We start from the raw sequence: 230,686 nt of genomic DNA on the forward strand, positions 1-230,686 counted from the left end.
TGGTCTCCGTAGTCGGTAATCCTGTCGGACAGAAAGCAGTCCAATACGAGATGAGGATCATTCAAATCTGAACTATTAAATGCCAGCAAATGTGGGGGTACCTGGAAGGTCTCCGGCCACTCTATCTGCTGATCACTGACCTTCATATCCGCAACCGTAGTGGTTGATGCTGGATTGGGATGCTCATTCATGAATTCCACCCAGCGCCGGTGGAAAGCGGCAAAAACTTTATATGGCTCCGACTTGCCCGTAAAATCAGCGAACCCCGGCAGGTCCATCAGCAAATGGTCCGTCAGCTGCGTAAATGTGACATCTCGTTCCTCGGTTACCTTGCGTATTCCACGATCCCGTTCGATTGCATACGGGGTCATATCCCGATGAACAATGACTTCATCTACACGACTTTGCATTTGTTCGAGGATGTAATCAATCACCTCAGCTGGTTTGCCATAAGCCACGTGCAGCTTGCGGCCTGATTCCCGATACCGCTTACCAAGCTTTACAGCATGCTTTAGAAAGTTCACTCCGCTATGTTCCTGATCACGCCCCTGCCGCAGCAGAAAAGGATCATAAATGAGCACATGCAGACTCTCCGCATCCTGATTCCGCAAATAATCGAATGCGACCAGATCATCTGTACGCAAATCTTTGCGATGTATGAATAACTTCATGCTTCATCCTCCTGCGTGAACTTCTGCCTACTTTGCCGTTAATTCTTCATATAGTCTGCTTGTCTCCGACTCCGGTTGATGTCCCAGTTCCTCAAGCAGGGTCAGCGTAAATGAATGATATATTCTGAGTATGGCTTGTTGATCATCCATGGATGCATATACTCTCATCATTAATCGGCAGATCTCCTCGGCATAGGGCTCCCGTTCCTGTAGTTCGCTCAATTGCTCTATCGCTTCCTTGCCACGTCCATGCTTCATGTCCCATTCGGCGATATCCATAACCAGCCCCACATATTTACGTCTCAGATCTCTCACTTTGGATTGAGCCCAGCGATAATCATGCTCCTCCAGATAATCACCACGATAGAGCGGGATAATATCCCTCAACTGATCCACATTGTCTGACGTAACGGCAGCGTATGCTGTCCTTTGCTCGAATTGCTCTACATCACTGACCAGATTACCCGATAACAGACGATAACGGTTCATGTTGTATTCCAGCTTGCCTGTCATGCTCCATTCCTTTAGCAGTTTGCGGATCTGATATACGGAAGTATGCAAATGCGTTAGGCCTTTCTCTTGTGAGACATCTGCCCACAACTGATCGAGCAGAATCTCTTTGCTTACCCAATCCCCTCTATGGTGAAACAAAAACGCAAACAGTTCCTGCGATTTGGCTGTGCGCCACTTGTGCTTCTGTGCTTCTGGGTCCAGGCTTCTGTAGATATCCAGATGTTTGAAAGTAAGCAATCCAGGTACATGGGTATCCACTCCCACGGCCTCAAGTTCCTGATCCTCAGCAGTTGCAGCAACGTGAGAGGTTGACGATATCATTCCTGCAGCAATGCGATCAATCGTTTTGGCAAGTCGCACTGAACTTACCGGCTTCAGCACATAATCCAGCGCCTCAAGCTCAAAGGCATCAACCGCATAATCGGCGTAAGCCGTTACAAATATAATGCGAATACTGCTGTCCAATTGCTGTATATATTCAGCCGCTTCCAGTCCATTCATTTCCGGCATGCCAATGTCGAGAAACACAACGTCCACACGCTCATTTGCCAGAAAATCCAGACCGGCACGGGCTGTCGAAAAACACTGCACGGGAATAATCCGCCCATCCGATCGTAACAGGCGCTCCAGATGAAGCTGCGCCGGTTTCTCGTCATCGATTACAATGGCTTTCATCGCTCTTCCAGCCTCCTGCCATGAAATATTCAATGGGAATACCGCGTATACTGGCATCCGCTTATTCCTTTTTTAACCAGATTCAACTCAACAGGCTTATTATTTGGAGATGAGCCCCTCCTTCACAGGTATGCGGAATCGTATTATCGTTCCTTTTCCCGAATGGCTCTGAATCTCCAGTCCGTGACCATACAAGGACAACAGACGCCGATTTATATTCTGCAGCCCTACACCTCCAGGACCTTCCGTGCGCCCGGAATGTACCTGAGCCAAACGCTCAGGGGGTATGCCCACTCCATCATCCTGAACCTGAATGACAATGTGCTCACCTTCCCTTAGAATGCCAAGGTTAACCGTACCGCCTGCAGCACGCGCCATCACCCCATGTCGAATTGCATTCTCCACAAGCGGTTGAATACTGAGCGGTGGCAGGTACAGACGCACATCCGGGTCTACATCATAATGAACTACCAAACGTTCCTCAAACCTTGCCTGCTCCAGATGTACATAGGACTCCACCAATTCCAGTTCCTTGGCAAGCGGAACCAGTTGGTCGCGGTTCTGGAAGTCGAAACTTCCCCGCAGGTATTGGCTCAGTTCAATAAGCAGATCGGTCGCTTTGTCCGGATTGACAGCGCATGTTGCAATAATGACGTTGAGCGCATTATATAGAAAGTGCGGTTTGATCTGAGCCTGCAAAAAAGCCATTTCCGTGCGAACAACCTCCTGTACCGAGGTACGCATCTCAATTAACGTCCGTACCCGGGCACGCAGTTCACCTGCATCCACAGGTTTGCTCAGAAAGTCATTTGCTCCTGCCTGGAATCCCATTTTGATGTCCTCAGGCATCCCGCGAGCCGTCAGCATCAGTATGGGCAGTTCGGACAGGGAACTGCTCTCCCGCAGCTTGCGACATAGCTCAAGCCCGGACATTTGCGGCATCATCCAATCGGTAATGACAAGAGCAATGGATGGGTGTTCTTCACGCAGTTTTAATGCCGCAGCCCCACTATCCGCTGCAATGACACGATATCGTTCTGTCGATAACAGGTTGAACAGGACCTGTCGGTTCACGGGATCATCATCTACAATTAGAATGGTATGTTCAGCTTCCACAATCTCATCTGTCTCATCCCAATCGATTGCAGCCGTATCCTGTGCTCTTATTTCTTGAGCAGCTACATATTGGGCTGCAACAGGTCTCGAACTTGCCTGCAGCAGCGGAAATTGAACAATGGGCAGAGTGAAATGAAAGGTCGAACCTTCACCCGGCTTCGATTCTACCCAGATGGTCCCTCCGCCAAGCTCGACCAGTTTGCGAGTGATACTCAGCCCAAGGCCAGTTCCCCCGTTAACCCTCTCACTTGTTCCGTTGCCCTGTTCGTAAGACTGAAATATGTCTTCCAGTTTATCTGCAGCAATTCCAACCCCCGTATCCGCAACAGATACCGTCACCAGAGCTCCATCCACACGGGCATACAGCCGAATTTCCCCTTGCTTCGTATACTTATACGCATTGCCCAACAGATTGTACAGAATCTGTCTTAGTCGATCCTCGTCGGCCTCAACCAACGGTAACGCCGGAGGCCATTGTTGAATCAGCACAATCGGTTTGTCCTCAAAGGTAAAACCAGAGACTTCAACGACTGTTCGAGCAACCGATTCGAGATCAACAGCACTCCGTTTTAATTCAATTTCACCATTTTTGAGCTTGGAAAAATCCAGAATATCGTTTACCAGCAGCGAAAGCCGCTTTCCAGTTGACGTGATCATGGACAGATTTTTGGCCTGCTTGGATGTTACCGCCCCGGCCGCCCCTTCCAGCATCGATTGCGCAATATTAATGATGCCATGCAGGGGAGTTCTCAGTTCATGGGACGTATTCGCCATAAACTCATCCTTGAGACTGTCGATGGCAAGCAAACGTTCAGACAACGCTTCAACTTCACGGAATGATTGTGCGAACCGGATCGCTGTTAGAATCATCTGTGCAAAAACAAATAGCAGCAGCTCGTACAGCGCAAGAAATGTCGTATCCACCGTGGTGAAAGCACCCACGGTGTGCAGCACAACCACCATAAATATACTCATCATGCTCATCAGGACAAAATGACCATCATTCGGTCGCTTTTTCAGCCAATGGAGCATGGCTCGCAACGTGTAACCAATGACCACAATTGAAATCAGCAGCATAGGCAGCTCCAGCATAGAGAACAGAACAGGAGACAATATAAGACCCACCGCGCATTGGACTAGTACCAGAACCACACCCAAGCGAACAAACCATGAATGGACCGCTCCAGGTACAAGCGCATCCATATAACGAAGCAAGTAATAATACGCAAGAGCCGCGCTAATTAATTGAATCCGCAGAAATTCATTATTCGGCAGGAATGGTAACAGTGTCCCCAGCAACTTCTCTCCATGAGTCAAAGCGTACATCGCACCGGACAGGCTGAATAATCCCAGATACCGAAGCTCTTTTTCACTGCGTCGCAGCCGGAAAAGCATCAGGAAGAAGGCAGCTGGCAGAATAAATCCGAACAGGGTCATCAGGTCCTGGAGCCAGTCCTGCTGTTGGCTTTTCAGAATGCTGTGCTCGTCCCCGAACAAAACGGATGCAATGATGCCGCCAGACGAGTAGCTGTAATTGGATACCTGAATGATAATATCTGCAACGTTGCCTTCTATGGAGGTAAATCCCGTAAAAGGCAAATTGAGCTGAATATCCGTATTTTGCGTTGTGCCTGGCAGCCCTTTGCCGCCAATCTCTTTGCCATCTATAAATATCCGATGGGCCATACGAATATTTTGGGTACGTATCCCATAATCATTCTTCTCTGCTCTTGGGGGAATTCGAACACGCAAATGATAGGTCCCATACCCATGCGCCTCTCCCATAGTCCCATTCCAGCGGGATGGGACATGGATAGGTAAAGGCTCGGAGAGGGGCTTGCGTCCTGATAAATGCGCCTCAAAGTCAACGGGTGCCAACAATTGCCCCGGATAGAAATCCCACGTACCATTCAGGGATGCAGCCCCCTGCCTGTCGAAATCCCAGCGTGTCAGATCCAGGACCCCGTCCCTCCCATGAGGATTTCCGCGCTCGGAAAATAACGTTTGTACAATGGATCCTAGAGGAAAGACAACAATACATATAAAGCTAATGGTGAGCATAATCCAGTGTTTTCTCATCTATGTAATCCTTCCGCCTCCATCGCGAGAGACGTCTAATTTTGTCGTTTTATATCTATAACTCCATGTTACACGTTTCTGTTGCGGACGGAAATAGTTCTTCTATGATATTTTAAAACCAAAAAAGCCACAGGCTTAACTACCGGAATGCAGACCGGAGTAAGACCTGTGACTTATTTGAAATTGCGACCATCTGCTTTACTTCTCTGTTGTACTTCTTCCTTTTTCTTACGCTTGCCCAACCACTTGAGCCAGTTTCTGTACAATTCCTGCCCAGCCCTGCTCCATCCGTTCACGAACCATGGCATGAGCTTGTCCAAATTCAGTCAGCTTGTCGGCATCCCAGCCACTGTGAATCAATGTAAAATCTGTATCTTGTCCTTGCTCCGTCAGTTCAAATGTTAGTGTCCAGTCCTTACCCCATTGGAATGACAGCTTGTGTGGCGGCTGAACCTCCGTGACCTTGCATGGTGATTTTCCGAAGGGTCCTGCCTCCAATATAAATTCATGCCCTTCCACTGGCTCCAGATTGCTCGGCATAAACCACGATTCCAGGCCTTTCGATGTTGATACGATTCCCCATACCTTCTCCACAGGCGCGTGAAGCAACAATTGTTCCCGAATATCCGGCAATGCACTTGAAGATTCCATTCGAATCGCCTCCTAGATCTATATCAGCATTTTTCATCTTTCCATTTGACCGCTCATGGGATTATGCAAAATGCCCTTTTAACTTATTGTTCGAAATTAAGTGATGAGTGTCAAATATATTCAGCTAACAACAGGTATTCTGTTGACCAACCCTTCAAACCAAACCTATAATTGGAACATATTACATAAAGGTGCGTGATTCCTATGTTAGTCTGCTCCGAAAAATCCAATTCCAACCGTTGCCGGAAGGGATAAACAGTATATCACCTCAATAGGAGAGCATTCGGGTGGACTGCAAAGTTTAACGAATTAGCGTTTGCTCGGTTCGTTACAAAGTAATCACACTAAAAAGGGATGCCCTCCGTCATGTTCATGACTTGTAGGGCATCCCTTTTCAATTGCATTTATATAAATGTTCTAATTAAGCTCAGTATCCGCGGGAATACTGCTCTGCAATAGCCGCTTTATCTTTGCTGACGCCGAGTTCCAGAGCTGCATGAGTAGCCCAGTACGGATCGCGCAGCATGCCTCTGCCAACGGCAACCAAATCTGCATCACCGTTGCCGATAACCGCTTGAGCCAGAGCTGAATCCTCAAGCATACCTACCGCAATAACAGGAACGTTCAATTCTTCACGGAAACGACGGGCAAATGGAACCTGGTAACCAGGGTAGTTTCCCGGTTTACGTTGTCCGGAAGATCCTTCACCACCGGAGCTGATGTGGAACATGTCCACGCCGGCTGCCTGATAGGCACGAGACATTTCGATGGTATGATCAATGTCATACCCGCCATCGGCGTATTCTATGGCCGAAATCCGCATAATCAGCGGCATATCTTCCGGCATTTCTTTTTTCGCTGCACGGATAATTTCAACGCCAAAACGGGAAAGATCCTGTCCGTACACATCCTCACGATGGTTCATCAACGGAGAGTGGAATTGGTGAATGAGGTAACCATGCGCACCATGCAACTCAATGGTATCGACCCCGGCAGCTACTGCACGGCGTACTCCGTCCGCAAACTTCTGCACCATCGCTTGTGTTTCCTCTGTAGTTAAAGCGTGCGGCGTATTGAAGCTCTCTCCAGGGAAGGTAACCACCGACGGAGCTACGGGCTGAGCCGCATCCTCTGCTTTACGTCCAGCATGCGCAATCTGAATCGCCACTTTGGAGCCATAAGCGTGAATACCATCCACCAGCTTGGCAAAGGCAGGAATGTGTTCATCCGACCAGATGCCCAGGTCATTATCGGTGATACGTCCGTCCGGATCAACATCCGTCATCTCAATCACGATCAATCCAGTACCGCCAACGGCACGGCTTACATAGTGAACCTGGTGCCAATCATTCGGAATACCGTCTTTGGCAGTTACGGAATATTGGCACATTGGCGCCATGACGACACGGTTATTTAATTGAAGCCCCTTAATTTGAAACGGGGAAAATAATTTCTCTGTCATTTCAGGTACATCTCCTATTCAATATGGTATATGTTAAGGCGTTTACTTGTTTTGCTGATCGGAAAATAGCTTTCCATTCTTGCCGTAGTTACTCTTCTCCAGATCCTCAATGAAAATGAATACGTTGCTCGGATCGACGTCCAGTGTCTCACAAGCCACTTGGGTCATCCGTTCAATCAACTGGCGTTTCTGCTCCGTCGTCTTGCCTTCCAGCACTTTAACGGTTATAAATGGCATGGCTAAATTCACATCCTTTTATTATTGATTATTATGAACTTTACCTACAGAAAAACAAGTACGTACTTTTTTGTGAGATAGTACCCTTTTTGATACCTAGTTTGTCTTTTCTTTCCTCCGATGCGTCCAGCACAACTCGAAATGGACCCAAAACATGATATGATAGCCATACAGACATACTGGAAATAATATACCCACTTTATATAAGTTGTATCTAACGGTTACACGAAAACAGACCTCATAGTTTTTCAGTGTAAAATAAGTGGTTCAACTTATATAATAAACCGAAGCCAAAGGAGCGATTACTGGTGAAAGATATTTTAATTCAAAGACTCACAACCTATGCTCAAATGGATACGCAATCTGATGAAAACAGTGAAACCTGCCCTTCCACACCAGGCCAACTGGTCTTGGGTAAATACCTTGTTGAAGAATGCAAATCCATTGGTTTGCAGGAAGTGACGATGGATGAGAACGGCTATGTGATGGCTACACTGCCATCCAATACAGACAAGGATGTTCCTGTGATCGGTTTCCTCGCTCACCTGGATACAGCGACCGACTTTACAGGCAAAGATGTAAAACCACAGGTGATCGACAACTATAATGGACAAGATATTGTACTGAATCAGGAACTGGATGTGGTGTTATCCACCACCGATTTCCCGGAACTGCGTGAATATAAAGGTCACACCCTGATCACAACAGACGGCACAACACTGCTTGGTGCGGATAACAAAGCAGGCATTACCGAGATCATGACGGCGATGGCCTATTTGATTGAACACCCGGAAGTGAAACACGGGAAGATTCGCGTCGCTTTTACCCCGGATGAAGAGATTGGCCGCGGGCCGCATAAGTTCGATGTTCCTGCTTTTGGAGCCAAATATGCCTACACGGTGGACGGTGGACCGCTCGGCGAGCTGGAATACGAAAGTTTCAACGCGGCGGCTGCCAAAATCACAGTACGGGGAACCAACGTGCACCCGGGAACAGCCAAAAATAAGATGGTCAATTCCACCAAAATTGCGATGGAGTTGAACCGCCGTCTGCCTGCAGAGGAAGCTCCTGAATTCACAGAGGGGTATGAAGGATTCTATCATCTGTTATCCATCGAGGGAGACGTCGAATTGACCAAGATGAGCTACATCATCCGGGATTTCGATCGGGAGAAGTTTGAGGAACGCAAAGCGTATTTGTTGAGTGTCGTGGACGAGTTAAAGAGCAAATATGGAGAGAAAAGCATTTCCATTGAATTGAATGATCAGTACTATAACATGCGTGAGAAAATCGAACCTGTGCGTCAGATCGTCGATATTGCACATGAAGCGATGACCCGCCTGGATATCGAGCCAGTCATCCGTCCGATTCGTGGAGGAACAGACGGTTCCCAGCTCTCGTACATGGGTATGCCTACACCCAACATCTTCACTGGCGGAGAGAACTATCACGGCAAGTTTGAATATGTATCGGTTGATAATATGGTGAAAGCCACACAAGTCATCGTGGAAATTGCTCAATTATTCGAACAGCGCGGAGATGTTTAATCGAAGCATATAGCTGCAGTACGCCAATTAAAATGGATCATTCACCAACAGGTGAAGGCACGGGCACCCTCTTTCATATGACAAGCTGAGGGTGTCTTTTGCCGTTCCGTGTCCCTTATTTATTCGTACATATTGCCTCCGGCAATTTCACGCAGCTGATTCAGATTGCAGATGACCATGTTGCGCTGTTCTTTGCGGATGATTTCACGGTCGCAGAGATCATGGATGACCCGGTTCAAGTGTCTATAGCTCGTGCCCAGCATATCTGCCAGCTCTGTCAGCTTGGAGGTCTGGATTTCTTCGGTGACTTGCTCCCCTTGCTCCATCGTGGACAATAGATAACTCGCAAAGCGGCTCTCGACCGGATATAGCAGATTGAGACTCGACAGATTCGAGAAGGTATACAACTTGTGGGTCACATGACTAAGCATAAAATGGAGGAACTTCGGATTCTCCGCATATGTATTCTTGAGATAGCGATAGCTTACACCGAGCAGCAGGCTCTTGTTGACGGATTCCACCGTGTTTTTGGCTTCCTTGCCATTAACCAGCTCCAGATCACCTACCAGTGCAGGTGGCATGCTGAAACGAAGCAACAAAGACTTACCGTTTGGCAGCGTTGTATAAATCTTGAGCTTACCCTGAACGAGAAAATACAATCGCTCGGGGCGTTCACCTTTGGCACATATAATCTCGCCTTTGGAGGCTTCAAGTAACCTTAATTCAGCAAGCGCAGGATCATCGAGCACCTGATCCAGGCCATGCGCCCGCGCAAGCTGACGCAGCAATTCAAAGTCCATGATTTCTCTCATCTCGGATTAACCCCCAATGAAATTTAACCGTCTACTAATGGACCCAGGTCCTTTTATCCGATAAAGAAGAAGCCTGAGCGGCCTTCTGCGTATTATACCAAATGCTCATATAACAAAGAGGACTTGGAAGTCCCATGATGGAGTTTCCAAGCCCTCTTTTTATCGTGCTGTAAGTGTATCTTGTGTTTTATCTAAATCATCTAAATCTGTTATTCCTTTGTTATTTGGCAGCTTCATTTCATTTTCTTCCTACTACCTCGGCCTCAGACTCCCAGCACTCCACTTCACCCGGAATGTGAATACGGTCCCGCGTAAAGATCGGGTCACGCCCTTCGGCTTTTTGCTTCTTATAATCCTTCAACGCATCAAATGTCACCTTGGACAGCATCAGGATGGCAATGAGATTCACCACCACCATCAGCCCCATAAACAGGTCGGCCAGATCCCATACCAGCTGTACCTTGGCAACAGCACCGAAAAGCACCATCGCGATGACACAGACACGATATACCCACAGCCAACCTTTACTGGATTTGATAAACTCAATATTGGTTTCCCCATAGTAATAATTCCCGATGAGCGTACTAAAAGCAAACAGAAACACCATAACTGCCAAAAATCCGGACGCCCATGAGCCAATATGCACACTTAATGCCGCTTGGGTCAATTCAATTCCACCCAAATTCGAGCCTTTGTATACGCCTGATAACAAAATAATCATGGCTGTGCTTGTACAAATGACCAACGTATCGGTCAACACGCCCAATGCCTGAATAAGTCCTTGTTTGACCGGATGTGTAGTATGCGCCGTAGCCGCAGCGTTCGGTGCACTACCCATACCTGCTTCATTGGAGAACAAGCCACGTTTGACACCATTCATCAGCGCAGCTCCAAGTGTACCGCCAGCGACCTGTTCAATACCGAAGGCATTTTTCACAATCAACGCAATCATGGCCGGAAGCTGGGTGATGTTCGATAGAACAACAAATGCAGCCACGCCAATGTACAGCACAGCAAGAACAACGACGATATATTCGGACGCCTTGGCAATCCGTTTAACACCGCCCATAATGATTCCAGCAAACACAACGGCCATAATAATACCCACGGTCAACCGATCGATGCCGAATGAATTTTTGAATGCCACCGTAATCGTGTTGGACTGCACCGCATTAAAGACCAAACCGAACGACAATGTAATGAGAATCGCGAACAAAATTCCCATCCAGCGTTTCCCAAGGCCACGCTCCATATAATAAGCCGGACCCCCGCGGAATCCGCCCTTATCTTTGATTTTATAAATTTGAGCAAGTGTACTCTCTACAAAACTGGAGGCTGATCCGAAGATTGCGATTACCCACATCCAGAACACAGCCCCGGGTCCCCCCAGCGCGATTGCCAGTGCAATACCGGTAATATTTCCGGTACCTACGCGGGCTGCCATACTGATACAGAAGGCCTGAAACGGCGAAATTTTTCCAGGCTCTTTACTTCTCGGCTCCCTGAGCACTTTCACCATATCTCCAATCATGCGGAATTGCATGAACCGGGTCTTGGTCGTAAAATACAGACCACATACCACCAACAATATGATTAACAGCTTGGACCACAGAAAATCATTGAAAACTGCAATAATATCTTGTATTGTTTGCTCCATTGGCAATGCCCCTTTTCGTTGATGGTTCATTAAAAAGTGTTTCCCGGCTGCATGACTGAGCGAAAAACTCTCATACTACTTCATAGAGCATCGTTTGTACCATTCTGCACATCTCGGAATCCACATTTTCGGATGTTACTTATACTACAGGGGCATCTACGGAAATCGACAAATACCTACACAGAATCATTTAAATTTTTTTATAAAAAAGCAACGTTTATCCATTCACTGTTACTTTATCTGACATATTGGTCAGCATATACGGGTCTTCACATCGGGATATACAACCAAGTATGATAATAGAGGACATTAAAAGCAGGATAAATCGTCTTCACCCATACATTTTTCTCATAACGACTTCATCAGAAAGGAGGTCATTGAAATGCGTTATTTTATTGTGGATGATGATCCTGGTGTTCGATCTATGCTAATGGATATCATTGAAGATGAGGGGCTTGGAGACATTGCGGGAGAAGCAGAGGATGGAGCTCATATTACTGCCGAACTACTGGAGCTGCACAAGGTGGATGTACTGCTAATTGATCTGCTCATGCCGCAGCGAGACGGGATTCAGACCATACGTGCGCTTGAAGGAAGGTTCAATGGCAAGATCGTGATGATCTCCCAGATCGAATCGAAAAATATGATTGGGGAAGCCTATTCGCTTGGCATTGAATATTATATTACGAAGCCGATCAATCGGCTGGAGATTCTGTCTGTTCTGCGACTGGTGGACGAACGTCTGCGCATGCAGCAATCCATCGCAGATATTCAACGTACACTGCAGGGACTCTCCAGACTGCAATCTTCCGATCGTAATGCAACACCGGTTCCCGACAAAACAATTACGACGGCAGGACATTTCCTGCTATCCGAGATGGGCATGATCGGGGAAGCCGGCAGCAGAGATCTGCTGGACATGCTGGAATACCTGGAGCAGATTGAAACCGAGGAACATAAGCTCTCTCCATACACGTTCCCGTCACTTAAGGATATCTTCCAGAATGTTGCCCTGCGCAAATTGGGTGCCGATGCTTCACCAGCGGAAGTGACAAAGGAGATCAAAGCATCCGAACAGCGCGTACGCCGTGCCATTTTCCAAACATTAAGCCATGTCGTATCGCTCGGTCTCACAGATTATACCCATCCTAAGTTTGAGAATTACGCGTCAAAGTTCTTTGATTTTACGGAAATTCGCAAAAAAATGCTGGAACTGCAAAACAATGTGGAGCCCTCCTTGTCCCAGACCCGCATTAATACGAAAAAGTTCGTTCAGGTGCTGTATCTGGAAGCCAAGCGGTTGTTGCATTAAATAGTAACAAAAAATATGCGCGTATGATCGTACTGGAATTGATTCAGCATTCGTTCTTCCTGCTGTCTATTCCAGCTATTATCATGCGCGCATAATTGCCTAAAAGTGCATCTATATCCATCAAGCCCTTGGCTTGCTTAAGTTCATTCGATTATACTCATTAATCAATTCATCCAGTACCATGGACTGCTGAAGCACATCGGGATGTCCAAATCTGCCCTCGTTATGCTCTACCAACATATGAAGGTTATGTCTGGCTTTCTCTATTTGATTTTTCAATTCCAAACTCATAACCATCGCGTCTGATCCCTCCTTATTTCTGTGTTACATTTTAGGTTTTCCTGTCAATCTATAGTTGGATTAACATATGGCATAGTTGGCATGGATGTTTTGTATCCTTCTCCAAATTTTGATAGTCACTGATACCATCTCTAGAGGGCGATCCACAAATGGCTCTGGAGCGCCTTATTGAAGGTAAGATTGTAAGTTTACAAGCAAATTTCCCCCACTACCTTCATAATCAAACAGTTGTGTCATTATTGTGTATGTTAAAAAACAAAAAAGCACCTCTCGATCTACAGGCTACCCAAGGGGTTACCCTATATCGATAGAGAGGTGCTTCATCATTTGATCAGTTTAATTAATGCGTGACCTTCACTGTAATCAATTCACTGGAAACCGATCCACTTTCATTGATCCATTCCACAACGTATTTATACTCTCCAGGTGCGCGGTCGTTGATCGCCACTGTTGCTGTCTGTGCATTCGGGGATGCAGCAGTCAACGGTTGGCTGTCGATCTCTTGACCGTTCTCATACAGACGATAGGAGGTGGCATTTGTGCCCCACCACATATTCATCGTAACGGTGTAGTTTCCATCTCCATCCCAATTGTCATGAGAGAGCACCGGTTTTGCTGGCGCTGCATCACGCACAGTTACGGTATGGGGAGTACATTCGGTCGTTCCCTTTGAATTGATCAGTTCGCAAGTATACACATACGTACCGTTTGCTCTGCCCGAAATATCCGTGGATGCTTTTTGGGCAGAAGGGCTTGAGGCCGCGAGCTTCTGGGTATCGATCAGTTCACCGTTCTCATACAATTTATACTGTGTTCCGTTATTCCCCCACCACATATTCATCGTGATGGTGTATGTTCCATCCGCTAAACCGTCTCCATGCTGGTTATCGTCGGACAAGGCAGGTACACCTGGTGCCCCTGTGGCTTGGTCTGCGGCAATGACCGTCACTTCCACGGAAAGCTCGGTGATGAGCCCCGCGCCGTTAACTGCCTTGGCTGCAAAGATGTGTTTTCCCACCAGACCCGCCAGCGCAATCTCATCACCCTGTTCTACGACCTCACCATCCCAAGTCAATTCCAGACGAGTGATTCCAGACTCCGGATCTTCTGCCTTCACACCAACTCGAAGTATATCCTCTTCACTCATCTGTTCCGCAGGCATGCCGGTAATCACCGGAGGTGTCGTATCTTCTGTTTCTTGCGGAGCACCTACATAACGAATATTCGGTGCCGCTGGCTGCTCCATGCCTACTCCCAGATGGAAGCCGGTATGTGGCGGCTGGTTATAGGCTACATTTTGCCAAGCTACCCCAAGGCGGTAGACCGGATCATGCATTAACGTGCGAATACGCACATCCGTCTCATCTGTCGTCGTATAAATACGTAATTCCGAGCTGTCCTGACTGCGCCACATCACTTCTTCACGCCAGTCACCAAACAGGTCAGCTTGCAAACTCGGGTTGGCTTTGGTGCCATTGTTCGAAGCCGCGCCTGTTGCCGTCAGCAAATTCACTGTCGTTTGGTTCGCATAATCCCACTTGTCGATACGAATATCGTCCTGAAGCTCACGCAGCAGATCACCGTCCCACCAGATGCCGAAGTTCGTGGACGATGGAATCTTCGTCGTGATCAGTTCACCCTGAGCACTGTAGAGTCCGGTGATTGGAATATGTTCAGCATTGGTGATCGTCGCGGCCCACACTTCCGATCCCGGATAATTCGGATCAATATCAGCAGCCATGCCGCGTCCGGTATCAATGCCTGTAAATACACCCCAGAGAATCTCTCCTGTAGCGGCATCACGCATTTCCATACCGTACTGCGAATCTTTATGTTCGTGTACGTCGAACACTTCCAATCCTGGACGAGTCGGATCCAGATCACTCAGATGCATGGCATCGCCATGACCGAGCTTTGTATTGTAGAGCGGTTTGCCATCATCATCAATAGCCATTGCGCCAAATGTAATCTCATCCTTACCATCGCCATCCACATCTGCAACCGAGAGATTATGGTTACCTTGGCCTGCGTATTCGCCGTAACCTTCATCATTGGAGTCGAAACGCCATACTTTGCTCAGCTTATCATCTCGGAAATTATAGGACGCAAGCACGGTGCGGGTATAATATCCACGGCTGAACATGGCACTTGGATGTTCACCGTCCAGATACGCCACTGCTGCCAGGAAGCGGTCCACCCGGTTTCCATAGCCATCGCCCCATGAAGCTACATCTCCACGCGGCGGATCATATTCTACCGTATCCAGGGCAGCCCCGGTTTCACCGTCGAACACCGTCAAAAATTCATCACCAAGCAGGACGTAGCCCGAACTGTTCCGGTGGTCTGCATTGGCGTCACCAATGACTTTCCCCAGTCCATCGATAGTACCATCTGCGGTACGCATCATCAGTTCAGCTCTGCCGTCGCCATCAAAGTCATAGACCAGGAATGGAGAGTAGTGCGCACCCGCACGAATATTCGGCCCCATATTGATGCGCCAGAGTCTTGTTCCATCCAGCTTGTAGGCATCCATATAGACAATACCGGTATAGCCGGATTGCGAGTTATCCTTACCGTTATTTGGCGACCACATCAGAACAATCTCATATTCGCCATCCCCGTCGACATCGCCCACGCTGGCATCACCCGCATAATACGAATACGGCTGTCCGTCTTTCGTATATGCATCGGCAGGCTTTTGCAGAGGTACAGACAGATATTGCTCCTGCCAAACGCCGAATTCCTTCGTTGCCGCTTTTTCAATGCCGTTTTGTACCGTCATGACACGGTAATTGGATGTATCCGTGCCTTCCACATCCGTAAAGTTGGTGCTTCCCGTTATCGGTTCATCGTTAAGCTTCACACCATCCCGATACAGATTGAAAGCAATCGTCTCGGCATCCAGGCCCAGCATGCGCCAGCCAATATAGTTGCCGTTCTCTGTTTTTACAGCGACCGGAGCACGGTCCAGATATTCCATTTCACGATTCAGCGTCGTTGCTACAGGTGTTTCGAGTACAGTCGACAGTTCGGATACCCCACCCGCATTCACAGACGCCACTTTATAAAAATAAGGAATCGTGCTGAGAATGGTGGAGTCTGTGTATGCCGTCTCCTTGGTGCGAGCGATTAGATCATACGGCCCATCCTGCTTCACAGCACGATAGATTTGATATGCACGCGCTCCTGCTGATTCCGTCCAACGGAAGGAGACGTCATTTTTGTTGATGCTTTGTAACGACAGACCTGAGGGAACCTCTGCCTTGTCTACAGATGAATCAATCGTGGATACAGACAATGCGTTGGAGGCTACCGATTCTGTACCTGTACGATCCACAGCCGTTACCGTGTATACATAATCCATGCCCAGGTCGACCTTGTTATCGGTATAAGTTGATGTATCCGTAGTTGCCAGCAACTCGGCCTTGGCCGCCCCAGTTGACTGACGGTATACCTTATACTGTACGTCATCCATAATAGCGTCCCATGACAATGCAGCAGTGATCGGATCACTCTCCAGATCGAGCCCATCCAGTTTCAGATGGGAAGGGGCCACCAATACAGGTGTTATCTCAAGTCCGTTGAGATGCGCCGTAGCCCCACTGAAGAGCAGATTCATCTGCCCATCCTGGACAGTAATCTGGTTGATCACTTTTTCGGCTATATTCTTGGCACCGGAAGATACGGTTCCATAATCTTTGCCTTCGATGTTAATGTTGGTTTTTGCTGAACCAATCCAGTCCCCCGTGTACGTCTTGACCGAATAGGTACCATTCGGCAGATCGATTTTGAATTCATATGAGCCGTTAAAATAGATCACGAAGTCACGACGCAGGTTATCCGTCGCACTGCCACGATCCCGATCCGCCATATTGGCCGAAGACGTTAAGCCATAACCACGTTCTGGCGTATACAGCGTATTCCGATTGACTTCCGTATACCCTTCTGCGACTGGAGAACCTGCCGGGCCAAAGTCATATCGATACGTTGCCGACTTGGTGGTGAAGCTGACTTCATCTGAAGGATCGGATTCCCCACGGCCATTCACAGCGGTTACTCGAACTGTGTACGAATTGCCTTCAACCAAACCGCTCAGCGTTAAAGTAGGTACAGTTGCCGTTCCTGCCAGCTTGTAGGCAGATTCCGGCTCTGTTGAAAGTTTGCGGTACACTTTGTAGATGTCTGCGGTGTCATCTGCCGTCCACTTCAATACCGCTCCGGCGTTGCTGATGCTGCCTGCCTTCAACCCTGCAGGTTTGGCTGGCAATTCAACCGGAACTTCGGCATCCTGGACCGCTTCCGATAAGGGCAGGTCCAGATCGCGAACCGCACCTGCAACCAGACGGGCGATCTGAATCGCTCCGTATTCCTGGAAGTGGGTATTATCCGTTGCCCCATTCGGGAACGCCTGATAGATACCTGGTGATACATGGAGGAAGACAGACAATGTCGCTTCCGGTCCAATGGAATCATAGTACGCAATGCTGAGTGCGCTCAGATCGATCAGCTTCACATTTTTCTCCGAAGCTACTTCCTTCATCGCCTGCACATATTCAGGGAAGGACACATTGAACTTGCCTGTGTCTGCGTTAAAGTCCCTACGACCCATGGGCGTTACCAGAATTGGCGTAGCTCCCCGCTGCTGCACGCCGTCTATGTAGGTTTTCAGATAGTTTTTGTAATCGGCGGGTGAAGCATAGCGGTCAGGAACACTGATCGTTGCATCATTGTGTCCGAACTGCACGAACAGATAATCTCCCGGACGAATGAGGCGCAGAATTTCATCCAATCGGCCTTCAAAAATAAAGGATTTGGAACTGCGTCCACCGATGGAATGGTTTTTAATCTCCACGGCATCACTGAAAAAGGACGGGAACATTTGCCCCCAACCCGCTTGGGGTTCCCAATATGGGTTATAGGTCTGCATCGTGGAGTCACCTGCAAGGTACACAGCAGGTTTGTTACCTGCTTCGCGTTCCTGCTGTTTGGTGATCACAAGTGCATTGATATTGGCGGCCTTTCCGGAGAATTCAAAGTTCATCTGCCCATCCACCAGTGCAATATCGAAGCTCATCTCCAGATATTCACCCGCTGGCTTGGTGTTCTGTTGAACCTTGCTCATGCTCTCCACTTTGATCGCAATATCCGTGCTGCCTGCACTGTCACCAGCGACAAAGGAGACGGTATAGTCACCGTTCGGCAGATCTACCTTAAATCCGCTCCCATCAGCAATTGTGGCAAAATCCGATTTGATCGGATCACTTATACCCCGATCCTGCACCGTTACCTTGGACACATCGGTGAATCCATAGCCACGTTCCTTGGAATATGCAGACGCTGCGTCCACGCCTGTATATCCATTCGCAACAGCTCCTGAACCAAAGTCAAATTTATAAGTGCCTCCTCCCGCAGCTTCATCAGCCGATACGGCTGCACTTGCTGTTGGTGTGCCAAACAGGCTCCCCCACCCCAGACTGGAAATGGTAAATACCCATAGGAGCAAAACCAAGCCAACTTGCCGCGTCTTCGCGATCATGAACACCCATCCTTTCGTTTCCTCATCATTGAATGATTACAACCAGAACGATGGTAAAACTTTTAAGTAAGCGGTTACATTACTCCTCGATACTATCCCTTCTTCCAGGGAATGAACATGTAATTTTCCGTCTTTTTCCACCAATAAACCGATCTCTTCATTCTTGATCTCTACCACAAGCCTTACAAGGGATCGGATAATGCTCCAAAAGGTAATAAAATCCCTTTTCATACTTAATTCATTCAGGTACAATAGGGCGATGTGTGTGTCCGGACCAGGCGGATGCGAATTAAGAAATATAGAGGACGGTTCAGCTTCTAGCGGATCATCCTGATTTGATTATTTGGAGGCTCATCAACACCATGCAAACTGATTCACAGACTAAAGTCAAAATCATAAACGCCGATCCCAGCGCGATGGGATTATTTGGGTTGGCTATCGTTACTCTGGTCGCTTCCTCCCAAAAGCTTGGCATTACAGATGGCCTTAGTTACGCCATTCCTTGGGCGATTTTCCTCGGTGCCTTTGCCCAGCTGTTCGCTTGTATTCAAGATTCCAAACGCAACAATACATTTGGTACAACTGCCTTCGGCGCATACGCATTCTTCTGGTTCGCCATGGGTGCCAACTGGTTGATCAAAATGGGCGTGTTTGGCTCCACTCTTGCGGAACAGGCAGATGGCAAGCAGCTCGGATTTGCTTTTGCCGGATACCTCGTGTTCACCCTGTTTATGACACTGGGTGCCGTTGAAGCCAACAAAGTATTGCTCATCATTTTTATTCTCATTGACTTCCTGTTCCTTGGCCTGACCTTTGACGCTTTCGGCGTAGCTCCTCATATCTTCCATACCATTGCTGCTTATGCTGAAATGGGAATCGGAATCGTGTCGTTGTACGGCACAGGCGCTTCTGTACTGAATGCTCATTTTGGCTACACGTTCCTGCCTGTTGGCGGACCGTCTGGCATTTTCAAAGCCAAGGCTTAATATACAGCATCAAACCGCCAGGGCGCCGGTCCCGCCTGGCGGTTTTTTTGATTCATGGTTCACTTGAATATGAATATGACCGACAACTATACTAGAACTAACATATAGAGACGATGGACACAGCAAGTCTTGCAGAGTACATCAGCCATACTGTCAGGAGGACCATAAAGAATGAGAGAGATACCTAAACCTACGGAGTTTGATCAAGTGGAGAGAAAGTATGTGCGTGAAACACGTTGTTTTAAGACGGCGAGAGTGTTCCCAACCGATGTAAATAATCATAATACGTTGTTTGGCGGCAAACTCATGTCCTACATCGATGACATCGCATCGATTGCCGCATCCAAGTTATGCCGGGTCAATACCGTCACAGCTTCCACCGATTCGGTCGATTTCTTGTATCCGATTAATCCGACGGATTCGGTGACGTTGGAATCCTTCGCATCATGGACGGGACGAAGTTCGATGGAAATTTTTGTGAAGGTAATCCGCGAGGATCTGAAGACGGGGGAGAAGAAGATTGCAGCGACCGCATTCCTCACCTTTGTTGCTTTGGATGAAAATAACCGCAAACTTATCGTTCCTCGCATCATTCCGGAGACGGAGGAAGAGAAGAAATTATACGAGACTGCTCCAGCTCGAGCGGCCATGCGGAAACAACGGCGGGAAGAAAGTAAGAATTTCGCCGACTTCCTCACCGTTAGTTATCCCTGGGAATAAAACAACCGAACACATTAATCAGTCCTGGAGCTTGCGTTCATGAATCGTCCGACCCTTCTGCCCTGGTTCAATCAGGAGACGGGTCGGTTTGATGTTTATCAGTGCAGTCAGCTGCTCCCCCATATAATGGGAAGAATACTTGAACCCAATCTCCGCCCAGTGCATAATGACGCCAACCGTTGCTGAAACAAGATAACTCAGCATAATATCGTAATTAATGGTGTATTCGCTGTCTTCAGTTACGAGAATGAAGTCTTCTGTTAAATAGGCGCGGAACATGTTACTTAACCGGGAAGCCATATCACCATGCATCGTCATCAAGGCTCGAAAGATGTCCTGGTGCGCTTCAATATATTTAAACACAGGCATCGTTGATGGCAGCAATGCCGTCATATCCACTTCTTTTAACTCCGCATAAGGTGAAGCATAAGCTCGTCCTACTCCCTGCATGAAATCATCCAGAATAAATTGCAGCAGCTCGGGTTTGCCGGGAAAATGTAAATAGAACGTTCCCCGGTTGTAATCCGCCCGCTCCGTAATGTCACGAATCGTGACGGCTTCAGCTCCCTTTTCCAATATCAAAGAAACTGCCGCAGCAATGATAGCATCCTGCGTTCTTCGTGCTCTCCGATCCTGAGGGTGTTCGATAATCAACATTTCCACCTCCTCTGTCCATTATTGTAACCTAAATGAACACCGCTTACATCTCTGTCCGATAGCTGACATATGCGTTGTCAATGATGATTGTCACATTTCTATGTATATCTTAACATTGAGATAGGAACGATAGACGACAGGTTCACTGTTTTTTCACAGTTCACCTGATCTTAATGATAGAAGGAGCGGAACATTCATGAGTACATCCTATACCCAAACAGCCGTTATTACAGGAGCAGCCGGAGGCATCGGTAAAGAATTGGCACGTCGCCTTGCTGAACGCAAAATTAATCTGGTACTGGTTGATCTGAACGAAGAAGCCATCCAGCAAACCATCACGGATCTGGAACTCGACAAGGAACACGTCATTGCGGTGAAAGCCAACGTGTCTCAGGAAGCCGATGTAAAAAACTATGTGCAGCAAGCGCTGGATACATTTGGACGAATCGATTATTTTGCCAACAATGCCGGGATTGAAGGTCCAACCGGACTGATCGAAGACCTGAGCGTTGATGCCCTCGATCTTGTATATAACGTCAATGTACGTGGAGTCTTCCTTGGTTTGCAGAATATTATCCCTGTCATGAAAAAACAAAAATCAGGCGCCATTCTGAATACCTCTTCCCTTGCAGGTCTGATGGGAGCCCCAGCCGTCTCTCCCTATATTATGTCCAAACATGCTGTTATTGGCCTCACCCGCACAGCAGCGAATGAACTTGCGCCTTATGGTATACGGGTTAACGCGGTATTGCCAGGCACCATTAATACCCGCATGATGCGCCAAATCGAGGCTAATTCCGGTAATGTGGAAGATTATCAATCCGCTACCGTATCCAGCATTCCGATGGGCCGCTATGGTGAACCGGAAGAAGTCGCGGCTATCATGAACTTCCTGTTGTCCGAAGAAGCTTCTTATGTCACTGCTTCACTCTATACGGTCGATGGCGGTATGATGGGCCAATAAGCAGGTAGTGGGAAAAAGAGTGCTTAGTAACGGGGCTTACCTATAAGGCTCGTCCCGATGAATGTCAAAAATGACCTCAACATCCACCGTAACGTGGAGGCTGAGGTCATTGTTTTGAATTCAAACATCTACACTTACATTGTCGAACTCCAGACACGCTTTTTCACTGGGATCCCTACGAATGGACAGGCCCATCGAGGAAAGAGAGACAATACGCATCTGAGATTCGTTACGTCGTTGAACGTATGGAAAGTGTTAATCCACGTAACCTGCGAGACCTTTTTCCATTAAATAGTCCATTTCGGCATCCAGAATGCCTTCAACGGTCAGTTCGTCCAGCTTCACATCTTTGCGACTCAGGATGTAGTCGGCCAGATCATCACCGTCGATATCCACGTCGCCTTTGGCATTTTCATGTGCCTTGTTAATGTACGCTTGCTCATGCTTCAGGACAAGAGCGATATTTGCTTCGCTTGCCTTCGTCTTCTCCGCAATATATGCCTTCATTTCCTGTTCATTCAATGAATTTGCTTCAGTCACGTTACAGTCAGCTCCTTGATTCATACATACTGTTGCCATTGTAGCATAGGTTTACCCTTAACAGACATGCCTTATTCCTTATCCTTACGATAAACGTACGTAGAATGTCGCGCCTTCCCCTACCACACTGCGTGCGTAAATCTCACCTTTGTGCTGATCCACGATTGACCTTGCAATGGCAAGACCCAAACCATGCCCACCATGTTTCCGTGCTCTGGAGGCATCCGTTCGATAGAAGCGATCGAAGATCCGGTCCAGATGTTCAGGTGCGATGCCCTCTCCTGTGTTAGAAACGGCCAGCACGACGTCGTTGTTCTGTTTCTTCAACGATACGTTGACCGAGCCTTTAGCTCTGGAGTATTTCACGGCATTATCGAGCAGAATCAGAATGACCTGCTTGATCTGTTCGCTGTTGCCATGGACCATGAGCTGCGGCTCAATGCTGTAGTCCAGGGATATATTTTTCTCGAAAATCACCGCTTCCATTGTCAATATGATCGTCTCGACCGCATCGCTCATATTGAACTTGGCATGAATCATCGTGGAACGGGAGTCGTCGATTTCGGTCAGATACAGCAGATCATTGGTCAGTCCCGACATACGTTCCGTTTCAGACTTGATATAATGCAGCCATTTGGCCTGATTCTCAATCGTATCCTCCCGGTTCGCGAGTAACACATCCGTATTGGTATTAATGATGGCCAGCGGCGTTTTCAGTTCATGCGAGGCGTCGGCTATAAACTGTTTTTGTTTCTCAAAGGCTTCCTTGACCGGAGTAATGGAACGATTGGCGAAGTAGCGGCTGAGGAAATAGATAACGATCATCATGATTAACCCAACGATGGCAAACGTATAGATCAGATTGGTAAGAATGCCCTGCTGGGCTGTCACATCAATGAAAACAATCATGTGCCCGGTGCTGCTCGGATCGATTACATAAGCCCAGTCCGTCCCATCCAGCGTAAACTGACCGGTTTTCCGGTCCAAGTTGTCGACTTTATCCACCTTTTGCAATGCTTCGGTATAGAACGTGTCGTCCATATCAAATCTGGAGTGCGTATCCGTAATTGTCCATGCAGTGTCTGTCTTGATCATGAACGACACGGAACGCCCTGGCGGTGAATTCGGATCACTCCCTGGAGCTCCGTTTTCTATAGAATCAGATGGGGGGGACCCCGTTCCCGAATCCCGATCTTCTCCACGCTGCATTTTGGTGGAATTGTACGGGCCATGATAGAAATCCGATACTTTGAACAGCTCCATGTTGGTTTCCCGCTGCACATTCTGGTACGTAATCATGTAGATCGTGGCAAAGGCAACCAGCATCATAATCGAGATGGATACCAGGTTCACGATCAGAAATCGGTTTCTGAGTTTCTTGAACATCAGGACGTCACCTCAAGTACGTACCCCACACCCCGAATCGTATTGATGCGGACCGAAGAGTTCAGGAAGGTTAATTTTTTGCGCAAAAACGAGATGTACACCTCCACATTGTTATACTCCACTTCCGAATCGAAACCCCACAACTTCTCAATAATCTGCTCTTTGGAGGTAATGGCCTGTTTGCGCGTAATCAGCAGTTCCAGCAGCTCATTTTCCTTCAAATTCAGCTTGATTTCCTTGCCTTGCACACTCAGCTTCAGCTGCGTCGTATTCAGTTCGATGTCACCGAACTTCAGTCCATCCTCCGGAACAACTTCTCCCTTCCTTCTCAGAGCGGCCCGAATCCGGGCGAGCAATTCCTCCGTCGCAAAGGGCTTCGCTATATAATCATCGGCTCCATAATCCAGCCCGGTCACTTTGTCTGAAATTTCTCCTTTGGCTGTGAGCAGAATGACAGGCGTATGATTGCCTTCGCTGCGCAGTTTCTTCAGCACGGTAATCCCGTCCATTTCCGGCATCATGATGTCGAGCAGTAATAGATCATAGATTCCGCTCAACGCATAATCCAGACCCGATCTCCCGTCATGCACCATGTCTACAGAGTAATTGTGTTTTTTCAATATTTGCGATACGGCTTCTGCCAAATGAACCTCATCTTCCGCAATAAGTATTCTCATCGGTTCTTCATTCCTCTGCATGAATTGGTTTCGATATATGTCAATCTATTATACCAACGATTGTAGCAACCGAACCTTGAATCAATCTTAATTCAACTTTTTTCGCGGACTATTAAAGGAAAGTAAAAAAAGATCAACGGAATGTAAAATCATTTAAGATTCATTCAAGGTTGGCGCTCTAAGATACAGACATGGAAGCAATACACGAGGAAACAAAACATACAAAACATGGATGAAAGGACTGAATCCCAATGGCAATTGAAGTATTCAACCGATATGAGAGCAAGTATCTCCTGACAGATGAGCAATACGAGAACTTTTACACCGACCTGCTGAAATATATGGAGCTGGACGCCTTTAACAAGAAACACGAGTTCTACTCCATCAGCAACCTGTACTTCGACACTCCGCAGGATTCCCTGATCCGCGCCAGTCTCTCCAAGCCCAAATACAAGGAGAAGCTGAGACTGCGGGCATACGGAGTACCTGAACAAAATGCGAAGGTCTATCTGGAGATCAAAAAGAAAGTGTTTGGCCTGGTGAACAAACGCCGAACTGCCCTGAAGCTGGACGAGGCATACGAATTCGTTCAGACAGGCAAGGCACCTGATCTGGCGGATTACATGAACAAACAGGTCCTCGAAGAAATTAAGTACTTCCTACGGCTGTACGATCTCGAACCGAAGGTATACCTGGCGTATGAACGTAAGGCTCTGTTCGATAAGAACAGCCGCGATCTCCGCATCACCTTTGATACCAACATCCGCAGTCGCAGATACGATCTGAAGCTGGAGCAGGGAGATTACGGTGAGCCGCTGGTGAAAGACGGGCGCTGGCTGATGGAAGTCAAAGCCGAGAAAACCGTTCCGATGTGGCTCTCCCAACTGTTATCCGAACACGGTCTTTATCGCACCGGCTTCTCGAAATATGGCAATGAGTACAGACATCTGGCCAGAACAACCAATCTGAACTACCAGACTGAACGAGAATTGCTGCCGGGTACCGATTTCAACCCATCCATCCAACAAGAAAAAACAATCACAGAAAGAGAGCGTGTCCTGTATGCTTGATTCCATCTTTAGTTCCGCACTAACCGATACAACTCTGACCTTCAGCAATGCCATCGTTACCATCGGCCTTGCCATCATTATGGGGGCCATTATCAGCCTGACATACATGAAGACGAATCAAAGCACGTACTCCCAGAGCTTTACGCTAACGATGGTTGTCTTGCCCGTCATCGTAGCCATTATCATTCTTCTGATCGGCAGCAACATTGCCCGTGCATTCAGCCTGGCCGGTGCCTTCTCCATCATCCGATTCAGAAGTGCGCCTGGTGACCCGAAAGACATTGCTTACGTTTTGTTCACCATGGCTTCCGGTCTTGCCTGCGGTGTAGGCGCATTCGGTTATGCCGTACTGTTTACCATCATTCTGTGTGTACTGATGTTTGTCCTGAGCCGCTTCAACTTCGGAGCGAAGAAAAGCCAGCAAAAAACATTGAAAGTGACCATTCCCGAGAATCTGAGTTACGAAGAAGCGCTCGACGAAGTATTCCACAAATTCAATGTCGTGCATGAGCTTAAAAAAATCAGAACAACCGAGCTTGGCAGTCTGTACGAGCTGGTCTACAACGTCAACATTCATGAAAGTGTCAATCAAAAAGAATTTCTCGATATGATCCGTACCCGTAACGGTAATCTGGATATCTCGTTAACCATGAGTCCAACAACCACTGAATATTAAAATTCGAAGGGAACGATATAATATGAAAAAGAAAATTATAACTGGCAGCAAACTGTGGTCCGTCGCGATGATTACGGCAATGGTTACAGCATGCAGCTCTCCGGCAGCAACCAGCAGCACCGCAAATGCCGCAGTGTCAACGACAGGGACAACTAAAACCGTATCCGTTAGTGAACAAACCTCGGTGAAGTATGCCGATCTGGTCACTCTGGATGCAGACGATACCAATGTTAGCTGGAGTGCAACGGATTCCACAACGATCAAGTTGAACGGTACGACCGCTTCCATCACAGGATCAGGTGCAAAAGCAGCAAACGGATCGGTAACCATCTCCGCAGCGGGTACCTATGTGCTTAGCGGCAAGCTTACGGATGGACAGATTGTAGTCAATGTTGCAGATAAGGGTACCGTACATCTGGTATTAAACGGGGCAACCATCAATGATAACGACAGTGCAGCCATCTATATCCAGAAAGCGGGCAAAGCCATCATTACGCTGGAGGAAGGAACCGAGAATGCTGTCTCCGATGGCAAGACATACGTATATGCCGACGATACAACGGATGAGCCGGATGCAGCCATCTTCAGCAAGGCAGATCTGACGTTCAATGGTACAGGCAAGCTGACGGTTACAGGGAATTACAATGAAGGTATTACGAGCAAGGATGATTTGAAAATCATCAGTGGCACAATCAACGTCAAATCTGCCGATGACGGCATCAAAGGTAAAGATATGGTAGCGATTCAAGCCGGTACAATTACCATTAATTCAGAAGGTGACGGCATCAAATCCACAAACGATACGGATACAACCAAAGGATTCGTTGCCATTGCTGGAGGTACATTCAACATCAACAGCGGTAGCGACGGCATTCAAGCGGAGACCGCATTGGTTACCGATGGCGGCACATATAACATCGTAACCGGAGGCGGCAGTGCCAATGCACCAGCCAAAGTAGAAGAAGGGCCATTTGGCGGCGGTGGCGGTGGATGGGGTGGCGGTACACCTCCAACCGATATGGGCACACCACCTGATGGAGAACCACCTGCCGGTATGCCAAGCAATGATGGAACGAACGCAACAGGCGTAGCTCCATCCAGCTCGACCAATGCAACAGCACCTGTTGATTCCAATGCAGATGCAGACACAAGCACAACAACAACAGAAGAAGAAACGACGAGTGCCAAAGCACTTAAAGCCGGGGCTGACCTTACCGTCAATGGCGGTACGTATACGATCGCTTCCATGGATGATTCCCTGCACAGCAACAACAATGTGACGGTGAACGACGGCAAGTTCAGCATTGAATCCGGTGATGACGGCATTCATGCAGATCAGGCACTTACCATTAACGGCGGAACGATCGTGATTGCCAAGAGTTATGAAGGCCTTGAAGGTGCAATCATCACCCTGAACGATGGGGATGTGGATGTAACTGCATCAGATGATGGCGTGAATGCTTCCGGTGAAATAACTGCAACTGACGTTGATGCGGATGCAGCAACCACTGCAGATGATAGCACTCAAGCAGCCGATACAACTACAGTCTCCAACATTTCTGTTACAGAGACGACTGGAACAACATCAACTACAGATCAGTCCAATCAAAGTACAGACGCGAATAGCAATACTCGCCCACAAGGCGGTGCTCCAGGTGGTATGCCGGGTGAATCTGCCAGCAGCAGTGAGCTTCATATCAACGGCGGTTCCCTCACCGTCAATGCTGGCGGCGATGGACTGGATTCAAATGGCTCCATCTACATGACAGACGGAACCGTCCTTGTGAACGGTCCAACGAACGATGGCAATGGCCCACTCGACTACGATGGTACATTCGTGATGAGCGGTGGGTATCTGGTAGCAGCCGGCAGCTCCGGTATGGCGCAAGGTACATCTGACACATCCACTCAAAACACCATTGTGATGACGTATCCTGAAACGCAAAAAGCAGGAACACTGGTACATGTGGAAGACAGTGAAGGAAATAATATCCTGACCTTTGCTCCAGCGAAAGATTATCAATCTGTTGTGGTTAGCTCTCCGGATCTGAAAAAAGACGGTTCTTACGTGATCTATTCCGGCGGAACTTCAACTGGCACAGCAGTGGATGGACTTTACACAGACGGGACGTATAGCGGTGGAACCAAAGTGGTTGCCTTCCAATCCACAAGCAATGTAACTTGGGTTAACGAATCTGGTGTAACCACCGCCCGTTCAGGTATGGGCGGTCCTGGTGGAGGCGGTGGCCAAGGCGGATTTGGAGGCGGTAGAAACAGAACGCAGTCCGGTACATCGGGTACAACAACTGATATCACAGGAACAACAGGCACTACGGATACCGCGAAGTAAGATAAAACTTCAGTTCATAAAAACCTATATAAAAAAGCGATTTAAAAACAAGGGATGTCCCATAGTCATAAATATGACGGGGGCATCCCTTGTTATCGTTATTTTGCCCTAAAGAACCTGGTACACGCTATTCGCTCCCATTTGTCCAGGTCTGGGATCTAACGAATCACATAGACGTTATTTCGTCGATTGGGCCGATTTTTTAGGTTCTGACCCCATATGATGATGGAATAACGTTACTGAAGTTCGTTAAACGTTGCATTCCTTGATTATCCACCTTTTAAGCTCTCCTAGGTTCGTTAGCGCTCAGAACGTATACACATACACCTTGGTCCGCAACGTATCGCGGCACGTGATTGTCCGTAGGGGCACCTTGCCTGGAAGTGCAAAACAGACACTAATTACCTTTGCTCCTGGCGGCAGCTCACGGCTGAATTTGTCCACGAGCCGATCCATCGCACCAGGGAATAAGTAACAGATAACACAATCTGCATGTTCATATGAACGGGTATAGATGTTGCCACGAACAAATCGCAGCCGTCCCTCCAGAGAATGGCGTTTTCCCTTCAATCTCCGCAAGCGGACACTTAGAAAAGCAAACAATTGGGAAACCCACAAGGGAACGATTGAATTCTCAATACCCGTAAGCCGTTTACCAGGGCAATGCCTAGCCACGTCCATTGCCAACGTTCCCCACCCGGAGCCCGCTTCAATAACATCGCCGTAGCCTGGAATACGATTAACCTCCCGGATGACCGTTTGCCTGACGAGGCGAGAAGTCGGCATCGGCGAGATTCCGTTTTTCCAACTGACCAGCACGATAGATATCACAGATATAAGTGTCACCACAGCAATCAGCCATGGTATAAATTGAAATATGAACATAACCTCAACCCTTTGGATTTAATAAAAAAAGTGGTAATCGCACCTTCATCATAACAAAAGAAGCTTCTCCGGGTCCAAACAAGACCTGGCAGAAGCTTCCTTCTTTTTATTCCATTATGGTTTACTCTCATTCCATCCTGCTGCTCATTCCACGCATTCAATCCGGTACATGGGACTTCATGTATACCCCTTTTTTGTAGACCGACTTGATTGTAAAATGAACCCCCAGCTTGCGATTCGTCCGGTAGATCAGCGAGTTAATCTCGTCAATGCCTACCGACTCACTCTCCAGCATGCTTCGCTCCGGCCACACTTGCCCGACAATCTGCTCCCGGGTCACAAAGTGATCCAACTGACTGTACAGCAGCTTGAACAGCTGGTACTCCTTCTTGGACAGTGGAATCTCCACCTCGCCAATCTGCACGGTTTGCAGGTGATCCTGTAAACGCACGCCCTCACCCAGCAGATCGGATATCCGATACTCTCTCGTCTCTTCAAGATCTCCCTCTGTGCGAAGCTGGATCAAGCCGTTGACCAGAGTCAGGCTGTCTCCCTCGGCAAAGGGGTATTTCTCATAGGGAACGAGGCGCTGCCCGTTCAATTCCGTGCCATTTTTGCTATCCAGATCCTCAATCCACAGCTGATGCTGCTCATCATAATGAATGCGGCAATGCCGCTTCGATATCAACTGATTGTAGACAGACAAGTCCAATTCATCTCCACCCGTATAACGCCCCACTGTAATGGAGCGCCCCTGGCTGACATAAGCGAACGAACCGTCACTTTCCTGCCCTGGCGTACGAATGACGATTTTTGCCGTCTCCCGCATGTTATTCTCCCACCTTCAAATATCACTCTATCCTCTATGAGCGTTCCGTTCATAAATAATGATAAATTCATCAGATTTGTTCCATTGTTTGCAGTCATAATAATTTATATAGTGTATACAGGCATCGTTATATGCTTTTCTCTACTATACCAGACGTTGTGCCTTTTTTCTCATAACCGTCGTATGCACGCCTTAGCCCATCAACAAGAGAGGTACCTCACCATGAATAAAAAAAGCATTTTCATATATGTGCTGCTCGCCTTCACCCTGTCTATTACATTAACAGTGCTCTCCCGCATCAATGATAATCCCGGAGAGTCACTTAAAGGCACCACCACAACCGAAACTTCATGGTTGCAACTGAACACCCAGCCGTAAGTATACTCTATTATAACGTGATCACCACAAAAAACGTTTCACGAATGTCATCTTATGCTGGGTCATGCCATGTTAGATGAGGATCAGATCCTAATCCGTTCATCAGAATAAGGCCCCTGGACGCTAAAAAGTAGCGCTCAAGAGCCTCATTTCAATGCTTATTTATGGATATGCATACTGATAAGCTAACCGGATCATGACTTCTTTCAAAAGTGATGTTGCTGCGGAATTACCTGTCTTCAGCGGCGCTTTTTCCTGATGCCAAATTTCCTCCAGCCATACACAATGAGAGCTATAGGACCAGCAATCCATAACAACTGCCATAACATGATACTCAGGTCAAATCCCATGTGCTGTCCCTCCCCAAAATATGGTGAATGCTGCATCGGCTATCCTAAGATTAGTTTTTTTCGTCCTCTGGCTCATTCAAATCATTAGGCAGTTCGGTCTCTCTGGCCTGTATTTCGTCCATCCGGCTCGACACCTTCTGATACAGATAGGAAATCCCAAGCAGCAGTATGCCAAAGCTGAAATAAGCAATGATCTTGCTGCCGGATGTGAGCAGTCCCACATCATAGAACACCATTTTCCCGGTGGAAAACAACGTCAGGCCCAGACCGAGGCGCCGAATCATCACATATTTTCTCCTGAAACCATAGGCAATGTAAAGGATCGCAAGCAGCAGATAGATCAGGCTGAACAGTAACCCAATATCTCCCCATTGGAACTGAATCGTCAGGAATACAGTGATGACACCCAGTAGATAAACCCCTGCGATCACCGGATACCACTCAATGCTCTTGAACTGCCCGCGGATTGCCGCAATCAGCAGATCCCTTCCTGCAAAGAACACGCCCACGTTAAAGATGATCAACACGAGCAAGCCAACAATTTCAGCTGCGGTATGCTGCTGAACATCCGGCTGAAGTGCCGGCATGGACAGCGTTACCGCCAGTGCGATACAACAGCCTACGGCATGCAGGAAGATGACATAATACTGAACAATCCGATCACGCAGCAGCTTTACTTTGCCCAATCCATACGCCATGGCAATGGTCAAGGCAGCGAACATCAGCCACTTGTAGAACAGGTATAACAGGAATGAGTCATCGACGGCTTTCATATACAATTCATTCGATTCATACAGCACGTATATCCACAGATTGGCGAGTGTGATGTACTTGAATGCATTCAGGAAGCCGAGTTCTGTCAGGCTATAGTGGTATTTCTCCTGGGACAAAGAGCCATTGCGATCCAGGGCGTAATACAGTGTAATAAGCAGCGCGCCCAGCGTGATGCAGGAGTATTTTAGCATGAAATACGATTGCTCCCCCATGATGAACAGCACCAGAACGTCATAGTACACAAAGGTGAAGATACACAGCAGCACGATTCCCCATCCGGCACGCTCTACCAGCTTGAATCGCTTCAAATGTCCGAGCGTAACCAGCAGAACCCCTTCAATCAGCCAGCCCATGGACAGCCACTTTGCCCCAAATTGGAACGGTATAATCAGAATCGCAAAGGTCAGGGAAGTGACGTAGAACAATAGACGGGTCTGCTTCTCCTGCGGCATCCTCTGCTGTACAAATCGGGCGAGCCCGAGATAAACCAGAGCGAAAATCAGAGCAAGCAAGCCCTGTGCGTCATTCCATCCCGCTGCATCGAACAATACATACAACATCAGGCAGCTGATGCTTGTATTCATGGCCAGCAGTGCGAAGTCCCACCACGTTAATTTCACCCGATGTCTGAAGGGATACGCCAGTGTAATGCCGAGATATAAAGCAAATGTCACAACGGAATACAGCATGCCGACCTTCTCACTTGGTGAGAGCCATAACAGGATGAGCATGGACGGTGTGTTGAACAGAAAACTGATATAATGCACAATCGGCCACCGTTTACCAAATGAAATAAACCCAATAATTCCGTTCAGCAGCAACAAATAGATCATCGCAACATATACAGCCGAACCTTCAAGCCCGAAGTAAACCATGTAGGAAATTAACGGCAGATACCCCCCAACCAAGCCAAGGGAGCAGATCGTCCGGGATTGATACCTTAACGATAGCAGCACGGATAACGCCGAAACTAGCACCGACAAGGCAAGTCCCGTATATAACCCGATCATATGCAGTAAAAAGTAACTGTAGAAGATCGAGCCAAACAGAACAGAAATCCCGCCTCCCAGCAGCCCCATCGCGAACGTCTGCCGTTTGCGCCGGAACAGCCATTCACCCCCGGCAAGCATGAGTGCACCGAGCAGGAAGAATGCTCCGCCTTTCATCTCATCGTTGAACCAGGTTGCGTAGGAGTATTGAAACGCCGCTCCAACGCCAAGAATGATAAGCAGAATGGCGACCTTGTTGATCCAGCTTAGGCCAATCTTCATCTCCATCCGGTTCTGGCGAATACGCCGCTGAATGGTCTCTTCGCTTAAGCCTTCTTCCGCCATATGCTCGTATCCCTGCTGCATCTGCCCGCGCAGTGCCTCTTCTCTCTCCCACAGGGTCTGTCTGTGCTGCTCAATTCGTTCCTGCACCTCAGCAGCCAGCTCATCAATTCTCTCCTTAATCTCGGTGGCGTCGCTCTGAAGTTCCTCTGAAGCCCTGTTGAATATGGCATTCAAATTCACTTTGGCACGATGTTCATGCGCCGCCAGTCGATCATTATGTACGCTCGTCTTTCCTCGAAAATACGTCTCCATCTTCTCCTGGGATACACGAATGAGATTCAATTTCTCATCCAGCATCTGTTCGGACAACGCCATGCGAAGACGGGCATTCTCTTCCTCCATCTTGCGTGTACGTGCTTCAAGCTGCTGCAGCTTGAGTTGATGCGCTTCATATTGCGCTCGCAGTTGTTCATTCTGCACGATCAGATCATCGGATTGATACTCCTGGAGCAGCGCATTGTATTCCTTTACCAGCTGCTTCTGCTGCTCCTGAACCTGGTGAAGCCGATCCTTGAACTCGTTCATGAGCTTCCTCCGTTGGTTGATGTTTAATTCATTTCCTATATTTTACTATATGTATGCCATAAAATGGGGTTAACAGAATAGATAACAACAAAAAGCCCCGGAAGCATCATCTTCCCGGGCTCTCATTCATAGAAAATATATTGATTCTGCATAGGTACTCAGCTTTGGGGTAATCTTACTGTACCTCCGATGCTCACGCCGGATCTTTCGGATCCGCCGTCTCCGGCTCCATTATCTCGGTGGCATCCGGGTCCAGCCAGTTAGCAAGCAGGGTCCGCACATATTGCAGATCACTCTCTGACAAATCATAATACCATGTTCCGCTGCGCGTTGCGCCCTCACCCTTCAGCATGTAATTGCTGATTGTTGGTGTGGTGTCTTTCATATATAGTGACTCGGCAAACTTCACAATGAAGTCCGAGTTCATGTTGGTTGTAAAATTCGATCCGGCAATCTGGATCACGTCCGGGATCTTGGTCAGATTTTTGACCTCAAGCGCACGATTCATGAAGGCACTGAGGAAAAGACGGTGACGCATCGTCCGATTGAAATCGGAATCTTCCCGGTAACGCACATAGCCCAGCGCTTCTTCGCCGCTATAGATCGGTTTGTTCGCTTCCACAAACAGCTTCTCATGCGCTTTCATCTTGTTTTCAATATTTTTCTTGATCGGCAATTCAACACCGCCAACCGCATCAACAATATCCTTGAGTCCGTTAAAATTAATCGCGGCATAGAAATCAACTTTGTTTTCCAACAGATGCTCCACAGTATCCATCGCCATCTTGGCTTCACCATGCGCATAGGCTGAATTAATCTTCGATTTCACATCCCGGCCGACAATATCGGTATAAGAGTCACGTGGAATCGACAGCAGCAGCACTTTATTTTCTTCCGGACGCACAACAGAATAGATCATGGTATCCGAGCGGCTTGGTTCGTTATCCCGTTGGTCAATCCCCAGCAACAACAGCGAGAATGGATCGGTATGTTCTACAACGGGTGCATCCTTATCACCAACCGGCTTGAAGGATTCATCGAGCGTTTCCTTTACGGTATCCGAAGCAAACAGGTTAAATGCAAACACAACGAGTTGCTTTTGATAGATAAATCCGAGTCCCCCCAGCACAATTAAAGTACTCAGGATGATAATCAAAGGTTTCTTCCATCTCTTCTTCGGTTTCTTCGGCTTCCGTCTAGTTAAATGTGCGGCACTGTTTTCCATCATATCTCCTTTAATAACGGTCTTAAAATCATTTAACTATATTAATAACACGTTTTCAATAGATTACGTTATAATCTGCTATACAAGAAATGATACAGAAGGAGCGATGAACGATGGAATTTCGACGTTTGGGGAATAGCGGTCTGCGCGTTTCCGCACTTGGACTCGGCACCAATGCCTTTGGTAAACGGGCGGATGACCCAACTTCAACCCGCATTATTCATGCGGCACTGGATCAGGGAATCAACTTTATCGATACCGCCAACATCTACGCCGGAACCGAATCAGAGCGGATTATCGGACAGGCCCTGACAGGTCGACGGGAAAACGCTGTGCTTGCGACCAAAGCCGGACTCCCCCGGCATGACGGTCCCAATGGGCGCGGTTCCTCGCGCTATCATCTGCAGCAAGAGCTTGAGCATAGCCTGCGGCGTCTGCAGACGGACTATGTGGATCTGTATCAGATCCATACCTTTGATCCGCACACACCGCTGGATGAGACCCTGCGCACACTGGATGATATGGTCACTTCCGGCAAAGTCCGCTATATCGGTGCTTCCAACTATGCAGCCTGGGAGCTGATGAAAGCTCTTGGCACCAGCGAGCTGAAAGGCTATGTACGTTATATCTCAACCCAAACCAGCTACTCGCTGGCTGATCGCACACCTGAGCTTGAACTTGTACCGATGTGCCTTGATCAGGGCGTTGGCATCATTCCGTATTTCCCGCTGGCCGGTGGCATTCTAACCGGAAAATACAATGGTGAAGCAGGCATACCTACCGGTTCCAGGGCGGTTACCGATCCCGCCTTCAACCGTTTTCTGCTGGAACACAATATTCAACTGGGGAAGCAGGTCAGTGAAAAGGCATCGTCGTACGGATGCTCCCCCAGCGTCCTGTCGCTTGCATGGTTACTATCACGCCCTGCTGTTTCGACGGTTATCGTTGGGGCAACGAGTACAGAACAGCTGGAGCATAATCTGGCCAGCCTGGACATGAAACTAAGCGATGACATGATCGCCGAGCTCGATCAACTCAGCGACTCATTTCGCTATGGTAAGCCGTTTGCCACATATCGGATAGATTGAAATTGAAGCAACAGGAATAACCTCCCGGCTAAAAAGTCAGGGAGGTTATTTCAACTTTTGTATAAGAAAATCAGAATTAGATTAACATGACAACTTCCAACTTCACTACACACTGTAGTCTAATAAAGCATAGAAAAAATCGTTCTATGAACTAAACATCTGTTTTATGTCGGATAAATTCCTGCATGATTTCCATGTATTCGTCCTTGCGACCACTTAACACATCAAAGAACACCTTGTCGGCGGCTTCAACTAGATGAATACCTTCAAGTGCCAAGCGGGTTCCTTCCGGCGTTGTTGTAATAATATTCGCACGGGTATCTGTAAGATGACGCTTGCGAGTGATCAACTCTCTCTTTTCAAGAGCACGGAGAACTTGAGAAGTAACATTAACATCCACATTGGCAAAATGCGCTAGCTGGACTTGGGTTACTCCCTTGCCCTCAGTGTCGCGTTCATTGAGCCACACACAGGCATGCAATAATACAAATTGGGGTTGGGTTAATTCCAGAGGCTCCAGCACCTTGCGTATTTCCTTTTGCCACATCGTAGTCACCTGCCATAGCAGATACCCCGGGCTTTCCTGAGCATTTTTATACCGTGAGCTTTCCATTTCATATACCTCCATCATTACACCTTAAGCTTCATCTATCTTATAACGAATGTTGGAACCGACGTGTTTCAACGTTGTACATTTGCAATGGGAAACATTAGCGTGAAGGAATAAATTGCTTCACCCATTGGCCAAATCCATGCGGATTACGGCTCTGAATTAATACGGTACCTTCACCCCGGAATCGGCATACCAATCCTTCTCCACTCGTCACGCTGGATAACCAGCCTTGGGATGCTTTCTCAATGCGATAATCCACATAACTCGGCCATGCGACCAAGTGAGCATTATCCACGATCACTTCTTCACCCGCAGCCAGATTGATGGCATGGATGGCACCGTAGGAAGACAGGAACACGGTTCCTCGACCACTGATTTCTATAATAAAGAAACCTTCTCCAGAAAAGAGACCTTTCTTCAGGTTCTGCATTTTGGTATTCACCTGAATGCCTTCCGTTCCAGCCAGAAATCCATCCTTCTGTACGTAGAGCGAATAGGAACCATCCAGTTCAACCGCCTCCACATCTCCCATGCTGGATGGCGAGAGCAGAATTTCTGCAGATCCCCCTGCAGCCGTCAATTCCTGAAAAAAGAATTTCTCGCCGCTGAGCATCCGTCCGATTCCGCCAAACATGCCGCCTTCAGCAGATCCCTTCAAATCAACGGTTGGTGTCATGGATACCATGGCCCCGCTTTCCGCCTTGAACCGTTCTCCCCGTTGCAATTGCACCTTAAGCATCGCAAATGCACCATCATATAGAATTTCATAGTTCATGGCTTCATCAGCTCCTTGTTGTCCGTGTTAAAATCATTTAGCCCATTATCCTCCAACACGGAGGATTTGTCTCCGTATTCCTTAATAATATGCTGATCTCCCCAGTTACATAGGGCGTTCAGAATCGGTTCCAAACTTCGGCCATATTCACTCAGTTCATACTCCACTTTGGGAGGAACCTGGTTATAGACAATACGGTTCACGATCCCGTCATCCTCAAGCTCCCTGAGCTGCTGTGTTAACATCTTTTGCGTAATTGCGGGCATAATACGCTTCAGATCACTGGTTCGTTTCTTCCCATGTGTCAGATGGCAGAGGATGACGCATTTCCACTTGCCACCGATGACTTCAAGCGTCGCTTCAACGGAAATATTATATTTCTTTCTGATCATGCTGAATATCCTCCCGGAATTCTAATTTATAAAAACAAATGCTATATAGGCACTAAAAAGTACGTAGGGTACTAAAAAGTACGTACTATTCATTTTATGTCGAATAACTCATAATAGCATTTGCCGGTAAGTAAATCTACATTCTAGGAGTTGAACAAGAAATGATTCAAGACTCAAAACGCAGTACCTGGGCACTGCTGGCGCTGGCAATCAGTGCGTTTGCCATCGGGACCACTGAATTTATCAGCGTTGGATTACTGCCCCTTATTGCAGATGACCTGGGCATTTCCGTAACGACGGCGGGACTGACCGTTACTTTATATGCATTAGGTGTAACCTTCGGGGCACCGATTCTAACCTCACTAACGTCAACGGTGTCACGCAAGACACTGCTGCTTGCCATTATGGTCGTTTTTATCGCGGGTAACACCATGGCTGCGCTATCGAGCGGAATTACCATGCTGCTCATTGCGCGAATTGTCTCCGCTCTGGCACACGGCGTATTCATGTCCATTGGTTCCACCATTGCGGCAGACCTGGTTCCTGCAAACCGCCGGGCGAGCGCCATTGCCATTATGTTCTCCGGCTTGACCATCGCTACGGTAACCGGTGTACCCCTGGGAACACTCATCGGTCAGAACTGGGGCTGGCGCGCAGCTTTCATTCTTATCGTTGTCGTCGGTGTTATTGCCTTCATCAGTAACATGATTCTTGTACCTTCCACGTTGCAACGCGGAAAGCGGACTGCATTCCGCGAACAGTTGAAGCTGGTAACAGGCGGACGGTTACTGCTGGCTTTAGCCATTACCGCTGTGGGATATGGCGGAACGTTTGTCGTGTTCACCTACCTGTCCCCACTTTTGCATGACATCAGCGGTTATTCCGACAAAACAGTCGCGGGAATTCTGCTGCTGTACGGAATCGCCATTGCGATCGGTAATATTATCGGAGGAAAAGCGGCCAACCGCAATCCGCTCCGAGCACTGTTCTATATGTTTATCATTCAGACCATCATTCTGGGCATCCTGTATTTCACCGTTCCATTCAAGTTTGCAGCATTAATCACCATTCTAGGGATGGGTCTGCTTGCCTTCATGAATGTGCCAGGGCTTCAGATGTACGTCGTGACGCTAGCAGAACGTTATGCACCGCAGGCCAAAGACGTGGCGTCCGCCTTCAACATCGCGGCATTTAACGCAGGGATCGCCATCGGTGCCTATTTGGGCGGCGTAATCACGGACTCCATCGGTCTGATTCATACCACATGGGTGGGTGCAATTATGGTCCTGGTAGCCGTTCTTCTGACAGGTTGGGCAAGAGCGCTTGATCGTAAAGATCCGTATTCTCCATCCGAGACGTAAGACAGGCTCAGTCAGAGCAACAGGCTAAACCATGCATCATTCCAGTGTTAAAGCAATCATCCGGAACCGGTTTCCCCTTTATTGTAAATCTAGTATAATACGTTAATTCGAATTTAATCTACTATGACTTAATGAAGAACAACAGGATTTATCGTTTTACATCATTACTATTATTTTGGTTCATACTATGAGGAGGACTTCACATGACAGCACAACATTTACAATCCACAGTAGCTTTAAATAACGGTGTTCATATGCCTTGGTTCGGACTTGGCGTATTTAAGGTAGAAGAAGGAGCTGAATTAATCGAGGCTGTTAAACAAGCCATTGCTCACGGTTACCGCAGCATTGATACAGCCGCTATCTATGGCAACGAATCGGGTGTAGGTCAAGCGATTGCCGAGGCGCTAGAAGAAAATAATTTGAAGCGTGAAGATCTGTTCGTCACATCCAAAGTGTGGAACGAAGACCTCGGATACGAGGAGACGCTTGCTGCTTATGAGACATCACTGAACAAACTGGGACTGGAATACCTGGACTTGTATCTGATTCACTGGCCAAAGGCAGGTAAATATAAAGGTGCATGGAAAGCGATGGAGGAGCTGTACAAAGCAGGCCGCGTCAAAGCTATTGGCGTCAGCAACTTCCAGATCCATCACCTTGAAGATCTGATGCAGGATGCTGAAGTGAAACCAATGATTAATCAGGTGGAGTACCACCCTCGTCTGACTCAAGTCGATCTTAAAGCGTTCTGTGAAAACAATGGAATTCAGTTCGAAGCATGGTCCCCGCTGATGCAGGGTCAACTTTTGGACAATCCGGTTCTGACCGAGATTGCCACTGCGAAAGGTAAATCGGTAGCACAAGTCATCCTGCGCTGGGACTTGCAGAACGGTGTCATCACCATTCCTAAGTCCACCAAAGAAAAACGCATTGTAGAGAACTCTTCCATATTCGACTTTGAACTGTCCAATGATGAGATGGATCGCATTAGCGCCCTGAACGAAGACGTTCGCGTTGGACCTGACCCGGACAACTTTGATTTTTAATTGAAGGTTTCTGATTAGTCCGTTTTAAATTTTTAGATAAAATAAGTTGCGCAAATCCTCCAACTCTCGTTATATGCGAAAGTTGGAGGATTTTTGATGTAGATTCACATTGAAGAAGGACACTCCAGCGCCTTCTATTGTAAACTCTATTTTAGACGGTTCGATTCTTCCATTAACAAATGCATATCTAACGATTGCATCACCTAGATAATGACCTATTGAAATCTGAATTGGTAATTCAGCAATAAGCAGATTATCCTTTGTCCCATATCTCAATATATTCTGAACCGTTGGTTGTTCAAACCAATCGCTTGAATCGCTTTCACTGAATTCAAATGAATACTCCTTACCATCAACTGAAACCGTATATTGGCGAGTTTCCTTAACCTTTTTTAGATCAACTTTAATATTGTTCAGAACAAATTCTTTCGGATCCGAAACTGATAATTCTGTAAAGTCTGATTTAAGCACGTGCACTTCCGAATTATGTATTCCAGTCCCTGTGGCTTTGGTCAGAACAATAACAATTTCATTTTCTCCATCTGAATCTAAATCAATGACCGAAATTTGAGGATAAAAGGAGGGGTTGGTTACATTGATCCAATTGAATGTTTTCGTTTCTCCATTTATCACGACATCTAATGACGAAAACATGTCTTTTTGTGCTTTATCTTGAACACCATAAACAGCAATTCTCTTATCTGAAGTCTTGGATAGTAGTGTATTAAGAGTTGATTTAGCTGGTGCTGCTGTTGCCGCACTTTCTTTGGACGCGTTTTCATCAATCTTTATCGGAATCGAAGAGTGATTATTTGCACCACATCCGGACCATAAAATAGATCCTGCCATTGTGGCAATTATAATTTTTTTCAAGAATATGTCCTCCATTGCGATTATTATTAAGGATTTCATTTTTATTCAGAGATGAGTTGCTTAGTACTCAAATTGAGTTTATAAAGAACGTCTTTTGCATCTTCTTTAGGGGTTCCAGCACCTATGGGCGAATGGACAACTAAACTATCGTTTTCAACATTAAGTACGGGTTCAGATTCAGAATACAGAAGTGTCTTAAAAACATGGCCATCTTTAACGATCTCTAATGGGGATGCGTCCCCACTTTGTTTGTCGATTGCGAGTACATAGGCTTCCAATCCATGCCCCGTTTTATATTGTGGGGTGAGGGCATAAACATCAGCATCTTTAAAACTCACTTTTACAAATTTTAATTTTTTGTCTGATGGTTGGATAAATATATAAGCTGGTAATTCTAATAAAACTTTATCCTGACCATCATATTTATAATTAATGGAATAATTACTCTGGAAGGACTGATCTCCCTCTTGTCCCTGCGTACTTGATACGTTTAAATGTCCTCTTTCTTCCTTACCATTGGAAACCATAAGCAGTGTTCCCTTATCTGTTTGTTGTTCTGCCCGAATAGAACGGTCTTCATTAATAGAATCAATGACAATTGAATCTGATAATGAAGACTTAGAAAATAAACTAGATATAACAACTGAAGGATTTTGTTCTAGAGTAGATGTAGATGAATGATTAGTGGTTTGTTGATTTATATTATTGCCAGGTGTTTTCGCTCCAGCGTCTTGTTGATTGTTACAGGCAAGGAGTACGCTGAGCAGTAATACCGATGGAGCTAACATCAAAATATATTTTTTAATTGTAACCTCCCGCTTTCATATACAGATTTCCCCTATCATTATACCAACCTATTTATCCAACAAGTTTAAAAAATGTATTTATTTGTTGATATTTACGTAACATTTTATTCAACTCCATCATCCGATTAGCAAAGCAGAAACTCCTTGGTATCACAACGATCCAGACAAATTGCCGGATACTAACCACGGCGAGAATTTCATTCATATGAGCGAAAAACCACCGGATCAAAGATCGGTGGTTTTTCTTGTCTACTGCGCGCTTTTAATTAAAAATGTTGTATTCAAATTTTTAACTATTGAAGCTGCCACAAGGCAGGAACGTTGGATGGTTCCCAACCTGTCAGGGACGTGTGGGGCTGTAAACATTTATACGTCTTGCCGTTATATGTGACCAGCTGTCCTGCAGTGTAAGCTGTGTTGGCCTGCCAAGCGGAAACGCCGGGATTCGTCGTTCCTGCCGAGGTTTTCACGCTCACCGCGTTGCTCGCTGCAGACACATTGCCTGCTGCATCCTTTGCTTTTACCGTAAACGTATACGATGTATCGGCCGCAAGCCCGCTGATTGTTGCCGTCGTTCCGGTTACTGTTGTCGCCAGTGTTGTCCCGTTGTAAACGTCATAACCCGTTACACCCACGTTATCTGTGGATGCCGTCCAGCTAAGCGTTATGCTGGAGGACGTTTGCGCGGTGGAAGCAAGGTTTGTCGGTGCAGTTGGCGCTTGTGTATCGCCTCCCGGCTGAGTCGTAGTGCTTACGGTTACTGCATTACTGGCTGCAGACAGATTACCTGCTGCATCTTTTGCTTTTACCGTGAAGGTATATGACGTACCCGCTGTAAGTCCGCTGATCGTTGCGGTCGTTCCGGTTACTGTTGTCGCAAGATTAGCGCCATTATAGACGTTATAGCCTGTCACACCTACATTATCTGTTGAAGCATTCCATGCCAGCGTCACCGAGTTTGCCGTCACGCCTGTCGAACGGGCATTTCCTGGTACGCTTGGTGCCGTCGTATCTACTGGTGGCACTGTACCTCCGGTAGGCAGATCGGCTTTCAGTTTGTTTTGGAGTGTTTTGTTACGGTCACCGCTGAGCTCCCAGAACATCGCTCCGCCGAGCCCTTTGCTCTTGATATAAGCCGTTTTATATCCAACGGACTCTGCATCGTCATAACTGATAAAGCGTTTGTTGGACGCATTATAGAGATATGGCACTTTGGCCGTGTCATTCCAGTAACGTGTATATCCGTTTTTGTTGATGTAATTGGCTTCCAGATCATAGAAGTCAAAGGAGCCTGCTTCCCATGTTCCAACGGAAGAACCACCCGTGCACGTCTGATACTGGCCGTTGCCTGCCTGTGCACATCCATCCCAGCCACGGCCGTAGAATGGAACACCAAGCACGAGTTTAGCAGCCGGTACGCCTGCATCCAAATGCCCTTGTGCTCCGGCAGCCACATTAAATGTATTGGCATCTGGCACGCCAGCGGCTGAAGCCGCAGGATCATAGTTCAATGGCGCATTATGCGCGCTGATTTTTTGCCAAGCCCCGTTAAAATCGTATGTCATAATGTTAATCCAGTCGACGATGGCAGCAATTTTTGCAAGCTCCGTATTGGCAGCATAGGTCGCAGACGCACCGCTTGCAATCGTAAGCAGATACTTCTTGCCGTCCACAGCTCCCGCTGCATCCAGCTTTTCACGGATTTTGCTCAGGAGCAAAGTGTAGTTTTGCTTATCTTCAGGACGTTTACTGTTACCATTAAGTCCGCCGGATACCGGGTACTCCCAGTCCAGATCTACCCCGTCAAAATTGTACTTCCGCAGGAAGTCGACGGCAGAGTTCGCAAAGACCTCTCGAGTTGCAGCAGTCGCAGCTACATCAGAGAAGCGGTTGGACCACGTCCATCCTCCGACGGAGATAATGGTTTTCAGGTTAGGATTGGTTTGTTTCAGCTTGTTCAGCTGATTGATATTGCCTGCAATGGGCTGATCCCACGTATCCCCTGCAAAGGTCTTGCCCGTATCGATCCATGGATCGCCGAGCACAATCGTTCCGTTCGGAACATTGATTGTTTGGCTTTTTTCATTCTGGCAGGTCCAGGTTACAGGATTAGGGCCCGAAGGGTCTGGATTTCCATGAATGCCGTTCCAGCAAATATCGGCAAACGCATAGTTGATATGCGTCACTTTGGTCGGATCGATATCGGCTACATTATAGTTTCTCCCGTACGCAGCCCAGGATGGGTAGTACCCAACAATTTTATAAGAATCTGCTGCTTCGGCCGTAGCAGGTTGGAGTGCAAAAGAAGGAACAATAACGGATAAGAGCAAGGAAAGACCAAGGAAAAACTTTGCAGTTTTCTTAAAAGCAGTGTGTTTATTTAAATTTATCATTTAATACACAACCTCCTCTGTCTTTTGCGTGCTAAGCCCATTCAGGAATGGACGATGTGCGTTCGAGAACTGGTTATTTGTATATGCGTCCCAGTTGATTGACCAGGTCATAATGCCCTTGAGACCGGCATAGCCTGCAGGCTGGCGCAATGTATAGGAACCGCCGTATGATACTCCTTTGATCAGATAATTCAATGCCTTTTGCAGCTCAGCTGGCGCCGTATAGCCACCTCCAGCAGCCTGCTGGGAAGCAGGTACGCCAATCGCAATCTGGTCCGGTCGCAAAGGACTAAAGAATGGACCCGAGCTTCCGCCTACGTTAAAGCCTTGAAGCAGCATTTCGGCCATGGCGACATGGAAATCGGCTGTCCCTTGAGCGTATGAGCTGCCGTCCAGTCCCACCATCGAACCGGTGTTATAGTGCTGCACATGCAGCAGGGTCAGGTCATTGCGCAAGGCATGAATCACTGGAAGATACGCCCCCCAAGGACCACCATAGTTCAGATATCCGCCCTGTACGTAGGCCGTTTCCGGTGCAGCAGTTAGAACGAAATTGGCACCGAAATGTGATTTAAGCGCTTTCACGACGTTAATCAGGTTAACAATCTTCGGAGTCGTCGGACTACGGAAGTCGGTATCCCCCGCATTTAGAGACAAGGAGCTTCCTTCAAGATCGATGTCTAGGCCATTGAATCCGTAAGTCGAAATAATGGATTTTAGGGAATCCTCGAACTGTTGTCTCTTGGTCGCATCCGTGAGCTCAATCGTGCCATTGGCTCCTCCCATGGAGATAAGTACCTTTTTCCCCTGGCTCTGAAGGTATGCAATGTCCGACTTGAACTCTTCTACCGTAGCGTTATACGGCGTAAAAGCAAGCGTTCCGCTGCCGGGTGAGATCGGCTCGGCAAAGGAGACATTAATAACGTCATAGGCTGTTGACACGTTGCGAAGTTTAATATTGGTAGAGCCATTGTCGAAATTGTGCCAGTAGCCGATTAGCCATTTACTGCCGGTTGGCCCAGGATTCGAAGGTCCGGTGGAAGTCGTAACGCTGAGAGAGGTACTTGCAGCGGACAGATTGCCTGCCGCATCTTTTGCTTTGACTGTAAAAACATATGTGGTGCCGGCTGTCAGTCCTGTTACTACAGCCGTAGTTGTTGAAGTGTTCGCCGCGAGAGTACCGTTCCGGTACACTTCATATCCGGTTACACCCACATTGTCCGTGGATGCGTTCCAGGTAAGATTGACCGATGTATCCGTGACGAAGGATGAGGTTAAACCTGCAGGAACGGAAGGTGGTGTCGTATCCGGAGTTGGAGTCCCCCCTCCCGTAACTTCCCCGACGTATTTCCACAATGCGGGCACATTTGAGGGCTCCCATCCGGTCAAAGCCGTATGGGGCTGAATACATTCATAATCTTTATTTAAATAGGTTACTAGATCTCCTTTTTTGTATGCGGTGCCTGCCTGCCACTGGGCAGCGGCGTCTGCTCTTGGTGCAAACCACGTAATAATCAGAAGAAATGCCAAAGCGAATGTAATGACCGGGCGGAATCGAACAGCTTGATTCAAGCAAAATCCCTCCTGTATTCAGGTTATTTTCACCTTGCAAACCATGCTTCACTGGTGCACTTACATGTGATCCGCGATCTATAGAGCATGTATAACCGTCTTACGATGAGCGTCGCTTCACTCCCTTTCCTTATCAAAATGGACCTTCCCTCTCGTTTTCTCTTTTTGCAGGCATCAACCAAATTTTACAGGGAATTTACAGATCCTCACCCTGTATTTAATCAGTAAAATGCAATTGAGATAAGGGATAAATTATTTCTATGGGGGGCGAAAAATGTAATATACCGCGCAAAAGGCCGTCTACCACGTCATTAAGAGACGTGATAGACGGCCTTTTTTTATTTTAAAGTAACGGATGTATTACCACGTTTATTTTAATTTCGAGGAAGCTGTTCAAATGACAGCATACCTTCGAAAGGCTGCCACCCATCCTCGCCGGATAAAATAACAGGCACAGCGTATTCGGCCGCTTCCTGCTCACTGAGTATTTTCGCCCATGGAACTCTCCCCATCACACTTCCGGCCCCAGGCCCCGCACTATGATATTCAACGTACGCAACCGTCGCTTCCGCATCGGTCTTGTTCCAATTGTGCCAGCCCTCATGCTTCACATGCGCGCCCATCCAACAGTTCAGGAAGCAGACTTTGGCATGATTACGCCACGGTCTGCCCAGATATACGGACTGGGCGGGGGCATTGCTGGTTAGGTCACAATCGATAAACACATAGCCATAACGTACATCCTCGGGTGTAGAGGCAGCGGTAATCCAGCCGTTCACATCTCCCTCCGCCGCCGCTGAATCCGATAAACGATTCTTTGCAAAGATCTCACACCCCTGGAACACTGCCGTAGCCGAGCCAAAAATAAAATCGACATCGCCCTCAATGTAACAGTCCTCATAATATTGACGCAGCTTCCGCCGCTCCGCCCCGTCACGCGGCCCCCCGAAGAAACTCCGGTCCATCGGCTGCTCAGGCAGCGGTCCGGTAAAGATCGTGTCCTGATGACCTATAAATCGGCAATGGCGGAAGGCTGCCCGATCCCCATCCACGTAGACGGCCAACGCCTGACCAACCTCACGACCAGGTCCAGCCGAGTTTACGAAGGAAAGCCCTTCTGCGGTAAAATCATCTTCACCGATAAAGACCGTGTAGGAATGAAAGGTATGATACAACTCCCCGTTCGGGAACTTCTTGAGCGCGTAATCATCATACGTGATGATGGTCTGATCGGCTCCCGAACCCATGAGGTGGACCATTGGCTTCTCAATGTGCAGTTTTTCAACATAGGTGCCTGGCTTTATACGAATTGTATACTTTTCAGTGCAGTCGGCCGGAATCGCATTAATGGCAGCCTGAATAGTGGAAAAATCGCCACTTCCGTCCGCAGCAACCAGGTAACCATTCCTGTACAGATCCAGATTCGCTCCTTGTGACAGAGGTTTGTTCATGGCAAGCGCTCCATTTCCAGCGCAGCCAGCAGGAGCGGTGCCATGCCCATGAACGAGTCACTCACAATCTGCTCGCCGACATAATAACTGTACGAACCATCCCGATCCAGACTCAGCCCTGCCCCGTGACAGATCGCGTTCAGCTTCACGCCTTCCTCTGTTTCTTCCACCAACCGGGACGTCAGTCCTTGCCATCCCTTCTCTGCGGCCTGCCTGAAATGCGGCTCCAGGTAACGCAAGCGAACGCCCTTTGCCATGGCGTACACAAACATGCTTGAACCGGAAGCTTCCAGATAATTGCCTCTGCGGAATCCCTGATCCAGCACTTGAAACCAGAGTCCGCTCTCCTGCTCCTGTACACGAACCAAGGCATTACACATACGCTCGAAGATGCCAATGATTGTGCCCCGTTTCGGATGATGGATCGGGAAGTGCTCCAGACTATCCACGATCGCCATCGCATACCAGCCCATCGCCCGACTCCAAAAGTGCGAAGAGCATCCGGTTACGGAGTCGGCCCAGATCTGCTCCTTCGATTCATCCCAGCCATGATAGAGCAGACCTGTGCGCGGATCACGGGTCTTGTGTTCAATCAGCAAAATCTGATGAGCCACTTCATCCCACAGATCAGGCCGATCAAACGTCTTGGCATATTGCGCCAGGAATGGCGACGACATATACAACCCATCCAGCCACATCTGGAACGGATAGATTTTTTTGTGCCAAAATCCACCCTCCGATGTTCGGGGCTGTCCTGCAAGCTGGGCTGCGAGCAGGTGTGCGGCTTCAGCATATCGCTGATCCCCGGTGGTCTCCAGCAGTTCGAACAGGTTCTTGCCCTGATTGATCTGATCCAGGTTGTACTCTTCCAGGGAATACGTTCCGATGGAACCGTCCTCCTGAATATACAGATCCATATGTCTTTTCATAAAAGAAACATACTCGTCCTTGCCGTATTGCTTGCCGGTGCGTGCCATTGCCATTAACGTCATCCCCTGAACATAAGCCCACCGTTCCGAAGGAAACACATGATAGCCCTCTCCATCACATTGCCGGCAAATCATCTCCGCTATTCGCTCCGACCAAGATAACTGCGTTTGTACCTGCATAAAAGAACCCTCCCTGGACCTTGAATGTTGTACTCAGCCTATCCTTAATGCTCAGACACCTGCTGCCGACAAACGGCCGTCGAATTGCGATGATTCAGCTTCGGCTGAATGACGACCGGATAATCCACATGCTCATCACGGATCAACGATACGATCAACTCTGCCGCCTGTGCGGCCAGTTCATCCAGCGGCGGACCAATGGTTGTCAACGCCACCTCGGCATACTGCATATCCGGCAGATCATCATAACCGATTAACGAAATATCATTGGGCACATTGTAGCCTGCTTCCAGCAAAGCCCGCAGCGCACCTCGGGTCACCAGGTTGTTCAAGCCAATAAATGCCGTTGGTGAATCGGGTTCAAACGTATAATTTCGAATAGCAAAATATCCGTCCTCCCAGGAGGAGTGTGCAGGCAGCACATGGCGGTGATCAAATTCAAGACCCGTGCGCTGCAAAGCTTCCCGATACCCTTCAAGCTTGATATTTTGCGAGTTGCCAATGAAACCAATCCGGCTATGTCCCAGTGAGTTCAGATGCTCAACCGCTTTGTATATGCCCTCTTTCCGGTCAATCTTGATATAAGGGGAGTTCGGGGCTTCATCTGTACCAAGCACAAAACACGGCATGTTAAGTGTCGCGAACTTTTTCCAGAAGGCATCCCGATTATCCAGCGCATAATCCCACAGAATGCATCCATCTACGCGAAGCTGGCTAAAAACATCCAGCCCATCATCCGCGACGACCAAAATCATCTGGTATCCCCGCTTCTTCAGCTCTGCGTGCAGATTGCCCGATATATTCGAGAACAACGGATTGCTCAGTTCATCAAGAACAAAGCCGATAATGTTGCTTCTGCCGGTGGAAAGCTGCTGTGCCATAATGTTTTTTCGATATTGATGCTTCTCCGCAACCGCGAGCACCTTCTGCCGCGTCGCCGGTTTGATGCGGGGATCACCGTTGAGCGCCTTGGATACCGTGCTGTAGCTCACTCCCGCCAGTTTGGCAATGTCCTTAATGGTTATCAAATCAATCCACACCTCTCAACCCTTGGGAAGCTTATTGCTGTGCAGCCTTATACCGGTCATATTGCGCCTGTCTGCCGGCAATAACCTGCTCAATGTTCATTTTTTTCAACGTCTCAATATAATTGTCAAACTGATCCAGACTGGTATCTCCGCTTATAAATTTGAAGTTCATCTCTTCCACATATGTCGTAATATCCGGCATGGACATGCTCTCTACACTCGCCTCATCCGGCAGAGCATATACGAATGGGAACGGTTCGTGGATGTATGGCTCCAATTCTTTGTCAAGCTTGGCATGCCATTCGGCCACAACGGAATCCGCCGAGTCCGTAGACTGAATGTTTGGCAGATTCACGGGACCAATGCCGAGTTTCTGGATATAGTCGTTATCCTTGCCTTTGTCCGTAAATGTCTTCACGCCATTCTCTTCAGTATACGTATCATCCTTGATTCCCCACGTATAATACGTCTGCGCTTCTTCACTCACCGCATAATCCAGGAAACGGAAGGCGAGTTCCGGGTTTTTGCTGTCCTTGGATATTCCAAAAATCCCACTCACGGCTGTACGTCCAATATAAAACTGGTCTCCATGCGGCCCTTTCAGTGGCAAAACGCCTTTAAAGATAGGCTCCGCAGGATCATAATCCTTGAACAGCGGACTGTAGACCATCGACATGTACCAGCTAAAATTAAAGGTGGCTCCGGTTACATCCTGCGAGATGCGGGAGGTCACCTGATCGCTTGTCGTACTGGCATAGTCCACCCCGAGCAGGCCTTCTTTGTACAGCCCATTCAGGTATGTCAGATATTCCTTGTAGGCAGGCTCATAATAGCTGAAATGCACCTTGCCCTGGTCATCAGCATAGAACTGATTGGACAGATCGAGGCCAAAAGCAGGGCCAAATGCCATCGGCACAAACTTGGATTCCATGGACAATGGTATTTCATCCGCCTCGCCGTTACCGTTCGGGTCATCTGTCTTGAATTTGCGCAGCATCGCTGTGAACTCATCCAGTGTCGTAGGTTCGTTCAGTCCCAACTTCTTCAACCAGCGTTCATTCACCATAAACAATGGCATGTAGTTTTTCGTAAGCGTTTGCTGCGGAACATAATACATTTTACCATCTGGCGTCGTTAAACTGGCTTTGACGGATGGGGATTTGTCGTATATTTTTTTGAGATTCACACCATAATTCTCTACCAGATCATTCAGCGGAATAAACAGACCACTGTTAATGTATTTCATGAGCTGATCCTGATCCGGCAAATAGACGATATCTGGCAATCCCGTTCCGGCCGCAAGCCTTGGATTCACCGCATCCGCATAATTCTGCGGCGGAATGAGATCCCAATCGACCGTTACCCCAGCGTTACTCTCAATTTTTTTCACAATCTCGGCAGTCGAGAGATCCACGTTGGTCGTCCATGCGTTGGTCCCGAGAATCGACAGCTTGGCATCTTTCTGGTCGGTTACCGGACCTGCCCCTGTGTAGTTAAACGCTGGCTCCGAGCTTGGTGAAGCACTTTCCTTGTCTCCCCCTGCTCCTGTACTGCTGCTGCATCCGGCGAGACTGATGGCAAGTATCACCGCGAGAACACTTTTTCTTCCGGCCCCTCTGATTATCATCCGTTATTCCTCCTTGTTATGAACAACCTTGGGTGATGCATGGTGATCAATAAGGCTATCCTTTCACGGCTCCGAGGGTAATCCCTTTGACGAAGTACCGCTGGATAAAAGGGTAGATCGTAACGATTGGCAGAATGCTGACCACAATCGACACATACCGAACCTGAAGTGTGGACACCGCCAGCGCGCCTGTGGTCATCGTGCCACCCATTTTTTGCATGACCTCCGGTGATGCCATGATCAGCACTCTGCGCAGGAACATTTGCAAGGGCTGCATATCCTGTTTGCCCAGATATAGCAGGGCTGAGAAGAAGTTGTTCCAGTGGAATACGGCGTAATATAACGTCAGCACGGCAAGCGTTGGCTTGATGATGGGTATTGCTAGACGGTATAACATGGTCAGTTCATTGGCCCCGTCTATGCTTGCACTTTCGAAGATTTCATTCGGAATACCCTCGAAGGCTGAGCGGCAGATCATGACATTAAACGTAATGACCAGCACAGGCAGCACCATCACCCATCGCGTATTGTACAGCCCGAGTGACGTAATCAGCATGTAGACCGGGATGAGTCCACCCGAGAAATACATGGTGAAGGCGATGAAAAAGTTCAGCTTTCTGCGCAGGAAAAATTGTTGTCTGGATAACGGAAATGCAGCGAGGCACGTAGCTACAATATTCAGCAGTGTACCTATAACGGTGTACCACAGGGTGTTATAGAAGGACACCCACAACTCCCGGTATTGGAGCACCATTTTGTACCCGGACAAGGTGAACCCTACCGGCCACAACGCAACCTTTTGTTTGTCGATCGCATCAACCGAACTGAATGAAATGCTGATCACATACAGGAAAGGATACAGCGTAACGACGACAGCCAATATAGTCAGCAGGTAGACAAATCCATAGAATAACCGGTCACTTCTTGATTTTTGCATACAGGTCTCCTTTGGGTCGGGATATGGTCTTACCAGAGTGACATCTTGGTCAGGCGCCGGGTCATCGTATTGGCCGCGAACACAAGCACAAAGGTGATAATGGAGTTGAACAGGCCGACAGCTGTCGCAAATCCGTAGTTCTGTCCTTCAATCCCCATCCTGTATACGTAGGTGGATAACACGTCTGCGGTCTCATAGGTAGCGCCGTTATAGAGCAGATATACTTTCTCGAAGCCTACGCTCATAATGCCGCCAAGCGACAGGAGCAGGAGGATGACAATCGTTGGTTTGATACTTGGAAGTGTCAGGTGCCACAGCTCCTGAAATTTGTTGACCCCGTCGATTTTGCCGGAATCGTACATTTCGGGGTCAATGCCCATAATGGCTGCAATGTAAATGATGGAGCTGAAGCCAAAGCTCTGCCAGATATCGGAGCTGGTGAATATCGTTCGGAACCACCCGGCGTCCATCATGAAGTTCACTTTCTCCATACCGAGCTTGGCAATTATGGTGTTTACGATCCCGTCCGTAGGTGACAGAAAGTTAATAATCATGCCCGCGACAACGACAGTGGAGATGAAATGCGGAAGGTAGGTGACCGTCTGGGCGAACCGCTTGAACGTCTGATTCTTGATCTCCACAATACAGACCGCGAACAGAATGGGAATGGAAAAGCCGAACAAAAGTGGCAGAAAGGCGAGCAAAAACGTGTTGCGCAGCAGCCTCCAGAAATAGATGGAGTTCACGAACTGATCAAACCATCTTAGACCCACCCATTCCCCGCTGAACATTCCCTGTCCCGGCATGAAATTGCGGAAGGCCAGCAGCATGCCCGGCATGGGAACATACATGAAGATGACGTAATACAGAAAGATCGGCGAGAACATCAGCAGCAAAAACTTATCCCGTTTGATCAGGCTAAACAGCGTGGACATGCGATTTTTCACCGTATAACACTCCCCTTCGCATTAAATTTACAACGTTTGAATTTTTAGACAAACACAGGCTGCATTACCCTTATTTAAATATTTATAATTGAACACATGGTTAATTAAATCCCTTGATAAATGGAATTAAAAACTGAAATGGAGAAAACATCCGAAGAGAACATTCATGTGCAAATCCTTAATTACAACGTTGTAATTTTCCTCCAAATGTATACGCTTACAAAAACTATTTTTCCCATCTTAGCAAAGTCCCTCTGGTTTGGCAACAACAAAAATCAGTGTATGCCTGCACAGAGATCCGCATGGTTATGCGGGTCAGGGAGGCGTGTTAACGGCCAAAAAGTCGAGAAAAAGGGCAACGAACGAATTTTCCCGTTCTGCCCGGCTCTTGTCCTGCCTCCGCCAGCATTCTGGCGCAGCGCAGGATTGTTTTATTTTTTGAAAAGTGTACCTGTGGCTTAAACCTCTTCGGATTCTATATCCGATTCCGATACTCCATCGGTGTTACACCCGTCACTCGCTGAAACGCCCTGTAAAACTGACTGACATTGGCGAACCCCAGCCCAAAGCTGATGGTGGTCACAGAATCTGTTGTATGGCGCAGTCGTCGGGTAGCTTCCTCCACACGCAGATTCAGCACGTACTGATACGGCGTTGAACCTGTCAGTGCCTTAAAGGAACGCATAAAATGATACCTGCTCTGGTGCGCAACCGCCGCCATGGATTCAATGTCCATTGGACTTGTATAGTCACTGTGTATATACTCCAACACGCGTCGCAAATGGGGATCGATGAACGCGCCGCCGTTGCCGCTTGTTCGCTGAAGCAGATTCTGAAGCTGCTCGTAAACCAGGCTCCCGCCCGCACTCCCAACCCAATCTATGCCTGCGGTTGCCTGCGTCAAGCCGCTTCTATTCTGTTGACTAGACAGCACTCTTGCAAGATATGTCTCTACGGCAAGCTCCGTTTCCTGTATCTGCAATGGTTCAGGCGCATCGTCCAGCAAAAGGGCGTTCCAGTCTCGGAACAGTCTGCTGATTTCAGCAGGATCGAAGGTTTGCGTAGGTCGAAATTCGGTCTGCACCCTTGGTCGATCTGCATCCTCCAAGCCGCCTCCTGGCGGATTACGGAACTTGATCACGATAACCGCCGAATCCGAACCAATCTCGAAAAAGTGCTCCATCCGGGGATGGGCAATAATCCCCAATCCTGCTTGCAGAGGATACGCTTGGTGTTCCTGCACCAGATGACACTCACCTCTTACAGGTAACGTTATCTGATACCAGTCATCATGTACATGGGGTTCATTGGCGAATCCGCCAGAAGCCTTCCACAATTCCAATCCATTCAGCATCATATTTAATTCCATCGTTTCCTCACCTGCTGACATTATAGCAAATCATGCTCACTTTCCAAGCACTTTTCACAAAGACAATAGCTGTCTGTATCTTTTATCATAGTAAAAAAAATAATTCGAGGTGATCTCCCGTGGCTCAAGCCGCTGTAAGCAAAATGCAAATCAATCACTCCGCCAATTGGGCGCTTGCCGGGGTCAGCTTCGCCCATTTGCTGAATGATGCGATGCAGACCGTTGTTCCGTCTGCTTTCCCGCTGTTCCAGCAAACCATGCAGCTCAGTTTCGCCCAGATGGGCTGGATTGCCTTCACATTGAATATTACCGCATCGGTCCTTCAGCCGCTGGTCGGTTATCTGTCTGATCGCAAGCCGATGCCGATCCTGCTTCCCGGCGGCATGTTATTCTCCCTGATTGGTGTTCTCGGCTTTGCCTTGTCTTCCGAGTTATGGATGCTGTTAGTATCCGCAGCATTGATCGGCATAGGCTCATCCATTCTTCATCCCGAATCCTCACGCGTCGCCCATCTGGCGGCAGGTCGCGGTCGCGGAATGGCACAGTCCATCTTCCAGGTCGGTGGTAATACCGGCCAGGCTCTCGCCCCATTGCTCGTTGCCTTTATCCTGCTCCCACATGGGCAGCTTAGTTTTCTGTGGCTGATGGCTTTTGCCCTGATCGGGATCTTTATCCAGTCTTCCGTTAGCCGCTGGTATAGAGACAAATTGGCGGACAATCGCAGCCGTCAGCAACATCCTGTACAGGTAAACGGCATCGTGCAGCCAACTGTCCAGCCTGTAAGTCGGGGATTTATCGCTTTTACAATGGGTATTCTCATCCTGCTGCTGTTTTCCAAATTCGTATATATTGCTGGCATGACCGGGTACTATGCTTTCTATTACGCCGATGCGTATAACCTGCCTCTTTCGCAGGCACAGATCTGCCTGTTTGTTCTGCAATTTGCAGGCATGGTTGGCACCTTGCTCGGCGGCCCACTTGCTGACCGTTATGGACGTAAACCGATGATCTGGTTCTCCATCGCGGGTACTGCGCCATTTTCACTATTGCTGCCTTACGCGGGACCTGCTGTATCCATGGTGCTGTGCGGCTTCATCGGACTGATTCTCATGTCCGGCTTCAGTGTCATCATTGTGTATGCGCAGGAGTTGCTGCCGCGCCATATTGGAACGGTGTCCGGATTGTTCTTCGGCCTGTCGTTCGGCATGGCGGGACTTGGGTCGGTTGTGCTCGGTTCCCTCATTGATGTGACCAGCATTTCATTCGTCATCAAGCTATGTTCCTTTTTGCCGCTGCTCGGGGTGTGTGCTGTATTCCTGCGCCGGGATCGGCCAAGAAACGCCTAATATATTGAAACACCAGTCGTTTTGTGACTACAATAAGGTCAGGATAATCGAATCGAGACAGAGGCTAAACAGAAGGAAGGAATAACCCATGATCATTGATGTACAGCATGTTACCTGGAAAAGGGGACCGATCACCCTGCTGAACGATGTCAGCTGGCGTGTAAACAAAGGCGAACATTGGGCACTGCTTGGGCTGAATGGTTCCGGCAAAACCACACTCCTGAACATGATCACCGGATATCTCTGGCCGACAGAAGGTACGATATCCGTACTTGGACACCGTTACGGGGATGTAGATCTGCGCGAGCTGCGGAAGTCGATCGGCTGGGTCAGCTCCTCCCTCCAGGAGAAATTGCATGGCACCGACCGCACACAGTATGTCGTGATCAGCGGCAAACATGCCACGATCGGACTGTATGATAAACTTTCAGACGAGGATCTGGATCAGACACGGGAATTGATGCGTACACTCGGCTGTCAGCATCTGTGGGATCGCGAATACCGTACCTGCTCCCAGGGGGAAAAGCAGAAGCTGCTCATTGCCAGAGCCCTGATGGCTAACCCCCGTGTTCTCATTTTGGACGAACCCTGCAATGGGCTTGATCTGTTCTCCAGAGAGCGGTTGCTGGAAAGCATCCGTGAGCTGACGCAGAAGCCGGATACCCCTTCGCTCATCTACGTAACTCATCATACGGAGGAAATATTGCCTGTATTCAGTCACAGCCTGCTGCTTCGGCGGGGCGAGATCGTGAACAGCGGATTAACCAGCGAATTGATGAACAGAGACGTGCTGAGTAACTTTTTTGAATCCCCTGTGGATGTGGATCGGCATGGAGAACGTGTCTATGTAAGAGCAGCGGAAAAATAATTTTTTGTATCTATATAAATTGAACTAAACATTTACACGATAACGGAGAGGACAGAAATAACCTGAAGAAGTGGAGCTAAAAGCTTTCTGTAAGAAAGCTGCATCGGAAGCATACGCTTCGCCTTTATCCCCGGATTTTCCCCTTTAAATAAGGGATTTAAAAAATCTGGGGATAACAGCGATCGGAAGGTTGTTCTGTCATCGGAGTGGCAAGTGTAAATATTCTTTAGTTCAATTTATCTATTCACAATCCGAACAGTCGAAACAGCCCAAAATCTTATCCACATGTGGACAGGTTTTTGGGCTGTTTGGCTATTTTATGAATTATCCACAGTTTTCTGTGTGTTATTTCCGGGCAGAGAGGAATAAAAACAACGGAATGCGCTGTCTGCGCAGGTATGTCTCCTCGTTCACGAAATTCGGACGCTGAGGTGCCGATTCCCGCAGATGCTGTACTTGAAATCCTGCCTGCTGTAACGCTATATAGTAGGATTCGATGGAGCGATGCATTTTTTTCACTGTGCCTCCAAGCCATTGCTGCTCCCGAAATCCCTCTACAAAATACTGATCAACTACCCAGTTGGTTCGGGTCCCCGAAGGCTGCAACGTCGACGTGATCACAGGATGTTCTACCGAAAATACGAATGTACCATTCTCTTTTAACGTGTGATAGACCTTGCGGAACAGGCTATCCACATCCTCAATATAATGAATCGCCAGCCTGGATATGACCAGATCATATGTATCCGCGGGATAGTCCCAGTCTTCCATATACGCTTGCTCAATCTGAGCGTTCTGGCCCTTTACCGATTCATTCGCAGCCTGAATCATATTCACTGAACCTTCAACTCCGGTATAACTGCCTCCAAGATGGCTAGGGCCCAGCAGTTCTGCTCCGAACCTCGCATCCCCACAGCCGAGATCCAATATACTTTTGCCCCCAACGTCTCCGATCAGCTCCAGCATTACAGGCTTCTCCAACGTATCGTTGGCATTCTCCTGCCACTGCCGGCGTTCCATATACTTCTCAAAATTAGCTTCATCTTCGTAAAAATCAGATCCACGTTCGCTCATTGCGTACCCCTCCGGTCCTAGGATGAAGTTCAGCTCTCCTATTCAGCCTGAAAGATTATACACCTTTGGAAGCTATAGTTGAAACCCTTGCCTGATTCAACCTCGGTAATCTAAAACCAAAAAAGTACAGCGAGCGCCATCTTGGCGCTTCACTGTACTTCTTTTTTATAGAAAAGCATGGATCAGGAACAATACCGCAAAAGCGAGACCCGATCTCAGATGCCACTGCCGATCTAGCTTCTTGTAACGGAAAATCCCGGCAATCGGAACAGGAAGCAGAGTAATCCCAGCGAACAATCCCGTAATATGATTAAAATCCAGCTTGAAGTTAAACAAAAAAGCTCCAATCACATGAAGGGCTATCAATCCCATTGCAACAATGGCTATCGGGACGTGTACACGACGGGCTATGCCCAGCAGCTTTATAGCTAGTTTCCTGATTTGCGCCCAGGCGTCAAGCCATTTACGTTTCATCACAAACAGGATCACGTAATAAGCCAGCACGATAAAGAGCAATATCTGGGCCTGAGAGCCATAACCCTTATAAGCCTCGCTGATGTGGTGGTCGTTCCAGTTCGTCGTACTGTTATATAGATGCAGCATACTCCACAGGCCGTAAGCCAAAATAACTGCTGTCACCACCAGACTGATCAATACCCATTTACGGTCTTTCTTCGGTATATACGATTTCTTCTTTACGGCTGCTTTGTTCATGATCGTTGTCCCCCCCTTCACAATGAATGGTTTATTCCTGATGAGAAGAAGTATATCATCACTTTCTGTGAATTTACTGAGAAAAGCGTCTATCGACATGCTTCAAAGAAGCCATACGTATAATCGGACACGCAGGCGTAAATGAAATGGATTATAGCAATCAAGGACAGAGATAGGATTTATTCAGATTGATCCATATAAGGCCGGCGGCCGCCTTTTTTGACGAATTTCCAATCCACCTCGATATTATGACGCATTCGGCGTAAGAGGTGAACTGCTGTCTCAATCTCCTCTTCCGTCAAGCCTTGAAGCGTAACCTGGTCCGAGTGAACTCCTTCTCTGCGGATGAATTCCCAGGCTTCAAGACCAGCCTCTGTCGGATATAACAGCTTATTCTTTTTATTATCCAATGCGGATTGTTTGACAATAAATCCGTCCAATTCCAGTTTGCTGATAGCTCTGGCTGCCGTGGTACGATCGACTTTGATTAGTTCAGCCAGCTGGTTAGGAATAATGCCGGGATTCTCGCAAATGCGATACAGATACAGATACTGTCCACGAGACAAGTTTAAATGTTGGAACTCCACGTTGCTGATTGAATCCAGACAGCGGGCTATCATGCCGATTTCACGCAACACTTCTTTTTTTTCAGTCAATGCATTCACTCTCCAACTATAATTGTTGCATTCGCAACATAATTGATGATATAACTAAATTGAATCAGTTCATATTTTAACCATGATAACACTTGGGGCAGGTACACGTTCATGCTATGTACCAGTTTACCATGTCAGGATAGGATTACTATTAACTAAAGGGGAAAATTTCATGAATACAACTATTGTTGAAGCTAATCGTCAAGATTTGCTCGACGCTTGCTTCGCCATACGTACTGCCATCTTTGTTGAAGAGCAAGGTGTGTCTGCGGAGGATGAATTCGACACTTATGATGCACTGGATACAGAAGCTCGTCATATCCTTCTTTACGTGGACGGTGCGCCAGCTGCCTCTTCCAGACTGCGTGTAGTTGAAAATGTTGCTAAATTGGAACGGATCTGTGTCATGATCGATTATAGAAAACATGGACTTGGTCGTGTACTAATCGATAAGCTGGAGCAGATGGCCCTCGACCAAGGGCTGGAAAAAGCCAAGCTGCACGCACAGGTACAAGCCTCCGGGTTCTACGAACGTCTCGGATACACGGCTGCCTCGGACGTATTTATGGAAGATGGCATTCCTCATCTGCTGATGACCAAAAAACTGAAATAACTACAAAAAGAATAAAGAGCATCCTCAAAGGTCAAGAACAAGACTTTGGGATGCTCTTTTTGGGTTCTAAGGAACCTAGCAAGTGTTATTATTGGTGATCCAGCCATTTTGAGAATGTATGAATCATATACACCTTATTTACTGTTTTGCAGCCTACAATGCACCTTATTCTGCGGTTTTTTACCGTAATAACGTGGCTGAGATTCGTTAGGATTTCTAATTCGTGTAATTTGCCACAATAAGGGGTGGTGAGTTCGTTAGGAGTGCTCCACTTAGGAGAGCGTTTAATAAGCATTATCATGACAAAGAAGTCAGGCGTTAACCTGACTTCTTCTCTCACCTCTTTATCCCAAAGCCAAGCGACCTGGCTGCGATTCATCGGCATTATTTTTCATCTGTTTACTACGCAGTTGTCCGCAGGCGGCATCGATATCGGTACCATGCTCCATGCGTACAGTGGCGTTGATATTATTCTTTTTCAATGTATCATAGAAGCCCAGAATGGACTCTTCGGTACTCCGCTGATATTGGCTATGCTCATCCACCGGATTGTACGGTATCAGATTGACGCTGACCATGCTCTTCCGGCTCGAAAGTAGTTCAGCCAGTTCGGCGGCATGCTCACGTTGATCGTTGACGTCCCGAAGCAAAATATATTCAAACATAATGCGTTTGTTCGTTGTTGTCAGGTAATAATCCACCGCATCCATCAATTGTTCAATCGGGAAGGCCCGGTTGATCTTCATGATCTGTGTACGCAGTTCATTATTCGGTGCATGCAGCGAAATCGCCAAATTGACTTGCAGATTGCTGTCGGCGAATTCCTTGATCTTGTCAGGCAGTCCGCTCGTGGATACGGTGATCCGCTTCGCCGCAAGCGCCAGTCCTTTACGATGCTTGATCACTTCGATGAAGTCCGTCATGTTCTGGAAATTGTCAAACGGCTCGCCAATTCCCATAACGACCACGTTAGTTACCCGCTCGCCTTGGCCAGCTGCATCAAGATACTGTTGTACATGAATAATCTGTTCTACAATTTCGCCACCGGACAGATCGCGGCTCTTCTTGATCAGCCCACTCGCGCAGAAGCTGCATCCAATATTACATCCCACTTGAGTGGTTACACACACAGTGAGACCATACTTTTGGCGCATTAAGACGGTCTCAATCAGATTACCGTCCTGCATACGAAGCAGAAATTTCACCGTGCCGTCTGCCGATTCCTGCTTCACATGTTCACTTAGCGAGTTCATCGTGAAATGCTCGGAAATGACATCCAGACATTCCTGACGGACGTCCGTCATCTCTGTAAAATCATTCACACGTTCCTGATATAACCATTCCCAGATGCGGGAAGCACGGGATTTCTTCTGCCCGTGCTCCGGCAGCCAGTCACGTAATTGCTCTAATGTTAATCCATATATGGATGATTTAATCATGTTATTGTCCTCTTTTCGCAAAAAAGCATATGGCTCATCGGTCCTACCCAAAAAACCTCTACTCTGTATTGTCCCAAAATTGGCGAGGGAACACAAGGGCTTTTGCATTTCTTCCAAGAGGTTTTATCAATGGCAAATCTGCGCAGTACCTTCCTGCTCACTTCCATTCACATATGTTTAGAAATGGATAATACCGGAGGTATGCAGCAGAACCAGAAGCACCAAGATAGGCGCTACGTAACGCAGCATGAACAGCCATACCCGGAACCATCCTGCACGCAGGCCGGATGCTTCGGCAGCCTTTTTCCAGAAGTATCCGGCAAAAATAGTAACCAGCAATCCACCAACGGGAAGCATGATGTTGGACGCGACAAAATCCATCCAGTCAAACACATTTTTGGAGCCAATCTTCAAATCAGGCATCAACCCCAAGGAAAGTGCCGAAGGAAGACCCACGAGGAAGACTGCAAGTGAGATGACCCATACCGCACGACTACGGCTCCAGGACAATCGCTCCATGAAATACTTCACCGGAACCTCCAGCAAGGATACAGCTGATGTTAATGCCGCTATCGCCAGAAGCACGAAGAACAATCCGCCGAACAGGAATCCGAGCGGCATGGCCGAGAACGCAGCAGGCAGTGCTACAAAAATCAACGACGGACCCTGATCCGGTGCAATCCCGAAGGAGAATGTCGTTGGGAATATGATCAGACCGGCAATGAACGCATAGATCAGGTCACCCGCACCGACAGCAACGGTTGCTGCACCGAGCGATTGATTTTTATCAACATATGAACCGTATGTCACGAGAATACCCATACCAAGCGACAGGGAGAAGAAGGCATGTCCAAGCGCAACCAGTGCAGATTCGGTCGTCAGCTGTGAGAAGTCGGGATTCAGGAAAAAGGATACCCCCGCTCCAGCTCCCGGTAAAGTTACCGCACGAATCATCAGAATCACGAGCAGCACCAGCATCGCCGGTATAAGGATCTTGTTAAACCTCTCAATGCCGTTGGAGACTCCTTTGACTACGATCAGGCCTGTGATTAGAACTGAAACCAGTTGCCATACCAATGGCATATAACCGCCCACAAAATTATCGAATTGTCCGGCAAAGTCGGTATTGTTATACAAGGTACCACTGAAGGACGTTACCGCATATTGAAGCGTCCAGCCCGCAATAATGACATAAAAGGAAAGGATGATAAACGGCGTCAGTACTTGCAGTAATCCAGCCGCAAGCCAACCCTTTTGTCCACCTGCTTTAATAAAAGCTGTTGCTGCGCTTCCTCTGCCGCTGCGGCCAATCGCAAGTTCGGCCAGCAATACGGGCAGACCAATCAACAGGAGACAGACGATAAAGAGCAGGAAAAAGGCTGCGCCCCCGTTCTCTCCTGTAATATAAGGGAACTTCCACATGTTGCCCAGACCGACCGAGCTGCCGATGGCAGCCATAATAAATCCAGCTTGTGAGAAACGTTCACCTTTGTTTGGACCGTCTTGATTCAAATTAGAATCATTGGACTTACTAAAATTCATTATATCTACTCCATCTGTTCTAAGATTTTCCGTTATTATATAACAGTCATCCACTCAGGTCATTCGAAAATCGAAATTAATCGAAATGTTATTTATTTACAGGAATATCTACACTAAATGTACTGCCCTTGCCTTCTTCACTTAACAAAGCAATCCGACCATGGTGGGCTTCAACAATCCACTTTGCAATCGCAAGCCCCAGACCGTGCCCTCCCGGGCCGCGTGTACGTGATTTATCGCCACGATAAAAGCGATCAAAGATTCGCTCCATATGCTCTGGACTAATGCCGGGACCCGTATCTGTTACAGACAAATGGAAGACAGGTCGACCCTCTTTATCCCGATCCGACAGAACTACGATGACCTCCCCACCCCGCGGGGTGAACTTCACGGCATTATCCAGCAAAATGGTCAGCACCTGTCTCAGTTTCTCTGGATCACCATGTAGAATCATCTCCTCAGGCCCTTCCAGCTCCATTCGAATGCCCCTTGCTGCTTTGAGACGTTGAATGGATCTGAGTGTCTTTTCGGCAATCGGTCGGAAATCGAAATCCCGCTTCACTAATTCAAGCTCATCCGAATCGGAACGTGCCAGAACAAGCAAATCCTGAACCATCCTTGTCATCCGCCTGATCTCTTCTTTCATATTGGAAAGGGTTCTTCTGGCAAAGGACGGTGCATCCTGTCCAAGCTCCAGCTCGAGCGCATTAACGGATGCCAGCAGCACGCTCAGCGGAGTGCGCAGCTCATGGGAAGCATCTCCCACAAACTCACGCTGTCGATTGTAGGATTTCACAATAGGAACCATCGCTTTACGAGACATCAGCCAACCGATAAGACAGGCAATAAATACAAACAGAATCGCCAGTAGGATCAGCAGTATTAGCAGCCTGTGCAGCAACTTGTATTGAGGCGTTACATTGATTCCCGCATAGAGCGTCATTTCCGGGCCATTCTTGGTCAGCACGTTCTGGCCGGTCACCATCAGATGGAGAGTCGATGGTGCTACGGGTGCAGAGCCTTCCTCTCCATTATCCAGTACATCTGCGGGAACAGTCAGGCTTATCTCCTTAATCTCCCTAGCACGGGGCTTCCAGTCCTGTACAAGCCCCAGAAGATCCGAACGCATCGCCGGAAATATTTCATTGCCTGAGATCACTTTGCCATCCGAACTGAGGACATAATAGAAGAACTGGTCACTGCCCGATCCCCATAACCTTCGATTATCCAGCGTATCTTCTGCCTTGCCTTCCTGCATATTCTTTTCCACCAAAGCCCGTTCAACCGCAACGAGAGATAGAAGATTATCCTTTTGACCATTGATGACAATATAAGAAAGCAGAACGTAGACAACGCCTACAAATAGTGCAAGCAGCACAATCGTTAGAATGCTGTAGGTGAGGGTAAGACGGCTCTGCGTACGATCGAACAAATTGCCTTTAGTTCTCCCCCGGTCGATGCCTTGTCCACCTCCACCTATTCGTTTTCTCTTATTCAAGCTTATAGCCCACCCCTCGGATGCTATGGATCAGGTGTTGTTTGTTGAACAGCTCAAGCTTTTTGCGCAGCAGCTTAATTGTGGCATCCACAATTTTGGTCGAAACGTCCGAATCATATCCCCAGATCCGTTCCAGAATTAATTCGCGACTGAGAGTGGCACTCTTGTTCCGTAACAGCAGATCCAGCATCTGAAATTCACGAGGACTCAACTGAATGACCTGCTCTTCCTTACTCAGCGTCAGGCTGGAACGATTCAAACGCAGACCATCCAGCTCAGCGATCTCCTCCAGCAGCGGTGCATAATTACGACGACACAAGGCTCTCAGTCTGGCCTGAAGCTCTTCCAATTCAAATGGCTTCACCAGATAATCGTCTGCTCCCGCATCCAATCCCTGAACCCGGTCGCACAGTGCGTCCTTGGCGGTTAACATCAGGATCGCTCCGGTATAGCCGTTCTCTCGTAATTTTTTGCATACGGATAGTCCTGTCCAGCCAGGCAGCATCCAGTCCAGCACAGCCACATCATAATGAGAATTTATGCAATAGTCATAGGCATCTTCCCCATTTTCCACCCATTCAACGGTTCCAAATCCCGTTTTCTCCAACATATGAACAATCAACTCACCCAACAAGGAGTCATCTTCAGCAAGCAATATGCGATGTGTAGTCAAAGTGGATCCTCCTATGAAGCAGTATGTGATAAAGACGAGCACACCAACCCTGCCCTGTGTTTAATGTTCAAACATTCTCGCACTTCCGGATGGTCCGTGTCCAATCCATTGCATTTGTAAAAATACGCCAGCCCGTCTTTCTCCGTTTTTTCACCTTTCAGGATTACAGTAAGGGTGCAACAAAAATTAAACAGAAAATAAGGAGTGAATGTACAATGAAAAAATAGATTCCTGCCATGCTGGGTGCAACGATGATCTTCTCTGCCACATCGGCTTCGGTATTTGCCGCCACCCCAACCGCTGTAACTCAAGCTTCTGCTGCAACCAATGCCAAGGTGAGTTCGAATGGATATAATATCAGTCTGGACCAGAGCTCCCTCTGCTCCAATACATCGCTGCAAAAAGTACTCGGCCTGAGCAAAACGGAATTGCAAAAGCAGTTCCAGGCTGGTAAAACGTTGGCGGATCTGGCTAAAGCAAAGGGCGTAAGCACAACGAAAGTAACCAATGCCCTGCTGCAGCCGCAGTTAACCAAGCTCGCAACTGATCAGAAATCCGGCAAGCTGACACAAGCCAAAGTGGCTTCCATCAAGACAGATTTGACCAAACAGTTGAATAATTCCCTTTCCAAAAAAGTGACCACTGTAACGACGGTAACGACCACGTCGACGACCACTTCAACAACGGTTAAAACCGCTGCCGCTTCGGCAAAAACATCGAACACGGCAGCAGCGAAGGATTTAACCAATTTGAACAAGTCGGCAGCAGCCTCGGCTCTGAATTTGTCTCAGACAGAGCTGAATCAGCAAATTAAAGCTGGCAAATCCATTGTCGATATCGCTGAAAATCAGGGCGTAGACAAGAGCAAGGTCATTAATACGGTCGTTGCCAAAGAAAAAAGCTGGGTCACGTCTCAGCTGAATGAATCCTGGAAAAATACGTCCGGTACATTAACAACAGAGCAACAGCAATTCAGGGACAGTGGTTATTTAGCGAAGGCTGCCCAATTGTTCGGCACATCCGCAGATGAGCTGCAAACCCAACTCAAGAACGGAAAAACGTTAACGGCCATTGCCAAAGAAAAAGGCGTGGATTCCAGCAAACTTACGGAAACACTCCATACCTATGCCAAACAGCAAGTAACTGAACAGTGTAACCAATCCAATTAATTCGCTTCCCCACAACCCCAAACTACCACCAAACCATTAAGAAGGAGGGTCCTGTTCACAGGACCCTCCCTTCGTCTATTGCATGATACATCATTTCAATTCATGGCATTCAGCAAACTTTAAGCTTCGTACCACACACATACGGTCGAAAATTAATGCCTCTCTCATCTTGGTCGCCTATACTTGCACAATCTCAATTGCCCATGCTGAGGAGGAGAATCATGAACACGCTGAGCTACACAGATCCAAACACCCGATGGAACAGGCATTTCTGGCTGTATGCCGCTCTAATTTTCACCGGAGGTCTGCTGCTTCGGTTGTACCTTGGAACACAATTCAGGGGTTATGTCGGAGATCAGTCCCTGTTCGTCGATTGGATGAATGCTGTTCACCAGTACGGTATTCGCGAATCATACCTGTTTGGCAAAGATCAGAACTATCCCCCCTTTTTTATCTTCATTCTGGGGTTGTATCGCTGGATACTCGATGGCCTCGGCATAACCGCCTCAGCTGGCAATCTGTCCATGAAAATCCTGCCTATCACTTTCGACATGCTGTCCATGGCGGTCTTAACCCTCACCTTCAAACAACTGGGCTCAGGCGCATGTTTATTGCTGCTTGCAGTCCTTTCCATCAACCCCGGTCTGTTGGTCGACAGCGCCATGTGGGGACAGATCGACATCCTGCACAGTACATTGATGGTATTATCTACCGTTCTGCTTCTAAGTAATCCTCTCTTGGCGGGTATACTATTCTCCGCTGCCCTGCTGGCGAAGTTTCAGGCAATCGTCATTGCCCCGGTTATCGGTATTGTATTACTACGCCAGCTTTATCACAGGCAATTTCGCGGTACGCTTCTATTTGCGGCTGGATTAATGATTGCTATACTGCCTGTGTTTCTCTATTTTGCAGCAAACGAGACCCTCAGTACCATGCTGCACAACGCATACGGAAGCGCCGTTAATATGTACCCGCAGCTTTCCCTGAATGCCATGAACATCTGGTATCATCTGCTGGGTGATCCAGGAACAAGCGATGCTACGGTGTTGTTTGGCGTAGTGACGTACAAAATGCTCGGTCTGCTGCTGCTTGTTATTGCCGTGGTTGGAGTAGCAGTCTATCTGTTGTTAATCAAGGAAATGCGTATTTCGTCTCTGCTCATTGCAGGTACAGCGGTGAATCTCGCCTTCTTTATGCTGCCAACGGAAATTCATGAGCGTTACAGCATACCTGCTTTGCTATTCTTTGTTCTGGTCCCGTTCTTTGAACGTAAATGGATGTACGCAGCAATCGCCTTCTCCCTGACTACCTGCGTAAATATTGCCATGATCATGAACACAGGCTCCCGCGGAGGAGATGAAACAAGCTTTAACATGCACGGATACGGATTGACCAACAGCTGGATGTACGGCATCGGCATCTCCATTGCGATAATCCATATTGTGATCCTGCTCTGGGTGGTTTATGCCATGACCCTTGAGGTTCTGAATGGGCGGAAGAAACGTAGCTGAATATCGTCCTATAAGAACAAAAAAAGAGATGCTCCACAGCCATTTTCATGGTTGTCGAAACACCTCTATACCGATTAAATTTTAATTTCAAGCAACTCATATTTGATAACGCCCATTGGCGCATTGACATGAATGACGCTGCCTACTTCTTTGCCCATCAATTCCTTGCCAAGCGGGCTTTCGTAGGATATTTTTTTATCAGCAACATCTGCCTCGGCCGGACCAACCAGCATGTATTCAATCTTCTCGGCAAACTCAATATCATTAAGCAGAATGGTTGAGCCAATGCTTACTTTGTTCGAGTCAATATTGTCCGAAGTAATGACTCTTGCTTTGGTCAGCATTTTCTCCAGAATCAAAATGCGGGTTTCCATAAAAGCTTGATCATCTTTGGCTGAATGATACTCACTATTTTCCTTCAGGTCACCGTAACTGATCGCGAGTTTCAGACGCGCCGCCAGTTCCTTACGCTTCACCGTCTTTAAATCCCTCAGTTCGTCCTCCAGCTTTTCCAAGCCTTCCTGTGTCAAAATCACTTCATCATTAGCCATTTTTCCATCTCTCCTAATCCTGCTTTCTATCTATATTCTAACCTATATCCACTCCAAACGGTTAACATACCAATAAAAAGAAATAACGCTCCCAATCATGGAAAGATGTGTATGTGTCTCTCTTAACTGTACCGGTACAATTGAAGCAAACTTGTATATTCATTTCAGTCGATCACTTTTACAATGAATTCAGGCAGCAGCAGTATATAACACGCCCACTACATGACTCGAGGTGATCTGGATGAATGTTACATTGACTCAACCTGAAATACAGGCCTACCTGAAACGGATAGGCATTCATGATATCAAGGAACCCACACTGGAATTCCTGTCCGAAATCCAGCAGGCACACGTACAGCATCTATCCTGGCAGACGGTTGATATTTTTGCGGGTCGGCCTGCCGGCATCGATCTTCAAGAATCGATTCAGCTTATCTTGCAAGGGCGCAGTGGTTACTGTTTTCATCTAAATGGCGCATTCAGCGTTCTGCTTCGCTCTCTGGGATATACAGTGCATTGGCATCGTGCCGGAGTTCAGCCACATGGTGAACAGCCACGTGTGAACTCGTTCCATCTCGGTCTGTCGGTCTCTTTGCCAGATGTAGAACCCAATGTGGAACGTTGGATTGTGGATGTCGGTCTGGGTGGCATGCCCTTCGAACCGCTTCCTCTTCGTTATGGAACCTATGGATCAGCACCGTTCACATATACATTAATGCCTTCATCCGTTGCTCCTGGCGGATGGAGACTTGAATACGAGCCAAACGGGCCAAGTGAGGGTGTAGACTATGCCCCCGAAGTGCTTACCCGTCTGGAAGAGTTCATTCCGAAGCATGAATTCTACAGCCAGTCGACCGATTCACCTTGGCATAACGCGTTTTTGCTCCGTCAGAGGGATGCTCTTCAAAGCACCGAGCTGCGTGGATGTATGCTCCGGACGCATGACCGCGAAGGGATCCGCAAAACGGAGATACAAACCTACACCGATTGGAAAGACGTATTAGCCGCGCGGTTCCATGAACCGTTGGTGAATTACACGGAACTGGAACGTAAAGAAATGTGGGGTCGGGTACAGGGCGCACATGAGGAATGGAAAAGAACACAGCAGGCATGAAGCGGTATGGGGAGTCCCGAGAAACCGAAGAATATAAAGGAAAGTCTGCAATGGATGCCGAATACATCGTCAGGTGATAAATGATGATAACGATTCATGTTCTACAAGTTCCGGCAGAATTGCCAGAGGCATACTGGAACCATTTTCTTTCGCACGTATCTGAGGAAAGACGAGCACAAGCTTCACGCTTTGTGCATCTGGCGGACGCGTATCGCTCTGTTCTGGGTGAAATGTTGACCCGTGTGACGCTGAGTAAGTTGACTGGCCTAAACCCAGGAAGGCTTTCGTTTACCCGTAACAAATACGGCAAACCTTCGCTCAGCAACTATGCTGATGTTCAATTTAATGTCTCGCACTCCGGCGATTGGATTGCTCTAATCTCCGGTGGTGAAACTGTTCTGGGTGTGGATGTGGAAAAAATATCGCCCATCGACATGAAGATTGCGGAGCGCTTCTTCTCTAAGACGGAGAGCGAATTTCTGGCTGCTGAGCCCGCCGAGATACAGCTGGAGACTTTCTACCGTCTATGGACGCTGAAGGAGAGCTATATCAAGGCCGTCGGCATGGGCCTGTCTATGCCACTTGATTCATTCTCCATGATCCGCAATGCTGATGGGCACTGGCACTCGCCGGAAGCAGCCTCTTATCCATTCCTCAGCATGCGACTGGATCACGGGCATATGTTAGCAGCTTGTTCCGCAGGCAAAGGTTTGCCTGCCCAGCCGGATTTCATCACAATTGAAGAGTTGTATCAGGCTTTATTATAAAGGAGGGGTTACAAACCTCTCCTTCCTTTTTACATTCTATTAAAAAGTGCATTTATCTCTTTCCAAACCATAATTTTCAAAAAAAATGATTAACATTCTGTCCAGTTAATGGTACTATAGGACCAAAAGGAAGATAAATAGGTATTAAAGATCAGGTATTTATAACTAGATTCTACAGTACATACTTGTTAATGCTCGATTCTCTCTACCGATTCATTATTTTAGAAGGAAGTGGACTAATGCATATCTTTTTGCAAAACAATGCAGGTGTAACCAAAAACGTTAAAGTTGGTTTCAGCTGGACAACACTCTTTTTTGGCTTTTTCCCTGCGCTTTTCCGTGGTGATTTGAAATGGGCTGCCATCATGTTTTTGATTAGCGTGGCTCTTGGAGTCTTCACTGTAGGCATTGGAGCTTGGGTTAGTGGAATCGTATTCTCCTTCGTGTACAACAAAATTTACATTAAAGAATTGTTGGAAAAAGGCTACCGTCCCGCAAATGCTGAGTCTCAATCGGTTCTTGAGAGAAATCAAATTATTGCTCGAGCAGCGTAAAACACCAGAAAACAGAGTAACAAACATAGCTATTTAGATTTTTATTGTAGATTTATAGACTCGTATTCATGTAGAAATACCGAAAAGTCCCCAGCGAACCCGCCAGGGACTTTTTAATATTAATGGACTGCATTCACACACTCTGATTAGAAGAGAGATCATGTTCAACTATCAGGCTAAAAGACTTAACCTTTCGATTGTACAGACGCTTCCTGCGTTAATGATGGAGATTTCTTTTGCCTCCGAAAGAGACCCTGACCACTGTTCTTCCGTATCGTTGTAGCCGCATCAGCATCGCTGATTTTCAGGGCAAAGCATAGACCAATCAACAAAAACGCCGCAGCTCCCAGCAAAGCCAAACGGTAAGCCAGCATATTCGGCTCCATCGTTCCAGCAGCAGTCACCGTCGTTGTACCCACGCCAGCCAGAACAGCAGACAATAACGCCATTCCAATCGCTGAACCCAGACGGTTTTGCACCGTGAACCAGGTGGAGGCTCGTCCCATGGAAGGAGACGGGATCTGGGCAAACGAAGCAATCTGCACCGCCCCTACCGTCTGTCCCAGAAAGATACCCACTCCGAACAATAAGGAACGGATGAACCATGGATTCGTATCCACTGTGATCTGACTTAGCGTAATGAAAATCACTGCCGTGCAGATCAGCCCCATGGATATCAGCTTTCGCGGGCCCAGCCGCGGATAAGTCCATGGCACAAGCTGGGAAGCAATCATAAGCCCCAGGGCTTCCGGGAATGTAGTTAGCCCTGTCTCCAGCGCAGTGGCGTTTAGCACATTTTGATACATTAACGGAAACACATACAACATACCCAGCAGACCTGCTGCTCCGCATACGGATACCAGTCCCGAATAGCGAAATAGGCGGTCTTTGAGCAAACGTAGGTCAAGCAAAGGCTGCTTCGCGCGCAATTCAGCTACTACGAGAAACACCAATAGAATGATTCCTGTAAGACCGGCTCCAATAATAAGAGGGGAAGTCCACCCTCGCAGCGGACCCTGACTAAGCGCGTACATCGTCAGAGCGAGTCCTGGGGCAGATAATAACCAGCCCGGTACATCCAATCGACCGGCTCCCTGCTCTCTATGCTCTTTCAGATACAACATTCCGAAGATCACTGCTGGAATGCCGACGGGCAGATTCACATAGAAAATCCATCGCCAGGAGAGCTGGTCCACAATTAATCCGCTCACAATCGGCCCAAGGGCCGGGGCCAGAGCGATGGGCAGTATGAGCATTCGGGATACTTTAGCCCGTTCCTGAGGCGGAAAGGTTCGAAACAGCATCGCCATTGCTACAGGAGTAAGCAGACCACCCCCTGCTCCCTGCAAAATGCGGAAGAACGTCAGCGTACTTAATTGATCGGCCGTTGCACAGAGCGCAGAAGATATTGTAAACAGTGCAAGTGCCAACAGGAAAACCCGCTTCGTACCCCATCGATCACCAAGCCAGCCCGCGACAGGCAGGAATACAGCCAAGCTCACCAGATACCCTACATTCAAGGTACTTGAAGCAGCCGGGGGAATCCCCAGCTCTTCACTGATGGTTCGTAGTGCTACGTTCAAGACCGTTCCATCCATGGCCACCATAAACATCGCCAGAACGTAGACGATGCTGACAATCACCTTGGGATTCAGACCCATTTTCATCTGCTAATCTCATGAATGGCTCCAGGCATGCCAGCTTCACCACAGAGGCTTAATGGTTTCAGCTCTGTCCATTGCTCGGCGATGTAATCAAGGCATACCCGACGCTTGGCTTTGCCCAGCATTAGGGTCCAACCCGAAGGTACCGTAAGGGAAGCAGGCCAGAGGGAGTATTGTCCCTCCTCATTGATTAACACCAGATAATTGCTGTCTTCATGTTCAAATGGGTTGCTCATCGCCTTATCCTCCTATTTATGTTGAATATTACGCTTGTTCAGCTCCTCCAGCTTGGCAGCCAGTGTTCGGCAGATTTCCTCCAGCGGCCCAGGCTGGCAAAGATCCTTGTGACGGCAAGCGATATCATGACGTTCCAACTGGCCTCCGATGTACGCATTCCACATTTCCGGTTCAATCGGGTCGAACCAATCCGGAATAATGGTGGAACGGAAGAAGATCAGATCCCCCTCGAATCGGGATGGCGTGTAGGCTCCCAGGATCCGTACGGAGTTTTCATAGGTCTTCCGCAGCTTCATGATCGTCTCCTCATCCAAACTCGCCAACGCACTGCCCTCACTGCGCAGTATGCGCATAGCTGTTGCCATATCCAGCGGCCCATCCCCGATGCTGTCCGGATCATAACCGCCCAGTGCAAGCAATGCGGTTAAGGCTTCTTCCTCATCCGGTTCTCCACGAATCGGCAGATAATGGCTCGGATACGCATCCAGCATGGCGAGGAACTCAACTTCTTCGCCTTCGGATTGCAGCTGCACCGCCATAGCCTGCGCAACGTTGCCCCCAAGAGACCAGCCCAGCAGACGGTAAGGTCCTTCAGGCTGTATCAAGCGGATATGACGGATGTAATCTGCTGTCATATCTTCCAGTGTGGACGGAAGTTCCTCAACCTCGGCAATGCCTCTGGCCTGTAACCCATAGAGCGGATACTCCATGCCCAGATGTTTCATCAGCCCGGCATAACACCAGCTAAGTCCTCCTGCTGGATGGACACAGAATAGGGGCAGATGCTGTCCATGTGTTCTGAGCGGCAACAGCACCTGAAGCGAGCTTTTTCCGGATTCGGAATCCATCTCCAATCGCTCTGCCAGTCCCGCTACGGTAGCTGTCTCGAATAAAATGCCGATTCCCGGCTCCCGCCCCATAGCCTCACGGATACGGCTCATCAGGCGCACAGCCAGCAGCGAATGCCCACCCAGTTCGAAGAAACTGTCGTCAATACTCACACTCCGCATGCCCAATACTTCGGCAAACAAATCACAGAGTATCTCCTCCTGCGGGTTGCGCGGCGCTCTGCCACCTGTCGTTAATTGCATCTCCGGTGCGGGGAGTGCCTTGCGATCCAGCTTGCCATTAGGTGTTAGTGGCAGACTCTCCATCGCTACAACCGCAGATGGAACCATATAATCCGGAAGGCTGGCAGACGCATGACGACGCAAAGCAGCCGATTCCGTTACCGTTCCTGTAACCGAAGCCTGAACAATATAAGCTACAAGACGCTTATCCCCCGGCTGGTCTTCACGGACGATTACGGCAGCCTGGGCCACGCTTGCATGCCTTGCCAGCACCGCTTCAATCTCGCCAAGCTCAATACGGAACCCCCGTATTTTCACCTGCTGATCCGCCCGTCCCAAATAATCGAGCGAGCCATCATGCAGACGCTTCGCCAAGTCTCCTGTCCGGTACATGCGAGTTCCTGCTGGACCGTATGGATCAGCAACGAATCGCTCAGCTGTAAGATCAGGTCGATTCCAATACCCACGGGCCAGACCTGCTCCGGCTACATACATCTCTCCGGTTACTCCTGTCGGTACAGGCTCCAGATGATCATCCAGCACGTATACCCGAAGATCCGGTATGGCGCACCCAATCCAGCTGCTCGCTCCTTCGGTTGAACTGCCTGCATGCAGTTCCTGGTAGCTGACATGAACCGTCGTCTCGGTGATGCCATACATATTGATGAGTTTTGGGGCATTATCAGCATGCCGTTCATACCAGTCATCCAGGCGGCCAAGCTCCAGTGCCTCGCCTCCAAAAATGACATAACGGAGTGCAAGCTGCTGCCCCCAGGCCGGATTTTCCCGGTCCGCCTGCATGAGTTGGTAGAATGCGGATGGCGTCTGGTTCAATACGGTTACCTTTTGCTCAGCGAGCAATTGCAGGAACGCTCCCGGCGAACGGCTGATCTCATGGGGAACAACGACTAAACGCCCTCCATGCAGCAGTGGTCCCCAGATTTCCCAGACGGAAAAATCAAATGCATAGGAATGGAACAGAGTCCACACGTCGCTTGCATCAAAATGGAACCAGTGCTGCGTAGCATCCAACAAACGGATGACATTCGCATGCGGAATAACGACCCCTTTGGGCTTGCCTGTCGAACCCGAGGTATAAATCATGTAAGCCGGACTCCGAGGTGTTACACGCCCATTGCGTTCACTATCCGCTGGGTTTCGATCATCCAGCAACTCCAATTGCTGCAGGATATGCGGATCGTCCATATTAATACACTGAATATTCGCTACCTGCGGAAGCATGGCGTACACCTCTGTACTCGTTACCATCACGTTCGGTGCTGCGTCTGTCAGCATATGTGTCAATCGGTCTGCCGGATAATTCGGGTCCAGCGGCAGATAGGCAGCGCCTGCTTTTAGCACAGCGAGAATGCCCACAACCATCTCAACGGAGCGAGGCAAGGCCAGCGCTACCATTTGTTCCGGTCCCACGCCTTGAGCGATCAGTAATCTGGCAAGCTGGTTGGCTCTTGCATTAAGCTCCCTGTAATTTATGGTGATATCCTCGCAGGTCAAGGCAGTCGCAACAGGTTGGGCTGCTGCTTGTATTTCAAAACGCTCAGCTATAGTCAAATGCGCATCTTCACTTAGCGTAAAGGACCATTCTTGTTCAAGCTGCGCCTGCTCTGTCGGAGTCACGACATGGAATCTGCTGATCCGTTCATCCATCTGCAGCACTGCATCCTCGAGCACCTGCATCAACCGGACCACGAGTTCGCCTGCGGTAGATTCCCGGAAGAGATCCGCACTATATTCCAGCACACCTTCAATTCCGCCTGGAGATCCGTTATGCTCACGCAGCTCTGTCAGCTCGAGCGTCAGATCAAATTTGGATGAACCCACACCATGCATGCGGGTTTCCGCTGTAACACCTGGCAATTCAAGACGAATATCCGGTGTATTTTGCAGCACAAGCATCACTTGGAAGAGTGGATGTTTGGAACGGGAACGCGGCGGATTCAATACTTCAACCAATCGTTCAAAAGGCAGATCCTGATGTTCATATGCAGCCAGATCGACTTCCCGTACACGGGCCAACAGTTCGCGGAATGTTGGATCACCCGAAGTGTCGGTACGCAGCACAAGGGTGTTAATGAACATGCCTACGACTTCATCCAGTGCATCATCGCTCCGTCCGGCAATTGGCGTTCCGATCGCGATATCCGTTCCTGCCCCCATTCGGGTAAGCAGCAAGGACAGTGCCGAGTGCAGCACCATGAACAGGCTGACTTTATTCTCACGTGCAGTTACCATCAGTTGCTCATGCAGACGTTGGCTAATCGTAAAAGGAACTGACCCGCCGCGGTAACTGGAAACGACTGGACGGGCATAGTCAGTAGGGAACGTAACCTGCTCCGGTAAATGGGCCAGCTGGTTAGTCCAGAATTCCATCTGCCTTGCAACCAGACTGTCCTGCTGCTTCTCATCCCCCAGCAATCTTTCCTGCCATACCGCATAGTCGGCATATTGAATGCGAAGCGGCTCCCAAGCAGGCGCAGAACCCCGCAGGCGTGCCGTGTAAGCCTCTGACAGATCCCGGATGAGCGGCGACAATGACCACCCATCTCCGGCAATATGATGGAGCAGCAACAGCAGCACATGCTCATCTGTCCCGATTCTGAATAATTCGGCGCGGATGCCCGGTTCAGTGGAGAGCTGGAAGCTGTAGCGTGACGCTTCTGTCAGAAGCTCGGGAAGCTCCTGCTCGGTAGCAGCACTTACCTTCAATTTCACTTTGACGTCAGCGGCATTCAGAATATGCTGGCTCGCAGAACCAAGTTCAGGCGGATACAACGTTCGTAATGTTTCATGACGGTCTACAATATCCTGCAGAGCGTTCTCCAGAGCATCCGTATCCAGCTTCCCGGTCAAGCGGGCAACCAGCGGAATATTATACGTCGGATTGGCACCCTCTAGACAATACATGAACCACAATCTCCGCTGGGCAAAGGAAAGCGGAAGCTCACCCTGACGTGGAACAGGCTGAATAACAGGTCTCACCGATTTCGCCTGATTCAATCGTTTGGCCAGTCCTGCTGCGGTTGGAGCTTCAAATACACTGCCAATGGTCAGATCTGCACCGAACACATCGCGGATACGTGCTGTAATTCGCCCGGCCAGCAGGGAGTGTCCACCCAGTTCAAAGAAATCATCGTCAATGCCCACACGACCAACACCTAGAATCTCAGCGAACAGACTGCACAACATTTCCTCCTGTGGTGTGCGTGCCTCCCGCCCATTGGCATTTGACAGTAAAGTAGGCACAGGGAGCCGTTTGCGATCGATCTTTTTATTCGGTGTCAGCGGCATCTCGGGCAGCAGCATGAATGCAGCAGGCACCATGTAATCCGGCAGTGCATCTGACACGTATGCTCTTAATTCTGCCAGATCCATACGATTCTCGAGTTCAGACTCTGCTACTACATACGCGGCCAGCCGCTGGTTTCCCGGTTGGTCTTCGCGAGCCATGACCGTGACCTGAGCTACCCCAGAATATCTGGAGATGACCGATTCAATCTCGCCCAGTTCAATCCGGAAGCCTCTTATTTTGATCTGGTGATCTGCCCGTCCTAAATAATCGATGGAACCATCCGGCAACCATTTCGCCAAATCCCCTGTACGATACATCCGACTGCCTGGCTGACCAAAGGGATTGGCTACAAAGCGTTCTGCGGTCAGATCAGGTCTGCCCAAATACCCACGCGCAAGCCCCTCGCCTGCGATATACAGTTCCCCTGCTACGCCCGGAGGGACTGGCTTCAGGCCTTGATCCAGCACATATAACTGCGTGTTGCGAACTGGCCCACCAATTGACGGTTTCCCTGTCGCCCCTGAATCCAGTGATGCAGCCGTGGAATAGATGGTCGTCTCGGTTGGACCGTACTGATTATTGACGTGACATCCCAGCTCCTGCAAAGAAAGCTTCAGTTCCTCCGTCAACGCCTCTCCTCCGGTAATCACGGTTAGCCCGTCGAATCGCCCCGGACGACTCGTCACCAAAGACTGCCATAACGTAGGCGTAGCCTGCATGATGGTTGTCCCCTGCTCTCTCATCTTCGCAGCCAGAGCTGCCGGATCAAGAATCGTCTCTTTGCGCGCAATATCCAGCCGGGCACCTGTCGTAAGCGGCAGGAATACTTCCAGTACGGAGATGTCAAAAGCAATCGTGGTCACCGACAGCCAGTGGTCGTGTGGACCCACTTGTAATCTCGTCTTCATATCCTCAAGCAGATTTGCCAGCCCCAAATGGGTTACGGCTACACCTTTGGGTTTACCCGTGGAACCTGAGGTGTAGATAATATATGAAGGATTGAGCAGAGAAGCTTCACTTGTAAGGTCATCAGCTTCGGGATTACTTCCAGGCTGGCGGCTCACTGACATAGCCGTACTCGATTCATCCATTACCATAATCGGCACACTGTTCATGGTCGGCAGATTGGAAGCCTGGTTCATCACCGTCACTACACAAGCAGGCTTGGCATCCTCCAACATGTAGATCAGCCGGTCTTCGGGATAGTCAGGGTCAAGTGGCAGATAGGCGGCCCCCGTTTTGTGGATAGCCACAATCGCAATGATCACTTCCAGTGAACGTAGCAGAGCGATGGCTATCATCTGTTCCGGCCCTGCCTGATATCGTTGTATCAATTCATGAGCCAACTTATTCGCCCGTTCATTCAGCTCCGCATACGTCAGGGATTCCCCTTCGAATGTCAGTGCCGTTGCTGAAGGCGTGCGGCGGACCTGCTGTTCAAACAGTGCTGCCGAATTGCTGCCGCCCGTCACCTCTCCTTTTCCATTCCATGTAACCAATACTCGCTCACGTTCGGCAGGGAGCAGCACTTCAAGATTTCCAACCGTTTCCGTCTCCATCCCTTCCTGTATCACCTGGTTTAGAAGCTGCATATAACGCAACTGATGGTTCAGCAGTTCGGAATCACTGTAGATGGACGGATTAGCATCAAAATCAATACTCAGCCCATGACCATGACCCTGGTCCACGACATGAATGGACAGATCGTCCACCGGACCAGTGGACAGGTTGTGAATCATGCCGCTCTGCCCCGCAAAGTTCAATTCATGGTGGAATGGCATCACATTAATCATGGGTCCGAACAGACGACGATTCTCTCCAAGCAGCTTGAGATCACGCCGCAGATCCTGATGCCGATAACGCTGATGCTTGCGTACCGCCCGAATCTCCTGCACAACCTGTTTCAGCAGCTCTGACACGTTCATAGCCGAATCAACGTGGAGACGCAGCGGAAGCACGTTCATGACCATACCCGGAACCCGCAGGGATGTTGATCCCAACCGGCACATTACGGGCAGAGCCAGCACAACATCGGTCGCTCCTGTCATCCGGTGTACGTAGATGGCAGTTGCCGCTATGAACAGATCCGGCCAGGTCACACCGAACCTTGCCGCTGCCGCCTGCATTTGCTCGCGCTGCGGCGGGGTAAGCAGACCGCTCTGACGCAGGAAATAGGTAGATGTTCGTGGAGCCCGTTCACCCAGACTGACAACATCCGGTTCGTCTGCGTATCGTTCCATCCAGAACTGACGATCCTGTTCTTTGTCTACTGAGGCATGATAAGCCTCGTCTTCCTGAAGTACGGCAGTCAACGAGCCGAACGACGCTGCTTGCTGTGCTTGATCTGCTGCTTCTCCTCTTACACTTGCGGAGTATAGGCTGGCTACCCTGCGGGTAATCAGCGAAACGCCATATCCGTCAATCGCAATATGATGAACACGCTGGTACCAGTAATAACACTCATGGCTCACCTGGAACAATGCCTCCGTGAAAAGTGGGCCTGTCGCCAGGTTGACGGGATGGGCCAGATCCCTTTTCATCCAAGCCAGTGCTGCTGCATGGGGCTCCGCTTCCTTGCTCACGTCGAGGACATGGAATGCCCAATGATCATTTTTGCTGTTCACAGACTGCCACGGACCTTGGTCATTTTCGCCATAAACCATATTCAGCGATTCTGCTTCCGAAACGGTCTGTCGCACACTCTCTTCGAATCGTCTGGCGTCTACGTTGCCCTGAATGACCACATACTCGGCGGTATTGTACATCGGATTGTCCGGATTCAACTGCTGAGCGAACCAGATACCGGACTGGGCAGAAGACAGGGGCCAAGCCGTGTTCCGACTATGCGACGTATGCACGGCCCCGCTCAAAAGTAGTCTCCGTTCGGGAGCACTTTCGTATAGGCCTTATCCAGCAACGCTGCCCATGCAGCCAATGTAGGCAGTTCCGCCAGATCCACAAAAGTTACCCCCGCTCCTTCCACACGAAAGCGCTCAGCCAGACTCATAATACGAATGGAATCCATTCCCCAGTTCTGAATCAGGTCATCATGCTCCCCAATATTCGCAGGCTGCTCCTGCAGCATCTCTCCAACCTGATTTCTCAATGCTTCCAGCGTCGCTTGGTTCACGCTATCACGACTATTCTGGGGCTTCTCGGTTGCAGATGCCGTTTGCTGCTCAGTCTCTGAACCAGCCACATGAGCGGGTGTAGCATAGGATTGTTCACCTTGCTCACCTGCCTCGGACGTTACGGCTCCTCCAATTCCGCCTGTGGAAGAATCATTTAACGATTCAAGAAGACGCTCGGTTGTCAATGTCACAGCACACCGTTCTGATGCATACGTCAGAGCCATGCGATGTTTTTCCGCCGAAAAATCAGCCACTGCATCCGCAACCAGAAACGCCTGAATATCTCTCATAAAGGCTTCGCAAGAGGTCATCAGACATCCGATATGAGCATAAATGCCGCAGACGATCAGTTGATCGCGACCATGCTGCTGCATCAGTTCAAACAATTCTGTCTTTTGGAAGGCGCTGTATCGCCATTTGGTCATGAAGGTATCTTGCGGAGCGGGTGTGAGTGCTTCAATGATTTCTTTTTGCACAGGTCCTCCATCAATCCCCACGCCCCAAAAATCCAGCTGTAGTCCGCGCTGCTCCGGTGTCTGTCCACCCGGTTGTGCGGAGTAGACCACCGGAATGCCAAGCTCATGACACTTCGAACGAAGTTGTGAAATATGATCGATTAGCTCCACCACAGGGGACTGCCCTGCCGTAAAAGCGTTCATAAAATATTGCTGCATATCGTGAATCAGGAGTACCGAGCGCTTCGCATCCGGCGTCCACGTTACCTTGTTGACGGGAAGCTCCGACTCTACAGGCATTGCATAGGGTTGAATCTTTGGAAGTGCCATGAATATCCCTCTTTTCAGCTTTATTTATTACAATCATGTTCATCGTTGTACTGTAATGTTATCTATAAGAAATCACGATCAGGATATGGGCTGTTTAGTTGTAATCATCTCGCGCAGCGCTTTTTTGCTGACCTTGCCAACTTGAGTTTTGGGAAAAGACTGCACAAACTCAATCCGATCCGGTATTTTATAGCTCGCCAGGCCCCGATTACGCAGAAAAGATTTGACTTCGGCAGCTGACGGAGCTTCACCGCTCGGCACGATAAATGCACAGGAACGCTCACCCAGATATTCATCCGGCATGGATACCAACGCGGCATCATGTACGGCAGGATGGGCCAGCAAATGATTTTCCACTTCCTCGGCAGCCACTTTGTCACCACCGCGATTAATCTGGTCCTTCGCCCGTCCTTCCACAACGAGGTATCCATCTTCAGTAAGACTCGCAATATCTCCGGTTCGGTAGAAACCATCCGTGGTAAACGATCTGGCATTATGTTCATCGGCCTTGTAATAACCACGAATCGTGTAAGGACCTCGCGTTAGTAAATGTCCCGATTGTCCCTGTTCCACCTCAACATCCTCGTCATCCACGATTCGCACTTCGTCATACGGAGACATCGGCTTGCCCTGAGTGTTAACAATGACATCCAAATGATCATCCAGACGGGTGTAATTCACCAGACCCTCCGCCATGCCGAACACTTGCTGCAAGGTACAGCCCAGGACGGGTTGGACACGTGCAGCCACCTCGGCGCTGAATTTGGCTCCGCCAACTTGAAGCACCTCAAGTGAGGGCAGCTTAGTCCCCCGGGTAGCCGCCGCGTTCAACCATATGAGTGCGAGTGGTGGTACAAGAGCCGTAATGGTCACCTGATGACGCATAATGAGTGGAAAAGCTTCATCCGGACTGGACCCGCGTGACAGCACAATGGTTCCACCCGCGTACAGCGTGCCCAGGAAGCCGGGTGAGCTCATTGGATAGTTATGTGCTATAGGCAGCACCGCCAGATAGACACTCTCCGGGCTAAGCCCGCAGACCTCCACACTTCTCCGCAAACTGTAGATGTAGTCATCATGGGTGCGGGGAATCATTTTGGACAGCCCGGTACTTCCACCAGACAACTGTAGAAAAGCAACGTCGGAAGAAACCGGCTCATTGGGCAGTTTGATCGGGTCTGCATAGACCTCTTCCAGAGCCATGAACTGCCCAGCTTCTCCCGCTACCAATACATGCCGAAGTCCTGGCACCTCTGCCTGAACCTCTTCTGCCAGCGTACGGTAATCAAATCCGCCATCCTGATCAGGTATTACATAAGCTACGGCCTCAGAGAACCGGGCAAAATACGTGATTTCGCTCTTCCGGTGCAAGGGTAATGCGTATACAGGCAGTGCACCGATGCGGAATAAAGCAAAACATACCTCGATAAACGCCGTGATATTGGGCAGCTGGATAATCACGCGATCATGCTGCCGTATTCCCTTGGCATATAAACCGGCGGCCAGACGATCCACCCGGTCGTTCAGCTCCGCATAGGTTAATTGCTGTTCTCCGCTGATAATGGCTACTCGATTGCCATATAGATCAGCACGCTGGCGGAGCATTTCTCCAAACGTAATTCCTTCCCAACAGCCCTCCTGACGATATCGGTCGGCAACTTCCTCAGGCCAGGCCTGAAATCCTGACAGCATCACTCATTCCTCCTTCATACTGGACACAGTTGAATCCAAACCCATGGCGAGCAGCATTGTTCTGAACTTCGCTGAGGTCTCTGCCAGCTCCGCTTCTGCTGTAGAACCTGCTACAATCCCCGCTCCAGCAAACAGTTTAAGTATTTTGCCCTCCACTTCCGCACATCGGATCGTTACAGCCCACTCGCCATCACCGTCACTGTCACACCAGCCCACCATACCGGTGAATAATCCCCGTTCGAATGGCTCCTGTTCCCTAATGGCTTCCCGAGCGACCTGTACAGGTGTTCCACAGATTGCGGGTGTAGGATGAAGGGCAAACGCAAGTTCCAGTGATGATGTGTTAACATCAGCAAGCTGCCCGTGAATTTCCGTAGATAAGTGCCACATGGTCCGTGTCTGGATTAAGGAAGGCTCTGCCGGGACTATTAGCTGCTTGCACAGCGGACGCAGTGCCTCTGCCACAGCCTCGATGACTACGGCATGTTCATGGCGATCTTTGGCGGAAGCCAGCAGCGCTTCTGCACAGCGGCGGTCCTCCGCAGGATCCTCACTCCGGGCAGCAGACCCGGCAAGTGGATTGGCTCTCACTTTGGATCCTTTTCGTGTAACCAGTAATTCGGGACTTGCTCCGATATATGTCCGATGGGTTTCTTTTTCCATCTCAATGGTATCTCGTTTATCCGTTGTTATATTACCTTTTGATGGAGAGAGCTTCGTCATTGGAACAGCAAATGTATATCCGTGTGTGTTATCCCTGAACAAATTACGGAGTAACTGATGTGTGTCCACAAAGCTCTGTGAAGTCACATGCAGTGTACGGGATAACACAACTTTGTGGAGAATGCCTTGATTCAGTTTAACCAAAACGTTGTTTACGCTTTGTTGATATACTGCTCCGTCAGGCACTTCACGCACCTCACACCCCACTGCGGCCGGATGCTTCTCCACCAATGCCCTCGAATCCGGGGATAGAGGTTCAGCCCATTGGATCTTCTCTGGTACGAATAGCTCCGCAGAAGAATGAATGGGATCGAATGGAATGGCGCCGACCACAATCGGTTTCGTTTGGCCCAAGGCTCTCGCCTTCTCCATCAGCTGTTCCATCCGTTTAATAAAAAGCTGCGTTTCTTCATTACGCTTTTGTTCGGTAACACTTACCGCGCCTGTGGAAACCCGTGTATTCGCCTCCGATACTTCCATGGCAGACCATCGAATCTGTTCCCCTTGAGCTAACAGGGTATGTTGCGGTGAAGACCAGAAAAAGGACGTCCCGTCCCGATATTGTTCCAGAAGGTGTAAGGCGGAAGTTGCAGCAACCGTACCCGCTTTTGACATGATTATCATCTCCTTATCTTGATTCAGGCACCTAACGTGGCGCCTCCGTCCACACACAAGTTATGCATCGTAATATGTCTAGCCTGATCCGATACCAAAAAAAGCACACTATCCGCGATATCCGATGGCAACGCCAGTCTGTTCAGAGGAATGCCCAGACGGTATGCCTGTGGGGAACCCGCGATAACTGCCTCTGCTCCCTGTTCATCTGCCCACAATGCACGCTGCATATCCGTATCCGTGGAACCTGGAGATACGATATTACAGCGGATATGGTCTGAGGCGTATTCAAGCGCCAAACATTTGGTGAACATGGTTGAAGCTGCTTTGGAGGCCACGTAGGCGGACATGTGCATCCGGGGCACACCTGAAGCGTTAGAACCCACAGTAACGATCGCTCCCGATTGACGTTCGGCCATGTTTCGTACCACAGCACGTGACATGTAAAATACACCATGCGTATTCACGTCAAAAGTCCTTGTCCATTCTTCATCACGGAGTTCACTCACAGCCCCCGTGTACAGTACACCCGCTGCATTCACCAGAATGCCAATGGGACCTAATGTCATCTCAATACGCCGCACTGCATCTTCGACGGATTGATGATTGGATATATCAACAGGACAGGCTGCTGCCTGATGTCCCTGATTTCGCAGTTCCGTGACCAACTGGTCCAACTGATCTTCACGTATATCAACGGCAGCAACAATAGCTCCCTGCTGGGCAAGCAATCTCGTCACGGCTTCACCTATCCCTTGCGCAGCACCGGTAACCACGGCCACTTTTCCATGAATTCCTGTGTAACTCACTCCTGTTCCTCCCTTGCATTACTGCTCCCTCTCCTGTTTGAGAGATATGTTATCCTGCTGAACCCGATTGGATTATTCGTAAATCTGTAACATTTCTATCCATCTGTCTCTCGCCCAATCTCCCCAGACCTCTGATTGAAAAATGCTGTCGGCTCTTTCCTCCTATGACTCCGGGCTGCAGGCAAACCGCATCGTCCGACTAATCAGAAACGGCAATACCGATACATGGTTTTCTTCTTCGAACTCGGTATATTTAATGTCCAGACCCGGCTGCTTCAGCGCGGATAACCGTTCTGTAAGACTCGAAGCTTTATCATTGTTGCGCGCAGGATGCGTCTTCTCCTGTTCACCCATGCCAATCCACACCTTAACGTTGACGGGATGTTGCTCTAGCCGTGCGACAAATTCCTGTTCCTCTGCCTGCATGACGGTCTGATTCCAGTGAAGTGAAGGGCTGCCCGCAATGTAATAGCGGAAGGCTTCCGGTTTTTTGAACAGCGTGTGCAGCACGAACAATCCACCAAGAGAATGTCCAAAAATGGCCTGTCTGTTCCGATCAATCCGGAACTGCTGCTCCATATCCGGCTTCAGCTCTTCTTCAATAAACTGCAAGAACTCATCCGCCCCACCCTGTTCCGGCAAAGGTGTTCCATCCGACTTCTGGGTATATTCCGTTGTGGCCTGCGGGGTAAAGTCATAATATCGGTGCGGCGAAAAAGGGCCCGACGTTGGATATCCAATGCCAACAACAATAGCCGGAAGTGCTCCGGTCTTCTCCGGTCTGCGCCCCTGTACACGAACGGCTTCCACCATCGTTCCAAAAACAGAGTTGGCATCCAGCAGATAGATCACCGGATATCCCGAAGGCGGTGGCGCTTCTGCTGGTTGGAACACCATAATCTGATAGGCATGATTGCCGTTGCGTGATTTCATGGTCCACTGTTCGGCACGTGGAATCTGTACGGTACTGCGTGCGATATGTTCAAGGGTACGAGATGCGGGTTGATTGGGCTGAAACGTCATTACGGATGGTTCCTCCTCGTTGTTCTGCGTATATAAGTTGAATACTGAACTACACATACACTCCGCCGTCAGAATAACCTTCCAATCGCTGTTATCTCCAGATTTCCTCTATCCCCTCTCACAAAGGGAGAAATCCGGAGATAAAGGCGAACGCTTCGCTTCTCCAGGTTTTTTCTGACTTCTCCGTTTCTGTGTAGTTCATAAACTCAACTTATACTGTTATGTTTAATAATATTATTGAAATGTATGAGATTGATTCTCATTACCAATTATAAAAGAGTCAATCCGGCTGTCCCATGGACGATATCCAGAAATGATTTTGATTATCTCCATATTTCCACATTTCTGTAACTGACTTGGTTACCCATGAAATTAAAAAAACTCCCTCACGGTATACCTGAAACACTGGAATTTGTCCGGTTTCTGGTATTCCGCGGGGAGCTACAGTTCTCATATTACGATCAATACATATGGATGAATTCCCTCGATTATTGCGTTAACGCCTTCAACGTGTCGTCAATGACATGACCATAAGCAATCAATCCGCCGCCCAGCCACGGAGCTGGCTCCACGGCGTACACATGTCCGGCTTTCACTGCAGGCATGCTATTCCATACTTTGGTATCCGTCATTTCCTTCATGCTCCCTGGACCCTGTTCCACGGTGAAAATAAAGTCGGCATCAATCTCAGGCAATACCTCAGTCGATACTGTTGCGCTGTTCTCCGTTTGCACCAGTGCGGGCTTGCCAAGTCCCAATTGCTGATAAACCACATAACCGCTGAAATAGTTACCGCCCATCATGCTGATCCCCCGAGGAGCAAAACGAATAATGGCTGCTTTCTTGCCCTCGGTCACTTTTGCGAGCTTGGCTTTCGCGTCATCTACCTTCGCATGGTACGTCTCGATGGCTTTTTCAGCCTCAGCCGTTTTGCCCAGCAAATCGCCGATTACCTGCAAAGACTTCTCTACATCACCCGAAGCATTCGTGAATACGTAGGTTGGTGCAATTTTGGAATAACTCTCATATACACCGTTCTCGGCATATTGGGCCGTGTGTAAAATAATGAAATCCGGATTATACGCCATCAGCGCTTCTGGAGAAGGCAGCCCACTGGAGAAATCGAGGGTTGGTATGCCGCTCAGTTGATCCTGGAGATAAACATGCCCTTGCGTTCCACTTGCCCATTGGGCTACCGGCTTGACACCCAGTGTCAGCAGAGAGTCTTCCAGATACGGTGCAAAGACACGCTCTGCATGCTCAGGAACGATGACATCATGTCCCAGATCGTCTTTTACCGTTCGTTCACCTGTGGTTTCTACCTGTGCCTCTTCTGCCACAGACGTTCCAGATGATGCTGTGGTCGATGCCTCCGTCGTTGCCTGCTCTTTCTGTGCTTCTCCCGCATTTTCTGATGCTGAGCCACAGGCAGACAGCAGACCCGTAATCAATATCAGTACGAGCATGGCCGAGATACCGGCGCTACGAAATGGACGAACGGAACGGAATCCGTTATCTTTTTTCTGTTTAAACATGACATATCCCCCTTGATAAACATTCTCATTTAGATAGATGGATTATATGTCATGTAGCCCGGGAATCACCATGGACGTTATCCAGATATACATTTGGACAATATCCCGTGAAAATCAGCAAAGCTTCATCCAGCATGCGCATCACACCTACGGCAGAGTAATCAAACCAGGGATCACCTGTAATCAGATGGATCTGATATTGCCTTACTGCTTTAAGCTGACGCCATACGGGTGAATGCTGCAGACTGAGCCAGTATGCTCGCGAAGCGGCCTCAGGGCACACCATAACGAGAATTCGATCCGGATTTAGTGCAGCCAGTTGTTCTAATGTTAAACATGTGTTGGCCTGAACATCGGGGAAGGTCTCCAGTTGTAAACCATTATTGTACAAGACCTCTTCAATGCCCGGATTCCGATACAGATAAAGGTGCTGACCGTACACCCGGACAACGATGACCTTCTCCCTGCCCACCTTCTGCTGCACGGAATTCCGCGCCTTCTCAACTCGCTGATTGTATACACCAATCCACTGCTCTGCCTGTTCTTCCCGCTCCAGAAAAGCAGCGATCATACGTAACTGCGCACGCCAATCCAAGTGATGCTTCGGTACAAAACAACAAGGTGCAATCTCGGCCAGCTTGGCCTGATCCTGATCACTGATCTGATCCGTACCCACAACAGCGTCCGGCCGGATATGAATCAGTCTTTCCACGTTGGCTTCAAATCTCAAGCTGGTATACGGGTCTGTCAGTCTCAAGTGTGACTGAATCTCGGTACGGTGCGCGTTATAATAATAAGCGGTCCATTTGGGATCGATCGGCGCAGCGACAGGCATGACATTAAGCGCCAGTAGCTGTCCAATGATGCTGGAGGAGCAGGTGGCGATGCGTTTTCTTGCATTTTTGGCATAATCCGAAGGAGATACGCCCACTTCCTTTTTAAATTTGCGGCTAAAATAATACTCATCGCTATAGCCTACTCTCAGCGCGATTTCACGAAGTTTGTACCCTGTTTCTTTCAGATATCGTTTGGCACGATTGATGCGAAGATCAGTCAGATATTCCATTGCACTCTGTCCATAGGTTTTCTTGAACAGATCCACGAAATATTTCGCACTGATATTGGCTTTGTGGGCGAGATCCGCAATAGACAATGGTTCATCATAGTGCTCGTCCATATATCCTTTTACCTTGGCAAGATCCGTCTTGGGACTGCGGCCGGTAACGGGCAAGTACGCAGAGGTCTGCGAATCATTTTCCAGTAACATAAGGCCACTCCTTTCGATCTGCTTGATCGGTTTGATATGAAATGTACAGTGCAATAAAGCCGGCACTATATCAGCTTAACGAAAATGATAATCATTATCAATTAAAATATCACATTCTTTTCCATTCAGTCAATCCATATATGGAAGAAAGCGCACAGTTCGGTGTTAAGACTATCCACTACACGTCGAAAAAGCTAACTGCGTGTTTGAGCACGAGTTAGCTTTTGATGACGAATTGCATGATTAGGTTTGAAAAGGTTGAAGCGAATTAATCCCGGCTCCGCAGCTTGCTGAGCAGACGAATAATTTCAATATACAGCCATACCAGTGTAACCATTAATCCAAATGCACCGTACCACTCCATATATTTCGGAGCACCGTTGTCGGCACCACTTTCAATAAAATCAAAATCAAGTACCAGATTCAGCGCCGCCACAATAACGATGACAACAGAAATACCGATGCCGATCAGACTGTTATCATGCAGATAGGGAACGGTAATTCCGAAGAAACCAAGCACGAAACTGAGGAGATACATGATCATGATGCCTCCGGTTGCGGCCACAACCCCCAGCTTGAAGTTCTCCGTAGCTTTGATCAGTCTTGTCTTATATGCCATCAACAGAGCAATAAAGACCGCCATGGTCAGCAAAGCTGCTTGCAGCGTGATACCATTATACAAATACTCATACGAGGCCGAGAGTGCACCCAGGAACATCCCTTCTGCCACCGCATAAATTGGCACAAGGTAAGGCGCAGCCACAGGTTTAAATGAGATAATCAGGGCCAGAATGAATCCGGCAATGGCCCCTCCGATTGCAAGAGGAAGCACTTCCTGCCCATTGAAAAACATCATCCAAGATGCAAATGCACTGCCCAGCAGGATCACCAGCGTAATAAACGCCTTGTTTACCGTGCCGTTAATCGTCATACTACTCTGATAGCGATCATCTCCATATCCTCTGGAGTCTTCAAACGTACTATCTTTGAGTGTGGGGTTACCGCTACGACCGATCAAAACAATCACCTCTTCTATGTATTTGGTTCATCCTGTAATACCATCTCTACGTTCTACATTGACAATTCTACGAATTACATATCAGAAAAATTCTAAATCTTTCAAGCAGACCTGGGATGCAATCCGCAGATCACATCCTTGTCTGTTAACGCAAGGTATAGGCTATATGTCCCAAACTTTACGGAGTATGCTTCACACTTTATTTCAGCGAATTCCATCCATTGATTTCGAATCTTAACGCTCTTGGGGTGTACGAGATACTTATTTGTAGAGTACTTTATCTACATTGTATTTCGCACGCATCGTGTTGATGATATAGGTCTCGTAAATTTCGCGATCCACCGGATCTTCAACAACACACACTTCGATGGTGGTTACTTCCTCGCGGTGTGCCTTCATGGGTGATACGGTATCTTCAAAATGCTTTTTGATGCGTGGTCTTAACTTTCGTGCTTTCCCGACAAATAACAACTCACCAGCGGCATTGTAAAACATGAATATCCCGCCCAGTTCCCGGGTAATCAGGTGAAAATCAGTGAATCCATAAATGTGGCTAAGCTGTGGATCAGCCTGCTTCGTGATGGTGACATCTGGTGTTGGCACAGTAATATTAATCAATAGGCTCACTTCCTCATTATCTATAGGCTTACATCCTATCATATATCCCATAAGGACACCATTTCATTCTATATGACGCACAATTCACGCTTTTTTCAACTATTACGACAAATATTTCAAAAAAAAGGTTAACTTCCCTGATTCAAAGTGGTACTATAGGGGTATGAGGAAGAATTTGGGCACTAAGACATATGTCTTTATATCTACTTCCGTCTATTGTACCCTATGATTGATCATCTTTTTCATACTGAATTCTGTTGCGCGCGCATGACAAGAGTACAGTTAGCAAGAACCTAGCCTTATAGAATTTTGATTCATCATCTATTCGACCCTTGCAGCAAGCAAACGTAGAAAGAGCCTAGTTTTACGAAGATAGTATAGAATTGGATTCACCTAGAAAGCATGCAATTATAGCCGTACGAGAGTAAATAGACACACGTAGAAGGACAGGTAGCTATCGATCCTAGAGAGACTAGTCAAGCAACGCCAACTTAGAAAGTTATTGCAGCAGCACTATACAAGATGGATCACGTTTCACCCCAGCCCGGCATGTTGCCAGGGCTTTTTTACATTTGCGCGCAAACAGTCAACCACACCCGCGGGGAAACAGAGGTATCGTGGTTCTTTCTGCTGGGGTTATAATATGGCAAGATAGCAAATAAGGGAGTGATGGGATGTATTCCGATCTGCAATTGACGGAGGACCGCCCTGTATATATACAAGTCAAAGATTATATGAAGCGATTGATGCTTAAAGGCGGCCTGCAAGCCAAACAAAAACTTCCTTCCACCCGCGAACTCAGTACACTCATGAAAGTAAGCCGAAGCACGATTCTGCTGGCCTATGCTGAACTTGAGGAAGAGGGCCTAATCTATGCGGTCAAAGGCAAAGGCAATTACGTTAGCTCCACCATTGATGCACCTGAGTCTACATCCGGGTGGCTGCTGGACTGGAACGAACGTATCAGCGACTACGCAATCCAGGCAGAGCAGTATGATCTGATGAAGCATGGCTCCGGTTCGGAGCGCGGTGAGATTTCTTTTACCAGCATCGCGCCGGATGAGAAGCTGTTCGACATGCACAACGTTAAAAGAGCCTTCCTCGACCGGATGTCGCTTGAAGGCGAAGTGCTGCTGAATTACGGATATGCGAAAGGCTATAGGCCTCTTATGAAGTATTTGTTGCGTTATATGGAAAATAAGGGCGTCGATCTAAGCGGCAAAGATATTCTGATTACCAATGGATTTACGGAAGGCTTCGATCTGGTATTGGGCGCATTGCGCAAAAAAAGCGGTAGAGCCTTATGTGAAAACCCGACACATCACACAGCCGTCAAAAATTTGAGGCTTCATCAATTTCATCTTACTGGTGTGGATATGGAGCCAGATGGTCTGAATCTGCGGCAGCTGGAACGGGAACTCGCGGCAAACCCGTATGATCTGGCCTATCTCGTGCCCTCTTATCACAATCCAACCGGGATCGTTACATCACCCGCCAAACGGGCAGAGATCATTCGGTTGATGAATCAGTACCAGGTGCCGATTATTGAAGACGGCTTTAACGAGGAATTGCGTTATTCGGGTTCCCACGTCTCCCCTCTGATTGCCAGTGTGGGCAAAGGGAACGGGCTGGTGTATCTGGGCAGCTTCTCGAAGGTACTGTTTCCAGGTCTGCGCGTAGGCTGGGTCATTGCGGATGCGGCCTTGATTGATTATCTGGAAAGCATGAAACGGGCGCGCAGCATTCATACGTCGACCCTAGATCAGTCCCTGCTCTATCAGTATCTGAGCAACGGCAATTTCGAGAAATATTTGAAGCGGGCTCGCATGGAATACAAGCGAAAATATGAGCTCGTCGTCCGCTGCTTGCGGCAATATCTGCCGATGTGCCGGGTCTCCGGCGAAGGCGGACTTCACCTGTTCGTACAATTCCCACCCGAATACCGGACGAGAGAGCTACTGACGGCCTGCAAAGCTAAAGGCGTTACCTTCATGCCGGGCGATACCTTTTATCTCGAACCGGGGCAGGGACAACATACAATGCGTTTGGGCTTCTCCCGAGTTAGCGATGAGAATATTCGCAAAGGTATTCGCATTATTGGCGAGACGGTTGCTCAAATGAAATGAGGAGATACACATGAAAGTTGGCGTGATTATGGGTGGCACATCTTCGGAGCGGGATATTTCCCTGCTCACCGGACAGGAGATGATCAACCATCTGGATATACAGAAGTATGAGGTTATTCCAGTGGAGGTCAACAGCAAACGTGATCTCATTGAGAAAGCCGCAGGATTGGATGTGGCACTGCTCGCTCTACACGGCAAATACGGCGAGGATGGTACAATTCAGGGCACGTTGGAGTCGCTTGGCGTTCCGTATACAGGCTGTGGTGTACTCGCGAGCAGCGTATGCATGGACAAAGATATGTCCAAACGACTCATCCAGCATGCGGGTGTACCTACCGGCGAGTGGCTTCAGGTGAGCAGTCTGGATGAACTGTCGTCAGCCACTGTGCAGCAATTAACCTATCCCGTTGTAGTGAAGCCCAATTCAGGTGGCTCCAGCATCGGTACGCAAGTGGTGCAGGAACCCTCGGCTCTTCATGCGGCTGTAGAAGCGGCGCTCGTCTGGGACGAAGTTGTCATGATTGAACAATATATTGAGGGCGAAGAAATTACCTGCGCTGTTCTGGATGGTAAGATGCTTCCTGTTATCTCGATTCGTTCAAATGCTGATTTTTTCGATTATACCTCCAAATATAATGACGGCGGCGCTGATGAGCAGGTCGTTCATTTGCCTGCGGATTTGCATAAACGAGTAGAAGCTGCTGCACTCACCTGTTACCGGGTGCTAAAATGCAGTGTCTATGCCCGGGTGGATATGATGATTCGGGACGGCATGCCCTATGTGCTTGAGGTGAATACGCTCCCGGGGCTTACCCGAAACAGCCTGCTGCCCAAAAGTGCAGCCGCTGCTGGTATTTCCTTTGCCAGTTTGCTGGATTCCATCATTGATCTCTCGTTAAAAGAACGCCAAAAGGAGGCCACACGTTCATGAGCCTAAATGTAACAATTCGTAACAGTTCCCATGAAGATCTGCAGGATATGGTCATTCTTATGGATCAACTCGGTTACCCCACCACGTATGCCGAGATGAAGGAGCGTTATTCGCACATCGCTGCCGATTCAAACTTTGCAACGTTGGTTGCCGAAGTCCGTGGCCGTGTCGTTGGATTAATTGGACTGCAAACATCTTACCTTTATGAAAAAAACGGAAGACACTGCCGCATCATGGCCTTGATCGTACATGACCAGTTCAGAAGCTCCGGCATAGGCCGTCAGCTGATTGAGTCAGCGGAGCAGTGGGCAGCCACTCATGGTGTGGATTCCTTGTCCCTGAACAGCGGCAATCGACCAGATCGTGAAGCTGCACATCAATTCTATCAACAGATGGGCTTTACCGCGGGAAGCACCGGGTTTAGCAAAAAGCCGCAGGCTTTGCAGCATAACTGACTCTGATGACATCATGACGGATTTCAGATGGAATTCACCCTTCTTATAAAATAACAACAATAAAGCCCATTTCCAGCACAAAGGCGGGAAACGGGCTTTTCCTATTACTATGCGAGTAATTCAGCTTTTGGCTTTCATGGACTCATAAGCAGCAAGCAATTCTTCTACAGCCACTCCATTGATTCTCATCCCTGCTACCTCGCACTGTTCCAACTGTACGCCAGAAAGATCGCAGTTATTGAAACGACTGCCTTTGAGGTCACAATGTTCCCAACGCATGGGTACTCTGTCTGGGCCGAGATGTGTATCCTCAAAATGAACGCCGTCCAACGCACAGAACTCAATCTTGCTATCCGTCAAACGCAGGTCAGCCAATAATATGTGAGTCATATTCAGATTGGTAAATTTGCCTCCACTCAGGTTGCAATCGGTCATCCGGATATTCTGAAGATTGCTGGTGCTGAAGCGAACTGAATCCAAATCAGCCTGATAAAATTCATTAACCGACTCACCCTTAACGGTGGATAATTCTTCGAATGGGAGCTGGACTATAGACTCTGTTGTTATGATTTTCTCATATCCATATTCATCTTCAGACGCATAGAGACAGACATAACCCATTTTCTCATAAAAATGATGGTTATCCCTCTGTCTTCCCGAGGTCTCCAGCTTCCATATCCCAATCTCCGGGAATTCGGCCTCAACAAGCCCGATGACCTGTGATCCTATGCCCCGCCCCTGCCAGATGGGGTCAATAAAAATTTTATCCAGCCTCACATGCTTACTCCCCAACACATTTACACTGACTCCACCAATGGCGCAACCATCACATTCTATAACGTAATAATCCCATTCGCGGATCACGTAACTGTGCATTCGAACAGAAGAATAGCCTGGTGGACAAATGTTGCTGTCCAGATCTTCCACTCCCTTAGTCCAAACTTGAATCGCATGGTCAAAGGCTCGGGTGCATATCCCTGCCAGCATAACCGCATCTTCTTGTTGAGCACGCCGTAATTGGATGTTTAATTGATTTTCCATATGTAACACCTCTCTCTGAGGATTTATTTGGGATGACACGACAAAAAGGAGCACCTCCAATTAGAGGCACTCCTCGATTCGTTTCATCATTCAGAAACGCCGGAGCTCCTCGTAATGGTTCAAAAAGAACACACGTATCCCGTTAATGGTCTAACGGAATTTTTTCGGTGTTCTTTCATGAACATTACGAGAAATTTGGCATACTCTGAAATCCCCTCTCAACTTACGGTTTACATACCAATCTTACTTATGGCCGGTCGATGAAAATCCAGCCTGTTTCTTTTTCCTTATCTACAGATGCCCCGAGAGACTCTGCCATAAAGCGCAGCGGGACGTAAGTTTTACCGTTTTTGCCTACATAGGCGGGTTCGACCATCGTTACTTCCTTGCCTGCAACGGTCGCCTTCTTGGAACCTATAGTCAGGACAATCTCATTACCGGTGATATCGTCAATGACGACGATTTTCTCCGATCCTTTGGTCCATTTCACTTCAGCATCCAATTCCTCGGACAGGTAGCGAAGCGGAACAAAGGTTGTATTTTTAACGGTGATTGCGCCATAGGATTCGTCGTCCGGATACAGCATGACATTTTTGCGCGTGATGCCTGCTTCATCTTTTAACAATTGATACACAAGTGAGTTGGAATCAAAATTGTGCAGCATCTGACCTGGCGTGATATCTCCCTGCATCAGATCAATTACGCCTCCCGTTTGGTCCACGGCATCCACAGTCACTGGTCCACCAATATTCCACAGTTCACTGTCACCGTATACGGATACCGATTTAATTGGCAGATCTTCCGAGGCAGGCAACGCTACTTTGAAATCATAGTTTTGTTTGCGAATATTCAGCGCGCTGTCGAGATAAAAGTCCAATTTGAGCTTGGTCTCTGTTCCGAACACCGTCTTCAGTTCAGGCGTTTCGGTCAACAAATTGCTGAGCTCCTTGTCATAATTGGCAAGAATCTCGTCAAGACCACCTTTAATCATTTCATATAACGATGCAACCTCAGCATCCCGTGATTCGCTTATAGCAGAAGGCAGAGCACTGCCGTCGCCAGGATCAACGGAGTTGATTGTAACCATGATAGGATAGAACACATCATACAGATCTCCAATCAGATCCTTGAGCCCTTGCTCATCCTGAGCAACACTGGTTAGAAACGGTTTAACCATGGCAAGCAGCTCTTCACCGCTGATCTCCACATGCAGCTTGGAGAGGCTGAGTGATTCACCGTTAACCGATTCCTGTACCGGGGTTACGGAAATATTTTTCGGGTTAGACAAATGTTTCAGCGCAAAGGTCAGCAATTTCGGGGAAAGCTCCTCGATCTGCTTCTCCAATGCCTTTGTATCTAGCATAGGAAGTGTGTCATCCTCCAAGGATATGTATAGAGGCTTCTGCGCTCCGTCCACATCAATAACCATTTCCGATTTATCCATCGACAGATGGAAAGGTAATTTCTTTCCTTGCATACTCAGTGTACCTTTGACAGACGCCGTGCTGGAGTCCTTCACTTTGGCATCTTCAATATTCAATGAAATGGAATTAATGAGTTCAATCATTTGAAGCGCATCCTCTGCGACGAGGTTCGTTGCAGGTTCAATTTTTATATGCATGGACTGTTTGGATTCACCGGACTTGACGGTTGTACTGTTGACAACGGCCTTGCCAATATCTACACCACCCACGGCCTGACATCCCGTAAGCGCAACCATCATCAAAACGAGTGGTACGGCAATCCACTTCAATAGCTTGTGATTTTTGATACGATCTCCTCCTTAGGAAAAATGTGGTTCACTCCTATTATGAGGGTTACAGGTAATTGTTGTAAACTGAATCGATAAATAAATACCACAAAAAGGCCGAACGACTGTCCGACCTCAGGTATAACGTATAATTTAGCATTACGTGTAGTTGGCTTCAACACATAGCAATATGCATAGTCCAATCATAAACAGCTTGGTTTATTCTCGTTCTTTGCCTTCTGCCTCGTTGTCACTATCCTCATCCGATTCTTTCCCATCGGTACGTGTAGGGGTTTCAAATTGATCCGGCTCGTCGTCTTGAATGGCTTTGTTCTCTTCATTCTGGTCCTGTGTCATATCGCATACCCTCTCTCCTACCGGATTTAGGCACATTCTGTGCCTTGTTTCTATCAATAACCGGAATATTAGTAAATTAAACAGACGAAGGTGCCAACTTAGAAAATATAAAAGACGATCCCATTCCCGCTTGCAGCGGTTGCCTGATACAAAGCTTGAATATCGTCCAGGGTCTGCACGATTTCCTGGAATGTCTCGTCTGCGTCCCAATCCTCCATGACAGGATACACGCCCTCAGCCACCATTTGCTCCAGGCTAAAGCGTTCCTTCAACTCCTCAGGTGTCATCTGTTCTAACGCCATGTACGCTTCAAGCACCTGCTCATTGGTCAACAGAAATAGATCCATATCGGAATAGTTCCCCAAATATTGTTCTCCTGCCATAGGGACCACATATCCCAGAGGAAACTTCCCGTATACCATCTCACCGGTTAATGTAAACTGAATCATCTGCCACATTTTATCAATATCCAGATCGACCGAACAATCATGCACACTGACTTCGCATGACTGAATGGAATCAATCAAATCTTTGGTGACAACAAGATATCTGCCGGACATGCCCATACCCGTATCCCTCCTGTGTATATACTTCTTTTCTTTCCCATTAACCGTGCTTGTTGTACAAGAATCGGGGTAAAGAGGTGGAAAGGAACAATACTCTTCAAGGAGGAACGGATTCCATGAAAAAGTTTGATTACAACCTCAATTACGATGAGCTTGATCTGCGCAAGCAGCCTGAACTGTATACCGTTGGCCGGGGAGAGCAAGGCGTATTAATGGTGGAGCCCTACAAAAGCGAAATTTTACCGCATTGGCGGTTCAAAACACCCGAGATTGCGACAGAATCCTCGCAGAAGATCTATGAATTATTTTTGGAGTATAAGAAAATGGATGACTTTGTCGGTATGGATATGGCACGCAAGTTTCTGCAGATGGGTTACACGCGGGCAAGGCGTTATACGAATCATAAAGGTGGACGCAAATATTCGAAAGAGGACGGCTCCATCCTGCCTTATCAGAATGATGAGGTAAAGGCTGAATCAGCAGCCATTTTTAAAGCCCAATGGGAGATCGCCAAAACGGACCCGGACTATGTGAAAATGAAGAAGGAGCATCGGGAGAAGTACGAGTCGGAGAAGGCGCAGTAACATGGGTGAACATACTTCTTTATTTTGAAATTGAGTTGGAGGTATTAGATTATCTGTCGGATCTGTCATATATTAGTTGACTTCTGGTAACATTTGTATCAAAATCTAGCTTGTTACTGTCAACAGCTTACAATGACTTTGAAGAAAAGAGGCAATCTGAAATATGGCAGATTCTATCATTCATCTGAACACAGGCCAGAATACCAACATCAATGAAGCGGCCCAGATTCACGTAACCATTCAAAGTGCTTCAGCACCCTCCGCTTTGGATGCAAGCTGTTTTATGGTTAACGAAGGGGGACAAGTACCCTCGGACGATTACTTTGTTTTTTATAATCAGAATAGTGATCCCCACCAGAGCGTTATCCTTCAACATGCAGAAGATCTCAAGTCATCCTTCGTGCTGGATACCAGCAAATTACGCCAAGCTCCTATAGAAAAATGTGTCTTCACCGCTACGCTTGATGCGGGGGGAACCTTCTCAAATGTTCAGAAATGCCAAGCTATTGTAAGAGCAGGTTCACAACAAATTACATACGAGATCACCCAAGCCACGGCTGAAACAGCACTAATTTTTATAGAAATCTATAAGCATCGTGACGGATTTAAGGTTCGCGCCATCGGACGCGGATTTTTTGGAGGTCTGCAACCACTTGCCGAGTCGTTTGGAGTCAAAATTGAAACTGATAGTGACGCCAAGTCTGAATCAGCCGCATCCGTAGAGTCAAAAGCATCTGCTCCTGCACCAGACAAGAATCCCGCACCCCTGAATTTGACGAAAATAGATCTGCTTAAACGTAAAGTTACATTGTCTCTGGAAAAGAAAAAGCTCGCTCCTATACAGGCGCGTGTAGCCGTGGTATTTGACGCTTCAGGATCCATGTATAGTCTATATCGCAAAGGTATAGTGCAACAAGCATTTGAACGGATATTGGCAATCGCCTCAGCGTTTGATGATAATGGCGAACTAGACGTATGGTTTTTTGCAAAAGACTTTTTACGTGCACCTAGTGTCACTGCCCGAGATTTTGAAAATTACATTGATCGCACGTATACCCTTGGAAGTAAAGGTGGTACTAATAATGAACCTCCAGTAATGGAGGATGTTATTCGTAAATACACGATTGAGGAGCCTAATGTAAGGATTCCCACTTATATTATTTTTTTCAGCGATGGTGGAGTTAGTCAAAAGGGGAAAATTATGCGACTTATTACTGAAAGTTCATACAAAAATTTGTTCTGGCAATTTGTTGGCCTGGGAAAAGCAAATTACGGTATTTTGGAAAAGCTCGATGACATGTCTGGACGCTTTATTGATAACGCTAACTTTTTTGCTCTGGATGATATCTCTAAGATCAGCGATGAAGAATTATATGACCGGCTTCTTAGTGAATTTCCGGATTGGATAAAGGAAGCAAAATCCAAAGGTATTCTTGCATAAACTGCTCGTTTTCTATGTAAATCATATATCCAATCAAAGTTCTCTTTGTTTTTAAAGACGCTGCCAGTGAGCCTTCCCGCTGGTAGCGTCTTTTTGCTTTGGTACAATTAAGCCTGTGCCTTTTGCGGTTTACCGCTCTTCGACCGAGGTTTAAGCATGCCCCCTACGATCCGCAGCATTTGTCTGCGCGGCATAAGGCGGGCCAACTGGGCCGTCCAGTAATTGGATGCCCCTGGCACAGCATACGGCTTGCCTGACTCCAATGCCTTCATCGCCACTTCGACAACATGCTCGGGTGTATCCCGTTTGCCTACCGAGGCCTCTTCGGCTCCTACTACATCAAAGAATGAGGTATCGGTTGAGCCAGGGCATAGAGCCAAAAACTTAACGCCTCGCTTCCGGTTCTCTTCATACAATGCCTCTGTAAAAGAAAGAACGAAAGATTTCGTAGCCCCATATACAGCCATGTATGGATCAGGTTGAAAAGCAGCCGTTGAAGAAACGTTAATGATCGTACCGTTCCGTTTTTGCAGCATACCTGGCAAGAAAAGATGGGTCATGTTCATGACTGCGAGTACATTCAGCATAATCTCTTCCTGCTGCCGTGCACCATCCACCTGCTCAAACATTCCATGCGTGGCAAATCCCGCATTGTTGATTAATACATTGACCTGTATGCCCCGATTCATACATTCCTCATAAACGTGTTGTGGTGCATCCGCTTGGGATAGATCCGCTACAATCACTTCCGTCTTCACTTGATAGGTTCGCTCAATCCGTTCGGCCAGTTGACGCAATTTGGACTCCGATCGAGCCACCAAGACCACATGTTTTCCTTTTGAAGCCATCTCCAATGCAAAAGTCTGCCCAATTCCTGAAGAAGCCCCCGTAATGAGTACCCATTGATTTTGAACTTGTTTCATATCTCATCCACCCTTTTCTCGAACAGTTGTTTTTTATTAGAAACAATGTTTCCTATTGAAATCATCGTACTCTCTTGTCTTCTTACTGTCAACTTCTTTTGTTCATTTGACGATTTCCAGCGTAAAACAGTAGAATGACGATAAGAAACACGGTTTCCGTTAAACAACAATATGGATGTATGAGGATGAGATAGATGAAAGATCACAATTCGGGTTCCAAACAATCCGCTCACACGGTCACTACCTTTCAGGAAGCCAGACTTCAGCACTCCGAAAACCTGCGCCAAAATATTGTGCATGCTGCCGCGTCTTTGCTGCAAGAGCACGGTCCAGAAGCCGTCACGGTTCGGCGCGTGGCAGAACGAATGGAGTGCTCCACCAAAATCATATATAACCTCTTCGGCAAAAAAGAAGGGTTAGCCAAATACCTATACATGGAGGGGTGCGCCCTCCTGTCCCAATCGTTTGAATCTGTGCCTCAGCAAGCATCATTCGAGACATATTTTCGTGACCTCGCTTATGCCTACTGGGATTTCGGGATCTCACAATCCAGCTTCTATCAGCTGATGTTTGGCGGTTCATTTGCAGAATTCAAACCTGATGCAGAGAGTCTGCAAGGAACGGCGACTGCTCTCAAACAAATCACGGCCCTGGTTGCGGCCGCAATGGAGCAGGGAAAGCTTCAGGAGAACGATCTCCTGCTTGCAGTCCGCATGATCTGGGCCCCTCTGCATGGTGTCATCCATCTGTATCTGGGAGGCCATATTGAGAGTGAAGAAGCCGCCAAAAGGCTATATGATCATACGTTGTCCATGGTTGTTCTCTCCCTTGTTGGAGTATCTGCGAAATGATAAGCATTGATCTAATCTTATAAAACAAACGAAAAGGAGCATGCCTAGGCGTAATATACCTGGCATGCTCCTTTTCTTGCTTTAATCTATCTTCTGTATCGGATTTCAGCCGATTTAACATGTTTACTGATTCTCAGCTTCCCAACGCGAAATTTCAGCACGCACTTTCGGTGCTACCTCTTTGCCGAGCAACTCTATGGCTCTCATTACATCCTCATGCGGCATCGTGCCCAGGGGAGTGTGTAACATGAAGCGTGTGATACCGACTTCTTTGCGCAGGTAGATGATCTTCTGAGCAACAGTATCTACATCACCTACATACAGTGCGCCTTCCAGACTGCGTGCCGCGTCAAAGGTGGCACGGCTATAGTGTCCCCAACCACGTTCACGGCCCAACATATTCATTGTAGCCTGAGCTGGCGGGAAGAATTTCTCTACCGCTTCATCGGTTGTATCCGCAATGAACCCGTGAGAATGAGAAGCCACAGTCAGTTTGGATGCGTCGTGCCCTGCATGTGCCGCTGCTTTTTTGTATAGCTCCACCAATAGTGCGAATTGAACGGGGCGACCACCAATAATGGCGAGTACCAGCGGTAATCCAAGCAGACCTGCGCGGACAACCGATTCCTGGTTACCGCCACTGCCAATCCATACCGGAAGTTTTTCCTGTACCGGACGCGGGTAAATGCCCAGATTATTAAAGGAAGGGCGGTGCTTGCCTTCCCAAGTTACCTTTTCAGAATCACGCAGCTTCAGGAGCAGCTCCAATTTCTCGTCGAATAGTTCATCGTAGTCGTTCAAATCGTAACCAAACAAAGGGAAGGATTCAATAAACGACCCCCGTCCTGCCATAATCTCCGCACGCCCATTCGAAATGCCGTCCAGTGTTGCAAAATCCTGAAATACCCGCACCGGATCAGCCGAAGATAGCACCGTTACAGCGCTCGTTAGGCGAATGCGTTTGGTCTGTGAAGCTGCTGCGGCCAGAATGACAGCTGGTGATGAAGCGGCATAGTCAGAACGGTGATGCTCACCCACGCCATATACATCCAGCCCCACCTGATCCGCCAAAACAATCTCTTCTACGACGTCGCGAATACGCTGCGCATGACTTATAAGTTCTCCTGTATTTACATCCGGGTTTGTCTCTACAAAAGTACTAATTCCGATTTCCATTGTCTGTTCCTCCTTATTATGAAGCGATCCGTTCCTCATCTAACCTATTGTAAGTATATCACCTTTTGTTATTTACCTTAATATTGAACTATTTTGATGAAAAATACAAGTGCCCCCTGTTATCCAGAGGGCACTTTTTATTTTTCTAAATAAATTCTTTATCTATACTTAGTTCCATTACATTCGCATTAATTACAATACATAGAGTCCAGTAACTTGGTGTAAACATACTCTATTCCACCTACGCCTCTAATAATATCAACCTCATCATTCTCTTCAGGAACCATACCTATTTCCTGGACAATGTCTGCATTTAGCATGTACTGGCTGATCCTGTGTCGAGCAGGACTTTCTCTAAATAGAGCACTTCTCCTCTAAACGTAAGCTGTAAGCTTATAAAAGGCAGACCATATATCTCCGAGATTTTCATCGGGGACCTCTTATCCCAACGTACCGCTCTCTCGCCACAACTTCTGGACGAGAAGTATGAAAAAAACAATATTCCCTTCTTGGATCTTCCTGATGCAATTCACTGTATCGTTTTAATGCTTGTGTGGAATCATCAAATGAATCAATAACCGCCATCTCTTCAATATAACGCTGGCCTTCCCTAGAATGTGCCTTGGTTGCCTCAAAAACGACCCATTCGTTAGGGAATCGATCCTGAACTTCCTTCCATTGCATAGTGACACCTCCAGCACGCTATTTGATCCCATTATACCATGTTCCATGATCAATCCAATTGAAATGGTAAGCTCCCTTTTCCATTTATAAAGAGCAATCATTCTTCTCCAAATCCAATGATTTCATGATTATTTTCTTCTCCCGATGTACAGCAGATGCGACGAGATTCCCAATATCGACGGGTCTTTGGCCGCCTCAATCATGTACTGGATCAGCTCATCGTATTCCCCGCGTTCTTTCCAATATTGTTGCTGCTCTTCCGTGAGCATAGCTCTCAGACTGGACGATCCAATCAGGTCTACCGTCTCAAATCCGTTCTGCTCCATAAATGGGTTAATATCCTGAATGTTAAAATAGTACGCCCCCGTAAACCGTCCCTGATCCGGATGATCGAACGTCCCCTTTTCCACAAAAGACCGGATGGCTTCCATGTGGTCATGTGGTTTCCATTGCTGCGGGAATTGCAAAGAAGTAATGCCCATTCGCGTTCGGCTCTGCATCGCTACAAAGACGATTCCTCCACGCTTGGTAACCCGATGCAGCTCCCGTACCGCAGCCACTCGTTCTTCTTCCACCTGCAAATGATATAACGGTCCCAGCATCAAAGAGGCATCATATGCCTCATCTGCAATACCGTTCAGATGGGTCGCATCCAATACGTGAAATCCGTCAAACTGCTGTGTCAGATCCAATTCCTTCGCCTTCTGCTGAGCTATATCAACAGATCCAGGGGTCAGGTCTGACAGCGTGACACGGTATCCGAGTTTGGCAAGCTCCATCGCATATTTTCCGGGTCCTGCACCGTTGTCCAGCACAAGTCCGGTTGCCGGGAGTGACGCTCGGATATAATGCATATTAATGATGAACTCCAGCGGTTCCCGGTCTAACCTACCCCACTCGTCAAATCTGGAATAATAGTCAATCACACGCGATCTTTCCATGATTCTGCACCTGCCTTTTTTCAACATTAAAGGCCATATAAAAAAAAACAAAAACCTGCCACCTCAACTAAGAGGCGACAGGTCTGACCTTCGCGGTACCACTCTTCTTGATCCATGAACAGGATTGGAAACAACATTCACCAACCTATCCTGCCATAGCATCTCAGGACCTGATGACGGAGGTTAACCGTCAGAATCTACACGAAGTCAGGGATATAGCATCATTTTCAACATCCAGCCCTTCGTGCGCTAAATGAATGACGATACTTACGTAACTACGATTCGATCCTGCTGCTCACAGGTGAGTTAGGGGAAGGTTGGACTGCCTTGCACCATAGCGACAGTTCTCTGGACCAAACCTTGAGCCTTATTACTCCTGATCATTGCGTTTGACTGTTAAATTTTATCCAGTATATTACTTCTAAATATTTCCTGTCAATTCTTATTTTCCAATGAGTTACAGATCTTTTCTTGCCTCAAATACGCCAAGCAGCTCTATTTCTTTTTCTCTTCCAGTTGAACAGCCACTTCACGTTCAGGTTCCTCTGTGCTGTACATCCATGGATATACGATTGCCGTATCCGATGTGTACTTCTCATAGCGATCAATGCCCAGGTTTTTTCCGTCACCGGCAAATTGAGTTTTGGCCGGAGTACCATAACTTCGTTTTCCTTTCTGGATCGTATAAGTCTGATTAATTCCACCAAAATGCAGATCATCACTATATCTCTCCACGTACAAATCACCGTCCTTACGGTAATATGTCCAATGGATTATAGATCCGCCCAGATTTGAATCAAGATACTGTGGTTTTTCACTAATCGCTGATAACGTAACTGGCTCGAATTCACCCTCAAAATAATTGACTTTATGATGGGCATAAAGGGTCATTGGTGTATCTAGATTAATTTCCAGACCAGCGCTCACTTCAAAACGTAGTTCCGGTTCATGCTTCGAATCCTCTGACAGCCATACTCCTCCATCTAGCTGGGCGCCATTCACATCAAGTGTGTATCTCAAATAGGGTAGTTGCAAGAACTTTTCATTATGAGCAAGGGTCAACCTGATTTGGGTAGGTGTAATGATGGCTTCCTTAACGATCACTCTATCCGATTGCTGATCCAGAGGGGTATTCAGTACTCTTTTACTCGTACCACTAAGCATCTCTGTTTTATCCAGACGTATATCGATATCAAGCGATTGATCCATTTTGCCCTCTTCTTTACTGTAAGCCAATACATAAGATGATGCTTGTTGCTTCAACGTCTCCAGGTTATAGAACTGTTCTGATATATATTCACCATGTTCTCCCGGCTTGCCATGTATGCCCGCTGAATTCCCCTCCAACGTCTGTCCTTTCTGATCGTATATCTTTAAATAAGGAAAGGCATAGTCACGAACCTCCGGCTGATCAAAGGTTAATGATGTAGACAACATCATCTTGTTTTCTTTCTCGTTGAATGCACTCACTACAAGTGTATCCAAACCATCCTTGTTGATATTGAAAACTTTTGAATGCTGCTGAGAAAGATCTAGGGTAATTTCTTTCTCTTCGGGAACTAATATTTGGATTCCACCTACCGTGAAGTTAACATTCGCTTCATTTCCTGATGGTGTCCACTCTGTCTCAAAATAACCCTTAAACTCTCCATCGGTCTGATCAAGAACATGATAGTACCTGCCTTCGATTAGCTTGCCACTCTCATCCCTCAGGCCAATAGAAGGGAATCTTACGGTATCACCTTCAAACTTACCAGGGTTCAGGGTATACAAAATAACCGTGCGATTATCATCGGAAAAGGCTGTATCCAGAGTTAATGTTACCCCTTTTACTGTCACGGACTGATTCAGTTTCTGTCCAAGTCCCTTATGCAGAGCATTCTGGATACCACTGCGGTGATTTAAAAGATCACCCCAATTAAAGTGGACTGCTGCATATACCGGCGTCGCCATGAGAATAACTGCAGCGGTTCCGATCAGTGCAGTCTTTTTCCATTTGAAGTGTTGTGGCACATGTGCTTTATTCTCTGATACATGAAGTTCAGGGTAACGCTCCTGATCCTGTCGAATCTGATCCCACATGGCATCGAAATCGGGATAGCGAATATCCGCATCATTTTTCAGATGACGAGACAACAGATTTTCCGTATGCTTCACTATACATTTCCCCTTTCTGATGTTGCTTTCTGGCTTGATCCCATTTTTTCCTAAGCAATCGAATTCCCTTATAAACTCTTGGCTTCACCGTGCCCAGTGGTACTTCCAGAATCTCTGCAGCTTCGGATAAACTTAATTCATTCATATAACGCAGCAGAATCGCTGAACGTATTTTCTCAGGCAGCTCATGAACCCATTGTGCCCAGACTTCGGACTCCTCGACATGCTCGATTAACGTATCAACCGGATCAGCGGTCCGTTGAGGAGTGAGGATAAACTGCTTTTTCTCCCGCTGCTTGGCTGTGCGTTCCTTCTTCAGAAAGTTAAGACAATGATTCACCGTAATTCTCATCAGCCATGTCTTCATGTATTCAACATTCTGCCAATCCTGACGAAACACCGTAATAAAGACATCGTGGCATACATCTTCTGCATCTTGAGCATGGTGGAGCATGTAGTAACAGGTTCGGTACACATCCTTGTTGTACATTTCAAACAATTCCTTTTCGTTCAAAAGCTTTACCTCCTCTCTCTGCATCAGCCTTTTCAAATCTATAGACAAAGCCGATCCTTCAAAGGTTCATTCCTACCCTTTCTCCACAAAACAAAAAAGAACCTTCACTTCCACAGCTTTGCAGAAATGAACGTTCTTTATGGCTTTTAAGATCAGGCCGTAGCTGGCTAGCCAGCGTTACCTAAACCAGGTTTGCTAGATTTTTTTCACAAACTCGGACTTCAGCTTCATCGCGCCCAGGCTGTCAATTTTGCAGTCGATGTCATGATCACCGTCAATCAGACGAATGTTTTTGACTTTGGTGCCTTGCTTAACCACCAGCGAGCTGCCTTTTACCTTCAGATCCTTAATGACCGTAACGGTATCGCCATCATTCAGGACATTACCGTTCGAATCGCGTACTACTTTCGTTTCTTCCGCATTCTCTTGTTCAGACACTGGCGCCCATTCGTGCGCACACTCTGGACACACCAACAAATTACCGTCCTCGTAAGTATATTCGGAATTACATTTGGGGCAGTTAGGCAAATTAGACATATGTATTAAACTCTCCATTCATTTTGTGGCTTTCTCGCAAGTATACGGGAATACAGTCCATTCTTCCACATGAGGAAGAGGTTAATGATTTTAAACTAAATTTAAGATTACCCCGCCCCCTGATTTAAGGAAGGCTCCTTATACTGAAGTTCAAGAAGAAAAATTCTGGAATATCACCCTGAAATACTATCCTTAAGTGTCATGTTTCACACAAATTGTACACATACACATATACATTTCCGATAAAAGGAGTTTCTGCTCATGTCTCCCTATGTTTTTCCTGTCCAAACGGCATTCCTGATTTTTGTCATCATCGCCATGTTTCTGATGGTACCCTGGTTAATCTACGGATATCGGAAAGATGGATTTTTTAGCTGGTCGCGATTTGCAATCAGCTTTTCATTTATTTTCTACCTGCTAGCTGCATACTGCCTGGTTATTCTTCCTTTCCCGACCACTCGTAACACATGTGCGCAGCAGGCAGCGGATACCGTATATTACAACCTTGTTCCATTCACCTTTGTGAAAGATATTATGAAAGAAACACCGATCGTGTGGTCACAGCCTGCCAGCTATATTGGAATGATTCAGGGCAGAGCTTTTCTGCAGGTTCTGTTCAACGTCATGCTTCTCATGCCACTTGGCGTGTACATCCGGTATTTTTGGCAAAAGAGATCGTACTGGAAACAGGCTTTGTTAAGCGGATTTGGCTTGTCCCTGTTCTTTGAGGTTACCCAGATCACCGGCTTCTACGGTTATTACGATTGTCCGTATCGGTTGTTTGATGTGGATGACCTGCTGCTGAATACTACAGGAACGGTACTTGGATTTTTCGCGGCACCCATCATACTTGCCTTATTCCCATCTCGTGCGAGCATTCAGGCGAAGAGCGAGCAGATCCTGGAACAAAACAAGGTCTATCCTGTACCTCAATTGATTGCGCTTATCATTGACGGTGTAGTTGTCGTGTTCCTGTCCAATCTGATGTCCATTTTTAACTGGAGTAATACAAATGCCATCATCAGCACGCTAAATACGATGATTGCCATGCTGTTTGTATTTTTCTTTATTCCATCATTGCGAAATGGAAAAACTCCGGGGTCAGCTCTGATGCGATTCAGATATGTTAACCGGAAAACTGGCGAACCTTCCAGCACATCCCTTTTCAAAAGGTTACTTGCACTTTACGTCCCTTGGCTTTTTGTAACCTTTGCTCAACTCATAACGGATTATGCCTTTCTGAACGAAAACGTGATGCTTGAACCTTATAAGGTATGGATCTCTGTCGGAATCTTTGGTCTGCATGGACTTATTCTCTTGGTATTGTTCGTTCATGTCATGCTGGTGCTGTTCTCTCGCGGAAAGCGAGCCTTCTATTGTGATGATGTATCCAATACAAGAGCATCTCGAAAATAGATTTTGGACTCACTCAACCCACAACACAGCAGTTAAGGGTGAAAAATAGTACGTCCATAGAGGTTCGCCGAAAAAAGTCAGCAGGTTCGATCCATCATAAAAAAAGGTGTAGCTTCGTCCTCCAATGACGAGCCACACCTTTTGATTGTTGAATAATGAAGTTCCGATCGGATTAAACTATAGCCCTAGCAGCTCCCGTTTGGAAGCTTCCGGGTCGTGAACCAATTGCACTTCATGATTGAGAATCAGCGTAGCCCGATTGTCTTCGTAGGCAGGCCAATTCACTCCCGCCGTCTCGGGCTTGCCCTGCTTGGCGAATGAAATCCAGGCATCCTGGACCTTACCCGCAAGTTTTGCTGCTGCGGCATCCGGTTCCGCATTCATAAATTTCAGCACAGGCAATGTATTAAAAGCAAAGAAAATATCGATGCTATGAATTGATTTTTGCAGCAGTGGATGCTCCGGCATGACCCAATCGAACCGATACATCCATACAGGTGCATGTTTCTGCTGCGCAGCCGCATATTGCACTGCCGAGCGCCAGAAGAACAGATCGGTCATCGCTTGGGCTTGACCATCTGCAGTCTTGGGATAACTGTCCGCAATCGCAGCCCGGTTCTCCAGATCAGGTGTCATAAAATCAACAGCCTTCACCATGTTGATCTCTTCAGAGTAAGGCACATGAGGCTGAATGAACAATGAGCCTTCATGTAAAGTGGTTCCGATAAGTACAGGGATATCCTGTGCCGCACCCTCTTCTACCGCCTGAAGTGGTGCCTTCGGAAGTGTAACTCCATCCAGTACCGGCTGGAACAACAGGGCCATGCCAGCACCGCTTTGTTGTTTCACCGCCTCGCCAGCAGCAATGATTTGCTCCACGGGAATGGTTTTGAGTTTTTGCAGCTCGTCTGCCGATACACCCAGAACCTTCAGCATGCCATCACGAATGGCCGATGCCTGCTCTGCTGGCACAACTTGTGAAGCTCCACTTTGCATAATAGCCCGATGGAACAATCCCTTTGCAGCCGGCATCGCCATCAAAGCCGCAATACTCATACTGCCCGCAGATTCTCCAAAAACAGTGACATTACGCGAGTCACCGCCAAAAGCCTCGATGTTGTCCTGCACCCATTGCAGTGCAGCAATCTGATCGAGTAAACCTACATTGGATGCAAAACCCTCTCCAAGGGGAGCCATATGCAAGAAACCAAGTGGCCCCAGGCGGTAATTGATCGTTACGACGATAACGTCTCCCCGGAGGACGAGTTGAGTCCCATCGTACATCGGCTGGCTGCCAGCACCTGATACGAATGATCCGCCATGAATCCATACCATAACTGGAAGTGGGTCCTTGCTTTCTTGTTCAGGTGCCCAGATATTCAGGTAAAGGCTATCTTCCGATTCCACCGGAGGCTGTCCCGATATGCCCTCCGTTTGAGGATGTCTTGGCTGTATATTTTCAGGACCGAATTGCTTCGCCTCTCTGACTCCATCCCAATTCTCAGGTGGAACGGGAGCCTGGAAGCGCAATTCACCCATGGGGGGCTTGGCATAAGGGATACCTTTCCATACGCTCACTCCATGCAGAAGCTCTCCTTGAACCGTACCGTATCGGGTGTTCACTTGAAGTTCTCTCATGCGTTCTATACATCCTCTCTACTAATCGATAGTTCCAGCTTACGACTGGTGTTGCTCAGATCCGAATGTAACTTTCGCGAAAAATAACTTATACTGCTTCAACGCCTTTTCGTTACGTAATGGTAGGCGCGTTTCCACTTATTTGAGTATAAATCCCAGTAAGACCCATTTACAAGTTTGTCCAAATTTTCCCGTCAAAGCTACGTTTCACGTGGAACTTTTACAGCCATAATAAAGACTCCGCTTCAATTAACGAGCGAAGTCTACTATTCTGCCGTGCATAAAATATCTTACGCTGAAAAGAAAAGATGGCATTGCACTTTGCTCCCTGTATCCCATCAATACTTTTCCCGATGTAAGGATCAATTGTTGCCGTTTACTTTTACCGGATAAGAGACCGTATATTCCGCCCCTTCAATCCAGCTGCCCGTCACATGATTACGTCCCTTAACGACAACGCGGTCACGGTACACATCTACATGTAAACTTTCACTTCCCTCCAGATGCTCATCCTCATCTGTCCAGAGATAAGCCGCGGAGGAGGCGTTAAACATCGTTGGCATCTGCCCACCACCTTCGTATATGGTGCGCTGAGCCTCCAATTGCCAATGGGTGTGCCCGGAGAAGAGAATTGCCTGCGGATAACGACTCAGAACAGCCTTTAATGCTGTGTCCTGATTCACGCCATACCAGCCCTGTTCCTTCATGGAACCCGCCACTGTATCCATCAGTGGTTGATGGAGAAAGACGAAAATGGGCTGCTCAGAAGAAGCTTGTTCCGACAGTTTCGTTTCCAACCAATCCAGTTGTTCGGCAGACATATCGCAATCTTTCGGATGAGGCTGCTCCGTACCCAGGAAGATATAATGATAACCGTTGATCCAGTGGTCGTGGTACGATCCGCTCATACCTGTGATTGCTGTAAAATCGTTTAACCGCTTCTGCCATAACTCCTCAATTGAAACTGATTCATGTTTCTCGATATCTTGAGCTTCTCTTTGACCCGTATCCTCGGAATGCCCCAATACCTCACCCACCTCATGCTGGGTCATTGTGGTCAAGTTCAACGGCGGGTCTCCCCATAGAATCGCTCCAATATCATGATTGCCTACGGTATAACGTATTTGAGGCAGTGAATTGCCTTGAGCCTCCAATATACGCTGTAACTCCTGATATTCTTGCGGAAGGCCACGATCGGTAACATCGCCCACATGCATGATTCCGCTGCTGCCATGGCTATATGTTGCCATGTCTTCCAGCGCTTTCTCCAGATGACGGTTATGGATATGGTCCGCCTGATCCCGTACATGTGTGTCTGTAATCACCTGGAAGCTGACTATCGGCTGTTCAAATTTATTTTCATTTTGCATCAGGAATCACTCCATTTCAGTCCAATAATGCCAATCAGAATAAAGCCCATCCAGACGATCGACATCGCCTTCAGACGTTCTCCCAAAAAGTAATGTCCCACGATACCAATCAAAGTAATACCTACGCCCGACCAGATGGCATAAGCAACACCCAGCGGCATATACTTCACAGCAAAATTCAACAGGGTAAAGCTCGCTCCGTAACAAAGAAACATAAAAAGGGAAGGCCACAATCGGGTAAAACCATCCGACACCCTCATCAGAATCGTACCGCTCAGCTCTAATCCAATCGCTAGGGCAAGCAATATCCATCCGGTATACGAATGATTCGTCATCGGGTTACCTCGACTTCCAGCAATTCATGAAACGAACGCACCGTTAGATCCGCAAGCTTGATATGAGCAGGGTCACCGACAGCAATCTTCCAGGCAGCCCCCGCAGCGCGAGCCATCTCCATATCACCATCCGTATCGCCGATCACGACAACTCTTGCAGCAGGTACACCCAGACGCTCACACGCCAGCAGCAACATGTCAGGAAACGGCTTTCCCCTTCCAACCTGATCTGTTCCTACAACTACGGAGAAAAAGGATTCAATACCCATCCACTTTAGATGACTTAGAGCATTTTCCGTCTCATCCGCTGTGACGACACCCATTTTCAGTCCCTTATTGCGACACTGCTCAAGAAAGGCAAGGACGCCGGGGAGAGGCTGAGCAGGGCGTTCTTTATTCATCGCGTATTCTGCTTGCAGCAAACATTCCCTCACGATAATTTTCGCTTCCGCCCAGCTTAATCCTGCACGATATCCATGCCAAGTTAATATGGCGTAGACTTCCTCCATCGTCCCCATGGCGAGGGGTCCCCGCACATCATAGCCGTTCATTCGTCCCTGCTCATCATGGAATGTTCCCCAGATATGAGGGATGTCTGCGGCATTGAACGGAAGTCCGCGGACGGTCAGCTCCTCCCGAAAATTATCCATCACACAATGGGTCCAGAAACCCCACATGGCCGTAAAATCAAGCAAAGTTCCATCCTTATCGAACAAAATAGCCTCTATCGGTGTAGACAGGTTCCCCAGGTTCAATTCAGGCATTGGTTACGCTCCTTGTCTGCTGAATTACTATGTCAGAAAAGCGGTACATGACTGCACCGCTCCTCCAAGTTCAGCTTGTTTCACTTGTTATTTCACGCGATCCAATTCTTTTTGGGCTTTTTCTTTAGCTTCTTTCAGCGCTTGTGCCGCTGGAATGTTATTAATCTGTACCTGATCGGCTGCATCCTTCAGCGCATCATTGATTTTGCCTCCAGTCGGGTCCTGGAACGGAGCGGAAGCATGGGAAGCCTGCTGCAGTGGAACCGTGATCTGAGGGTTCTCTTCACTGAACGTTTTGAATGCAGAATCTTCCTGGGCAGATTGACGAACCGCAATGTAACCTGTGTTCATGGACCAAGCAGCCGTGTTCGCAGTTTCTGAGAAATACGTCAGCCATTTATAGGCTGCCTGCTGCTGTTCGGGGCTTGCTTCAGCAGGGATACCTGCCATAATTGCGCTCGCTACAGGTTTGCCTTCACCGACGCCTTCCCAACCAGGCTGTTGCATCGCTGCGACAATACTAAAGTCCAGATCGCCCTGGTCACCGCTCGAACCGGTGTATCCAGCTGCTTTATTTTTCATGACATCATCAATTGTTTTATACCAGTACTCCCAACCTTGACCGCCAAAATGAATACCCATGGTCTTGTCCTCATTAATCCACTTGCGGAACAATTCCCACGTCTCTACCCATTCCGGTGAATCAATCGTTACGGTCTTACCATCATCGCTCAGGATGTTCCCACCTTTACCAAGCACGGCGTCGATCATGTTATCGCTACCCCACATCGGCTCCCAGCCATAGAAGGTTGTTTTGCCATTTTCCTGCTTGCTCATCTTCGCTGCCGCTTCAGCAAGTGCCTCCCATGTCGTCAGAGTGGCAGGATCGATATTATTCTCTTTCAAGGCATCCATACGGTAATACATGATCTGAGTTGTTCCGTACATTGGCAAGAAATACTGCTTGCCGTCTACTTTTCCCTGCTCCAGGAAGGTCTGAACGTAATCTGCCTGATTAAAGTCCTGATCGCCAGCGATCAGCTCATCGAGCGGTGCATAATATCCTTTACGTGCCCAGTCGATATTGGAGCTTAGTACAGCGGCCGGTACTTTTTTCGAGGCAATGGCTGCCTGCAGTTTCTGTTCGGTTTCCGTGTAATCGGCCTGTACAATGCCTTTCACAACGACTTCGCTCTGGGATGCATTGAAGGAATCAATCGTTTTCTTCATGTTATCTCCCAGATTCCCACCCAGGCCATACCAGAATTCAATCTCCACTGGACTACTTGGCGCAGAACCAGATCCATTGGCTGCAGCTGCGTCTGAACCTGTGCCTGAGCCGCTATCTGCTGAGGAACCACACGCTGTGATCAGGGCAAAACTTGCGGCCAGTACCAGTGACATGCCGCCTCTCCACCTGAGCTTTAATTTGTTCCGCCATTTCATACTCGCTTGACTCAATTTCATTTTGTTTCCTCCTATATAAAGTGTGTTGTAAAAATTAGTTTTTGTTTACGCCTGCAGTAATGTTTACACTCTGCATAATTGTCTTCTGCGTAAACAGGAATAGAATGAGCAGCGGTGCGATGGTAAATGCACTGGCGGCCATAATCTGCGGCCATGCAAGGCCATAGGCTCCACCTTCCACGAAAAAGCTCCGCAGACCTGCCGATACCAATTGCAGATTCGGGTCTTTGGTAATGAGCATCGGCCAGAAATAGTTGTTGTACTGGTCGATGAATGTAATCAGCACCATCACAGCAAAAGATGAGCGAACCAGCGGTGTCATAATGGTCCACAGAATGCGGAAATGTGACGCTCCATCCAATTGCCCAGCCTCCACCAGCTCGTGAGACACCTGCATGAATGCCTGACGGATCAGGAAGATGGAGAACACACTGACACAGTTGGACACGATTAGTCCGGTATAGGAATCCAGTAATTTAAGCTCGCTGAGCACCAAATAACTGGGCAGATAAACGGCGGTACTCGGAATCATGTAGCCTACCAGGATCAATCCGGTGAGCACCCCTTTCATACGAAAACGCATATGGGTAAGCGCATAAGCCATCATGCTGGAGTTGATGACCTGGATCAGACAGATTGCTGCCGCTACCCCTGTACTGTTCAAAATGTAGCGGAAAAATGGTGCAGACTGCCACGCATCCACATAGTTGCTCCATCGGAAAGTTTCGGGCCAGAAGGTTGGCGGAAACTGCCAAATCTCGTCATTGGTCTTGAAACCGCTGATAACCATCCAATAGAACGGAAATGCCATTGTCAGACTGATCAGGGCAAGCAGCAGATATCGGAGCGCGGTACCAAATCCTTTTCCTCCACCAGGAAACTTCTGTTTTTGTGCTTGCTCACGACTATTATCTTTTCTTGTTTGTTTACTTAGAGCGGTCATGTTCATCAGTAATGTACCAGGCGCCGGCCGAGCAGGAAGGAGATTCCTGACAACAGTACGCAGATCAGAATAATAACAACGGCGATGGAAGAAGCTTCGCCCACATTGAAGGATTCAAATGCAGACTGATAATACATATAGAGCAGCGTCCTTGTTGATCCAGCCGGTCCCCCCTGGGTCATCACGTTGATCTGGTCATAGGCCTGAAGCGACTGAATCGTCAGGATAATGGACAGGAAGAACGTGGTTGGTGAGATCAACGGCAGCGTAATACTCCGGAACTTGTCCCAACTGCCTGCACCATCAATGGATGCTGCTTCAAGCAGGTCGGATGGCAGGTTGCGCAAGGCGACCAGGTAGAATACCATGGACCAGCCAATCGATTTCCACAGCGTAACGATGAGAACAGCCACAAGTGCCCAGTTTGCATCTCTCAGCCAGCCAATCGGGGATATCCCAGCCCAGCCAAGCAACAGATTGGCAAGCCCCACTTCCGGCTCGAAAATCCAGGACCATGCAATGGAGACAGCAACCGTCGGTGTGACCCATGGTGAGAACAGCAATGTCCGAAACAAACCAGATGATTTAATCTTGCTGTTCATGAGCAGCGCCAGCGCCAATCCACCAACAATCGTGGGCACGACACTTCCAAGACCAAACAGTAGTGTAACTTTCAATGAACGGTAAAATTCCGAGTTAGTTAGCAGATAGCTGTAGTTGTCCAAACCAACAAACAATTTGTCAGGACTCATGAAGTCCCAATCCGTAAAACTCAGATATACAATGTATCCCAAGGGCCCCAACCAGAAAATGAGTAATGGGATAAGGGCAGGTAGGGTGAACAGAACTGCTTCTGTCTCCCTCCATAGTTTCACACGCAATTCGCACACTCCTCATTGTTCAATTTTTTTTTAACGTTAGTGCATAATCCCCTTAAATCTATTTGTTTTTCGCTTCCGTACAAAAATGATTGTATAATACATTTGAAAAAACTAATTCCGGGTTATGTTAAAATAACGGGATGTCATGTAAAATATGAAACAGGGAGTCCCATCCATATACTAGAGGTGAGATTGTGGGAAAAGAAGCTGCCGAGGACCAAAATCGTTCTTCTTTGTCCTATCGGCCTGAGCTGAGGGAGAAAGTAATTGACGCGATTGCCAATACAATGGACTTATACGGGGTCAATCATTCATTTGGCCAACTGTATGGCATTATGTATTTCGAGGATCAACCCATGACGCTGGAAGAGATGAAAACGTCCATGAACATGAGCAAAAGTAATATGAGTTACGCCGTACGTTCTCTTACCGAATCTCAGATGATTTATAAATTGGAGGAAAAGCGGGAACGCCAGGATCTGTATTTGGCAGAAACCAACTTTTTCACTACGTTTCAGAACTTCTTCGGGGCTAAGCTCCAACGGGAGATTGATGTGATGCAAGAAAGCCTTCGCGAGGTCATTCCGGAGTTATCGGAGATCATTCTTGCCAAAACAACTCCGCCGGAAGAGAGGGAGGAAGCTTTGCGTGATCTGCATAAGCTTCAGCATGCCGACCAGTATTATGAGTGGTTGCAGGGATTTGTAGACCAACTGCGGGATGGTGTATTTTACAAAGACGCCCCACATGAGAGTGATTAACGCGTACGTTTGCGGGGCTGTAGAGGGATTTTCACTTTAACACTTATATTCTTATGTTCAGCTCGTTAAGAAATCATATACGTCTTATTATGAATAGCATTCACTACATTCGTTAAACTAAAAAAGCCAGCTCAGCGAGCGACGATGGTTGCAGGACTTGTGCTGGTTTTAGAGATCAAAAAGGGGAACCCCACCATGTTTTCATGGTTGGGGCTCCCCTTTGTTGTTATAGATATTATTATCTTATTTCTGTGCCGCAGCCTCAATGTCTGCATATGCCCAGTGTGTTGCAGGTACGTCTGTAAAAGATGGCGTGGTTACGCCTGTTAATGGAGCGCGATTAAACAATATGTTCAGTACTTTCACGGCTTCAGCACGAGTCAGTTTGCTGTCCGGTTTGAACGTTCCGTCATTGTATCCGGTCATCAGACCAGCGGATTGCACGTAGGCAATTGCATCGGAAGCCCATTGGCCGGTGGATACATCAGTAAATACAGCACCATCCGTTGCTTGGGATGTGTTGCTTGTCACGTCTGCACTTTGCTGCTGCATCCAGCGGTACGCAATGGTTGCCATTTGTGCACGAGTGATCGGACCCTCAGGTGCAAATTCAGTGGCGCTCATGCCATTCATGATGCCTGCGGATTGCGCTTTTTGAATATCGCTTGCTGCCCAATGGGTTGCAGATACGTCGGCGTAGCTGACGCCATTTGCGGAGTCCGTTCCCGTTTCATCAGGCAGATTACGAGCCAGCATCGCTGCCATTTGCGCACGGGTTACGAATGCATCCGGGCGGAAATCTGCACCGAAGCCATTGATGTACGGATTATGCGAGCCTTGGGAAGCTTTCAGCCCATCCACCACAACGAGCGTGAACGTACTGAATTTGTTAACTGTAAACTCGATGCCTTCACTGGAGTCGCTGAACTTCACCAGTTTGCCTTGAATCAATTCTTTCGTGCCGTCACTGTGTTCAATGTACACAGCCAGGTTGTCCAATGCTTGCTGGCGGGCAGCAGGATCGGTTGGAAGGCTGTCACGCAGCGGCAATGTCAGTGTGACTTCATGGCTTTGCATATTTGTTTCGATTTCAACTGGACGAGCCAGTACTTTTACGTTGGTATTTGGAGCAATTTGTTGGATTAGCTGCTCCTTCTTCGCACGTTCTTCCACTTCCTTGCGCTCCGACTCCTGCTTCATTGGTACGATGCGGAAGTACAAGTCTTGGTCGAATCCGGCAATCGACTTCGTTGGAACCGAGATGATGGCGTTCTCTGTAGAAATTTCAAGGTTAAGCCCACCATCATTCAGCTGTTTCACCGCTGCTTTTGGCAATTCAATGCGTGTCTCAGACACAGCATCTTTGGCATCAGGGATGACAATGCGTGCAGTGTTCATGTTTAATTGCTTCGCTTTTTCCACCGATTCCTTGGCAATCGCCTCAGACATCTTCACGAGGTCCTTGATCGTACCGTTGGCCTCGGTTGTACGTGTAATTGGTGTTTTGGTCAGGTTGGTGCCGTTCGCTCCGTTGACATCAACCACGATTTGTTCCTGTTTGTTTGCTGGCACAGGCGTGGAGGTTACCGGTGCAGTTGTAGACGATCCACCACCTGTACTTCCACCCGGGTTAGGTGTTGAACCATTTTCGTTATTGCTATCGCCATTCGCCGTGAAGACAATCTTCACCGCACGTCCTGGCAATTCATCACTAATCGCTTTATAACGAACCCATACGGTTTTGTCACCGCTAAAATCAAGACGCTGAATGGAGGCAACATCAAGCCAGTTCAGTTTACCATCAAAGGAGATCTCCATCGTATCATCCAAGCCGGTTATAGTGTTGTTGATATCATCCCCTGTCACATTCGGGGCCGTGAAGAATTGGTTGATTACATATTGTAGATTTCCAACATCTTCGTATCTATCTTGTTCATTAAGCACCCATTCAGCCAGTTCCTTGCTGCCTTCCGGGCTGAGTTCTGCTCTTTTGGATAAATCAAGGGCACCTGAAAGATTGAATTTGTATTGGTCAAAGAAATTGTGTCCGTTAAACTGTTCATTCATAGTTGTCTCAAGCCACTGATCCATTTGATCTATAGTGGTGGCTTCCTCAAGAGGCTGGAAAGGCATTGATAGCAGTCCCAGAAGAAAGCGCGGATCGGCAATCTCTACTTGAGCCTGCTTTGCAATTCGTTCCACTCCCAATAAATGCAGGTACTTAAAAGCGAAAATTGGTTTATTTACCTCGCTTAATTGTAGATGATGATCTCCAACTTGACGAAGCATATCTGTCTCAGGGTCTTTAAAATGATCGGGTCCTTCAGACAGTTTCTGAGCAAATAGGTCCAGCTTGTCCTGAAGTACTCGCAACCCTCTCTGCTCCCAGATCAACTGAGCTTGTACAGCAAGCTCAATCATATATTGAACTTGTTTCTTATTTTCATAGTTCCTTTTAATATTATCAATCAGGAACTCAGCCACGTATTCTTTGACCTGCTTAGATACAGAACCATATTCATTTGGTAAAGTAATACCCAAATCAGGGTTCTCCATAGCCAGACGCATAGCGTCTATATCTTTGTTAATTCTTGCAGCATTTACGGCAGCCAACGCATCAGTTTCATTACCAGGAAAAAATTGATTGAATACAGTCTGGATGGCTTCAAAACTTGTATATCCATTAGCCGGTCTTTGAGTGAGCATATGATCAGCCAAATGCTCCTGCTCTTCAGTTGTAAGGTTATCCCATTTGCTGATATCTAGAGACAAGCTCTCCATTGGGTTTTCCGAGTTAGCCGTATTGTATGACTCGATATCCCCCTGAAGCTTAAGCAGATTCTCCAACGATGACAACATTTCTTCTGTCGTCTCCGCCTTTTTATTAATTAAAGGTGTGTCCATTACTGCTGTATCCATATAAGACAGAACACGTGAAATAGAAGGGCTTCTTTTGAGTCTAAACTCATATAAATAAGCTGTCATACGATTTTCAATTGCGGATGATTCAAGATACAAATCAACCAATTGATAGAATTGGCTTCCAGCGGCAGGATACTCAAAAAACTGCACTCGTTCTGCTTGCTTCGCATATAGGTCATCAAGCGTAGCTAATGCATTATGTCCTCCGATTTGGCGAGTCACTTCAAGGGCTTTGAGAGCTAATTGCACCAAAAACTGAACTTGCTCCTTGCTTTCGTATCCATCGTTAGTCGGTGGATCTATACGCAGCAAATATGCTGCGATGTCCGACTGATCTTCTTCAGACAACGATTTGAAATTAGGCTCAGCTATGAATTGTTCATCACTAAGTAACTCAATCACTGCCGATATGAAATTGGTGTTCTCGCCCTGCTCATTTCTTTTTTTAATATCGTTGAACTGATCCAACTCACTCAGCTGCACAGTAAATTCAATAGATTGCATTTGATACGCAGTTTCCAAGTATTTATCTTTAACAACGACATTGAAATAGTACGTATCTCCTTCGATAAGATCCGTGATTATTTCTGAAAATGTCCCATCTGTAGAAGCTGAACTATTAATCCATTCACTGTAGGGATGACCTGATGTTCCGCTGATTTGTTGCATGTCTGCAATATCAGGAGCATTGGATATGTAAACCTGGTAATTTACATCAGGTGGGGTAGAAGATTCGGATTGTGCGTACTCCCATTGTAATTCAATTGATTTCTCGTCCACATACTTTATTGTTAATAAACCATTATTTCCTGGTACTGGATACGATGCCCCTGCATTTACCTTTCCTGCTGGTGCTGCCAACCAAGGACCTACCAACACCAAAATGAGCAACACGCTAACTATTTTCCTGTATTGCATTAATCTTTCCTCCCTCATCTCGCGTCTCGAAATATAGGTCTAGTGTATTACGCAACTCTGAACGAATTCTGAACAATCGCTCTATAAAATGGAAAAAGACCCTTCCTGTAGGTGAAAAACAGGCCGGATCTCAAATATTTTTCGTCATAATTCATCATTTTACATGTTCGAGTAATTACAGAGACCTACATTTTACAAAAATCAAGATAGATACCTGTACCTTCGCTTCACTCTTTCACCGTTCTCCTTGGATGGCATCTGTTGCTGGGGCAAGGCGCATCTGGAATACTTGAACGGAACCAAGCAGATGAATAATGTGGATAAGTTAATAGAGGAATTCCCATAACTAAGCGAAAGCAAAATACAACAATACGGCAACCCCTCCACCCTTTAGTAAACAAACTTGTTTAAGACAGGCGCGTCAGCTATAATTTCGTTCAGATGCACAATGGAATAGACAAGACTGAACAGACATATTAGACCAAAATACTTGCACCTTGTTGAAACAGCCGAAGAAGGAGGACCTCTAATGCTGCAGCTTTCGGAAAAACAGGCACAGGATATTGTCGATAAAATGATGCAGGACATTCCCTACAACATCAACATCATGAACGAGCAGGGCGTTATCATTGGAAGTGGACAGAAAGAACGCGTAGGTACGGTACATCAGGGAGCAGTCCGTGCCCTGACCACCGGGGACCGCGTCGAAGTCTGGCAGGATGGCAGACTGGAGAAGATGGGCACCAACGAGCCGATCAGGATCAATCATCAGCATGTCGGAGTCATCGGTATATCCGGGCATCCGGATGAAGTCCGTCCATTCTGCAACATTGTACGCACAACCGTATCTCTCCTGATCGAACAACGCAATCAATTAGAAAATTTGGCTCATGAGGCTTCTCGAAAAAAAGCCTTTTTGGAACGGCTGCTTGCCCACTCCGGTTCCTATTCACAGAAGATCAGGAAGGAAGCGGCGCAATACCATATCGATCTGCAGCTGCCGACGGTTCTTCTATACATCCGCTTTCCCCATGAATCCCCTGAATTTAGCCCGGAGACCAGCCGGATATTACTACAGCTGCCTTCTTTCTCTGTAGAGGAGGATGGTCTTGCGCAGATCATTCTGATTCAGAGCGAATCGGACGTTGATTCAATAGCTCAGCTTGTACATCAGGAGCAGCCTCAAGCTTTCATCTCTGTTAGTAGGCGGGAAGCCAGCATTGCCGTCTGTTATGAACAGGCGAGATCTGCGATGAACATCTTGCTCGCGCTCCGCCCTGCTGCACCACTGATCCATTATGATGATGTCCAGTTTCTAGTGCGCTTCAGCACTACCAACCTGACCCGTCATAACAACATCGTCAGTAAGTTGGAGGACACAGCGGATCTGCTGGACACCCTTCGCAGCTTCATTCAACACAATGGCAGCATGTCGATGACTGCTGAAGAGCTCAACATCCATCGCAATACATTGCAATATCGGCTCAAACGGATCCAAGCCCTTACAAACAAGAACCCACGCAATTGGCTGGAGCTCATTGAACTTACCCACGGACTACTCGCATCATATCAGTAGACCCCAATACAAAAAGAGACTGCACCGGAATGCCCCTATCCATGCGGACGGCGTCCCATTCAGTCTCTTTATGCTGCGGATTCTTCCCTCATCATCCCATCAACAGAATTTTAAGAAATCAGACCCAGTTTCAGCACTCTTGCAATATTCTCGGTTGTACGTTCCACATTCTGTGGACCTTCGTCCAGAAGTCGTTCCAGTTGAGCCGCACCCGGTACAATCCCGAACACCGCATCAATGGCTTCCGTGTACAACGTATCTATTCCTTCACCAACGTACCCCGCGATGGCGATAACCGGTTTGCCTGCTTCCTTGGCTGCCCGCGCCACTCCGTATGGTGTCTTTCCAAATTTTGTCTGAAAATCAATACCACCTTCGCCTGTAAACACTACATCCGCATGTTCGAGCTTGTCACGCAGACCTGTATATTCAATGACAATTTCAATGCCTTTGCGCAACACAGCCTGTGTAAAAATCAAAAGCCCTGCGCCCAGACCGCCTGCTGCACCTGCCCCCGGCACATCACGTATATCCTTGTGCAGCTGCTGCTTCACCACATCCGCATAATGGAACAGATTCGCATCCAGTAGCTGCACCGTCTCCGGTGTTGCCCCCTTCTGAGGACCAAACACCCGTGAGGCGCCATGCTCTCCGCATAATGGATTCGTTACATCACAGGCCACAATGAGCTCTACGTCCTGCAATCGTTCATCCAGGCCGGAGACATCGATATGAGCCAACTGATCAAGCGCTCCGCCTCCACGTGCAAGTGGTAGGCCGTCTGCATCCAGAAACTTTGCACCAAGGGCCTCGGCCATGCCTGCACCCCCATCATTGGTCGCACTGCCGCCGATTCCGATAATGATTTTGCGAATGCCCTGATCCAGACACGCCCGAATCAGCTCTCCCGTACCATAGGTTGTCGTACGAAGCGGATCTCTGGTTTCCTTTGTCACCAGATGAATGCCGCTCGCCGATGCCATCTCAATTGCCGCCGTTACCCCATCACCCAGAATGCCATATTGAGCTATTACGGGCTGCCCCAGCGGCCCACTCACTTCTTTCTGGTGGATCACACCGCCAGAAGCATCCACCAGCGATTGCACGGTACCTTCGCCTCCGTCAGCCATCGGTACATGAATATAGCTCGCAGTAGGGTAGATTTTGCGTAATCCTTTTTCCATAGCCACACATACTTCTTTCGCTGTCATGCTCTCTTTAAATGAATCCGGTGCCAGTACAAATGTCGTCTCTCTCATTTTCTCCCACCCCATCCGTGTTATTAAAGGATAAATCCTAATTGTTGAATGCGCTCTCATTATAATGGATTTGCTCACGTAGCCATTAAAGCACGTAATTATGAGGATACCCTCTCATTCTATACCGATGTATTAGGTTTTAAGGTTGGTCACTCTTGGAGTCTGCCCGCCTTCCAAATTACCGAGGCATGTATGCTGATCTCACCGGATCAACGGACCTGCATTGAACTGTTCGACCCCGGAGCCGTAATCGCGGCCGAAGGTGAACCAGCAGAGTCTCCCGAAGCAGTAAAACATGGGGCATTACTGCATTTTGCCTTTTACGTAGACAATGTGGAAGAGATATATGAGCAAGCGCTTGCTCATGGAGCTAAGGCCTATGTTGAACCGGATTGGATATCGCTTGGCGAACCTGCACTTCGGGTCAGAAATGCGCTCGTCCATAGTCCGAATGGTGAAGTGATTGAATTCCTTGAAGAGTTTAATTTCGACCGATCCTCATCATCTATATGAAGTACACAAACAGCCTGTTGCCTCGTCATCCGTGGCAGCAGGCTGTTTGTGTCATTACCTAGAACACCCAGAAAAGTTCTGGGGTTATTATGTTATTCACTCCAAAAGTCCATTTTTTCCAAAATCCACTGAAGTGCCGTTTTTTGTTCAGTGACAATGAATGCTTCCGTTTGCATCCCTGACTTTATCATTTTTTCCCTACCAAGTGCATTTCGAATATCAATGGTTTCTACGGAAGCTTCCACAAGATAATAGGACGAGCCCTCCTGAGTATTTACCAAGGCATCACTACCAATAGATTGAATTTTCCCAATAACGGAACCATACTCTTCCCGCGGAAAGGCAGAAAAATGGAAACGTACAGGATATCCCTCTCGAATACGCCCTATATCCTGATGGTTCATTGCAATATGTACCGAATAAATCGTACTATTTATCGGCACGATATCCATGACTTGCAAGCCTTCCTGAATAAGCTGCCCTTCGCCAATTTCACTGATTGTATTGATTATACCTGCTATCGGTGCAGTGGCTGTGTAATTTGTAAGATTGGTATTAATCGCGCTTAATTGGCTATTCGTTTCAGATTGCTGTTTCTCCAAGTCATCTATACTTCCCTGGAGTTGAACGTATAAGTCAGCTTTCTGTTTTTCTAAATTTTTTTTCTGTTCAATTGCAGTATCAAGCTCCGTCTGGATCGTCAATAGGAACTCACTTTGATCCATTTCCACTTGTAGCTGGAGTGCCTTTATCTTTTCAATAACAGTAATGGCAGAGGTTTCGTCATTATTAAAAACGGTACGTTTGTATTCTTCCTGAAGCTGTCTCTCTGTTAATACATTTCGCGAAATTTTCAACTTGAAATTTTCATATCTTTCAAACTCTATTGAACTGGAATCTAGATAGTTTTGACCGTAATTCAAGCTTTTGATTAACAAGCGCTTGTTCGAAATGGTTTGATTTGTTTCCTCCAAATCAGAAATTGTCTTGGATATGTCCAACTTCAATTTGTTTTCCACCGGATTATCATTATCTAGCAGCGTTCTGTTGGCATATGTTTGAATTTTGTCCTGATTTCCTAATTTAACAGCAGCATACAGCTTCTCCAATCCGTTTAAGCGTAAGGTGGTTTTTTCGTACTCTTCAGTTAATCTTACTTTATCATTTTTGAGCGTACCGGTTTTGATTGAAAAAAGCTTGTCCCCTACATTCACCTTTTGTCCTTGCTCAACGTAAACTTTCGAAACGCTCCCGGATGCCTTATTGACAATTTTCGATATTTTATCATTGGGCCTTACCACGCCTGGAGCCTTTACAACAATATCCATTTTAGCAAACCAACTCCATGCTACCAATACAATTAGGATGATCGTGAGGAGTAAGAGGAACCAGCTAATAAACGCTGGAGATTTCTTTTCAAGCATTTCGCGACTGTCTGTCATGTCTTCGTAATTGATCAGTTTAGTGCTCATGGTGCTACACCTAATGGCTCTTGTTTATTAATATCAATTCCTTCATCAATTCCAGGAAGTTGATCTTTCCAAAGTTCATAATAGCGTCCTCGAGTTTTCAACAGTTCTTCATGAGTACCAGACTCAATAATTAATCCCTGGTCCATGACAAAAATACGATCACAACGCATCACAGTACTTAAGCGATGAGCAATAATGATCATGGTCATATCGGTAAGTGCATGAATTGTATCTGAAACAGCTTTCTCAGTCGTAGTATCCAAATTACTGGTTGCCTCATCCATGATCAAAATGTCTGGTTTGGTGAGCAGAGCACGGGCTAAAGCCAAACGTTGTCTCTGGCCTCCCGATAAGTTAGATGCATTTTCTTCTAATGGAGTCTGGTACCTCAATGGCAACTGATTAATAAAATCATGTGCACTGGATTGCTTCGCTGCACTGATAATTTGGTCCATATCAATCTCACGTGTTGCTCCCAAGGCGAGATTATCCCTAATAGAGCCGCTGAAGAAGAAGGTTTCTTGTGGAATGTAACTGATTTTTTGCCGTAACGAATCGAGGGAGATATCTTTGATATTGTTATCTCCTATTAAAATGTCACCCTTCTCCGCTTCGTAGAAACGAAACAGAAGCTTGGAAAGGGTCGTTTTTCCAGAACCGCTTTCGCCGACAAGAGCAATCTTCTCTCCTTTTTCAATTCGTAAGGATACCCCATTAAGGATGGATTGCCTTGTCCCATAACGGAAATGAATATCTTTAAAGCTAATTGATGCATTTAGTGAAGAGGGCATCATGTTCCGTTCTTCTGCTTCATTTTTCTCCGGGTCCAAATCCATAATCTCTGCCAAACGGTCGGCTGCCACAACAGCTGTCTGCAACGAGGATTGTAAGTTTATAAGGTTTAGAATCGGATTAATAAAGTAAGCAAGCAAGGCATTGTACGTAATCAGTTGACCGATAGTCAACGTTCCTTTTAGAACTTCACTTACACCAATCCACAAAATGATGATACCTCCAATTCCCTGTACAGCACCCTTTAGTGAAGCTTGCAGGTTGTTGGAGAAACCAAAACTAAACAATGTACGCAGCAATTTGATGAATTTCTTTTCTGTCTCCAAGTTTGCCTCCCGTTCGGCTTGATAGGCCTTAACGGTTTCGATCCCATTAACAGATTCAACGATATATGAGGTCAGTGCAGCATTTTGTTCCATTTGTTCCCGATTTTGCCTCTCAAAGGTCCTATGAAACCCCCAGACGATTAATGCATAGAGTGGGATCATCGTAGCTGTGATACCGAACAAAAAAGAGTTTTGAGTATAAAGAATGATACCACCAGCTACTACCATTAACGTATCAATCATAATGGTTAAAGCAGCGCCAGATATAGCATCCCTGACTTTTGACGCATCCATTAACCTTGAAATTATTTCTCCTGTTTTTCGAGTGTCAAAAAAAGAAAGTGGGAGCTTAAGGATATGATAGTAGTAACCTAAAATTAACGAAATATCGAGCTTTTGACTCAAATATAGTAACAAGTGACTGCGGAATGCATTTAACAATAACTGCAAGATCGTCAGAGAAATGACTCCAATAGATATCCATGTTAACGTGTCTTCTAATCTATAAGGAACAATCGAATCCAATAAAAACTTGAAGTAGAACGCACTTAATATTCCAAGAATCGTGTATAACAGCGATGCAAAGAAAATTCCAAACAACATTCTTTTTTGAGGAATCAGTAACGAGAAAAATCTTGAGAGTGCACCTTGCGTTTCGTCCTTCTTTCGAAATTGAGTCGTCGGCACCATCATGATCAAAATGCCTGTCCAAATTTTGAAAAATTCATCAGGACTATACTTTACAATTCCTTTCGCTGGATCAGCGATAATTACTTTCTTCTTCGTAATTTTATGTATAACCACATAATGGAGAAGTTGCTGATCAATAACAACATGAGCGATGCATGGAAGAGGAAAACCGCTGAAAAAAGCTTCCGTATTACCCTTAACTCCTTTTGCAGAAAAACCCATATGTTCTGACGCTTTGATAAGACCGAGCGCATTCGTTCCTTGTTTATCCGTACCAGCGATTTCCCGAATTCGAGCTAATGGCATTTTCAGACCATAATGACGAGAAATGGTTGCTAAACAAGCGGCACCACAATCTTTATGGTCGTACTGTTTTTGAAATGTATATCTTTTGATTAAAGACATCATGAACCTCCTGCGGCTATGCTTGGAACATCATTTAAGTTAATCAATTACAATGGTATGATTCAAAGGCGCTTTATTCATTCCCATCAGTTTGAAGGAGTCTGTTCATGAATAAAGCCATGCACTCAGATTCTCGTGAACTGGCGCATGGCTAGAATCAATCGCTATTTTTGAAGGGGATTATTGTAACTAGTGGCTAGTGGGTATTATTTAAATGGAGTTCTTTTCTCTGATCTTTCTGAACTAAGTTAGTTTTTCTTTAATCCATCGAATACGATTATGGAGAGAAGGATGCGTTTGGAACTTCTCATCAAGATAAGATAACTTTAGTGGAGAGTCGTTTAATACTCCTAATTTTGTCAGGGCAGAAATAAGATACTCAGGCTCGATCCCTAAATATATAACATACTGATCTGCCTGCTTTTCCTGCACTCTCCAAAATGTCAGTGCAGAGAGAGAAACAAACGCTAAACAAATAAATAACAATACAAATCCCCAGAATATTGATACGGAGTAAATATCCATTATTTTCGTGAGTGTATAAAAAAGTAAAATAGCAATCCAAATATATAGTAATCTATACCACAAGTGTCTTTTTTTCACGTGTCCAATCTCATGAGCAACGATTGCTTTAATTTCTTCCGAAGAGAAATGGTCCATTAGATAGTCAGAGAGAAATATATTTGTTTTAAAATAACCTGTCACTAATGCTTGTGCTTGACGTTTATTCCGAGTAGGCCAAGTGAATAATGTTGCATTCTTTACTCCCGAATCCATTAAAAAGGATTTTATTTCTATTGACTCTTCATTTTCTGGCATTGCAGAAGCTTTTAAAGTCGTTTTGAAAGCTAAAGGAAAAAGTAGCGAAAATACCGTTATCCCCAAAGAATATATGACAATTTCAATGAAGTTTCTGTCGTAGTAAATGCCTAATGAATTGTTTTGTGCTAAAGAAGAAATCAAAATAAGTACTGTCATGGAGATGAATGTTATTAGATAATACCGAACAATACTTTTGAAATATTCAAAAATGCTTTCGTTTGTTTCACGTATTTCAGAAACAATAGATTGGAAAAATAGTCGATTTCCAACTGCTAGAATGGATGCAAGAACAAACGCTGCTAATAGGATTATTATTCTTCCTAATAAGTGGCTGCTTTTTAATTCATTGGCGAATGGGAGCATCAAGAGTAAAGTAATTGAAACTATGGACAAAATAATTAAAGGATTTAAAACATATCTATTATATACACTATATTTCCCTATTGCTTGTGATGGAGATTTCGTCAATTCATAGTATGCTTTAACCTTTCCACTTAAATAATAAGAGCAAACCAGATTGACACTAATAATTAACAGACTTAAACATACCGACAACCAATAAGGGATTTGAAAAAGATTAATCGTATATCCCACCTTTATTCTGCGATCAGTAAAACTTGATACTGTCAAACTTATATGAGCATTAGGAGCGTAGAAAATTCATAAACTTCAAGCTCAAAAATTTTCTATTTATGAGTTATCTTTCTTAATTTCCATTAACAAACCCGTAATAATTAATATAAACCCAATTGTAAGTAATAGTGAGTTGATATAACTTGTCATCTTAGCTAGTATAGCTGCATTTAAACCAATGCCGAAAATCCAAAGAGTTTTACCTTGTAAGGTTGTTTTTTTCATAATTGCACCCTCTTATATTAAGATATACAGAAACTAAACGATCACATTTACTGTGATCGTTTAGCAAATAAAAATTAAATCTTACCACCAACCAGCAATCAGGTAACCAGCAGCTCCACCTACAGCTCCAACAATACCACCAGCGACTGCTCCAGGGCCAGCACCTACGCCAGCACCACCAGCAGCCCCTGCTACTGCGCCGCCTACTGCGCCGCCAGCAGCTCCTTTAATTGTATCTTTTGCAAATTCGGACCAACTCCATGCTCCACCATCAACCTGCAACATCTCATCAAAAGTGATTTCATTAAACATGCTCAAAGACTGTTCCAATTTGTGTTCCTCCTCAAATATATTTGGTGTCTTTTTACATGTAGTACATCCCGGGATAAAACGTAAGTACCAACAAATATAATAGACACATGTTACCGAGCAAAGAAATGTATGTAATAATCGCCATTACTAACAAGCTTTGTTCGTTATTTTCATATTACTTTATGCTTATCTATTAACATATGTCCCATATTGGGTATTTACGAATGAGTTAAAATATGATATTAACTTATTTTGAAAAAAAGTGATTATTCTATACTTCTAAGAGGATTTAAGCTATATCAAAAATATATCTACTAATTAATTTTATCTAAGCTTAGTTGTATCTTGTTAAAGAAACTGTTCCTGTCTCCTACACCACATTTATTATATATTCGTTTTATAAAATTACGAACAGTTCCTTCTGATATCCCGAGTTGGTTGCTAATATAGAGTGCACTTTTATTTTTCAGCCAAAGTAATGCCACTTCTTCTTCCCTTGCAGTAAATTGATATGTAATAAGAACCTTTTCTAACCGAATTTTTAAAGGATACTGTTGTTCATAATTACTTGAAATATGACTAATTATTGAGGTCATCAACGCGAACTTCATATCATTTTCAGAAGAAGTAGGACGATATAGTGTCAAATAACCTATTATGTTATTTTCAACCATTATAGGACAACAAAACCCCGTCCATTGCTGAAAAAGTGGGGAGGAATGGTCATACCCATCAAGATATACATTCTTCTTGGTTATATGTGATATTGACATGCTATTAATACCCATATTTTGCAACAACATAGACATTCCATATTGGAACTTATCTAAGGCAGCTAGGTTTGAATCTGATTTACTTCCAATGATGCTTACTATTACGCCACTCCCGTCAGTTAGAATAAAAAGATAGGGTTCTAAAAGATGCTCACGTAACAAGTTAATTTCTTTTCTTACACTGTCTACCAGTAAAGCAGTTTCGTAAGATGTTAGGCTTTGGTTTTCACATATTGATAAATATTCAGTGGAATTAACATCCTTATATCTTTCCCACAACTCCCAAACCGCAGACGGGATATTGGATTTTGTTATCCAATCAGCATGCTTCAGGTCAACAAGTTGATTCAAATTTGTAGACATTGTCCCCCTCCTTAGTTGAGAACATAATTACATTTCACAACTCTAGTATGAGTGTATGAATTTCTAATAAATTAGTTTTGCTATAACAAGCTCTCTCTCTCTGAAATAATCATGAAAATTTCATCTTTTTCATTATACACCTAAAATTATACAAGTCAATAAATGCCAATTTAGTATTTAAGGTGATCCATCCCCGGGGTTTTCCTTACTTCCACAGAACCGAGACATGTAGTTTAACCTGCACTTCGGGTCAGAAATGCGCTCGTCCACAGTCCGAATGGTGAAGTGATCGAATTCCTCCAAGAGGTTAATTTCGACCGTTCCTCTACCCCATCGATTTAACGTTACACAAGCCGAACAGCCTGTTGCCCGGAGATTCGTGGCGGCAGGCTGTTTCATGGTTTTTGAGCGATAGGAAAGCGAGCTCATGGACTTAAGACATGCTTTTTGCTCTTCCTAGCCCTCATTCCCCTTTTTCAATCCCCGGCTTATACGCACTTAACTTCCCTTCATACACCAGCTGTAGTTGTTCACTTTGGCGAAAATCATCCGGGGTCACCAGCGCAGGCAGCTTGTTCCACAGCTTAATACCTGAGCGTTGCAGAATCTCGGCAACAAATTGTGAGCAAAAGTAGGAGTTGCTGAACTCCACCGGCTCTTTCAATGTAATGCCAATCACACCAAGCAGATTGTACATATATTTCTGGCGGCTGCGGATGAAGATATGCAGCACCCGCTTCATTTTTTCTACTTCACGCTCCGTCACCTGAAGCTCATAAATGACACATGTGGTATTTGGATATTTACTGTATGTACCTGTCTGAATATCTTCCTTCACGAACCCGCCGTTCAGCGGATTACTCGGATGCTTGCGACCGAAGCTGTACAGCTCGGATAGTTCCCGGTCAAATGAGATGGAGGCATGATTGTATGGCGCTCTGGTGTAACTCTGAATAACTTTGGTAAACAATGTTCCTGTGTTCGTAAGCAGGATGTAGATCGAGCGTTCAGCTGTCATAACGAAATTTCCCCTTATCAAGTTCGCACTATTCCTTCATAATAACATAGGTACCCTATATTGGAATCTCACTTCTAGATAAGCAGGTGGTCTGTACATGAGCAGTTCGCTCTTTACTTTAACACTGATTTTCATCGCCTTACTGGTCATACATATCGTATATAAAATCATTACGAAGCTTCAGCCGGACAAGGATTATTCGGGCATTGGCAACAAAATCAAAACCTGGTGGGGCATGCTTGTCATCTTCTGTCTCGCCACTCTCTTCAATCCGGTTGTCTCCCTGATCTCCCTCATGGTACTTACCTTTTTCGCGCTGAAGGAGTACTTCTCCATGATCCGCAGCACCCGCAAAGCAGACCGCAGGCTGTTTCTATGGGCATATCTGGCGATTCCGGTGCAGTTCTACTGGATCTATATTGGATGGTACGGCATGTTTATCGTATTTATTCCGCTATATGTCTTTCTGGTGCTACCCCTGCCACGTCTGATTAATAAAGGCACGGTCGGTTTCCTGCGCAGTGTCAGCTCGACGCAGTGGGGCTTGATGCTGATGGTATTTGGACTTAGTCATCTGGCCTACTTTCCGTTTGCAACACCGGAATATGGTGCCAAGCTGGTCCTGTTCCTGGTCGTGTTAACCCAATTGAATGATGTCGTGCATTATCTGGCCTCGCTCTATCTGGGCAAACGCAAAGTCGTGCCGACCGCCAATCCTTTTTTGACATGGGAAGGGTTCGCCTGTGCATTCGTTGTAACTACTGCTGCCTCTTATTACATTCATCCCTTCCTGACCCCGTTTGATGCACGTTTCGCGCTGTTCATCGGTGTATTAATCGCTCTGGCCGGGTTCTTCGGAAGTCTGACGGTTTCTGTTCTGAAACGGGATCTGTTAATCGGAGATGACAATAAGTTCGATGCGCTGAAAAAAAGCTACTTGAGCCGAGTCGACAGCCTGACGTACACTTCTCCGGTGATGTTCCATGTGGTACGTTATTTCTTCGACTTCATGTAGGAGCAGTACCCGCTAAAACACAAAGTTGAACGCCGCACGATCGAACAGGTATGTGGTGTGACATTACGGAATCGCTAAAAAGCAGCCATGAAGGCTGCTTTTTATCTTCAGGGTTGAATTAAAGATGCACGCACGATGCGCCTGTTCCATTCTCCATTTGCTCAACAGAAGAAGAAGTGGCACACAGCAATAATCCGTCTGAATTATTTTAATTTAATTTCCTTCTCCGAGGTGACTTCCTTCCCCTCATCATTGGTAAAGACAAACGTCGCTTTGCCGCGTTCACCCTTCATCTCATCCGAATAGATAAATCCGGAGAATTGTCCATCACCACTGATATAAAATCCTTCTTTCCCATTCGCGCCATGTTCGATCGCTTCCTTATAGGAATTCACAATCGTTACCGTGTTGGACGTCCAACGCATCTCGGTTAAAGCGTAACCCTCAGGAATTTGTTTGATCGCAAAATCAAAGCTGTTGCCTTCGGACGGCTTGTCCGTCTGGTCAATCACGATCATGACCTGTCCTTTTGCATCAGGGGAGGATTCCGATTGAGCCGAAGGTTTGCCTTCATTCACATTTTCGCTCGCCTGATTATTGTTATTCTTCGCCTCAATATTGGGAACGGAACTATTTCCCGCTTCCTCTATGGGCTGCTTTGATTGTGGATAGGCGTGTTCCTGTACGGATTCGTTGTTGTTTTTCGCCCCACATGCACTGGTCAGCAGCAGAATACACAGAGCAGACACCCAGAGTATAGATTTATTTTTATTGATATTCATCATTGGAACTCCCTCCACGTTCATCTAAATTAACAAGCATGATGCATTCACCCCAAGAGATCTTTCCAATCAGCATCTTCTATAGTAATTACTACACCATATCGTCTCACATTAAGCTCCATATTATGTAAATGAGTTATAAATCCTATTCGTTATTACACTTCGATGAACCCTGAAACGTTGGCGTGATACCCTGAAAGGGTCAAAAAATACGCTATATTTGGGGAGGAAAAAAAGTTGAATCGTTTTGCTTTTATGATGCTCGTTATACTCGCCACCTCGCTTATGGGTTCATCCTTTGCTGTGGGCAAAATTGGGCTGGCTTATCTTTCCCCCATTCTGCTGGTCGGCATTCGATTCACTCTGGCTGGAGGACTAATGGCGCTATGGGTGCGAAATAAAAACCTTCCGACCACTGTGCCTGACTGGCTCCGGTTATTCGTCATCGGTCTGTTCCAGACGACTGGCGTGATGGCCTGTATTTTCCTAAGCATGCGCACCATTCCTTCGGGGCAGACATCCATTCTCACGTTTACGAATCCGCTATTGGTAGTTCTTCTGGGAAGTGTCTTTGTGGGTCTACGATATCGGGCATATCAGTGGCTTGGGGTACTAATCGGAATAACAGGGGTCTTCATCACGCTTGGATTCCATCTTCAATTCTCGGAAGGAACACTGCTGGGTATAGGCTCCGCCTTGTCCTGGGCCATCGCTACCCTCTTGGTCAAACAATGGGGATCACGCTTCAGCACCTGGGTGTTAACGGCATATCAGATGTTATTCGGCGGGGTGACGCTGTTATTGCTCAGTTTCACCATGGAATCAACAACACTCATCCTGAATGCCACGTCCATAGGGGTGATTCTGTATCTGGCGATCCTCGGTTCCATGGTGCAGTTCGCTACGTGGTATTACCTGTTAAGCAAAGGCGATCCGGGCAAGACAAGTGCATTCCTGTTTCTCGCACCATTCTTCGGTGTCTTATCCGGCTGGCTGCTTCTTGGCGAAGTCATTCAGAACTACGTATATATCGGTGGACTATGCATATTCCTGGGGATCTTTTTGGTAAACTGGAGTGGACGGACAAATCAAAAGAAAACATCATTCAAATGAGCATGCTGCATGCTGAAATAAAAATATTCATGCCTGATTTTCGGCGATGCCCTGTGCATCGTTTTTTTATAATATCCGTAAGGTTAACTCTACTGAAGTAAGGACGTGCGCCCAATGATTTCTGCTGAACTGAAAGAACAATACTATCAGGCCCTGGTTGCCAAGGATTCGGAATACGAAGGATTATTCTATGTCGGGGTCAAGACCACGGGTGTCTTCTGTCGCCCTACGTGTCCTGCTCGAAAGCCGAAGTTCGAAAACTGTGAATTCTACGAGACGGCGCAGCAGGCATTGCTTGCTTCATATCGCCCTTGCCAGCGCTGCCGTCCGTTATCCCACCCCAATCAGGTGTCGGATGTGGTACGCATATTGGTAGAAGCCGTAGAGAACCATCCGGAGAAACGCTGGAAAGGTCAGGACTTCAAGGCATTATCCATCGACGAATCCACGGCCAGACGTCAGTTCAAGAAGCGATTTGGCATGACCTTTGTGGAGTATGCCCGCGCCCGTCGCATGGGACTGGCCCTGAAAAATATTCGCTCCGGTCGTACGGTCATTGATGCCCAGCTGTCCACCGGTTACGAATCCGGCAGCGGGTTCCGGGATGCCTTTTCGCGAATCATGGGCGCAGCGCCTACACAAGTGGATGAAGAGCATGTATTGAAGGCGTCCTGGATCGACACACGTCTAGGACCCATGATGGCTGTAGCCGATGAGAACGCATTATATCTGCTTGAATTTGTAGACCGCAGAGGTCTGGAGCGTGAAGTAGAACGATTGCGCAAACGCACCAAGTCAGCCATTGTACCCGGAATAACAGAGCCGATTCGTTCCATTGAACGGGAACTTGCGCAGTATTTTGAAGGCACATTAAATGTATTCCTCACCCCGTTGTTCTGGTTAGGAACACCATTCCAAAAGAGTGTATGGGAGCAATTGATTGCAATTCCGGCGGGAGAGACGAGGTCATATCAGGATATTGCGAATGCACTGGGTAAACCTACAGCATGTCGAGCGGTAGCACAGGCTAACGGAGCCAATCAGCTGGCTATCGTTATTCCCTGTCACCGTGTAATTAATGCCAGTGGTGAACTCGGCGGATACGGCGGTGGGCTGACGCGCAAAAACTGGCTTTTAACTCATGAGAAGCAAGAGATTTGAGCACCCAGTGCCCAAGATGCAAGAAAGAACGGACGCAAGTATTGTGAAGCAGCTTACAGCAATATAACGAGGAGCGAAATAATATGAATACCCTACAAGAAAAAGCAGCGATATTCCACCAAGCCCATGTGAAAGGCAATCCCTTGGTGCTGGTCAATGTGTGGGATGCCGGAAGCGCACAAGCCCTCCAGTCCACCGGCGCCACAGCAATCGCTACCGGAAGCTGGTCTGTAGCTGCCGCCCATGGTGAACCAGATGGAGAAGCAATGCCCTTCCAACTGGTACTCGCCAATCTGGCGCGGATCACCAAGAGCGTCGAACTGCCTGTAACGCTCGATATTGAGGGAGGGTATGGCAGGTCTGTGTCAGCAGTGAAGGAAAATGTGAGCCACGTGATCCATCACGGTGCGGTAGGAATCAATATCGAAGATCAGCTTCCGGATGGCGCAGGACTGTACGAGGTGGAGGAGCAATGTCTAAGACTGTCGGCCGCCCGGGAGGCAGCGGAACAGGCAGGCATTCCACTGTTCATTAACGCCCGCACAGATATCTTTTTGCAAAATGTACCTGAACGACACAATCATGCTCTCCTTGAAGAAGCGCTTATTCGTTCCAAGGCTTATGCAGAAGCAGGGGCCAGTGGTCTGTTCGTTCCAGGCTTACAGAATCAACAACTGATTCAGGAATTATGTGAGCGTTCGTCGCTTCCGGTCAACGTGATGGTTACATCATATGAACCTTCACCAAAACAACTTGGCGAGCTGGGTGTGGCACGCGTAAGCTATGGTCCTTATCCTTATCTGCAAGCGATGGAACACCTGAAAGAACTGGGGCAAAGTATTCTATCAGGAACTATGTTATAATCACCACTACCCAACACTAACAGGAGGAAAATATGCTTAACGTTGAACAAAAGCTTGAAGTGCTACAATCGTATCCGCAACTGCAACGCAAAGATGTTTCTCTCGGTCGTGTTAATTTTCACTACGAAGATAGCGCGTATGATAAAAAGATTGTTGCTTTCCATATTCATCCTAACGGTAACGGTTATATCTATGCAGGGCTACTGCCCAACTATGAGACCGATGATAAAGGATTCGTCAATATTCGGGATTACTCCGAAGCAGACCTACGGACATTGTTAGATGAAACGATCAAAGCGATGTCTTATAATCCCAACGCAGTTGAATTTGAGGTGCCAGAACAAGTAAAAACTGCTGCTCCTACATTGGCTACAACCTCTACTGGTGGCGGAACATGGATCGATGAAGATGGACATACACTTACTTTAAAATATGAAGATGACATGTGGTATGTGTATTCCGGTCTTAATCTGGATATGGCTTTCGAATCTCGTAGCGAAGCTGGCGAGTATCTCAAAGACGAAGGATTTAAACCACAGGCTCAAGCTTAACTCATACAGAAAAACACGAGGCGTGTATATACTCCCTCGTGTTTTTCTGATCTTAATGGATAGTTAGACTGCTTTATCAAAAGCGTCTCTCATCAGTCTTTTCTGCCTTTCATTATAAGCGGTGCATTCTTCATCATGGGGTACGTGCTCAGAAGCAAAGCACCTCCAATGACTCCCAAAGCAGTGAACAACGCCATGCGATTGACCCCCGCAATCCATAACATAAACTCACTAAGATCGGCCAGAGTAAATACCAGCGTGATGATTAGGCCAACTCCAAAGAACAGACTGAAAAAATTACGCATCCCCAATCTGATCCAACAGACGGTTATAAAGATGGACAATCCCAGCACAAGGAATCCAGTCATCAGATCGATCCACAGATAAGAGAAAAATTGATATTGGCTTGAGTACAGCATGCCTGGTTGATAAAAGGTTACACTAAGCGTTCCATATTCATGGAGAAGATGCATAATGAAATAGATTACATTCAGTATGGTGATTGTTCCCACGACCATCCATACCGAAATAGTATAGAAAGATTTCATGAACTGAGTTCGTGTGCTCCCCATCCCTATCGCAACCGGAAACAAAGTAAGGATTCCCGCAATCGCAAAAGTACATATTCCCCCGTACATTGGACCAAACAGTTGTGTGGTGTACGTGACATCGAAGATAAATCCGATTGCCAAATATACGACAGTGAGCATGAGAGCAATCGATGAAAATATGATCAAATACAAACGCATATCATCCAGAATCAGCCGATTCGTACCTTTCGCTGCGTTCATCGCTTAACCCCCTCCTGATTACGGGTTCTGTTAACCAAATAATCCTGTAGTGTCGCCTTCTCAATGGAAAGCCCCTGCGTGTGTGCGATGTCCTTCCACGTTTTCGAGTACGGCTCATCAATCATCACTTTCAAGGTCGATCCCATCTGGGAGGACTCTATAACTTTCACATCTGCTGTGACTCGATTGACATCTTCAATTCTCCCTGTTAGAAGAACTCCTTTTTCACGCATCTCTTCCATCGGCTGATTAAACAACACTTCCCCAGCTTGCAGAACGATAAGAGACTCACACAAAGGCTGAATCTCCTCAATATGATGGCTCGATAACAGAATCAGACGCGGGTTATCTTCATAACTTTCCAATAAAGCATTATAGAAGAACTTACGCTTCTCGGCATCGAGTCCATTGGTAGGTTCATCAAAGATCGTTACCTTTGCATTACTGGCTAAACCCAATATAATTTGGGCCGCTGTCTTCATGCCTTTCGAAAACTTGGTTATCTTTTTCTTCAATGGTAATTCGAACATGTCGATTAGATGCTCGGCAAGAGCCTGATTCCACTGAGGATGAAAGTATTGACCCAATCGAATCATATCGTTAATCGTCCAATTTTTGCCCAAAGGATGATTCTCCTGGATGTAACACAGATTCTCCTGTGCAGCCAAATTATTGTAAGGGTCCTGGCCCATCACTTGGATGGTCCCAGCATCAGGCCGGTTATGGCCTGCAAGCAGACTCATAAGGGTTGTTTTGCCAGCACCATTCCTGCCCCACAATGCACTGATGATCGGCTCACTCTCATGCAAAGTAACGTTGTTCAGAACCGGCGTTTTTGTTTTCTGATAACTGTAGTTCATCTGCTCGATATGAATCATAACTCACTCTCCTTATCCTTCTTACCTCGGATCAAATCAATAATCATGTCCTCATTCATGTGAATCCGTCTGGCCTCTTCAAGTAAAGGCTTGATATATTCTTCGTAGAAATGCTGTTTTCGCTCAACAAGCAGCGCTTCCCTGGCTCCCTTCGCAACAAACATGCCAACACCCCGCTGTTTATAAATGATACCTTTGTCCACGAGCGTTTGAAGCCCTTTGCGTGCCGTGGCTGGATTAATATTGTAAAAGCGAGAGAGCTCATTGGTTGAAGGGACCTGTTCCTCCACCTTCAATCTGCCGTCTACAATGTCATCCATAATCATCATGGATATCTGATGAAAAATGGGCTGAGATTCATCCAAATTCGATTTCATGCGATTCCAACTTTCATCCATCGTTAATTAGTTAGTCGGTTAGTTACTCATGTGACTAACTATAGTGCACGGAAACCAATATGTAAATAGGCGAACCCCTAATTGATCAACTTTTTCATTTTGGCTCGATTGTATTGATTAATAAGACCGTCCAAAACTACAGATTGCTGGATGACTTCAGGATGAAGCAGACTGCCGTATTCCGACTGCAAGCGGTGAAGCTGTTGTCTGGCTTCTTCGATCTGTGACATTAACTCCAGGCAATCCATAGTACCCCTCCTTTTTGTCATATTTTAGTTTATTATGCCAATCGATAGGCCGCAAGGGGTACGACATACTTATTCTTCCACCAGACGCAAAAAAAGACGCCTCTGAATGAATATTCAGAAGCGTCCATTACCAATTTTTAAGTTCCGAATCCGTGGTCAGCAGTTCTCATAATTGTGGGATCTGGAACTTCGTTGCTTGAGACAGGATCCGTAGCAGGAGCTACAATGTAAATAATAATACTACATGTAGCTATCAGCAAAGCCAACTTTCTCTTCATTGAGTTTCTGCACCTCACTAATGATCAATTTGTATTGCTGTTTCGCCGTCTCAGTTGCAAACTCCCTATATTGCTCAAACAGTCCGACACCTCTAAGCATACCTCGTCCACTGCTAATTTCAATAGAGAATCGCAAACTATCCAGAACAAATTGTATCCCTGTGAAATACTCATCTTTCTTTAGATAATACGCACCCAGATCCGCTAATAGACGTAGATATCGATCATCTGTAACCTGTCTGCTGACTTTTCCGATTCGGTTGCTTTGTTCCTGGTACGTAAAGTAAGATTCATACTGTTCGAGTACGTCATCAATATTTTTATCATAGCGATTTGCAGCAGTCACAATATCACAAAGCGCAGGGAAAATCTCATTTTCTTTTGTTGAGATGTAATTCAAATAATCAGCTAACACCTCAAACTGTCCGCTCATTAATTGATATATATAACGGTTGCCCTCAGCCCATTCCTGAAACTGATTCATGACTACCATTTCGTCCTGATCAGGGTTCTTCACCCAGCTGTTATCCGTATATAAAGAAACATATTTAAGGGCGCCTTGATAGTCCTTAAGTTGATAACACGCACTTCCTGAAGCCAAATAGGAATACAAAATGTAGAACACAATAGGTCTCTTTGTTTCTTCCTGTTTCCTTCTCCCATTCAACTCATAATGGATGGTTGCTTTCACCTTTAACTTCTCGGACAGCTCCTGCACTTTATTCCATCTATGCAAGGCCCCAAAGGCATTAATCAATTCGTTGAGCGCATCCAGCTGATAACGTTCATCAAGCCGGTCAACATAATATTCGAATTGAGCCGCGATGATCAGATTTCGTTGCTGATCATTGGTCAGTCCCAGCCTGAAGAGTCGATACTGACATAGTGCAAGCCGTTCGGAGTGTTGCATTTTCTCACTTTCGGCTATCGTTTCATATAGTAGAACGGCCGGTTCGAAATTACCGGCATGGTAGAATTCTTCAGCCAGATCAAATAGCAAAGGAATATAAGATAGATTATCCATCATCAAACGAATAACCTCTTCAATACAGTTCAATTTATTCAACTCAGCACATCGATGAAGGAATGGTCCCAGTCTTCGCCAGTCAGGGGCAGCATGGACAAAACACTCATCTATGTACAATTCATAGAAGTAACCTTCTTCAAGTCTCATAGCTGAAGTGATTCGATCCAGCTGCTGCATCGCAATCGGACGATTCTTGTTCAAAATATTGCTCAGCGTACCGGAGTTAATTCCTGACGTTTCCGAAAAAAGACTAATGGACATCTGCTCACGCTTCAGATAACTTTCTAAGTGATCGCGTATCGTGGTTGTCGGCTCCAAACTAACACCACCCTCCAAAATAAAAAACCATAGACAGGATTAACGGTATGCAAAAGTAATTATATGTAATAATTAAGCAAGGGTCAATAAGATAAATTCAACTAATTTGTATTAATTACAAAAAAATCCTTTTGTTAAAATAAAGGCCCTACCCTTATTTTATACCGGGAACGGGCAAGCATCAAATAAAGGATAAAATAAAAACACGAGCAGCATATGCGCTCGTGTTTTACATGCATTATAGCAGAACGATCTGCTATATATTACTCTTGGTTTAAGGCAGCACATTGCCAGCTGCACGATAGATTTCGTACCACTCCTGGCGCGTAAGGTGAACATCGCCAGCTTTGATACAATCTTGCAAACGCTGGATGTTCGTTGTGCCTGTCACTGGCTGCATATGAGCAGGGTGACGCAGCAACCAGGCAATCGCCATGGTCGTGTTGCTCACTTCATATTTTGCAGCAATCTCGTCGATCTTCGCATTCAGTTCCGGGAACTTGTCGCTTCCTAGGAATACGCCTTCGAAGAATCCGTATTGGAACGGAGACCATGGTTGAATCGTGATATCGTGCAGGCGGCAGTAATCAAGAATACCGCCATCACGGTTAACCGCGGCATCGTTCTCCATGTTCACGTTGATTCCGCTGTCAATCATCGTGGTGTTGGTAATACTCAACTGCAACTGGTTCGCTACCAGTGGCTGTTTAACGTATTTTTTCAACATTTCGATCTGGTTCGGATTCTGGTTGGATACCCCGAAGTGACGCACTTTGCCTTCGCGCTCCAGCTGGTCAAAGGCTTCAGCCACTTCTTCGGGTTCAACCAATGTATCCGGGCGATGCAGCAACAGAACATCCAGATACTCGGTTTTCAAGCGTTGCAGAATGCCATCCACCGAATTCAAGATATGCTCTTTTGAGAAATCAAACATGCCTTTGCGGATACCGCATTTGGACTGAAGAATCATATTTTCACGAACCTGGGGATTCATCTGCACAGCCTCTGCAAAGATCTCCTCACATGCTCCATTTCCATAAATATCAGCATGATCGAAGAAGTTCGCGCCTGCTTCCATGGCGGAATGAACAAACTGTTCTGCTTCTTTGCTGCTTAATGAATTAATTCGCATGCAGCCAACGGCTACAACCGGTACTTCAAGTGCGCTGCTGCCAAGTTTAATTGTTCTCAAGATGATTTCCCTCCATATTCGAATAGTATCGTACTCTAATGCCCATAATCATTGCCAACTGGTATATACTTGTCTTCCGTCTATGATTGTGACACAGAACTGCAATCGGTTTCAATGGAATTTTAGAATTCTTATATGGAATAATGGAGGTTTTTTTCTGCATCATTCATCCGCTTACACTTCTTCCGGGACGATCACTTCAATATGCTGAGGCAATACACGGATTCGAATGGGCAGGGAAGGCCCTTCCTCTCCATCTACATTCGTGCGGATGGCATCCGTGGAACGGACATGAACTTCTTTTGCCGTAAAATAGTCAACATCCTTATGGTTCTTGAGTTTGCCAAACAGCAGGGACGTTCCGAGTGTAACTGTATTGAAGACGTTCATGCTACGGATCACAAAACAATGAATTAACCCATCATCTACCGCTGCATCCGGCGACAATTTCTCAAAGCCTCCAACCGAATTGGTCAGCGCCGCGAGAAAAAGAGGAGATTCACCCTCCCAGAACTGCCCGTCATAATCAATGGTTAGCTGCTTGGCGGGTGTGTTCATGAGGTCTTTCAACCCTTCCTTCAAATAAGCAAATGAACCCAGCTTCGACTTTTCTTCCGACGATACCGAGAACAGCGCTTCCGCCAATGAACCGGCTGCCACCACGTTGGCAAACAGACGATCATTGATTTTACCGAGGTCTACCCTATGAACCTGCCCCGATCGTAACTGCCGAATGGCTTCTTCCGGGTCAAGCGAGATATTCAGCGCACGCGCAAAATCATTCACCGTACCTAGCGGCACCACACCCAGTCTGGGACGATGTTCCTGCTCCATCATGCCGTTAATCGTCTCATGCAGTGTCCCATCTCCTCCGATGGAAATGACGAGATCACAGCCGTCTTGGCAGGCACTCAGGCTGTAGTTGGTCGCATCGCCCTCCCCGGCCGTTTCATTAAGCACCACTTCATACTGTTGTGATTCAAGAATTTCTTTGACTTGGGACACATACTGCTTAGCTTCTTCTTTACCGGACGATGGATTGCTAATGATCATGGCTTGGCGCATACCTGCATCTTCTCCTCCAAATGGCATTCTTTACTTCATCTATACCCTATCTGCCATGGAGTTGAATACGATCTGGGGGAGTTGTACAATTTTTTTTGAAAAAGATGATCGGAAGAGTACAGTATGGGGCTGGTATCATATAGAATAGAAGTAGATGTGCTGCCTGTCATGAATTTCATGTTCCTTTTGCCTAATGACTGGTTAATAACTATAGATGTGTTTTTATTCGTGCCTGCATAAGTTAAACTGATCCATTTACACTTACCTTATATATCATCAAAGAACTCAATCTGTTCGGAGTATTTTATAATCTCAAAATCGGAATCGGAGGGAATTCATGCAATGAGAAGAATGACTCTACTATTTCTAGTATTCATCCTGAGTCTCGGGGCCGCTGGGCAGTCGATGGCCTATACTACTGCAGACTTGGGCGAAGGAATCATCGAAGACCCTGCACTGGAGAACGGACTGAAGCTGATCTTGAACAAACCGGTAGATTCCCCTCTAACCTCATCCGATCTGGAGCAGCTGAACGTTGTGGATCTAAGCAATGCAGGCATTCAAAGCCTGGCCGGTCTGCAATACGCCACGAATCTGACTCACCTCCGGTTATATGGCAATGAGATTGACGATTTAACACCGCTGGAGCATCTGACTCAGCTTCGCGAGGTTGACGTTCGCAACAATTACATTACATCCATTGATGCACTGGCTGATCTGAAAGACCTGGGACGGCTGTATATCAGCAACAATTCCATTTCTTCTATAGAGGTTGTACGTGGATTCAATCGACTACATACGTTTCACGCCAGCGGTAACCAGATTACCAGTCTCTCCGCACTGGCTGATGCAGATGATCTTCAATGGCTCGAAATCTCGAACAATACGATCACGGACCTGACACCACTGGCGGATAAAAGAAAGCTTAAACAGCTCAATGTGGCCAATAACCATATTCAGACACTGGATGTACTGGCTGATCTGCCGAATACAATTCAGAAGCTGAATGTGGCAGGCAACGAGATTTCCGATCTGATGCCACTGGAGCATATGACACGTCTGCAGACGCTGGACGTCTCCGGGAATCAGGTTCAGCATCTGGCGCCCCTGGAGAGCCTGACAGGGCTCAAAGAACTGAATGCAGAGTCCAATCAGATCTATGACCTGGAGCCGTTACGGCAGCTGTCCAAGCTGGAAGTGCTGAAGCTGTCCAACAACCAGGTGTGGGATCTGACACCCATTGCCGGATTTACTTTTACAAGAAACAGCTCTGCTAATACCATAACAGATATCTCGACCTCCACCTCCTTGTCCTCGGGTACTCAGACTTCGGTCTCCGAGCCGGAACCTGCCGGACTAACGGTGCAAAATAACTACCTGGACGTCGCTAGCGGCAGCAACACGATGCGCCTTCTAAATCAAATGAACGTACGGGAGCAGAAGCGCACCCCGCAAGGCAGATTCCAGCGACTGGTTGAAGGGTCTACAACCGCCTATGTGGGTGATCAGGCTTACGCGCTGGAGGCTGCGCCTTTTATCGAGGATGGACGGACCTATGTGCCGCTTCGCTTTGTCTCGGAGCAATTGAATGCCAGCGTGAACTGGAATCCGGATACACAGGAGGTTCAGATTGCGCAAAATGACACGGTACTTAAGTGGACGGTGGGCAACAAACAGGTGAGTATAGATGATACTCTTGCGGTAAACGACGCGCCTCTGTTGATGAGAGATGGCAAGGCGTTTGTCCCGGTACGATTTATTTCGGAGCAATTCCATACGACGGTTGGGTATACCGGAAGCAGCAAAACGATCCTGATCTTCGAAAACAAAGCACAGGATGAGAGTGTACAACAACCTTAATTAACAAAAGTATACTCAAGCACCACGCACTTATCTCTACTTATCTCAATGCATAATCCATTCATATGCCATCCATGCAGCTTCTTGCATGCACAGCGAAGTCCCCGTCTGAATCGTCAGCGGGGATTTTTGGTGTGCATTAAATTGGACGTGGGTACGCGGGAATTCGGTTTATTCAAAAAAACGGATGCTGCCCATCGTCTGTCTGTATTCACTGGGACTCGTGCCAGTCCATCTTCTGAATTGCCGGCTGAAGTGCGCAAGACTGGAATATCCGAGCATGGCGGCAACCCGGGTAAGGTCAAATCAGGTTGATGGATCAGCTGCTTGGCCTCGTGGAGCTTCAGCTCGGACAAATATCTGCGCGGGGAGATGCCATATACTTTCTGAAACGTCTCCAGTGCATATCCAGGGCTGATTTGCAGTGAAGCTGCGATCTCTTCAATCCGAATCTCCTTATCCCCCAGCCCTTCCCGCTGAATGTTACCGGCATTGAAACGGCTTTTGATTGCCTCGGCAATCAGTGTTGCATAGTGCGCCACAGTAGGCGATACGGATTCTTGAGAACGGGAGGAGCTTTGCTCTGCCAAGATCGCCAGAATCTCCAGCAAACCAGCCTGCATGCGGAACAGATCTGCCGTTGTATATTCTTCTTTTTGCTGAAGAAGGCTCACCCATTTCATCATCACTTCCGTCAATCGCTGATTATCCTCGCTGCCATTCGGGAACAACAGCTGAACTTGTCGACTCATCCCTTGCCGAAACAAAGCCTCGTCCACATTGAAATGGGCAATAAAGTAGGTCAGCCCCTTCTCCTGATTGCATTCATTGGTATGCTTGCACCCGGGTGGGATAAGTAATATATCTCCTTGATGAAGATCATAACGGATATTCTCCAGTATTGTCGTTTGTGCGCCTTCCAGAATCAGAATTAATTCAAAGGCCAAATGGGATTCCTGCGGCACATGCCAGCCTTGGTTCACCTTCTGCATGTGAGCACCAAACAGCTTGACGTTCCAATCCGTCGCAGGCAACCACCGGCTCTCGGGAGACAGATAGGAACGGTATGGTTCAGGGATGATCATGAATTACACCACCTTGGATTAGGGCAAATTTTACACGGTTCAGCGTATCTGCTTTTGGAGAGGGACTTGATATACTGACTGTACTGTACAACATACCTGAGGTTCAAGCGAGGAGGAAATTCCAATGTCTCTGACGTTACATGGCTATTCCACTACACCCAATTTTTCGTGGAAAGAGATTTCTTATACAATCACAAATGAAAGCGCTAATCTAAAGCTCACAGGTGAACAGCATCAGCTTGTAGAAGGATTTGGCGGCTGCTTCAATGAGCTTGGTTATATGGCCCTGTCCCACTTGAATGAGGAGCAGCGACATGAAGTCTTTCATTCCCTCTTTCACCCGGAAGGCGAACACAAATTCAACATCTGCCGCCTGCCGATCGGCGCGAGTGATTATGCAGAACAATGGTACAGCCACAATGAGGTGGACGGCGACGTGGCCATGGAACATTTTTCGATTGAACGTGACTTCAAATACCTAATTCCATACATCAAAGAGGCCCTGACCTATAATCCAAATCTGCAATTCTTCGCCTCTCCTTGGAGTCCGCCAACCTGGATGAAATCGCCGAAAGCCTATAACTACGGTACGCTGCGCTGGGAGAAGGAGATATTGGAGGCGTATGCACTGTATTTCGTCAAATTCGTACAGGCTTACCGTGAGGCAGGCATCACTATCCATCAGGTTCATGTGCAGAACGAAGTCATCGCGGACCAGAAATTTCCTTCCTGCATGTGGACTGGCGAGCAGCTGCGTGAGTTTATCGCCGATTATCTGGGCCCAGCTTTTGACCAGCATGGTCTGGACACGGAAATCTGGCTGGGGACGATCAACGCGCCTGACCCATGGGAAGAATTGATCAAGAAAAAAACGAATGATTTTGATGAATACGCCGGACTGGTGCTTAGTGATCCCAAAGCGTACGCCTATATCAAGGGAGTAGGTTATCAGTGGGCAGGCAAAAATGCCATTCAACGCACAGCGGCAAGCTACCCGGAGCTTCGATACATGCAGACCGAGAATGAGTGCGGCGATGGCAACAACTCGTGGAACTACGCCAAGTATGTATTCAACCTGTACCAGCACTATTTCAGCAATGGAGTAAATGCATATATCTACTGGAACATGGTTTTGGAGCCAAAAGGCCGCAGCACGTGGGGGTGGGAGCAAAACTCGATGATTACAGTAGACCCGGATACGAGTGAGGCCATTCGAAATCCCGAGTATTATGTGATGAAGCATTTTGCCCATCATATTGTTTCTGGCGCACGAAGGGTGGGTCTGTCTGGAGCCTGGAGTGGCAAATCGGTGGCATTCCGCAATCCTGACAACAGTCTCGTGATCGTCATCAACAATCCGTTCAAGGATCATCGTGATTTGTATTTGGCATACGAGGGGCAGACACTTAAGTTTGAGTTGGAGCCTGACTCCTTCAATAGTATTGTTATCTCGGAAGGCTAGAAAGAAGATATGAACAGAAATAGCGCCTTGCTCCGCGGTTTGACTGCGGAACAGGCGCTATTTCAAATGATAACGTAAGAGTATGATTATGAGAACTTAAGGATTATTGGCAAGATAATTTCTTAGCCATTGCATTGCTGGACGCTCTGTACCATTGCTGTTCACCAGATGGGAACCGTTAACCCAGGTTTGACCCTGATTGTAACCCCACAGGGTCACACCTTTGACCGCAGAATGCTGCCACAGCACAGGGAACTTCTGCTGATAGCGCTGTAACTGCGTGTTATCGTCACCAGTTATGTCCAGCTCGGATACATAAATCGGCAGACCTGTCGCAGCCAGCTTGTTCAGCACGGTGTTCATCGTGCTTACGGAGACGTTATCCATATTAAAGTGATGGGCCTGAATACCGATGCCGTCAATCAGCCCTCTACTTTTCAAAATATTAATTATCTGTACATATTGATCCGCCGCGTTCGGGTCACCGATAATACCATATTCGTTCAGCAGTAGCTTGGAATTAGGAAAAGCTTGTCTCGCTTGTTGGAAAGACCAAATCACCCAATCCCAGCCTGTTGCTCCATCCCCTCCGATGGCATTGCGATAGGAAGGCTTGGCATGCAGCGGTTCATTAACCACATCGACAAAAGCTGCTTTGGAATAACGCTGGCCAGCCGCCTGAATCCACTGTGTCACTTCAGCTTTCTGATCGGCAGCGGAGAGGCTGTTAATCCACGATGGCTGCTGACTTCCCCATACAAGGGTATGAAATTTGAATGGAAATCCATTGTTAACCGCATAGTTATACGCCATGTCGGCCTGAGACCAGTTCATGTTATTGCGCGTGCCTTCCACTGCATCCCATTTGGTTGAATTCTCCGGCGTCACCTGATTCCAATATGGACTAAAATTCGAGGGAACACTGCTTGCAATAATGTTCCCCAGAAACTTGCTGCCTTTCGCCAAACCTGCACTCACACTGCCTACAGCTACTGATGTGGCAAGCACACCCACTAACGCTAACGCACCCACGGTCTTAAACCATTTGGACTTGTACATGATCTTCCTCCTTTAGTTTTTAATAGTTGACAAATTGGTAAGCGTTTACATTTATCATTTTACTGGATATATTTGTAATTATCCATGTAGAAAGTATAGCTTGTCCCTAAGAAAGTATAGATATTGGGTGCTAACTTGATAACTTAAACAAAGGCGTTACAATTTATTATATTTACAAATCTATAAATATAGATATAATGTAATTCTGAGAACTTATTATATCGGCTATAATTTTATACAGAGGCAAGGAGGTATTTTTTTTAGTTCAATATATCTACTTATCTATATATATAAATGAATTTGGAGGTCTACACTTTAACATGAAATCACAACAGGTTAATCCGCTGCTCATCCTCATTCTCGCATTGGGTGTATTCGCCATCATTACTACAGAAGTAGGCATTATTGGAGTGCTGCCCTTAATCACGCATAAATTCAATATCACCGCTGCACAAGCTGGATGGCTGGTAAGTATTTTCGCGCTAGTCGTTGCCGTGTCCGGCCCTTTTCTGACTTTACTCGTATCTGGTATCAATCGTAAGACCATTTTGTTAATTGCCGTGCTGTTGTTCGCCATTTCGAATGTAGTATATGCCTACACAACCCGCTTCGACATGATGTTAATCTTTCGGATTATCCCGGCCATTTTTCATCCGGTCTTCTTCTCCGTCGCTCTCGTCACGGGTGCCAAGCTGGTCCCACCGGAAAAAAGCAGTCAGGCAGTCGCCAAAGTGTTTACCGGAATCACTGCCGGCTTTGCATTTGGCGTGCCCCTAACTAGCTATCTTGCGGAACGATTCTCGTTGGAAGCTGCGTTTTGGTTTGGAGCGGTTGTCAGTATCATTGCTTTCATCGGGATATGGATTTGGCTGCCTTCAATGCCTGTACAAGAGAAAATGTCATATGGCAAACAGATCGGCATTTTGCGTAAACCTGCGCTGTGGCTAAATATTGCCGCTGTCATTTTTATTTTTGCAGCGATGTTCTCCGTATACAGTTATTTCGCCGAATACCTTGGGCAAGTCACCCGTATGGACGGTTCATGGATTAGTGTGATGCTCTTGGCTTTTGGTGTTATTATGATCGCCGGAAATTTGGTATTCGGACAGCTCCTGCATCGAAATATTCCGAGAACCGTTCTCCTCTTCCCGGTGTTATACATGGCGGCTTATTTACTCGTTTTCTATGCAGGCTCCTATTTCATTCCTATGATTATCATGGTGTTCGTCTGGGGTGCGATTCACTCCGGTGGTCTGATTGTCAGCCAAACCTGGCTTACGACGGAATCTCAGGAAGCACCGGAATTCGGAAATAGCCTCTTTGTCTCTTTCTCTAATCTGGGAATTACTCTCGGTACCTCCATTGGCGGCTGGTTCATTGCCCAACTCGGCATCCATCAGGTCATCTGGAGCGGAATCATCTTTGGTTTGCTTGCTTTGGTATCCATCGTTGTCAAAATAAAGTTTTTCACCTCTCGTAGTCGTAGTTCAATTGAGACGGTATAAGAGTTAAGTGATCCGATCAGGAATGGAGCACTTTACGTTCAAGTATTAACTTCATCTGGGCATCCAGTTGGTAAGGCATAGATATGGGATCGGTAACTGCAAATTCCGTATACTCCGTCATATACACCTGGTTTTGCCTCACTGCAGGCATTTCCTGCCACCAGATGCTGCTCGACATATGTTGATACCGCTCCGAATCCAGTACCGTCAGGAACAAGTGGTCTCCTACATAGGACGCAACTTGCTCCTCTGAAATCATGAGATAAGCCTGACGGTCAATTAATTCCTTCTGTATACGTTCAGGTGCCTGGAGTCCAAGGCCATCATACAGATTGTAGGCACCCCTGCACCAGTAATTCCCGAACACATAGATTGAGTCATCGCGTATTTCCATCACAGAGAATGTATCCGTACTCTGAGTCATACCTTTCAACCGCGATCTCAGGCGCTGTACCTTGCGCTCATATTGCTTCATTACCTTCTCCGCTTCAAATCCCTTTCCAAAGACCTCACCAAGTTTCTGTAACAATACGAATGGCTTGTCGTCGTTCTGTGAAAAAATATATGTCGGCGCTATTGGCGACAACGTATCGTACTCCTCCTGATTTCCAACCAGAATCATCTCGGGCTGCAAATAGGAAATTTCCTGCGGGTCCAGCGGTACACTGTTGACCTTATGGAAACTCGTACTCAACTTGCTTAGGTAGTGCTCATTGGCTAGATTTTTGGCTACCGCTGCTGGGCGGATCCCAAGGGCAAGCAGATGACCGAGGCAACTCATCACACAGATGTTAGATGAACTTTTCCGATGGTTAAGAATGAACTGGCCCGGTGAGATTCCTTCCATCTGTTTAAATCGACGATTGAAATAGTATTCATCCCGATATCCCACCATAGCGGCCACCTCCTTCATACGCTCCCCGCGTAATAGCAGTTGTTTGGCATGTTCCATCCGCAGAGTTGTCATATAATCCGACAGATTCGTTCCTGTGAGCTGCCTGAACCAATGGGTAAACCTCCGTTTGCTAATCCTGGCCTGATCTGCCAACTCATTCACGGTAATTTCCTCGTTGTAGCGGCCTCTTAGCTGCGTAATGATCTCGGATACGTTCGCTCTCGTATGCTCACTGGAGACTTCTCCTTCGTGCTCATGGGTATCTTTCAGTACCATGCTCATCAATCTCTGAAACTGGGTGTGAATGCCGACTCGTTGTATGCGATCCTGCACCATACGGCGGTTTTCAATGGCCCGGATTCGCTGCACTATGGATCGAAATCCGGCCGTATCCGTTTCGCGGGTCTCTATAAAGGAAGGGGACATTTGGCGCTCAGGATCATGCAATGTAAATGCGATTAACCACACGGATAACAACGCCTCTTCGTTCATCCGAATCTCTACAGTGTGTCCCGCATTGATGACCAGGGGCACCCCATATTGCAGTTCATTTTTCTTACCATCGCAAATGAGCAGACCTTCCCCCTCCTCGACCACAATCATGAGGTCGGTGGTTAGCGTTTGTCGTGGAATGCCATCATTAAGCGATAGATGTTGTAGAGCCAACCCGTGAAGTTCGTAATAAATGTCGGGAACAACGTTCCGGGTTTTGAGATGAGTCAGATCCACAGCTAGCTCTCCTTTTTCTGATAACCATTATCAATTAGAGTCATCATAACCCAACTCTTCCTTGGTTATCAATGGTCGAAACTTGCCCATAACCAGCCTATTAATGCAAAAAAAACGTCCTATTATTCCATTGAATGCACCCTTGAACGGCATTACACTTGATTTATTGATAATGATTATCAGTAAATATTTAACCATACTGGGGGATATTCATGATACACAAAATGTCGAGATTCACCACGTTGCTCACCTTATGTTTGATTGTATTGGTTGCAACAGCTTGCGGTAAAACAGCCGATACAACAAGCAATACAGCACAGACCACCAGCCAAACTGAGGAAAAAGGAACCCAAATGGCGACTGATGCCTATGGTAACCAGGTGGAGATTCCCATAGCGCCCAAACGTATCGTATATACAGACAACACCGTTGGGGATCTATTAATTTTTGGTATCAAGCCTGTAGGTGTGGTACAGCAAGGTCTGCAATACGCGACGTATAAAGACGAACTGAAAGATGTTGCAGATATCGGCTGGCCGCCAAGTCCGGAGAAGATTGTGGAACTTCAGCCCGATCTGATTATTACATCAACTCCCGACCAAAAGCAGAATGAGACGCTCTCCAAGATCGCTCCGGTTATCCTGACCAATGAATGGGACCCTATGCCTGATCGGATCAAGCGACTGGGCGAATGGCTCGGCAACAAACAACTACCTGAAGAATTTCTCGCACGTCATGAAGCTGAGATTGTGAAGATGTGGACCGCATTGCAGCAGGATGGCACCATTCAGAAGGACGAGACGGCATCCGTATTTCAATACATGATTGGCCAGAAAAGATTGAGTGTGTACACGACCAGTTACCTGACCGGTTTTGTCTATAACAAGGATGGATTCAAGCCAACCACAGCGATTCAGAAAATGATTGATAACCCGGATGACTATGGCTATGCCGATATTTCCACCGAACAGCTGCCCGAAATTGCCGGAGACCGGATTTTCATTGTGTATTATAGTGACGAAGAATTGAAGGAAGTTGAGAACATGACCAAGGGTCCCGTATGGAGCCAACTGCCTGCTATCAAAGCCGGTAAAGTATATTTCGTGAATGGTGGGCTAGGTATATCAACAGATCCGCTGGCGAGGGAAGAACTGATTAAACAACTTCCTGTGATGCTCAAAAAATAAAGGGTTTCTGCCCAACGAATCATGGAGGTTAGCGATGAAAGATTCACTTGAACGATATGATGTGACCATCATCGGCGGAGGACCCGCCGGGTTATACACGGCTTTTTATAGCGGAATGAGAGAACTGAAGACCAAGGTCATAGAAGCACAGGATGAACTGGGCGGAAGAGTCCTGACCTATCCTGAGAAAATGATATGGGATGTCGGAGCCATGCCCCCAATTCGTGGGGAACAACTCATTGCCCAGTTGATTGGACAAGCCCGCACATTTGATCCGACGATTGTGCTCGGCCAGCGGATTGTCGGCATGGAGCGTCAGGAAGATGGAACCATCCTGCTCACCGCTGATCATGGCCAACAACATCTGACCAGGACCGTTATTCTGGCCATTGGCTATGGCGAGCGCCAGAACGTCAAGCTTGAGATTGAAGGAGCAGATCGCTTCGAGGTGACCAACCTGCACTATACGGTTCAGGAGTTGGAACGATTCCGGGATCAGCGGGTATTAATTTCGGGTGGAGGAGATTCCGCTGTCGACTGGGCCAATGAGTTGCAGTCCATTGCCAGCAGCGTAACGATCGTTCATCGCCGGGATCATTTTGGCGGTCTGGAGCGAAGTGTTACGATGATGAAGAACTCCTCCGTCCAGGTTCGGACACCCTATACCATTGAAGCGCTCCACAGCAGCGACGGGACACAAATTGATCGTGTATCCCTCCTCCATACTGAGACGTCAGAGCGAGAGCAGTTGGAGGTTGATGCGGTCATCGTCAATCACGGAATGAAGTGCAATTATGGTTCCATTCGCGATTGGGGTCTGGATCTCGGTGAGTGGAACCTGGAGGTGGGAGCCGAGATGACGACCAACGTTCCCGGTGTATTCGCTGCAGGCGATTTTGTAGCCTACGACAGCAAAGTTGAATTGCTGGCAGGCACCTTTACCAGCGGTATTCTCGCACTAAACAGTGCCAAGCGATATATACAACCAGATGCTTCACTAATGGCCTATGTCTCCTCACACAATGAGCTGTTCAAAGAGAAAAACCGTGCTTTGGGTGTTGTTGAAGAGGAAGTTTGAACATATAAAAGAAACGTGTAGTGACTGCTCCGATTATTCCTTGTGTTGTTTCCATGGAATGATCAAGAGCGGTCTCTTTTATTTGTCATTTTGTGGTTTACATTCACCATTTGTTAATCTAGTATTAACTCCAATGACACATATCTTTACATAACACTAGATAACAAGGGAGATTACAACATGCGCAAATTTTCGCCGAAACGTTACGCCGGATGGCCCTTATCATTCCTCTTATGTGCCTCCATCCTCTTCGCACCTTTTGCCTCCACTCCGGCTCAAGCTGCTGAAGCAGACAAGGAAACCAAGATTACGTTGCTGGGAACATCAGACATTCATGGCCGATTTATGCCGTGGGACTATGCCCTGGACGGTCCGAATCCGACAGGCAGCATGACGCAGTTGTACACGATTGTAAAAAAAGTACGTGCTGAGAATCCGAATACGATTCTGCTGGATGCAGGCGACATGATTCAGGACAACTCGGCTGAGCTGTTCAACGATCAACCTCAATCTCCCATGATGGTCGCAATGAACGAAATGAAATATGACGCATGGGTCATGGGAAATCATGAATTTAACTTTGGATTGGACGTATTAGAGAAGATTTCCTCACAGTTCAAGGGACAACCCTTGGTAGGTAACATTTTCAAAGAAAACGGCGACCGCTACATGCCTGCCTATACGATTATCGAGAAAGACGGCATCAAGGTAGGCGTCATCGGAATGAACACACCTATGATTACCGAGTTTGAGAAAGGTACGGATCACCTGGATGGCATCATTGTCAAAGATCCTGTGGAAGAGACCAAGAAGGCCATTGCCGAGCTGAAAGGCAAAGTGGATGTAATGGTTGGACTCATGCATATGGGACTGGACAACGAGAACGGGAACCCGGGCACCGGGGTCACGGATATCGCCAATGCCAACCCGGAGCTGGCTGCCATTTTTGCCGGACACATGCATACGCTGATTGAATCCCAAACGGTTAACGGCGTATTGATCTCCGAGCCAAACAAATATGGTTCACACATTTCACGGATTGACCTCACGTTTACCAAAGAAGGCGACAAGGTTGTACTGAAAAGCAAGGAAGCTAAGGCACTCGCTGTAAAAGCTGCTGATGGCTCTTATGAAGTGTCCGATCCCGGACTGGAAGATACACTGCATCCGTTCCACGAGTTCGCTCGTGCCGATGCCAACATTGAAGTGGCTGAACTGAAAGGAACCAACCTGGTGCCAGCGGATGAGATCAAAGGCATTCCTGCGGTGCAGATCCAAGAGACACCCCTCTCCGACTTCTTCACCGAAGTCATGCTGCATTATAGCGATGCTGACGTTGTTGCTCACCAGATCGATAACGATAAGGCCAAGCTGGATGTCGGACCGATCAAGAAAAAAGATATTGCATTCAACTATCAATATACCTTCGGAGAAGTAACGGTATATGAAGTGACCGGACATGATCTGAAGGACTACATGGAATGGTCTGCGGGTTATTTTAACTCCACACGCCCTGGCGATGTGACGATCAGCTTTGATCCGAAACGGCGCGCTTCCAAATATAGTACCGACGACTTCTTCGGTGGAGTGACGTATGAGATTGACCTGACCAAGCCTTACGGCAGTCGGATTACGAATCTCAAATATAGTAACGGTACAGTGGTCAAAGAAGACGATACGCTGAAGCTTGGCATGAACGCCTATCGGATGGAAGCACTGATTGCCAAGGGTGGCGCATTGGAAGGCCGTAAGTTCAAGCAGTTGTGGTCCTCCAAGGATGCTTCCGCATTTGGCGAGATTCAAGGTACGATCCGTAATCTGTCCATTTCTTACTTGAAAGATGTTATGAAAGGCGTCTACGAGCCAAAGATCCAGCACAACTGGAAAATCACCGGCGTAGACCTGACAGCACCTGCACGTGCTGATATTGTAGAGTTGATTAATGATGGCATCCTGTCTGTTCCGACAACGGAAGATGGCAAGTATACCAACATTGCGTCCATTAACATTTTGGATGCGGTGACTGAAGAAGAAATGAATGCTCTCGCCGCCAAAGCGAACGTAAGTATCGCGAAATTCTCTGGCGTGAAAACCAAGGGAGAGTTCTATCAAGAGCTGAATAAAGCTCGCAAGGCGTCCACTGGTAGCGGTGAGGAAGAGACTACACCTGAGAAACCAACGACACCAACGGTACCAAAACCGACACCAGACACATCGAAACCCGGCAAACCATCGACATCACCAAGCAAAAGTAAACCGGGTGCAGTCGCAAAAGGCAAACAAGCCAAGGTTACTGCGGCCTACCTGAATGTACGCTCCAGCGCTTCATCCAAAGCCAAAGTGGTTACTGCCGTACCAAAAGGCACTGTTCTTGAGGTAATCAGTACAGACAAGTATGGTTGGGTAAAAGTGAAGCTGGATGGCCGCGCAGCTTATGTATACGGAAAATATGTAAGTATGCTGCCTTAACTTTAACAGCTCTATATATTGAGGAAATGGCGTGCATCGCTAGAAATCGAAAAAACCAACTCAGCCTGTTAGCTGGGTTGGTTTTTTGATTGTAATGAACATCTAAGGATAAGCTCAGGTTTCAGACAATTCTGGCTAAAAAGCCGTCAATCCCTGCAGTTACATTTCCCCAAGTCCCAAAGTATAGTTGCCGCTGTAGATCTCCCGATACAAATATACATTAAGCTGGGCCGTTTCAAGCGTATTATAATCATAAAATTCGATGCCCGTACCTGGACCATTGCCAAAAATGCCAACCAGCATGTAATTCGACGGATACACTACCCATGAGTTACCCGGTCCCTGGCTCTCCTGGTGTTCCTTCAGCCAATAATTGAGTTGTTCACCCGCTCCGGCACTGCGTAACATGCCAACAATATCAGGCGTGGGAGACATGCCGCTGTCAATGCCAAAAGAACTGATAATCAGGATATTGCCGGCCGTATCCAGCTTGCCCTGAATGTCCTGCTTCATCTGATCAAACAACACATGGTAGGTCGTGATCCACCCTTGCTCTTTGGGAACCGTATAATAGCGGTCGAGCAGTACATGGCCCAGATTGCTACTGTCCAAAATAACGACTTGATATCCGGCTGGACCGTCCGGTTGCCCGGAAGGCTCATAAGGAACAGATCCGATGTAGATATCGGGTACGATGGCCTTATCTTCAATCGGCCAAGTGATTCCACGGCTGCGCGTCCCAATAGCTAGGTGCGGGTGCATACTTCTTGCGTACTTTTCCCATGCGGCCTGCACAGCTTGCCGCTTCTTCCCGCAAATCTGCCAGATCCCTTCAAGCGTAAAATCAATAATGGCGGGCTCGGATGAGACGCTGTCCACCCACTTACGGAACAGATTTACCGTGTTCTCCCCGGGTTCCAACGGATTGATCAGTGTCAGATCGGTCACCTCCGAGGGATTGCCTCCATGGGCACGAACCGTTGTGCTGCTGTGTGACGCATACTGCTTCCACGCACTGCTGTTCTTGACTCCGGCATCCAGACTGCCACTGCTGAACAGTGCCTCGTACTGCGCCTTCATCATGGCGGAGATTTCCTGCACATTGGATAGGCCTTCCACACTTACAGCGGTGTAAAATTGCAGTGAACCGCCAAGTACGATTTTATTGGTAAAATACATGCCAAAGTCATTGAAGAAGCTGCTGAACACGTCCAAATTTTCATCCGACAGCTCATACGGCAATTCGTTCAGTCGTTCGTTAAATTCATCGGATAGAAAACGGGCGTCATACTGGAATTGCAGCGTAGCCGCTTCAGCGTAAAAATTTCGGTATGCGTAGGCATACTGGCTGTTCTTGTTGAATTCACCCGAGTAATCAAGAGCCATCTCCCCGCTGAACGCACCATAACTTCCCTGTATGCCTACATGAGCAGCCAGACTGTTCTGTACTTCTTCACGTGTTCGGAACGTGCCGCCTTCATCATAGGTTTCCGTATCCTGAATCAGGTTCACATATTCGGGAACCTCATAGTCTTTTCCCAGAAAGGTAACCTTCTTGGCCGCGGCCTTGGCCGGAGAAACCAGCAATTTGATAAACGAGGATACGTCACGTGTACCGTAAATATTCATTCCCTGGGCAAGTGCGTTAGCTTGTGACATTATCGGAGTCTGTTCTGTGTTTTCAATTTTCCCCATGTGGATAATCCTCCTCTGTATTCAAATGATTCGTTCACGCTCTTATTTCAGCGTAACTTCAAAATATTGAACATAGTGATCCGATACAAAATTGTCGGCTTTGCCGGGAATTTCTCTGATCCAGCGAATTCCGTTACCTGGAATGGAGGACAGCATATTTCGGCTGACTACATAATCCAGCTTGCCACCGCTGATCTGGGTTTGCTCCGAACCCGCCGTAACGATCCAGTCTTGCTGCCAGTCCCCTTTTCCCTGATCCAGCTCGGAAGGCTCGCAGTTGAAATCTCCGGCATAGATCCATTGTGACTTTCTAATTTTGGGCAGCATAAGCCGGGTATACTTCGAAGCAAACTTGGGGTTTGAAGATGGAGCATGTTGGGAGTAGATATACAATCCTCCAGTACGGTCTATCTCCATGCCAACAACGGAACGAAGTCCGGACTGGCGCGGTGGCGGGAGGATGGATTCCACATTCCCGGTTGCCAGATCCGCTCGGGTCACAATGGCCAGATTGGTCCGATTGTTATCGACCTCCGCCTCGTAGTAGACCACAAACATTACCTGCCTTGAACTAAAACGGATATCTCCGGCGGATACGGAGGATTTGGGACTAATGGGTCTCAATTGTTTGAACTCATCAAGCTTGCCGCACTCCTGGAGACAAATGACCGGATTTTCGACAGCTCCGGAAAATAACCAATTCTTCAGCGCGCTCATTTTATTGCCCATTTTATCCGGGTCCTTGGAGTCCTTTCCTTGCATATTCCATGTCAAAAGCGATAGCTTCAATGCGTTTTTTCCTCCAATCTCTGCAATTCCTGGTGAAACAGTTCTTTCCAGCGCTTTGCGATTTCCTGCCACCTCCATTCCAGAGAAGTTGCGTATTGATAGGCCTGCCAGGAACGGTCTTCCAGATAAACAGGGGAGGTATACAATTCCTCCAGAACTTGGGCAGTTGTCTTGGCAGACACCACGGGCATGTTTCCTGTCTCTGGCTTGGAAGGAATACAGATTCCTTCCGCTCGCCACAATTCTCCGCAGGCACTGTGATCCGGCACCACCTGGGCTGCCCCGGTGGCCGCATGTTCAAAAGCCACGAGTCCCCATCCTTCGCCACTGCTGGTGTTTAGCCCCACATCAGCTGAGTTGTATATAAGGTTCAGATCGATTTCGTTCGTACGCGGCCTTTGCCTGTCACGGGTTGTTGTCAATAGTCGGTCCATAATGCCGTACTCGCTCGCCAGTTTGAGCACGTCAACACCGCAATCGCGCATCCCCATGTGCAAATAGAGATAGACATCCGGCTTGCCATGAGCAAACTCGGCAAAAGCCTCAAGGGTAATATCCACCCTTTTTCGCTGTCCGTTACGATTGGCATTCAGTACAATGAATGCGTCCTGCAGCTCCGGTCGATCTGGAAACATGAACATCCGTGCATGACGTCTTTCTCTTGTCAGTCCTTGCTTCTGAAGCGGCTGGGACGTCAAAGGGTAGAACTGCGATGTCTCCACCCCATGAGGAAGAATGTACATCCGCGGGCTTCCGACATGTACGCCCCGACTCCTCTCTTGTTCAAAGGCCTGAGATACCATATTGAATCCAAAATGTGTGTAAGTGACTACTACATCGGCATAACTCAATGCCCTCAATCGGGAAGAATCCACCGGGGTATCGATCGGACAGTATACAACCGTGATTCCCTCATAATGCCGAAGTGCTTCTTCATGCAGTTCATAAAAACCAAGATCATCGCACATCAGCACCAGATCAGGCCGATATTTACGTAATAGCCCCGGCAATTGCAAGCAGCCGTACTTGTCACCCAGCATCTGATTGATTTCCAGCTTCCATGTGGTGTCACGTGACACATCACCATAGTCACTGATGGCAAAGTAGACCAGATCAAAATCATCCTTCAGGTAACCAGCCAGGCTCTCCAGAACCCGGGCGTAACCGGTAGCGTTCCCGCCTTGTCCAACGACGAGCACCCGTGGCTTAGCCAAACCTGCATCCCTTAAAAGATAACCAAATGTCATGGACACCCCCCTTTCCGTATCACCTTCTGTATCACTTGAAAAGAAGCACACCAATCATCCAGAAAGAGAATAACATAGGCGTCCATTCACCGCGTCTACCTCCAGTTAGATACCAAAAGAGCCCATTCTATAACCGCTGTTATAGCGTAAGATTTATACTCCGCTCAAGGCTTTTGCTGCCAGGTCATACATAACAAACCCTGGATCAAGAACAAACCAAAAAGCGATCCCCCACAACAATGGAGAGATCGCTTTTTCAGTTTCTAACTTTGGCTTAGAATTCTAGCCCTGCTTCACATCCCAGCTCACAAGCATGCCTCTCGCCATTTCCATATTAGACTCTTCTCCGGTGATTAACGCAAACCGCGCAACGATCGCCGGGTATGCCGCCCACTGCTCCCGAATATGTTCCAGCATCCGGGGCCACGTCCTTCCCCCTGCCTTCTCATAACGATTGAGCAAATCCTGCAACTCTTCCTCTTCGAAGAGCGCATAATAGATAACAAAATCCTTACCCGGGTCGGCGATCTCCGCCTCAGTCCAATCAATAAGGCCGGTAACCCGCTGGGCATCGTCGACGATAATATGCGGTGGATGCAAATCACCATGATTGAACGTTAAGTGCTCAGGCCAATAGCTGTCCGTTGTTAGCCACGCTTCCCACCGACTGGCCAGTTGATCTGGCACCTCAAACCTTTGTTTAACCTCCTCGATATTGGCTGCAAATTCTTGACGAGCCTCCATAGGCGTCTTGCTGCGCACTCCGCTCTTTACCGCTTCATCAGGATCTATGTTATGCAATGCGACTAGTGAAGCAGCGAGCGAATCGAAAAAGTCATCCGATAAGCTTTCCTGTGGAAATCGCCATGCGTACCCTCCCCCTGCCGGATCGACGACCGCAATTGGTTCTCCATCAAGTAAAGGATAAGCGATCAGTTCCGGCGTACAAATCCGCCATTCCGGTACCTCTACTGGCAGATGGCTTTTTACAACCTCCAGCACTTTGCGCTCATTTTCTGCCCTTTCCCATACATCCTCGCGCCGCGGCTGGCGCAGTATCCACTGTTGTCCCTGTTCATCGGTGGCAAACGCTACGCGAAAGTCCATACCGGACTCATTGACTTTCATGGATTCCTCAGCAATCCGAAGCCCGTTCTGTGCAGCTAAAGATGTTAGTTCCTTTTGAAAATTCAAATGCTCATTCACGTTCGATTTTGTCATATCGGGTAATCCCCTTTTCCTCCATAAAATTAAAAAACACAGACATTCATGCCTGTGCAGTCCATTTCGAAAATTGGGTATACCTGAATGCTCGCAAAAAATAGTAGTACATAAAAGAACCACTCTAGGAGAGCGATTCTTTCACGACTAGCGGCATACGTGTAAATAGGCAAACCGATCCCGATGAGCTGCACACAGGCAGATACACAGCAAGCGCAAACAAACGTTTCGCCATACTATCTCACTCGGAAAAAATTTGCCACACGTATCCCTCCGTTCTGTAAGTTACCCATATGTTAACATATTCCATTTTCTGATTCTAGATCAAATCGAGAATTTCCGTTCTTTTTTCAGCGATGTGCAGGAACTTTGTGGCTCAGAAACCGTCATATGTTTAGATACATTACGAACGATTGAGAGGTGATCAGCTATGTCTATTGTACGAAAATTATTCCCTTTTTCGCTGATTTTGCTTTTGCTAACGATAGGGTGTTCAGAAGAAGTCGCGGAAAAGCAGGAGGGGAAAGCTACGGTTAGCGGGGTGATTACGAATTTTAATGAAGAAAAGGGGCAGGTCCTCATCGATAATGAAGAAGATCGCGGTGATAAATTAGGACCCATCTGGATTTCACTTCATACGAATGCCGAACTTATTATCAATGGTGAGACTGTCACTGTCCCTTTGGATGAAACATTGGTTGGACGTAGAGCTGAAGTGTGGACAGGTGGGTTTATCGCTAAATCTTCTCCTCCGCAGACCAAAGCCTTGAAGATGGTTATTCAATAATAGAAAAACGATACATTTCGTTTCACGTGGAACGCTTTGATACACCTTTCCCCTTCTGAAATTATGGTATCCTCATACGACAGCCACTCACTTATGCTCGGTAAAATGAAGTTTGACAACATTAATCTAAATGCTCACAGCAATTACTCCGTTAACCCACCTGTATATAGAGTATAATAAAGAGGTATACGATAAATGTACGGTGCAATGCTTGTATATAAGCATATTGCATAATTCGATTAGAAACGCTCCCGTGTACAATTCGCTTTAAGGAATTATGTAATATGCTCCTGTATTCAAAACTAACGTAAAAGAGGTTAACGATGAGTAAGCAACAATTTAAAGATTATGGACTTGGCGAAGAAATCGTAAAAGCGCTGGATAGCCTAGGCTATGAAACCCCAACGGAGGTTCAAACCAAAGTGATTCCAGTAGCCCTTGATAATAAAGATCTTGTGGTCAAATCCCAAACAGGCAGCGGAAAAACAGCCGCCTACGGCATTCCGCTCTGTGAGCTGGTGGATTGGAACGAAAATAAGCCTCAGGCTTTGATTCTCACACCAACCCGCGAGTTGGCTTTGCAAGTTAACGAAGATATTACCAATATCGGTCGCTTTAAACGTATTAAAGCAACCGCATTATACGGTCAGTCCCCTTTTCATATCCAAAAAGCCGAGTTAAAACAAAGAACGCATGTCGCTGTAGGCACACCTGGACGGGTACTGGACCACATCGAACGCGGCACCCTGCCACTGGATCGCATCTCCTACCTTGTCATTGACGAGGCCGATGAGATGCTGAATATGGGCTTCATCGAGACGGTTCAATCCATTATTCAAGCTCTGCCTAGCGAGCGAGTGACGATGTTATTTTCCGCTACGTTCCCTGAAGATGTAGCCAAGCTCTCACGCAAATACATGAACAATCCGGTCGAGATTGAGATCAAGGCAAGTGGTCTTACAACAGCCACGATTGAACATGCTGTGATTCACGTACCAGAGGTGAACAAAACGGCACTGCTTCAGGACCTGTTTATTGTTGAGAACCCTGATAGCTGTATCGTGTTCTGTCGTACGCAGGAGAACGTGGATAAACTGTTCCGTGTCATGGCTGACCTCGATTATCCAGCGGATCGCATCCATGGAGGCATGGAACAAGATGAGCGCATCGAAGTGATGAATGCATTCAGAAGAGGACAATTCCGTTATCTGATTGCAACGGATGTAGCCGCACGCGGGATTGATATCACGAATATTACCCATGTCATCAACTACGATATTCCTTTGGAAAAAGAAGGCTATGTACACCGTACAGGTCGTACGGGTCGCGCTGGTAAAACAGGCAAAGCCTTTACTTTGGTTACCCCGAAGGATGGCAGACGTCTGGCCGAAATCGAATCCTATATCGGTTTTGAGATCCCTGTCTTGAAAGCTCCTTCCGAGGAAGCTGTTGACCGTCGCCGCGAAGAGTTCGAGAAGCGTTTGAAGATCGTGCCTGAACACAAAAAGGACAAGCGTGAACAGTTGAACCAACAGATCATGAAGCTGAACTTCAACGGTGGCAAAAAAAAGAAACTCCGTGCGGTAGACTTTGTAGGCACCATTGCCAAGATTGAAGGCGTCACTGCAGACGACATCGGAATTATTACCATTTTGGATAATGTAACCGATGTGGAAATTCTGAACGGTAAAGGCCCACTCGTGCTTGAGGTTATGCAGAATACAACGATCAAAAAGATGCAGCTCAAGGTTCGCAAGGGTCATAAATAGATTTTGAATCTGTTTAAATAAAGTGTTGTTCAAAAAGGGATAGTGGCTTATTTTATAAGTCTACGATCCCTTTTTTTATATATTGAAATGAGTTAAATTACTCGCTATCGCCGCTATATTGGCGATAAAGTTCCATTTGTTCATCAGGGTACACATTGTTCACTTGTACAAGATTTCATTTTTATTACACTAAATATGTAAACGCTTCACAAAGGACCGATAATAGGAGGTGTATGTAATGGGCAACAGGAAAGCAGTCTGGTTTCTGGTCTTCGCGCTCACGCTAACCATGTTTGGCCTTCATTCCGAACGGACCAGCGCGGCAAGCGTGACCATCACCAACGGTTCCGATTGGCTGGATACCGCAGGCAACCCCATTCAGGCCAATAGCGGAAACATTCTGAAAGTCGGCAGCACGTATTATTGGTACGGAGAGCATGCGGTCAGCGGTAAGTTTGACAGCGTTAATGTCTATACTTCAACCGATCTGAAGAACTGGACGTTCAGCAATGCCATACTGACCAAGGATTCAGCTACCGAGCTAGCCTCCAGCAAAATTGAACGTCCCAAAGTCATCTACAATGCCTCCACGAAACAGTATGTGCTATGGGCGCATTACGAGAACGGTACTGATTACAATCTGGGGCGGGTTGCGGTAGCGACCAGCAGTACACCGAACGGAAAATTCACGTATGAGGGAAGTTTTCGGCCTTTGGATTACGAGTCACGCGACATGACTGTTTTTGTAGATACAGACGGTACAGGCTATTTGATCACAGCATCCCGCAAGAATGGCGGGGCTAATGATACCATGGCTATTTTCAAAATGAACGCCAGCTATACCGGTGTGGAATCCTTTGTGGGTTGGCAATTCGAGAACGCATACCGCGAAGCTCCTGCCGTTGTGAAAAAGGGCAATCGCTACTACCTCTTCACCTCCCAAGCCGCTGGCTGGTATCCGAATCAGGGAGCGTATGCAACCGCATCGTCCATGACAGGCACGTGGTCCGCTCTTACACCTTATGGCAATCCATCGGCCTTCGGCTCCCAGATCCATGATATTGCCACCATTACGGGCATCAATACCACATCCTATATTTATATGGGCGACCGCTGGAATCCACTCAATCTTGGTGAACATAAGCACATCTGGCTACCACTGACCCTGAATGATTCAAACGGCAGTGCCTCACTGGAATGGTACAAAGAGTGGAATATCGATGCTGTAACAGGCACGGTAACGCCACCATCTCTTGTGAATCACGCCCAAGGCAAAACAGCTACCGCCATCTCCACAGCCTCCGGCTCCTCTGCATCCAATGTCAATGATGGCAATTATCAGACCTCATGGGCCGCTTCGTCCAATACTTGGCCCGCCTGGTGGCAGGTCGATTTTGGCGCACCGAAGACCATCACGGAGATCGATATCTCTTGGTTTATGTATAAAGGTTCAGAAGGCTATTATAAATACAAAATTGAAATCAGCAACGACGGCGTCAACTACTCCACGCTGGATCGAACCAGCAACACTACCTATGGGTTTACAACCGACGCTGTTCATTTTACCGCCCGTTATGTACGCATTAATATGGTCAACGCTGTCCTGTGGAACAACCCGGGCAACTGGTACACCCCAACCCTGCATGAGGTCAAAATGTTAGGGCCAGTAGCACCTGATGCGACAAATTACAGCCGTTTCAGTTCCTTCAATTATCCGGATCGGTACATCCGTCATTCCGACTTCACCGTCCGGATCGACACCAACGTCTCCCCTGTGCTGGACTCCCAGTTCCGCGTCGTACCGGGACTCGCAAGTTCGACCGGAATATCACTGGAGTCCATCAACTTCCCGGGCTACTTCCTGAAACGCAACGCCAGCAACAAAATCGTACTTGAAGCGTACATGGATACTGCCGCCTATAAAGGAGATGCCACATTTCTGAGCAGCCCAGGCTGGGCTGACAGCTCCAAAGTATCACTTCAGTCGTACAGCCAGCCCGGATATTACATCCGGCATTACGACTATGTATTGCAGCTGGATGCCATTAATGCCTCCAGCAGTTCAGCGGTGAAGGGCGATGCTACCTTTGGGCGAACCGATTTTTAGTTTAACCATTGGGGATGAGCACTGAGCGTTCTGCATTTCAGGAAAGGGGTCCCTCCTTCAGTTTCATAATTGGAGGCATGGCCCCTTTTATCTGTCCAAAATTTCTAGTAGGGGCTCATTAGGTCCCGATTCATACGGTAAATGCCCTTTTGATTAAGGCATAATCTCCGGCTAGACTGGCTACCGGAAGCCAGTTCTCTATTGCTATTTTAAAATCACCCGCATAAGCCTCATGATCAACCTGAGCTTGCTCTACTTTTCCAAGAACCAGATGATCTGTACCCACCTCAATAATCCGATCCAGTGTAAGTTCAAAGGCAATCGGAGCTTCAAGCACGGAAGGCACATTCACACATTTGCCCGGATTAGGCGTAACACCTGCTCGTTCAAATTCATTTTCCTCTGATGCCAGGTCAGCAGACGATCGCTGCATCGACTCTACCAACGATGCTGGGACCACATTAATGACATACCCCCCCGTCTCTCGGATATTAACCAGTGTATCTTTGACGGTACCTTCCCTATTGCCCACACCTGGTCCAATGGAAATGAGCAGTGTAGGCGGGTTTCGCGATGCTACGGTAAAAAAACTAAAGGGCGCCAGGTTAAGAACCCCCTCCTTGCTCCTCGTGGAAACCCACGCAATAGGCCGCGGTACCACCGAACCGATCATCAGTTTGTACATTTCCTCTACAGAGAGATCTCCTGTTACAAACTCCTTTGCATTATGTTTTGGCAATCCTTCACGTCCTTTCTTCCATTCCCATCCGCGGCTCCATCGGTTTACAAAATACAATGGGACCAATATAGTTGATTTAAGAATATACACATATTCAGTACAAAAAAAGTACGCACTTCAAAGTGCGTACCTACTCGAAGGAGCATCTCCAACATGGATAAACCAAGTACAACCAAGGAGGAAGAGCTGACTCCATTTGACTACACCTTGTCCATCATTGGCGGAAAGTGGAAGATGAAGATCATGTATCAACTTGCCTTTCATGGGGTTACACGGTACGGAGAACTCAAGCGACGTGTCCCTGGAATTACGTACAAAGTGCTAACCTCCCAACTGAATGATCTGGAACGCGATGATGTTGTGAAGAGAGTGGAATATGACCAGACACCACCGAAGGTCGAGTATTCCTTAACACTAAGAGGCAAGAGTCTGATGCCGATTCTTGAGGAAATATGCAAATGGGGAGTACACAACGTACCAGACTCACAGACTCTAAATGAATTACAATGACTTATTGATGATCTCTAAGAATGCCTTCATATTGTATGTGTCGTCCTGAATGCGCCATTCCCCTTGTTCCTGTAAAAAGGTAATCTCCCCTTCTAACGGAATGGTCTTCGTTTCTTCTCCATCATAATTCGTAAATACCAAATTCAGCGTGTACTCCACGAGCATCCAATCGCTCTTACTCTCTTTGATCTTGGCCTGTATGTCTTCCGGACGCAATAGAGCCTTTTCTTTGTCTGCAACCAGCAGGGACAGTGTAATATAACGATTAGCCATGTAAGCTTCATAATTCTTTGTAGTCAGGAACGGCTTCATGGTCTCTCCTTTGGCCAATAGCCCTTCCATAGTCAGAGTATCCTCATAGTCTTTATAATCAACGGTGAGTTCTGTTTCTTTGTATTCCAATGCCATTTCGAGAGCCTGCTGCTCATCTTCCGCGGATGCCTTCTGATTAGTCACGATACTCAGCTGTTCTGAAGCAGGTGGCGTCTCTTGTAAAATTTCTGTCGTTTCGGATGAGGTGCACCCCATGATCAAGACGGATGAGAGAAATAATCCGCTCATAACATAAGCTAACTTGCGCATTGTTGATCAAACCCTTTCGTATCTTTATCACTTTAAATTATCACCTTAATATGGATAAAATGTCCAGCGTATGTGGCACAACAGAGTAGAATAAACAGTCAATTACACAAGGCCGGACCATCGAATAATTATCAAAATTACAACTGGACCCTGTTTAAAAACTTGCTGGCTACATCGTACTCCGGATGAATAAAGCTTGCGATTGTTACGGGCTAAGTACACAGAAATGCAAATGCAAAAAAGAAGCCTTCTGGATTACTCCTCTGGCCCCTTTCATATAAATTAATAGAGAACTTTAATAATTTGAAAATCTAAAGATTAACTTTTCACCATCATAGGTTTGATCCTGCAGCTCCGTATAGTTTCCTTGCGTATAATTCGATACGGTCTTTCGCCAAAAGTGTTGACCTGCTTTATTTTTCTCTGAAGGATTCGTGAACAACTCCCATCGTCCCCGATATCTCTGGAATACCTCTTTTGCAGCATACTCTGCAATCCCCACACCTCTGAATGGCTGCATCAGAAAGAATTCGTTTATAAAGAAATCCGTATCTGCCGAACAATGAGGCGCGGTAGCTACAAATACAAAACCTGCTGGTACACCATCTACTCTAATTAAAAATCATAGAGAACGTTCGGTTTTTCCCACCATATGTTCTGGACATCATATTGATCTTGCAACGTTTGGTAATCATTACTCTCCTCGAAAATCCCATGTTGATTCGGAGTGTGTTCTGCATTTAGACCATAATGTCCGGATAAATCATGAAGGTATAGAGGGTACATGTTTTTGATGATGTATGCCTCATTGTTATGCGTTAATTGTACATCAATTTTCAATTTGGCTCCCCCTACGGCTGACGTAATGTGTTGTTAGTAACAGTCCTATAATCTCATTGTATTGCTCTTCTTCTGCACAATATAGGCAACAAATCATTTAAATCAATCCCTACACAAAAAGCCACATTCGATTGCTCGAATGCGGCTCTAACCGTTTAATCACTTTTTGGAATAGACAATTTTCTTGATACTGTCGATCGATAAACAGAATCGTTCTATAAGCTGGTCAATGGACATACCCGCAGCGAATAGCTGGCGGATCTCATCGTTCCTTTGCTTCAAAAGCATCCTGCTTCCAGAACCCTCGCCCCACTTTTGATGGGCTTCTTTCGGTTTGGGGATATACACCAATCCGCCAGGGATATGGCGCTGGATTTCCTTCAACAACTCTTCCGGAAAGATGGTATCTGCGTTAATATATTTCATATGCTCCGCTCCTTAAAAGTTAGGATCTTTAAGGCAGCAGAGTCAACCGATGAACAATTCTTAAACCCACTATACTGGTGTGGCGGAAAAGGATTTCAAGCTCTATGCAAACAACCGCCGTTGTTCATCGCATGGACTCTGCATAGAGCGGATCGCGAAACTTCTTATGAATTGAATCATGGTAGCCCCCCATTCGGTAAATCCTATAATAAGGTACTTTTATGGTACTCTTATAACTTCAATATGAGAACGCGATATCCTTTTACAACGTATTGTACTGCTTCAAACTCCGTTCCAGCATCTCTCTCACTTGTTGTTGCAGCTCCAGCGGCTCAATCACCTTCACTTCAGGCCCATAGGAGAGCAGCTTTCGCGCTGTAAAAGGGAATTCCTCAGGCGGCACCAGTCCTCGCCATTCATTACCTTCAACCGACTTGAACAGTACATCTGATCCTGCCAGTCTCGCGCCGAAATCCGTGAATTGCAGCACGACTTCCACGCTTTCTCTGTTTTCCTTGAAATTCAGCCACTCTTGCAGGCTTGGAACCGACTCGTCGATCGAATCCAGCATAACCAGTTCCTGCATGCGATCCACCCGATACAACAGTACCCGATCCTTCCTCTGGGCCGGCATGTACCAATACCCGTGATCATAATAGATGCCGATGGGAACAGCCTGTACTTTTTTATGTCCCTGCCGGGAATGATATATAAATTCAATCTCTTTTTTATCGACTGCCGCGCCTAATATCTCTGTTGTTAACGCCTCGGCCTGCACAGCATGATGTTGAAGAAACGTAATGTGCTGTCTCATACGTGTAATCAGATCCTGTACATCCTGAGGTAAAGTTGAATAATATTCCTCGGCCAGATGCTCACGAATCGATCCATACGGAAAATCCGGTACATTCTCCAAATATTCAATCATCATAAAAAGACCCAACGCCTCATGCTGTGTAAGTTGAAGGGGTGGCAATATCCGATTAGGAAGCACTCGGTAACCCCCGTTCACCCCAACCTCTGTATACAAAGGAAATCCAAGTTCCTGCAGATCATTCAGATCACGCTGGATCGTACGGATCGACACCTGAAAACGCTCCGCCAATTCACGAGCCGTAAATTTCTTTCTCGAATCCATAAGTCGCATCAATGCGAGTTTTCGATTATTCATATTCACCTCACCTAACTACGTCAACTTTTGTCATAGATAGAGTGTATCATATAATTCAGAAGGGAGCGATGGATATGTCTAATCATAAAGTTGTGCTATACATTGCGATGAGCTTGGATGGGTACATTGCAAGGCCGGATGGTTCGGTAGATTGGCTGTTTGATGTGGAAGGCGATGGTGGCGATAACGGGTATAGCGAGTTTTATTCAACGATTGGAACGGTGGTGATGGGACGACTTACGTATGAAGAGGTGCTCAAGTTGTCGGATGAATTCCCCTATGCGGACCGTCCGACGTATGTACTATCCCGTTCCAAACAAGCCCCTGCGCCACATGTACAATTTACGGACGAGGCTGTGGACAACCTGATTCCCCGATTGAAACAAGACTCCAACGGAGATATCTGGATTGTAGGTGGTGGCCAGCTGGTCCAAGCCGTTCTGGAACATCAACTGCTTGAAGAGGTTGAGATTGCCATTATTCCGAAAATCCTTGGTGAAGGCATTCCCCTATTTCCAACAGGAACGGTACCCACCCATTTCAGAATGATTCATACGCAGACGCTGGGACAGATCGTTTCGATCCGCTATCAGGTACAAGGAAAATAAGAGCAGTTTAGTTTAATCTTCTCCTCAGATATCCAAGAGGCAAAAAAACAGAGCCAGTCCTTTCTTGTTCAAGAGAGGTCTGGCTCTGCCGATTTAAACTGTAAATTAAAATTTCAGAATTTCCTTCAGATATGCCGCTAACGCTTCAGCAGTTCTTCGATGAGACAACTCACCCGGATGACTTCTGGCTCCAATTGTCGCCTCGGTCGTATTGGGTAGCTGTATAACCGAGACCTTCGTATCGCCAGACTGCTTCGTATACGCATCAACAGCACGTAAGATTGCTGGCATCATCGGGAATCCAAGCATGCCGTATGCCCATACGAGCTGCGCTTCTGGATTGTTTTTTCGAAGTAGGGTCAGGAATCGGGTCACGGCATTCTCGAAGGCAGCAAGATCCTCTTCATGATAAGTGCCATCTTCATTCAAGCGTTGCTTGAATACCTTTCCGGTAACGGGATCTTTCCATTCAGGTGTCTGAAAGGCTCCTCCATCATTGCTTCCCAGGTTAACCACCACTACATCCGGCTGCCAGGATTTAAAATCATGCTTGTCCCCTGCGCCAAGTGCTTTGTTTTGATCTCCGGTCACCAATCCACAGACTTGCTCGTAATAATCAGGGATGTTCGCATTCGGATTGTTATCCCAACTCGTTAGCACACCCCAGCCGCTCTGCGAAATCACACGATATTCTGCATTCAACGCGTCTGCCGTCATGGCCGTATAATTATGTATGGCACTGAACCACATTGGAATCCAATCCTCTTCCGTTTTGGCTCCAATCGCACCTTCTCCAGATGTGATACTGTCACCGATAAATTCGATCTTGTACGGTTTCTCCTCTACAGGCACGAAGACACCGTCCGATTTCACCGCATGAATCTGCAAGGAACAGCCCGGATCTCCATTCATGGCTTGTACATCTTTGACGATGCGTACATTTTTCACCACATTCTCGTTCATGCCACGGAATACGCAGATCCAATACCTTCCCGCCGTTAACATCTGTCTGCTCACCGGAACACCGTTAACCAGGATGCTAATCCATGGTTCGTACATGTCGTAATTGGATTCGATCTCTACCCAAAGCTCTGCACCCTGTACATTAAGCTCAACTGCACTTCCTGTCCAAAACAACGTTAATGATGCCCGGTTTCCGGTTGTTCTTCCGTGTATTTTGAGATTCTCCACATCAGATAGCGCATAAGTTCGTAACTTGGCATTCGGCTTCACGAACCATTCCTCCCTCATGATCATTCCCCACAGAGGGGCAGTATCCTATGACTACATTGACTGGAACTCTTCAACATGCTTCTGGTATTTTTCGAACCAGGCTTTCCATTCAACTTCACGCGACTCCAGTGTGCGGTCATCCATCAGCGCTTCAATTACGTCCAGGCACACATGCCATCCGGCAAGGTCTTTGGCGGTATGACTTGTGATCTTAGTTATCTTCTCGATCAGCAGCAACCGGCACCCATCCGATTCCGGTTGTAATTCAAATCGAACCTGATCCTCTGCCCATGTAAATTCGAGAATAGAATGCGGCACAAAGTCCAGAATTTGAAGAGTCAGGAACGTACCATCCGGCATATTAAACCTAATCACTCCGCCTTCCCGCAGTTCCTCCACCTGCAATTCGGTGAACCATTTTGCCAGCTTGTCGTTATCCGTTAAATAAGACCATACCTCTTCTACAGAATGCTTCCAATGACGCTCGAAACGGGCAATGGTTCCAGTTGGGGTTTGCTTCAGATCAGCGATCATCATGTACCTCCTCCATTACGATAGATGGACTACAGAATGTGAATATGTGGTTTAACCGATGTTATGCAAGGCCTGAAGCGCTTCCTCTTTGTTGTTCAAAAAGAAAACATGCTTGCCATGGTTGCACTCATAGATGAAGTCTTTGAGACTTTTGCTATTGTATCCATCAAACTCTCCGACTATAGCAAGCTTCACCTGGTAATTCACGTATTTCTGCAAAATATCACCTGCAAGTTTGGTCTTCAGTTCGAAGAAATCTTCGTTGAGGTTGGATTTATTAATCAGGATTTTATGAGCATCATCCGTGTAATTCACAGAAGCCATCAAATCCAGTGCATCTTGAACATTGTTAATGATGATGTCATTACTTTCGATGATGGCAACTTTGGAGCTGCCCTGTTGATCAATCGTTATATTCATTTCACTTCACCTTTCCCCTCGATAATCCCAATTAATGCACCAAAATAAGCAGCAGGATCAGTATATATTTATAACGAATGATATGTTCTGTTCGATATGGGTTCCTAGGCTATTACTTTCCAATGCTATGGGCACCGGATTTCCAGCTTTGATACCATTCGTTGATATGTTCACTGACCGGCATATCCAAATCCTGTTGCATTCTGGTAGTTAAAAGACGATACTGTTCCTCTACACCGAGAACCTCATTTATCGAATCATATAGTTTCATGAGTGTGAAGCAGCTCTCTTCATCGTTAGGAAGCATATCCTGGATACATTCAGTTATCTCGATCGCTTTTCTCTGCATCCCCTGCTGCTCGTAGAATTCAGATAGCTGTCTCATATGATACAACCATAAATAGCGAAGTCTTTCCCGTTCATGTTCCGCCCAGATATACTCATAATTCCCGAGATATGTGCCTTTGTACAGACTCAGCACATGTTCATAAGCGTCAGCCGTACTAGCGTCCACGACCTTCCATTGTCGCATCTCGCTTTCCCATAGCTCGGTATCCACTTGCGCATCCCCGATTTCAAGCTTGTATCCCGCTTCCAGGTGTCCGCTCTGAATCGTGATCATATCCATATTGTTGGCTTTTAGCGTTTGGCGTACATGATAGATTGCAGTGTACAACTGATGTAACGTCTTGGACTCTTCAAGTTCCGGCCAGAGAAGTTCAAGTAACGTGCTGCGATAAACGATCTGATTGCGATGATGCAGTAAATATGCGAACAATTCCTGTGCTTTGCTGGTACGCCATTTGACAGTCTGTGTGTCCATACCCGGCAGCTTAAATTGCAGCTGATTAAAACAGCAAATTAACGGCAACTTGGAATCCCGCTTTATATTCGCACGCTTTAATTTCAATTTTTCTTTTACCCGTAATAAGGTTTGATGCAGACGCCCTTGTTGGATCGGCTTCATGATATAGTCCAACGCATACAACTCAAAAGCACGTACAGCATATTGATCATAACTGGTCACAAAAATAATTTCGACTCCCGGTGCGGCTGCCTGAATCTGCCGACCCAGATCCAACCCATCGATTTCCGGCATATGAATATCCAGAAATACAACATCAGGCCGATGAATAAGTACACCTGTCATCACCTCTGTTGGGTCTGAATATGTAGCAACAATTTCAATCCCGTCTACTTCACTCTCTAACGATTTTCTAAGCCCAATCAGTGCCAATCGTTCATCGTCAACCAATATGACTTTCACAGGAGCTTCCTCCTCGACCCAGCTGTCATCGAATTTTAATCATCATTATAGCACAGCAGTTTACGGTTCTCTTATTCATTTTGCATGAGAATTTCTTAAGAATCCATTGTATATGTTTTGTTGAAATCAGTTTGATAAACTGGCCTATTGGGAACTTTTAACTCAACCAAACAAACTTGAAGCGTCCGATTTATGCATAGATGAAAATACTTAAAAACCCATGGCCTACTCGTGAGTTTGACCATGGGCATCCTTAATTAAATTCGCTTTGGGAATGGATACGACAAATACGGAACCCTTATCGCCATGCGGAGCCGAGCCCACACTGATTTGTCCTTCCAGGGACTGAACGATATCACGTACATGGGACAGGCCGATTCCGGTCGCTGCAATGCCCACTTCATTGAATTTGGTCGTATACCCTGGCTCGAAGATCACGTCTCGCTTCGCCTCTGGCACACCTTTTCCAGAATCGATGACCTCAAAATGCACATTTCCATCCTGTTGCAAAACCCGAATCCGGATCGTTCCTTCATTCTCAATGGCTTCCACGGCATTAGCAATCAGATTGTTCATCACCGTCAAGAGAGGAATGTAGTAAGGGGAGTCGCAATCATATTGCTGCTCCAAATGGATCTCAATCTTTTTGCTCAGCATTTCACTATATTTCCGGTTTCCTTTGGTCGCAAAATTCAGTACCTCGGCAAGACTCATATTCACTGATTTTTCGCTATCATACAGTTTCAACAGACCTGCCAGGATACGTTGGGAATCCTTTTTGACCTCATGAATCTGTTGAGCAATGCCCAGCGTCCGCTGGCTATATTGGTTCAAGTCCTGCTCTCTGAGATCCTGATAAAGGTCGTAGCTGTCTACGGCAATGCCCTCAATCGTATTCATGGCTTTCTTCAGATAAAAGACTTCACCGTACAGACCTGAGTTAACGCTCAGCATCTGCTCCATCCGCTTCTCCTGCTCAGCATGCAGCAATCGCATCTGCCTCACCGCAAAACTGTTATACAGCCCGATGATAAAGTAGCTTCGCAAACCACCGACCACCAGCAGATAAAGCCATTCTTTCATATAAAAAATATTTGTCCCACTCAACACACCGCGGATGAACAGCTCCACAAGATTAGATGAAAAATCAATGCACGTAATTAATCCACCCAGCAGAAGAGGCGGTATCTCATGGAATCTGTTCTTGAACTTGCTGAGGCCATAGGTGAATACGACATAATATACTCCCGCGCCCAGATTATCCTGCATGCTTTCGATGATTGAGATCGAATGGACATGATTCAGTAAATCAGCCGATTGAAAGATGAAGTTCGCAATCCCCGCCAAAATCCCCGTCTTCACATAAGACAGATGTGGCATAATCATCAGCAAAAATAAAAGTATACTTACACCCAGACCAATCCGGAAGTAATCCTCCCGAAAAGGATTTATTTTAAAAAGCGCTCCTACAGCTGTAGCAAGAGCAACAGCAAACATTTGCACATTTTCGTTTCGAACCCAACTGCGCATGCTCATAATCCACCTACCATCGGAATATCAAACGAAACTATCGTCCCTTCACCCAGCTTGCTTACAATCACTAATCCCTTGCCGCCGTACAATTGGGTTAACCTGCGATGGGTATTGGCAATACCGATTCCGCCAGTTCCATTCAGCCTGGCATCTTGCAGCCGGGCAACCTTATCCGGCGCCATACCTATGCCATTATCCCTTACTTCAATACGGGTATACCCTTCTTGTTGAGCAATAGTCAGATACACCGTACCACCTTTTTTCTTATTTAACAGTCCGTGTCTAACGGCATTTTCGATCAATGGCTGAATAGACAGCGGAGGTAGAGTCAATTGCAGATTCGGCTCCACATTCCATTCAATCGTCAACCGATCTTCAAAGCGTGTCTGTTCAATAAACAGATAAGCCTGTACCAGTTCCAACTCGTGGGACAACTTCACCAATTCACCGGTATTCAGATAATTGAAGCTGATTCGCAAATAGGATGAGAAGGCTTCGCCCAACTTCCTCATATGCTCGGTATCGATATCACTTAATACCATTAGGGAGTTGAGTGTATTGAACAGGAAATGCGGCTGAATTTGAGCTTGTAAATACGCAGCTTCCATGCGCAATCGTTCCTTAATGGAATGATTTAATGTGATCAGTGCCCGGATTCGATATTTTAATTCAAGCGCATCTACAGGCTTCGTTACATAATCATTGGCCCCGGAAGCAAAGCCCGTATAAATATCGGGCTGCTGGCTCCGTGCGGTCAACAGTAACACAGGTAATTCTGACATTGAAAACAGTCCCCTGATCTTCTGTGTTAGCTCATATCCTGACATTTGGGGCATCATCACATCTGCGATAAGCAGATCCCATTGTCGTGTTCCAAGCAGCTCCATGGCCTCCTGTCCCGAGTGGGCAGTAACAATGGTATAGGCTTCGGTGGATAGCATACTTGCGAGGACATCCAAATTAACCGGATCATCATCAACCACAAGAATGGAAGCTGTAGTCTCATGTGAAGGCGGCAGATGCTCCAACCCGGTGGCCACTTCCATCCGTTCATCGGAAGCACGAATTCCCCATTGATCCATGGTATCGTGATTCGAATTCCCTGCCTCTTCCTCTGTCCGAACAAACTGTGGATTTGAGACAGTAACCCCCTGTGCTATCGGCATATCAAAGCTGAACTCGGAGCCCTTCCCGGGCTGAGACTGAACGGTCAGTACTCCACCATGTAGTTCCACAAGCTGCTTGCAGATGCTCAATCCAAGACCAATTCCCTGTCCATCATTGATTCCATAAGCCCCTTGCTCGTAAGGAAGGAATATCCGTAGACAGGTGGACTCATCCATGCCAATTCCTGTATCTGCAATGTGTATAAACGCACGTCCCTCGTGGATTTCCGCACGCACGGAGACGGTTCCTGCCTCTGTATACTTCATCGCATTATGCAGCAGATTATATAAAATTTGAACAAGTCTCTTCTCATCTGCCCAAATGAAAGGAAAGGACTCCGGCACCTCCATCCTGAGGCTGACGGGTTTTCGATCCACCATGAATTGCAGCATTGAAATAACTCCAGGTACAACAGACTGGATGGACAGTGGCTCCTGCTTGAGCACAATGTGCTGTTCCTTCAAACGGACCACATCAAGCAGGTCTCCCAGCAGATTAGACATCCGCCGGCTGATGGTAATCAATAATTCCATATCCTTCAGACTTCGCTGATCGAATCGATCCTTCTGTTGGGTGACCAGATTTTGTGCAATACTCATAATGCCATGCAGTGGCGTTTGAAGCTCATGTGAAGTATTGGCAAGAAACTGGTCTTTAATTTTGTCTGCCTTCTTCAACTCTGTGTACAAATCAATTATTTCCCTGGCATTCCGGAAATACTTCTTGAACCAGTAAGAAGAGAAACCAATAATCGCCAGAACAAGATCAATCGGATAATATACAGTACTGCGGCTTTGATTGCTCTCAAGGGCACTCCATAATACGTTGGACAGAATGCCTGCAGCAGTAAGCAGCAGAAATATAAGGTCATGGTCCTTCTGACTTCGAATCATCATCTGAATCACGAGATACCCAAACCACACAATGGATGCCAGCATAAGTGCATTAATTAGATTGTAGTGAATGATGGTATAGACTGTCGTGACAGGCAACACGGCCAAGGTAATACTATAGATGACCGTTATAATCAAATAAAAGCGGAGCCATGTTTTATGCAGGTTGACCGCAGATAACCTTTGGAATAATAAGAGAATGCACACATTTTGCCACAATACAGAAATCACTCTTATTTTAAGACTCCAGGTAAAATTAATGGGAAGCCATTGCAGCAGTATATTATCATGACCAACTATAATCGTGATGGCTACTGTCAGGGTTAGCATCGCAGCAACAAAAAGAGCCTTTTCCTGGGGATGTAATGCATAGAGAATAGCAGCGTAAACCGTATGAAAAATGAGAATAATAAAAATAGCCAGCTGGAAGGCGACAGAATGTCTATGTACGAATTCCACTGCGGCCTGAGAACCAAAACGCACAGGTTTAACGACTCCACCTTTGTAGGGGTGATCATAGTTGGCGACACGAATGACCACATCCATTGACGTAGCTCCAGCCTGCTCATAGGTGGAAATGTATGAGGTTCTGTCTGGCGTGTAGTCTTCCTCATTCGTCGCCACCCGTCCTGCTCCACCAATCATTTCTCCGTTAAGTTCAATCTCGGATGAACTCTGAATATCCTTAAACCAGAACTCGAGAGGTGTCTTCAGCGGCTCAGTCAAAATACGAAGTCGATACGTCCCATATCCGAATGAACTTCCTTCCTCTTGATGGAGGGAATCTCGCCATGAACCAGGAACAACGATAGTACTCGCTTGTTCCTCTCTTTCCTTAATATCCCTGAGTGTCAGCAGCTCTCCGGGATAGAAATCCCATTCTCCATTGGCGAACATCGCGGGAGAGTTATCCAGGTCCACTCCGCGCAGGTCGAGAACGCCTTGTACAGCCATATGGTCATTGGAAACGTAAAAAATGACAGACCAGGCCCATCGCATTGTTAATAAGACACCCAAAAAAATAATAAGGATGGCCATGTGTTTGTAACGTGAGCTGGGTTTATGTTGTAAAGAGTTATGTAAAGATTGCATATGTATTTTTTCTGACTCTGAACTTGCTTGAGTCTCTCTCCATTCTGGCAGACAAAAGCCTTTACTGCCTATACTGCTTCTACACTCCAAAGATCATAATCCATCTCTCTATATAACAGCATTATATCATAGGGATTCTTATGGTTCTGAAGTCATTTTACTGTCATCGACTGCTTTTAACAGGTATCGATTCTCCTTTTATTTTAATTTTATAAAATTTAATTGTATACTATTAATTACATATCCATTAGCTCAATCAGATGAACAAAGAGAGGATGATCCACATGTCGGAGGCCAACCAACTATTCGGACAAGCCTTGGTGAAATCACTAGTCGGAGAACGCGGACATATTCGTATCAAACGCGCTCTACCGGACATTAGCGTAGAACTAGCTAATCGCAAACATGAACATATGCCCTACAGTATCTATCAACTGGTGAAACATATGCATTACTGGCAGCAATTCATGCTGGAGCACTTGGAAGGAAGAAAGCCACAGCTTCCGGCTAGTGTGATGGAGAGCTGGCCTGAAGAGACAGGCCCTCAGGATGAAGCCGCGTGGGAGAAGGATATTCAGGCATTCCTGAATGGGGTGGATCGAGCGGTAACGATTGCCGAAACAGTTCAGTTGGATGACCCCCTGCCGTATTTCCCAGGCGAAACCAAAGCCGGACTTCTGCGCAACATCGCATCTCATAACTCGTACCATCTGGGCGAGATTGTGCTGCTGCGTCGCTTCTACGGTGCATGGCCGCCACCAGGAGGCGGATTCCCTGGCTAATGGTCGGAATTTTTTCTGAATAATTTATGTTATCACACAAAAATAGCCTGGTTCCTTTATGTCAAAGGCTCAGGCTATTTTTCAATCTTCCCGATTCATCTTCTCAAAAATATTTACCAATTGTGCCCGATCCTCTTTGGTCAATTTCTCGAATAACTCCTTGCGCAGCTTCTGTCCCTCCAGGATGGCTCTTTCAAGGACCTCGGTCCCTTTATCGGTAATATTCAAATAGATAATACGGCGGTCCGCTTCATCTACGATCCTGACGGCTAAATTCTTGGCTACCAGCTTATCGGCTAAATAGCTGAGCGTAGGCGGGGTCAGGCCCAACAGTTTTGCAATATCCGAAGGTCGGCTTTTTCCATTTTGATTAAGATGACTGAGTACAAGCACATGAGAAACGCCGAGGTCTTCATTGAACGATTTGTTCCACTGTATAATCAATTTATTGGTGAAATTATCCATATTGTGTATGAGTTCAAAAATATTTTTCTCTTCCATGCGATCCTCCTCGTAAAAATAAACAACAGCCCTCATTCAACTTAAGGGCTGTCATCATTCTACACGCTATTGGGCTGAGTATCCACCATCGATAACCAGCTCAGATCCTGTAATGTACGAGGAATCATCCGAAGCCAGGAACAATGCGGCGTTGGCAATATCGACAGCCTGACCCAGACGTTGTAAAGGCGTTGCCTGAATTAATCGTTCAAGCAGTTCCTTCGACGTGTTCAAGGATTGAGTCATTGGTGTTTCGATGATCCCAGGGAACAAAGCATTCACCCGAACACCTTGACGACCAAAGGTTATTGCCGCCGCTTTGGATAATGCGCGTACCGCACCTTTGGATGCCGAGTAGTGGTTAAAGCCTTGTCCAATCAAAGCGGTGTAGGAAGAAATATTGACGATAGAACCTTTCTTCTGTGCTGCCATATAAGGAGCGACATGTTTCATGCCAGCAAATGGACCAAAACCATTGATGGAGAGCATTTTTTGCCAATCCTGTGCATCGATTTCCTCAAACGGCTTCTCTGAAGAAATGCCCGCATTGTTGACCAGAATGTCGATTTTACCAAAACGGTCGTTGACTTCTTTCGCCAGTGCCTGCCAATCTTCATCTGATGAGACGTTCAACTTCATTCCGTACACATTTGCTTTTTGGCCTGCTTTCTCCAGTGCTTCCTCATTAATGTCTGCGGCAATAACGATGGCGCCTTCCTTGGCAAAAAGATCAACCATGCCCTCTCCAATGCCCGATGCCCCGCCAGTGATGATGGCTACTTTGTTATCTAATCTTCCCATATGAAACACTCCTAACTATATTTTATTTGGACGAATTCACTTTAGCTGTTAAGCGTATTATGCATATTCATAAACTGCTCAAAATCCGGAACGGTTGGATTGGCAATATAATGGCCGCCTTCAACCTGAATGGTCTGTCCTGTAATGAATTTGGACTCATCCGAAGCGAGGAACATGACGGTGTATCCAATATCATCGGGCTCCCCGTGATAGGGCAGCGCGTTATATTTTGCGAACATATCCAATACCTCTGGAGGCATATTATTCTGGGCTGCCGGGGTCAAGATCAAGCCAGGTGCGACAGCATTGCAACGAATGTTATGTTTGCCATATTGAGTGGCAATATACCTTGTCAGATTCACAACGCCTGCCTTTGAAGCACCATAGGCAACCCGAACTGCATCTCCCGTAAAACCAGCCATCGAAGCTGTATTAATGATGGAGCCTTCGCCCGCTTGAATCATATGAGGGATAGCGAATCTGCAACCGAGTAACACACTTTTTAAATTGACGTTCATCAGACGATCCCACTCATCCAGATCTACGTTGACCACGTCCAAATCCTTCTTCAGATTGGTCAGGCCAACGTTGTTGAACAGGCATGTGAGTTTACCATATTGTTGAACCGCAAATTCCACAGCTTCCTTAATCGAAGCTTCATCTCCGGCATCAAGAAAAACGGCCACTGCCTCTCCACCTTGAGCCTGAATATTCGTTGCTGCTTCCTTTGCCCCATCAACATTGAAATCAGCAATAACGACTTTTGCTCCTTCTTTCGCCATCAATTGGGCTGCGGACAATCCTATTCCAGAAGCGCCTCCAGTAACGAGGGCTACTTTGTCTTTCATTCTTAACATCATCTCAAGCTCCTTTCGTAAAGAAACCGAAAATATATAACTTGTCTATTATTTAGATGACTAAATATTAGATGTCTAAATAATAGCAGAGGAATGGTCTTTCTGCAACGCATCCGGCCCTATATCCTTATTTTGGATGTCTATGGCGAAGTAAACGAAGTGTTTTAAAAAAATACAGCCCTCATGGATTTGAGGACTGTATAGAATCAATTCTCTTAATCAGTATTTGTTCCATGTTTCCTGAGAAATTTTGATAATTTCACTTTTCATTCTCCATCCCAGAGTCGGGATAAGGCTTGCCCATAGTGTCATCCCGTGTCTGAACGTACCACTGAGCATATGTCGCTTTACCAGAATCGGATTCGGATTTCTCTGGCTTACAAGTAAACTGGTAAACAGATATATCCTTTCCGCGCAAGGTTATAGTCACGGCAAGCTCTGGATCTCCCCAGCTTGGATATTTCTTACGGTACTGTGCATCAATAATTTCACTTTGAAAAGAAGAGCTAGTCATAAATGCTGCGGTTTGAGTGAAAAGTCGATGAATCTCTTCTTCATCCGGTTCTGTCTTGACCGTATAAGCGACTTCAACCCGAGGTGTGGAATAACGAATCTCGGTCTTGTGAATAGCAGGAAAATTTTGCTCAATATCCTGCCGAAAAGATTTGACTTCTTCTGAAGAGACTTTGGTGTAAGAAGTACATGCCGTCAAGAAAAGAACCAGAGCCAGAATATTCACTACGTGCAATATTCCTGAGCAATGTTTGATGCCAGACATATAATCACCGGCTTTATTTGAAATATATGAATCGTACGCAGATAAACCTCCCTCAGCACTCCTATTAAAATTAATTCAACAATTCAACACAGTCATATACCCACCCTGCACTTAACCAATTACCTAAATCGCTGGAGCCGCTGATTGGCGTAATGGTCACCGTGTTGGACCCATTAACGAAATAGGAAGCCGGGATATTCCAGGAAAAGGTTGTATTGTTGCCCCGATAGGTGCCAATCGTAAAGCTGCGAGAGTTCGGTTGTGAAGAGGCGGCAGGATTCGTTAGCGCTTGACCATTTATCGTTAAGCTAGGTCTGCCATTGTTGTACGCTGCCGTAATACCAATGTTAAGGACATGCGAAGATGCCGCTTGGGAAGAGTTCAGGCTAAAGGTAACGGTTGTAGGTGAATTTTGCCCCCTGAACTGAATCGCCGGGAACTTGTTGGTTGCACTTCCGGTCGCATAACTGACAGGGCCCCAGCTTGGATTACGGCTATCGGAAGGATGACGGATCGGAATCGTCTGGCCGTTCAGGAACTCCGATGGTGTACCATCCCAGTTCCCAATGCGCCAGATACTTGATGCTTTACTTGGGTCATTGTTGATTGTACGCGTATTCAGCGTTGTCGTTGATCCTCCGGTCACGTTCACACTTTCGGTATACACGGCCAGTTCCCCCTTATACACCGTCATGGTGTATGTACCGGGGATCATGCTGTATTTGGCAGCCGCTCCGCTCGATGAGGCATTCACCCAATATTGGGCGTTGCTGTTGGCAAAACCGACCGTATACACATAGCCCATGTCCATACCAGAGAGCCCGTTAAGCACGACATTACCTCGGCTGGCTACCCAGCCAGTCAGGTTCAGACCGGACATCCAGCTAAAATCAGGAACAATTGGAGTTGCACCGGTGGTAAAAATCAAGGCATACGGTCCATGCAGGCCCATACGCCAATTTTCGGTCTGAGCATGTCCTGAATTCATGTAATTGTAAACCTCCGTATCTCCGCCGCTCTGGAACTGGATGTCACGGAAAAACGGACCTCCCGAGCTTTTCTCTCGGTCTCCATAAGCCATAAACGCACCCACACCGCTGCCCGTAACACCTCGAATGGTCAGATCCTTGGCCTGGTCATTGCCGTAATATTTTGAAGTGGTCTGCCCGTTGGCGTAACCAAAAACATCCTGGCTCTCGATTGCACCGGTGTTATTCCGATTGTTTGAATTAGCTGGAACCCCCGTCAATACGCTGCCATTCCCCCGGAAAATATAGCGCAGTTCGCCCACAGACGGTTCTGCTGTGACATACGTCGCCATATAGATAATGTTCTCACCGCCCCGTGATGCGTAATAGTGGGTAAGTGTGCTGGTTGAGACGGTGATCAATACCGTTGATCCTGAAGGAGATGTGTTCCAGGTGACATTGGCAGAGCCCAGACCAGAGCCGATATGGGACCCCTTGCTTGAACCATTCAGCTCCGTTCCGTTCATTTTGGCAGATATAATATCACCATTGGTTTTATTCACCGTGTATACCAGCCCTGCTCCCGTGTTCACTTCAATCCTCGACCCGTTATCCGTAACATTGATGGTGGCTGCGTGTCCGGTGGATGTTGGATATAATACCGCTGCTGCCATCATCACCAGTATCAGAAACGAACTAAATCCCTTCTTCACCAATCGTCTGTTCATGAGCTAATCCCTCCCTGGAATAGTTTTTAACGTTTTCGTAATGGGCCAAAATCAGATTCTAATATTGAATTCTATAAACAATCGTTAGTAAAGCGCTTACATTTTAATGTATGACAAACGAGCTTATGTCTCATCTCGGTACTCTTGTGTGTAGCATATCTGTGTGTGTCCATTCATTCCATATTGTCGTCCTCTTATACCATCACCTCCGTAACGTAATACTCTGTAATCCAACTGGTAATATCATTAAAATAATACCATTATATTACATTATGTTGCAATGAAAATAGCTCTCCACCTACCCTAATCTCTCTATATTTTTTGTAGCATATTCAGATGAAAAATAGCGACCGATCTCCGTAACCCTACCGGAAATCAATCGCTTCTACTTTCCTTCTCATAAATTTCTTTCTTTTGACTTGTAACTTAAAAACGGACTATCGCTACGATCACAGCCAATGCAAGAAAGACGATATTCACGCCAATTTGCTTATACTCCTTACGGGCAATGTGGAATATAGCTCCTAACAGCACAACCATCGCGAGACCAATCGCTGCCAGTGGCGTCAATACAGGGGCGATATCCGTTGCTTGAGGTACAATAAGTCCAATGACCCCAACCAGTTCCACAATTCCGATAAAAAACACCAACCCTCTCGGAACTTCGTTTGCCCACGGCCACGATTTTTTTGCCTTTTCATACTGGAACGCCTTCATCCATCCCGAGAAAATAAATCCTACCCCCAATATGCCTTGAACAATCCATAACGCCATATTCATAACCGGCAAGCCCCTCTTCTTGTATATGATCAACACCTAGGCATATAATATTTTATGGGGTAACTATTTAGAAGTAGGCACTTAAACTAAACATAGTATACAAAAAGAAACCTTAGATAAATAAAGGATTGGAGGACTTCCTATGAGTACGTATTGCAAGTTTGAAACGGCGTTGGATATCCTTGTTGGAAAATGGAAACCGGTGATTTTACTTCGGCTTTTCGCCAATGGCACCATGAGATTTAGTGAACTCCAAAGGGCAATCCCTGAAATCACCAAGAAAATGCTCACCCAACAATTAAGGGAATTGGAATATCGCGAAATCTATCAGCAGATTCCGCCCAAAGTCGAGTACTCCATCACGGAATATGGTCAACGAATGACGCCTTTATTACAGGCCATGAATGATTGGGGCGTCGGCCACATCGCTCATTTGAACGAGCTTTATGGGGAAGAACCAACGCGGGAGCTGCCTGAACGCAGCTAAACAGAATATACGATGATCTCACCATCAACATTACGTGCATCTTTTACCAAATGACATGGGAAGTACTCAACTAAAAAAGCTGCACCCTTTGTTACGGGATGCAGCTTCTTCAATATTGTATATAACAGGAAGCTACAACCCTCTTTAAAGTGACCCCTCAAGGTTTGCAGGTTGTTTTTCTTCATTCACCAGACCACGAATAAAGGTTTCAACATTTGGCGCGAGCCAAGTGATCTTGTAGCCTTCTGCTTTATTTACATGAACAACCTCAGGTTCGCCAGCATTACCGGATTCACGATAATCCAGCATCACCACCTCAGACTCAGACGGGCACTCACTCAGGACGACACCGATTTCCGGGTAACCACCCTGCTCGATCATCACCCGGCTGCCCGCTTCTCCACCCAATGAATGTGCCTTCTCACGTCCAACACCCAGGATATTTGAAATTTCAATGTAGATCTTCCCATCATTCCCGGCCTGGCTAACCGGAAAATAACGATAATGGGGAACACCACCATTATGTAGTTTCATCATGTTTATATAGAATGTTGGCAGCTTGAATACCAGCTGCTCCTCCACGGCTTCAATCTGCTCATCGGTAGGCGGGGACAACACATATTGATCGACGTTTGCGGGACTGTCATTCCAAAAGCTCGTCGAATCAGGATGGATACCAGGTGCAGCTTCGATGTTGATTTCAGTCACAGAGTGCAGTGTTTCCACAGGCTCCTCTTCCGATTCCTTTGCTGGCTCCTCAGTTGTTTTATTCCGAATCCATTCCAGGAACTCCTGTGTATCCTCATCTCCCGGCTCCAATCGGTCCGCTGCTTCAAAAGCTTCACGCGCATTCTCATATTGCTCCAAATAATAATACGCCAGACCAATACGGTAATGCCAAAGCGGGTCATTTTGCCCCTCTTCTTCAACCGACAGGAATTGCTCCACTGCCTCCTGGTAACGCTCCATATTATTCAGCGCTCTGCCCAGATGGTTGACCAGAATATAGTCCCGCTCCTCCTCCGGAACCTGTGTAATCGCATCCACAATCTCTTCGTATTCATCCTGTTCATGCCAGGCCTCTAGCCGTTCCAAGAGTTCATCGTTCATTGATCTTGCCTCCCTCTCTTATTCGTTGTAGAAATTATAGCATTTTGCTTGCCTTGATTTAAATCAATGCCGATCATGCAACTCCTGATTAAAATAAAGATCAACCATATTACACAGGAGGCTATCTTACTATGTCTACATCCATACAAGAACATTCTTACGAACGGAAAGCTGCTGTAACTGTAGGAATAACGCTGATCATCATGGCCCTAGCTGCATTTTTTTCCTATAGTTATATCCATGGCAAACTTGTCGTACCCGGCGATGCCAGCACTACATTCAACTATATCACAGCATCATATGGCTTGTTCAAGGCCGAGATTTTGGGATGGATCATCATTCTGATTAGCGACGTTGTTGTCTCGTGGGCGCTGTATATTTTCCTGAAGCCTGTTCATAAAAACCTCTCACTGCTTGGAGCTTGCCTGCGTCTTATCTACTCATCGCTGCTGGGCATCGCCATCCTGAACTTGCTCATGGTAATGCTGCTCTCAGGACATTCGAAACCCTCACTTCCAATGGAACAGACGCAAGCGTTAATGATTCTCTGTCTGGAAGCATTCGAACAATTCTGGTCGGTGGGCTTGGTCGTATTTGGTTCACACCTGCTGATCGTGGGCTATGTGGCTTTAAAATCAAACTGCATTCCCAAAGCGATCAGCATCTTGGTACTACTCGCTGGTATAGGCTATATTATCATTCACCTAAGCAAAACGTTTCTTTCTCAATATGATGCGCTGATTACAGTGCTTCAAGTGGTATTTGCTATACCCATGGTCGCAGGCGAACTGGGCTTAGGCATTTGGATGCTCATTAAAGGAGGAAAGCCATCCCACAGATCATGATGCCCTTGTTTATTCATGAAACACTTCTTTACCCATCATCACGGCTATGAACACGCTTCTTGATTCTGCTTAATGACTCTGGGGTTATTCCCAGATAACTGGCTAATTGATGTTGGGGTACACGATCGACGAGATGGGGTCGTTTTCGCAATAACGATTGATATCGCTCTTCCGGTGAAGACCCGATAAATGATGTCCATTCATCCTGAACCTGACCCAAGTTCTCCTCTACCATTTTGCGTATCATCGTTTCCAGTGGGGGATATTGGAGAATCATGTCGTCCTCCACTTGAAAGTCACCAACAACCAATACACAGTCCTCCAGGCAGGTTAAAGTATAAGCCGATGGCTTATTGTGCTGATGACGATTGAAAATAGAGACCGCTTGTTCCTCGGTATAGAAATTGGAGGTGACTTCTTTTCCCGTTTCATCTATCGCGTATTGGCGTACGCATCCCTTTAGCACAAAGTAGCATTTGGCGGGAACCTCCCCTTGTCTAAAGAGTACGGTTCCTTTTTTATAATCCTTCACGAGGATATTTTCAACAATAGCCCGCTGTTCCTGCTCGTTAAGAGATGTGAATTGACCCATGTATTTGAACAGTATGTTTTTCATTTTTACCCCTTTCATCAGGCACGGTTCAACGGTTTGTAGTATTCCGTTTCAACCAACTTAATTTTTTATATACACTATATGTATCCCTTTTTTAACAATCTACAGTTCTTAATTATAGACCCGCTTTTTTGACTAAACAAAAATACCCGTCTTTAGTTAATTGACGGGCATTTAATGAATCGACTCATCTCTATTTTGGAATGGCATCTGTTTTAATAATAAAAGACATCTCTTGAGTAGTATTTTTCCACTTAGAAAGCAGTCGAAAACCTCTTAGGACAGCACCTGGTTCATAATCCTCACTATTAGAACTCGCATACGTTAACTCATTCACTGGAAGAATAAAAGATCCTGTTCCAGAATTGAATTCCATCGTTAGCTTCGTTAAATCTGGCTGCTTATATTTAATTTCCCCTTTCTCAGTAAGAACATAATCAACCAATTCGTATGAATCAGGCGCAGATTTTTGATTATCAAATTTAATTGAAATAGTCTCTCCTATCTTTACATAGGGTACAACAGAATCGGAATTTTTCAGAATGGATTGAAAGGAATCCATATTCCAATAGTCTTGTTTATTCCCAGATATTAAAATAACAGTTGGAGTAATCTCCTTATCATTGGCCTTAATTTCAATCTCACTTAATTTAGCAACAGAGTTGTTCGTAATTTTTTCACCACCTCCACAAGCAGTAACTACAGTGCACATCGTCAGACACAATACAAAAAACATTAATTTATTCACTTTCCACTCTCCTTAACTTTCTTTTTCAATTTAATGAAAATTGTCCCTATCTTTACTGAGATAGGGACATATATTATATTATAGCAAAAATCTTATATAAATCTCAGAAATTAGTTCAGTTTTTCTTCCAGATAGTTAAATTTTCTGAAGCATAAGGTGAGTAATCGGCTCGGTGTTTCATAAGAGGTGCCATTCCCCATTTCGAGATCACTTTTAAGTATTTTACACTTGCTAATGGACCGCCAGCTTCATAAACAATTCCAGAATGTTCACCATAATCATAGTATACGCGTGTCCCGATTACTGCATTAATTAAATTGGTAAAACTTGAATAACTTCCATCAGTCATATATGGACTTGGATCGTTCATCCAGTAAGTATTACTTGTTGAATCGGAATACCACGCGTATGAATGACAATTGTAATTACTTGTTGAAGTAGATACGAGTGTAGCACTTGGATAAGAATTAATGTAAGAATTATTTAGTTGTGTTTTTTGAGTAAAAGTTAGCTCTTCACCTCGGATTATCACTGGCACGCTTGTACCTTTCGGTGTTCTTACAGTGCTGTTGGTTGCAGTAAGGACCAAATCTTTTGCCAGTTTTTTATCTGATACAGAGTTCCAAATCGCAGTTTCAGTTAATAAAACGCTTAATGTTAAATCCTCTAATGAGGATTCACTACTCAAGGTCTTGTTAACTTGTAATTTTTTTAATAGTTCGTTTCCACCATCAGGACGGTTAAGTAATTCTCCAAATGCATCTGAGTCTTGAGCTAATGCCTTGAGTCCAGCCTCATAAGTATCGTATGCATAGATATTTATCACCAAAGGATAATCAAGTACTGCATTAACAACCTCTTCAGTAGTCATCTTTTTCAATACATCATTTGGAATCCGAGTTGCATCTAACATTTCCTGCTTATTTGATAATTTTTTCCATTCTTGATCATTAGGAGTAATATTATATTCAAAAATCTTGTTAGTTTTTTCTTGCTCCAAACCATCATTTATATTGTCATTTGCAAATACACTTGTATTAAACGAAAATAACAATACAGTTACCAATAATAAACTAAGTATTTTTTTCATATTCACTAGCTCCCTCTTTTTTATTTTTCGGTACTCATACACTTTTAAACCCTCAGTCCAATAAGCTAATCGCCCCCCACACTTAAAATACATTAAATGTTATTTATGACTACAAAAAACATTATACATCCATATATATTCATTTAATAGTAATTTTTGTAACTTATTGAAATGATTTTTTGACTGAAATCTTTATATCCAAAGGTTTTCTAACGTTAAGAAGCCGATGAATCTTATCATAATTACGGTTTTCTGCTTAACTTCTTTACACCTTTCAACACAGCTAAAAAAGAAATAAGAGCGCCCACCCGAAAGGTATGCGCCCCTATTATTCATCCAACTACGTTCATATTACCTGAGCTCATCAAGCCATTTAAGAAGGCTCATCCGCCATGCGGTTATAGATGCGATCCGCCGCTTGCATCAAGTAATTGTCCCGTTACCCAACGGCTATCCGGTGAAGCCAGAAAGGCAGCAATATCTGCAATATCCTCCGGCTCCCCCCATCGGCCAAAGGCGGAAAGGCCAGCCGCATATTTTTGCCCCTCCGTATTCTGCAGCGTCCCAGCATTCATCTCGGTATTAATAATTCCCGGCTGGATGGCGTTGACGGTTATATTGCGGCTCCCTAGCTGCTTCGCGAGAAGCAGCGTAAACGTATCAATCGCTCCTTTGGACATGCTGTACGTGAATACTCCTGGAGAAGCTACCCTGGTTACAAAGGACGAAATATTAATAATTCGCCCCCCGTCATTCATTAGCGCCAGAGCCTGCTGTGTCACAAAAAGTGGTGCTTTTACATTAAGATTCATGACCTCTTCGTAAGAAGCTTCTGTCGTCTCTTCAATCCCTACAATCTGCCCGATCCCCGCATTATTCACCAGAATATCGAATCCACTGGCCTCCGTCTGATTCTGAATAACCTCATCCAGCGCAGCAAATAAGTGATGAACGCCGTCCATCGTTCTCAGGTCAGCACCCACAGCGCAGGCATTGCCTCCATGTTGCTCAATCTGGCGAACGACTGCTTCCGCCTCATCTTGTCTGTTTCCATAGTGAACTACAACATATGCGCCCTCCTGAGCCAATCGCAGCGCGATGCTTCTGCCGATTCCCCGGCTTGCCCCCGTGACTAAAGCGATTTTACCTTTTAATACGTCCATGTGCTCATCTCCTCTATTCTAATTACAAGAATAGTTATATCACGGTGCCTTTTTTGAGATGTTGCTCTTTAATTCTTCGTCTGGCCCTGAGAATAATATCAAAAAGAGCGAGCTGGTCCGTATTACCGGAACCAGCTCGCCCTTTGAAGTTATATGGATGCGCTATTCAATGGGGCTGAGCTTTCGGCTCCAGCGAATAGCATATATATGCTTTTACAAGCCTTCGATCAGCTCTTTGATTGAGCTGTCGCTCTCCAGTGCGCGAATGATCAACGTCACAGCTTCAGCTCTTGTTGCTTTGCCGTTCGGCGAGAACACGGAGGATGATAATCCTTGAACAAGGTTCGCAGATGAAGCTTGTGCAATCACATCTGCAGCCCAATTGCTGCTATCCACATCGTTGAAGCTGGCTGGTGTGCTGGTCGCCAGTGCATTCAGATTGAGCATGCGAGCAATGATTGCCACCATCTCGGCGCGGGAAATTGTTGCATTTGGCTTGAAGCTGCTGTCCGGATAACCACCGATTACTCCCTTATCAGCCAGAGCACCGATGTAACCCGCAGCCCAGTTCGAGCTGGTATCCTTGAAGCTGGCCGAAGCCGAGCTTTCGCCGAGACCGAATGCCCGAGCGATCATAGCGGTAAATTCCCCTCTGGTAACGGATGCATTAGGCTGGAACTTGCCATTGGCATAACCGTTAATCATGCGCAGCTTCATGGCAGCACTGATGTTTCTGTCGGCCCAGTGACCTGAGATATCACTGAAGGTTTTAGTTTCATTTTTCGTTGCAGCAATGGCTTCGTTAAGTGTCTTCAGAACTGTTTCCTGGCTAACTACACCGGATTTGAACGGATTGACTTGTGTTGCAGGAGGTGCCGTTGGTTCCGTTGTAGGAGGCGTTGTAACCGTTCCTGAATCTGTATCAGGATCTGTTGTTGGGTTAGTTGGTGTCGTAGTTGAACCGCCACCTGTACCAGGTGTCGTTGTACCTGGATTTGTTGTATCGGTAATAGACAATGCAATCTGGTTGCTTAGATACACAACTTGAGTGCTATATTTGCTTGGCAGACCCTCTACCTGAACGGAGGCAAATTTTCCACTTTGCTGATTAGCGCCATAGTTTACAAGCGTCACAACACCTGGACCCGGCACATAGCTGTTGGCAAAGTTCACGTGCAATGTTCCAGAGGTGTTTACCGTACCTTTAACATCGAGTACGTCATTTGCGGAAGCTACGTTCAGCTCTAGCATACCGTCAGCGGCCTGCGTGAAGTTGCCTTCGATGTTCCATTTTCCAGTTACGCTCTCCGTAACCGTACCACCGCTGTTGACCACATCGCCACTCCCGAATGCAGTAGCGGTATCACCTTCCAATGTACCTGCATTAACCTGGGTACCGCCGGAGTAGGTATTAGTTCCCCGCAGCTTCAAGGTACCACTGCCTTCTTTCGTCAGCTTGCCCGTACCGGAGATGTTGTTCCGCCAAACGTCCATGGCGTTGAAACCACCCTTGCTGGCATCCATCGTTACCGTTACATCGCTATTGAATGCACCGTATCCGTCTGCTGCCGCAAACAGATTAAGACGTCCCCAACCTTCCGGGTCATCAAGCAAAGGGTAGCCCGATTCTATTGCCGTTGTTGCCAGCACAGCACGACGCTGTTGATCTGTCAGATAAGGCTGTCTGGTCTCAGTCAGCACTTCTGCTCCCTTAGGTACCGCCACCGATTCCGTTGTGGAACTGATCTGCTCAAACCCGTAGGTCAGACGCTGGGTATAATCAGCCTTGTTTTTCTCATAGTCGGTAAAACGATCTTCTGCTGAGCCAGTCTCTTTCAACAATACGCTATGCGCCTGATCATACGCTGCTTGTTTCAGGTCTGCATTTTCCGGATCATTCAGAGCACCTGCTGCCAGAGCAGTTGCGAGTACACGTCCGCCCATGACATCCAGCGGAGAGTGCATTCCGGCTACAATCCGGTTGTTACCCATCTCCGATGCACGGGTTACCAACTCCTGGAACCGTTCAGGTGTCGCATAAGCTAATGCAAGTGCAGCAAGGTAGGACGCATTGGTATGCCCGCTCGGGAAGCCGCCGTCAGAGGCTGCATCTTTCTCTTCTTTGATTGCCGGTCTCAGCGTTGGCACGACAACCTCATTCGTATTCAGCCAGCGGAAAGGACGCATATAATTGAAGAAATTTTTTGATGGATTCGAAGATGCGGCGTTACCCCGCAAGGCTCCAACGAGATCTACCATTTTGCCCAGATCGGAATTCGAATCTCCGGCTTTGTTCGTGTTATTACCATCATCATACTTTGTTGTCGTGGCATCGTCCGGTATGCTCGTAATTGTGGTGTATGTGCCTGATTTTTCACGATACACATCAGCCAGCGAACCCAGACCCTCGGTCGCACCGTAGGATTGGTTCGTACGGTCCGTATAGTAGGCAGCATCCTCTTCCGCTTGAGTACGTGTTGCTGCGATATCGGCTACATATTGAATGTTGTAGTCCAGTACCTTCTCGTTAAGCTTCGTACCATTGTTCCAAGAATCACCCGGTGTCCATAGGTCCAGAAACTTGGACAGTGTGCCGATGGCCGAGTTAGTTTCTATTGTTGTGTTGGAGGAACTATTGCTCTTATACGTATCTACAAAGTACCCCCAGGTCGGCTCGGCCGGCAACGGGATTGTGGTATCATCCGACGCTGCAAGCGCAATGCTTGATGCGAATGAATTGGAGATAAGTGCTACACCCACAGCAGCGGCTAACATTCTCTTTTTGTTTTTGTTGGCTTTCGTTTTCAATTCTTTTCGACTCCCATCGTTTTGTAGTTGGTCTCGAATCGGTCTCAATGTAGCATCAGGCCCCTTCAACCAGCAATAAAACAATTTCGCCATTGTATCAATTTAGGATCAATATCGCCTTTTTTCGACATTTAACATTCTCTTAATAAAAATCATGAACTGATGGTCAATCGTGTAGTGTATAATCGTCGCCGGGAGGTATGCATCATGAAAAAATGGAGCTCTGCGTGGGCCGGGCTGGCGGCATCTTATGTATCCATCGTGCTCGTCATTGTCCTGCTCGTATGCTCTTTCTTCTATATCTATTTTTCGCGCAGTTACAATGAAGAATTGCAGAACAAGAATCAGCTGATTCTTGAAAATACAGTCCGTACAATTGAAAATACCGTGCTGAAAAGAGTACAGCAGATCTATCTGGATCTATCGCTCGACAAATCTGCAGACATTCGCCTGTTCGCTGAGCCATCCTATCGGAATGGTCTGGACCACGTCATCGATCTTCAGGAATTGCTCAAGTCCAGGGTAGCCGGCAATAGTGATCTTATTCAGGCGATACACCTCTATTATCCAGGGCAGAACATTATGTTATCGTCTCTATACGGTCTGAAGTATAATGCCGATCAAGGGGAAGGTGCGACACATTATGCCGATTGGCTTAACGGCATGCGAAGCAATAAACAAAACAGCCTGTGGACGCCTACACGACAGGTGCCCCAGGATATTTTCTCCAGCCTTGCAAGCGGCAGCGGTAATGCGCTGTTCACGTATGCACACAGCTATCCCTTTCAGTCCACAGGCGAGACTGGAGATGTCATTGTTGCAATTGACGTAAATGAAAGTGCCATAAGCAGCATCATAGAGAATATGATGCCCTCCCAATACAAGAGTACGTTTGTTGTGAACGCAGCAGGCAGCGCCATCAGCGATGCCAAAATAGACATTCACGAAACGCAGGGAGACTTCCAGTCCAGCATTACGAAGGCACTAAAGTCCGGAAGCACTGTGGGAAGCTTTGACGATACGATTGGTGATACGTCCTATGTTGTGTCTTATCAGACACTCCCATCTACCGGCTGGACCATCTACAGCGCAATGCCGGCCAGCTTCTACTATGAGCAATCGATTATGGTCCAGAAGCTAATTCTCGGTATCTGCCTCTTCGCCATCCTAATCGGACTTGTGCTATCTGCTTTGCTGACCAAGGCCAACTATAGCCCGATTAAACGCCTCGTCAGCCGAATTAAGGATTTATCCGACCCTGAGCCGAAGCATATTACGAATGAATATCGGCTGATCGACCGAGCCTTCATGCAATTAAGTGATAAAGTGAATAATCTCGAAGAGACACTTCTGGCGAACAGCCCGGCTATTAAGCACAATGCTGTGCTGAATTTATTACGAGGTGGATATACCCGGGAGCAATGGATGGAGGAACTGGCTTCTCTGGGCATTTCACAGGAATACAAAGAGTACTGCTGCCTGCTTCTAAATACAGGAGAAGCCTCCGCAAGCCTCAGCTCTGAAAGCCTGTCAGCCATGGTATCCCGAATGATACATGGGCTGGAAACCCTGCCCCTGCCTGACAGCCAGCTCATTGCAGAAGAATTACCGGACAAAAAACTGGTGGTTATCCTGTGCAGCCATATCGCATCTGACCCGCTGCTGGACCAATTCTCCAATTTGCTGCTATCCAAAGCAAGGGAGCAATTCCAGCAGGATATCCAGCTATCGCTGGGCTCCTGGGTGCAGGAACTGGCAGACGTGCATCTAAGCTACAACGAAGCGCAGACACGAATGAAATATGCTTACTTCTTACCGGAACTAGCCATACTGAAGGACCATAACCTGCTCCTGCGGGAGCATAACCTGGATGAAATACCACAGGCCATGCTCGCAAAGTTCAGGGACAAGCTGCACGCGAGGCAGCCAGAAGAGAGCGCCGCAGCGATCGATCAGATCGTTACCACGATGCGGGAGGGAGCGTACCCCGCTGACTATTGCCATTTTATGCTGGCGAATACGGTATTCATTTACTCGGATGTAGTGAAAAACGTTCGTTATAAGCATCCTCTTCAATTGGGCCATCCTGATCTGTACCATGAATACATCAGTATCCGCAATATCCACGCGTACCGCGACTGGCTGGTGGAGTCTGTTACCGTGTTCATTAGAGAGACGGAGAAGCGGAACAGCGAACGAGCAGTCTCCACAATTGAACTGGCGAAGCAATATATCGAGGATCATCTTCCGGAAGACTTATCACTGGATATGGTAGCTGCACAGGTGTTCATCAGCCCCAAATATATGAGTAAGCTCTTCAAGGAAGAGCTCGGCGTCACCTATACCGATTATGTCACCTCCCGACGCATGGAACGGGCCAAAAAACTGATTGAGAACAACAACATGACCATTGAACGGATCGCAAGCTCCGTCGGTTACGGAACCACTGCCTATTTCATTAAACGGTTCAAGGAAATGTACGGTTGTACGCCAGGCCATTACTTGCGCAATATCGCTTCTGCCGGGCTGACGGAAGCCGGATCTTAAGGTGAGGAAGGAATACAGGATGAAAAAAAAGGGATGGCTACGCGTTACTTCACTTCTCGCCATGCTGATTCCAGTCATCGTGGCCAGCACTCTGAGCGGTTGTGATCTGCAATCCGTTCAGCAGACCTCAACGGAAACACAACAGACCGAGTCGGGCTCCAGTACTCCACGTTACCGAATTTCATGGACCCTGCATCAGAATCTTTCGGTGCCCGAAAATGCTGAAATGCTAAAGTACGTGGAGGATAAGTTCAACGTCGATCTGGATGTGTGGAACCTAGAGAACAACAAATATGAAGCACTGCTCGACATGAAGCTGGCCCAAGGCGAAATTCCCGATCTGTTCCGCATCCGTCAGCCGCAGGACCTGCTGAAATACCAGCAGCAAGGACTGCTGGCCGAGATTCCACTGGATACGCTTAACACGTATGCTCCAAACCTGATGCGAGCCATTCGAGAGAATGCACCCGCTTATCAAAACTCCGGGATAATCGACGGCATATCCTATGGCATCCCTGTCATTAACCCAACCAATATCTATCGGAGTCCAGTCGTTTTTCGGCAGGATTGGCTGGCGAAACTGGGCCTGTCGGTACCACAAACGTTAGCCGATTTCGAAAAAGTAATCTATGCCTTTACCAACGATGACCCCGACGGTAATGGTATTAAGGATACCTACGGTTTGTCCAGCGAAGGGATGAACGTTGTGTTTGGCGCCTTCGGTCAGATTGTCTTCGCAGATCAGCTCTATTTCAGTGATAAGAACGGGAAGAAGGTCATCGGCGCGCTGCAGCCGGAAATGAAGGAAGCTCTTCACTATTTGCGCAAATGGTATCAGGACGGCGTGATTGATCCCGAGTTCATCACCGGAGAGAATAAGGGTGGCTATAAGCACTTGTCCCACGCCTTTATTAACGGCAGGATTGGCATGACTTCCATGGGCAATTACTACCACTGGATTCAGGAGGCTGATTACCTGGAGTGGAGCTACGATGAATATGGACATGCCGTGGAGACTCCAGTTCAATCCACCTTTAACGTGAAGGAACTGGTAGCCAAGAATCCTAATGCTCGTGTTGTATTGAGCAGGCCTTTCACCGGACCATATGGTCAACGCGGCTCCAGAGCCTACGATATGTTAATGAGCTTCACCGCCATCGGTGCCGATGCCGTCAAGGAGCCGGGCAAGCTGGAAACCATACTACAGATCCTGGATTACGTTAGCGCGAACCCTGACCCGGATGAAGCAGCCACAATGACCTTCGGCATACAGGGTAAGCATTGGACGAGAGCCAAAACTCATTCGCAGGATATCATCATCCTGCCTCCGTATGACACCATGTTTAGCTATCAGAATCTAATTGGCGCTAATCTCGGTATGACCATTCCGCTAAAACAGACCGCACAGCGCGAACAATGGGCCTCGACTCTTGGGCTGGACAAGGACGGCATCTACAACGAGCTTGAGGTGGCGACACCCTCCCTGATCAAGAGCGGCCCGGAATTGATTAAGCTGAAGAACAAGGCTTACATCGCCTTTATCACTGGGGAGAGGCCGTTGAGTGAATTTGATGATTTCGTCCAGGAATTTATGGAATCAGGCGGAGCAGAAGTGTTGAAAGAAGCGAATGAGTGAAGGACACAAGTGTAATTCATTCTCTAGACAGTTTAATTCCGGCAATCGTCACTCATAAACCAAAAAAAGAGCAGCTCTCCGCTGCTCTTTTCTGTCTACGCCTCTGTATTCACATGTGATCGACTTAAGCCAAATATTCCGCCATAATCTGCCCGATATCGAATGGGGTAATCCCTTGCTCCACCGAATAAATCGTATCCGCCTGTTCTATCGTGTCCACCAGTTCACCTCGGGCCTTGGCATGAAGCGTGAACAAGTCGTACAGGTCCGGTTTACGCAACGTAGTCAGAGCTTTACCCATCAGGACCATCCCTTTTTGATTGCCTTCGACATTATTGTAGTAATCCGGGTGTCTGGTGAGCGCCAGATCGGTCCAGATTACCGTACGCTCCACCAGATCCATAATGACGGGAATCGCAATCTGCGTATCCGCAGTAATATCGATTTTGTTAGCCACTGTGGACGGCTCGAAAATCTCCCCGGAACCCGGCTTCTTCCGCATCATCCAGCCCACAAAACACTCCGGCAAATCGCAATACGGATGACTCGTAAAGGAAAGCAGACTCGCCACCACATAACGTCCGCCATAAGCAACGATCGACGGAATATGCAGGTCAATGAACTCACTTGCGCCATGAGGCGCTGTCACGATATCCCCGCTGTGAACGGCCTGGTACTTGAATGAACGCAGATTCGTATAGGAGATATGCTCCACATAGTTCCAGTTCTCATCGTACATCACCGCAGATAGATCGATATCCACGCGCCCCGTTGCTTGACCATTCATGGTCCCTTCCTTCCACCAGTTGAAGAAACGAATCGTATCTCCTTGCGCCATCGGCACCCGGCTTCCCCGTACAATCGTATGAAGAGCCTTGCTCGCCGATCTTTGGGAAAAGGGCACCAGATAATCATGGAGCTGCGGATCGACATACGTCTTTCCAAGCGAAGGAAGGGCTGCAAAACGCTGCACCAGCGCCTGTTCACACATCTGCACAACGTCGAGACAAATGCCATCGTCTATCTTCGAAAGCTGATTCGGAACAGCAAAAGCTTTCGCTACATTGCCTTTCGGGAAAAATACACGCAGATCCTGCGGCTCATTACGCTGGGCAAAATGCTGTTTTACCTGCAACAATACCGGGGTTGATACGTGCTCCAGAATTTCACTGAACGCCAGCAATACATATTCCTTATCCGTGGTAGAGCGCAACAAGTGATCCAATCTTCTCGCAAATTCACCCGGGCGCTGCTTCAACAGCTCAATCAGACTCCACACATTCTGGTATTGAAAGGCAAGCTCCACACTCCGGTTAAAGGTCGTAAACGGCTTGTTATTCCGCAAAAGATCAAAAGCTTCCTCGCATCGCGGGTACCGCAGCTTATATTCCGAAGGATGCAGAATTTCGCCCAGACGAATCCAGCGATCCTTGTAACGGAGCATATCTTCCGTAATCGAACCGCATTGTTCCAGGAGACCAAGCAGCAGTCGTCTCTCACGCCGCTTGAATTTTCGGAAAGGTGAAGCCACAGCCAGGCTGACATCACCATCCGACCAGGCCACGGCGAGACGCAGGACGTCGGTTGCCGTTCTGAAATATGGACAGATCCGGTCGATATGGGCCTTTTCGTGCTTCAATAATGAAGCCACCACGAACCCCACATTTTCCTTGAACGGAATCTCCGCTGGCAACAGCGCATCCACTTCATCCGGTTCCGAATGCTCCAGCACCGTATCGATATCTGCTTTGTCTGTCTCCGAGATGGAGCCCTTCGCTTCGATCAGTTGGCGCATGAGCGTCTGGAAGTCTGCCTTGTTGCCGAGGCCAATGACTTTCAGGTTTACTTTGTCCAGCAAAGGCACTCTTTCCACGGGTTCACGATTTGGATATATCAGGGTCAGATAATGAAGGATGGCGTTCAGGTAGAGCTCCACCTCATCTTCCTCCATCACCTGCGTTGGAAATCCAGGGTACATCGGTTTGTAGTCCACATGCGCGCCGACCATGATTCTCAGATCAGCCACAACCTGGGCAACCAATGCTTCAAACTGTTCCTTGGATAACGTTCGCACGGCTTGCATCAACTCATCCGAGAACGTGTAGCCAAGCGTTTCTATATTTTTAAGGGCAGTCGCCAAATAAATCTTCGGCAGCTGTTTCTCCCCTTGTTCTTGCTCGATCATGAGTTTGTTCGCTCTGCGCAAATAGATGGTATTGTTCATGATAAAAGAGTCCAGGAAAGCCATATCCCTACAATTGGTGGTCTGCTGTAGAAGGAAGGAATATGATAGCCTGGACGCCTCCTCTCTGAATTGAGATCTTCAGGAAAGCGGCAACCCTAAGTTCGCCAATGAAGTTAGAAGGAAGGATCGCCATAGCCTGAAGGGCAAAGGTCCGAAGTTCGTGACCCGAACCTTTGATGAACCCATCATCTCAGATTCCACGTTCTCCCAACAGGGCGAAAGTATTACGACTGGTTAAATTAAAGGGAATGCTCTGACTTGCGTGGAGTAGTTCTGAAAAGAAGAGCAGCATACAACTGAAGGTCATTTTAAAAAAAGAGCTAAGCTCGGTTTTTAGCCGACTTAGCTCTTTATCACACCTACTATAGAAGAGGAAACATACAGCTCGTTACATCCGAACGACTGATTTCTCAGCCGTCAGCCCGAGCACCCGAGCGGTTGAAGCATGGACTTGGTTTAGAAGATCGAGGTTCTCTACAAGTGATTTACCATAGGAAGGAACCATTTCCTTGATCTTTGGCTCCCACGCATCCATATGCTGCGGGAAGCACTTCTGGAGGATCTCCAGCATGACATGAACAGCAGTCGATGCACCCGGTGAAGCTCCGAGCAATGCCGCAATCGAACCATCCGCCGCAGTGACTACCTCCGTGCCGAATTGAAGCGTTCCTTTGCCGCCTTGGGCCGTGTCCTTAATCACCTGCACACGCTGGCCCGCCAGCACCATATCCCAATCCTCGCTCTTGGCGTCAGGAACAAAGTCACGCAATTCGGCCATACGTTGTTCCTTGGATAACATGAGCTGTTGGATCAGGTATTTCGTTAATGAAATTTCTTTGACGCCTGCCGCAAGCATCGTGAGCAAGTTGTGCAGCTTCACGGACGTAATCAGATCAGCATTGGAGCCCGTCTTTAAGAATTTTGGTGAGAATCCGGCAAACGGTCCAAATAATAGCGATTTTTGATTCTCAATAAATCGGGTATCCAAATGCGGGACAGACATCGGTGGAGCACCCACCGAAGCTTTACCATATACTTTGGCATGGTGCTGCTCCACGACTTTCGGGTTTTTGCACACCATGAAGATGCCGCTCACCGGGAAGCCGCCAATATGTTTGCCTTCTGGAATGCCGGATTTTTGCAGCAAGTGCAAGCTTCCGCCACCCGCACCGATGAAAACGAATTGCGCGGTGTGTCGTTCGACGGTCCCGCTCTTCAGATTTTTCACGGCTAATTCCCAAGATCCATTGCTTGTGCGTTTCATATTCTTCACGCTATGTTGGTAGTGGATATCCACGTTTTGTTTCTTCAAGTGTTCCATTAGCATACGCGTTAAAGCACCAAAGTTAACATCCGTACCGGAGTCAATTTTGGTGGCTGCAATCGGTTCATTGCCCGTGCGGTTTTTCATCATCAGCGGAATCCATTCCGCCAGTTTTTTCTTATTATCCGAGAATTCCATGCCCACGAACAACGGATGTTTTGCTAACGCTTCAAAGCGTCTTTTTAGAAACAGGACATTCTGCTCTCCATGTACATAACTCAAATGAGGAAGCGGCATAATGAAGTCCCGCGGATTACGAATCAGATTGCTTTTGACGAGATAGGACCAAAATTGCCTTGAGATTTGAAAATGCTCATTCACCGTAATGGCTTTGCTAATATCTACGGATCCGTCTGGTCGTTCAACGGTATAGTTAAGTTCGCACAATGCAGAATGCCCGGTTCCGGCATTATTCCATTCGTTGGAGCTTTCCTCCCCCGCACTGGCGAGCTTCTCAAAAACCTTAATATTCCAGTCTGGTGCCAATTGTTTAAGCAAAGTTCCCAAAGTTGCACTCATAATTCCGGCACCAATCAAGATAACATCTGTACTCGTTTGTCCCTGGCTCATGTCTACCGTCCTTATATCCTATATTTGCCAAAAGGATGTAAGCGTTATCGATTTGGCATTGCAGCAAGCCCCATTCTTGAACAGGCCCGCCCCTTCTCTGAATGAATATAACCTTGATCTAGTGTATCAATAATATGGGTCAATTTAAATATGCAATTTGAAGATATTTGCTATTCCCTCAGTATACGCTAGTTTATGTCAGATAGATAACCCGGTTATAGGGCTGAAAGATTAATTTGTTCAATAAAAAGAGACAATTCTGGTTGCGTGGCCTGAATTGTCTCTAAAAGGTGAGCGCGGTGCTACGTATGAGATCACAATTTAAGAGTTTATCAACTAAAAATTTTTTTCTAAGTTGCCTTTATATGGATGTAAACTTGAATAGACGTACATCATTATATTTTTGTGAAATTAAATCGGTCTATACTCTTCTTTATTTTGTTCACTCACTCATTTACAAGCTTATTAACTTTCTTAGCAGTAAGTATCCCAGGGTACGATGTCTCCAGATTATCATAAAAAATTTCTATCTCGTCGCCAATTGCAAATTGGGATATATTTACACCACTAACCCAATATACTTCACTATATTTGTTTGATTTAATTAATTTATTTGTATCTTCATCAAGATCATCTGATATCAAACCACTTACTACAAGGATTCTATTATTATCTTGGTCAATCTCTTTTACAGATCCTTGAATTCTTTGACTACCAGAATTAGAAATGGTACAGGCGCTCAATAAACATAGAGTGAAACATATTAGCAAAATCTTACTTAATTTCACATTAATGTACCTCCTATTTATTTCAATAAGGGTTCTACATCGAGTTTGCTCAAAACATTACTTATATGAGAATATACCCCGTCGCTACCTATATAACCTTTATTTATACCCTTTAATATTGTACTGTAATATACCGGTCCTCCACTATCTCCAGGAACAGTAGAATAAGTAGCCGTTCTTAAACCAGTAAAATTGACCCCATTAAAAGTTGCAGAAGTAGCTTTACTTTTTAACACACCACATGATACAGGATTAGTAGCTGTGGATGCCCCTGAAAGACAAGTCATTTCTCCAACAAATTCATTGTTAGTACCTTGTACCAGATCAAAGTATCCTCCTCTTGAGGCACTTGTGTATAAATCATTGCTATATGATAAAGATGACAAGCCTATTGTAGCTGCATCTACATTCCCACTATTATACCTGGCCCCCATTGTACCGATGCTGTTTGATCCTTGTTTGAAACTATTACCAGCAGTCCCGCAATGACCTGCTGTAATGACGAAATTAGAGCTGGTTGTACGTGCTTTAGCCAAGAAACCAATTGTGCATCCGCCACCAGTGTTTGTATTGGTAATGTTAATTCCAGCTTGTAAAGGATTAAATGTCGTATTTCTATCATGGTTCAGAGTAGTTCTAGCTTCTCTAATTAGTAACATCTCTGAGTTGAAAGTATCTTCTAGAAATTTTCTTTTTTCTTCATTTAGCTCTTCTACGCCAACCTCGACTTTTTGCTCCGGGACATTTACTACAAGTTCAGTTATTCTCACACCATTGAAATCTTGATTTAAGTAACTAATAAGATTGTCATGAAATTCATTCAAGTCCTGCTCTGAATATTTCGTCACAAAAAAGTGTACACGATTCCCATCATAACCATAGATTTTTTCAATGTTTAATTTAAAATTTTCTTCATTATCTAAATTCTTAATTCCTACATTTAAAACACCTCCTGACTTTTGATCTATATATGCTATAACATTTTCGTAACCGCCATTTACCTCAATAAACTCATCTACAAGTGGTAAGGTTTTAGATTGATGGACAATTCTTGAGGATAACTGCTCTTCTTCTATTTTAGAAAGTTTTATACCAAATTTATTTCCATTATCTGAGTCGCCCAGTGATAGTGTATTGATACTGATTGCTCCGAGGCCGAATTCGTCTCTGAATTTGAATTCTTTTAAGTTATTATAATTTTTGGCATCTACTACAGAGAAACCTGAGTTACTATTTTCTAGATTATTACCTTGCGCATAAGTTGCTCCTGTTAGAAAAAAAGGAGTAGAAAGAACAAATATACCTGCTAATTTTAAAATTTTTTTCATTAATATTAAACCTCCCATTATCTCGTATTATTATTTTCTAACTAAAATCATAAAACACATTGCTACATAACATTTAGAAAAATTAAATTTCTGATCCTCCTTTAAAATAAAGAACAACTCAAAAATATAAAAGTTTTCCTTTTTTAAAATTTTTATCTAGAAAATAAACTTATATATTCATTACCTTTTAAAAACGTCCGATACCGCCCAATCTGCTCCTCCGTCGCATCTTCCCGCAGCAATTCCCATAGTGACGCGCATTTTTTGAAATATCGATTCATCTCAAGCTCATCCGCTAACCTGATTGCCTGCAAAATGAACTCCACCGCTTTCTTTTGCCTTCCCATGCATTGTTCGTATAAAGCTCGGTAATAACAATAATGGTACATATCTGCGTTGTTTGAAGAATCTAATTTCACACCAACACCCTGAACCTGATTCGCAAACATATGTAAAACTCGATCAATCTGCCAACGATACCGAAGCGCTGCCTCCACAATCGTTCTTAGACCTGCTATACATTCCTCTGGATACTCTAGCAGAAAATTCACATACTCCTCCAGCAGCTCTGAATGCCCCACTTCAATCTCCAACGCATACCGATTCACCTGCGCTCGATGCCTAAACTCCTGCACTACCTGCATTCCCGCATCATCCAGCTCTTCCATCCACCCTAGCTCTGCATATTGGTCAATACACGCCCGCGCTTGATCCACCTGCCCCATCTTCTGGTGAGCCATGCCCCGCATTTGGAGACTGAACCCGTGATAATAGATCAATGGATGCTCAGTATGGATGTATGGTAAAGGTAATCGCTTGGTCAGATGCTCCTGCCGCTCTTCATGGATGCACTCAACACACTGGTACAAAACGTCCGCCGTCTCCATCACTTTGCTCCAATTTTCAAAAGCAACAGCCATGTCCAACATTTCAACAATGATGTCCGGTTTGAGTGATTTTAGGATAGATGATCGCAAAAAGAAGCCTCCTTTAGTAGTAAGTATAAAGTTTTTAATTACTTCTCTAGAGTAATGATTAACCCTTATTATACTACTTAAAATACGTAAATAACACCATTATTGCTATATATTATAGCCTGACTTTTCTACCTCATCTTATCTAAGCTTATTAAAGAGGTGATTTAATTGTCAGAGTTACGCCAAATGATTGGTACAAGAATTAGAGCTGTTCGAAATACTAAAGGACTTACTCAACAAAAACTGGCAGATGTTGCTGGTTTAGATTATAGATATATTGGAGCATTAGAAAGAGGCGAAAGAAACTTTTCCATTGATACTCTGGAAAAAGTTCTTAACGCCTTGGATGTAGATATTATTGAACTAATACCTAATACATTGAAGAATCAAACAAGCATAAAACAAGAAGCTATTGATAGCTTCATTTTTGGGTTAGGGAATCTATCTAATGACCAGATAAAAACTATACAAAAAATAAACACTGATATATTTAATTTACTTTAGGTGTTAGAAGGATTGTCGATTGAATAATTTAAAATATCATGAACTGATATTCTAAATGACTTACCATTAGCATTTATTCCTCTTAAAAAAATATAAGAATAAAAATCTTCTGATTTCAAAATTTCTTCCGCTTCCAATAAACTCTTATTAGAAATCGGAGTGATATAGAAACCAGAATAAGGAATAGTATCTTTATTTGCACTATAGACTTTAATCTCATTTGTAATAACTGAAGACATTATTAATTTATCCTGATTTAAATAAGCTAGGGCCTGACTTCTACCGTATTCATACCATTTTGCGGATTTATCTATTTTTCTTTCCTTTAATTTTTTTTCATTATTCAAAAGATAAGCATAGGCACCAGGAAATTTAGTGGAGAATTCTTCTTCTTCATATCTCACAAGCTTTCCCTCTTTTGAGTATGAATAAGGAAATATTATATACTCTTCACGTTTTAATGAATAACTTCTAGAACTTGCTGCCGAACGAAGTGCTCCTTTTTCGATTTTATAGCCATTAAGTTCGATATAATTTTTATCTTGAATTAAGATCTCATCTTGATTAATAACAAATGCAGAATTAAGTAGTGTTGCTACACTATTAGAAACTTTATAAAAATCACTAAATTTATGCTGTCTATTTTTTTCTTCACTAAACTCATTAGAATTAAACAACCATTTATCTCCTAACGAAGATTTATCTATTACTTTAGATATCTTATTATCTACATCAAAGTAGTTCAGAGTAGGAAATTTTTGGTTTTTATTTATACAGATGATTGCAGGTGAAGTCAGTACATTATCAAATACGATACTCTCCTTATAATCATATATAACTTCTAGTGAGCTTAGCATAATGTTTCTAAGCTCTTTTGCGTACACATTTTTAAATATACTATTCGGTATAATATACGTCATCTTTCCTTTTATACCAAGTGAATGAATGCTTTTTTCAATAAAAGCATAGCAATAGTCAAATTTACCCTTACTGCAAGATGTGTAGTTTTGCTTTAAATAAGCCCTTTCATCCTCTTCCAATCTTTGGTACATAATATATGGGGGGTTACCAACAATGTAATCAAACTTCTTCATTGGTGCTTTAAGGTAATCAGTATCATGAATATTCCAATTAACATTTTCAACTCCGTATTCTAATGCAACATTATTTAAATTCTGCAAACATACTTCAAGGACTTGAGGATCAATTTCAAAACCTGTAATATACTTTTCTAAGTCTGAAGCTATATCTTTCAAAGGATACTGTTCATTCAATGCAGCTTCAATATATCTCTTGACAACACCAACCAGAATATTTCCATCTCCACATGAGTTTTCCAGTATAGTTTTTTTTAAGATATTTACTCCGAGATAATCTATAGTATCTAACAATTTCTCAACGTACTCACTAGGAGTAAATACTTGACATCTCTTATTCATAGTACCCACCATTCAATGCCAACGTGAAGATTTAATAAATCTTCCTTCGCTTGCTCTCAATTTTATAGATAAGCCTCTCAACTTCACTTATTATACTGTCACCCTCATACTTGTCACAAAAATCCTTCATCTCCATTAATAGATAATCAAGCCTTTTTAATTGGCTCCCCAACTTAAGTTTCCCATAAAACTCCTTTACTGCTTCATTACTCTTATACTTAGGGCTAACAATTATTGAATATTCCTCAGTACGTTCAAAGACTTCTCGCAAAAACTCATTATCTGGATGTAAGACTTCAAAATCCGCTTCTTCACAATAGAAATTTGTTTTTGCTCTATTGCACATCTGACAACTGCTAACTAAATTTTCAATTGCATTTAATTTATCAGCTGTGTGCCCCAGATCTAATTGTATAACAGATATTGGGATTACATGATCTACTTCAAATCTTGAAGAATCAACCACCTGTGTACTTAAGCCACAATAAGCGCATTTTTCAAAATATAGTTCTCTAAAAACCAGGTTAAATTTATTAGTTCTATTCTTTATATGACTATATATGTTTCGTACTCTAGGGTGCTCTAATCTAAGTTTTCTTAGAAAGTTAGCTTTCCTCTCACCTATAGTAAAATCATAATAATTAAGCGATGTGTTTCTATAATCTTTGATTTTAATTAAATTAGTCTTCATATGTTATTTTGACCTCATTGAATAATTTAATAAGTTCATCTAGATCCTCTTTTTCAAATAAAGCAGAGTCTCTAAGACCTAAAATCGTAGACTGTATTGTACCAACAAGAACAGAATCAACCTCATCTTCTTCCTCTAACTGATCTATTACTTTGTACTCTTCTATAAGAGCTATAATATTCTGTTTTATAATAGGTTCTAAAATTTCATCATAATGATCTTTGAATTTTACATCAGACCAGTGAGATTGATACTTCTGAACTGTCAATGAATCTTCATCAGAATAATTTTGACTAATTACTATTGTCTTAATGAACGGGAGAATCTGTTTTAAAATCACTTTAAACTGTTCCCCAGTAAATTTACTTAAATTAGAGTTTTCGTTTTCAAACAATCTCGAATCAATTACAATAATATTTGCTTTATTTATTGAATCGTTTTTCAGAAGAGTCTTGTAAGTATCTTCTTTTTCAAATGTATATTCATCGTAGTACAAACTATAATCACTAGAATTCGTTCGATTGTATTCATCACAATATTCATTTAAATACCTTGCCAATATAGGGTCAATTCTATCATCAATGTAGAAAATAGTTATGCATCTCTTCATAATATTCATCATCCTTTTAAATTAAAATAAATATGAAATCCATTATCACTGCGGATCTCTGTAACATTTCCTCCATACATATGTAATGTGTTACTGACGATCCACATCCCTAAACCATGTCCATCTCTTCTAGAAGTTTCATGTACTTCAAGAATCCTTTTAGGATCTTTTATATATTTTTTATTTAGCCCTGTCCCATTATCACTATATTTGAACTGTAAGAGACCATCGGATGAAGCCACTTCTATCGTTATAGTGAGTTTATCCTTCATCTCATTATGTTGGATACTATTTAATATTAAATTATCAAATATAACATCTAAGACATCACTTGATAATTTATACTTGTTTTGCACTTCATTTTTGGAAATTATATCAATTGTTAACCAATCGTATTCTTTAATCCAGGTCTTAATTATTGTATCTAAAGCACCTTCAACAGACTCAATTTCCGAGTTGAATTTCTCCTTTTCTATTTTATTCAATATTACATCTAGAAAGGCTATCAACCGTTTGTTTACATCTTCAAGATTTCTTAATGTCAGCGGCACATTTTTATATGAAATTCGTGTGTACTCTTCTGAATTTAACTCTTCCCAAAAACCAAATTCCTCAAGAGCATTAACAACATCCTTGTATCCGGACACAAGTATATTTCTTTTGTTGTGTAACTCGTGGGAAATTGAACTCGCTCTCAACCCTTGAGTGGCTAATACATTCAAGATCCTGACATCATATTTAAATTGCTGCTCATTTTCCTTATGTTCCTTAGCTTTCTCTTTAACTTCTCGTTGGATATCTTTTATTTCCTCTGCTAAAAAAGAAAGCTCTTCATTTGACATGTTTGTTGCTCTTGAAGGTTTTTTCAAGAATTCTCGTAATTTCTTTTTATCTTCATTGCTATCTTTTTTCTCTATATTTCGATTTTTATCTATTTTTCTAATGATATCTTGACGATATTTTTCAAATTTACTTATTCCATATAAGATTATTTCTCTGAATACTTGATAGTATTCATCCTCTTCTAAACCTTGTCTATTAGCCATATCCTTTAAATTTTTATTTTCCTCTTTATCTATTATAACTTCACCAAAAATTTGGTTTTTTCTAACTCTCCAACTCCCTGTTGGGTGTGTAGCAGCCGCCGGTGACCTGATTGCTCTAGAGGAAATATCTAGCCAATCTTTTTTCCCTTCAAGCGATGAAATACTAAAATTATTTCTATATAATATTATTCCTGTTCCATCATTTGATAAATTGTTGTATTTGTACAAATACTTTTCAAAAGAATCTGCTGGGATTCTCTCTAATCCAAAGTATAATTCTGCTGAAAAGCTCCCCAATTCAGAAAGATATGTTTTTAAATCCTCTGTGCTGTGCGGAATTTCCTCTTCTATGTTGAATCTATCAGAAAAATTATTGGGAGAGGTAGGGGTGATTAATTCAGCTACTTCCTGCTTAAATTCGTCAGACTCTACATCAACTGATAATTCCATTAATTTGCTGTTGTATTTCAAAATTACTTTAGCTGAATAGTGTTCTCCTCTTTTTAAACTTTCGAATGTAGGTTGTATAACATAAGTTTCACTCCCAAAGTGTATAGTTACAATCATTTTCTTACTCTTATAAGCTCTTCTAAAAAAACCTACCAAGTCGTTTATGTCTTTCTGGCGCCATCTATCCCTTAATTCTGAAATTTCTATTGTAGTTCCCTTCTTAAAATCTACTTCCGTATCGTTAATACTTGAGTAATTCCAATTCGTTGCCCAGAGCACCGCTACTCCATCTTCTACTTTAGAAGTAACACGTGCATTATCACCAAGTCTAGCTAAAGCAAACCTACCTACCCCTTTTGAACCAGCAAGTACCCTACCATCATCTTCCCGTCTATATCCTTTGGTACTTCTCCCCACATGTAACCATTTATTCTGTATATCCTCAGAGTTCATGCCATCTCCATAATCAATTATCTTAATACAATCAGAATTTATGTAGATATCACAAACTTTTGAACCTGCATCATGACAATTTTTCATAAGCTCAAATACAGCTGATTCTTTATTGCTAAAATTTTGCCTACCTAGTAATTCTGCAAGTTCTCTATCTTCAATCGTAAATTTAGTTTCTTCCATATAACCTACACCTCATCCCTTCTATGTTCTTTAAAAACTCTAATGTAAAAAACAATATATTGAAATAATTTTAGTGAAAGCCAAACTATAAATATATTTTAACATAATTTCAATTATCCATATGTTGAATTCTAGATGCCTCTTTGATAATTCCTTTACTTTTTAATAATTACTTTTCTCAAACAACTCCACGCTCAAACTCCCCAAACTCAATCCGATTACGCCCATTCTGCTTTGCTTGATACAACGCCTTATCTACCGCAGCGAACAGCTGAATCAAATACCCCTCCGGATTGTCCGGTACATGCTCACATTCAAAATCCTCAATAGACAAAATCCCTATGCTAATCGTAATGGACACCTCTTCGATCTCATGATCCACCACAATGAGGTTCGACTCCACCGCTAATCTCACACGTTCCGCTATTTGTTGGGCTAACTGGCGTTCGGTATGCGGAAGGTAGATCATGAACTCTTCCCCGCCATATCGCGTTAGAATATCGGTACTCCGAATGGATTCTTTGACGGCCTGAGCGGTGCGTTGCAGCACTTCATCCCCGATGACATGTCCGTAGCGATCATTGATCGCTTTGAAGTAATCAATATCCAGCAGTATGAGTGAAAACGGCGTTTTATATTGAATATTGGTGATGACCTCGTGATTCAGGTGTTGGGTCAGGTAACGGCGGTTGTAGCAGTTGGTTAGACTGTCCGTTAGAGCGAGTTCCTCCAGCTTGCGATTGGCCTCGGACAACTCCAGACGAATACGATCCAGGGCATGATTACGCTCCTGAAGCGTCTCATTCTGCCGATTCATTTCTTTGACATAGAAGCGCTCTTGAGAGACATCCTGGAACGTAAGGATATGACCAATAGGTTTACGAGAAGAATCCACAATCGGAGACGATTGGAGAATATAATGACGCATAATGTCTCGCTGCGTGATAATTTCAATTTGAGACAGGATATTGTCCTTTTGCTTATACTGATCCAGAAACGTCTGACTGCTGCCCTCTACACGAACAGAATTCAGAAATGCTGCCATATCAAAAGAATCCCCCACATGCAGATCCATGAAGGATCGGGAGGCTTTGTTCAATTCAATAATCATCTCATTCTCATCCAATACAAGGATGCCGTAAGGAATGGTATTGATCACATCCTCATGGGCGATGGAAACGAGATCGAACACATTGTATCTTTTAATCACATAAACGAAGAAAAGGTCTGACAGGAAAATCCCCAGCGAAGTCAGTCCGGGAATGATGAATGGTAAATACGCTCTTAGAACTACATTAAGCAGAGCGTCGATGGTTGCAAAAACAGCCAGCACGAATATGCCCCATAGCGTAACTTTCACCTGGTTTTTAATCATGGTGGACGTTCGTGAAGAATAAAGTGCCCGGAACAAAATAAAGAGGGAAGCTACAAAGTAGCTCACGAGTACAGCCATGACAACCCAGAACCAGGGTCCATAGGCCCGCTCAACATAACCGCCTTCCAGCGGAGTTACAAACCAGCTCCATGGGTTCAGGACCACACCAATGGCTCCAATAACCGCGGGAATAAATAGCAGGAAAGATCTTATTTTGCCTAATCGCTCCGCCTCACCAGTAATAAAGATGGTAAGCAGCAGCCAACCGCCCCCGAGCAAGGAAACCGCGACAAAAGATAACGTAACATAGAACAACTGCAAGCCGGGATCATCCGTCAACGTACTCGCAAACTGACAGAATGGCCACAGCATCATCAACCCATGAAACAAAAAATAAACCTTATGTAAGTTCGTAATTCTAACTGTAGCAAAAACATATACGTATACAACAAACAATAGGACGAATAGAAAGAGATCATACCATACTAATGGGCTCACGAATCTTCTCCTTTTTGCATGCGACAACGAGGATAGTATTGAACTGGGGTATTTCATAACGCTGCTTACGCTAATGTGAACCTTCGATAAACCTATAAAAGATATCCTATACTACTGCTATTGGTTAAATTAACCACATCTTATCATACCGCTACTGGACTGAGTAGCCCATACAATGGCAATCCAGCCAACCTCTGATTGAATTTTGCGCTATTTTTGCGTTTTCGTGAAAGAATTTGAACGTTTGCATGCAAACCGGGAGGGAAGAAGACCTTGTTAGCTGTCGTAGGAGGTACGGAAATGCGTATATAGAGCCCTCCGTCACCGGACGGCCCACTCCTCATTCGTACATCGTTTCCAAAGGTAAATTGTCCGAGAACAAATCCGGAATATCTTCCAGCATGTCCGTGATTACTTCTGTCAACATCGCCGCATCGCATACTCTGACGACTGCATCACCAAGCTGCCCCTTACGCATTGCTCCTTTACGCTCAAGAACGTCATCCACTTTCCAAAAGTGCTCCGACCACGACAATCCGCAATGTCTACGTGAAGGTACCGAAATCTCGGTTCCATCGGGTAAAACTGTGCTTAACATCTCAGGCTCATCCGTTAACCTGCCCGGGATGTCCACCCATTCTTCGATGCCATGGATAAACGTGTTCCTCTTCAGATCAACGCCGACCAAAAGGATGGTTGCCTTCCGATCAAGCAGCTTACCCCAGGCGGAGCCTCTCGCGCACGGTGTATCATAAAGATGATCGTCCTTGGTAAATGCTTCGGCATCCCGTCCCAGAGCAGCTACCGAATGTGTAGGGTGCCAAGAACGTACTACGTCAGGCCGTTTGCGAAACAGCTCAGGCAGAATACCGACGCAGCAGGGTGAAGATTCCACGTGGAACATCGGGTTGTCTGCATTGATCGTGGACCATGTATGCGTTGGCAGCACCAGCAGTCCTTCCTTCATGTACTCGGTAAACGCATATAACACCGTATCCGCGCCGCCTTCGACTTCGCCCATGCTTTTCATGGAAGAGTGAACAAGCAGCGTTCCTTGGTCGTCGATACCGAGCTGGCGCAGTTGGTGGAGTAAACTTTCTTGGGTATGTATCATTAATGGATAACCTCCTTTGGGCTATTATAGCAAAATAGAGTGTAGACGACGGTACTAACATTATCCTTTGTCTTGGCGTGAGCACAAGATCCGTTTCGGCCGCATACCATGCGCCTCACAGCAAGAGAAAGGGCCGGGGAACCCCCCGGCCATAAGGAAAGAATTTGTATGAGTTCATGTATAAGTTCATGAATAACTAAACTATTTAATCACAACGTACTCCAGGTTCACCAGCTTCGCATAGGTCACGATCTGATCTGTTGTCAGGTTCAAGGAAACTACGGTATGGTGACCGCCGCCATTCTCTATCCAGGCTCTAACCCCGTCCTGGAAGTTAGGCTTCACATTCCACAGTACACGGGCTACAGGCAGATTAGGCGCTGGAACCGTTGGTTCGAATGCGGATACTTCGTTGATCAACAACTTGTAATGTGTACCGAAGTCTGCCATGGATACCACGACACCTTCTCCTGCTTTGCCATCGAATACGAGACGTGCAGGATCTTCACGATCGCCAATACCCAGTGGAGACACGATGATTTTCGGTTTATTGCTGGCGAGTGTCGGGTCCACCTCAAGCATATGGGATTGAAGGATAGCCTCTTGACCAGCTGCCATCTCGTACGTGTAATCCTCCATGAAGCCCGTGTTTTCGTTATGGGCCATGACTTTGAGCAAGCGGTCGAGTGCAGCTGTTTTCCAATCGCCTTCACCTGCGAAGCCGTATCCTTGGGCCATCAGGCGTTGTACAGCCAGACCTGGAAGCTGCTTCATGCCATGCAGATCTTCAAAGTTAGTGGTGAAGGCACTGTATCCACCCTCGTCCAGGAAACGTTTGATCGCAATTTCATAGCTTGCTTGTACACGTACGCTGGCTTCCCAAGCTTCTTTGCTGTTTGTACCATAATCGAATTCATACAGCTCTGCATACTGAGCGATCAGGTCATCGATTTCTTGCTCCGTCACAGCATTCACGTATTGCACGAGGTCGCCGATACCGAAATAATCGACCGTCCATCCGAATTGAATTTGCGCTTCCACTTTATCCCCTTCGGTTACGCCCACGTTACGCATGTTGTCGCCAAAACGGGCAACCTTGATGTTAAAGCTTTCGTTGTAAGCTACAGCTACGTCCATCCAATCCGCAACCTGCTGCTGCACTTCTGGACGCTCCCAGTAACCAACAACGATTTTGTTTTGTTTTCTCAGACGTGCATTGATGAAACCATATTCGCGGTCACCATGAGCGGCTTGGTTCAAGTTCATGAAGTCCATGTCGATCGTCGCCCAAGGAATGCTTTCATTGAATTGAGTCGCCAGATGAAGCAACGGTTTTTGCAGCAATTTTGTACCCCGAATCCACATTTTTGCAGGCGAGAACGTATGCATCCAGGTGATCACACCCGCCACTTCGTCGCGATAGTTAACTTCCTTCATGATGCTCGTGATTTTATCTGCGCTTACCGCCAAATCCTGCAATACGAGTGGGTATGGCAGCACGCCGCTTGCATTAAGGGCATCCGTGATTTTCTGTGCGTTAGCTTTAACCTCGCCCAGTGCTTCTTCCCCATACAGGTGCTGTGAACCTACGACGAACCAAAACTGTTTAGCTGCTGTTGTTGACATGTAATCATCTTCTTTCCTATATAGTGTGTTTAACTCCATTTACACTTGATCACTCCAACTGCAGTACCATCTTACGATCGCTGTTATCCCCGGATTTCTTTTATCTCTTTACAAAGGTAGAAATCCGGGGATAAAGGCGAACGCTTCGCTTCTACAGATTGGTTCTGCACTCTCCGTTATCGTGTAAATCTTAAATCCTAATATAGATCACTCAGTAACCAGAACAATCTTCAATTCGCTGTTTTCCTGCTCGTATCATTTTTGTCCGTAGTACGCGTCTTTTCCGTGTTTACGCAAATAGTGTTTATCCAAAATGCCCTGTGGCAGTTCTTTGGCAAAGTTATTCAGTTGCCGCGCATACAGGTTCATTTTGCATACTTCCTCCAGTACAACGCTGTTCACCACCGCCGACTTGGCGTCTTTGCCCCATGTGAACGGGGCATGACCATGAAGCAAGACTGCCGGGATCGCCATCACATCCAGTCCGCGCTGTTCGAACGTCTCGATGATGACATGGCCTGTCTCCGCTTCGTAGCCGCGGTCGATCTCTCCCTGGTTCAAGAAACGGGCACAAGGTACGGCACCATAGAAGGTATCTGCATGCGTCGTTCCCATCACGGGTACGTCAAGGCCAGCTTGTGCCCAGATGGTCGCCCAAGTGGAATGGGTGTGCACGATACCGCCGATTTCCGGGTAATGTTTGTACAGTACCGCGTGAGTGGCGGTATCCGAAGAAGGTCTCATTTCGCCCTCTATCACATTGCCGTCCAGATCGACCACAACCATGTCGCTTGGTTTCATCTTGTCATAGCTGACACCGCTCGGTTTGATGACAAACAGGCCGCTATCCCGATCCATCGCGCTAACATTACCCCATGTGAACTTCACCAGTCCGTGCTTAGGAAGCTCCAGATTCGCCTCATAGACCTCTTCTTTCAGTTGTTCTAACATGTGTTAGTCCCTCCCGTTCTCTACCAGATGATCTACCGCCGCCTGCTCAATCGCGAGGCCCTTCCGATAACGTTCGATAAAAGCTTCAAATCCTTTGACATCCGATGCATCCGGTGCAACTTCCTCACCCTCAACATCATGGAAGACCTTCTGCTCAAGGAACACATCCAGGCTCTCCTGCTGATCCTTGTTGATCATGTACGAGGCCAGAAGCGCCATTCCCCATGCACCGCCTTCACCCGCTGTAGACATCACTGACACCGGCACGTTCATCGCTGCAGCTACGATCCGCTGTCCGACAACAGGGGTCTTGAACAGACCTCCATGAGCCAAAATGCTGTCAATTGCCACATGCTCGTTCTTCGTCAAAATGTCCATGCCAAGCTTGAGTGCACCGAAAGCAGTGAATAGATGCGTGCGCATGAAATTCGCCAGATTAAAGTTGCTTTCCGGTGAGCGAACGAACAATGGACGGCCTTTGTCGAGGCCCGTAATGTTTTCACCTGAGTAATAACCGTAGCTCAGCAAACCGCCACCATCCGGGTCGGCTTCCAACGCCTTATTGAACATCACGCTGAACAATTTGCCGGTATCCACTTCGTAGCCCATTGCCTCAGAAAATTCACGGAATAATCCAAGCCAGGCGTTGATGTCGCTGGAGCAGTTGTTGGCATGCACCATGCCTACCGGACTACCGTCCGGCGTCGTCACCATATCGATCTCGGGATACACTTTGGATAATTCCTTCTCCAAGACGATCATGGCGAACACGGATGTGCCGACAGAGATGTTGCCCGTACGCTTCCTCACGCTATTCGTTGCCACCATGCCCGTTCCCGCGTCACCTTCTGGCGGACAGAGCGGAATGCCTGACTGCAAATCATTCGAAGGGTCCAGTAGCTTGGCTCCCGCTTCGGTTAACTCACCAGCGTTCTCACCAGCGAGGTACACCTTTGGAAGAAGGTCCTCGACTTTCCACGGATAGCCTTTGTCTGCGATCCGTTCATCGAACTGCTTGATCATGGATGGGTGATAATTATGCGTAGACTCGTCGATTGGAAAAATGCCCGAAGCGTCGCCAATACCGATGGCTTTATTTCCTGTCAGCAGCAAGTGTATGTAGCCAGCCAAGGTTGTCAGGTGGTCGATGCGAGGCACATGAGCCTCTTCGTCCAAGATCGCTTGGTATAAGTGAGCGATGCTCCAGCGTTCCGGGATATTGAACTGAAAAAGATCCGTAAGCTCTCTCGCAGCCTTCCCCGTAGTCGCGTTACGCCACGTCCGGAACGGTACCAGCAGTTCTCCCGCACTATCCAATGCGATATATCCATGCATCATGGCGGAGAATCCGATGGAACCTACCGTTTGCAGCGTAATTCCGTATTTCCGTTCCACGTCTTGCTTCATTTCACGATACGCGGTCTGAAGACCTGTGATAATATCCTCCTGGTTGTACGTCCAATATCCGTCTTTCAGGAGGTTTTCCCATTCAAAACTGCCTGACGCGATGGTCTCGAAACGTTCGTCGATCAAAACCGCCTTGATCCGCGTCGATCCAAATTCGATGCCTAGTGAAGTGGCTCCCTTGGTAATCGCTTCTTTCATATCCACATGACTCATGATCACGTAGTCCCCTCTCTGACCACAGTAGGTAAAAGTAAAAATAGTTTTGACTTAGGATGATTAAAATGAATCCATATTCCGGTTCATTGAAAAGAATGCGCTTTCCTTTTCTGACAGCCTTAGTATATTTTTTGTACGTACATTTGTCAATAATTTATAATAGTTATACTTACATTAATTGAAATATACCGTCTAAATGATCTAATTCCTGTACTCAACAGGCTTTGTTGTAAGGTACATATCTCTGTTTTGTAATGGGAGTTGTACGTTTTAATTCAAAAAACCTGCTGTTGCATTTCCATTCCATTTGAATCATGATAAAATATGTACGTACAACTATGGATATGACGATGTTTTTTTATAGATAAGTAACGATGAAAGAAGTGGACTATGTGAAGCCAAAGTATCAGGTCATCATTGATGATATTAAGAGCAATATCCTGTCGGGGACCTATAGTGTGGGCGAACAAATCCCTACCGAGTCCGCATTGCAGGACAGCTATAACGTGAGTCGCCAGACGGTGCGGAAGGCCATTTTGGAGCTGTCGAACGAGGGCTTTTTGAGAAGCGAGAAAGGTTCCGGCACCTATGTGAGCAATCTGTATCGATCCAGAACCGGCGGGAACACGATGAAAAAAACAATCGGCGTCATCACAACGTATATCTCCGATTACATCTTCCCCTCCATCATCCGCGGCATTGAAGGCCGATTAAATGAAGACAATTACTCGTTGCTGTTAGCCAGCACGAATAATGACGTTGCCCAAGAGAAAAAAGCGCTCGAAATGATGCTGGCTTACGGCGTGGATGGGCTGATCGTTGAACCGACCAAAAGCAATCTGTACAATCCCAACATTGCTTATTATCTTTCCTTTAAAGAGCAGGACGTTCCGTTCACGATGATCAATGCCTTTTATGAAGAGCTGGAGGTGCCTTTCTTCTGTCTGGATGACGTGCAGTCCAGTTATCTTGCTACCCGGGAGCTGATCGCCAAAGGACATAGCCAGATCGGCATTATAGCGAAAATGGATGACTTGCAAGGGAAGTACCGGATGAAGGGATACATCAAAGCGCTGGGCGAAGCCAAGCTGCGTTTTCATCCCGAGCAGGTACTCTCGTTCGATACGGCATCGAAACCGGATCTCTCCACCAATCTGGAGGTGTTCCTGGAGGAAAACAGAGATGCGCTGACATCCCTTGTCTGTTACAACGACGAAGTGGGGCTGGAAGTCGTACATGCATGTAGGAAGCTGGGAATTTCGATCCCGGACGAGTTATCCATTATTGGTCAGGACAATTCGTACATCGCCAAGAATGCCAACATCAAACTTACGACGTTAACCCACCCCCAAGAGCAAATGGGCCGTGATGCAGCGGATTGGGTCATCAAGAAACTGCAAGGCAAAAAGGATCTGCCCACCAACACCTATTACCAGCCCGTGCTGGTTGAGGGTGAGACAGTGAAAGAAATTGAGTTGGAATAGTATGTAGACCGAGATTTGTTGATGTAGGTTGGTGTGTTTGCGGCATACAAAGGGACATCCCTCCCTGCATTACCCATCATTTGACCGTCATCGCGATGTTCATGCTGAAATATGAAAAGGCTGCCGTAATGGCAGCCTAAGATGTCTTGCAGATGCCTTGCTTTAGTCATTCTTTTTAGCTAGAAAGGGAACCAAGCACACCCTCAAGGTGTGACTCTCTCAATGAAGAATTTTCCATTATTTTGTGATGCCATTCCAGAACGTCAGCTCGTCAATCGGCAGTCGAGTGGTCGGATGTCCCGGCTGTGAGGCTTTGCCGATGGAAATGAGAATGGTTGGAACATAACGTTCGGGAATATCGAACGCTTCAATGAATTTATTTTTATCGTATCCAGCCATTGGAACAGTATCATAACCTCGCGCTTTGGCGGCAAGCATGAACTGCATTGATAATAAACCACAGTCAAATATGACGCCATCTTTGATATATTGAGCATCCATGCTTCCCAGCATACCCTTCATATTGGTAACCAATGATTCCTTAATTTCTTTAGTCATATAACCTGCTTCTACAGAAGCATCATAAACGGAGTCAACCTGTTTGATGTATTCCAAGTCCCCCAACACCGCAATAACGGCCGAGGAGTCTACCACCTGCTGTTGATTGTTCGCGATGGGAAGTAATTGTTCTTTCAGAGCCTGATCATTAAAGACAATGAATTTCCATGGCTGCATATTCGCGCCAGATGGAGCAAGGGCTGCTTCAGTCAGAATATCTTTCAATTCCTGCTCTGACATCTTGAATGCAGGATCGTAATTCCGTACAGAACGTCTTTCCTTCACCACTTCCATAAAGCTTTGCTCTTGTTTTATGCTCTCCATCCCGTTTTGCCTCCCATATATTATACTGTGTATTATTTAACACAGTTAAAGATAAAAAAATATACCACTAACTGTGCTAATATAAGCACAGTATATATGTGGGATAGGGATGTTGTCAATTCTCCATTATCGGACTCATCCTGTTAGCCATGTCGGCTATGGTGTATTTTCGCAGGATTTCCAAAACGCTATCATTGATTTCTTCCGTAATATCGTTGAACATATCATGCATCTGCATACCAAAGGCGTGTTCACCCGTGGAATCCAGCATTCCTTCGCACAGCGATGCCTCGGTCTGAAGCGACATATATATATCTGCCAGTGTCACCAATTCCGGCGGCTGCTTCATGCGATAACCTCCATCGCGTCCTTCACGAACCTCCAGAATATTCTCTTGAGCGAGTTTGGCTAATATTCGACGTATCAATGTGGCTTCTGAGCATAAATGATCGGCGATATTGTTACTTGGATAGCGGTTAGGACTATCCGACATGAATACAAGGGCCTGCAATGCCAAGCCAAATGCCTTGCTATTGGAGGGACAGGTATGTTTGGCCTTTTTCATCGTACCGGGCTCCCTTCTTCGTTGCGTCCTGTGTGCATTATAGCAAACCCCAAACAGTCGTTCAACACGGCATGGAGGTTTGCAAACTGTAGCTTGCTACTATATAAACCAGAAGGTACACGCCGATGAAATATAAGAAGAGGAACCTTCCAAAACAATATATCTTCGAACCCTTGGATAGTAAGCTAGTAATACAGCTATTCTGTTCAAAGAAACTTCAAAACATCATATAATAACCACTTAACAAACCATCGTAATTGGTATATTATACAATTGTAGCAAAAATTTATTATATTCAGAGGAGGTTTTAACCTTGAAAAAGACGCTGTCTATGGTTGTCGTCGTAAATCTGCTTTTCAGTTTTGCCTTTGGCTTTCAAGCGTTTGCTGACGATGACATGGCCGAATCGGGAGTTCACCCTGATGCCCATGTCGCAGAACAGGTACTGCAGCCAAGTGAAGAAATCATATCCGAACTTACCAAGGCTGCTTCTGAGCTCGATTCATCCAAACTAAAGAAGCATCGGGTAAAGGCATCTGTCAATTTGGAATCGGCTACCGCGTCTTCAGAATTACAAAAGGGACTCATTTCGGCTCCGCAATCGGTTATCGCTACAGCCACAGCAGAGACTAATACATACACGGGCTACATCCAACAAGAAGGTACTTCCAGCTTTTTATACCCTATTTATGTACAACCGGGAAGCATACTTCAGGTACAAATGGATAATCCTGCATCAGCGCAGCTAGATTACGATCTATATCTCTACGAATTTGACATGGCCACTGGTGATTTGAACCCAACTCCAATTGATTATTCCATCTATGGGACGTATCTCAATAACTACGGAAATGGATCCAGAACCTTGTCTGAACATGTCGGCACGAAAAATAGCACGGCCAGTTCCAAAGCCTATTTAATTGAAGCCTACGGCGCAGTTGGAGGCAGCATCAATGAACCATTTACTCTAACTGTCTCAACTAGCTCAACCTATGATGCGTACGAGACGGATGAGAATGCGCTTCATGCTTATCCTTTCACGGTAGCAACTGGTGGCTCTACTCTTTCAAGCCGTTCCATTAATTCAGAGGTCGATCAGGATTGGTATAAGATCACGGTTCCCGAAAGCAGAAATTACGATGCCATGCATATCGATCTGGATCAAGCCTCTGTAGGCAATGGCTATAAAGCGGAATTGTATAGTGCATTAAGCAATAATCGGATGGCACTGGTTCCCTCCACCAATGGCAATGTGTCGCTAGGCACGGGCACATATTATTTGCGGGTGTATACAACAAGCAATTATTCGGATAACAACTATTCATTACACCTTCAGCCCGTATTAAGAGCCGATAAAGTCGTGATCACAGGTTATAATTCCAATGGTGGTCCGAATGACTACCCCACATATACTTATGGACGCTACTACCGTATAACAGGAACCAGTTTTACGGTGACCGGCGTTGCCGCGACATCAGATAACTATGCGGTAGCCAATGCAGAAGTAGAAGTCATTTGGGAGAATGATTATTGGACCGAAGGCAGCAACAACAGATATCGGAGTGCAAAGGTTATGACAAACAGCAGCGGTCAATTCACTGCTACCTTAACCCTGCCTCCTTCAACCGGGAGCATAAGTCAATACTTGCCGGGAGCCATAAGCTTCACGCATTATTATGATATTTGTGGTGTGCTGGCGAAGGTAACGAGTCGTCCGAGTGCAAATGATACGGATATTGTGTATCACTTTGCCTACAGTATTTACGGAGGTTAATCAGAGCGAGAAAAAGCAATGGGCGATTCCAACATGTCTGTTGCTTTTTTTGTCCAATCATATTAAAAATATGGAATAATATTCCGATAGTATGAAGAGAAGTGAATTATTGGAATACATCAAACGAATAGGGGTGTTTTTATTATGAAGGTTCAAAGTACGACTCCGTTTGACCTCAATGCCTACATTCAATCGAAACAACGCGCGGATAAGCCGTCCTTAGTCACAGGCACGATACCCGAACTGTCACATAACAACGACACAGTGGAAATCAGTCCGGCTTCCAGACAGTTAGCAGCATCCGATATTGTGAATCATTCCGCTACATATTTTGGAACCGTTCAAATCAATGATTCCTTGAATCGCTTACTCACGGATCAACCCTCAGAGGTGAAGGAAGCTGTCTATGGCATCATTCAATCCAATCTCATTACTAACGTTACCGGGGAAGAGGAAAGATCTGCATTACTGGAATTGGGTCTCACTCAAGCAAAGTATATCGCGGACAACTATATGAAAGGGGATAAAGCGACGGAATTCATGAATACGATTCGTCAAATCGCCGCCATCTCCACAACCAGAACCGTAGATCCTGAGACGAAAGAAATCCATTACGAGACACCGCCTCAGAGACCTGTGGGGGCTCCAGATGATTATATCGATCTAACCTATATGATGAAGAAATTCGAACCGAAAACGCTGGACAAGCTCCAGGACGCGATTGTGAACGGAAAAGACTGGAACAGCATTCTGCAGAGCTTCGCCAAAAATGCATCGACTAACCAGGACTGGTTGAAGGAATACCAAGAGGATGTAGCCAAATCAACCGTAAATATCGCTCGGGAGAACAGATTCGAAAACGCCTCTACTACCAGCTTGTCTGAGTTTGTCGAGAATATCAAGAATATGATCGCCCATGCTGGATTAGAAAATAGCGATTTTCTGACAGACAATATAGAAGCATTTAAGCGAACTTTGGCAATCCCAAAATCCAATGGGTAATAGATAAGGTTTACCAAAACTCCTGTCGGCATGCCACTGAGAGTCAAAACAAAAATACTATGTATGCCTAAATTGACTCTCAGTGAAGTCATGCTCTACATCGCTTTTCTCCTATTTGAATTTAATGTCAGCCACTTGACCACTTTCAACAAAACCTATATTTTGATAAACCTTATTCGCATCAGGATTCTTCAAATCTGCATAAAGCATCGGCTCTAACCCCTCTGATTTAAGGATAGAACATAATTCTGCCACAACTGCACTAGCGTATCCTTTCTTACGAAAGGCATACGGCGTATATACTGCATTAATTCTTGCATGTCTTGGAGAACGATGTGCAATATTAGCCATGGATACAGGGTGTCCATCTACTAACCAGAGATACAAATTACCTGTCTCTATGATCGACTCCGCTGCTTGAATTTGACTAGATGGCTCAACCTTGACTCCATAAGCTCCTTCCGAGAAACCAGCTAAAAATTCAGCAACCGTCTCCAAATGATGTCTAGTAGCTAGGTGCAAATTCCCTTCTACATGAACTGGCTTCCTTACCTCTGAACAAACGTAGGATTCCATCATCATATAAGGAACGTATTGGAGCCCATTAGACTCTGAATATACGTCAGCAAAGTGATCAACAGTCGTTCGGTCACCTGATATACCAGGAAGCTCCGTTCCCTTGAGAACTTCTAAAAGTTCTTGCAGGAGCTTGTTCTTTTCCTCAGCTGCAAGTTCCTTGGAAATCCATAACCAAGCGTTGTGCCCTTCTGACTGGGCAAAGATCATTGTTTCATTAGATGCTTTTAGGCAGGTTGAACGCTCTGACTCGCAAATACGATGAATAAGATTGTACTGGACTTCGTCAGCCATAAACATATTCTGACGCAGTACTCGATCTTTTACACCAAACTTTTGCCACATACCCATTCCTCCTCGATCATTATAAAAACACAAAAAACTCCATCCCATTAGGGACGGAGTCTATTCCGCGTTACCACCCTGATTGGTGTATGATTGAATACACCCTCTTTGTCATCGTCCAACAACGATGCTTCTATATAACGGTAGAATACCGGGCCCGTCTACTATTATTTCGAAGGCCTGCTCTGAGGTGATTTTGGATTCGGATACCTACTGCCTCGCACCAACCGCCAGTTCTCTGAATGGTTTTTCCGCATCTACTTGTCCTCTTCGTAGCATTTAATTACAAAGTAATTAGATACACTATATTGGTAAAGGGATATTATGTCAATTATTTCAAGTCCTAATACCGCAATTCTCCATCATATTAGCTTGGTTATGAAGAAGCATATCCTTACATAGAGGCTATCCTTGCAAACCCCAATGCGGATCTGAAATGGCTTCACTCCCCATCCGTCGCCAGGAAGCGAATTGTAACGGTTGTTCCCACACCTTTTATACTCTCATAATTAATTTCCCCGTCATATTTTTCTACAATATTAAAACAGATCATTAATCCTAGTCCCGTTCCATTACTTTTTAATGAATAAAACGGCGTCCCGAGTGACTTCACCTCATCCTCTGACATTCCGTTCCCTTCATCAATGATCCTGATCTCGATATAATGATGATTTCTTTTGGCAATCACAGTCACAGGTTTTCCCATATTGGAAGCTTCCAAAGCATTTTTAATTAAATTCATCAACAACTGCTTAAACTCAATGGGATTAATAAAAATGAAGCAATTCTCCTCTGCCTCGATATTCATCTGATTATCAGATAACATCGCATAGGAACGGACCAGACCTGTTACGCTCTGTAGAGCATCTTTCACATCCACTTTTTCCGGCTTCTGATCTTTATTAGGCTTGGAGAGGGTTAGAAATTGGGAGGTAATCTGTTCAACGGTATTTAGCTCATCTATCATTAATTTGAACTTGTTTTTGATTGGATCATCAAATGCAGGATCTTCTCTGTATAGCTGCAAAAAACCTCGAACAACGGTGACTGGATTTCTAATCTCATGCGCTACAGCTGCCGTCAAATGAGCTATCATCTTTAGACGCTCCGATTGTTGTAATTGCTCATGGTAGAGCTGCTGCTTTTTCATACGACTAAAGGATAGATGGAAGATGAGAAATAATAATACCTGGCTCGCTATAATATTAATGAGGTTCCCTAGGATATCATGATGTAAATATGAATATACATTCCCTTGATCAATCAGAATGATATAACCAAACGTAATCAATATTAAAAATCCATTCACAATGATGGAGAAATAAAACAATTTTAAATCAAAAAACAGAATGGCAAGTGAAGGAATAAGACAAATGAGGATATAGGTAGTCCATGTCTCTGGATATAAGAAAAACAGGGTATAGAAATAAGCAAAGCCAAATAAAATGATGACCTTTCTGAAAAAATAGGTTTCATGCTTGGGGTAGACCAACAAACAAACCGCTAGAATGGCCACACATGAAAAATGGATCACATACCCCAAGGTAATCCCGTTTAATTCTGTCGTCGATAGTATTAATCCGGCTAGCATAAGAGCAATGAGCGTTAACATGGAAATATAATAGGTTTTTCGGTTGACCTGACTATACAATTCTTTCATCCACTCACCACTTTAAATTAATGTCGACACCTTCGGTGTGTATGTATCCTTTTCATTGCTATATTTAAAGGCATCCAAGTGGATGCCCTTACCTATAATAGCATTGTATCTCATTTAAGTAGTTATAGAATATGAAAATCTGATAATAAAAGATTCCCTTTACCCGTGAGACTGATTACATCCAAAAAATAAATGATTTTACCTTATTGACTTAAACCATGGTTTAAGTCGTATGCTATACCTGTCGACAGAGTTAACATCCATTTGGAGGTCTCCACCATGAAGTATTTTTCCATTAGTGAAGCTTCAGCCAAATTGAATATTCCAGATTCAACATTACGTTTTTATGAGAAAAAAGGACTTCTGCCCATGATTGAGCGTGATGATGCTGGCAGACGATTATTTTCAGAAGATCAGATGGCTTTATTGGAAACCCTTGTTCGCTTAAAAAACACGCATATGCCCATTAGTCAAATTAAGCAATATATGGACTGGATCATAGAAGGAAATTGTACGCTTGAGGCCAGGCTTGAAATGATGCAAAATCACAAGCAAGCGGTGCTGGATGAAATTTCATTGATGCAGGAATCCCTAAAGGGAATTGATTTTAAAATTAATCGTTATACCCATCAGATACAGGAAAGAAACGAAGAAAAAGAAACCTAAGAGGAGCAACTATAATGAAACTTTCAGGAAATACAGTACTCATTACCGGCGGAAGTGCTGGCATTGGATTAGCATTTGCAGAGCGCTTCTTAAAAGCCGGGAATACAGTCATTGTTACTGGACGACGCGAAGCTGCACTTCAACATGCAAAAGAAACACACCCGGGCCTTATTACGTATGTGAATGATCTGAGTATTGAATCTGAGCGTGTGGCATTGTTTGATTGGGTAACCGTGAACTATCCGGAAGTAAATGTATTGGTCAATAATGCCGGAATTCAACAGCGTTTTAATGTGCTCAAGTCAGATGTGAAGAACGATTGGAGTTATTTCAATAAAGAAATTACAACGAATATTGAGGCACCTTTGCATCTATCCATGCTGTTCGCTCCTTATCTTGCAGCCAAAGAAGAAGCCACGATCATTAATGTCACTTCTGGTTTAGCTTTTACGCCGTTTGCGATTGCACCGATATACTCAGCTACCAAAGCGGCCCTTCACTCCTTTACAATCAGCCTGAGACACCAGCTTTCGGACACGTCTGTAGAGGTTATTGAAGTCGCTCCTCCGGCAGTAAGTACAGATTTGGGTGGAGCAGGGCTGCATACGCATGGAGAACCATTGGATGCTTTCGCAGACGGAATTTTCAAGGGATTAGAAGAGGGGCACAAGGAAATTGGATACGGTACCTCTGTTGCTCGCTTACGCATGTCTCGGGATGAAATCGACAAGTATGCAGAGCAGATGTATAACACAACGAAAAATCTAATTGATTAACTCATCTGCGAGCCACGTGTGGCTATTCAATAGGTCCACCAAACACGCTCATATGCTTCAAATAAAACAGGCAGATGCAGGCTAACCGCCGCATCTGCCTCTTCTTCATTCTATCCCTAGCCAGAGCAGTCCATTATAATGTTGATTTCATAAATCTCAAGTCAACGTAAGAATGATCTGTTCCCCGGAACGGGTAATCTTGTAGATCCCCTCCTGCATGTCAATGCCATAGTGCTTCTTCAGCAACCACTTTGCGTTACGATCCGTCTCCACGACGACCAGATAATCGTAACCACTCAGAAGATTGTCCATATTATCCTCATAGAACAATACGATTCCGTCCACATGTGGAGCATACAAGAAATACTTCCCGACATATTGCATGTAATAATTCGTGACCTGCTGGTCCCTGTCCGAGGCGTAGAACAGATATCTGCTGTTATCCTCCTGACCGCCTTTATACCAGCGATCACCGGTAACCGCATGGATTTTGTAAGGAAGCGTAGTATCGTAGGTTTTGGCAATCGAGACGATCCCATTGTATTCCGATAAAAGGATGGTGGCCGCAATCGCCATACAGCCGATAATTCCTTTTTGATAATGACCCTTCGTCTTGACCGTCTTGAAAGCTTGATAATCAGGCACTTCACCAATCCGATAGTGGAATGAACGCTCCAGGTCAACCGCAGCGCACAGCACCAGCCCACCCGCGAACAGTACCACGATACTCGACGCATAACGTTCAAAACCGGCCAGTCTGATGGCCTCATCCAGCGGCATGGAGAAGAGATACAACGCCAGAATCCCTGCATAATACAGCAACAATACGACATCCAGCGCAATCAGTGCTTTCCACAAATTCCATTTCTTCTTGAGCACCACATAGGCAAATATCGAAGCCGCAATCGCTACAAGCTGGAAGATAATAATACCGATGACCGGCCGTGTCGTAATATCCGTACTGGATTTTATGAACAGCCACAGAATCTCATGCATCTGCTCTGCCGTTTTGCCGGATTGAATCCCGGAAGCAGCAACATCGAACTTGTTATCTACCCCTTGGAATACCGTCGCCATTCGCCAGCTCCAGCCGAAGTAAGGAATCAGCACCCCGCAGATCGTTCCCACCACAGCGAGTACATTTTTCCAACCGGACTTTTGTCCGTGAGTCAGCCATGTGTACACCAGGAAGATCAGGCCGACGGCCGCAAAAATAATACCGGTACTTTTGATGATTGTCAGCAAACCCGCAAGCGGAAGAACGACAATACATGCTCGCTTGATATTATGACGATACTGGTAGACCACTGCCAGGATGGCCAGCGCATAGATGGGGAGCAAGAAATCGACGAGCAGATTGGTAATCCGAATCGTAAGGTTGAAGAAGGACAGTGTAGATAACCCGAGTCCAAGAAACGCGTAAAGCAGAAAACGTTTCTTCTCCGAAACGATACCGAACATGGCGTAAAAACAGGAAAAGATCAGCAGACCTTGTGCCAGAAGCATCACGGACTGGTCATGCCCCATGAAGCGACAGACGTAATAAATAAACGACGAGGTACCTAGTGGATAATTTTTAAAATCAATTAGATTCGAATCCGGTGTCGGAAAAGCATCTGTGCTGAGCATCTGCTTCAAGACAATCGCCCAGTGGGAAAAATTATCGTAGTGCGTCAATTGATTTTGGAAGAGTACCAGTAAGAAAATAAACGTCCCTGCCAAAAATGAAAATTGGAATAAGGAAAAAGAAATGCGAAAGGATGCCCCTCGGCGCATTCCGAGAAACACCATTCTTCCATACAATAGTAATCCGACGAGAAGCAGTACAAGGCTGCCAACGTAGAGCTGCCCTACCAAGCCGCTAAGAAAGACAATACATGCTATGGAGGAAAACACAAATACAGGGATGAACTCCCAACGTATAGATAGTGCCTTTCGCACAAACTGCATGTAACCAATAAAGGAGAATATCAATAAAACTCCCATCACAAGTTGAAGCATATACAGCATCTCTATCTCTCCTAACCCTCTCTGGTGAAACGATCGGCATGTGGATGGGTCAAATCACTCAGCAATTGATCTATCAAACCGCGCTCCACGATATCATCAATATTCTCCACCGAGAGAAGCACTTCGCGACGATTGGCTGTTGTTTTCCCGGTATGCTGCAAAATGACTTCAATATTACTCTTCGTGTAAAAAGTAACGATCGCCCCTGCCGCAATATCACCATGGAGACCCGTGGCGGAAAAGAAACGATAATTGAAGCTGCGCAGTGTACAGCCCGCGTGATTGGTGAAATGGACTGGAAGCTGCAAGGAAAGCCGCGGCATTTTCCGCTGATCTGATCTCGGCTGAACAATACGTTTTTTCACATTACGCAGCATATCGTCGTAAGCGGTATCCCACAGATTCATCTGCTCTGGCAATGAGTGTTTACGGTCATAGATGATTTGCATATATTGGCGGTTATCCGTTTCGTCGATTGGCTGAACCGTTGCAGAATAGCGCCAGCCCTCTCCATCCTGCTTTACATAGACAATGACCGCATTGAGATTCGCCTCATATCGCTCGGATTTTACGACCAAAGAGATCGTCTTCTTTTCAGGTAAATAGATGGGATACGGAACATAGAAGGCAATACCTTGTTCGGATACATCTACCGTCTTGGCCTGATAACGCAGATTCGTGTCCTGATCATGGATCGTGACATCCTCTTGTGCCCGAATCCGCTCAGTCTCCCGATACGCACGACGGCCGATCATGAAGAACAGTGCATAAC

Annotated in this window: 196 protein-coding genes and 1 other annotated feature (2 of these 197 running past the window's edge); of the genes, 57 read left to right on the plus strand and 139 right to left on the minus strand. The window is 46.2% G+C overall.

The genetic code is table 11. From position 1 onward, the window contains the following. The 6 genes from P5G61_RS08820 to P5G61_RS08845 form a co-directional block, all read right to left on the minus strand. Nucleotides 1-671, minus strand: the beginning of a protein-coding gene (locus tag P5G61_RS08820) for a cryptochrome/photolyase family protein (RefSeq protein WP_301246120.1). 682 nt of this gene lie to the left of the window's left edge; the window shows 671 of its 1,353 coding nt (coding positions 1-671); the start codon lies at nucleotides 669-671; the stop codon falls past the left edge of the window. A 27-nt stretch (nucleotides 672-698) separates the two neighbouring features. Further along, on the minus strand, nucleotides 699-1,859 hold the full coding sequence (locus P5G61_RS08825) for a response regulator (RefSeq protein WP_301246121.1): 1,161 nt from the start codon (nucleotides 1,857-1,859) through the stop codon (nucleotides 699-701). A 99-nt stretch (nucleotides 1,860-1,958) separates the two neighbouring features. Beyond that, on the minus strand, nucleotides 1,959-5,054 hold the full coding sequence (locus P5G61_RS08830; protein ID WP_301246122.1) for an ATP-binding protein: 3,096 nt from the start codon (nucleotides 5,052-5,054) through the stop codon (nucleotides 1,959-1,961). Nucleotides 5,055-5,282: 228 nt separating this feature from the next. Beyond that, complete coding sequence (locus P5G61_RS08835; protein WP_435874099.1) at nucleotides 5,283-5,705, minus strand: SRPBCC family protein; 423 nt, start codon at nucleotides 5,703-5,705, stop codon at nucleotides 5,283-5,285. Between the two features lie 427 nt (nucleotides 5,706-6,132). Further along, nucleotides 6,133-7,167: an NADH:flavin oxidoreductase/NADH oxidase gene (locus P5G61_RS08840; RefSeq protein WP_301246123.1), complete on the minus strand. Its 1,035-nt coding sequence runs from the start codon at nucleotides 7,165-7,167 to the stop codon at nucleotides 6,133-6,135. Between the two features lie 42 nt (nucleotides 7,168-7,209). Continuing rightward, nucleotides 7,210-7,404, minus strand: a complete 195-nt coding sequence (locus P5G61_RS08845; RefSeq protein WP_079348050.1) for a tautomerase family protein — start codon at nucleotides 7,402-7,404, stop codon at nucleotides 7,210-7,212. A gap of 308 nt (nucleotides 7,405-7,712) precedes the next feature. Here P5G61_RS08845 and pepT point away from each other — a divergent pair, with 308 nt between their 5' ends. After that, a complete protein-coding gene (gene pepT, locus P5G61_RS08850; RefSeq protein ID WP_301246124.1) occupies nucleotides 7,713-8,951 on the plus strand; it encodes a peptidase T in 1,239 nt (412 codons plus the stop codon). Nucleotides 8,952-9,070: 119 nt separating this feature from the next. On the opposite strand, the gene P5G61_RS08855 is transcribed toward pepT, so the two are convergent. Both P5G61_RS08855 and P5G61_RS08860 read right to left on the minus strand, forming a co-directional pair. Next, nucleotides 9,071-9,763, minus strand: a complete 693-nt coding sequence (locus P5G61_RS08855; protein WP_301246125.1) for a Crp/Fnr family transcriptional regulator — start codon at nucleotides 9,761-9,763, stop codon at nucleotides 9,071-9,073. Nucleotides 9,764-10,001: 238 nt separating this feature from the next. Then, nucleotides 10,002-11,420, minus strand: coding sequence for an alanine/glycine:cation symporter family protein (locus P5G61_RS08860; RefSeq protein ID WP_301246126.1), 1,419 nt, complete (start codon nucleotides 11,418-11,420; stop codon nucleotides 10,002-10,004). A 382-nt stretch (nucleotides 11,421-11,802) separates the two neighbouring features. Here P5G61_RS08860 and P5G61_RS08865 point away from each other — a divergent pair, with 382 nt between their 5' ends. Then, nucleotides 11,803-12,732: a response regulator gene (locus P5G61_RS08865; protein WP_301246127.1), complete on the plus strand. Its 930-nt coding sequence runs from the start codon at nucleotides 11,803-11,805 to the stop codon at nucleotides 12,730-12,732. Between the two features lie 120 nt (nucleotides 12,733-12,852). On the opposite strand, the gene P5G61_RS08870 is transcribed toward P5G61_RS08865, so the two are convergent. Together P5G61_RS08870 and P5G61_RS08875 are read right to left on the minus strand one after the other, a co-directional pair. Continuing rightward, complete coding sequence (locus P5G61_RS08870; protein ID WP_024629767.1) at nucleotides 12,853-13,029, minus strand: aspartyl-phosphate phosphatase Spo0E family protein; 177 nt, start codon at nucleotides 13,027-13,029, stop codon at nucleotides 12,853-12,855. A gap of 343 nt (nucleotides 13,030-13,372) precedes the next feature. Beyond that, nucleotides 13,373-18,568, minus strand: a complete 5,196-nt coding sequence (locus P5G61_RS08875; protein WP_301246128.1) for a rhamnogalacturonan lyase family protein — start codon at nucleotides 18,566-18,568, stop codon at nucleotides 13,373-13,375. 362 nt (nucleotides 18,569-18,930) lie between these two features. Between P5G61_RS08875 and P5G61_RS08880 the strand changes: the two genes are divergently transcribed. Both P5G61_RS08880 and P5G61_RS08885 read left to right on the plus strand, forming a co-directional pair. After that, complete coding sequence (locus P5G61_RS08880) at nucleotides 18,931-19,554, plus strand: acetate uptake transporter (RefSeq protein WP_024629763.1); 624 nt, start codon at nucleotides 18,931-18,933, stop codon at nucleotides 19,552-19,554. 207 nt (nucleotides 19,555-19,761) lie between these two features. Next, entirely contained in the window at nucleotides 19,762-20,274 is a 513-nt protein-coding gene (locus P5G61_RS08885) for an acyl-CoA thioesterase (RefSeq protein WP_024629762.1), read from the plus strand. An 18-nt stretch (nucleotides 20,275-20,292) separates the two neighbouring features. Here P5G61_RS08885 and P5G61_RS08890 read toward each other — a convergent pair whose 3' ends face one another. Continuing rightward, nucleotides 20,293-20,931, minus strand: coding sequence for a TetR/AcrR family transcriptional regulator (locus P5G61_RS08890; protein WP_301246129.1), 639 nt, complete (start codon nucleotides 20,929-20,931; stop codon nucleotides 20,293-20,295). 196 nt (nucleotides 20,932-21,127) lie between these two features. On the opposite strand from P5G61_RS08890, the gene P5G61_RS08895 reads away from it, so the two are divergent. Further along, the gene (locus P5G61_RS08895) at nucleotides 21,128-21,895 is read left to right on the plus strand and encodes an SDR family NAD(P)-dependent oxidoreductase (protein ID WP_301246130.1); all 768 of its coding nucleotides are present in this window, start codon (nucleotides 21,128-21,130) and stop codon (nucleotides 21,893-21,895) included. A 255-nt stretch (nucleotides 21,896-22,150) separates the two neighbouring features. Here the strand turns inward: P5G61_RS08895 and P5G61_RS08900 are convergent, their stop codons facing one another. The 3 genes from P5G61_RS08900 to P5G61_RS08910 form a co-directional block, all read right to left on the minus strand. Then, on the minus strand, nucleotides 22,151-22,402 hold the full coding sequence (locus P5G61_RS08900) for a hypothetical protein (RefSeq protein WP_029880845.1): 252 nt from the start codon (nucleotides 22,400-22,402) through the stop codon (nucleotides 22,151-22,153). 117 nt (nucleotides 22,403-22,519) lie between these two features. Further along, nucleotides 22,520-23,821, minus strand: a complete 1,302-nt coding sequence (locus P5G61_RS08905) for a sensor histidine kinase (protein ID WP_301246131.1) — start codon at nucleotides 23,819-23,821, stop codon at nucleotides 22,520-22,522. Then, nucleotides 23,821-24,498 (minus strand): response regulator transcription factor, encoded by a 678-nt coding sequence (locus tag P5G61_RS08910; protein ID WP_063567761.1) that lies wholly within the window; start codon nucleotides 24,496-24,498, stop codon nucleotides 23,821-23,823. Before P5G61_RS08910 ends, P5G61_RS08905 begins: the two co-directional genes overlap by 1 nt. A gap of 251 nt (nucleotides 24,499-24,749) precedes the next feature. Between P5G61_RS08910 and P5G61_RS08915 the strand changes: the two genes are divergently transcribed. Genes P5G61_RS08915 through P5G61_RS08925 form a run of 3 tightly spaced genes read left to right on the plus strand, consistent with a single transcriptional unit; the run spans nucleotide 24,750 to nucleotide 28,594 of the window. Further along, a complete protein-coding gene (locus tag P5G61_RS08915; RefSeq protein WP_301246132.1) occupies nucleotides 24,750-25,568 on the plus strand; it encodes a polyphosphate polymerase domain-containing protein in 819 nt (272 codons plus the stop codon). After that, on the plus strand, nucleotides 25,561-26,244 hold the full coding sequence (locus P5G61_RS08920; protein WP_024629755.1) for a DUF4956 domain-containing protein: 684 nt from the start codon (nucleotides 25,561-25,563) through the stop codon (nucleotides 26,242-26,244). The genes P5G61_RS08915 and P5G61_RS08920 overlap by 8 nt, the downstream gene beginning before the upstream one ends. A gap of 22 nt (nucleotides 26,245-26,266) precedes the next feature. Then, nucleotides 26,267-28,594 (plus strand): carbohydrate-binding domain-containing protein, encoded by a 2,328-nt coding sequence (locus P5G61_RS08925; RefSeq protein WP_301246133.1) that lies wholly within the window; start codon nucleotides 26,267-26,269, stop codon nucleotides 28,592-28,594. Nucleotides 28,595-28,900: 306 nt separating this feature from the next. Here P5G61_RS08925 and P5G61_RS08930 read toward each other — a convergent pair whose 3' ends face one another. Next, the gene (locus tag P5G61_RS08930; RefSeq protein ID WP_301246134.1) at nucleotides 28,901-29,479 is read right to left on the minus strand and encodes a class I SAM-dependent methyltransferase; all 579 of its coding nucleotides are present in this window, start codon (nucleotides 29,477-29,479) and stop codon (nucleotides 28,901-28,903) included. A gap of 157 nt (nucleotides 29,480-29,636) precedes the next feature. Further along, a complete protein-coding gene (locus P5G61_RS08935; protein WP_024629750.1) occupies nucleotides 29,637-30,308 on the minus strand; it encodes an FHA domain-containing protein in 672 nt (223 codons plus the stop codon). 222 nt (nucleotides 30,309-30,530) lie between these two features. Here P5G61_RS08935 and P5G61_RS08940 point away from each other — a divergent pair, with 222 nt between their 5' ends. After that, a complete protein-coding gene (locus P5G61_RS08940) occupies nucleotides 30,531-30,686 on the plus strand; it encodes a hypothetical protein (RefSeq protein ID WP_301246135.1) in 156 nt (51 codons plus the stop codon). Between the two features lie 162 nt (nucleotides 30,687-30,848). Here P5G61_RS08940 and P5G61_RS08945 read toward each other — a convergent pair whose 3' ends face one another. The 3 genes from P5G61_RS08945 to P5G61_RS08955 all read right to left on the minus strand — a co-directional run bounded on the left by P5G61_RS08945 (nucleotide 30,849) and on the right by P5G61_RS08955 (nucleotide 34,894). Further along, on the minus strand, nucleotides 30,849-31,010 hold the full coding sequence (locus P5G61_RS08945) for a hypothetical protein (RefSeq protein ID WP_301246136.1): 162 nt from the start codon (nucleotides 31,008-31,010) through the stop codon (nucleotides 30,849-30,851). 76 nt (nucleotides 31,011-31,086) lie between these two features. Further along, nucleotides 31,087-33,669, minus strand: coding sequence for a DUF2339 domain-containing protein (locus P5G61_RS08950; protein WP_301246137.1), 2,583 nt, complete (start codon nucleotides 33,667-33,669; stop codon nucleotides 31,087-31,089). Nucleotides 33,670-33,862: 193 nt separating this feature from the next. Next, nucleotides 33,863-34,894: an LCP family protein gene (locus P5G61_RS08955; RefSeq protein ID WP_301246138.1), complete on the minus strand. Its 1,032-nt coding sequence runs from the start codon at nucleotides 34,892-34,894 to the stop codon at nucleotides 33,863-33,865. Nucleotides 34,895-35,007: 113 nt separating this feature from the next. Between P5G61_RS08955 and P5G61_RS08960 the strand changes: the two genes are divergently transcribed. Then, nucleotides 35,008-35,982, plus strand: a complete 975-nt coding sequence (locus tag P5G61_RS08960) for an aldo/keto reductase (protein WP_301246139.1) — start codon at nucleotides 35,008-35,010, stop codon at nucleotides 35,980-35,982. 151 nt (nucleotides 35,983-36,133) lie between these two features. On the opposite strand, the gene P5G61_RS08965 is transcribed toward P5G61_RS08960, so the two are convergent. From P5G61_RS08965 to P5G61_RS08975, 3 genes are all read right to left on the minus strand, one after another. Next, nucleotides 36,134-36,595, minus strand: coding sequence for a MarR family winged helix-turn-helix transcriptional regulator (locus P5G61_RS08965; RefSeq protein ID WP_301246140.1), 462 nt, complete (start codon nucleotides 36,593-36,595; stop codon nucleotides 36,134-36,136). Nucleotides 36,596-36,692: 97 nt separating this feature from the next. After that, on the minus strand, nucleotides 36,693-37,370 hold the full coding sequence (locus P5G61_RS08970; RefSeq protein WP_024629740.1) for a TIGR00266 family protein: 678 nt from the start codon (nucleotides 37,368-37,370) through the stop codon (nucleotides 36,693-36,695). After that, complete coding sequence (locus tag P5G61_RS08975) at nucleotides 37,367-37,762, minus strand: winged helix-turn-helix transcriptional regulator (RefSeq protein WP_024629739.1); 396 nt, start codon at nucleotides 37,760-37,762, stop codon at nucleotides 37,367-37,369. The genes P5G61_RS08970 and P5G61_RS08975 overlap by 4 nt, the downstream gene beginning before the upstream one ends. 161 nt (nucleotides 37,763-37,923) lie before the next feature. On the opposite strand from P5G61_RS08975, the gene P5G61_RS08980 reads away from it, so the two are divergent. Both P5G61_RS08980 and P5G61_RS08985 read left to right on the plus strand, forming a co-directional pair. Next, the gene (locus P5G61_RS08980) at nucleotides 37,924-39,123 is read left to right on the plus strand and encodes an MFS transporter (protein WP_301246141.1); all 1,200 of its coding nucleotides are present in this window, start codon (nucleotides 37,924-37,926) and stop codon (nucleotides 39,121-39,123) included. Between the two features lie 203 nt (nucleotides 39,124-39,326). Then, the gene (locus tag P5G61_RS08985) at nucleotides 39,327-40,172 is read left to right on the plus strand and encodes an aldo/keto reductase (protein WP_301246142.1); all 846 of its coding nucleotides are present in this window, start codon (nucleotides 39,327-39,329) and stop codon (nucleotides 40,170-40,172) included. 69 nt (nucleotides 40,173-40,241) lie between these two features. On the opposite strand, the gene P5G61_RS08990 is transcribed toward P5G61_RS08985, so the two are convergent. From P5G61_RS08990 to P5G61_RS09040, 11 genes are all read right to left on the minus strand, one after another. Beyond that, the gene (locus P5G61_RS08990; protein ID WP_301246143.1) at nucleotides 40,242-41,045 is read right to left on the minus strand and encodes a hypothetical protein; all 804 of its coding nucleotides are present in this window, start codon (nucleotides 41,043-41,045) and stop codon (nucleotides 40,242-40,244) included. Nucleotides 41,046-41,086: 41 nt separating this feature from the next. Further along, a complete protein-coding gene (locus P5G61_RS08995) occupies nucleotides 41,087-41,833 on the minus strand; it encodes a hypothetical protein (protein WP_301246144.1) in 747 nt (248 codons plus the stop codon). Nucleotides 41,834-42,144: 311 nt separating this feature from the next. Then, nucleotides 42,145-44,244, minus strand: coding sequence for a glycosyl hydrolase family 18 protein (locus tag P5G61_RS09000; protein ID WP_079348097.1), 2,100 nt, complete (start codon nucleotides 44,242-44,244; stop codon nucleotides 42,145-42,147). Then, entirely contained in the window at nucleotides 44,245-45,816 is a 1,572-nt protein-coding gene (locus P5G61_RS09005; protein WP_301246145.1) for a chitinase, read from the minus strand. Between the two features lie 374 nt (nucleotides 45,817-46,190). Further along, entirely contained in the window at nucleotides 46,191-47,267 is a 1,077-nt protein-coding gene (locus tag P5G61_RS09010; protein ID WP_301246146.1) for a pectinesterase family protein, read from the minus strand. Then, nucleotides 47,264-48,376, minus strand: a complete 1,113-nt coding sequence (locus tag P5G61_RS09015; RefSeq protein WP_301246147.1) for a glycoside hydrolase family 88/105 protein — start codon at nucleotides 48,374-48,376, stop codon at nucleotides 47,264-47,266. The genes P5G61_RS09010 and P5G61_RS09015 overlap by 4 nt, the downstream gene beginning before the upstream one ends. A gap of 44 nt (nucleotides 48,377-48,420) precedes the next feature. After that, nucleotides 48,421-49,404: a LacI family DNA-binding transcriptional regulator gene (locus P5G61_RS09020; RefSeq protein ID WP_301246148.1), complete on the minus strand. Its 984-nt coding sequence runs from the start codon at nucleotides 49,402-49,404 to the stop codon at nucleotides 48,421-48,423. Between the two features lie 31 nt (nucleotides 49,405-49,435). After that, nucleotides 49,436-51,031, minus strand: coding sequence for an extracellular solute-binding protein (locus tag P5G61_RS09025; RefSeq protein WP_301246149.1), 1,596 nt, complete (start codon nucleotides 51,029-51,031; stop codon nucleotides 49,436-49,438). 55 nt (nucleotides 51,032-51,086) lie between these two features. Further along, on the minus strand, nucleotides 51,087-51,968 hold the full coding sequence (locus P5G61_RS09030) for a carbohydrate ABC transporter permease (protein ID WP_063565907.1): 882 nt from the start codon (nucleotides 51,966-51,968) through the stop codon (nucleotides 51,087-51,089). A 29-nt stretch (nucleotides 51,969-51,997) separates the two neighbouring features. Then, on the minus strand, nucleotides 51,998-52,915 hold the full coding sequence (locus P5G61_RS09035; RefSeq protein ID WP_301246150.1) for an ABC transporter permease: 918 nt from the start codon (nucleotides 52,913-52,915) through the stop codon (nucleotides 51,998-52,000). A gap of 475 nt (nucleotides 52,916-53,390) precedes the next feature. Continuing rightward, nucleotides 53,391-54,305: a helix-turn-helix domain-containing protein gene (locus tag P5G61_RS09040; protein ID WP_301246151.1), complete on the minus strand. Its 915-nt coding sequence runs from the start codon at nucleotides 54,303-54,305 to the stop codon at nucleotides 53,391-53,393. A gap of 98 nt (nucleotides 54,306-54,403) precedes the next feature. Here P5G61_RS09040 and P5G61_RS09045 point away from each other — a divergent pair, with 98 nt between their 5' ends. Both P5G61_RS09045 and P5G61_RS09050 read left to right on the plus strand, forming a co-directional pair. Next, on the plus strand, nucleotides 54,404-55,630 hold the full coding sequence (locus P5G61_RS09045) for an MFS transporter (protein WP_435874101.1): 1,227 nt from the start codon (nucleotides 54,404-54,406) through the stop codon (nucleotides 55,628-55,630). A gap of 88 nt (nucleotides 55,631-55,718) precedes the next feature. Further along, on the plus strand, nucleotides 55,719-56,498 hold the full coding sequence (locus P5G61_RS09050) for an ABC transporter ATP-binding protein (RefSeq protein WP_301246152.1): 780 nt from the start codon (nucleotides 55,719-55,721) through the stop codon (nucleotides 56,496-56,498). Between the two features lie 345 nt (nucleotides 56,499-56,843). On the opposite strand, the gene P5G61_RS09055 is transcribed toward P5G61_RS09050, so the two are convergent. The 3 genes from P5G61_RS09055 to P5G61_RS09065 form a co-directional block, all read right to left on the minus strand. Next, on the minus strand, nucleotides 56,844-57,572 hold the full coding sequence (locus P5G61_RS09055; protein WP_301246153.1) for a class I SAM-dependent DNA methyltransferase: 729 nt from the start codon (nucleotides 57,570-57,572) through the stop codon (nucleotides 56,844-56,846). A gap of 165 nt (nucleotides 57,573-57,737) precedes the next feature. Beyond that, nucleotides 57,738-58,286 (minus strand): hypothetical protein, encoded by a 549-nt coding sequence (locus P5G61_RS09060; RefSeq protein WP_301246154.1) that lies wholly within the window; start codon nucleotides 58,284-58,286, stop codon nucleotides 57,738-57,740. Nucleotides 58,287-58,465: 179 nt separating this feature from the next. Continuing rightward, a complete protein-coding gene (locus P5G61_RS09065) occupies nucleotides 58,466-58,906 on the minus strand; it encodes a MarR family winged helix-turn-helix transcriptional regulator (RefSeq protein ID WP_301246340.1) in 441 nt (146 codons plus the stop codon). A gap of 208 nt (nucleotides 58,907-59,114) precedes the next feature. Here P5G61_RS09065 and P5G61_RS09070 point away from each other — a divergent pair, with 208 nt between their 5' ends. Then, a complete protein-coding gene (locus P5G61_RS09070) occupies nucleotides 59,115-59,555 on the plus strand; it encodes a GNAT family N-acetyltransferase (RefSeq protein WP_301246155.1) in 441 nt (146 codons plus the stop codon). 344 nt (nucleotides 59,556-59,899) lie between these two features. Here P5G61_RS09070 and rlmN read toward each other — a convergent pair whose 3' ends face one another. From rlmN to P5G61_RS09090, 4 genes are all read right to left on the minus strand, one after another. Further along, nucleotides 59,900-60,994 carry a dual-specificity RNA methyltransferase RlmN gene (gene rlmN / locus P5G61_RS09075; RefSeq protein WP_301246156.1) on the minus strand — a complete coding sequence of 365 codons (1,095 nt, stop codon included), beginning with the start codon at nucleotides 60,992-60,994 and terminating at the stop codon, nucleotides 59,900-59,902. A gap of 177 nt (nucleotides 60,995-61,171) precedes the next feature. Continuing rightward, entirely contained in the window at nucleotides 61,172-62,536 is a 1,365-nt protein-coding gene (locus P5G61_RS09080; protein ID WP_301246157.1) for a sodium-dependent transporter, read from the minus strand. 88 nt (nucleotides 62,537-62,624) lie between these two features. Continuing rightward, nucleotides 62,625-64,034 (minus strand): sensor histidine kinase, encoded by a 1,410-nt coding sequence (locus P5G61_RS09085; protein WP_301246158.1) that lies wholly within the window; start codon nucleotides 64,032-64,034, stop codon nucleotides 62,625-62,627. After that, nucleotides 64,027-64,707: a response regulator transcription factor gene (locus P5G61_RS09090; RefSeq protein ID WP_301246159.1), complete on the minus strand. Its 681-nt coding sequence runs from the start codon at nucleotides 64,705-64,707 to the stop codon at nucleotides 64,027-64,029. Before P5G61_RS09090 ends, P5G61_RS09085 begins: the two co-directional genes overlap by 8 nt. 236 nt (nucleotides 64,708-64,943) lie before the next feature. On the opposite strand from P5G61_RS09090, the gene P5G61_RS09095 reads away from it, so the two are divergent. Both P5G61_RS09095 and P5G61_RS09100 read left to right on the plus strand, forming a co-directional pair. Then, nucleotides 64,944-65,876: a hypothetical protein gene (locus P5G61_RS09095; RefSeq protein WP_301246160.1), complete on the plus strand. Its 933-nt coding sequence runs from the start codon at nucleotides 64,944-64,946 to the stop codon at nucleotides 65,874-65,876. 221 nt (nucleotides 65,877-66,097) lie between these two features. After that, nucleotides 66,098-67,387 (plus strand): hypothetical protein, encoded by a 1,290-nt coding sequence (locus P5G61_RS09100; RefSeq protein WP_301246161.1) that lies wholly within the window; start codon nucleotides 66,098-66,100, stop codon nucleotides 67,385-67,387. Nucleotides 67,388-67,461: 74 nt separating this feature from the next. On the opposite strand, the gene greA is transcribed toward P5G61_RS09100, so the two are convergent. After that, complete coding sequence (gene greA, locus P5G61_RS09105) at nucleotides 67,462-67,938, minus strand: transcription elongation factor GreA (RefSeq protein ID WP_301246162.1); 477 nt, start codon at nucleotides 67,936-67,938, stop codon at nucleotides 67,462-67,464. A 241-nt stretch (nucleotides 67,939-68,179) separates the two neighbouring features. On the opposite strand from greA, the gene P5G61_RS09110 reads away from it, so the two are divergent. The 3 genes from P5G61_RS09110 to P5G61_RS09120 all read left to right on the plus strand — a co-directional run bounded on the left by P5G61_RS09110 (nucleotide 68,180) and on the right by P5G61_RS09120 (nucleotide 70,373). Then, nucleotides 68,180-69,052, plus strand: coding sequence for an arylamine N-acetyltransferase family protein (locus P5G61_RS09110; protein WP_301246163.1), 873 nt, complete (start codon nucleotides 68,180-68,182; stop codon nucleotides 69,050-69,052). Between the two features lie 83 nt (nucleotides 69,053-69,135). Beyond that, complete coding sequence (locus P5G61_RS09115; protein ID WP_301246164.1) at nucleotides 69,136-69,819, plus strand: 4'-phosphopantetheinyl transferase family protein; 684 nt, start codon at nucleotides 69,136-69,138, stop codon at nucleotides 69,817-69,819. A 239-nt stretch (nucleotides 69,820-70,058) separates the two neighbouring features. Beyond that, nucleotides 70,059-70,373 carry a DUF2628 domain-containing protein gene (locus P5G61_RS09120; RefSeq protein ID WP_301246165.1) on the plus strand — a complete coding sequence of 105 codons (315 nt, stop codon included), beginning with the start codon at nucleotides 70,059-70,061 and terminating at the stop codon, nucleotides 70,371-70,373. Between the two features lie 185 nt (nucleotides 70,374-70,558). Here P5G61_RS09120 and P5G61_RS09125 read toward each other — a convergent pair whose 3' ends face one another. From P5G61_RS09125 to P5G61_RS09180, 12 genes are all read right to left on the minus strand, one after another. Then, a complete protein-coding gene (locus P5G61_RS09125) occupies nucleotides 70,559-72,040 on the minus strand; it encodes a DHA2 family efflux MFS transporter permease subunit (protein ID WP_301246166.1) in 1,482 nt (493 codons plus the stop codon). Continuing rightward, on the minus strand, nucleotides 72,037-72,273 hold the full coding sequence (locus tag P5G61_RS09130) for an MbtH family protein (RefSeq protein WP_301246167.1): 237 nt from the start codon (nucleotides 72,271-72,273) through the stop codon (nucleotides 72,037-72,039). Before P5G61_RS09130 ends, P5G61_RS09125 begins: the two co-directional genes overlap by 4 nt. A 12-nt stretch (nucleotides 72,274-72,285) precedes the next feature. Continuing rightward, on the minus strand, nucleotides 72,286-79,524 hold the full coding sequence (locus P5G61_RS09135) for an amino acid adenylation domain-containing protein (protein WP_301246168.1): 7,239 nt from the start codon (nucleotides 79,522-79,524) through the stop codon (nucleotides 72,286-72,288). Beyond that, nucleotides 79,521-80,570, minus strand: a complete 1,050-nt coding sequence (locus P5G61_RS09140) for an isochorismatase family protein (RefSeq protein WP_301246169.1) — start codon at nucleotides 80,568-80,570, stop codon at nucleotides 79,521-79,523. Before P5G61_RS09140 ends, P5G61_RS09135 begins: the two co-directional genes overlap by 4 nt. Nucleotides 80,571-80,648: 78 nt before the next feature. Then, nucleotides 80,649-82,262, minus strand: a complete 1,614-nt coding sequence (locus P5G61_RS09145) for a (2,3-dihydroxybenzoyl)adenylate synthase (protein ID WP_301246170.1) — start codon at nucleotides 82,260-82,262, stop codon at nucleotides 80,649-80,651. A 3-nt stretch (nucleotides 82,263-82,265) separates the two neighbouring features. Beyond that, complete coding sequence (dhbC, locus tag P5G61_RS09150; RefSeq protein WP_301246171.1) at nucleotides 82,266-83,600, minus strand: isochorismate synthase DhbC; 1,335 nt, start codon at nucleotides 83,598-83,600, stop codon at nucleotides 82,266-82,268. Nucleotides 83,601-83,623: 23 nt separating this feature from the next. Beyond that, the gene (locus P5G61_RS09155; protein ID WP_301246172.1) at nucleotides 83,624-84,409 is read right to left on the minus strand and encodes a 2,3-dihydro-2,3-dihydroxybenzoate dehydrogenase; all 786 of its coding nucleotides are present in this window, start codon (nucleotides 84,407-84,409) and stop codon (nucleotides 83,624-83,626) included. Between the two features lie 162 nt (nucleotides 84,410-84,571). Then, nucleotides 84,572-85,432 carry an alpha/beta hydrolase gene (locus tag P5G61_RS09160; protein ID WP_301246173.1) on the minus strand — a complete coding sequence of 287 codons (861 nt, stop codon included), beginning with the start codon at nucleotides 85,430-85,432 and terminating at the stop codon, nucleotides 84,572-84,574. Nucleotides 85,433-85,920: 488 nt separating this feature from the next. Continuing rightward, the gene (locus P5G61_RS09165) at nucleotides 85,921-86,967 is read right to left on the minus strand and encodes an ABC transporter substrate-binding protein (protein ID WP_079348150.1); all 1,047 of its coding nucleotides are present in this window, start codon (nucleotides 86,965-86,967) and stop codon (nucleotides 85,921-85,923) included. A gap of 49 nt (nucleotides 86,968-87,016) precedes the next feature. Next, the gene (locus tag P5G61_RS09170; RefSeq protein WP_301246174.1) at nucleotides 87,017-88,234 is read right to left on the minus strand and encodes a helix-turn-helix domain-containing protein; all 1,218 of its coding nucleotides are present in this window, start codon (nucleotides 88,232-88,234) and stop codon (nucleotides 87,017-87,019) included. Between the two features lie 268 nt (nucleotides 88,235-88,502). Further along, nucleotides 88,503-89,252 carry a Bax inhibitor-1/YccA family protein gene (locus tag P5G61_RS09175; RefSeq protein WP_024629701.1) on the minus strand — a complete coding sequence of 250 codons (750 nt, stop codon included), beginning with the start codon at nucleotides 89,250-89,252 and terminating at the stop codon, nucleotides 88,503-88,505. 261 nt (nucleotides 89,253-89,513) lie between these two features. Then, nucleotides 89,514-89,870 (minus strand): nucleotide excision repair endonuclease, encoded by a 357-nt coding sequence (locus tag P5G61_RS09180; RefSeq protein ID WP_301246175.1) that lies wholly within the window; start codon nucleotides 89,868-89,870, stop codon nucleotides 89,514-89,516. A 674-nt stretch (nucleotides 89,871-90,544) separates the two neighbouring features. Between P5G61_RS09180 and pdxR the strand changes: the two genes are divergently transcribed. From pdxR to P5G61_RS09195, 3 genes are read left to right on the plus strand one after another with little or no spacing between them, the layout of a single operon-like run. Next, nucleotides 90,545-91,996: a MocR-like pyridoxine biosynthesis transcription factor PdxR gene (gene pdxR, locus P5G61_RS09185; RefSeq protein ID WP_301246176.1), complete on the plus strand. Its 1,452-nt coding sequence runs from the start codon at nucleotides 90,545-90,547 to the stop codon at nucleotides 91,994-91,996. A gap of 10 nt (nucleotides 91,997-92,006) precedes the next feature. Then, nucleotides 92,007-92,927: a D-alanine--D-alanine ligase gene (locus P5G61_RS09190; protein WP_301246177.1), complete on the plus strand. Its 921-nt coding sequence runs from the start codon at nucleotides 92,007-92,009 to the stop codon at nucleotides 92,925-92,927. Continuing rightward, the gene (locus P5G61_RS09195; RefSeq protein ID WP_301246178.1) at nucleotides 92,924-93,382 is read left to right on the plus strand and encodes a GNAT family N-acetyltransferase; all 459 of its coding nucleotides are present in this window, start codon (nucleotides 92,924-92,926) and stop codon (nucleotides 93,380-93,382) included. The genes P5G61_RS09190 and P5G61_RS09195 overlap by 4 nt, the downstream gene beginning before the upstream one ends. A gap of 120 nt (nucleotides 93,383-93,502) precedes the next feature. Here P5G61_RS09195 and P5G61_RS09200 read toward each other — a convergent pair whose 3' ends face one another. The 4 genes from P5G61_RS09200 to P5G61_RS09215 form a co-directional block, all read right to left on the minus strand. Next, the gene (locus P5G61_RS09200) at nucleotides 93,503-94,423 is read right to left on the minus strand and encodes a GNAT family N-acetyltransferase (protein WP_301246179.1); all 921 of its coding nucleotides are present in this window, start codon (nucleotides 94,421-94,423) and stop codon (nucleotides 93,503-93,505) included. A 247-nt stretch (nucleotides 94,424-94,670) separates the two neighbouring features. Continuing rightward, nucleotides 94,671-96,176, minus strand: a complete 1,506-nt coding sequence (locus P5G61_RS09205) for a copper amine oxidase N-terminal domain-containing protein (protein WP_301246180.1) — start codon at nucleotides 96,174-96,176, stop codon at nucleotides 94,671-94,673. A gap of 216 nt (nucleotides 96,177-96,392) precedes the next feature. Beyond that, complete coding sequence (locus P5G61_RS09210; protein ID WP_179132740.1) at nucleotides 96,393-96,530, minus strand: hypothetical protein; 138 nt, start codon at nucleotides 96,528-96,530, stop codon at nucleotides 96,393-96,395. A 98-nt stretch (nucleotides 96,531-96,628) separates the two neighbouring features. Beyond that, nucleotides 96,629-97,096 carry a YfbM family protein gene (locus P5G61_RS09215; protein WP_301246181.1) on the minus strand — a complete coding sequence of 156 codons (468 nt, stop codon included), beginning with the start codon at nucleotides 97,094-97,096 and terminating at the stop codon, nucleotides 96,629-96,631. 116 nt (nucleotides 97,097-97,212) lie between these two features. Between P5G61_RS09215 and P5G61_RS09220 the strand changes: the two genes are divergently transcribed. Further along, nucleotides 97,213-97,680: a DUF4385 domain-containing protein gene (locus tag P5G61_RS09220; protein ID WP_301246182.1), complete on the plus strand. Its 468-nt coding sequence runs from the start codon at nucleotides 97,213-97,215 to the stop codon at nucleotides 97,678-97,680. A gap of 163 nt (nucleotides 97,681-97,843) precedes the next feature. Continuing rightward, nucleotides 97,844-99,121, plus strand: a complete 1,278-nt coding sequence (locus P5G61_RS09225; RefSeq protein ID WP_301246183.1) for a VWA domain-containing protein — start codon at nucleotides 97,844-97,846, stop codon at nucleotides 99,119-99,121. Nucleotides 99,122-99,228: 107 nt separating this feature from the next. Here the strand turns inward: P5G61_RS09225 and P5G61_RS09230 are convergent, their stop codons facing one another. Next, nucleotides 99,229-100,044, minus strand: a complete 816-nt coding sequence (locus P5G61_RS09230; protein WP_301246184.1) for an SDR family NAD(P)-dependent oxidoreductase — start codon at nucleotides 100,042-100,044, stop codon at nucleotides 99,229-99,231. A 194-nt stretch (nucleotides 100,045-100,238) separates the two neighbouring features. Between P5G61_RS09230 and P5G61_RS09235 the strand changes: the two genes are divergently transcribed. Then, nucleotides 100,239-100,895 (plus strand): TetR/AcrR family transcriptional regulator, encoded by a 657-nt coding sequence (locus P5G61_RS09235; protein ID WP_301246185.1) that lies wholly within the window; start codon nucleotides 100,239-100,241, stop codon nucleotides 100,893-100,895. Nucleotides 100,896-101,018: 123 nt separating this feature from the next. On the opposite strand, the gene P5G61_RS09240 is transcribed toward P5G61_RS09235, so the two are convergent. The 6 genes from P5G61_RS09240 to P5G61_RS09265 form a co-directional block, all read right to left on the minus strand. Continuing rightward, the gene (locus tag P5G61_RS09240) at nucleotides 101,019-102,071 is read right to left on the minus strand and encodes an LLM class flavin-dependent oxidoreductase (RefSeq protein ID WP_301246186.1); all 1,053 of its coding nucleotides are present in this window, start codon (nucleotides 102,069-102,071) and stop codon (nucleotides 101,019-101,021) included. Nucleotides 102,072-102,497: 426 nt separating this feature from the next. After that, nucleotides 102,498-102,755: a hypothetical protein gene (locus P5G61_RS09245; RefSeq protein WP_079348175.1), complete on the minus strand. Its 258-nt coding sequence runs from the start codon at nucleotides 102,753-102,755 to the stop codon at nucleotides 102,498-102,500. Nucleotides 102,756-102,883: 128 nt separating this feature from the next. Beyond that, the gene (locus P5G61_RS09250; protein WP_301246187.1) at nucleotides 102,884-103,696 is read right to left on the minus strand and encodes a class I SAM-dependent methyltransferase; all 813 of its coding nucleotides are present in this window, start codon (nucleotides 103,694-103,696) and stop codon (nucleotides 102,884-102,886) included. Nucleotides 103,697-104,191: 495 nt separating this feature from the next. Beyond that, nucleotides 104,192-105,853: a DUF4179 domain-containing protein gene (locus P5G61_RS09255; RefSeq protein ID WP_301246188.1), complete on the minus strand. Its 1,662-nt coding sequence runs from the start codon at nucleotides 105,851-105,853 to the stop codon at nucleotides 104,192-104,194. Then, nucleotides 105,810-106,367 carry an RNA polymerase sigma factor gene (locus P5G61_RS09260; RefSeq protein WP_301246189.1) on the minus strand — a complete coding sequence of 186 codons (558 nt, stop codon included), beginning with the start codon at nucleotides 106,365-106,367 and terminating at the stop codon, nucleotides 105,810-105,812. Before P5G61_RS09260 ends, P5G61_RS09255 begins: the two co-directional genes overlap by 44 nt. A gap of 195 nt (nucleotides 106,368-106,562) precedes the next feature. After that, entirely contained in the window at nucleotides 106,563-106,904 is a 342-nt protein-coding gene (locus P5G61_RS09265; protein ID WP_094937374.1) for a zinc ribbon domain-containing protein YjdM, read from the minus strand. 261 nt (nucleotides 106,905-107,165) lie between these two features. Between P5G61_RS09265 and P5G61_RS09270 the strand changes: the two genes are divergently transcribed. Beyond that, nucleotides 107,166-108,320 carry a VanZ family protein gene (locus P5G61_RS09270; RefSeq protein WP_301246190.1) on the plus strand — a complete coding sequence of 385 codons (1,155 nt, stop codon included), beginning with the start codon at nucleotides 107,166-107,168 and terminating at the stop codon, nucleotides 108,318-108,320. A 177-nt stretch (nucleotides 108,321-108,497) separates the two neighbouring features. Here the strand turns inward: P5G61_RS09270 and P5G61_RS09275 are convergent, their stop codons facing one another. The 7 genes from P5G61_RS09275 to P5G61_RS09305 all read right to left on the minus strand — a co-directional run bounded on the left by P5G61_RS09275 (nucleotide 108,498) and on the right by P5G61_RS09305 (nucleotide 115,718). Further along, nucleotides 108,498-109,958 carry a carboxylesterase/lipase family protein gene (locus P5G61_RS09275; protein ID WP_301246191.1) on the minus strand — a complete coding sequence of 487 codons (1,461 nt, stop codon included), beginning with the start codon at nucleotides 109,956-109,958 and terminating at the stop codon, nucleotides 108,498-108,500. A gap of 362 nt (nucleotides 109,959-110,320) precedes the next feature. Next, entirely contained in the window at nucleotides 110,321-111,328 is a 1,008-nt protein-coding gene (locus P5G61_RS09280) for a metallophosphoesterase family protein (protein WP_301246192.1), read from the minus strand. Then, nucleotides 111,328-111,663 carry a DMT family transporter gene (locus P5G61_RS09285; protein WP_053782535.1) on the minus strand — a complete coding sequence of 112 codons (336 nt, stop codon included), beginning with the start codon at nucleotides 111,661-111,663 and terminating at the stop codon, nucleotides 111,328-111,330. The genes P5G61_RS09280 and P5G61_RS09285 overlap by 1 nt, the downstream gene beginning before the upstream one ends. Next, entirely contained in the window at nucleotides 111,660-112,427 is a 768-nt protein-coding gene (locus tag P5G61_RS09290; RefSeq protein WP_301246193.1) for an HAD family hydrolase, read from the minus strand. Before P5G61_RS09290 ends, P5G61_RS09285 begins: the two co-directional genes overlap by 4 nt. 87 nt (nucleotides 112,428-112,514) lie before the next feature. Next, the gene (locus P5G61_RS09295; protein ID WP_301246194.1) at nucleotides 112,515-113,894 is read right to left on the minus strand and encodes an ABC transporter substrate-binding protein; all 1,380 of its coding nucleotides are present in this window, start codon (nucleotides 113,892-113,894) and stop codon (nucleotides 112,515-112,517) included. 34 nt (nucleotides 113,895-113,928) lie between these two features. Then, nucleotides 113,929-114,843 (minus strand): carbohydrate ABC transporter permease, encoded by a 915-nt coding sequence (locus tag P5G61_RS09300; protein ID WP_301246195.1) that lies wholly within the window; start codon nucleotides 114,841-114,843, stop codon nucleotides 113,929-113,931. Next, nucleotides 114,843-115,718, minus strand: coding sequence for a carbohydrate ABC transporter permease (locus P5G61_RS09305; protein WP_079348196.1), 876 nt, complete (start codon nucleotides 115,716-115,718; stop codon nucleotides 114,843-114,845). The genes P5G61_RS09300 and P5G61_RS09305 overlap by 1 nt, the downstream gene beginning before the upstream one ends. A 194-nt stretch (nucleotides 115,719-115,912) precedes the next feature. On the opposite strand from P5G61_RS09305, the gene P5G61_RS09310 reads away from it, so the two are divergent. Beyond that, the gene (locus tag P5G61_RS09310; RefSeq protein ID WP_079348198.1) at nucleotides 115,913-116,479 is read left to right on the plus strand and encodes a GbsR/MarR family transcriptional regulator; all 567 of its coding nucleotides are present in this window, start codon (nucleotides 115,913-115,915) and stop codon (nucleotides 116,477-116,479) included. A gap of 243 nt (nucleotides 116,480-116,722) precedes the next feature. Here the strand turns inward: P5G61_RS09310 and P5G61_RS09315 are convergent, their stop codons facing one another. Further along, on the minus strand, nucleotides 116,723-120,319 hold the full coding sequence (locus P5G61_RS09315) for an S-layer homology domain-containing protein (RefSeq protein WP_301246196.1): 3,597 nt from the start codon (nucleotides 120,317-120,319) through the stop codon (nucleotides 116,723-116,725). A 529-nt stretch (nucleotides 120,320-120,848) separates the two neighbouring features. Here P5G61_RS09315 and P5G61_RS09320 point away from each other — a divergent pair. Further along, a complete protein-coding gene (locus P5G61_RS09320; protein WP_301246197.1) occupies nucleotides 120,849-121,895 on the plus strand; it encodes a CdaR family transcriptional regulator in 1,047 nt (348 codons plus the stop codon). Between the two features lie 110 nt (nucleotides 121,896-122,005). Here P5G61_RS09320 and P5G61_RS09325 read toward each other — a convergent pair whose 3' ends face one another. Further along, nucleotides 122,006-123,154, minus strand: coding sequence for a glycerate kinase (locus tag P5G61_RS09325; protein WP_301246198.1), 1,149 nt, complete (start codon nucleotides 123,152-123,154; stop codon nucleotides 122,006-122,008). Between the two features lie 48 nt (nucleotides 123,155-123,202). Between P5G61_RS09325 and P5G61_RS09330 the strand changes: the two genes are divergently transcribed. Continuing rightward, entirely contained in the window at nucleotides 123,203-123,667 is a 465-nt protein-coding gene (locus tag P5G61_RS09330) for a VOC family protein (protein ID WP_301246199.1), read from the plus strand. Between the two features lie 92 nt (nucleotides 123,668-123,759). Here P5G61_RS09330 and P5G61_RS09335 read toward each other — a convergent pair whose 3' ends face one another. From P5G61_RS09335 to P5G61_RS09365, 7 genes are all read right to left on the minus strand, one after another. Beyond that, nucleotides 123,760-125,139 (minus strand): beta-barrel domain-containing protein, encoded by a 1,380-nt coding sequence (locus P5G61_RS09335; RefSeq protein WP_301246200.1) that lies wholly within the window; start codon nucleotides 125,137-125,139, stop codon nucleotides 123,760-123,762. Beyond that, the gene (locus P5G61_RS09340) at nucleotides 125,136-127,352 is read right to left on the minus strand and encodes a peptidase domain-containing ABC transporter (protein ID WP_301246201.1); all 2,217 of its coding nucleotides are present in this window, start codon (nucleotides 127,350-127,352) and stop codon (nucleotides 125,136-125,138) included. Before P5G61_RS09340 ends, P5G61_RS09335 begins: the two co-directional genes overlap by 4 nt. Nucleotides 127,353-127,595: 243 nt before the next feature. Then, entirely contained in the window at nucleotides 127,596-128,768 is a 1,173-nt protein-coding gene (locus P5G61_RS09345) for a M48 family metalloprotease (RefSeq protein ID WP_301246202.1), read from the minus strand. 96 nt (nucleotides 128,769-128,864) lie between these two features. Beyond that, nucleotides 128,865-129,032 carry a hypothetical protein gene (locus P5G61_RS09350; RefSeq protein WP_301246203.1) on the minus strand — a complete coding sequence of 56 codons (168 nt, stop codon included), beginning with the start codon at nucleotides 129,030-129,032 and terminating at the stop codon, nucleotides 128,865-128,867. Nucleotides 129,033-129,113: 81 nt separating this feature from the next. Further along, the gene (locus P5G61_RS09355; RefSeq protein WP_301246204.1) at nucleotides 129,114-129,362 is read right to left on the minus strand and encodes a Blp family class II bacteriocin; all 249 of its coding nucleotides are present in this window, start codon (nucleotides 129,360-129,362) and stop codon (nucleotides 129,114-129,116) included. Between the two features lie 296 nt (nucleotides 129,363-129,658). Further along, complete coding sequence (locus tag P5G61_RS09360; protein ID WP_301246205.1) at nucleotides 129,659-130,480, minus strand: helix-turn-helix transcriptional regulator; 822 nt, start codon at nucleotides 130,478-130,480, stop codon at nucleotides 129,659-129,661. Nucleotides 130,481-130,943: 463 nt separating this feature from the next. Further along, nucleotides 130,944-131,498: a hypothetical protein gene (locus P5G61_RS09365; RefSeq protein WP_301246206.1), complete on the minus strand. Its 555-nt coding sequence runs from the start codon at nucleotides 131,496-131,498 to the stop codon at nucleotides 130,944-130,946. A 97-nt stretch (nucleotides 131,499-131,595) separates the two neighbouring features. Between P5G61_RS09365 and P5G61_RS09370 the strand changes: the two genes are divergently transcribed. Then, nucleotides 131,596-132,513 (plus strand): phosphatidate cytidylyltransferase, encoded by a 918-nt coding sequence (locus tag P5G61_RS09370; RefSeq protein WP_301246207.1) that lies wholly within the window; start codon nucleotides 131,596-131,598, stop codon nucleotides 132,511-132,513. A 203-nt stretch (nucleotides 132,514-132,716) separates the two neighbouring features. On the opposite strand, the gene P5G61_RS09375 is transcribed toward P5G61_RS09370, so the two are convergent. Beyond that, nucleotides 132,717-133,298 carry a hypothetical protein gene (locus P5G61_RS09375; protein WP_301246208.1) on the minus strand — a complete coding sequence of 194 codons (582 nt, stop codon included), beginning with the start codon at nucleotides 133,296-133,298 and terminating at the stop codon, nucleotides 132,717-132,719. 234 nt (nucleotides 133,299-133,532) lie between these two features. Here P5G61_RS09375 and P5G61_RS09380 point away from each other — a divergent pair, with 234 nt between their 5' ends. The 4 genes from P5G61_RS09380 (at nucleotide 133,533) to P5G61_RS09395 (ending at nucleotide 136,983) form a co-directional block, all read left to right on the plus strand. Further along, nucleotides 133,533-134,408, plus strand: a complete 876-nt coding sequence (locus tag P5G61_RS09380; protein ID WP_301246209.1) for a DMT family transporter — start codon at nucleotides 133,533-133,535, stop codon at nucleotides 134,406-134,408. Between the two features lie 114 nt (nucleotides 134,409-134,522). Further along, a complete protein-coding gene (locus P5G61_RS09385) occupies nucleotides 134,523-135,569 on the plus strand; it encodes a bifunctional transcriptional activator/DNA repair enzyme AdaA (RefSeq protein ID WP_301246210.1) in 1,047 nt (348 codons plus the stop codon). 83 nt (nucleotides 135,570-135,652) lie between these two features. Beyond that, on the plus strand, nucleotides 135,653-136,432 hold the full coding sequence (locus tag P5G61_RS09390; protein ID WP_301246211.1) for an isocitrate lyase/PEP mutase family protein: 780 nt from the start codon (nucleotides 135,653-135,655) through the stop codon (nucleotides 136,430-136,432). Between the two features lie 32 nt (nucleotides 136,433-136,464). Then, nucleotides 136,465-136,983 carry a hypothetical protein gene (locus tag P5G61_RS09395; protein WP_301246212.1) on the plus strand — a complete coding sequence of 173 codons (519 nt, stop codon included), beginning with the start codon at nucleotides 136,465-136,467 and terminating at the stop codon, nucleotides 136,981-136,983. A 92-nt stretch (nucleotides 136,984-137,075) separates the two neighbouring features. Here the strand turns inward: P5G61_RS09395 and P5G61_RS09400 are convergent, their stop codons facing one another. The 7 genes from P5G61_RS09400 to P5G61_RS09430 all read right to left on the minus strand — a co-directional run bounded on the left by P5G61_RS09400 (nucleotide 137,076) and on the right by P5G61_RS09430 (nucleotide 143,178). Beyond that, entirely contained in the window at nucleotides 137,076-137,774 is a 699-nt protein-coding gene (locus P5G61_RS09400; protein ID WP_301246213.1) for a hypothetical protein, read from the minus strand. Further along, on the minus strand, nucleotides 137,771-138,652 hold the full coding sequence (locus tag P5G61_RS09405) for an ATP-binding cassette domain-containing protein (RefSeq protein ID WP_301246214.1): 882 nt from the start codon (nucleotides 138,650-138,652) through the stop codon (nucleotides 137,771-137,773). The genes P5G61_RS09400 and P5G61_RS09405 overlap by 4 nt, the downstream gene beginning before the upstream one ends. Beyond that, nucleotides 138,649-139,029 (minus strand): GntR family transcriptional regulator, encoded by a 381-nt coding sequence (locus P5G61_RS09410; RefSeq protein WP_064642001.1) that lies wholly within the window; start codon nucleotides 139,027-139,029, stop codon nucleotides 138,649-138,651. Before P5G61_RS09410 ends, P5G61_RS09405 begins: the two co-directional genes overlap by 4 nt. Nucleotides 139,030-139,127: 98 nt before the next feature. After that, the gene (locus tag P5G61_RS09415; RefSeq protein WP_076287270.1) at nucleotides 139,128-139,298 is read right to left on the minus strand and encodes an aspartyl-phosphate phosphatase Spo0E family protein; all 171 of its coding nucleotides are present in this window, start codon (nucleotides 139,296-139,298) and stop codon (nucleotides 139,128-139,130) included. Between the two features lie 240 nt (nucleotides 139,299-139,538). Further along, complete coding sequence (locus P5G61_RS09420; RefSeq protein ID WP_094937394.1) at nucleotides 139,539-140,921, minus strand: transcriptional regulator; 1,383 nt, start codon at nucleotides 140,919-140,921, stop codon at nucleotides 139,539-139,541. A 274-nt stretch (nucleotides 140,922-141,195) separates the two neighbouring features. After that, nucleotides 141,196-142,113: an aldo/keto reductase gene (locus tag P5G61_RS09425; protein WP_301246215.1), complete on the minus strand. Its 918-nt coding sequence runs from the start codon at nucleotides 142,111-142,113 to the stop codon at nucleotides 141,196-141,198. Nucleotides 142,114-142,287: 174 nt separating this feature from the next. Beyond that, nucleotides 142,288-143,178: a diacylglycerol/lipid kinase family protein gene (locus P5G61_RS09430; RefSeq protein ID WP_301246216.1), complete on the minus strand. Its 891-nt coding sequence runs from the start codon at nucleotides 143,176-143,178 to the stop codon at nucleotides 142,288-142,290. 342 nt (nucleotides 143,179-143,520) lie between these two features. On the opposite strand from P5G61_RS09430, the gene P5G61_RS09435 reads away from it, so the two are divergent. Continuing rightward, complete coding sequence (locus tag P5G61_RS09435) at nucleotides 143,521-145,038, plus strand: leucine-rich repeat domain-containing protein (RefSeq protein WP_301246217.1); 1,518 nt, start codon at nucleotides 143,521-143,523, stop codon at nucleotides 145,036-145,038. 116 nt (nucleotides 145,039-145,154) lie between these two features. Here the strand turns inward: P5G61_RS09435 and P5G61_RS32055 are convergent, their stop codons facing one another. Continuing rightward, the gene (locus P5G61_RS32055; RefSeq protein WP_435874108.1) at nucleotides 145,155-146,123 is read right to left on the minus strand and encodes an AraC family ligand binding domain-containing protein; all 969 of its coding nucleotides are present in this window, start codon (nucleotides 146,121-146,123) and stop codon (nucleotides 145,155-145,157) included. A 124-nt stretch (nucleotides 146,124-146,247) separates the two neighbouring features. Here P5G61_RS32055 and P5G61_RS09450 point away from each other — a divergent pair, with 124 nt between their 5' ends. Next, the gene (locus P5G61_RS09450) at nucleotides 146,248-147,585 is read left to right on the plus strand and encodes a glycoside hydrolase family 30 protein (RefSeq protein ID WP_301246218.1); all 1,338 of its coding nucleotides are present in this window, start codon (nucleotides 146,248-146,250) and stop codon (nucleotides 147,583-147,585) included. A gap of 96 nt (nucleotides 147,586-147,681) precedes the next feature. Here the strand turns inward: P5G61_RS09450 and P5G61_RS09455 are convergent, their stop codons facing one another. Then, nucleotides 147,682-148,644, minus strand: a complete 963-nt coding sequence (locus P5G61_RS09455; RefSeq protein ID WP_301246219.1) for an endo-1,4-beta-xylanase — start codon at nucleotides 148,642-148,644, stop codon at nucleotides 147,682-147,684. A gap of 320 nt (nucleotides 148,645-148,964) precedes the next feature. On the opposite strand from P5G61_RS09455, the gene P5G61_RS09460 reads away from it, so the two are divergent. Further along, a complete protein-coding gene (locus P5G61_RS09460) occupies nucleotides 148,965-150,149 on the plus strand; it encodes an MFS transporter (protein WP_301246220.1) in 1,185 nt (394 codons plus the stop codon). Nucleotides 150,150-150,165: 16 nt separating this feature from the next. Here the strand turns inward: P5G61_RS09460 and P5G61_RS09465 are convergent, their stop codons facing one another. Beyond that, entirely contained in the window at nucleotides 150,166-151,773 is a 1,608-nt protein-coding gene (locus tag P5G61_RS09465; RefSeq protein ID WP_301246221.1) for a helix-turn-helix domain-containing protein, read from the minus strand. 212 nt (nucleotides 151,774-151,985) lie between these two features. Between P5G61_RS09465 and P5G61_RS09470 the strand changes: the two genes are divergently transcribed. From P5G61_RS09470 to P5G61_RS09480, 3 genes are all read left to right on the plus strand, one after another. Then, complete coding sequence (locus P5G61_RS09470; RefSeq protein WP_090809306.1) at nucleotides 151,986-152,960, plus strand: ABC transporter substrate-binding protein; 975 nt, start codon at nucleotides 151,986-151,988, stop codon at nucleotides 152,958-152,960. Between the two features lie 34 nt (nucleotides 152,961-152,994). After that, nucleotides 152,995-154,038, plus strand: a complete 1,044-nt coding sequence (locus P5G61_RS09475; protein WP_301246222.1) for an NAD(P)/FAD-dependent oxidoreductase — start codon at nucleotides 152,995-152,997, stop codon at nucleotides 154,036-154,038. Between the two features lie 180 nt (nucleotides 154,039-154,218). Then, entirely contained in the window at nucleotides 154,219-156,507 is a 2,289-nt protein-coding gene (locus P5G61_RS09480) for a 5'-nucleotidase C-terminal domain-containing protein (RefSeq protein WP_301246223.1), read from the plus strand. A 159-nt stretch (nucleotides 156,508-156,666) separates the two neighbouring features. Here the strand turns inward: P5G61_RS09480 and P5G61_RS09485 are convergent, their stop codons facing one another. The 4 genes from P5G61_RS09485 to P5G61_RS09500 form a co-directional block, all read right to left on the minus strand. Next, nucleotides 156,667-158,202 (minus strand): MAC/perforin domain-containing protein, encoded by a 1,536-nt coding sequence (locus tag P5G61_RS09485; protein WP_301246224.1) that lies wholly within the window; start codon nucleotides 158,200-158,202, stop codon nucleotides 156,667-156,669. Between the two features lie 42 nt (nucleotides 158,203-158,244). Further along, a complete protein-coding gene (locus P5G61_RS09490; protein ID WP_301246225.1) occupies nucleotides 158,245-158,991 on the minus strand; it encodes an endonuclease/exonuclease/phosphatase family protein in 747 nt (248 codons plus the stop codon). Next, nucleotides 158,988-160,238, minus strand: coding sequence for a glycosyltransferase family protein (locus P5G61_RS09495; protein WP_301246226.1), 1,251 nt, complete (start codon nucleotides 160,236-160,238; stop codon nucleotides 158,988-158,990). Before P5G61_RS09495 ends, P5G61_RS09490 begins: the two co-directional genes overlap by 4 nt. 282 nt (nucleotides 160,239-160,520) lie before the next feature. Continuing rightward, nucleotides 160,521-161,459, minus strand: coding sequence for a macrolide 2'-phosphotransferase (locus tag P5G61_RS09500; protein ID WP_301246227.1), 939 nt, complete (start codon nucleotides 161,457-161,459; stop codon nucleotides 160,521-160,523). Between the two features lie 430 nt (nucleotides 161,460-161,889). Between P5G61_RS09500 and P5G61_RS09505 the strand changes: the two genes are divergently transcribed. The 3 genes from P5G61_RS09505 (at nucleotide 161,890) to P5G61_RS09515 (ending at nucleotide 166,122) form a co-directional block, all read left to right on the plus strand. Continuing rightward, on the plus strand, nucleotides 161,890-162,246 hold the full coding sequence (locus tag P5G61_RS09505) for a hypothetical protein (RefSeq protein ID WP_301246228.1): 357 nt from the start codon (nucleotides 161,890-161,892) through the stop codon (nucleotides 162,244-162,246). Between the two features lie 323 nt (nucleotides 162,247-162,569). Next, complete coding sequence (locus P5G61_RS09510; RefSeq protein WP_301246229.1) at nucleotides 162,570-164,015, plus strand: DEAD/DEAH box helicase; 1,446 nt, start codon at nucleotides 162,570-162,572, stop codon at nucleotides 164,013-164,015. A gap of 289 nt (nucleotides 164,016-164,304) precedes the next feature. Further along, nucleotides 164,305-166,122 (plus strand): AbfB domain-containing protein, encoded by a 1,818-nt coding sequence (locus tag P5G61_RS09515; RefSeq protein WP_301246342.1) that lies wholly within the window; start codon nucleotides 164,305-164,307, stop codon nucleotides 166,120-166,122. Between the two features lie 130 nt (nucleotides 166,123-166,252). On the opposite strand, the gene P5G61_RS09520 is transcribed toward P5G61_RS09515, so the two are convergent. Continuing rightward, complete coding sequence (locus tag P5G61_RS09520; RefSeq protein WP_301246230.1) at nucleotides 166,253-166,861, minus strand: flavin reductase family protein; 609 nt, start codon at nucleotides 166,859-166,861, stop codon at nucleotides 166,253-166,255. A 153-nt stretch (nucleotides 166,862-167,014) separates the two neighbouring features. Here P5G61_RS09520 and P5G61_RS09525 point away from each other — a divergent pair, with 153 nt between their 5' ends. Beyond that, nucleotides 167,015-167,371, plus strand: a complete 357-nt coding sequence (locus P5G61_RS09525; RefSeq protein ID WP_094938245.1) for a winged helix-turn-helix transcriptional regulator — start codon at nucleotides 167,015-167,017, stop codon at nucleotides 167,369-167,371. Here P5G61_RS09525 and P5G61_RS09530 read toward each other — a convergent pair. The 5 genes from P5G61_RS09530 to P5G61_RS09550 form a co-directional block, all read right to left on the minus strand. Continuing rightward, on the minus strand, nucleotides 167,363-167,932 hold the full coding sequence (locus P5G61_RS09530; protein ID WP_301246231.1) for a hypothetical protein: 570 nt from the start codon (nucleotides 167,930-167,932) through the stop codon (nucleotides 167,363-167,365). The genes P5G61_RS09525 and P5G61_RS09530 overlap by 9 nt on opposite strands. 316 nt (nucleotides 167,933-168,248) lie before the next feature. Then, nucleotides 168,249-168,473: a hypothetical protein gene (locus P5G61_RS09535; RefSeq protein WP_301246232.1), complete on the minus strand. Its 225-nt coding sequence runs from the start codon at nucleotides 168,471-168,473 to the stop codon at nucleotides 168,249-168,251. Nucleotides 168,474-168,568: 95 nt separating this feature from the next. Then, nucleotides 168,569-168,793 (minus strand): hypothetical protein, encoded by a 225-nt coding sequence (locus P5G61_RS09540; RefSeq protein ID WP_301246233.1) that lies wholly within the window; start codon nucleotides 168,791-168,793, stop codon nucleotides 168,569-168,571. A 159-nt stretch (nucleotides 168,794-168,952) separates the two neighbouring features. Further along, nucleotides 168,953-169,219 carry a CD3324 family protein gene (locus P5G61_RS09545; RefSeq protein ID WP_079348281.1) on the minus strand — a complete coding sequence of 89 codons (267 nt, stop codon included), beginning with the start codon at nucleotides 169,217-169,219 and terminating at the stop codon, nucleotides 168,953-168,955. Between the two features lie 262 nt (nucleotides 169,220-169,481). Then, nucleotides 169,482-170,390, minus strand: coding sequence for a helix-turn-helix transcriptional regulator (locus tag P5G61_RS09550; RefSeq protein ID WP_301246234.1), 909 nt, complete (start codon nucleotides 170,388-170,390; stop codon nucleotides 169,482-169,484). A 68-nt stretch (nucleotides 170,391-170,458) separates the two neighbouring features. Here P5G61_RS09550 and P5G61_RS09555 point away from each other — a divergent pair, with 68 nt between their 5' ends. After that, nucleotides 170,459-170,998 (plus strand): dihydrofolate reductase family protein, encoded by a 540-nt coding sequence (locus tag P5G61_RS09555; RefSeq protein ID WP_301246235.1) that lies wholly within the window; start codon nucleotides 170,459-170,461, stop codon nucleotides 170,996-170,998. 105 nt (nucleotides 170,999-171,103) lie between these two features. Here the strand turns inward: P5G61_RS09555 and P5G61_RS09560 are convergent, their stop codons facing one another. The 6 genes from P5G61_RS09560 to P5G61_RS09585 form a co-directional block, all read right to left on the minus strand. After that, complete coding sequence (locus P5G61_RS09560; protein ID WP_435874109.1) at nucleotides 171,104-172,249, minus strand: SGNH/GDSL hydrolase family protein; 1,146 nt, start codon at nucleotides 172,247-172,249, stop codon at nucleotides 171,104-171,106. 33 nt (nucleotides 172,250-172,282) lie between these two features. Beyond that, a complete protein-coding gene (locus tag P5G61_RS09565; RefSeq protein WP_301246343.1) occupies nucleotides 172,283-172,765 on the minus strand; it encodes an SRPBCC family protein in 483 nt (160 codons plus the stop codon). Between the two features lie 51 nt (nucleotides 172,766-172,816). Continuing rightward, entirely contained in the window at nucleotides 172,817-173,185 is a 369-nt protein-coding gene (locus P5G61_RS09570; protein WP_301246237.1) for a DUF4180 domain-containing protein, read from the minus strand. Between the two features lie 112 nt (nucleotides 173,186-173,297). Next, a complete protein-coding gene (locus P5G61_RS09575) occupies nucleotides 173,298-174,452 on the minus strand; it encodes a response regulator (RefSeq protein WP_301246238.1) in 1,155 nt (384 codons plus the stop codon). 225 nt (nucleotides 174,453-174,677) lie between these two features. Beyond that, nucleotides 174,678-175,982 carry a sensor histidine kinase gene (locus tag P5G61_RS09580; RefSeq protein WP_301246239.1) on the minus strand — a complete coding sequence of 435 codons (1,305 nt, stop codon included), beginning with the start codon at nucleotides 175,980-175,982 and terminating at the stop codon, nucleotides 174,678-174,680. A gap of 2 nt (nucleotides 175,983-175,984) precedes the next feature. Further along, entirely contained in the window at nucleotides 175,985-179,044 is a 3,060-nt protein-coding gene (locus P5G61_RS09585) for an ATP-binding response regulator (protein WP_301246240.1), read from the minus strand. Between the two features lie 377 nt (nucleotides 179,045-179,421). Between P5G61_RS09585 and P5G61_RS09590 the strand changes: the two genes are divergently transcribed. Continuing rightward, the gene (locus tag P5G61_RS09590; protein WP_301246241.1) at nucleotides 179,422-179,919 is read left to right on the plus strand and encodes a DinB family protein; all 498 of its coding nucleotides are present in this window, start codon (nucleotides 179,422-179,424) and stop codon (nucleotides 179,917-179,919) included. Nucleotides 179,920-180,000: 81 nt separating this feature from the next. On the opposite strand, the gene P5G61_RS09595 is transcribed toward P5G61_RS09590, so the two are convergent. From P5G61_RS09595 to P5G61_RS09620, 6 genes are all read right to left on the minus strand, one after another. Beyond that, on the minus strand, nucleotides 180,001-180,420 hold the full coding sequence (locus P5G61_RS09595; protein ID WP_079348301.1) for a MarR family winged helix-turn-helix transcriptional regulator: 420 nt from the start codon (nucleotides 180,418-180,420) through the stop codon (nucleotides 180,001-180,003). A gap of 66 nt (nucleotides 180,421-180,486) precedes the next feature. Further along, on the minus strand, nucleotides 180,487-181,221 hold the full coding sequence (locus P5G61_RS09600) for an SDR family NAD(P)-dependent oxidoreductase (protein ID WP_301246242.1): 735 nt from the start codon (nucleotides 181,219-181,221) through the stop codon (nucleotides 180,487-180,489). 41 nt (nucleotides 181,222-181,262) lie between these two features. Beyond that, nucleotides 181,263-182,078: an SDR family NAD(P)-dependent oxidoreductase gene (locus tag P5G61_RS09605; protein WP_301246243.1), complete on the minus strand. Its 816-nt coding sequence runs from the start codon at nucleotides 182,076-182,078 to the stop codon at nucleotides 181,263-181,265. A 259-nt stretch (nucleotides 182,079-182,337) separates the two neighbouring features. Further along, nucleotides 182,338-182,856, minus strand: a complete 519-nt coding sequence (locus tag P5G61_RS09610) for a hypothetical protein (RefSeq protein ID WP_301246244.1) — start codon at nucleotides 182,854-182,856, stop codon at nucleotides 182,338-182,340. 70 nt (nucleotides 182,857-182,926) lie between these two features. After that, entirely contained in the window at nucleotides 182,927-184,552 is a 1,626-nt protein-coding gene (locus P5G61_RS09615) for a rhamnogalacturonan lyase B N-terminal domain-containing protein (RefSeq protein WP_301246245.1), read from the minus strand. A gap of 426 nt (nucleotides 184,553-184,978) precedes the next feature. Next, complete coding sequence (locus P5G61_RS09620) at nucleotides 184,979-185,332, minus strand: DoxX family protein (protein WP_301246246.1); 354 nt, start codon at nucleotides 185,330-185,332, stop codon at nucleotides 184,979-184,981. 142 nt (nucleotides 185,333-185,474) lie between these two features. Between P5G61_RS09620 and P5G61_RS09625 the strand changes: the two genes are divergently transcribed. Next, entirely contained in the window at nucleotides 185,475-185,819 is a 345-nt protein-coding gene (locus P5G61_RS09625) for a winged helix-turn-helix transcriptional regulator (protein WP_301246247.1), read from the plus strand. A 144-nt stretch (nucleotides 185,820-185,963) separates the two neighbouring features. On the opposite strand, the gene P5G61_RS09630 is transcribed toward P5G61_RS09625, so the two are convergent. Beyond that, nucleotides 185,964-186,929, minus strand: a complete 966-nt coding sequence (locus P5G61_RS09630) for an SMI1/KNR4 family protein (RefSeq protein ID WP_301246248.1) — start codon at nucleotides 186,927-186,929, stop codon at nucleotides 185,964-185,966. A 131-nt stretch (nucleotides 186,930-187,060) separates the two neighbouring features. Between P5G61_RS09630 and P5G61_RS09635 the strand changes: the two genes are divergently transcribed. Further along, the gene (locus P5G61_RS09635; RefSeq protein WP_301246249.1) at nucleotides 187,061-187,774 is read left to right on the plus strand and encodes a DUF4386 domain-containing protein; all 714 of its coding nucleotides are present in this window, start codon (nucleotides 187,061-187,063) and stop codon (nucleotides 187,772-187,774) included. 28 nt (nucleotides 187,775-187,802) lie between these two features. Here the strand turns inward: P5G61_RS09635 and P5G61_RS09640 are convergent, their stop codons facing one another. The 5 genes from P5G61_RS09640 to P5G61_RS09660 all read right to left on the minus strand — a co-directional run bounded on the left by P5G61_RS09640 (nucleotide 187,803) and on the right by P5G61_RS09660 (nucleotide 194,163). After that, nucleotides 187,803-188,390, minus strand: coding sequence for a Crp/Fnr family transcriptional regulator (locus P5G61_RS09640; RefSeq protein ID WP_301246250.1), 588 nt, complete (start codon nucleotides 188,388-188,390; stop codon nucleotides 187,803-187,805). A 190-nt stretch (nucleotides 188,391-188,580) separates the two neighbouring features. After that, on the minus strand, nucleotides 188,581-189,135 hold the full coding sequence (locus tag P5G61_RS09645; RefSeq protein WP_301246251.1) for a hypothetical protein: 555 nt from the start codon (nucleotides 189,133-189,135) through the stop codon (nucleotides 188,581-188,583). A 115-nt stretch (nucleotides 189,136-189,250) separates the two neighbouring features. Beyond that, nucleotides 189,251-190,225 carry a hypothetical protein gene (locus tag P5G61_RS09650; protein ID WP_301246252.1) on the minus strand — a complete coding sequence of 325 codons (975 nt, stop codon included), beginning with the start codon at nucleotides 190,223-190,225 and terminating at the stop codon, nucleotides 189,251-189,253. A gap of 398 nt (nucleotides 190,226-190,623) precedes the next feature. Beyond that, complete coding sequence (locus P5G61_RS09655) at nucleotides 190,624-191,388, minus strand: SDR family oxidoreductase (protein WP_301246253.1); 765 nt, start codon at nucleotides 191,386-191,388, stop codon at nucleotides 190,624-190,626. A gap of 213 nt (nucleotides 191,389-191,601) precedes the next feature. Continuing rightward, entirely contained in the window at nucleotides 191,602-194,163 is a 2,562-nt protein-coding gene (locus tag P5G61_RS09660; protein WP_301246344.1) for an S-layer homology domain-containing protein, read from the minus strand. A 240-nt stretch (nucleotides 194,164-194,403) separates the two neighbouring features. Between P5G61_RS09660 and P5G61_RS09665 the strand changes: the two genes are divergently transcribed. Beyond that, nucleotides 194,404-196,743: an AraC family transcriptional regulator gene (locus P5G61_RS09665; protein ID WP_301246254.1), complete on the plus strand. Its 2,340-nt coding sequence runs from the start codon at nucleotides 194,404-194,406 to the stop codon at nucleotides 196,741-196,743. Nucleotides 196,744-196,762: 19 nt separating this feature from the next. Continuing rightward, complete coding sequence (locus tag P5G61_RS09670) at nucleotides 196,763-198,379, plus strand: type 2 periplasmic-binding domain-containing protein (protein WP_301246255.1); 1,617 nt, start codon at nucleotides 196,763-196,765, stop codon at nucleotides 198,377-198,379. 124 nt (nucleotides 198,380-198,503) lie between these two features. Here the strand turns inward: P5G61_RS09670 and P5G61_RS09675 are convergent, their stop codons facing one another. The 5 genes from P5G61_RS09675 to P5G61_RS09695 all read right to left on the minus strand — a co-directional run bounded on the left by P5G61_RS09675 (nucleotide 198,504) and on the right by P5G61_RS09695 (nucleotide 205,611). Then, the gene (locus tag P5G61_RS09675; RefSeq protein ID WP_301246256.1) at nucleotides 198,504-200,603 is read right to left on the minus strand and encodes a TerD family protein; all 2,100 of its coding nucleotides are present in this window, start codon (nucleotides 200,601-200,603) and stop codon (nucleotides 198,504-198,506) included. 409 nt (nucleotides 200,604-201,012) lie between these two features. Next, entirely contained in the window at nucleotides 201,013-202,518 is a 1,506-nt protein-coding gene (locus P5G61_RS09680; RefSeq protein ID WP_024629610.1) for a malate:quinone oxidoreductase, read from the minus strand. 446 nt (nucleotides 202,519-202,964) lie between these two features. After that, a complete protein-coding gene (locus tag P5G61_RS09685; protein ID WP_301246257.1) occupies nucleotides 202,965-203,306 on the minus strand; it encodes a DUF3221 domain-containing protein in 342 nt (113 codons plus the stop codon). A gap of 17 nt (nucleotides 203,307-203,323) precedes the next feature. After that, nucleotides 203,324-204,634, minus strand: coding sequence for a S1 family peptidase (locus P5G61_RS09690; RefSeq protein WP_301246258.1), 1,311 nt, complete (start codon nucleotides 204,632-204,634; stop codon nucleotides 203,324-203,326). A 152-nt stretch (nucleotides 204,635-204,786) separates the two neighbouring features. Next, entirely contained in the window at nucleotides 204,787-205,611 is an 825-nt protein-coding gene (locus tag P5G61_RS09695) for a DNA-binding protein (protein ID WP_301246259.1), read from the minus strand. 168 nt (nucleotides 205,612-205,779) lie between these two features. On the opposite strand from P5G61_RS09695, the gene P5G61_RS09700 reads away from it, so the two are divergent. Then, nucleotides 205,780-206,115, plus strand: a complete 336-nt coding sequence (locus tag P5G61_RS09700) for a helix-turn-helix domain-containing protein (RefSeq protein WP_301246260.1) — start codon at nucleotides 205,780-205,782, stop codon at nucleotides 206,113-206,115. Here the strand turns inward: P5G61_RS09700 and P5G61_RS09705 are convergent. From P5G61_RS09705 to P5G61_RS09745, 9 genes are all read right to left on the minus strand, one after another. Beyond that, nucleotides 206,112-207,566, minus strand: coding sequence for an Eco57I restriction-modification methylase domain-containing protein (locus tag P5G61_RS09705; protein ID WP_301246261.1), 1,455 nt, complete (start codon nucleotides 207,564-207,566; stop codon nucleotides 206,112-206,114). The two genes, P5G61_RS09700 and P5G61_RS09705, sit on opposite strands and share 4 nt — an antisense overlap. Nucleotides 207,567-207,585: 19 nt before the next feature. Further along, entirely contained in the window at nucleotides 207,586-208,245 is a 660-nt protein-coding gene (locus P5G61_RS09710; protein WP_301246262.1) for an HNH endonuclease, read from the minus strand. Next, on the minus strand, nucleotides 208,235-208,855 hold the full coding sequence (locus P5G61_RS09715) for a hypothetical protein (RefSeq protein WP_301246263.1): 621 nt from the start codon (nucleotides 208,853-208,855) through the stop codon (nucleotides 208,235-208,237). Before P5G61_RS09715 ends, P5G61_RS09710 begins: the two co-directional genes overlap by 11 nt. A gap of 8 nt (nucleotides 208,856-208,863) precedes the next feature. After that, nucleotides 208,864-210,987, minus strand: a complete 2,124-nt coding sequence (locus tag P5G61_RS09720) for a sensor histidine kinase (protein WP_301246264.1) — start codon at nucleotides 210,985-210,987, stop codon at nucleotides 208,864-208,866. Nucleotides 210,988-211,165: 178 nt separating this feature from the next. Then, nucleotides 211,166-212,917: a histidine kinase N-terminal 7TM domain-containing diguanylate cyclase gene (locus P5G61_RS09725; protein ID WP_301246265.1), complete on the minus strand. Its 1,752-nt coding sequence runs from the start codon at nucleotides 212,915-212,917 to the stop codon at nucleotides 211,166-211,168. Between the two features lie 283 nt (nucleotides 212,918-213,200). Continuing rightward, on the minus strand, nucleotides 213,201-213,974 hold the full coding sequence (locus P5G61_RS09730; RefSeq protein WP_435874111.1) for an AAC(3) family N-acetyltransferase: 774 nt from the start codon (nucleotides 213,972-213,974) through the stop codon (nucleotides 213,201-213,203). 201 nt (nucleotides 213,975-214,175) lie between these two features. After that, a complete protein-coding gene (araA, locus tag P5G61_RS09735; RefSeq protein ID WP_079348336.1) occupies nucleotides 214,176-215,600 on the minus strand; it encodes an L-arabinose isomerase in 1,425 nt (474 codons plus the stop codon). Between the two features lie 255 nt (nucleotides 215,601-215,855). Next, on the minus strand, nucleotides 215,856-216,551 hold the full coding sequence (locus P5G61_RS09740) for an L-ribulose-5-phosphate 4-epimerase (RefSeq protein ID WP_301246266.1): 696 nt from the start codon (nucleotides 216,549-216,551) through the stop codon (nucleotides 215,856-215,858). A gap of 3 nt (nucleotides 216,552-216,554) precedes the next feature. Next, nucleotides 216,555-218,171, minus strand: coding sequence for a xylulokinase (locus P5G61_RS09745; protein WP_301246267.1), 1,617 nt, complete (start codon nucleotides 218,169-218,171; stop codon nucleotides 216,555-216,557). A gap of 395 nt (nucleotides 218,172-218,566) precedes the next feature. Here P5G61_RS09745 and P5G61_RS09750 point away from each other — a divergent pair, with 395 nt between their 5' ends. Continuing rightward, entirely contained in the window at nucleotides 218,567-219,658 is a 1,092-nt protein-coding gene (locus P5G61_RS09750; protein ID WP_079348514.1) for a GntR family transcriptional regulator, read from the plus strand. A gap of 237 nt (nucleotides 219,659-219,895) precedes the next feature. Here P5G61_RS09750 and P5G61_RS09755 read toward each other — a convergent pair whose 3' ends face one another. Together P5G61_RS09755 and P5G61_RS09760 are read right to left on the minus strand one after the other, a co-directional pair. Continuing rightward, a complete protein-coding gene (locus P5G61_RS09755; protein WP_301246268.1) occupies nucleotides 219,896-220,540 on the minus strand; it encodes a nitroreductase family protein in 645 nt (214 codons plus the stop codon). Between the two features lie 115 nt (nucleotides 220,541-220,655). Next, entirely contained in the window at nucleotides 220,656-221,105 is a 450-nt protein-coding gene (locus tag P5G61_RS09760) for an RrF2 family transcriptional regulator (protein WP_079348341.1), read from the minus strand. A gap of 313 nt (nucleotides 221,106-221,418) precedes the next feature. On the opposite strand from P5G61_RS09760, the gene P5G61_RS09765 reads away from it, so the two are divergent. Beyond that, the gene (locus P5G61_RS09765) at nucleotides 221,419-222,879 is read left to right on the plus strand and encodes a hypothetical protein (protein ID WP_301246269.1); all 1,461 of its coding nucleotides are present in this window, start codon (nucleotides 221,419-221,421) and stop codon (nucleotides 222,877-222,879) included. A gap of 144 nt (nucleotides 222,880-223,023) precedes the next feature. Further along, the gene (locus tag P5G61_RS09770; protein WP_301246270.1) at nucleotides 223,024-223,881 is read left to right on the plus strand and encodes a hypothetical protein; all 858 of its coding nucleotides are present in this window, start codon (nucleotides 223,024-223,026) and stop codon (nucleotides 223,879-223,881) included. 111 nt (nucleotides 223,882-223,992) lie between these two features. Here the strand turns inward: P5G61_RS09770 and P5G61_RS09775 are convergent, their stop codons facing one another. Further along, nucleotides 223,993-224,802: a GNAT family N-acetyltransferase gene (locus P5G61_RS09775; protein ID WP_301246271.1), complete on the minus strand. Its 810-nt coding sequence runs from the start codon at nucleotides 224,800-224,802 to the stop codon at nucleotides 223,993-223,995. Nucleotides 224,803-224,848: 46 nt separating this feature from the next. Beyond that, nucleotides 224,849-225,085: a binding site (T-box leader), on the minus strand. A gap of 159 nt (nucleotides 225,086-225,244) precedes the next feature. After that, entirely contained in the window at nucleotides 225,245-226,462 is a 1,218-nt protein-coding gene (locus P5G61_RS09780) for a sensor histidine kinase (RefSeq protein WP_301246272.1), read from the minus strand. 279 nt (nucleotides 226,463-226,741) lie between these two features. Here P5G61_RS09780 and P5G61_RS09785 point away from each other — a divergent pair, with 279 nt between their 5' ends. Then, nucleotides 226,742-227,128, plus strand: a complete 387-nt coding sequence (locus tag P5G61_RS09785) for a MerR family transcriptional regulator (protein WP_079348351.1) — start codon at nucleotides 226,742-226,744, stop codon at nucleotides 227,126-227,128. A gap of 14 nt (nucleotides 227,129-227,142) precedes the next feature. Further along, nucleotides 227,143-227,904 (plus strand): SDR family oxidoreductase, encoded by a 762-nt coding sequence (locus tag P5G61_RS09790; RefSeq protein ID WP_079348353.1) that lies wholly within the window; start codon nucleotides 227,143-227,145, stop codon nucleotides 227,902-227,904. A 156-nt stretch (nucleotides 227,905-228,060) separates the two neighbouring features. Here P5G61_RS09790 and P5G61_RS09795 read toward each other — a convergent pair whose 3' ends face one another. Both P5G61_RS09795 and P5G61_RS09800 read right to left on the minus strand, forming a co-directional pair. Further along, a complete protein-coding gene (locus P5G61_RS09795) occupies nucleotides 228,061-229,914 on the minus strand; it encodes a hypothetical protein (protein WP_301246273.1) in 1,854 nt (617 codons plus the stop codon). 11 nt (nucleotides 229,915-229,925) lie between these two features. Then, nucleotides 229,926-230,686, minus strand: the final stretch of a protein-coding gene (locus P5G61_RS09800; RefSeq protein WP_301246274.1) for a glycosyltransferase family 2 protein. Its footprint extends 1,531 nt past the window's final position; 761 of the gene's 2,292 nt are visible here — the last part of the coding sequence; its start codon lies beyond the right edge, outside the window — the gene reads right to left on this strand; it ends in the stop codon at nucleotides 229,926-229,928.

The organism is Paenibacillus vandeheii (assembly GCF_030433635.1).
Taxonomy (GTDB): domain Bacteria; phylum Bacillota; class Bacilli; order Paenibacillales; family Paenibacillaceae; genus Paenibacillus; species Paenibacillus vandeheii.

Coding starts and splice junctions, on each gene's coding strand:
- P5G61_RS09025 (WP_301246149.1), bottom strand. CDS start 51,031: ATGATAATCAGAGGGGCCGGAAGAAAAAGTGTTCTCGCGGTGATACTT.
- P5G61_RS09745 (WP_301246267.1), bottom strand. CDS start 218,171: ATGAGTCATGTGGATATGAAAGAAGCGATTACCAAGGGAGCCACTTCA.
- P5G61_RS09470 (WP_090809306.1), top strand. CDS start 151,986: ATGATACACAAAATGTCGAGATTCACCACGTTGCTCACCTTATGTTTG.
- pdxR (WP_301246176.1), top strand. CDS start 90,545: ATGTATTCCGATCTGCAATTGACGGAGGACCGCCCTGTATATATACAA.
- P5G61_RS09280 (WP_301246192.1), bottom strand. CDS start 111,328: ATGCAAAATGAAAATAAATTTGAACAGCCGATAGTCAGCTTCCAGGTG.
- P5G61_RS09200 (WP_301246179.1), bottom strand. CDS start 94,423: ATGGAAAATCAATTAAACATCCAATTACGGCGTGCTCAACAAGAAGAT.
- P5G61_RS09615 (WP_301246245.1), bottom strand. CDS start 184,552: ATGAACAGACGATTGGTGAAGAAGGGATTTAGTTCGTTTCTGATACTG.
- P5G61_RS08900 (WP_029880845.1), bottom strand. CDS start 22,402: ATGAAGGCATATATTGCGGAGAAGACGAAGGCAAGCGAAGCAAATATC.
- P5G61_RS09545 (WP_079348281.1), bottom strand. CDS start 169,219: ATGAAATATATTAACGCAGATACCATCTTTCCGGAAGAGTTGTTGAAG.
- P5G61_RS09295 (WP_301246194.1), bottom strand. CDS start 113,894: ATGAAATTGAGTCAAGCGAGTATGAAATGGCGGAACAAATTAAAGCTC.
- P5G61_RS09460 (WP_301246220.1), top strand. CDS start 148,965: ATGAAATCACAACAGGTTAATCCGCTGCTCATCCTCATTCTCGCATTG.
- P5G61_RS09360 (WP_301246205.1), bottom strand. CDS start 130,480: ATGTCTACAAATTTGAATCAACTTGTTGACCTGAAGCATGCTGATTGG.
- P5G61_RS09725 (WP_301246265.1), bottom strand. CDS start 212,917: ATGAAATACCCCAGTTCAATACTATCCTCGTTGTCGCATGCAAAAAGG.
- P5G61_RS09285 (WP_053782535.1), bottom strand. CDS start 111,663: ATGACGAATCATTCGTATACCGGATGGATATTGCTTGCCCTAGCGATT.
- P5G61_RS09395 (WP_301246212.1), top strand. CDS start 136,465: ATGCTTAACGTTGAACAAAAGCTTGAAGTGCTACAATCGTATCCGCAA.
- P5G61_RS09500 (WP_301246227.1), bottom strand. CDS start 161,459: ATGACAAAATCGAACGTGAATGAGCATTTGAATTTTCAAAAGGAACTA.
- P5G61_RS09555 (WP_301246235.1), top strand. CDS start 170,459: ATGGATATGTCTAATCATAAAGTTGTGCTATACATTGCGATGAGCTTG.
- P5G61_RS09065 (WP_301246340.1), bottom strand. CDS start 58,906: ATGATAGCCCGCTGTCTGGATTCAATCAGCAACGTGGAGTTCCAACAT.
- P5G61_RS08965 (WP_301246140.1), bottom strand. CDS start 36,595: ATGGAAAGCTCACGGTATAAAAATGCTCAGGAAAGCCCGGGGTATCTG.
- P5G61_RS09730 (WP_435874111.1), bottom strand. CDS start 213,974: ATGATACATACCCAAGAAAGTTTACTCCACCAACTGCGCCAGCTCGGT.
- P5G61_RS09435 (WP_301246217.1), top strand. CDS start 143,521: ATGAGAAGAATGACTCTACTATTTCTAGTATTCATCCTGAGTCTCGGG.
- P5G61_RS09190 (WP_301246177.1), top strand. CDS start 92,007: ATGAAAGTTGGCGTGATTATGGGTGGCACATCTTCGGAGCGGGATATT.
- P5G61_RS09790 (WP_079348353.1), top strand. CDS start 227,143: ATGAAACTTTCAGGAAATACAGTACTCATTACCGGCGGAAGTGCTGGC.
- P5G61_RS09230 (WP_301246184.1), bottom strand. CDS start 100,044: ATGAAACAAGTTCAAAATCAATGGGTACTCATTACGGGGGCTTCTTCA.
- P5G61_RS09070 (WP_301246155.1), top strand. CDS start 59,115: ATGAATACAACTATTGTTGAAGCTAATCGTCAAGATTTGCTCGACGCT.
- P5G61_RS09340 (WP_301246201.1), bottom strand. CDS start 127,352: ATGTCTTTAATCAAAAGATATACATTTCAAAAACAGTACGACCATAAA.
- P5G61_RS09525 (WP_094938245.1), top strand. CDS start 167,015: ATGGATAAACCAAGTACAACCAAGGAGGAAGAGCTGACTCCATTTGAC.
- P5G61_RS08920 (WP_024629755.1), top strand. CDS start 25,561: ATGCTTGATTCCATCTTTAGTTCCGCACTAACCGATACAACTCTGACC.
- P5G61_RS08840 (WP_301246123.1), bottom strand. CDS start 7,167: ATGACAGAGAAATTATTTTCCCCGTTTCAAATTAAGGGGCTTCAATTA.
- P5G61_RS08970 (WP_024629740.1), bottom strand. CDS start 37,370: ATGAACTATGAAATTCTATATGATGGTGCATTTGCGATGCTTAAGGTG.
- P5G61_RS08825 (WP_301246121.1), bottom strand. CDS start 1,859: ATGAAAGCCATTGTAATCGATGACGAGAAACCGGCGCAGCTTCATCTG.
- P5G61_RS08890 (WP_301246129.1), bottom strand. CDS start 20,931: ATGTTGATTATCGAACACCCTCAGGATCGGAGAGCACGAAGAACGCAG.
- P5G61_RS08915 (WP_301246132.1), top strand. CDS start 24,750: ATGGCAATTGAAGTATTCAACCGATATGAGAGCAAGTATCTCCTGACA.
- P5G61_RS08870 (WP_024629767.1), bottom strand. CDS start 13,029: ATGGTTATGAGTTTGGAATTGAAAAATCAAATAGAGAAAGCCAGACAT.
- rlmN (WP_301246156.1), bottom strand. CDS start 60,994: ATGATTAAATCATCCATATATGGATTAACATTAGAGCAATTACGTGAC.
- P5G61_RS09170 (WP_301246174.1), bottom strand. CDS start 88,234: ATGTTACTGGAAAATGATTCGCAGACCTCTGCGTACTTGCCCGTTACC.
- P5G61_RS08875 (WP_301246128.1), bottom strand. CDS start 18,568: ATGATCGCGAAGACGCGGCAAGTTGGCTTGGTTTTGCTCCTATGGGTA.
- P5G61_RS08860 (WP_301246126.1), bottom strand. CDS start 11,420: ATGGAGCAAACAATACAAGATATTATTGCAGTTTTCAATGATTTTCTG.
- P5G61_RS09635 (WP_301246249.1), top strand. CDS start 187,061: ATGTCTACATCCATACAAGAACATTCTTACGAACGGAAAGCTGCTGTA.
- P5G61_RS09455 (WP_301246219.1), bottom strand. CDS start 148,644: ATGTACAAGTCCAAATGGTTTAAGACCGTGGGTGCGTTAGCGTTAGTG.
- P5G61_RS09300 (WP_301246195.1), bottom strand. CDS start 114,843: ATGAACATGACCGCTCTAAGTAAACAAACAAGAAAAGATAATAGTCGT.
- P5G61_RS09365 (WP_301246206.1), bottom strand. CDS start 131,498: ATGACAGCTGAACGCTCGATCTACATCCTGCTTACGAACACAGGAACA.
- P5G61_RS32055 (WP_435874108.1), bottom strand. CDS start 146,123: ATGATCATCCCTGAACCATACCGTTCCTATCTGTCTCCCGAGAGCCGG.
- P5G61_RS09245 (WP_079348175.1), bottom strand. CDS start 102,755: ATGCAATGGAAGGAAGTTCAGGATCGATTCCCTAACGAATGGGTCGTT.
- P5G61_RS09775 (WP_301246271.1), bottom strand. CDS start 224,802: ATGTGGCAAAAGTTTGGTGTAAAAGATCGAGTACTGCGTCAGAATATG.
- P5G61_RS09505 (WP_301246228.1), top strand. CDS start 161,890: ATGTCTATTGTACGAAAATTATTCCCTTTTTCGCTGATTTTGCTTTTG.
- P5G61_RS09060 (WP_301246154.1), bottom strand. CDS start 58,286: ATGAACAAAGCAGCCGTAAAGAAGAAATCGTATATACCGAAGAAAGAC.
- P5G61_RS09050 (WP_301246152.1), top strand. CDS start 55,719: ATGATCATTGATGTACAGCATGTTACCTGGAAAAGGGGACCGATCACC.
- P5G61_RS09115 (WP_301246164.1), top strand. CDS start 69,136: ATGATAACGATTCATGTTCTACAAGTTCCGGCAGAATTGCCAGAGGCA.
- P5G61_RS09565 (WP_301246343.1), bottom strand. CDS start 172,765: ATGATCGCTGATCTGAAGCAAACCCCAACTGGAACCATTGCCCGTTTC.
- P5G61_RS09375 (WP_301246208.1), bottom strand. CDS start 133,298: ATGATGAATATCAATAAAAATAAATCTATACTCTGGGTGTCTGCTCTG.
- P5G61_RS08935 (WP_024629750.1), bottom strand. CDS start 30,308: ATGCGGGAGACGGCAAAAATCGTCATTCGTACGCCAGGGCAGGAAAGT.
- P5G61_RS09095 (WP_301246160.1), top strand. CDS start 64,944: ATGCTGGGTGCAACGATGATCTTCTCTGCCACATCGGCTTCGGTATTT.
- P5G61_RS08845 (WP_079348050.1), bottom strand. CDS start 7,404: ATGCCATTTATAACCGTTAAAGTGCTGGAAGGCAAGACGACGGAGCAG.
- P5G61_RS08835 (WP_435874099.1), bottom strand. CDS start 5,705: ATGGAATCTTCAAGTGCATTGCCGGATATTCGGGAACAATTGTTGCTT.
- P5G61_RS09535 (WP_301246232.1), bottom strand. CDS start 168,473: ATGCAGCCATTCAGAGGTGTGGGGATTGCAGAGTATGCTGCAAAAGAG.
- P5G61_RS09770 (WP_301246270.1), top strand. CDS start 223,024: ATGAAGGTTCAAAGTACGACTCCGTTTGACCTCAATGCCTACATTCAA.
- P5G61_RS08865 (WP_301246127.1), top strand. CDS start 11,803: ATGCGTTATTTTATTGTGGATGATGATCCTGGTGTTCGATCTATGCTA.
- P5G61_RS09140 (WP_301246169.1), bottom strand. CDS start 80,570: ATGGCACTTCCAAAGATTCAACCCTATGCAATGCCTGTAGAGTCGGAG.
- P5G61_RS09630 (WP_301246248.1), bottom strand. CDS start 186,929: ATGAACGATGAACTCTTGGAACGGCTAGAGGCCTGGCATGAACAGGAT.
- P5G61_RS09270 (WP_301246190.1), top strand. CDS start 107,166: ATGTCTCCCTATGTTTTTCCTGTCCAAACGGCATTCCTGATTTTTGTC.
- P5G61_RS09515 (WP_301246342.1), top strand. CDS start 164,305: ATGTTTGGCCTTCATTCCGAACGGACCAGCGCGGCAAGCGTGACCATC.
- P5G61_RS09120 (WP_301246165.1), top strand. CDS start 70,059: ATGCATATCTTTTTGCAAAACAATGCAGGTGTAACCAAAAACGTTAAA.
- P5G61_RS08910 (WP_063567761.1), bottom strand. CDS start 24,498: ATGAGAATACTTATTGCGGAAGATGAGGTTCATTTGGCAGAAGCCGTA.
- P5G61_RS09710 (WP_301246262.1), bottom strand. CDS start 208,245: ATGAAGACTAATTTAATTAAAATCAAAGATTATAGAAACACATCGCTT.
- P5G61_RS09385 (WP_301246210.1), top strand. CDS start 134,523: ATGATTTCTGCTGAACTGAAAGAACAATACTATCAGGCCCTGGTTGCC.
- P5G61_RS08930 (WP_301246134.1), bottom strand. CDS start 29,479: ATGTTCATATTTCAATTTATACCATGGCTGATTGCTGTGGTGACACTT.
- P5G61_RS09740 (WP_301246266.1), bottom strand. CDS start 216,551: ATGTTAGAACAACTGAAAGAAGAGGTCTATGAGGCGAATCTGGAGCTT.
- P5G61_RS08830 (WP_301246122.1), bottom strand. CDS start 5,054: ATGAGAAAACACTGGATTATGCTCACCATTAGCTTTATATGTATTGTT.
- P5G61_RS09550 (WP_301246234.1), bottom strand. CDS start 170,390: ATGAATAATCGAAAACTCGCATTGATGCGACTTATGGATTCGAGAAAG.
- P5G61_RS09530 (WP_301246231.1), bottom strand. CDS start 167,932: ATGAGCGGATTATTTCTCTCATCCGTCTTGATCATGGGGTGCACCTCA.
- P5G61_RS08975 (WP_024629739.1), bottom strand. CDS start 37,762: ATGATCAGAAAGAAATATAATATTTCCGTTGAAGCGACGCTTGAAGTC.
- P5G61_RS09265 (WP_094937374.1), bottom strand. CDS start 106,904: ATGTCTAATTTGCCTAACTGCCCCAAATGTAATTCCGAATATACTTAC.
- P5G61_RS09560 (WP_435874109.1), bottom strand. CDS start 172,249: ATGAGGGAGGAATGGTTCGTGAAGCCGAATGCCAAGTTACGAACTTAT.
- P5G61_RS09125 (WP_301246166.1), bottom strand. CDS start 72,040: ATGAAAATGGGTCTGAATCCCAAGGTGATTGTCAGCATCGTCTACGTT.
- P5G61_RS09225 (WP_301246183.1), top strand. CDS start 97,844: ATGGCAGATTCTATCATTCATCTGAACACAGGCCAGAATACCAACATC.
- P5G61_RS09335 (WP_301246200.1), bottom strand. CDS start 125,139: ATGAGCACTAAACTGATCAATTACGAAGACATGACAGACAGTCGCGAA.
- P5G61_RS09690 (WP_301246258.1), bottom strand. CDS start 204,634: ATGAAAAAAATTTTAAAATTAGCAGGTATATTTGTTCTTTCTACTCCT.
- P5G61_RS09655 (WP_301246253.1), bottom strand. CDS start 191,388: ATGGACGTATTAAAAGGTAAAATCGCTTTAGTCACGGGGGCAAGCCGG.
- P5G61_RS09330 (WP_301246199.1), top strand. CDS start 123,203: ATGCGCTCTCATTATAATGGATTTGCTCACGTAGCCATTAAAGCACGT.
- P5G61_RS09665 (WP_301246254.1), top strand. CDS start 194,404: ATGAAAAAATGGAGCTCTGCGTGGGCCGGGCTGGCGGCATCTTATGTA.
- P5G61_RS09000 (WP_079348097.1), bottom strand. CDS start 44,244: ATGATAAATTTAAATAAACACACTGCTTTTAAGAAAACTGCAAAGTTT.
- P5G61_RS08945 (WP_301246136.1), bottom strand. CDS start 31,010: ATGGCAGTTGTTATGGATTGCTGGTCCTATAGCTCTCATTGTGTATGG.
- P5G61_RS09670 (WP_301246255.1), top strand. CDS start 196,763: ATGAAAAAAAAGGGATGGCTACGCGTTACTTCACTTCTCGCCATGCTG.
- P5G61_RS09145 (WP_301246170.1), bottom strand. CDS start 82,262: ATGCTGTCAGGATTTCAGGCCTGGCCTGAGGAAGTTGCCGACCGATAT.
- P5G61_RS09480 (WP_301246223.1), top strand. CDS start 154,219: ATGCGCAAATTTTCGCCGAAACGTTACGCCGGATGGCCCTTATCATTC.
- P5G61_RS08985 (WP_301246142.1), top strand. CDS start 39,327: ATGACAGCACAACATTTACAATCCACAGTAGCTTTAAATAACGGTGTT.
- P5G61_RS09015 (WP_301246147.1), bottom strand. CDS start 48,376: ATGCAGGTACAAACGCAGTTATCTTGGTCGGAGCGAATAGCGGAGATG.
- P5G61_RS09495 (WP_301246226.1), bottom strand. CDS start 160,238: ATGACATTTGGTTATCTTTTAAGGGATGCAGGTTTGGCTAAGCCACGG.
- P5G61_RS09720 (WP_301246264.1), bottom strand. CDS start 210,987: ATGGAAGAAACTAAATTTACGATTGAAGATAGAGAACTTGCAGAATTA.
- P5G61_RS09585 (WP_301246240.1), bottom strand. CDS start 179,044: ATGCGATGGGCCTGGTCTGTCATTTTTTACGTTTCCAATGACCATATG.
- P5G61_RS08955 (WP_301246138.1), bottom strand. CDS start 34,894: ATGGAAAACAGTGCCGCACATTTAACTAGACGGAAGCCGAAGAAACCG.
- dhbC (WP_301246171.1), bottom strand. CDS start 83,600: ATGTCAAAAGCGGGTACGGTTGCTGCAACTTCCGCCTTACACCTTCTG.
- P5G61_RS09390 (WP_301246211.1), top strand. CDS start 135,653: ATGAATACCCTACAAGAAAAAGCAGCGATATTCCACCAAGCCCATGTG.
- P5G61_RS09370 (WP_301246207.1), top strand. CDS start 131,596: ATGAGCAGTTCGCTCTTTACTTTAACACTGATTTTCATCGCCTTACTG.
- P5G61_RS09715 (WP_301246263.1), bottom strand. CDS start 208,855: ATGAAGAGATGCATAACTATTTTCTACATTGATGATAGAATTGACCCT.
- P5G61_RS09030 (WP_063565907.1), bottom strand. CDS start 51,968: ATGCAAAAATCAAGAAGTGACCGGTTATTCTATGGATTTGTCTACCTG.
- P5G61_RS09320 (WP_301246197.1), top strand. CDS start 120,849: ATGCTGCAGCTTTCGGAAAAACAGGCACAGGATATTGTCGATAAAATG.
- P5G61_RS09110 (WP_301246163.1), top strand. CDS start 68,180: ATGAATGTTACATTGACTCAACCTGAAATACAGGCCTACCTGAAACGG.
- P5G61_RS09595 (WP_079348301.1), bottom strand. CDS start 180,420: ATGGAAGAGAAAAATATTTTTGAACTCATACACAATATGGATAATTTC.
- P5G61_RS08895 (WP_301246130.1), top strand. CDS start 21,128: ATGAGTACATCCTATACCCAAACAGCCGTTATTACAGGAGCAGCCGGA.
- P5G61_RS09680 (WP_024629610.1), bottom strand. CDS start 202,518: ATGAGCCAGGGACAAACGAGTACAGATGTTATCTTGATTGGTGCCGGA.
- P5G61_RS09780 (WP_301246272.1), bottom strand. CDS start 226,462: ATGAAAGAATTGTATAGTCAGGTCAACCGAAAAACCTATTATATTTCC.
- P5G61_RS09605 (WP_301246243.1), bottom strand. CDS start 182,078: ATGTTAAGAATGAAAGACAAAGTAGCCCTCGTTACTGGAGGCGCTTCT.
- P5G61_RS08950 (WP_301246137.1), bottom strand. CDS start 33,669: ATGAACGAGTTCAAGGATCGGCTTCACCAGGTTCAGGAGCAGCAGAAG.
- P5G61_RS08940 (WP_301246135.1), top strand. CDS start 30,531: ATGAATAAAAAAAGCATTTTCATATATGTGCTGCTCGCCTTCACCCTG.
- greA (WP_301246162.1), bottom strand. CDS start 67,938: ATGGCTAATGATGAAGTGATTTTGACACAGGAAGGCTTGGAAAAGCTG.
- P5G61_RS09055 (WP_301246153.1), bottom strand. CDS start 57,572: ATGAGCGAACGTGGATCTGATTTTTACGAAGATGAAGCTAATTTTGAG.
- P5G61_RS09100 (WP_301246161.1), top strand. CDS start 66,098: ATGAACACGCTGAGCTACACAGATCCAAACACCCGATGGAACAGGCAT.
- P5G61_RS09315 (WP_301246196.1), bottom strand. CDS start 120,319: ATGCAATACAGGAAAATAGTTAGCGTGTTGCTCATTTTGGTGTTGGTA.
- P5G61_RS09250 (WP_301246187.1), bottom strand. CDS start 103,696: ATGGAAAGATCGCGTGTGATTGACTATTATTCCAGATTTGACGAGTGG.
- P5G61_RS09650 (WP_301246252.1), bottom strand. CDS start 190,225: ATGAAAAAAATACTTAGTTTATTATTGGTAACTGTATTGTTATTTTCG.
- P5G61_RS09625 (WP_301246247.1), top strand. CDS start 185,475: ATGAGTACGTATTGCAAGTTTGAAACGGCGTTGGATATCCTTGTTGGA.
- P5G61_RS09410 (WP_064642001.1), bottom strand. CDS start 139,029: ATGAAATCGAATTTGGATGAATCTCAGCCCATTTTTCATCAGATATCC.
- P5G61_RS08995 (WP_301246144.1), bottom strand. CDS start 41,833: ATGTTAGCTCCATCGGTATTACTGCTCAGCGTACTCCTTGCCTGTAAC.
- P5G61_RS09755 (WP_301246268.1), bottom strand. CDS start 220,540: ATGGAGAGCATAAAACAAGAGCAAAGCTTTATGGAAGTGGTGAAGGAA.
- P5G61_RS09405 (WP_301246214.1), bottom strand. CDS start 138,652: ATGATTCATATCGAGCAGATGAACTACAGTTATCAGAAAACAAAAACG.
- P5G61_RS09660 (WP_301246344.1), bottom strand. CDS start 194,163: ATGTTAGCCGCTGCTGTGGGTGTAGCACTTATCTCCAATTCATTCGCA.
- P5G61_RS09580 (WP_301246239.1), bottom strand. CDS start 175,982: ATGCGCAGTTGGGTTCGAAACGAAAATGTGCAAATGTTTGCTGTTGCT.
- P5G61_RS09475 (WP_301246222.1), top strand. CDS start 152,995: ATGAAAGATTCACTTGAACGATATGATGTGACCATCATCGGCGGAGGA.
- P5G61_RS09430 (WP_301246216.1), bottom strand. CDS start 143,178: ATGCGCCAAGCCATGATCATTAGCAATCCATCGTCCGGTAAAGAAGAA.
- P5G61_RS09235 (WP_301246185.1), top strand. CDS start 100,239: ATGAAAGATCACAATTCGGGTTCCAAACAATCCGCTCACACGGTCACT.
- P5G61_RS09450 (WP_301246218.1), top strand. CDS start 146,248: ATGTCTCTGACGTTACATGGCTATTCCACTACACCCAATTTTTCGTGG.
- P5G61_RS09785 (WP_079348351.1), top strand. CDS start 226,742: ATGAAGTATTTTTCCATTAGTGAAGCTTCAGCCAAATTGAATATTCCA.
- araA (WP_079348336.1), bottom strand. CDS start 215,600: ATGTCAACAACAGCAGCTAAACAGTTTTGGTTCGTCGTAGGTTCACAG.
- P5G61_RS09220 (WP_301246182.1), top strand. CDS start 97,213: ATGAAAAAGTTTGATTACAACCTCAATTACGATGAGCTTGATCTGCGC.
- P5G61_RS09080 (WP_301246157.1), bottom strand. CDS start 62,536: ATGAATTTTAGTAAGTCCAATGATTCTAATTTGAATCAAGACGGTCCA.
- P5G61_RS08905 (WP_301246131.1), bottom strand. CDS start 23,821: ATGTTCAAGAAACTCAGAAACCGATTTCTGATCGTGAACCTGGTATCC.
- P5G61_RS09400 (WP_301246213.1), bottom strand. CDS start 137,774: ATGAACGCAGCGAAAGGTACGAATCGGCTGATTCTGGATGATATGCGT.
- P5G61_RS09240 (WP_301246186.1), bottom strand. CDS start 102,071: ATGGAAATCGGAATTAGTACTTTTGTAGAGACAAACCCGGATGTAAAT.
- P5G61_RS09160 (WP_301246173.1), bottom strand. CDS start 85,432: ATGACGTTTCAGCCCAATCAACCCGCATCTCGTACCCTTGAACATATC.
- P5G61_RS09675 (WP_301246256.1), bottom strand. CDS start 200,603: ATGAACAATACCATCTATTTGCGCAGAGCGAACAAACTCATGATCGAG.
- P5G61_RS09195 (WP_301246178.1), top strand. CDS start 92,924: ATGAGCCTAAATGTAACAATTCGTAACAGTTCCCATGAAGATCTGCAG.
- P5G61_RS09485 (WP_301246224.1), bottom strand. CDS start 158,202: ATGGGGAAAATTGAAAACACAGAACAGACTCCGATAATGTCACAAGCT.
- P5G61_RS09215 (WP_301246181.1), bottom strand. CDS start 97,096: ATGGGCATGTCCGGCAGATATCTTGTTGTCACCAAAGATTTGATTGAT.
- P5G61_RS08960 (WP_301246139.1), top strand. CDS start 35,008: ATGGAATTTCGACGTTTGGGGAATAGCGGTCTGCGCGTTTCCGCACTT.
- P5G61_RS08925 (WP_301246133.1), top strand. CDS start 26,267: ATGAAAAAGAAAATTATAACTGGCAGCAAACTGTGGTCCGTCGCGATG.
- P5G61_RS09640 (WP_301246250.1), bottom strand. CDS start 188,390: ATGAAAAACATACTGTTCAAATACATGGGTCAATTCACATCTCTTAAC.
- P5G61_RS08855 (WP_301246125.1), bottom strand. CDS start 9,763: ATGAGAGAAATCATGGACTTTGAATTGCTGCGTCAGCTTGCGCGGGCG.
- P5G61_RS09795 (WP_301246273.1), bottom strand. CDS start 229,914: ATGCTGTATATGCTTCAACTTGTGATGGGAGTTTTATTGATATTCTCC.
- P5G61_RS09415 (WP_076287270.1), bottom strand. CDS start 139,298: ATGGATTGCCTGGAGTTAATGTCACAGATCGAAGAAGCCAGACAACAG.
- P5G61_RS09620 (WP_301246246.1), bottom strand. CDS start 185,332: ATGAATATGGCGTTATGGATTGTTCAAGGCATATTGGGGGTAGGATTT.
- P5G61_RS09290 (WP_301246193.1), bottom strand. CDS start 112,427: ATGCCTGAATTGAACCTGGGGAACCTGTCTACACCGATAGAGGCTATT.
- P5G61_RS09210 (WP_179132740.1), bottom strand. CDS start 96,530: ATGACACAGGACCAGAATGAAGAGAACAAAGCCATTCAAGACGACGAG.
- P5G61_RS09165 (WP_079348150.1), bottom strand. CDS start 86,967: ATGTTTAAACAGAAAAAAGATAACGGATTCCGTTCCGTTCGTCCATTT.
- P5G61_RS09510 (WP_301246229.1), top strand. CDS start 162,570: ATGAGTAAGCAACAATTTAAAGATTATGGACTTGGCGAAGAAATCGTA.
- P5G61_RS09040 (WP_301246151.1), bottom strand. CDS start 54,305: ATGTCAGCAGGTGAGGAAACGATGGAATTAAATATGATGCTGAATGGA.
- P5G61_RS09350 (WP_301246203.1), bottom strand. CDS start 129,032: ATGAAAAAAACAACCTTACAAGGTAAAACTCTTTGGATTTTCGGCATT.
- P5G61_RS09760 (WP_079348341.1), bottom strand. CDS start 221,105: ATGAAAAAGGCCAAACATACCTGTCCCTCCAATAGCAAGGCATTTGGC.
- P5G61_RS08880 (WP_024629763.1), top strand. CDS start 18,931: ATGCAAACTGATTCACAGACTAAAGTCAAAATCATAAACGCCGATCCC.
- P5G61_RS09570 (WP_301246237.1), bottom strand. CDS start 173,185: ATGAATATAACGATTGATCAACAGGGCAGCTCCAAAGTTGCCATCATC.
- P5G61_RS09275 (WP_301246191.1), bottom strand. CDS start 109,958: ATGAGAGAACTTCAAGTGAACACCCGATACGGTACGGTTCAAGGAGAG.
- P5G61_RS09010 (WP_301246146.1), bottom strand. CDS start 47,267: ATGAACAAACCTCTGTCACAAGGAGCGAATCTGGATCTGTACAGGAAT.
- P5G61_RS08980 (WP_301246141.1), top strand. CDS start 37,924: ATGATTCAAGACTCAAAACGCAGTACCTGGGCACTGCTGGCGCTGGCA.
- P5G61_RS09600 (WP_301246242.1), bottom strand. CDS start 181,221: ATGGGAAGATTAGATAACAAAGTAGCCATCATCACTGGCGGGGCATCG.
- P5G61_RS09325 (WP_301246198.1), bottom strand. CDS start 123,154: ATGAGAGAGACGACATTTGTACTGGCACCGGATTCATTTAAAGAGAGC.
- P5G61_RS09610 (WP_301246244.1), bottom strand. CDS start 182,856: ATGTCTGGCATCAAACATTGCTCAGGAATATTGCACGTAGTGAATATT.
- P5G61_RS09705 (WP_301246261.1), bottom strand. CDS start 207,566: ATGGTGGGTACTATGAATAAGAGATGTCAAGTATTTACTCCTAGTGAG.
- P5G61_RS09590 (WP_301246241.1), top strand. CDS start 179,422: ATGTCGGAGGCCAACCAACTATTCGGACAAGCCTTGGTGAAATCACTA.
- P5G61_RS09130 (WP_301246167.1), bottom strand. CDS start 72,273: ATGAGCAACCCATTTGAACATGAAGACAGCAATTATCTGGTGTTAATC.